Source organism: Rhodococcus sp. FW305-130 (assembly GCF_058788335.1).
This window is the reverse complement of record NZ_JBYTAP010000008.1, coordinates 57,672-286,462: the sequence shown is the minus strand read 5'-3', so window position 1 is coordinate 286,462 and position 228,791 is coordinate 57,672. Positions and strand designations below refer to the sequence as shown.

The window sequence follows — 228,791 nt, the reverse complement described above, 5'->3', positions numbered from 1 at the left end:
CCAGGGGGCACCGTCCGGATCCAGGGAGAGCACCAGATCGAGATCCGGGCGCAGGCGTCTGAGCCACGCAGAGGTAGGGAGCAGGCCCAGTCCCGAGTCGATGAGTGCAACGATCACCGCACAAATCTATCGCCTCGGAACCGGTCCTGCCTCATCCGTTCAGGCCGGTGTGGACTCCAACACGTCAGAGATGGGCGTGCCGGCTGCGATCTTGGCGCGCATCTTCATCACCGCTCCCGCGCTACCTCCGCCGACGACAGCTGCCAGCACACCGTCGCGCTCGTAGTAGGCGACGAACTTTCGGCCGTCGTCCTTGACGATGTAAACGGTGTCCGTGGGTGCGACGGTCCCCAACGCCTGGATCTTGACGTCGTACTGATCGCTCCAGAAGTAGGGAACCTGCGCCGGCGCATCGGGATCACCCGTTCCGGTGAGCGCTCCCGCCAGGATCTTGGCCTGGTCGCCCGCATTGGTCCAGTGTTCGACGCGCTTGCGTCGATCACCGATCTGCCAGGACGCGACGTCGCCGACGGCCCAGACGTGTTCGGTACTGGTGCGGCCGACGCCGTCGCAGAGCACTCCGTTGTCGAGTTCGATTCCCGAACCATCGAGCCATCCCGTGACCGGCACCGAACCGACTCCGATCGCCACCACGTCGACCGGGATCTCCGAACCGTCGCTCAAGGTCGCAGTGGCAACCGCTCCGTCGCCGGACAACGAGGTCAAGCCGGTGCCGACGCGGACATCGACGCCCTCGTTCCGATGCAGACGTTCGACGAGGGCGCCAACGGTGGGGCCGAGCACCGACGCCAGCGGTGTCGGCTGAGGCTCGAGCAACACGACGTCGACGCCGTGAGACTTCATGCTGGCGGCCAGTTCGCAGCCAATGAAGCCGGCCCCGACGATCAGCGCACGCTTGCCGGGAGCCAGCTCGGCGCGAAGGGCCAGCGCCTCCTCGATGGAGCGCAGAACGTGCACTCCGGACAGCTCCGGAAGGCCGGCAATGCGACGCGGAGTCAGTCCGGTCGCGATGACCAACTCGTCGTAGTCGAGGGTGGATCCGTCCGCGAACGCCACCGACTTTGCGGCAGTGTCCACCGAGGTCGCGGGCGAACCGAGCTTGAGATCGACCTTGTTCTCGACGTAGAACTCTGCCGGACGCAGCGTCGTCTCGTCCTTGTCGCCGCGGATCACTTCCTTCGACAGCGGCGGCCGGTCGTATGGCAGATGTGTTTCCCCACCGGCGAGCGTCAATTCACCCTCGAAGCCTGCTCGTCGCAGTTCCTCCACGGTCCGCAGCCCCGACAACCCCGCACCCACGATCACTATCCGTGCCACCACGTACCACCCTGTCCGACCCACGTCACTAGCAGCGCTCACTATGAACGCCGTCACTATTTGCCCCCGACTCTGCCATACCAAATGCCGGAGTAGGTGTGGTGCATCCCGCATGGCCACCTACCAGTCACTACAGTTGGAGGTACTTCAGACGCACGCACTGACACATGAGCAGGGAGCCCCCATGACCAGCGATTCCAGTGAAAAGAACAGCGTCCGATTCGGCGCCGACGGTGGCGCGGAACTAGTCAGCACCCAGGGCAAGACGATCATCGCCGACGCCGTGGTCGCCAAGATCGCCGGTATCGCGACCCGCGAGATCAACGGCGTGTACGACGTCGGTGGGGGCACCGCGCGCGCGGTGGGGGCACTTCGCGACCGCATTCCGGGCGCCCGCGTCAACCATGCCCAGGGCGTGGCGGTGGAAGTGGGCGAGAAACAAGCCGCCATCGACATCGGCATTGTCGCCGAATACGGCGTCGCACTCCACGAATTGGCGGTGGGTATCCGCCGAAACGTCATTGCCGCAGTCGAAAGCATGACGGGTCTCGAGGTCACCGAGGTCAACATCACCGTCTTCGACGTCATGCTCTTCGAGGATGCAGAGAGCGGCGGCAGTACCGATCCGGAAGCCAAGCCGAGGGTTCAGTGAGTACCGCCGACGCCGGCCGCGAGATCGACGCGGCCGAGGTCGTCGCCGACGCAGTTCTTGCGATCCCGGAAGTGGCAGATCTGCACGGCGGGCAATTCGGTGAGGTGGGAACCTACCTCCCCGGACGCCGAGTCACCGGCGTCGTCGTCGACGAAAACTCTTGTGCGGTACACATTTCCGTTCACTATCCGGCCGACGTTCGCGGCGTCGCCGAACGCGTCCGAGCGGTGGTGGCACGGTTGGTCGACGTACCGGTGAACGTGACCGTCGGAGACTTGTCGACAGCGGGATATCCACCCGAAAATTCCGAAGATGCAGTCACCGAGCTTTCCACCGTCACCGAGATCGCACCGAACATTCGAGAAGGGAACTGACATGAACAGCACTACCGTCGGACTGCTGGTCGGTCTGCTCCTCGCGCTCGCCGGAATCATGGGCGGATTCAGCGGATTCGTCTTCGCCGTCCTGCTCGGCGCCGCCGGTATGGCGATCGGAGCACACCGCGACGGACATCTCGATCTCGGCGCGATCCTCCGAAGCCGTGGCCGTGGCTGAGCCGACCACTCCGAACGCGGCAGACGATCCCGGCCTACGAGGTTCACTGGTCATCAAGGACCGGGCGATGGCCAAGATAGCCACTGCCGCAGCGGTGAACGTCCCGGGGGTGGTCCGCCAGTCCGGTGGCTTGACCCGCCTGACCGGGCGCGACCTTCCGCGAGCCGACATCTCGATGGGCAGCGACGCCGTGGCCATCAATCTGTTCCTCGCTGTGTCCTGGCCATGTTCGGTCACCGAACTGACCGGTCGCGTGCGGGCAGAAGTCGGACGCAGCGTCGAGTCGCTGACCGGCCTGCCCCTCCACGACATGAACGTCATGATCGCGGCAACCGAGGGTTCTGACGACTCCTGTGTTTCCGGCGTCGAAATCGCAGAAGGCCCCGCACAGGAGGCACTCTCGGATCCGATTCCACCTCGAGTTCCCTCCGCGAACCCCGCCGCCGCGGTGTCAGCCGTCGTCATCGCGTGCGGTCTACTCGCACTCGCTTTCGTGGTCTCGCGCGAATGGTTCATCAACCGCGGAACCTTCGATTCGGCGCCCTGGATCCGAAACTCCGTGGAGTGGACGTCGCGTCTGCACTGGCAACCGTGGCTGCTTCCGGTGGCCATCGCTGCCGTCGTCGCGGGCGTTGTCCTGATCATGTCCGCCCTCAAACGCCGGGCGAAAACCCATGTGCCGTTGGGTAACCCGAGCGCATCGACGGTATGGATGCGGCCGACGGACATTGCACGTCTGTGCAGTAGCCACGCAGCGGTCGTTCCCGGCGTCGACTCGGCCCACACCAGTGTCGACCGCAAACACATCAAGGTCCACATCGAATCCACCGGTGGCGATCGAACCGAACTTGCCGCGGCCGTCGACGCGGCAGTTCGGCCTCATCTCGCGATACTCCAGCAGCCACTGCAGCTTTCGATAGTCGTGAGAGAAGCGCCAGTACGACGAAAGGACGCCTCGTGAACCGTTGGATCTCCGCGGTCGATCGGACCATCGTCCTCATCGTCGGAATCGCACTCCTCGCGGCGGGCGCATACGCCATCGCGTGGGACGCGGGTGCCTCACTGATCAGGACCTGGGTGTCACGACTCGATCGTGAGGTCCTCTTCGGTCTTCCGGAGGAGCCTTGGTGGCACTGGGTGCTGTCGGGCACCTTTGTCCTCTGCGTCTTCGCCGGTTTCGGGCTGTTGTACCTGAACCTTCGTCGACGCCGAACGAGCGCAGTCACATTGCGGCACAACGAGTCCGGCACAGACGTCAGTGTGGATCTGGGACCGGTCGCCGACGGCGTAGCGGCAGAACTCGCCCAACTGAGCGGCGTGCGCAGCACCAGAAGCAAAGCGACGATCGATCGCGGACTGCCAACGCTGTCGATTGTCGTCACCGCAGACCCGGCGATCGATGTCGCCGGCTTCACCACTTCGGCCGAACACATCGCCCGTGCAACCAGGCGAAGCCTCGACGGCTCACCTGTCGCGGTACAGGTTCTGTTGCATCTCGACCGGGTAGAAGCCTCCAAGTAGAAGCACCCCGAACAACCGATCGCAGACCACCTGACCACAGACACAGAAAAGGCGCTCACTCCCCGAAGGGAATGAGCGCCTTTCCTAGTGCTGTGAATCAGCTAGCGAGACAAGAGTCTCACTTGATGATCTTGGCAACCTTGCCGGCGCCGACCGTACGGCCGCCTTCGCGAATTGCGAAGCGCAGGCCCTCGTCCATGGCGACAGGCTGGATGAGCTTGACGGACATCTCGGTGTTGTCACCGGGCATGACCATCTCGGTGCCCTCAGGCAGCGTCACGACGCCCGTAACGTCCGTGGTACGGAAGTAGAACTGCGGGCGGTAGTTGTTGAAGAACGGGGTGTGGCGGCCGCCCTCGTCCTTCGACAGGATGTATGCCTGGCCCTCGAACTCCGTGTGGGGAGTCGTGGTGCCCGGCTTGACGACAACCTGTCCACGCTCGACATCTTCGCGCTTGATGCCACGAACGAGCAGTCCGACGTTGTCGCCGGCCTGGCCCGAGTCGAGCAGCTTGCGGAACATCTCGATACCCGTGACGGTGGTCTTGGTGGAGGTCTCCTTGATGCCGACGATCTCCACCTCCTCGTTCACGTTGACCGAGCCACGCTCGATACGACCGGTGACAACCGTGCCACGGCCGGTGATCGTGAAGACATCCTCGACGGGCATGAGGAAGGGCTTGTCCGTCTCGCGGACCGGGTCCGGGATGGACTCGTCGACTGCAGCCATCAGGTCGAGGATGGACTGCGTCCACTTCGGGTCACCCTCGAGTGCCTTGAGTGCCGAGATCGGAATGACGGGGGCTTCCTCGTCGAATTCCTGAGCGGCCAGCAGTTCGCGGACCTCCATCTCGACGAGCTCGAGGATCTCGTCATCGTCAACCATGTCGGCCTTGTTCAGGGCGACGAGGATGTAAGGAACGCCAACCTGGCGAGCGAGCAGGACATGCTCGCGCGTCTGGGGCATCGGGCCGTCGGTAGCTGCGACGACGAGGATAGCGCCGTCCATCTGAGCTGCGCCGGTGATCATGTTCTTGATGTAGTCGGCGTGACCCGGTGCATCGACGTGCGCGTAGTGGCGCTTTTCCGTCTGGTACTCAACATGCGAGATGTTGATCGTGATGCCACGAGCCTTTTCCTCGGGAGCCTTGTCGATCTGATCGAAGGCCGAAGCCTCGTTCAGGTCGGGGAATGCATCCGCGAGAACCTTGGTGATGGCCGCCGTCGTCGTGGTCTTGCCGTGGTCGACGTGACCAATGGTGCCGATGTTCACGTGCGGCTTCGTCCGCTCGAACTTCGCCTTCGCCACTTTGTGTCCTCCTGGACTGTTGTTGCTTGCCGTATGCAGCAGTGCGGTTGGTTGTTACTTGGTCGTGCTTCGTGCCGGAAGCAACCGAGGTCACTTGCCGGCGCGGGCTGGGGAGCTCGCTGTGCTTACTCGCCCGTCGCCTTGGCGATGATTTCCTTCGAGACGTTCGCGGGAACCTCTGCGTAGGAATCGAACACCATGGAGAAGTTCGCACGGCCCTGGGTCTTCGACCGCAGGTCACCGATGTAACCGAACATCTCCGAGAGCGGAACCAGCGCCTTCACGACACGGGCACCACTGCGTTCCTCCATGGCCTGGATCTGGCCACGGCGGGAGTTGAGGTCGCCGATCACGTCGCCCATGTACTCCTCGGGCGTTGTGACCTCGACAGCCATGAGCGGCTCGAGAATGACGGGGCCGGCCTTGCGGGCGGCTTCCTTCAGTGCCTGCGAACCGGCAACCTTGAACGCCATTTCCGAGGAGTCGACGTCGTGGTAAGCACCATCGAGCAGCGACAGCTTCAGGTTCACGAGCGGGTAGCCGGCGAGAACACCGTACTGCATCGCGTCCTGCGCACCAGCATCCACGGAGGGGATGTACTCGCGCGGGATACGTCCGCCGGAGACCTTGTTCTCGAACTCGTAGGTAGCACCGTCTTCGCCCACGAAAGGCTCCAGAGCGATGATGACCTTTGCGAACTGGCCCGAGCCACCCGTCTGCTTCTTGTGGGTGTAGTCGTGCTTCTCGACCTTCTTGGTGATGGTCTCGCGGTACGCAACCTGCGGCTTACCGACGTTCGCCTCGACCTTGAACTCGCGACGCATGCGGTCGACGAGGATGTCGAGGTGGAGCTCGCCCATACCGCCGATGACGGTCTGACCGGTCTCTTCGTCGAGTTCGACCGAGAAGGTCGGATCCTCTTCGGCGAGCTTCTGGATCGCGACGCCCAGCTTTTCCTGGTCGGACTTGGTCTTGGGCTCGATGGAGACCTGGATGACCGGCGCGGGGAACGACATCGACTCGAGGACGATGGGGCTCGCCTGATCGCACAAGGTGTCACCGGTGGTGGTGTCCTTGAGGCCGATCATTGCGTAGATGTGGCCGGCTACGGCCTCGTCTACCGGGTTCTCCTTGTTGGCGTGCATCTGGAAGAGCTTTCCGATGCGCTCCTTCTTGCCCTTGGTTGCGTTGAGCACCTGAGCGCCCGGATCGATACGACCCGAGTACACGCGGACGAAGGTCAGCTTGCCGAAGAACGGGTGAGCAGCGATCTTGAAGGCGAGAGCCGAGAACGGCTCTTCCTTGCTCGGCTTGCGAGTGATCTCTACTTCTTCGTCACCGAGCTTGTGGCCGACGACCTCGCCGATGTCCAGCGGGTTCGGCAGGTAATCGATGACTGCGTCGAGCATGGGCTGAACGCCCTTGTTCTTGAACGCGGAGCCACAGATGACCGGGTACAGCTCGGAAGCGACCGTCATCTTGCGGATGGCGCCCTTGATTTCCTCGACCGTGAGCTCTTCGCCGCCGAAGTACTTCTCCATGAGAGCTTCGTCGGACTCGGCAACGGTTTCGAGCAGCTTCTCGCGGTACTCTGCAGCCTTCTCGACGAGGTCCGCGGGGATCTCTTCGATGGTCGGCAGTGCACCGGTCGGAACTACGCCGCGCCAGGTGATGGCACGCATCTCGACCAGGTCGACGACGCCGTCGAAGTCGTCCTCAGCGCCGATGGGCAGCTGGAGAACGAGCGGCTTCGCGCCGAGACGGTCGATGATGGTCTGGACTGTGAAGTAGAAGTCCGCGCCCATCTTGTCCATCTTGTTGACGAAGCAGATGCGCGGAACGTCGTACTTGGCAGCCTGACGCCAAACCTGCTCGGACTGCGGCTCGACACCTTCCTTACCGTCGAAGACAGCAACTGCGCCGTCGAGCACGCGCAGCGACCGCTCCACCTCGACCGTGAAGTCGACGTGGCCGGGGGTGTCGATGATGTTGATCTGGTTGTTGTTCCAGAAGCAAGTCACGGCGGCAGACGTGATCGTGATGCCGCGTTCCTTCTCCTGCTCCATCCAGTCCGTCGTCGACGCACCGTCGTGCGTCTCACCGATCTTGTAATTGACACCGGTGTAGAACAGGATGCGCTCGGTGGTGGTGGTCTTGCCGGCATCGATGTGCGCCATGATGCCGATGTTGCGGACCTTGTTCAGGTCAGTCAGCACTTCCTGTGCCACAGGTTTCTTCCCCGCTCGTTGCTTGGTTTTCGGGTGTCGGCCGTATCCGGTGTGTTCCACCGTCAAGGCCATGGTCTTTCAATTATGTCTCTGCCGAGGCGAACCTGGCCACCTGCGTCCGGAAACCGGCGAGATGATCAGGTCGCCAACGGCGACAAGCGTCGGAGCCCCACCCGATGGCAGTTGCTCCGACGCTTTACATCACCAGCGGTAGTGGGCGAATGCCTTGTTGGCTTCGGCCATCTTGTGAGTGTCTTCGCGACGCTTCACAGCTGCACCGAGGCCATTGCTGGCATCGAGGAGCTCGTTGGCGAGACGCTCGACCATGGTCTTCTCACGACGTGCACGCGAGAAGGTGACCAGCCAGCGCAGTGCCAGCGTGGTGGAACGACCGGGACGAACCTCGACCGGCACCTGGTAGGTAGCGCCACCGACGCGGCGGCTACGAACCTCGAGTGCAGGCTTGACGTTGTCCAGGGCGCGCTTGAGAGTGACGACCGGATCGGTGCCGGTCTTCTCGCGTGCCTGCTCGAGAGCCTGGTACACGATTCGCTCTGCGGTGGACTTCTTGCCGTCCAGCAGGATCTTGTTGACGAGCTGCGTCACCAACGGGGAACCGTAAACCGGGTCGTTGATGAGCGGGCGCTTCGGAGCGGGGCCCTTACGTGGCATTAGCTCTTCTCCTTCTTGGCGCCGTAGCGGCTGCGTGCCTGCTTGCGACCCTTGACACCCTGGGTGTCCAGGGAGCCGCGGATGATCTTGTAACGGACACCCGGGAGGTCCTTCACACGACCGCCACGGACGAGCACCATGGAGTGCTCCTGAAGGTTGTGACCTTCACCGGGGATGTACGCGGTGACCTCGACCGAAGTCGTGAGGCGAACACGTGCGACCTTACGGAGCGCGGAGTTCGGCTTCTTGGGGGTGGTGGTGTACACGCGAGTGCACACGCCACGACGCTGCGGGCTGCCCTTGAGGGCTGCCGTCTTGACCTTGGCGGTCTTGTCGCGGCGACCCTTGCGGACCAGCTGGTTGATGGTTGGCATTTACCGGCTTTCTTGTGACGAACAGACTGCTCGAGCGAACTCGGGCCGTTCGAAAACGTGGCTGTTCTGAAATTAGGGATCTAGCAGTTGGAGCAAGAGAGCTGCTGCTCCTCACCCACCTCAGAGTCTGTACTCAGCACTTTCATGCCGCGCACTGCCCCCGAGGTCGGGCGTGTCGCATACCCCCACACAGGCAGCCGGATGCTCGTTCATCAGCAGTTTCTGCTCGAACGCGCGCACGGCAATACCTAGCTAGGCACACAGATCGGCCCGGGCATGCCGGACACGACCCATAACGATACCTGTCGGCGCGCCACGAGGTCAAAGCGAGGCCACGGTGATAGTGACCTCACGCTCTGACCAGACACTCTGGCTGCAAACTCAGACCACGCAGCCGGACCGGTCACGATCAGATGCTGCGGTTCAACGTCAACGCGCCGAGCTTTGCCGCAGCCTCGCACGGATCCGCGCCGCCCTGCGGCTCGGTGACCCACCAACCGAACACTCCCCCGGCCGGTGCGCTCGCGCTCACGCCGCAACTCTGCGGATCGGCCGGCTGGCGAACCTCGTAACCGCCACTGCCGTTGATGTCGATTTTCGCCACCACGTATCCCAGATGTTCGAATGCAGCGCGCTCGTGATCGAGGGTGCCCGTCTCGAACCAGTTGAAGGTGATCTTGATCGGACCCGCGGCCCCGATGCCGTCCCAACGGCAGATGGCGCCGAAGAACCCACGCCCGACGGCGTCGGCACCCACGGCACCGGCGATCTGCTCGTCGGTGACGGCCTCGCATTCTTGGAGGACGTTGGCGAATTCCTGGCTGTCACTACCGCCGTAGCTGCCCTCCGCACGGGGAGTCCCGATGACCACCGAGCCGCAGCCTGTCAGCAGAACCAGCGATCCAGCCAGGGCGAGCCCGATCCGTACGCGCTTCACGGCGCCCTCGAACTTCACTGTGCCCTCGAAACTGTTTTTTCCATCAGATCCCGCGCCACCGTGCATGGATCCGCGGTCGGTGGCAGCAAACCGTAGGTGATCGACCAGTGCACGAAGTCTCCGCCGAACGCGATACCCAACTCGCACAGCGAACCTGCCGTGGACGCGATGAAGCCTTGATGACCACCGATCGTGATGTCGGCGGCGGGACGTCCGAGCAGGTCGGACCCGGCCCGTTCGCGGCCGATCGGGCTACCGCGGTACCAGGAGAAACTGACGCTCGGACCGCTCGAACCAGCGACCTCCCACTGGCAACCGACGCCGTTGCGCGTCGTCGTCGCAAAAGCGCCGAGGTTGAAGGCATTGACAACTTCTTCGTCGGTCACCGAGCCGCATTCGGCGAACATCGGACCGGGATCGGTGGGTGCGAGCGCCGGCGAACTGGCGTCGTCCCCCGGCCGATCGGCGGACCCGTCGTCGGAGCTGCAGCCGACCACCGCCGAAAGCACGGCAGCCGAGACCAATACCGAAGTCCCGATCGAAGTGAGGGTGCGTGCGGCCATGGAGCCGACTGTACTTCTCGGTGGCCCCCGACACACGCCACGTGCGCACCTCGCTCATCGGTCGCCGCCACGCCGCTACCGATTCAGGGAGTCGGGACCGGTACCCGAACCAGCGTGGAATCCAATTGCGCCGCCCATTGTTTGACCACCTCGGTGCGTCGACGCGAGTCGTCGGTCAAGACATCTGCCAGCCCCAGCCCGCGGGCCAGGTCCAGGGTCGCCTGTACCAAACGGTGCGTCACCGGATCGGAGTCGTCGACACCCAGACTCTCGACGGCCATGCGGTGCGCGATGCGCCCGAACCGTTCCTCGAGGGGCAACACGCGGGCCCGCAGGTCGGGGTCGGAGGCAGCGGCCGTCCACACCTGCAGTGCTGCTTTGAACAGAGTCCCGGTGTAGTACTCGACCAACCGCGAAATGACCGCCTCGGTTCGTCCGGCACCCACCGGAAGGTCGGTCGATTCCTTTCGTGCCTGATCCATCCTGGCGTCGAACATCACCTCGAGCGCCGCGGTGATGAGGTCCTCGCGGGTCGGGAAGTGATGCTGCATCGCACCGCGGGACACCCCGGCACGCTGGGCGACGACGCTCATCGTCGTTGCGCTCCATCCGAGTTCGGCGAGACACTCCACAGTCACTTCGAGCAGGTGGGAGCGCGTGACTCGACTTCGGTCCTGCTTGGGTTCTCGAGTCATCGCGCCGCCATCCTTTCTACCGCTGTGTTCCAGTGCGCAGTTCTACTGCGCCCAGGCTGCTGGACGCTTCTGCAAGAAAGACATCATGCCCTCACGAGCCTCGTCAGAGGAAAACAGCCGGGCCGACTGCGCGATCATCTCCTCGCCGTCACGGTCGAATCCGGCCAGGACCGAACGCGTCGTGATCCACTTCGATTCGGCAAGTCCCTGCGGTGAACATTGGCGCAAGGTGCCGAGCAGTTCGGTGATCGACTCCCCCGTGTCCTGCGACGCGGCGGTGACGAGTCCGATGGATTCGGCCTCGTGCTGGCCGAACTTCTCTCCGGTGAGCAGGTATCGGCTCGCAGATCGCTGGTCGAGCCTCGGTAGGACCGTGAGCGAAATGATGGACGCTGCCAAACCCAACCGTGATTCCGTCACCGCGAAGGTGCTCGCCGGTCCGGCGACGACAATGTCGCACGCCCCGACAAGACCCATACCCCCGGCTCGGACGTGACCGTCGATGCGCCCGATCACCGGCTTGGGAAGCTCGAGAATGCTGCGCAAGAGCGTCAGCATTCCCCGCCCTCGTTCTTTGACGGCCTCTTCCGGTGACGCGGACGATCCGGAAGCCTCGCTGAGATCGGCTCCCGCACAGAATGTTCCACCGGTGTGGGTGAGCACCACCGCTCGAACTGCCGGATCGGCGGCCGATGACGTCAACCCCGCTTGTAACTCCGTGACCAACCGCGTCGAAATCGCGTTGCGGTTGTGGGGTGAGTCGAGAGTGATCGTGGCAGCACCGCCCGATACTTCGTACCGTACGTATGGCTTGTCCTGATCCGTCATGAGTCTCCTCTTCAGTAGGACCGTTTAGTACGACCGCGGCAGACCGAGAGAGTGCTGCGAGACGAAGTTGAGGATCATCTCGCGGCTCACCGGCGCGACGCGGGCGATACGGGCCGCGCCGAGCATGGCGGCCAACCCGTATTCCTTCGTCAGGCCTGCGCCGCCGTGCGTCTGGATCGCCTGATCGAGCGCCTTGATGCTGGCTTCGGCGGCGGCGTACTTTGCCATGTTCGCGGCTTCGGCAGCACCGAAATCGTCACCACTGTCGTAGAGGACCGCGGCCTTCTGCATCATCAGCTTGGCGAGCTCGAGTTCGATCTTCACCTGCGCGAGGGGATGCGAAATACCTTGGTGCGCACCGATCGGCGTCTTCCACACCGTGCGCTCGTTGGCGAACTTCACCGCAGCGTTCAGGGCGTAACGGCCCATGCCGATGGCCATCGACGCACCCAGGATGCGCTCGGGGTTGAGGCCGGCGAACAACTGCATCAGGGCGGCATCGGCTTCGCCGACCAGAGCGTCGGCCGGCAGACGGACGTCGTCGAGGAACAGGATGAACTGGTGGTCCGGTTCGATGATGTCCATCTCCATCTGCGTCTTCACGAATCCGGGAGAATCCGTGGGGACGATGAACAGAGCGGGCTTGAGCTTGCCGGTCTTGGAGTCCTCGGTGCGCGCAACGATGAGGACGGCGTCAGCCTGATCGACACCCGAGATGTAGATCTTGTTGCCGCTCAGGATCCAGTCGTCGCCATCCCTGCGTGCCGTCGTGGTGATCTGATGAGAGTTGGAACCGGCGTCGGCCTCGGTGATTCCGAACGCCATGATCTTGGAGCCGTCGGCGAGGCTGGGTAGCCACTGCTGCTTCTGCTCCGCCGTGCCGTACTTGCCGATGATGGTGCCGCAGATGGCCGGGGATACGACAACCAGGAGCAGACCGGCACCCTGTGCCGCCAATTCCTCCTGCACCAGCGCGAGTTCGTAGATACCGGCACCGCCGCCGCCGTATTCCTCCGGCAGGTTGACGCCCAGGAATCCGAGTTTGCCCGCCTCGTTCCACAATTCGGTGAGCGGCTCACCCTTGCGCGCCTTGGGCAGCACGTAGTCGACGTAGTTGAAGCGCTCACCCAGTTTGGAAACGGATGCCCGCAGTTCCTTCTGCTCTTCGGTTTCGATGAAACTCATCATGCTTCCTCTTCTGTAGCGGGTTCTTCCACACGTGCGAGTACCGATCCGACTTCGACCTGCTGGCCGACGGCGACCGGAAGTTCTACCAGGACACCGGCAGTCGGCGCGGTGACGGTGTGTTCCATCTTCATGGCCTCTAGCCACAGAATCGGCTGGCCGGCAGTGACGGTGTCACCGAGTGCGGCGCCGAGGCGGATAACCGATCCCGGCATCGGAGCGAGCAACGAACCGGCGGCGACTTCCGCCGACGGATCCACGAAGCGCGGTGCTGCCGTCAACGCGACCGGCCCCAGCGAGGAGTCGACAAAAATCTCACTCCCGTATGCCGCCACGTCGAACGAGCGCTGTACTCCGCTCTGCTCGAGCACTACTCGGGCAGCAGTTGCCGATACCACGCTCACGTCGTCGAAGCCTTCTGCGTTCAACACGCCGCTTCGACTCAGGGAGTAGCGGACGTCGTAGTCGCCCGACGCAGTGGAGTAGCTCTTGCTCTGCGGCTGCGACGGCAGGTTGCGCCACCCGCTGGGCAAGCGGCCGATGACGCGCGCCGACGCCCGGTTGTGCGCGGCATCGGCAAGTGCCGCCGCTAGCGCCGAAAGCCTTTCGGCGTCGGTGTCGGCCAGAGGCGTTGACAACTTCTCGAGGTCATGGGTCTCGAAGAACGCCGTATCGGTGTCCCCGGCAATGAAGGCGGGGTGAGCCAGGACATTGACGAGCAGATCGCGGTTGGTGCGCAGGCCGTGAATCCTGGTGCGCGCCAGCGTCGACGCGAGCAGCCGGGCAGCTGCTGTCCGCGTCGGCGCGTACGAGATGATCTTGGCCAACATCGGGTCGTAGTGGACGCCGACAACACTGCCGTCGACGACGCCGGAGTCGAGGCGAACGCCCTGCTCACGCAGAACACTGAATTCTTGCGGGTCACCGGGCAACTCGATGTGGTGAACGGTTCCACTCTGAGGCTGCCAGTTCTTGGCGGGGTCCTCGGCGTACAGTCGCACCTCGATCGAATGCCCCCGGATCTCCGGTTGGTCGTCCGGAAGTGCTTCACCTGAAGCGACCTGCAATTGCAGTTCCACCAGATCGAGTCCGGTGGTGCACTCGGTGACCGGATGCTCTACCTGCAAACGGGTGTTCATTTCCAGGAAGAAGAAGTCGCCTTTTTCGTCAGCCAGGAATTCAACGGTTCCTGCTCCTTCGTAACCGATGGCGTTGGCTGCGAGCCGCGAGGCGTCGAAGAGCTTGTCGCGCATGGCGGGGATGCGCTGCACGAGCGGCGACGGTGCCTCTTCGACCACCTTCTGATGCCGACGCTGGATCGAGCACTCGCGCTCCCCCACCGCCCACACCCCACCGTGGCGGTCGGCCATGACCTGGACCTCGATGTGCCGACCGGTCTCGAGGTAGCGCTCGCAGAAGACAGTCGGGTCGCCGAAGGCGGACTGCGCCTCACGCCGCGCCGCTTCCAGTTCGCCTTCCAGCGCCGACAATTCACGAACGACACGCATTCCGCGTCCGCCGCCGCCCGCCGACGCCTTGATCAGCACTGGCAAATGAGCGTCGGTCACCGCAGCGGGATCGAGTTCGGACAGCACCGGAACTCCGGCCGCGTCCATGATCTTCTTGGACTCGACCTTCGATCCCATGAGCTCGATGGATTCGACGGGCGGACCGATCCATGTCAGTCCGGCATCGATGACGCTGCGCGCGAACTCCGCGTTCTCGGAGAGGAATCCGTAGCCGGGGTGAATCGCGTCGGCGCCCGAAGCCTTGGCGGCGGCGATGATGAGCTCGCCCCGCAGGTATGTCTCGGCAGGCGTGTTACCCGGCAGGCGAACCGAGGCGTCGGCTTCGGCGACGTGAGGACTGTCGGCATCCGCGTCGGAAAAGACCGCGACCGTCCCGATTCCGTTCTTGCGGCAGGTTGCAAAGACACGGCGGGCGATTTCGCCACGATTGGCGACCAGTACTGAAGTGATTGTCACGGCGTGCCTCACATACGGAAGACGCCGAAGTTCTCGGTGCCTTCGATCGGGGCGGTGGCAATGGCCGACAGGCACATTCCCACCACGGTGCGGGTGTCTCGGGGATCGATGACGCCGTCGTCGTACAGACGCCCGGACAGGAACATCGGAAGTGACTCGGCCTCGATCTGGTTCTCGATCATCGCTCGCATGCCGGCATCAGCCTGCTCGTCGAAAACCTGGCCGCGGGCCTCGGCAGCAGCGCGTCCCACGATGGAGATGACGCCGGCGAGCTGCGCACCGCCCATGACGGCGGACTTGGAACTGGGCCAGGCAAAGAGGAATCTCGGATCGAATGCCCGTCCGCACATGCCGTAGTGACCGGCGCCGTACGACGCTCCGAGCAGGATCGAGATGTGCGGAACCTTGGAGTTGGCAACCGCATTGATCATCATCGATCCGTGCTTGATCATGCCGCCCTCCTCGTACTCCTTACCCACCATGTAGCCGGTGGTGTTGTGCAGGAACAGCAACGGCGTGTTGGAGCGGTTGGCAAGCTGGATGAACTGCGTTGCCTTCTGGGACTCTTCGCTGAAGAGAACTCCACGTGCGTTGGCCAGGATGCCGATCGGGTAACCGTTGAGTTCGGCCCAGCCGGTCACGAGGGAGGAACCGTAGAGCGGCTTGAACTCGTCGAAGTCGGAACCGTCGACGATACGGGCGATGACCTCACGCGGATCGAACGGAATCTTCAGGTCGGCCGGAACGATGCCGAGCAACTCTTCCGGATCCTCGAGCGGTTCGATGATCTCCGCGCGAGGCGCCGGCCCCTTCTTGGTCCAGTTGAGTCGCTTGACGATCGAGCGACCGATGCGGATCGCGTCCTGCTCGTCGGCTGCGAAGTAGTCAGCCAACCCGGACTTGCGAGCGTGCATTTCGGCGCCGCCGAGTGCCTCGTCATCTGATTCCTCACCGGTGGCCATCTTGACCAGCGGCGGACCTGCGAGGAACACCTTGGAGCGTTCCTTGATCATCACGACGTGGTCGGACATGCCCGGGATGTACGCGCCGCCGGCAGTCGAGTTACCGAAGACCAGTGCAATGGTGGGGATACCGGCTGCGGAAAGCTGTGTGAGGTCACGGAACATACGCCCGCCCGGGATGAACACCTCCTTCTGCGTCGGCAGGTCTGCACCGCCGGACTCGACCAGCGAGATGACGGGAAGGCGGTTCTGCATGGCGATGTCGTTGGCGCGGAATCCCTTACGCAGCGTCCAAGGATTGCTGGTGCCGCCGCGCACAGTGGGATCGTTGGCGACGATCAGGCATTCGACACCTTCGACAACGCCGATACCGACCACGGTGCTGGCGCCGACCGGGAAGTCACTCCCCCACGCAGCGAGGGGACACAGCTCGAGAAACGGTGAATCCTGATCGAGCAGGAGTTCGATCCGCTCGCGCGCCAGAAGCTTTCCCCGTTTGTGGTGCCGCTCGGTGTACTTCTCGCCGCCACCGGCAAGCGCTTTGGCGTGCTCGACCTCGATCTCGGCGAGCTTGGTGTTCATGGTCGATGTTGCGGTCTGATACACCTCGGAATTGGTGTCCAGCGTTGACCGGATGACACTCATGACTGATACCCCAATCGCTTGGCCGCGAGACCGGTGAGGATTTCGGTGGTTCCGCCACCGATTCCCAGAATTCGCATGTCCCGGTACTGCCTCTCCACTTCACTTTCCTGCATGTATCCGAGGCCGCCGAACAGCTGAACGGCTTGGTTCGCAACCCATTCGCCCGTCTCGACTGCCGTGTTCTTCGCGAAGCACACCTCGGCGATCAGGTCGCCGTCACCGGCCATGTACCGCTCGATCACCGAGTGGGTGTACACCTTGGCGACGTCGATCTTGCGGGCCATCTCGGTGACGGTGTTCTGCACGGCCTGCCGACTGATGAGAGGTCGACCGAAAGTTTCGCGGGCGCGGCACCATTCGAGGGTCAGCTCCAGGCAACGTTCTGCACTGGCATACGCCTGCGCGGCGAGCGCGACACGTTCGGAAACAAATGCCTGGGCGATCTGCGCGAAGCCGCTGTTCTCTGCGCCGACCAGATTCCCCACAGGAACCCGGGCATCGACAAAGGACAGTTCCGCGGTATCGGATGCACGCCAGCCCATCTTCTCGAGTTTGCGTGAGACGGTGAATCCCGGTGTGCCCTTCTCGATCACGAGCAGTGAGACACCACCCGCGCCGGGGCCACCGGTGCGCACTGCGGTAACGACGAAGTCGGCTCGAACGCCGGAGGTGATGAACGTCTTGGCGCCGTTCACGACGTAATGATCGCCGTCGCGCTTGGCTGTGGTTGTCAGGTGCCCGACGTCGCTGCCTCCGCCGGGCTCGGTGATGGCGAGCGAGCCGATCTTGTCGCCGCGCAGGGTCGGCTTGACCCACTTCTCGATCTGCGCCTCGTCGCCGGCCGCAATCAGGTGCGGCACCGCGATGCCGCAGGTGAAGAGCGATGCGAACAGCCCGCCCGACGCACCTGCCTGATGCATCTCCTCACAGATCACGATGGAGTCGACGGCGTCGCCGCCCTCACCGCCCACCGATTCGGGAGCACTGGCGCCGAGCAGCCCGAGAGCGCCTGCCTTGCGGTGTAATTCGCGCGGAATCTCGCCGTCGCGCTCCCACTGCGTCAGATGCGGCAGAATCTCCTGGTTCACGAATCCGCGTACGGTCTCGCGAAGCGCAAGCCTTTCCGGTGTGGTCCACACGGTCACCGTGAATCCTCTTTCTCGTCAGTTACGGGGAGTAGCGAAATCGGGATGTCGATGTGGCGCGAACGCAGCCATTCACCAATCCCCTTGGCCTGCGGATCGAACCGCGCCTGCGAGGCAACACCCTGACCGAGGATTCCCTCGATCACGAAGTTGACGGCACGAAGGTGCGGAAGCTGGTAGCGAGTGACGTTCAGGTCTGCTGCTTCCGGTAGCAGTTCCTTGAGCATTTCGACGGTCAGAGTGTGCGCCAACCACTTCCACTGATCGTCCGTGCGAACCCAGACGCCGACGTTGGCATTTCCACCCTTGTCGCCACTACGGGCACCGGCAATCGTGCCGAGTGGCACCGAAAGCGAAGACTGTGGCGGCAACGGCTCCGGACGCTCAGGTTCGTCGACGGCTTCGAGGTCCTGCGTCAGCGTCGACGGAGCGATGTCCACGCGAGTGCCGTCGGGCAGTACGGCCACGTGCGGCACCGATCCCGCGTCGACGTAGCCGGGGGTGAACACTCCGTACGGTTGTCCGTTGCTCGGCGGCGCGGTCAGCGAGAAGCCTGGGTAACTGGCGAGTGCCATTTCCACCGCAACCGCAGAGAAGGGACGACCGATCACCTTGGGATCGGAATCGCGAACCACGCAGCGCAGCAACGCACTCGCGGTTTCCTCGGTGTCGGAATCCGGGTGATCCGTGCGAGCGAGAGTCCAGACCAGTTCGGCGGGCTTCTTCGTCAGCCAGGATTCGAGTTGAGTCTTCGCCAGATCCGCTTTGGCCTCGATGTCGAGACCCGTGAGGATGAACGTGGCCTCGTTGCGGAACCCGGCCAGCGTGTTGAGTGAGACCTTGTACTGCGGCGGCGGAGCCTCGCCCGTGACTCCGCTGATCAGCACCCGATCCGGGCCTTCCTGGGTGAGCACCGCGTTGTCGATGCGGGTGGTCACGTCCGGGCCTGCGTAGCGTCCACCCGTGATCTCGTACAGCAGCTGCGCCGTCACGGTGCCGACGCTCACCTCGCCGTCCGTACCGGCATGCTTGGTGATGACCGAAGATCCGTCCGCGTTGATCTCGGCGATCGGGAAGCCAGGACGGCCCAGATTCGGAATCTCGGTGAAGAACGCGTAGTTGCCGCCGGTGGCCTGGGTTCCGCACTCGATGACGTGGCCCGCCGCGACAGCACCGGCCAGCTGATCGAAATCATCTCGCTTCCAACCGAAATGGTGAGCGGCGGGACCGACGATCACCGAAGCGTCGGTGACACGTCCGGTGACCACGACATCGGCGTCGGCCGACAATGCTTCGACGATGCCCCAGGCGCCGAGGTACGCGTTGGCCGTCAGCGGGGAGCCGAGTCCGAGTTCGTCTGCCCGAGAGACCAGATCGTCGCCCTCGACGTGGGCGATCTTCGCGTTCAACCCCAGCCTGGTGTTGACCTCGCGCAGCGCGTCGGCCAGTCCAGCCGGGTTGAGACCGCCGGCATTCGCGACGATCTTCACGCCCTTGTCGAGCGCAAGTCCGAGGGTGTCTTCCACCTGTCGCAGGAACGTCTTCGCGTAGCCGAGCGACGGGTCCTTCATCCGGTCCCGTCCGAGGATCAACATCGTCAGTTCGGCAAGGTAGTCGCCGGTCAGGTAGTCGAGTTCGCCGCCCTCGAGCATCTCGCGCATCGCCGAGACGCGGTCGCCGTAGAAACCGGAGCAGTTACCGATCCGTACCGAACTCATTTATCCACCTTCGCTTCTCGTGCGGCTCGTCCCTCGCCGCTGGGTCCGGCAAATGCCTGCGCGAACCCGAGCCACTCGTCCGCGTCGGCACCAACGGCAACCAGATCGAGATCGGCGCGATTGGCACGCTGAGTGACCAGCAAACAGAAGTCCAATGCGGGCCCGGTCACCTTCTGCGGTGCATCTTCCGGCCCCCAGGTCCAGAGCGAACCGTCCGGCGCCGTCAACTCAACCCGGAAATCGTCGGCGGGCGGCGTCTTCTCGTTGACCGAGTACGCAAAGTTCCGCGTACGGACACCCAGATGAGCGATGTTCTTGATGCGCGCCGTCGGGGCTCGCTCGACGCCGAGCGCGTCGGCAACGTCCTGCCCGTGCGCCCACGTCTCCATCAATCGCGCAGTTGCCATGGACACTCCGCCCATAGGCGGGCCGTACCAAGGAAACTTGGTACCGGACGGGGCGGCGGTGAGAGCCTCGACGAGAGCGGTGCGCCCCGCTCGCCAATCGGCGAGCAACTCCGCCGGCGGGCGGGCCGCCTGCTCGGCAGCACCGTCGTCGACAAATCCCGCCGGATTCACGAACGCCGCCTTCAACTGCTCCGCAAACCCGTCCGGGTCGGTGATCGCCAGGATCGCAGCACTGTCCGTCCAGTGCAGGTGCCCGATCTGATGCGCGACGCTCCACCCTTCCGCCGGCGTCATTGTCGCCCACTTCTCCTCGGGCAGATCCGCAACCAGGGCGTCGAGGCTCTCGCCTTCGGCCCGCAAGTCATCGATGAACGTCTGAAGTTCGGCCATGCGACCAGCATCACACCCGGGTCCATAAAAATCAAGCACGAATGATTGTTATTGAGAAATCTTGTGGTGAGAGACTGAGCTCAACTGCCATCGACTACCAGGAGCACCCATGAGCGACGCCGTACTGATCTCGCGAACCGGCGATGTGGTCACGTGGACCCTCAATCGCCCGGACACCCGCAACGCGATCTCCGAGATCGACATGATCGAGGCCCTCGAAGACGCGGTCACCGCAGTCAACCGAGATCAGAGTGTGCGAGCGGTCATCCTCACGGGGGCCGGGTCGGCTTTCTCCTCCGGCGGCAACGTCAAACACATGCGAGACAAGGAAGGCATGTTCGGTGGTGCTCCCGGCGAGATCCGCCAGGGCTACCGGCACGGCATCCAGCGCATTCCGCTCGCGCTGTACACATGTGAGGTGCCGACCATCGCAGCCGTCAACGGCCCGGCCATCGGAGCGGGCTGCGACCTCTCCCTCATGTGTGACCTCCGCATCGCCTCGACCGCCGCAGTCTTCGCCGAGAGCTTCGTCAAGGTGGGACTCATCCCCGGCGACGGCGGAGCCTGGCTGCTCCCCCGCACGATCGGCAACGCCCGCGCCGCCGAGATGGCGTTCACCGGCGAACCCATCGATGCTGCGAAGGCACTCGACTGGGGTCTGGTCTCGCAGATCACCGAACCCGAGGAATTGCTTTCCGCAGCGCACGCTTTGGCAGCTCGAGTAGCCGCCAATCCCCCGCAGGTACTCCGCATGACCAAGAAACTCCTCCGCGAAGGCCAGCACCAGAGCCTCGAGAGCCTGCTCGAACTCTCGGCCGCCATGCAGTCGATCGCCCACCACACCCGAGATCACCACGAAGCCGTCGCCGCGATGCTCGAGCGTCGAAGTCCCGAGTTCACCGGAGAATGAAGGCGGGCAGTCAGCTACTGCCGGTCGGCGCGGTCCTCACCTCGATACTGTCGCTCCAGTTCGGAGCGGCATTCGCGACGACATTGTTCTCGCAGATCGGGCCCGCCGGAGCCACGACGCTGCGGCTGACGATCGCTGCGATCATCCTCGGCGTCATCGTCCGTCCGCGATGGAGCAGGTGGTCGAACCGGCAACGCAAAGGCATCTTCGCGCTGGGCATCGCCCTCGCCGTGATGAACGGCGCCTTCTACCTCGCCCTCGACACGGTGCCCATCGGCACCGCCGTCACCATCGAGTTCCTCGGACCGCTCACCCTGGCCGCAGTTCTGTCTCGTCGGTGGGCCGACGGAGCGTGGGTACTGCTCGCCTTCGGCGGAGTGTTGCTGCTCGGGTTAGGCGATCACGGCGAATCCGGATTGGACCCGATCGGGGTGATGTTCGCGTTGATCGCCGCGACTGCGTGGGCCGGCTACATCGTGGCCGGTTCCCACCTGGCCGCGACGCTCCCGAGCGCCGACGGGTTGGCAGGCGCAAGCATCGTCGCAGCCGTATTGACGCTCCCCTTCGGCGTTGTCTCGGGCGGAAGCGAACTGCTGGATCCGAAGATGCTCGCCGCAGGCGCCGCCGTCGCCATCCTCTCGTCCGTCATCCCGTACAGCTTGGAAATGTGGGCGCTGCGCTCCTTGGCCAAGAAGGTCTTCGCGGTCCTCATCGCCCTCGAACCGGCAGCGGCCGCACTGGCCGGAGTCCTCGTGATCGGGCAAACGCTCGACGCTTTCACACTCGTCGCCATCGGACTGGTGGTGACCGCGGGTGTCGGGACGGTAGTCATGAATCGAAAGTCCACACCGAAATAGTCCAGGTACCGTCAGAGCACGTCATTCCAACGCACAGGAGAACCATGACCAACCCGATCATCGCCACCGTTCTCGGTAACACCCCGCAGATCGACGAAAGTGCATTCATCGCACCCAACGCCACCGTTGTCGGCGCTGTGACCATCGCTGCGGGAGCCAGCATCTGGTACGGCGCGGTTATCCGCGGCGACGCCGAATCGATCTCCATCGGCGCTGACACCAACATTCAGGACAACTGCACCGTGCACGCCGACCCGACGTTCCCCGCAGTGCTGGGCGAGCGAATCTCGGTCGGCCACAACGCAGTGCTGCACGGGTGCACCGTCGAAGACGACGTTCTCGTCGGTATGGGTGCCGTGGTGCTCAACGGCGCACACATCGGTTCGGGATCACTGATTGCAGCCGGTGCGGTCGTGTCTCAGGGGATGCAAATCCCGCCTGGATCACTGGTCGCCGGCGTGCCCGCCAAGGTCAAACGTGAACTCTCCGAAGGCGAAAAGGCCGGTATCACCGCCAACGGCGCCGGCTACATCATGCTCGCGAAGGCTCACCAGGACATCGAACAGGCCTGATCGAGACGATGCTCGCGGCTGGCAGCAGCAACAGCAGCGACTAGCCTCGGGGCCGCAACGTACTGTTCGGCAACTCGGGTGCCGGGAGCGCCGGGCCGTCGTATCCCGGCACGACGCCGAAACGCTGGTCCGGGACGCTGCCGTCGAATCCGGAGGCCAGCTCGGCCTGCCACTTGCGTCGATACTCGACGATCTCTTCGTGGGTACGACCCATGAAGTTCCACCACATGATGACCTGCTCGCCCAACGGTTTCCCGCCGAGAAGTAGCAGTCGAGCCGGTTCGGATCCCGGATTGCGCAAAGTCAGTTTTCCGAAACCTGGTGCTTGATAACCCAACTCGGCCCAGCCGACGGTGGTACCACGCAGAACAACCGATCCTTGATCGACGATCACGCCGTGCTCATGTGAACGATCGACATCGAGGGCGATCTCGGCCCCAGGATCGAGAATCACCTCGGCACCGAGCAATTCGGTGAAGGTAGACACCGGAGACGTGTCACCGGCGAGCGAGCCGAGGAACACACTGAGCGTGGCACCATCGGTGGTCACCGGCTCCGGTCGATAGTGAACGAACGCGGGTGCGGTATCGCGTGCCGCATCCGGCAGCGCCACCCACAACTGCATCCCGTGCAGAACCTTCGTATTCGGCGTCGACACTTCGGAGTGCGCGATCCCACTCCCGGCCGTCATCAAATTCAGTTCACCCGGCCGCACCATCGCATGGGAACCGATGCTGTCACGGTGCTCGATCTCTCCGGTGAACAGCCAACTCACCGTTTGCAATCCGGTATGCGGATGCGGCGGCACATGCATGCCCGGTCCTGAGCCGACGTCATCCGGACCGTAATGATCGGCAAAACACCATGCCCCGATCAGCGAACGCTCGCGTTGCGGAAGGGTGCGACGCACTCGCATCGCCCGCGGGCCACCGAGCGGTACGTCGCGCGGGGTGAGAATCTGAATCTCGCTCTCCGCCGGATGGCCTTCGCATTCCTGCTCGACGGGCTGCGCTTCGAGGTTGCTCATATCGTCCATCCTGCCTCTAGTCATGACTGCGCGAGACGCAGACGCGTGCACAATTCGGCCAACAGTCGAAGTTCATCCGCGTCCAGGGCCGGTCCGACGTGGCGACGAATGCTCGCCGCATGACGGCGACCCACTGATTTCTGCAGCGCTGCACCCGCTTCGGTGAGCTGCACGATCGTTCCGCGGCGATCCTGTGGATCAACACTTCTCGATACCAGACCTTCGCCCTCCAACCGTTCTACCAGGCGGCTGAGCGACGGCTGGCTCAACAGGATCTCGCGATTCAGATCATGCAGGCGAAGTGAACTACTCGGTGTGAGGCTCAATGTGAACAGCACGTCGTACTCGCGCATCGACACCTGATCCCAGACGTCGTCGGCAGAGAGCCGCCGCAGTACCGACACCTGGGCGCGAAACAAGGCTTCCCAGGCGTCGGTGGCGAGTTCGGTGGTGCTGACCGGAACCTCAGGCGGTTGCTCGTCAGGCAGTGACACTGCTTGCCTCACGAGCCGCCTTCATCGACGCGTGAGTGGGCGGGTTGTCCGGCACATGTGCGGGCCGCCTGGCCGCGAACTCACGGCGCAGAACCGGAACAACTTCCTCACCGAGCAGATCGAGCTGCTCGAGCACCGTCTTGAGCGGCAGCCCGGCGTGATCCATCAGGAACAGCTGGCGCTGGTAATCACCGAAGAAATCGGCAAACGCCAACGTCTTTTCGATGGCCTGCTCAGGGGAACCGACGGTCAGCGGCGTCTGTTCGGTGAACTCTTCGAGTGAGGGCCCGTGGCCGTACACCGGAGCATTGTCGAAATACGGACGGAATTCCTTGACCGCGTCCTGACTGTTCTTGCGCATGAAGACCTGACCACCGAGACCGACAATCGCCTGATCCGCGGAGCCGTGGCCGTAATGCTCGTAACGCTGGCGGTAGAGATTGATCAGCTCGATGTAGTGCTCTTTCGGCCAGAAGATGTTGTTCGCGAAGAATCCGTCGCCGTGATACGCCGCGATCTCCGCGATCTCGGGGCTGCGGATCGAACCGTGCCACACGAACGGCGCGACGCCGTCCAGCGGGCGCGGGGTGGACGTGAATCCCTGCAGCGGTGTGCGGTACTCCCCTTGCCAGTTCACGACCTCCTCGTCCCAGAGCCGGCGAAGAAGTTGATAGTTCTCGAGCGCCAACGGGATACCGGCGCGAATGTCCTTGCCGAACCACGGGTACACCGGCGCGGTGTTTCCGCGTCCCATCATCAGATCGACACGCCCCTCAGCGAGGTGTTGAAGCATCGCGTAGTCCTCGGCGATCTTCACCGGGTCGTTGGTGGTGATCAGCGTCGTGGACGTGGAGAGCGTGATCTTCTCGGTCTGGGCCGCGATGTATCCGAGCATCGTGGTCGGAGATGACGGCACGAACGGCTTGTTGTGGTGCTCGCCGGTCGCGAAGACGTCGAGACCGACTTCCTCGGCGTGCTTGGCGATGGTCGTCATGGCCTTGATGCGCTCGTGCTCTGTCGGGGTCTTACCCGTCGTGGGATCAGTGGTGACGTCACCGACCGTGAAGATTCCGAACTGCATGGTTGCTCCTCCGCGAACTAGATCCATGCGTTTGCATGTAACTGATCAAACATTCAACCATCCAGCTGTATTCCACGGCAAAAAGATGAGGGCGGCACACAAGATGTGTGCCGCCCTCATCTGGACAAACGATCTACCGAAAAGCGGTCAGTGCATAACGATCGGCGTTGCCGTCTCGCCCTCGGCCACCGGCCTGGTGGTCTTGCTCCGCGGCAGGAAGAACGCCGGGATGAGGGTCAGGACGATCAGCACAGTGGCAACGAGGAAGGTGTTGCCGAAGGCATCCGACGCCGCACTGAGAATCGAATTCGCAGCAGACTCCTGCGGACTTCCCGGCTCGGTCGGAATGTGCGACGCCGCACCGACCATCGTCGTATCGAGGCCACGATCGAGAAGCTGGTTGGTCAAGACCACCGACATCACGGCGGTACCGATCGAACCTGCGGTCTGCTGAACGATGTTCATCAGAGTGGAGCCGCGAGCGATCTGCTCGTTGGAGAGCGTCACGATAGCTGCGGTCATCAGCGGCATCATGGTGCAACCCATACCGAGGCCCATGACGAACAAGGCGCCCATCAGCAGCCACGTCGGGGAATCCGAGGCAACCTGTGTGAACACACCCAAACCGATGAGAATCAGCGGCAAACCGGTCAGGACGATCTTGCCCGGGCCGATCTTGTCGACCAGTCGACCAGCGATCGGCATGGTGACCATAGCGCCCAGACCCTGTGGAGCCATCAACAATCCGGCCGCGAGCGTGGTGTGCCCGCCGACCTGAATGAAGTAGCTCGGGAACAGCAACCCGGCGCCCATGAACGCGACGATGAACAGCGACGTCGTGATGACGGCGGTGGTCAACTGACGGTTCTTGAACAGGTGCAGGTCGATCAGCGGGTGATCCTTGTTGAGCGCGTGGAACACGAAGGCGATGATCAGTGCCAGACCGATACCGGCAGACACCAGAACCCGAGCCGACGCAACGGTTCCCACCTCAGGGATGGACGACACACCGAACAGGAACAGCGCCAGGCCGGGCGACAGCAGGATCATGCCGAGGAAGTCGAAGGACTCCGAAGGCTTCGCCTTGTCGGACGGCAGAATGATGAACGCAGCAGCCAGAGCGATGATGCCGATCGGCAAGTTGATCAGGAAGATCCAGTGCCAGCTCGCGGCCTCGATCAGCCAACCACCGAGAATCGGCCCGCCGATAGGACCGAGCAGCATCGGGATACCGAGAACTGCCATGACACGACCGACACGGTCCGGACCGGCGGCCCGGGTCATGATCGTCATACCGAGCGGCATCAACATGCCGCCGCCGAGACCCTGGAGCACGCGGAAGCCGATGAGCGAGGTGATGTCCCACGCCATCGCACAAGCGACCGAACCGAGCACGAACAGCACCAGGGCCGTCATGTACAGGCGCTTGGTGCCGAAACGGTCGGCAGCCCAACCGGTAACCGGAATGACCGTCGCCAAGGCGAGCGTGTAGGCCGTCATCGTCCACGCGACGGTGGCGTACGAAGTTTCGAAGTCCTCGGCAAAAGTGGTGAGCGCGACGCTCACCACGGTTACGTCGAGAATCGACATGATGGCGCCGAGCACCACCACGGAAGCGATCTTGAGGACCGCCCCGTCAAGTTTGTCGGACGCCGGTGCCGGCGCGTTCGGCGATGTCATCGCGAAGTCTCCTGGTTAAGTGCTCGCAGATAGTCACCCGCGAGAATGGGCTTGAGAGCCTCGAACAAACGAATCCGCTCTGGCTCAGGAACACGCGACGCGAATTCGCGAAGCTGGCCGCGCTTGCACTCGATGTGGTTGGTCGTCACCTTACGACCGGCCTCCGACAAGGAAACCCGCTTGACGCGTCGGTCCCGCTCGTCTTCACGGCGATCGACCAGACCCATGTTCACGAGCTGATCGATGTTCCGCCCCGTAGCTGCCACCGAGAGCCGAAGCTCGTCGGCAACCTCGTTGATCGGGATCGCCGCATCACGTTGTGCAAGTACGAACAGCACACGCACCTGAGAGAACGAGAGATCCAGTTCGATCAACGCATCGATCGACTCCGAATCACCGGCGCTCATCAGGCGAGTGAACAACTCGTCGAGTGCTCCATACAGGTCATCAGAATCGGAAGCGATCACCTGGCAAATGGTAGTGCGGTTGCAACTATTGCCCAAATGAAAACATGTTGCAACTTATTATTTGGTGAGCACCATCACGTTGCGAAGAATCATTCCTGCAGCAAGATGGCCTTTCCGAGAACTTTGCCGCTTTCGAGATCAGCCAGGGCAACTGCTGCTTCGGCAAGCGGATACCGTGCCTTGACCAGCGGACGCAAGCCGTTCCGGACGTGTTCTACCAGCGATGCATGCACCTCGGCTACCGCTTCGGGATTGGTGCGCGTGAACTCGCCCCACGCCGCGCCGACAATGCTGATATTGCGGAACAGCACCCGGTTCACCTTGACCTGAGGAATGCCGCCGCCGGCAAAACCGATAACCACAAGACGCCCCTCCGGCGCCAGAACCCGGACCGCGTCGTCGAACGCATCCCCGCCTACCGGATCTACCACGATCTGAGCGCCGACGCCGTCGGTCAGTTCCCGAATCCGCTCTCCCCATCCCGGAGCCAGCGCGACAACCTCGTCGGCACCGAGCTCACGCAAGAAGTCCTCGACGCCTTCGCGTCGTACCACGGCGATCACCCGAGCGCCGTGCGCCTTGGCCAGCTGGATGGTTGCCGTTCCGACTCCGCCCGCAGCGCCGAGCACGACGACCGTCTCCCCCGCGACGATCTTCGCGCGACGAGCCAGCGCGAACTCCATCGTCTGATAGTTGATGATCAGAGAGGCCGCCTCGTCGAAGGCGAGTCCGTCCGGAATTCGGAGTACCTGCGCCGGGTTGACGGCAATCCGCTCTGCATAGCCGCCCAGATACGCGGCCGCGAGAACACGATCGCCCGGAGCGAAACCCGACCCTTCCGGCGCGGAGACCACGACGCCCGAGATCTCTGCGCCGGGAATGAACGGCGGTTCCGGGCGGATCTGATACTTGCCGTAGGTGATGAGTAGGTCCGGAAAGCAGACGCCACTGGCCTTCACATCGATGAGAACAAGACCTTCGGCTGCGGGCTCGGGAACCTCCTGCGCGACAATTCCTTCGGGACCGGACAGTTCCGTAACCACCATGGCGCGCACAGAAAGCTCCTCTTCGGGACATCTGAAGTCTGGACCGGTAACCCGGTTTTCTCGACTTTAACCCGGTACTCACGTCAGATCATCGTTCGCTCCCGATGTGCAGACGTTCGAGTCCGTCGAGAATCAGATCAAGACCGAAAGCGAATTCGGCGGCGTAGCTGTATCCCGGAGCTAGGACGTGCTCGGTGGTCAGCTCGGCCAGGTGCGGATACTGACCGCTCTCGAACGAGCCCATGATCGCCTTCGCCAGTTCCGTCGTTTCCTGCGCTGTTTCGAACGGCAAGCTCACCTCTTGCAGCACGAAGCCGTAGATGTACGCATCCATGATCGAAAAGGCATGCGCAGCAAGGGCGACCGGAAAGTCGGCAGCGCGTAGTGTTCCGATGACGGCGTCGTGGTGGCGCAGGGTCGCGGGACCAGGCGTCGTTCGAGACTCCATCAACGGAGTTGCCCACGGGTGCCTCCCCAGCACCTCCCGAGTCGATACCGCTCGCGCGTGAACTTCCGTTCGCCACGGCAGTCCCGGCGTCGGAAGATCGATCTCCGCAAAGACCGCGTCGACCATTCCGTCGAGCAGATCCCCCTTGTCCGAAACATGGTTGTACAGAGACATCGCCTCGACGCCCAGTTCGGTCCCCAGCTTCCGCATGGTCATCGAATCGATTCCGACGGAATCTGCAAGCGCCACGGCAGCGCCTACAACGTGATCTCGGGTCAATCTTGTGCGCTTCTCCACATTGACAGAACTTACACCGTAAGTGCAATACTTACGGTGTAAGCATTCGACGAACGGAGACTCGCATGCCGCAGGAACTGATGACCGCCGTCGTACAGGATCGCTACGGCGAAGCCGACGTTCTCTACTTCGACCACATTCCGCGCCCCACTGTCGCCGACAACGAAGTGCTGATTCGCGTCGAGGCCGCGTCCGTCGACCGCGGGGCATGGCATCTCATGGCCGGACTGCCATATCCGTTGCGCCTCGCGGGTTTCGGGCTGCGCAGACCTGGGAACCGGGTCCGCGGACTGGACGTGTCCGGCCGAGTCGAGGCCGTCGGCAGTTCGGTGACCCGCGTGGCAGTCGGCCAGGAGGTATACGGGATCGCGGTCGGTTCGTTTGCGGAGTACGCGTGCGCACTCGAGACGAAGATTGCTGCAAAACCTGCCCGGTTGTCGTTCGCACAGGCAGCAGCGGTGCCGGTCTCCGCCCTCACAGCGCTGCAAGCCGTGCGCGACCACGGCCGCGTGCAGGCCGGGCAATCCGTCCTCGTTCTCGGTGCATCCGGTGGCGTCGGGATCTACGCGGTGCAGGTGGCGAAAGCCATGGGCGCGCTCGTCACCGGCGTATGCAGCACCTCGAAAACCGATACCGTCCGCTCCCTCGGTGCCGACGAGGTTCTCGACTACCGCGTCGACGACGCCACCGACGGATCGCATCGGTACGACGTCATCATCGACACCGGCGGCAACCGCCGACTGCGAGATCTTCGACGGGCGCTCACACGCACCGGAAGGCTCGTGATCGTGGGCGGCGAGAACGGCGGACGGTGGCTCGGCGGAATCGATCGCCAAATCCGCGCACTGTGCTTGTCTCCGTTCGTATCTCAGAAGCTCGGGTCTTTGATGGCTTCGGAGAACGCCGAGGATCTGGAGGTGCTGACCGCAATGATCGACGCAGGTGTCATCACCCCGGTGATCGACTCCGTTCATCCCCTTGCCGACACCGCCGTCGCCGTGGCACGAATGGTCGACGGTTCCGGCTGCGGAAAGCAGATAATCGCCACTCGCTGAAAAGCCTGACAGAATCGGCTCACTCCAGCGAACAGGAATCTCACGTGAACCCAGATCTCACGCTCGCGCCGCAGCCAGACAGAGGACCGATCTTCGTCAAGTCCCGCCCGGTCCGTACCGGCGACATCGACGTCGCCAAGCAGGTCAGGCTCGACGCCGTCGCCCGTTATCTGCAGGACATCGGCAACGACAACATCGAAGCCGCCGGCGCCATCGACACTCATCCGCTCTGGATAGTGCGTCGTACGGTCGTCGTTGTCGTACGCCCGGCGATCTGGCCGGAAGAGTTGACGATGACTCGCTGGTGCTCCGGCTTCTCCACGAGATGGGCGAACATGCGCGTGCGCTTCGACGGCAGCAACGGCGCGCTGATGGAAACCGAAGGCTTCTGGATCAACATCAGCGCCGAGTCGGGCATGCCCACGCGGATGAGTGACGACTTCATGCGGCCGTTGGAAGAATCCACCGACGAGCATCGCCTGAAGTGGAAGCGTGTCCTCGCCGAGAACGCACCGGAGGCGGACGACGCGGGTGTTCTGGACACGCCGTTCGCTCTGCGCGCCACGGATATCGACCCGTTCGACCACGTCAACAACGCCGTCTACTGGCAGGCAGTCGAAGAGGTCCTCAGCGCGCGCACCGAACTGCGTACAGTTCCGCATCGAGCACTGATCGAGTACCTCTCCCCCATCGTCTCCAGCGACGACGTCGTCCTGCGCAGCCGCGTCGACGACAAGACCGTCACGGTCTGGTTCCTGGTCGGCGAAGCGCTCCGCGCAGTTGCGCAGGTGAGCGCCCTCTAACGCAGTTTCTGGGTCGCGACAGCCGCGACACCGAACACCAACGCAAGAAGAATCGCGGCCCAGAAACCGAAGAGCCACCACACCACGCCGAACACGACCACTGCCGGGGCAACGGTGATGAAAGCGATGGTGGGGCTTTCGCGTACCACCTCGAGTGCAGTTCGGGCATTAGTTCGATCGAGCTTCTTACCGGCCATCGAAAACCTCCTTCAAGGTCCTGACCATCCAGAGTAACCGGACTGACGGGCACAAAGCGGATACCGTGAACGCATGGCCGACCACCGCACCCTCGTCCTCATGCGACACGGCAAGTCCAGCTACCCCGAGGGCATCCGTGATCACGAGCGTCCGCTCGCCGAACGGGGCCTGCGTGAGGCCCGCATCGGCGGCGAATGGATCCGCGAAAACGTCCCGCCCGTAGACGCCGTTCTGTGCTCCACCTCCCGGCGGACCGTCGAAACCCTTGCCTCGACGGGAATCGAAGCTCCCGCCGGATTCGAGAAGTCCATCTACGGCGGCTCACCCGCAGACGTCATTGCAGCTGCGCGAACCACGTCCGACCACGTCAAGACGCTCCTGATCGTCGGACACGAACCCGGAATTCCCTGGACTGCACTCGATCTCGCATCGAACGAAAACTCCGAAGCGGCCCAACGTATCCGCGACAAGTTCCCGACTTCGGCGATCGCCGTCCTCTCCGTACCGGTGCCGTGGACCGAACTCGACGACTCCGTCGCCACTCTGCTCGAGTTTCACGTGCCCCGTTAGATCAACCACACCGCTAAAGCACCTCACGTAGCAGTCGGTCCGAAAGTGCAAGCGTGTCACGGTCGTACGTCGACGTCGACGCCAGCACTTCGTCGGCACCGGTCCGCTCGGCGAGATCGTGAAGCTGTTGTTTCACCTCGACAGGTGTGCCGTGCAGCGCCGACGCCATGAACGACTCGATACGTCTGGCATTTCGATCACTGCGCGGGGCGCGCCTGATCTCGTCCGGCGACGCGAGCGGCGGAAACTCCCCCGTCCGTGACGATTCTGCGAGCGCGTATGCCTCCGGGATCAGCAACTCACGCGCCGCGTCGGTGGTATCGGCAACCGCCACTTCGAGAGAAACCACCACATAGGGTTCGGGATGAGCGTCGGTGGCCCGGAAAGCTCGGCGGTACTCGTCCAATGCCTCCACCCGGTCGGTGCTCCCGGTTCCGAGTATCGGCCCACCCACGACCACCGGAAGCCCGAGCTGCGCTGCCACTTTCAGACCTGTACGCGTCGCGAGTACGAAGATCGGCACCCCGGTCTCCGACGCCGGCCGTGCCGTCACTGCCGCGGATCCGTCCAGATAGCGCCTCACCTCTTCGAGATCGGACGCAAACGTGTCCGGAGCATCCTTGCTCCGTCGTAGTGCCTGACGAACAGGTTCCGTGAATCCCAGCGATCGGCCGAGGCCGAGATCGATTCGCCCCGGGTACAGAGCCTCCAGCATCAAGAACTGCTCGGCGACGATCAGCGGTTGGTGATTCGGCAGCATGACCCCACCGCTCCCGAGTCTGATATCGCGCGTATGCGCTCCGATCGCGGCAAGCAGTACTGCCGGCGACCCGCTCCCGATCCCGGGCACCGCGTGATGCTCGGCCACCCAGAACCGGTGGTAGCCGAGAGCGTCGGCGTGCGCGGCGCGTTCGACGGAATGCGTCAGAGCTGCGGAGTCGGGGTATCCGCTCCTGGTTCGGGATCGGTCGAGCAGTGAGAGAAGCACTCTCGGAGCAACAAGGAATTCGGAAAGTTTCATCCGGGCGCCTAATGAGGACCGTTTCTGACCGCAATCCCCGCAACACTGGACCTGTCGCCGGAATCCACCATCACATGAAGGGCACGTCATGGACATCAAGCTCGAACTGGTCGCCATTCCCGTCACCGACATCGACCGCGCCAAGGACTTCTACGTCCGCCTCGGCTTCAACGCCGACCACGATCACACGGTCAGCGAGGACCTGCGCTTCGTCCAGCTGACCCCACCCGGTTCGGCCTGCTCGATCTGCATCGGCAAGGGAATCACCGACGCCGAGCCCGGTTCCGTCGTCGGCATGCAGGTAGTGGTCAAAGACATCGAAGAGGCTGAGCGCGAGTTCAAGAGCCGCGGCATCGACATCAGCCCGATCGACGACCAGGCTTGGGGCCGATTCATCTACTTCGCCGACCCCGACGGCAACAAGTGGGCAGTCCAGGAGATCGTCATCCCGGACCTCAGCGGCAGCAACTCCTGAAGCGAGCGAGATGAAAAATCCCCCCACCTCTTTCGAGGTGGGGGGATTTTCTACGAACTAACGCTTAGCGGTAGTCGTCACATGCGACTACCCGACTAGCGGTAGTCGTTGCTGAAGCCGTAGTCGTCCAGCGGAACTGCAGCACCGGTGTTCTGGCCGAAGCCGTCCGGGCTGTAGTACTGGTCGTCGTACGACGGCACTGCGTAAGCAGCGGCGCGTGCCTCTTCGGTCGGCTGAACCTGGATGTTGCGGTAACGGTTGATACCGGTACCGGCAGGGATCAGCTTACCGATGATGACATTTTCCTTCAGACCGATCAGCTTGTCCGAGCGGCAGTTGATAGCCGCGTCGGTCAAGACACGAGTGGTCTCCTGGAACGATGCCGCGGACAGCCACGAATCCGTCGCGAGCGACGCCTTCGTGATACCCATGAGCACCGGACGGCCGGCTGCGGGCTCGCCACCCTCGGCGACAACGCGGCGGTTTGCCGACTCGAACTCGGCGCGCTCGGTGAGCGAACCGGGCAGGAACTCGGTGGCACCGGAATCGATGATCGTCACGCGACGAAGCATCTGGCGCACGATGACCTCGATGTGCTTGTCGTGGATCGACACACCCTGGCTCCGGTACACCTCCTGGACCTCGTTGACCAAGTGGATCTGAACCTGACGCGGACCCATGACTCGCAGGACCTCGTGGGGATCGGCAGCACCTTCCATGAGCTGCTGTCCGACCTCGACGTGGTCACCGTCAGCCAAGAGGCTTTCGCGACCGTCGGCATGCTTGAAGACGCGCAGACGCTGACGCTTGCTGAGCTTGTCGTAGACAACCTCTTCGCCGCCGTCGTCCGGAACGATGGTGATCTTGTAGAAACGATCGCCGTCTTCGAGCTGTACCCGACCGGTGACGTCCGCGATGGGAGCCTTGCCCTTGGGCACACGTGCCTCGAACAGCTCCTGGACACGCGGCAGACCGCCGGTGATGTCATCTCCTGCGACACCACCCTGGTGGAAGGTACGCATGGTCAGCTGGGTACCGGGCTCACCGATCGACTGAGCGGCGACGATACCGACAGCCTCACCGATGTCGACCAGCTTGCCGGTGGCCATCGAACGGCCGTAGCAAGTGGCGCAAACGCCGGTGCCGGTGGTGCAGGTCAGGACCGAGCGGACCTTGACCGTCGTGATGCCGGCTTCGAGCAGAGCATCGATCGCGGGGTCACCGAGATCGTGGCCACGCTCGACGATGACGGTGCCGTTCGCGTCGACTGCATCGGCCGCCAAGGTACGGGCGTACGTGCTGGTCTCCACGTGAGCATCGCGGATCATCGTGCCGTCGGCCTGCTTCTCGGCGATCGTGGTGACGATGCCGCGCTCTGTTCCACAGTCGACCTCGCGGACGATGACGTCCTGCGAAACGTCCACCAGACGACGGGTCAGGTAACCCGAGTCGGCGGTGCGGAGTGCGGTATCGGCCAGACCCTTACGAGCACCGTGCGTGTTGATGAAGTACTCGAGAACGGTCAGGCCTTCCTTGAAGGAAGACTTGATCGGACGCGGGATGAACTCACCCTTCGGGTTTGTCACCAGACCCTTCATACCGGCGAGCGAGCGAACCTGAGTCATGTTGCCGGCTGCGCCGGACTTCACGATCATCGGGATCGGGTTGCTGTCGGGGAAGTGAGCCTCCATGGCCTTGCCGACCTTGTCGGTCGCTTCCTGCCAAATGGTGACCAGAGCGCTGTTGCGCTCCTTCTTGTCCAGAGCACCACGCTGGTACTGCTTCTCGATCTTGTCGGCCTGAGCCTCGAAGTCCTCGATGATGGCAGGCTTCTCCGGCGGCACGAGCACGTCGGAAATCGAGACCGTGACACCCGAACGGGTGGCCCAGTAGAACCCGACGTCCTTGAGCTTGTCGACGGTCTGAGCAACCACGATCATCGGGTACCGCTCGGCGAGATCGTTGATGATCGTCGCCTGGCGCTTCTTCGGCATCTGCTCGTTGACGAACGGGTAGTCCGCCGGAAGCAGCTCGTTGAAGAGCACACGGCCGAGTGTCGTGGTGGCGGTCCAGCCGTCACCGTATTTCCAGCCCTCGGGGAACAGTTCGTTCTCGAGGTCGCGCGGCGGACGCTGCTGCGTCAGACGCACCTTGATCTGAGCCTGAACCGAGAGCGCGCCGCGGTCGACTGCCATCTGAGCCTCGGCGGGCGAGGAGTACACGCCCTGCTCTGCCTCGTCGTTGGTCGGAGCAACGAGCTCACCGGTGACACCCTCGTCGAGACGGGTCAGGTGGAACAGACCCGTGACCATGTCCAGACGCGGCATGGCGAGCGGGCGACCCGAAGCAGGCGAGAGGATGTTGTTCGAGGACAGCATCAGGATGCGGGCCTCGGCCTGAGCCTCTGCCGACAGCGGGAGGTGAACAGCCATCTGGTCACCGTCGAAGTCGGCGTTGAAGGCCTCACACACCAGCGGGTGGAGCTGAATGGCCTTGCCCTCGACGAGCTGCGGCTCGAATGCCTGGATACCCAGACGGTGCAGCGTAGGTGCACGGTTGAGCAGCACGGGGTGCTCGGCGATGACCTCTTCGAGGACGTCCCACACCTGGACGCGCTTGCGCTCGACCATGCGCTTGGCCGACTTGATGTTCTGCGCGTGGTTGAGATCGACCAGACGCTTCATCACGAACGGCTTGAACAGCTCGAGAGCCATCAGCTTGGGCAGACCACACTGGTGCAGCTTGAGCTGAGGACCGACGACGATCACGGAACGACCCGAGTAGTCGACGCGCTTACCGAGCAGGTTCTGACGGAAACGACCCTGCTTGCCCTTGAGCAGATCGCTCAGGGACTTCAGCGGGCGGTTACCCGGTCCGGTGACCGGACGTCCACGACGACCGTTGTCGAACAGGGCGTCGACCGACTCCTGCAGCATCCGCTTCTCGTTGTTGACGATGATCTCGGGAGCACCGAGGTCGATCAGTCGCTTGAGGCGGTTGTTGCGGTTGATGACGCGGCGGTACAGGTCGTTGAGGTCGGACGTCGCGAAACGTCCACCGTCGAGCTGAACCATCGGGCGAAGCTCCGGCGGGATCACCGGAACAGCGTTGAGGACCATGCCCATCGGCGAGTTGCCGTTGGTCTGGAATGCCGCAACCACCTTGAGGCGCTTGAGTGCACGCAGCTTCTTCTGGCCCTTGCCGCTGCGGATGGTCTCGCGGAGAGACTCCGCCTCGGCGTCGAGGTCGAAGTTCTGCATCAGGATCTGGATGGACTCTGCGCCCATCGCACCCGTGAAGTACTCGCCGTAACGGTCGACCAGCTCGCGGTACAGGAGCTCGTCGATGATGAGCTGCTTGACGCTCAGCTTGGTGAAGGTGGTCCAGATCTCGTCGAGACGATCCAGCTCACGCTGCGCGCGGTCACGGAGCTGACGCATTTCGCGCTCGCCGCCGTCCTTGACCTTGCGGCGGACATCGGACTTCGCGCCCTCTGCCTCGAGCTCGGCGATGTCGGCTTCGAGCTTCTGCGCACGTGCCTCGAGATCGGCATCGCGCTGATCTGCGACGGTCTTCTTCTCGACCTGCATCTCGGCTTCGAGGGTGGACAGCTCGTTGTGACGGAGCTCCTCGTCGACGCCGACGATGACGTAGGCAGCGAAGTAGATGATCTTTTCGAGATCCTTCGGAGCCAGGTCGAGCAGGTAACCGAGACGGCTCGGAACACCCTTGAAGTACCAGATGTGCGTGACCGGTGCGGCCAGTTCGATGTGACCCATACGCTCACGACGAACCTTGGCGCGAGTGACCTCGACGCCACAGCGCTCACAGATGATGCCCTTGAAGCGGACACGCTTGTACTTACCGCAGTAGCACTCCCAGTCCCGGGTGGGGCCGAAGATCTTCTCGCAGAAGAGGCCGTCCTTCTCGGGCTTGAGCGTGCGGTAGTTGATGGTCTCCGGCTTCTTGACCTCGCCGTAGGACCAATTGCGGATGTCCTCTGCACTGGCCAAGCCAATGCGGAGTTCATCGAAGAAGTTGACGTCGAGCACGTAACTTCCTTTCCCCGTTGGGGTTACGGTTGCCGGTCACCCGGCAACCTGACTGCCAATTCAAATGTGAACTACGCCCCCGGGCCGCTCTTTCAAGAGCAACCCGGGGACCGAAACCTAGTTCGCGAGGTCGTCGACCGTCGCAGCTTCGTTCCTGGACAGGTTGATGCCCAGGTTCGCTGCGGCCCGCTCCAAGTCCTCGTCGTCGCCGTCCGCCATCGTGATGGCCGCGCCGTCCGAGGACAGCACCTCCACGTTGAGGCAGAGCGACTGGAGCTCCTTGAGGAGCACCTTGAACGACTCGGGGATGCCGGGTTCGGGGATGTTCTCGCCCTTGACGATGGCTTCGTACACCTTGACTCGACCGACCACGTCGTCCGACTTGATGGTCAGCAGTTCCTGCAGCGTGTAAGCCGCGCCGTAGGCCTGCATCGCCCAGCACTCCATCTCACCGAAGCGCTGGCCACCGAACTGGGCCTTACCACCGAGAGGCTGCTGCGTGATCATCGAGTACGGACCGGTCGAACGAGCGTGGATCTTGTCGTCGACCAAGTGGTGCAGCTTGATGATGTACATGTAACCGACCGAGACCGGGTACGGGAACGGCTCGCCGGAGCGGCCGTCGAACAAGGTGGCCTTTCCGTCGGGTCCGACCATCTGCTCGCCGTCACGGTTCGGCAGCGTCGCGCCGAGGAGACCGGTGAGCTCGTCTTCCTTCGCGCCGTCGAACACCGGGGTGGCGATGTTCGAGTCGGCCGGAGCGGACAGCATCTCTTCCGGCAGGGTCGCAGCCCAGTCGGGACGAGTGCCGTCGGACGCGATCTGAATGTTCCAGCCGGTCTTGCCGATCCACCCGAGGTGGGTCTCCAAGACCTGACCGATGTTCATACGACGCGGGACACCGTGCGTGTTCAAGATGATGTCGACAGGCGTGCCGTCCGAGAGGAACGGCATGTCTTCCTGCGGCAGGATCTTGCCGATGACGCCCTTGTTACCGTGGCGGCCGGCGAGCTTGTCGCCGTCCTGGATCTTGCGCTTCTGTGCCACGTAGACGCGGACCAACTCGTTGACACCGGGAGGCAGATCGTCGTCTTCGTCACGTGAGAACACGCGGATTCCGATGACCTTGCCGGTCTCACCGTGAGGAACCTTGAGGGACGTGTCACGAACCTCGCGAGCCTTCTCACCGAAGATGGCGCGAAGGAGGCGCTCTTCGGGGGTCAGCTCGGTCTCGCCCTTCGGCGTGACCTTTCCGACCAGCACGTCGCCGTCACGAACCTCGGCACCGATACGGATGATGCCGCGCTCGTCGAGGTCGGCGAGGACCTCGTCGGAGACGTTCGGGATGTCGCGAGTGATTTCCTCGGCACCGAGCTTGGTGTCGCGGGCATCGATCTCGTGCTCCTCGATGTGAATCGAGGTCAGGACGTCCTCTTCCACGAGACGCTGCGACAGAATGATCGCGTCCTCGTAGTTGTGGCCTTCCCACGGCATGATCGCGACGAGCAAGTTCTTGCCCAGCGCCATCTCACCGTTCTCGGTGCAAGGACCGTCGGCCAGAACCTGGCCGGCCTCGACACGCTGTCCCTCGTCCACGATCGGACGCTGGTTGGCGCACGTGCCCTGGTTGGAACGCGCGAACTTGCGCATCCGGTACGTCTTGCGGCTTCCGTCGTCAGCCATCACCGTGACGTAGTCCGCGGAGATCTCCTCCACGACACCGGTCTTCTCGGTGATGATGACGTCGCCGGCATCCACAGCTGCACGCAGCTCCATGCCGGTTCCGACGAGAGGTGCCTCGCTGCGAACCAGCGGGACAGCCTGACGCTGCATGTTCGCGCCCATCAGGGCACGGTTTGCATCGTCGTGCTCGAGGAACGGAATCATCGCGGTTGCGACGGACACCATCTGACGCGGCGAAACGTCCATGTAGTCGATGTCGGAGGACGCGACGAACTCGACCTCGCCACCCTTACGGCGGACGAGAATCTTCGAGTCGGTGAAGCGACCCTCGCGGTCGATGGCCGAGTTGGCCTGCGCGACTACGTGGCGGTCTTCTTCGTCAGCGGTCAGGTAGTCGACCTCGTCGGTCACCTGTCCGTCGACGACGCGACGGTACGGGGTCTCGATGAAACCGAACGGGTTGACGCGGGCGTAGACCGACAGCGAACCGATCAGGCCGATGTTCGGGCCTTCCGGGGTCTCGATCGGGCACATGCGGCCGTAGTGCGACGGGTGAACGTCGCGAACCTCGAGGCCGGCGCGCTCACGGGACAGACCACCCGGGCCGAGGGCGGACAGACGACGCTTGTGCGTCAGCCCCGACAGCGGGTTGTTCTGGTCCATGAACTGCGACAGCTGGGAGGTTCCGAAGAACTCCCTGATCGCAGCGACGACGGGCCGGATGTTGATCAGCGTCTGAGGCGTGATTGCCTCGACGTCCTGCGTGGTCATGCGCTCACGAACCACACGCTCCATGCGGGACAGGCCCACGCGGATCTGGTTCTGAATGAGCTCGCCGACGGTACGCAGACGACGGTTGCCGAAGTGGTCGATGTCGTCGACCTCGACGGGAACCTCGACGCCGCCCGGAGCCGTCATCGAGGTGTCACCTGCGTGCAGACGCACGAGGTACTCGACGGTGGCGACGATGTCTTCTTCGGTGAGAGTGGATGCAACGATCGGCTGACCCGCGTTCAGGCCGAGCTTCTTGTTGATCTTGTAACGACCCACGCGAGCGAGGTCGTAGCGCTTGTCCTTGAAGAACAGGTTCTCCAGCAGGGTCTGCGCGCTCTCCTTGGTGGGGGGCTCGCCCGGACGCAGCTTGCGGTAGATGTCGAGCAACGCCTCATCGGTGCCGGCGGTGTTGTCCTTCTCCAGCGTGGCCATGAGGATCTCGGAGAAGCCGAAGCGCTCCGTGATCTGCTCGGTGGTCCAGCCGAGTGCCTTGAGCAGGACGGTGACAGGCTGACGACGCTTGCGGTCGATACGGACACCAACGGTGTCGCGCTTGTCGACGTCGAACTCGAGCCATGCGCCGCGACCCGGGATCACCTTGACGCTGTGCAGATCCTTCTCGGTGCTCTTGTCGACGCTCATGTCGAAGTACACACCGGGGGAACGCACGAGCTGCGAGACGACCACACGCTCGGTGCCGTTGATGATGAAGGTGCCCTTGTCGGTCATCATCGGGAAATCTCCCATGAAGACCGTCTGGCTCTTGATCTCACCAGTGTTGTTGTTGATGAACTCCGCGGTGACGAACAACGGCGCCGCGTAGGTCATGTCCTTGTCTTTGCACTCGTCCGTCGAGGCCTTGACCTCGTCGAATCGAGGGTCGGAGAAGGACAGCGACATAGTGCCGTTGAAATCCTCGATCGGAGAAAGCTCCGCGAGGATGTCCTCGAGACCACCGGACACTGCATTGTCGCCGAGTGCCGCTGCTCGTTCACGCCAACTCTGCGCGCCGATCAGCCACTCGAACGAATCTGTCTGTACGTCAAGAAGCCCGGGAACTTCGAGGGGTTCGCGAACTTTCGCGAACGAAACCCTCTTCGGGGCTCCGGGGATTCCGGAAACTGCCTTGGTCTGGCTAGAGACTGCCAAGATGCGTCCTTCCAGCACCTCACGCGGGCCGCTCCGTGCTGTTGCGACCGCCGCTGTATCTGCTTCGAATTTCGCTGGTTACAACCCGAACGAAACCCGTCGCAGAAAGCAAGAAGTACTTGACTTCGCAGCGGTTGAGACGAGGGGTGGACAGGAGGCAGCCAGCGCAACGTCCAAAAGTACACCCTTACTCTGGAAATGTCGAGTCGGGTGTAACTGAGGGTCGAATTCAGATACTGACGTGAGACTGCCGATCACTCGTCCGTGCATGTTCACCGATCAGAGTGGACCTTGCGGACCGCTCCGTCAAGGGCGAGAGCGCGTGTCGCAGCATTCGAACATTCGTGACGCGCATTCGAACACCGCCACCGGAAGTGTAGCCAGCAACGGCGTCACATACGAAAAATCTGGACCGACATCGTGCGTCGGTCCAGATCTTCGCGCTGGTACTGGTCGCGAATCTCCGAGCTACTGGTCGCGAATCTCCGAGATCAGCCAGTTTCCGTCCTGCTTCTCCAGACTCACGATGACCATTCCGGAGCGAGAGTCTGCCGCCACGCCGTTCTGCGTCGAGCTGACGTTCAGTTGGGCGAGCAACTGCGCCCGGTCCTTCTCGAGTCGTGTGATCCCGATCAGCGGGACATCAGCGGTCGTTGCCGTCTGAGTTTGTTCGACGCCGGCCTTCTGCGTGTCCTTGTACTGCGTCAGCTGATCGCGCATCGACTGGTTCAGGCCCTGGACACCCTTGTCGAAATCGGCGTCGAACGTGTCGGGAGAGAACGTGAAGACTGCAGCCAACGCCGACGGCGTCACACGAAGAACCTCAGCCGTGGCGCCTTCGTCCACCCAGGCGATGTCGTCCGTCTTCGCGCCGACTTTGAAGAAGGCGATGCCGGCGAGGATCGCGACGATGACCGCTGCGGCCCCCAGGATCGCGACCAGGCGCCAACCGGCCTTGGATTGTGTAGGTGTTGTCGCCGACTCCCCCGCGCCCGTCTCCGGGGTAGCAGGGGCCTTGGGCTCGTCTGCGACGGTTTTCGCCGGTTTGGTCAGATCGGGGCCTGGTGTGGATTCCGGAGCGTCGGTTTCCGTCTTCGGCGGCTCGATGTCTCCGGACTCGGCCTTCGTGAGCGTCGGCTTCGCAACCTCCGGCTTCACAGCCTCCTGTGTCTCTTCTTCCGGCTGTTCGATCGTGGGCTCGACCGGGTCCGAGTCGGACGTCCCCGCGGGGACGTTGAGCGAACGAGCGCTTCCAGCGATCTTCGGCCGACGGTTCTGAGGGGAGGACGGTCCGCCGGTACGACGTTTGGGTGGCATTACGCGCTTCTCCTTCGAGGGATGTCGGTGTGCAGGTTCGACGAACTACTGGCCACCGGAATCACCACCCTCGGTTGTCGGTGCAGGAGCACCGGATGCCGGTGCTTCGGTCCCCGAACCGGGTGCGGGCGTTGCGTCAGGAGCAGGCGTGGAGCCGTCGGCAGCCGGCAGAGTGCCCGAGCCGAGATCGAGCCGCGATCCGATCGGATCAGCGGACTGCGCCTTCCAGACCCCGTCGACCTCGACCATGCCCAGCCGCATGCCGAGCTGATTCTTGACGAACTGGTTGCCCTGGGTCGTGGTGACTCGAACGACGACCAGTGCCGTGGCGGTCCGGTCATCGGTATTGAGCTCGGTCAGCGCGGACTGCACAACTTCGGTGTCAGCCTTCGAACCCGAGTTACGCAACTCGTCGGTGATCGAATCCTGAACGGTCTGCAGATACGTCGTCATCTCGTCACCGGTCACCGAAGAACGCATGTTCTCGATCGACTGGTCGAGATTGGCCGAATCCGCGTTGTTGAGGTTGATCGCGACTTGCTGCGCACCGATCAGCGCGTCGTCACGCATCTCGGCTGTGGTGCGGTCGGTGGTGAGCGCCCGAACGTACGGGACGCCGAACACACCGAGCGCAACCACTGCCGCCAGAAGCAAGACACCGACCGCAATCAGAGACGCTGTCAGCCCCTTCGGTCTACCGGTTGTCGGCGCTCCCGATTCGACTTGCTCGGGCCCGCCGGACTGCGGGGAACTGTTTCTCTGAATCACACTCACTACCCTACTTACCTGTTTTGCCCAGCCTCTGGCCGCGAATCGTCAACTGCCACAACTCAGTAGCCTGAACTGCACAAACTCGACCACATTCGGATCGGTCTACTTCGGTGTCACTCCGAGCAACGGCGCCAACTGCGTCGCGATCGGGTTGAGGTTCAACTTGTCCGGATCGACCTTCGGCTTGAAGTCCCAAGGCTGGATCGTGTCGGGATCGGCGTACACCACGCGGTTGGCACTGCGGACGCCCGTCTCGCTGCCCAGCGGCGTCTCACACGAGGCCGCGGTGTTGAGCGGGAAATCCTGCTGGGTGTCGTCGAAGTTGGGATTCTGACGCTTCATCTCGTCCAGGATCGCCATGGTGCCTTCGTAACCCACCGTGCACGAGAGCGGATTGTTGGTCTCGAGCACCAAGCCCTGATGGACCGTTCCGTCGCCGGGAGCAACCGTCGGTGCGGCAGCGGCCAGGCCGGGAAGGAAGATCAGGAACGGCTGCAGCGCGATTGTTCGGGGTGCAAGCGTCTTGGTGGTCGCGGCAAGATTGGTCAGGTCAGTCGTCAGGCTCGGGCCCGCCTCGTTGATGAGGGCACCGATCTGATCGCTGGCCGGGATGCCGTTGTCGATCAAGCGACGGATGTCCGGATCGCTGGTCCGCAACTGCGCCGTGACAGCATCGAGATCGGTACTGAACTGCTTGATCGCGGAGGACTGATCCGACTGCGTCGTCAGTACCGTCTCACTGTTCCGAATCAGCGCGAGCGTCTGAGGCAGAGTGTCGAGCCCGGACTGCGAGAGACCGGACAGCGAATCGGCCAGGACCTGAATGTCCTCGCCCTTGCCGTTGAATGCGGCACCGAGTTCGACGGCGACGGTGTGGAGCGCGTCGACCGGCACGGACTTGACCAAGCCGTTGGCACTGGTCAGCACATCCTCGATCGGGATCGGAGTTGTGGTGTCTCCCACCGCGATCACCGAGCCGTCCGCGAGGAACGGTCCCTGATCGGTATCGGGCTGAAGGTCGACGTACTGCTCACCGATGGCGGAGCGGTTGGCCACGACTGCACGGGCCGACGCGGGAATCTCCGGAGCACTGTTGTCGATCTTCAGGTCGACCTGAATTCCGTCCTCGGTCAACGACATGTCGCCCACTCGACCGACCGGCACACCGCGATACGTCACTTCGGCGTTGGTGAAAATTCCACCGGACGTGGCCAATTCGGTCTTGACCGTGTACTGACCGAACCCCATGAGGTTGTCCAGACGCACGTACTTGGCGCCGACGTAGATGAGACCCAGAAGCGCGACCACCACGAAGCCGACGAGCTGCCATCTGACCAGAGCTGATCTCACTGTCCATCACCACCGATTCCGAACTGTTCCAGCATTCCCTGGATGGGGTTGAGTGGGTCCGCTGCCGGAGCCGGTGTTGCCGGGTCACCGGCCGTGGTGGCGGGTAGACCGGCGACGACGGGGATCTGCGGCAGGATCGGAGCGATCGGCAGCAGCGACACCGTCGGCCAACCCGGCCGCGGTCCGTTTCCGTTGTAGTACGGGTTGGACGGATCTACCACCGGCTTGGGATTGCCGAACTTCGGCTGACGGTATTCCGGTTCACCCTGTCCGACACCGAGACCCGAGAGAGTGTTGCCGATCTGCAAGTCGACGCTCAGGAAGAGGTTCACGGAACCACCCTGCGCAATCTTCTCGACACCGTCCGGGAACGGGAACGTCGGAAGGAAAGGAAGTGCCCCGACGAAGTCGTCACCGGAGTCTGCGAGCGCCTGCAGCGTTGGACGCAGAGCCTGAAGATCAGCGATCAGATCGTCCTTGGACTGCGTGAGGACGTCGGTTCCCACTGTTCCGAGTCGATCCACCTGAGCAAGCATCTGCGTCAGCTGCGGGCGCTGCTCGTTGAGAACCTGTGTCGCAACGGGGAGTTCCTCGAGAATCTTCCCGATCTTCTCGTTCTGATCGTTGACGCGGGTCGAGAGCACATCCAGGCCGTCGAGCGCGCGGGTGATGTCGTCACGCTGTTCGTTGAGTCCACCGATGAGTGTGTTCGCCTGCTCCAGAAGACTTCTCGTCTTGCCCTCGCGACCGTCGAATGCGGCCCCGAGTTCTTCGACGATGGGTTGCAACTGGCCCACACCGCCGCCGTTGAGCAGCAACGACAATGCGCCGAGGACCTGCTCGATCTCCGTGGCGTGGCGAGTGCGATCGAGCGGAATCAGGTCTCCGTCGGCCAGCTTCGCAGAGTCCGGTCCGGATGGCGGGGCCGACAACTGGATGAACTTCTCGCCGAGCAGGTTGGTCTGCTCGACCGCGGCAATTGCGTTGGCGGGTAGATCAACCGACGAGTCGAGGATGATTCCGACGTCCGCGGTCCATCCGTCCGGTCCGACCGACACGTCGTCGACTCGACCGACCGGAACACCGTCGACCTTCACAGCGGACTGCGGAACAAGGTCCAAGACATCGTCGAACTGAATGGTCAAGTGCATCGGATCGGAACCCACATCGGGACCGCCGGGAAGCGGAACCGCGTAGATTCCCTCGGACGAGCAGGCTGTTGCCGAGATCAGGACGGCGCACAGTCCGGCGCCGACTATCAATGAACGCTTCACTCGCCCTCCCCGTTTCCACTGGTCAGTCGCGGTGACACGACGCCGGGCACAGTGCCCGGAACTACCTGCATCTGTCGTTCGGAACCGGCAAGGATGCCGAAGGGAAGGTTCAGGCCTGCAGCCTGATTGGCTGCGTCGGTCATCGCCGCGACGTTTGCGCACTGGTCGATAGCCGGTTGCATCTGCCTTCCCAATGCCTCGAACCGAGGATCACCGGGCAACAGCTTGCCGAGGTCCATCAACTTGCAGAGCACGCCGGCCGGGTTCTGAAGATCAGGGAACGCCAGACGTGAAGCCAGCACACCTGATTCGGCGTCGTACGAGTTGACCAGGTTGGAGATCGCCAACGGAAGCATGGTGAGCGTGTTGGCCAGGGCTTCCTTGTTGTTCGCCAATGTCTGTGTCGGTTCGACGAGACCCTCGGTTGTCTGGACCAGTTGATCACGGTTGTCTGCCACGAACTTCGCGACGTCGCCGAGAGCAATCGAGAGCTGGTTCAGAGCGGCACCGAGATCGTCGCGCTCACCTGCCAAGAATCCGGTCAGGTCCGACAACTGAGTGTTGAACTGGCGCACCTGCTGATCGTTGGCCGCGAGAGCGCCCACGAAAGTATCCAGGTTCTTGATGGTGAGTGAGATGTTGTCACGCGAATCGTTGAGCGTCCGTGCGGCATCCGAGAGGTTGGTGATGCTGTCTCCCAACGCTTCACCGTTGCCCTCGAGGTTGGCCGCACCTGTCTCGACGAAATCGGACAGTGCTCCGTTCTTGTTGGCACCTTCAGGACCGAGAGCCGACGCGAGTTCGTCGATGCTGGAGTACAACTGGTCGACCTCGACGGGCGTCGCCGTCTTCTCGATCGGAATGACTGCACCGCTGGCCATCTTGTCGCCGCCGGTGAAGACCGGTGTCAGCTGGATGTAGCGGTCGGCAACCACCGAAGGCGTGATCTGAGCGGCACTGGCGCCGGCGGGGATGTCGATCCCACGATCGACGCGCAACTCGACCTTGACCTGATCTCCCTGAGGTTCGACGGATTCGACGGTGCCGACCTTGACACCGAGAACACGAACGTCGGACCCGTCGTAGATGCCCACCGACTTGTCGAAGTAGGCGGTGATCTTGGTGGTACCGGCGCGAGTGAACACCCACCACAGCGCGCCACCGATTACGAGTAACCCGATCAGAACAGCGGCGATGATCGCGACCGAGCGCTTCTTGGAGCCGCTTCCGGCTTCGGCAGTATCAGCCATCAGTTGCCTCCCAACGTACGAACGGGGTCACGGTAGCCCGGAATATCCGGCAGACCCGGCGGAAGGAGGTTCACGACGACCTGGTCGAACCAACGGCCGTTGCCGACCACGTTGGCGTACAAGCGAATGAAGGGTTCGTAGAGCTTCAGTGCCTTGTCCAAGTTCTCGTTGTTGGCCTTCAAGATGTCGATGACGCCGTTGAGCTGCGTCAGCGCCGGCCCGATTGCCGCCTCGTTGTCACGAACGAGACCGGTGAGCTGCTGAGAGACGCGCTGAGTTCCGGTGAGCAGCTGCGAAATCGCTTGCTGGCGATTGTTGAGTTCCTGCACCAGAAGTCCGCCGTCACGGATCAGCTGGGTGAATTCCTTGTTGCGATCCGCAAGAATCTGCGACGTCTTCCCGGTGGCGGCGAAGAGCTTCTGCAGGTCCTGATCGCGGCTCGCGATCGTCTGCGACAGCCGGCTGACACCGTCGAGCGAAGCGCGGACATCGCCAGGTGTCTCGGAGAATGCCTGGGACAACGTCTCCATGCTCTTCGCCAACTGGTCGGTGTCGATGTCGCCGACGGTGTCCGCCGCTGCCGAGAAGGCCTGAACGACGTCGTACGGAGAGGTGGTGCGCTCGAGCGGAATCCGGTCCTTGGGATCGAGGTTGTCGGTTCCGCGCGGATCGAGTGCGAGGTACTTCTGTCCCAGAATCGTCTTGATCTGAATGGACGCAGAGGTTTGATCTCCCACCCACGCGTCACTGACCTTGAAGTCGACGAGAACACGGTCACCGTCGAGATCGACGGAAGTGACCTTGCCGACCTTCACGCCGGCGATACGAACCTCGTTACCAGGCTTGAGACCCGCAGCTTCGGAGAACTCGGCGGAGTAGGACGAGCCTGCTCCCACGAACGGAAGCGAATCGAGGAAGAACGCGGACAAAGTGGCCAACAGCACCACGAAGATACCGATGGCTCCGGCCATTGCCGGACTACGACGTTTACTCATCGACCTTGCAACTCCCTCATACCGTCTTGAGTGCATCGCGTGGCCGCGTTGGTGTAAATCGGCTGATTGACCGTCGGCAGGCCGGTGGGCAGATTCAGCGAGGCAGACTGTCCGGGACCGGCAACGATGTCGATTCCGCACAGGTAGAACTGGAACCAGGAACCGTAACTCGCTACGCGAGCGAGCTTGTCGAGCTTGACCGGCAAGGTCTCGAGCACCGCGTTCACGTCGTCACTACGACGGTTGAGCGTGGTCGCCAGCGTGTTGAGCGCCGTGATCGAGCCCTGAATCGACGGCCGCGTCGGCTCGAGCAGATCTGCAGTGGCATCGGTCAACCCGGCGAGTGAGGTGACGGCCGAACCGACGACACCGCGCTCGTTGGCCAGCCCGGTGACGAGTTGCTGGGTATTGACGATCAGCGAATCGAGGTTCTTGTCGTTCGCGTTGACGGTGTCGAGAACGTCGTTGAGGTTCTTGATCACCGCCCCGATGACGGCGTCCTTGTCCGCGACGGTGTTGGTCAAACTCGCTGTGTTGCGGACGAGTTCGCTGATGGTGCCGGACTCCCCCTGGAAGACCTGGATGATCTGGTAGGACAGCTTGTTGACGTCGTCAGCGCTCAGGGTGGTGAACAGCGGCTTGAAGCCGTTGAACAGCGTCGTGAGATTTACTGCCGGGCGAGTCTGCGCCAACGGCAGGGTGTCGCCGCCGGTGATCTTCTGCCCCTGGCTGCCTTCACCTTGCGAGAGCGAAATGTATCGCTGCCCGACCAGGTTGCGGAACCGGATCGTGGCGATGGAACTGGCAGGCAACCAATCACGGTCGGACACCGAGAACTGCACCTCGGCCTGGTTGTCGTTGACGATCGCGATCTTCTCGACCTGTCCGACACGAACACCGGCGATGCGCACCTCGTCACCCTCGTTCAACGAGGTGACGTCGGAGAACACTGCGTTGAACTTGGTGCCTCCGCCGCCGCCGAGGTTGGCGATGCTGGCGGCCAGCAATCCTGTCGCCAGGACGGTGACCACCACGAAGATGATGAGCTTTGTCAGTGGAGCTGCGAGTCCTCTCATTGGACGCTCACCTCCGCACCGGAAAATGCCGGAGCACTGACCATCGTGGTCCACGCCGGAACATCGTCCGGCGCAACACCGTTGGCCTGTCCGTAGATCACCTTCAACGTATCCTCTTCGAGTTTCGAGCCCGCGTAGCCGGCCTGCTGAGCAGGACCGCTGTTGTTGGTCGAGAACAACTGAGGTCCGGAGCCCTCGGGTGCAGGCAGGAATTCCATGGTGGCGGGACCGGGATTGCGGGAAGGAACCTGGTAGGAACCGTCACCGTACGAACCACCGGGGTACTGCGGGAACGGACGACCTGGCTCGGTGACGTTGTCGTAGCAAACCGGGCCGCGGTTGTCGACGAGCCGTGGCTCGTCCTGGTTGGGCAGGTAGCGACCCTTGGGGTTCACGATCTGAATACTCGCACGCACACCAGGATTGGGCGCGTCGGTGGACAGGATCTTGGCAGCTTCCGGGGCGGTGTCCGAGAAGCCCTTGAACGTGCACCCGAACGTCGGTGAGTACTGAGCCAGAAGCTGGAGAGCTTCCTTCGAATCCGCAGCGAGCGTGATGATCGAGGACGAGTTCGCTTCGAGGAAGGCTGCGGTGTCCGACGATGTCACGGTGAGCGACGCCAGCAGAGTCCGCAACTGGTCCTGCTTCTGCACCACCGTGTTACCGGTCGTCCGCAGATTGTCGAGAGCGTTGATCAGATCGGGCGCAGCGTCCGAGTATGTCTGGGAGAAGTCCGCGAACTTGCGCAGATCCTCTTGCACCGCGGGCAGCTCGGTGTTGACGCCGCGGAAGATCTCCTCGAGACGATCGACCGTCAGACCGAGCTCAGCGCCGCGTCCCGTCAGACCCTGCGCGAGAGAACCGAGAGTGTTCGCCAGATCCTGCGGCGGAATCGCCTGCAGAAGTGGGAGAAGTCCGTCCAGAACGTCGCCGACCTCGACAGCGTTTCCGCTCTTGTCCTGCTGGATCACCGTTCCCGCGGAAATCGGAGCAGCGGTGGTTCCCTCCGGAATGATCAGGGAGACGTAGCGCTCACCGAAAAGCGTCTTCGGGAGCAGACGTGCCGTCACGTTCGACGGAATCAGATCAGCCTTGTCCGGTTCGATCGCGAGGACAGAGGTGACCTGGCCGTCTTTTGTCGACGCGGATCGCACCTCGCCGACCAGCAGACCACGAACCTTGACGTCCGCGTTGGGTGGCAAGGCATTTCCGACGGTGTCGGTGACGAGGTCGATCTTCACGACGTCCTTGAACGTCTTGTTGAAGGTTCCGATGGTGAAGGCCAGGAACAATGCCAACACCACGAAGAACACGAGTCCGAGCACACGGCGGCGCAGGACTGACGGAGCCTCGATCATCCGGCCACCCTCACTGTCGTCGTGGTGCCCCAGATTGCGAGGCTGAGGAAGAAGTCGAGAACGGCGATCGTGACGATTGCGGCGCGAACAGCGCGGCCGACGGCCACGCCGACGCCTGCGGGACCACCCGAGGCATGGAACCCGTAGTAGCAGTGGATCAGAATCAGCACGAAGGCGAAGACCAAGACTTTCGCAAACGAATACAGCACGTCCTGCGGTGGCAGGAACAGATTGAAGTAGTGGTCGTACGAGCCCGTCGACTGCCCGTTGAACACGGTACTGATCACTCGCGACGCGAGGTACGCCGCAAGCAGACCCACGATGTACAGCGGGATGACGGCGACGAAGCCGGCGATCATGCGGGTCGTGACCAGGAACGGCACTGACGGAACTGCCATGACCTCCAGTGCATCGATCTCTTCGGAGATTCGCATAGCGCCGAGTTGAGCGGTGAAACCACAACCCACCGTGGCCGAGAGCGCAAGAGCCGCAACGATCGGAGCGATCTCACGGGTGTTGACGTATGCGGACAGGAAGCCGGTCAGGACCGAGCTACCCAACTGCTCCAGAGCGGCGAAGCCCTGCAGACCGACGACGACACCGGTGAATCCCGACATCATCGCGATGACACCGATCGTTCCGCCGATGACTGCGAGCGCACCGCTACCGAAGGTCACTTCGGCGAGCAGCCGAAGCGTCTCCTTCCGGTACCGATGCAGGGTGCGCGGGGTCCATGCGATGGCGCGCGCGTAGAACGACATCTGCTCGCCCGCGCGGTCCAACGCGTTCACTGGAATTCTGGCAACTTTGCGGCTCTTCAGCAGGAACTGATCGCCGCGGCCTCGTGCGATGGTCATTTAGGTCAAGATCCCTTCGCCGGCACGATCTGGAGGTACACCATCGTCAGAATCAGATTGGCGAAGAACAACAGCAGGAACGTGATGACGACGGCCTGGTTCACCGCCTCACCGACGCCCTTCGGGCCACCGGATGGGTGGAGTCCCTTGTACGCGGAGATCACACCGGCGATGACACCGAACACCGCGGCTTTGATCTCACCGCTCCAAATGTCCGGTAGCTGCGCAAAAGCTGAGAACGAGGAGATGTAGGCACCGGGGTTACCGCCCTGCAGGATCACGTTGAAGAAGTAACCACCCGCGATACCGACCACGGACACCAGTCCGTTGAGCAGCACAGCGATCAGCACCATCGCGAGTACACGCGGAACCACCAGGCGCTGAATCGGATTGATTCCGAGGACTTCCATCGCGTCGATCTCTTCGCGAATGGTTCGAGAACCGAGATCGGCCGTCACGGCCGATCCGGCCGCACCGGCGACCAACAATGCTGTCACCAGAGGGCTACCCTGCTGGATCACCGCCAGGACGCTGGCAGCGCCGGTGAACGATTCTGCACCCAACTGCTTGATCAGCGAACCGGTCTGCAGTGAGACGACGGCGCCGAAAGGGATGGCTACCAATGCCGTCGGCAAAATTGTCACGCTGGCGATGAACCAGGCCTGCTCGATGAACTCACGGAACTGAAATGGACGCCGGAACGTATTCCTGACGACGTCGACAAACAGTTCGACGATGTTTCCGGCCTGAGTTAATGCTCCGTTGACCGGACTCAGAACCGAGTTGCGGGTAACCCCCATCCGATATGCCTACCCTTGCCCGTGTGTCGTGTTTCCGTAGGGATCGCCCTCGTATGCAGGAATGACCTGCGTGTCTTGCGAGTTGTCGTTCCACTCCCCCTGATAGCCGCTCGCGTCGGCGTACTGGGGAGCGTACTGCCCAGTTCCGTCAACCTCGTCGAGGCTGTCCTGAATTGCCGCCTGAGCGTTAGCTGGGAGGGTGTGCATGATCTGGCGGACGCGCTCCTGGCGACGACGAACAGCCTGACGCTCCGGGTTTCCGGGGGTGGCCTTCATCTGCGGCACGATGCCCTCGACGTCGTCGACACCACCGGCGTGGTGACCGGCGTCGACGAGCGCCTGCTCGTGCGCCATCTGAGCCTCGTCCTTTTCCTCCGACATACCGATCGGACCGATCATCGTTCCGTTGAGGAACTGCTTGACGACGGGCTCGTCAGAGGTGAGCAGCACCTCACGAGGACCGAACATCACCAACTGACGACGGAAGAGCATGCCGATGTTGTCCGGCACCGTGCGTGCGAGGTTGATGTTGTGCGAGACGATCAGAATCGTCGCGTCCGACTGGGCGTTGATGTCGATCAGCGTCTGGCTGATGTACGTCGTACGCACCGGATCCAGACCGGAGTCAGGCTCGTCGACGAGGATGATCTCGGGATCGAGAACGAGTGCACGCGCAAGACCGGCACGCTTGCGCATACCGCCGGAGATCTCACCGGGAAGCTTGTCCTCGGCGCCGACCAGACCCGTGAGATCGAGCTTCTCCATCACGATCTTGCGGATATCGGATTCCGACTTCTTGGTGTGCTCACGAAGCGGGAATGCGATGTTGTCGTACAAGTTCATCGAGCCGAACAGTGCGCCGTCCTGGAACAGAACGCCGAACAGCTTGCGGATCTCGTAGAGCTCCTTGGAGGAGCACTGCAGGATGTCCGTGCCGTCGATGACAATGGAGCCTTGTTCAGGGCGGAGCAGTCCGATCAGGGACTTCAGGAACACCGACTTACCGGTACCCGAAGGCCCGAGCAGTGCGCTGACCTCACCCGCGGGAAGTGTCAACGACACGTCCTGCCAAATCCTCTGCGACCCGAAAGACTTTGTCAGTCCTTGTACCGCTACCTCGACTCCCACCATTACCTCCGCGACGTCCGTTGCATGCATGCACCCGTGTGGGTTGGGTCACTCTATCGCATGGGAGTGGTACCCGTGACTGCGAATACTACTAACGAGTAGGGAAGAAGCATAATTCAGGTCACAGCCTAGTTCGGGCACCCCTCCCACCTGCATGGATTCCGACATATCACCCGCGAAAAAAGTTCAAAAAAAGAGGGCCACTCCCCGTGGGGAGTGGCCCTCTTCGTTACTACTCGCGAAGAGCAGCGGGAAAACCGTCTTACTTGATGACGATCTTTGCGCCGGCAGCTTCGAGCTTTTCCTTGGCAGCCTCTGCGGCGTCCTTGGCAACCTTCTCGAGGATGGCCTTCGGAGCGCTCTCGACGAGGTCCTTGGCTTCCTTCAGGCCGAGGCCGGAAACGACCTCACGGACGACCTTGATGACCTGGATCTTCTTGTCGCCAGCCGACTCGAGGACGACGTCGAACTCGTCCTGCTCTTCAGCAGCTTCTGCGCCGGCAGCCGGTGCGCCTGCAGCGGCGACGGCGACGGGAGCAGCAGCGGTGACCTCGAAGGTCTCCTCGAATGCCTTAACGAACTCCGAGAGCTCGAGGAGGGTGAGCTCCTTGAACTGGTCCAACAACTCTTCGGTGCTGAGCTTCGCCATTGTGGCGGTCCTTCCTGTAAGTCCCATGTCGCTGATCCGCGACCGGGCGGGGTTATAGCAGTGATGCGCGGGTGCGGATCAGCTTTCGGCTTCGGCCTCGGCCGGAGCCTCGGTGGCAGCCTCTGCGGGGGCCTCTGCGGCTCCGCCTTCTGCGGCCTTCTTCTCCTGCAGGGCAGCGGCCAAACGGGCCATCTGCGAAGCGGGAGCATTGAACAGGCCTGCGGCCTTTGCCAAGTTGCCCTTCATCGCGCCGGCAAGCTTTGCCAACAGGATTTCGCGGGATTCGAGATCCGCGATCTTGTTGACCTCTTCCACGGACAGCGCAGCGCCGTCCATGTAGCCGCCCTTGATGATGAGCGCCTTGTTGTCCTTAGCGAAGTTCTTCAGAGCCTTCGCAGCGTCGACCGGTTCGCCCTTGATGAATGCAATGGCGGTCGGACCAACGAACAGGTCATCAAGGCCCTCGATGCCAGCCTCTGCGGCGGCACGCTTGACCAGGGTGTTCTTGGCGACGGAGTAGGTGGCACCTTCTCCGAGAGCGCGTCGCAGTGTCGTGATGTTGCCAACCGAAAGGCCACGGTATTCCGTGACCACAGCGGCGGTCGAACCCTTGAACTGCTCGGTGATTTCCGCAACTGCGGAAACCTTCTCAGGCTTTGCCATACTTCGCCTCCTCTCGTGACAGTCGTTGTCCCACTCAGGAACCGCTGCACCTCATCGGGTGAACCCGAGAAGACACAGTCCGCGACATGCAAAACGCCCCGGCGCAAGCGCACGGGGCGTACAGAGGAAACATGAAGAAGAGGCTTACGAATCAGCGTAACGATGCAACGCAAAGCAGTGCATAACCAGGCAAACTGTAGAACCACTACATCAAGCTATCCCCCTACCTCGTTCACCTACGTGGGCCGCCGGGCACTCCCGGACTTTCAACCACACTCATTACTGAGTGCAATCACCAACGGTCTTGGGTAGAACATGATTTTGGGGTGAAGTTCATATCCAGCACTGAACTCCGCGTCGAAGACTACCTGACTGCTCGCTGCATAACCAAATCGGGTTCGTCACGCAGCTGGTTTCTTCAAGCACCCGGTTTCTTCAAGCACCCGGTTTCTTCAAGCACCCGGTTTCTTCAAGCACCCGGTTTCTTCAAGCACCGATAGCCCTGGCGATCTTGTGTTCGATCTCTGCCCGAGCTCGGTCCGGCAGCACCAGCAGCCCGTCGAGTTCTTTGTGAGCCTTCCGATACGCGCTCTGACGTTCCTGCGGCGTCGCGCCATCGTCCATGGCCAGGCGCAGCAGACGTTGCGCCCGTACCAGGCGCTCTTGTTCATCGAGGGTGAATCCGCTCCGTCGGCGACGCTTCGCCTCCGCTTCCGCGATCTCGAAGGCGATCGAGTAAGCGTGCACCGCCTCGCGGTACTCGGTTTGTGCCTGCTGGTTGCCGATCATCGTCTCCGGATTGCCTGGACGGAGCAGATCGGCACGATATTTGGCTCGATGAAAATCGGCCGTCAAAGGCTCACGCATGTCCGTCATCATCGGAGTGTCGAGCAGTGTGACCGGATCGAGCTCGTACGAGAACCATCGGGCGTCGACCGCATCGTGCTGCTCGATGGCCTTGCCCAGCTCTCGGCGCTGCGTTTCTTCGTCGGCGTGATGTTGTGCGTTGGCCTGCGCGATGGCGACCTTGGTCTGCTGTTTGAGCCGGAAGCGCTCTTGCCGGCGCTCGATCCGCCTTTCGTTGGCAACCGCGACACCTTTCAGCGCCCCACCGATGGTGCCGCCGAAAACGAAGATCAGCCACCAAAAGTTTCCGAGGAACTGGAACGCTTCGTGCATACCCCGATGATGCCACCGTTAGATCGATACCACCGTTAGATCGATACCACCGTTGGATCGATACCCCCGTTGGACCGATACCACCGGCAGGGATCACCCTCTCCCGAAACAGACAAGAAGGCCGGCAGAGAGTGATCCCTGCCGGCCTTCTTGTTCGTATGCGGACTGCTTACGCGTCTGCAGCATCCTCGAGGAGGTTGCGAGTACGGTTCGGATCCACCGGGATGCCCGGACCGGTGGTGGTCGAGACCGTGATCTTCTTCACGTAGCGACCCTTGGCCGACGAGGGCTTCGCACGCAGGATCTCGTCCAGGGCTGCGCCGTAGTTCTCCACCAGCTTCTCATCGTCGAACGATGCCTTGCCGATGACGAAGTGCAGGTTGGCCTGCTTGTCGACGCGGAAGTTGATCTTTCCGCCCTTGATGTCGTTGACAGCCTTGGTGACATCCGCCGTGACGGTGCCCGTCTTCGGGTTCGGCATCAGGCCACGCGGTCCGAGGACACGGGCGATGCGGCCGACCTTGGCCATCTGATCAGGAGTCGCGATTGCGGCGTCGAAATCGACCCATCCACCCTGGATGCGCTCGATCAGGTCTTCTGCACCGACTACGTCAGCGCCTGCAGCCTCGGCTTCTGCTGCCTTCTCGCCAACAGCGAACACGATGACGCGAGCGGTCTTACCGGTGCCGTGGGGCAGGTTGACCGTTCCGCGGACCATCTGGTCAGCCTTACGGGGGTCGACGCCCAGACGAACTGCAACCTCAACGGTTGCATCCATCTTGGTGGACGACGTCTCCTTGGCGAGCTTTGCAGCCTGAAGCGGGCTGTAGAGCTTGTCTGCGTCGATCTTCTCAGCGGCGGCGAGGTACGCCTTGCTGCGCTTTGCCATTTGTTCTGTCCTTACTTATCACTGCAGCGAATTACCTGTGCAGTGGTGAATGGTTCAGTTGTGGTCGGGGCCTGGCCGGCCCTCCCACGTAGTGCTGTGGAGCGGACTATTAGCCCTGGACCGTGATGCCCATGGAACGAGCGGTGCCGGCGATGATCTTCGCGGCCTGCTCGATGTCATTGGCATTGAGGTCTTCAGCCTTGGTCTTCGCGATTTCGCGCACCTGATCCATGGTCACCGAGGCAACCTTGGTCTTGTGCGGTTCGCCGGAGCCCTTGGCGACGCCGGCTGCCTTGAGGAGCAGCTTGGCGGCGGGAGGGGTCTTCAGCTTGAAATCGAAGGTCCGGTCTTCGTAGACCGAGATCTCGACCGGCACAACGTTGCCGCGCTGGGACTCAGTCGCCGCGTTGTAGGCCTTGCAGAACTCCATGATGTTCACGCCGTGCTGACCGAGCGCGGGACCCACGGGAGGTGCAGGGTTAGCCTGACCTGCCTGGATCTGCAGCTTGATGAGCCCGGCGAGCTTCTTCTTCTTTGGGGGCATCTCTAGTTCCTAGTTTCTAGCTTGGGTGTGTGTCTTGCGTCGAACAAATTGCAAGTTTTGGGGTGGTCAGATCTTCGCGACCTGGTTGAAGTTGAGCTCAACCGGGGTTTCACGACCGAAGATCGACACGAGAACCTTGAGCTTCTGCTGCTCGCCGTTGACCTCGCTGATGCTGGCCGGAAGGGTTGCGAACGGGCCGTCCATGACGGTGACCGACTCGCCGACCTCGAAGTCGACCTCGATGAGGGGCTTGCCGAAGGACTCGGACGGTGCCTCGCCTGCTGCGACGGCGGCCGCTGCAGCCTGCTGCTTCTTCTGCTCCTGCTGCGGGAGCAGGAACTTGACGACCTCGTTGAGGGTCAGCGGCGAGGGACGCGACGTGGCACCGACAAAACCGGTGACGCCAGGCGTGTTGCGCACTGCGCCCCACGACTCGTCGTTGAGCTCCATGCGAACGAGGATGTATCCGGGCAGAACCTTGCGATTGACCTGCTTGCGCTGGCCGTTCTTGATCTCGGTGACCTCTTCGGTGGGAACTTCCACCTGGAAGATGTAGTCACCGACGTCGAGGTTCTGAACGCGAGTCTCGAGGTTGGTCTTGACCTTGTTCTCGTAACCGGCGTACGAGTGGATGACGTACCAGTCACCCGGGGCGCGACGCAGCGCAGCCTTGAGTTCGGCAACGGGATCCTCGACCTCGAGCTCGGCGGCGGGAGCGGCCTCGTCGGAGTTCTCGGCATCGTCGGAGATGACGTCCTCGGTCGCTGCAGCGTCTGCATCAGTGCCTTCGGCAACGTCTGCATCGGTGCCTTCGGCAACCACGACGTCTACTTCGGCTGCCGCCTCGGCAGAAACACGCTCTTCGGCCAAAGCCTCATTCGTGTCGTTCTCGGGGGTGCTCACTGGGGCACTCGCTTCCTCTCGTTACTCGGACCCGGGTCGGGTCTTGTCGCGCTCGCAGGCAAAGACGCCCGACTGCTACGGCGATCAGCCGAACAGCCAGGTGACACCCTTGATCACAGCGATATCGACGCCGCTGATGAAAGCGACCATGAAGACCACGAACGTCAGCACGACGCTGGTGTAGGTGATCATCTGCTTGCGGTTCGGCCAGATGACCTTACGGAGTTCTGCGATGACCTCGCGGAAGAATTTGCGCAGGCGCTTGAAGATGTTGTCCTTCTTCGCCTTGGGCTTCTTGCCGGGGTTCGTTGCAGTCGGCTTGGCCGAAGATGTCCGGGATGCCGTCCGGGCCGGAGTCTTCACGGTGGACGCGCTGACCGAGGCGCCGCGTGCAGCGCGCTTGCCGGTCGGCTTGTTGGAAACCCCACTGGATGCGGAGGGAGCCTTCTCGGCACCGTCCTTGTCCAACGACAGATCGGAACGCGTAGTCGCGTCAGCTGCAGTGTCGTCGACACCGGTCGAATCGGCAGACGTTGAAGTCTCCGCATCCGAAGTGTCGGCGTCGCGCTTGGCGCGCTCCTCGCTCACGTCGTTCCTCTCAGTCGCTGGCATCCGGGGGCAGGGGCGACAGGACTTGAACCTGCAACCTGCGGTTTTGGAGACCGCTGCTCTGCCAGTTGAGCTACGCCCCTTTGGTTGACATCGACAGGTGGACCCTGCCTGAATCAACCGTTCTGCGATCACACAACATACGCGCTACCCGAGGTGAATGTCTTGCAACATTCAGGGCAGCGCGCAGCGCTGAGGAATCCCAGAAATCTCAGTGTACTTCAAAGCCCCGGAACAAACACAATCCGCCCTGCGATCAGGCTAGACGGACCGTGGCGGTGGCACGACCGAAGATCTTCTTACCTTCGGACTTGGCCACGATTGCCAGTACTGCGGTCTTGCTTTCTTCGTCGATCGACTTCACCTTGGCGGTGAACTCGATCTCGGCAGCCTTGTCGGCTGCCACGATCACCGGGCTCGTGAACCGTACGTTGTACTCGGTCACTGCACCCGGATCCCCCAGCCATTCGGTGACGTAGCCGGCACCGATGCCCATGGAGAGCATGCCGTGCGCGACGACGTCCGGCAAGCCGGCAAGTCGTGCGACCTCGTCACTGAAGTGAATCGGATTGGGATCTCCCGAAACACCCGCGTAGTTGGCGAGGTTTCCACGCGTCAGGGTGACGGACTTCTCGGGGAGAAGTTCGCCGACACTCACGTCGGAAAATTTACGAAGCGACATGCATCATCACGTCCTTGACTGCGTGGGCGATGTTCTCGTCCACTTCCCCACCCGTTCGAGCAACAAGCGTTGTCCACGTGGTGACAACTGCTTCGTCGTTCTGATCGGTGATGATGTTCTTGGTCACGATGATGTCGCTACCTGCGGCCTGCCTGAACGAATCCAGGAAAACATCGCAGAAGAGTCGGTCACCGACCTGCATGGGCTTGTGCAGCACCAGTCGCTGATCGGTCTGAAGAATCTGACTCAAGTCGTAGCCGGTGACGATCTCTTCGAACAGACGTCGCTGAGCAATGGCACCCACGATGGCGACGAACGTAATGGGAGCAATCAGGCCGTCGTATCCGAGGCCTTTGGCTGCCGATTCGTCGTAGTGCGCAGGATGCGCGTCCTGGACGGCGCGAGCGAACTCGCGCACCTTCTCGCGTCCGACCTCGTAGAAGTCTTCGACACGATAGTGGTGACCGACCATCTGGACGGCATGAGCGGCCGGGTCCGTAGGGACCTCGGCCGCTGCCTGGTTCTCTTGCAAATCTGTCACGCGGTGAGACTCTCTTCTAGCTAGGACCCGAAGACGCAGGCCCAGAGAGGGTCTTCCGCGAAAATCGTCGTCCTGTTAAGGACTAACTACTTCGACTCGCGATGCGACTGGTGGGTTCCGCAGTTGGGGCAGAACTTCTTGAGCTCCAGGCGATCGGGGTCGTTGCGCCGATTCTTCTTGGTGATGTAGTTGCGATGCTTGCATACCTCGCAGGCCAAGGTGATCTTGGGCCGAACGTCGGTCGAGGAGGCCACGGGATGCCTTCTTTCGGGTGTATCTGATTACGAGCAATCAGGGTGGATCATGCATATTGTGTAGCGGTGACCGGACTTGAACCGGCGACGCAACGATTATGAGTCGTTTGCTCTACCAACTGAGCTACACCGCCTCGGTGTCGAGTGTCGCGCGGAAAGCACGGCACCACAATCCAGCGAGCCCCCTAACGGAATCGAACCGTTGACCTTTTCCTTACCATGGAAACGCTCTACCGACTGAGCTAAGGGGGCGTGGCTCAGGAGTGCGTTGCCGCTCTCTTGAAGCCTCCGAAAGATTACACACGAACGAGCGCCAGCACCAAATCCGCTGGTCATCGGGGCAAAAATGGTGCCGGAGCCCATTGTTGCACCGATCGGGGCCGCTGGCGAGGGCTTTGCGGGAACCAACTTGACCCCGCACTCCCCCGAAGCCATCCCAAGAAGCACTCCCGAGACCCCTGAGCCGCAGCCGACGCCGGCGTCACCAACGCGCACCCGACCTCGGAACAAGCACAAAAAAGTCAGCCCCGACTCTCGAAAAGAGAATCGGGGCTGACTTGGTGTGGCAGATGTAGGATTCGAACCTACGTAGGCATAAGCCGACGGATTTACAGTCCGCTCCCATTGGCCGCTCGGGCAATCTGCCGTGCTTGCACCAGGCTTCGATCCGGCGCATTCGCAAGTATATCGCGACGTGCGGCGGCCGAAAACGGCTTCCTCGGTGCGGTGAGAAGAATACAACGAACACACCCCCATTTTGCAAACCGGGTGGTAACGGGCGGTGCCGACCCGATAACGTCGAGGTGTCCACCGGTATGGAAGGTGGGCAGAACTCGATGTTCGTGAACTACCGGAAAGCGGGAGTGTGAAGTGGCTGATTCGTCCTTCGACGTGGTGAGCAAGGTTGACCGTCAAGAGGTGGACAACGCCCTGCATCAGGCTGCCAAGGAGTTGACCACGCGTTTCGACTTCCGAAACACGGGAGCGTCGATCGAGTGGTCTGGTGAAGAGACGATCACGTTGAACGCCGACACCGAGGAGCGACTGCTTGCCGCCCTCGACGTGTTCAAGGAGAAGTTGATCCGTCGTGACATCTCGCTGAAGGCATTCGATGCCGGCGAGCCGGCGCAGTCCGGAAAGATCTACAAGCTGTCCGGAACCTTGGTCCAGGGCATCAGCAGCGAGAACGCGAAGAAGATCACCAAGAAGATTCGCGACGAGGGCCCCAAGGGCGTCAAGGCGCAGATCCAGGGTGAGGAACTTCGTGTGAGCAGCAAGAAGCGCGACGACCTCCAGGGCGTCATCTCCCTGCTCAAGGGTGAGGACTTCGGGATCGCCCTGCAGTTCGTGAACTACCGGTAGTAGGGGCTGCGCCCCTGTGCGCGGTTAAGGTAGTCCTGGGACTACCTAACCGCGCACAGGGGCCGAAGGCCCTACATCCCGGCCATCTTCTCCAAACGCTCGATCCGGTCCGCCATGGGCGGATGCGTCGAGAACAGCTTGCTCACCTTGTCCCCCGCTCTGAAGGGGTTGGCAATCATCAGGTGGGACTGCGCCGCGAGCTTGGGCTCAGGCGGCAACGGCGCGGCTGCCACGCCCGACTCGAGCTTGCGCAGCGCCGACGCCAACGCCAATGGGTCACCGGTGAGCTCGGCTCCCGATTGATCAGCCTGATACTCGCGAGAGCGCGAAACGGCCAGCTTGACCACGGTTGCCGCGATCGGTCCCAGTAGGGAGACGAGCAGCAAGGCGATCGGATTACTTCCCTGCCCGTTCCCTCGGCCACCGAAGATGCTCGCGTACATCGCGAAGTTGGCCAGGCCAGAGATGACGCTGGCCATCGCGCCGGCCACGGACGAGATCAAAATGTCCCGGTTGTAGACGTGGGAGAGTTCGTGCCCGAGTACGGCGCGCAGCTCGCGTTCGTTCAGGATTTGCATGATGCCGCTGGTCACGCACACCGCGGCGTGACGAGGGCTACGACCGGTGGCAAACGCGTTCGGGGCGTTCGTAGGGCTGATGTACAGCCTGGGCATCGGTTGGTGCGCCGTCGTGGCGAGTTCGCGCACGATCCGGTAGATCGCCGGTGCCTCGACCTCGGTGATGGGCTGGGCGCGCATCGATCGAAGCGCCAGCTTGTCGCTGTTGAAGTACACGTAGGCATTCATGCCGACGGCAAACAGAACGGATCCCCACAGAAGGAACGGGCTGTTGAACAGCGAGCCGATGAAGACGATCAGCGCTGACATCCCCACCAACAACCCGAATGTCTTCGCACCGTTCGCGTAGCCGTGCAAACTGCTCACCTCTTGCCTCGCTGGAGCCGAAGGCTCACTCGAACTCCCCGGTGTATGCACCGGTTCTGTTCAGTCAACGAAGGACAGGGTCATCAGGGTTCCCACCCAGGGTCGTCAGGGTTTCACCCCAGGTGTCAGCCGACTCGTTCGATCGTGTAGTCGACGAGACGCACGAGCGCTTCGTTCGCCGGTCCCTGCGGGAGCTCAGCCAACTGGGCCTTTGCCGAGACTGCGTACTCGCCCAGCTTTGCCTTCGCCTTGACCATGCCCGGCGAACGCTCGAGCAGTTCGAGAGCTTCTTCTACCAAAGCGTCTTCGGTGACCGGGCCCGCGAGCAGCTCCCGCAGGCGATCTGCGTCGGCTCCTTCTTCGCGGAACGCGTACAGGACGGGCAGGGTGTGGACACCCTCGCGCAGGTCGGTGCCCGGAGTCTTGCCGGACTGCGCCGATACGGAGGAGATGTCGATGATGTCGTCGGAGATCTGGAATGCGGTGCCGACGGCGTCACCCAGGCGCTCGAGGCGCTCGATGTGAGCTGCGTCGGCGCCGGAGAAAGTGCCGCCGAATCGTCCGGATGCAGCGATGAGCGAACCGGTCTTCTCCCACACGACCTTGAGGTAATGCTCGACCGGATCCTGTTCCTTCTTGACGCCGATCGTCTCGCGCATCTGGCCGGTGACCAGCTCTGCAAAGGTTTCGGCGATGATCCGAACGGCTTCAGGCCCGAGCGTCGATACCAGGCGTGATGCGTGCGCGAACAGATAGTCGCCGGCCAGGATCGCCACGCTGTTTCCCCAGCGGGCGTTGGCGCTGGGTGCTCCGCGCCGCATGGAGGCCTCGTCCATGACGTCGTCGTGATAGAGCGTCGCCAGGTGAACGAGTTCGGTGACAGTCGCTGCGGTGATGATCGACGGATCGTTCGGCACCGGTCCGAGTTGCGCGGTCAGGATCGTGAACAACGGACGGAAGCGCTTTCCCCCGGCTCGCGCGAGATGCAGCGCGGCCTCGGTGAGGAAGTCTTCGCCGTCGGACAGCTCGCTGACCAACAACTCCTCGACATCGGAGAGTCCACCACGCACTACTGCGGCGAGCTGTTCGTCGCCCAGGTCGATGCCTGCAACGACGGTGCTCGATGCGGTTGCGTCGGCAGCAGTCTTTTCGGTGCTCACGATGTCAGTACCCATTCCTGTCGTCAGTGACGGCTCGGTTCCCACGGTAGTGAACCTAGCGGTTCGCACTCGGGACGGCCTCGCCACGGTGGCGATCGCGAGCCTGGGAAGATGTGAGTGTGTCCGTAGAAGAGCAGTCCCCCGTCGTCGATTCGCTTCCGACCGAAACCGACATTGTGGTCATCGGCGCAGGTCCCGCGGGTTCTTCGGCCGCGGCTTGGGCCGCCCGCAGCGGCCGAGACGTCGTGCTGGTGGACGCTGCCGTGTTCCCGCGAGACAAGACCTGTGGTGATGGACTCACTCCGCGCGCCGTGGCCGAACTGGATCTCCTCGGCCTCGGCGAGTGGGTTCGGTCACATACGACGAACAAGGGCCTGCGGTTGTCCGGCTTCGGACAAGAACTCGAACTCGAGTGGCCAGGGACGTCGTTCCCGCCGATCGGCAGTGCGATCCCCCGGACCGAACTCGACGACGCCATTCGCCGGTGCGCCGTCGAATCCGGCGCGGTCATGGTCGAGGGCACCAAGGCCGTCGACGTCGAACTCGACGGTGATCGAGTAGCCGCCGTCGTACTCGCCGGCCCCTCGGGACGCAGCACTCTTCGTTGCCGGACGCTGATCATCGCCGACGGCGTTCGCTCGACGCTCGGCAAGAAGCTGGGACGGCAGTGGCATCGGGACACCGCGTACGGCGTCGCGGCACGCGCTTACGTCGCGACGCCGCGCAGCGCCGACCCGTGGATCACCTCGCATCTGGAACTGCGGGACGCCGAGGGCACGTTGCAGGCGGGGTACGGCTGGATCTTCCCGCTCGGCACCGGCGAGGTGAACATCGGCGTCGGGACACTGGCGACGTCCAAGCGCCCGGCGCCGGGTGCCCTGCGTCCCTTGCTCGACTTGTACACCGACCAGCGCCGAACCGAGTGGCAGTGGAGCAGCGAAATTCATTCCGTCGCTTCGGCTTTGCTACCCATGGGCGGCGCCGTCTCCAACATCGCCGGACGCAACTGGGCCGTGATCGGCGACGCCGCAGCGTGCGTGAACCCGCTCAACGGTGAGGGCATCGACTACGGCCTCGAAGGCGGACGTCTGGTGGTCGAACAGCTCGGCGCCGACGACCTCACGGAGCTGTGGCCGACCGTGCTTCGGGAGCATTACGGGCAGGCATTCTCGGTCGCGCGCCGGCTCGCAGGCCTGCTGACGGTTCCGCAATTCCTGCCCGCCTCGGGCCCGATTGCGATGCGCTCACGGGCACTGATGACGGTCGCCGTTCGGGTGATGGGGAACCTCGTCACCGACGCCGACGCCGATCTGACGGCGAAGGCATGGCGTGCGTCGGGGGCCGCGTCGAGAAAGATCGACTCCCGACCGCTGTTCGGCTGAGCAAGTGCTGTGCGCCTTTATTAACCGCCGGGGGTTAATAAAGGCGCACAGCAGTTCAGGCAGTGGCGTAATGCAGCGCCACGATGCCGCCGGTGAGGTTGCGCCACTTGACGTTCTTCCACCCGGCGGCCTCGATCTTGCGAGCCAGCTCTTCCTGGGTCGGCCAGGCGCGGATCGATTCGGCGAGGTAGACGTAGGCGTCGGGGTTGCTGCTGACGGTGCGTGCGACCTGCGGGAGCGCCTTCATGAGGTACTCCATGTAGACCGTGCGGAAGGGCCCGAAAACGGGCGTCGAGAACTCGCTGACGACGAGACGTCCGCCCGGCTTGGTGACGCGGGCGATCTCGCGCAGTCCGGCTTCGAAGTCGGAGACGTTGCGCAGGCCGAAGGAAATCGTCGCGGCATCGAACACGTTGTCGGCATAGGGCAGGTACATCGCGTCACCTGCGACCATCGGAACTTTGCGCGAGATTCCGGCCTTGAGCATTCCCTTGGAGAAGTCGGTGGCGACGCACCAGGCTCCGGAGCGCCCCAGTTCGACGGTCGAGACTCCGGTTCCGGCGGCGAGGTCGAGTACCTTCTCGCCCGGCTTGAGGTCGAGGGCTTCGCGGGTGGCCTTGCGCCAACCCTTGTCCTGGCCGAAGGACAGCACGGTGTTGGTGAGGTCGTATCGCTCCGCGACGTCGTCGAACATCGACGCGACTTCGTGCGGTTGCTTCTCGAGAGTTGCTCGGGTTCCGTGTGTAGTGGCCACACCCGAAACGCTACCAACCCTCGGGCAGCGAGGGCGTTCAGGCTGCTCTGGCACCCGTTCGCCGCCCGAGGCCCTGCACGTCCTCGTAGTGACGGAGCAACTCTTCGCAGATTGCCGGCCAGGTCCGGTGCAGCACCGAGCGCCTCGCTGCGGAGCCGAACTGCACCCGCAGATCACGCTGACGAAGTGCGTCGACTGCGCTTGCCAGGAGTTCGGTGAACCTGTCCGTCGGCAGGAGGTAGCCGTTGCGGCAATGCGAGATCAGGTCACGTGGTCCACCGGCGTCCGGTCCGACGACAGGTACACCGCTCGCGAGGGCTTCCTGAACCGCCTGGCAGAAAGTTTCGTGCTCGCCGGGGTGCACGAATACGTCCAGGCTCGCATAGGCGTCGGCCAGCGCGGTACCGCCGAGTTGTCCGGTGAAGATCGCATTCGGCATCAGTCGTCGTAGGTTCTCGCGATCCGGACCGTCTCCGACGATCACGATCTGCACGCTGGGATCGGCAGCCAGCACGGCCAGTCGCTCGACGTGCTTTTCGGGCGCGAGGCGACCGACGAAGCCGACCACCAACCTGTCGCTGTCGCCGATCCAGGACTGCCGCAACGCCGAGCTACGACGCGAAGGCGCGAATCGTTGTGCGTCGACGCCGCGGGCCCATCGGTGCACGCGCGGAATGCCGTGCTCTTCGAGGGCGTCGACTGCCGACGTGGATGGCGCAAGGGTCCTGTTGCAGCTCTTGTGGATTCGACGGGTCCACGCCCACGCGGCGCGACTGGTGACGCCGAGACCGTAGCTTTCGGCAAATCCGGCGACGTCGGTCTGGTAAACCGCGACGGTGGGTATCGCGAGCCGCTTGGCGACGGCCACTCCCCCGGCGCCGAGCAGGAACGGCGACGCCAGATGGACGACGTCGGGCGCGAAGGTCCGCACGGCCGTCGTCAGACGCGGTTGTGGCAGGCCGACGGGGAGTGAACTGACTTTGGGCACCATGACGGCGGGCACCCGAACCACCTGAACACCTTCGTGTTCGGTGGCGGCAGAGGTGTCGCATCCGACAGTGTCCGGCGCAATGACCATGGCGTCGTGGCCAGTGCGATCGAGGTGTTCGAGTACGCGTAGTACCGAGTTGGTGACGCCGTTCATGTTGGGCAGGAATGACTCCGCAACGATGGCTACTCTCACACCGAGAACGGTGACAGGGCCAGGAAAAGTCCACGTCATGTTCGTGTGAAGTTCCGGCGAAGCGCGAACTAACTCGAGGCGACCGGCGCCGATCCCGGAGCTCCCGCTTCCCGCTTGCGCAGGTACCAGATCGACGGTCCAGCCAGGAGCCACGTCACGACGATCACCGATCCTGCCGGGATCAGCGCCACCGTCGCGTTGCGTCCCGCTACCCGGACCAAATCAGGGTCGGCTTTGGAGTACTCCACCTCGATGCGTTGTCCCACAGTCAGATTGGTGGGGTAGAGCACGCCGAGTTCAGGGTTGTGATTCGCGCCGTCTGGTGTCACGAAGCTGATCGCCGAACGTAGCGAGCCTGCCGAGAGCACCTCGGCGGTTGCGGTCCCCATGTTCGATTCGATGGTCCGATCGTTGCGCCAGGCACCGAGAACCAGGATCACCGCGAGCACCGAAATGCCGACCGCAACCACGAGTACGCCGATGCGGAAGCGCCGCAGAACCGTTTGCGTCACAGCTGTGCCCGCACGGAAGCGTGGAGTTCGCGCAGTCCACTGCGATCTGTTGCGACTTCGAGCACACGAATGCCGTTTGCGGGTTGCGCCAGCGTCGTTGCCAGGGCGTCGACGGTGACGGCTGCGTGCGGCACGCGGTAGGCCGCGCACAGCGCAGCGAGGTCCATGCCGTGCGGTGTTCCGAACACTCGCTCGAAGACGCCGGCGTACTGCGGGTCGCCTTGTTCGAGGAGTTCGAAGATGCCGCCGCCGTCGTCGTTGGCCACGACGATGGTGAGGTCGCTCGGCCTCGGCTCACCGGTCCCGATCAGCAGCCCGGACGCGTCGTGCAGGAAGGTCAGGTCGCCCATGAGAGCGACGGTCCGGCCGCCCTCGTACGCCAATGCGGCACCGACCGCCGCCGAGACGGTGCCGTCGATACCTGCGACGCCGCGATTCGACAGCACCCGGACAGCGGGCTTGGGATAGCTCACGAGGGCCGCGTCGCGAACGGGGTTGGACGCGCCGAGCAGAAGCTGGTCGCCGTCCGCGAGTGCATCCATCACGGCAGCTGCCACGTGCAGGCCAGTGGCTTTGGGGTGGGCGTCGAGTTGCTTGCGGACGGCAGTTTCGGCGTGTTCGGTCAGCGCGGCGCATCGAGCAATCCAGGCGGGATCGGGCGTCCCGGTGACCACTGCCCTGGTTCCCGTGGCGAGCACGTTGCCGGAGACGTCGGGCCAGCGCGGCCCGGTGGTCAGCGCGTAGACGTCGACGCTCGGGTCGGCCAACACCTTCGAGACCTGACGATGCAACGTCGGGCGGCCGGTGATGATCGCCTGCTTGGGCTTGAGTTGCGAGAGCGCGAGTGGATGCAGTGCGATCCCGTGCATCGGAGCCGTCGGCTCGGCCACCGTCGGCAGGCCGGCCAGCTCAGGCCGAAGTGCGCTGCCGTGTCCGGAAATGACCACCGTATCTGCGGTGAGGTCCAGATCGACCGGAACATCGAGCGTCGCGTTCTGCGTGGTGGTCCAGGCTGCACCGCCTGGACGGCCCTCCGGAACCGGGCCATGGACGTGCACGTCCGGCACCAGCGGCTCACGGAGCGGGATGTCGAAATGCACCGGACCCGCGTTTCCGGATCTGGTTCCGCGGGCAGCGGCGAGGACCCGGCAGACCGCCGAGCGCCACTGGCTGTTCTGCGTCGAATCGTCCTCGGCCAAGCCCAGGCTGATGGTTGCGCGAACTTGACTGCCGAAGAGCCCGAGCTGCTCGACGGTCTGGTTGGCGCCGGTGCCGAGCATCTCGTAAGGCCGGTTGGCGCTCAGGACCACCAGCGGCACTCGCGCGTAGTTGGCCTCGAGGACAGCCGGTCCGAGGTTTGCGACGGCGGTCCCGGAGGTCATCACGATGGGGACCGGTCGTTTCCCGGCGATTGCCAGTCCGAGTGCCAGAAAGCCTGCTGTCCGCTCGTCGATCCGCATGTGCAGACGCAACCGGCCGTCGAGATCGGCGGCCTGGAGGGCAAATGCGAGGGGCGCGTTGCGAGAGCCTGGACACAGCACGACTTCACGCACGCCACCACGAACCAGTTCGTCGACGACGGCTGTGGCTTGTGCAGTGGACGGATTCACGCCTTCAAGAGTGTCAGATGTTCGGGTGCAAGCATGCCCAGGGGCGGGGACAGCGGCATTATGTGTGGGTGCGCACACTCTTCGATCCAGCCGAGCTCGAACCCCGCCGGTTCTATCAGTTACTCACCGCTTCGGTGGTCCCCCGGCCGATTGCCTGGGTGTCCACCCTGTCGGCGGACGGCGTCGGCAATCTGGCTCCGTACAGCTTTTTCACCGTGGCAAGTTCGGCGCCGCCGATCGTGCAGTTCACGTCGGTCGGACGCAAGGACAGTCTGCGCAACATCGAAGCGACCGGCGAATTCGTGATCAACCTGGCGACCGCCACGCTCGCAGACGTGGTGAACAAGAGTTCCGCCTTCTACGACGCCGAGGCCGACGAATTTCTCGAGTTGAACATCCGTAGCGAACCGAGCGAGCGGGTTCGCCCCGTCCGGGTCGCCGACTCCCCGATCGCCATCGAATGCACGCTTCACCAGGTCATCGAGGTCGGTAATTCATTTGTCGTGATGGGAAATGTGGTCGCGGTCGCAGTACGTCCCGAGGCTGTCGCCGACGACGGGTTACCGGACTTCGCGGCAATCGCACCGATGAGCCGACTTGGCCGAGCGCAGTGGGGTCTTCCTCCCGAAGTCGTCGAAAAGGACAGACCCACCACTCCACACCGGCCGTAAATCAGGTTAGGGTTACCTGATTAGGTACGAGTAACAGCTAATCAGGGAGCAACCAGTCATGGCCAAGCGCGCCAAGTTCGTGAAACCGGCCTCACGCAGCATCGTGTCGGCGCAGGTCGTGGCGAACAAACGAATCAGCCCGAGCTTCATCCGAGTGACCATTGCCGGCGAAGAGCTGTCCACCATCGCACCGATGGGTGCCGATCAGTGGTTCCGCATGTTCATCCCGCAGGTCGGCCAGAGCGAACTCCGGTTGCCGAGCGCGGCAAGCAATCTCTGGTACGCGCAGTACCTGTTGATGTCCAAGGACACGCGACCGGTCGTGCGCAACTACACGATTCGCGCCTACCGTGCTGCCGGATCCGGTCTCTTCGGTGAGACCACGGAGATCGACATCGACTTCGCCTATCACGGCGACATCGGCCCGGCATCCGCGTGGGCGGACACCGCGTCGACCGGCGACAATGTCGCACTCCTCGACGAAGGCTGCATCTACAACCCCACACCCGAGGCCAAGTGGCAACTGCTCGTCGGCGACGAGAGCGCACTTCCGGCGATCATCGGCATTCTGGAAACCGCGCCGGCAGACCTGCGTGCCGAGGTCTTCGTCGAGATTCCGAACATCGAAGACAAGCAAGACATTCCGGAGTTGGCGAACGTCAACGTGCATTGGCTCGTTCGCGAGGACGAACACGCAACGCCGGGTGTTCTGACCCTCGAGACCGTCCGCGCCGCCGAACTGCCCGAGGGGCCGTCCTACACGTTTGTCGCCGGCGAACAGGCACTCACCACCGGGCTGCGTCGGCATCTCGTGAACGACCGAAAGTTCGCCAAGACCGACATCACCTTCACCGGCTTCTGGCGCCACGGACATTCGGCTCACTGACAAACGAATGCAAAAAAACGAGCGGCCCGGGAGAAACTCCCGGGCCGCTCGTTGTCTTACGTTCGCTTATGCAGCGTGCTTCTGGATCACATCGCCCAGACGCGGCAGAGCTGCAGTCACATGCTTCTTGGCCGAACCGCGCAGCTTCGAGTACATCGACTTGACGACGGCCTTGTCGCTACCTTCGATACGCTCGTCCGTCACCTCGAGGAGGGAATCGGCAACCGCGTCACCGCGGGCGCTGATGAAATCGGCGAAGCTGCCTTCACCGGAAGCCGAGAATTCCTGCCAGTACGGCTCGAGCTTTGCCACGAAAGCCGGCAGAAGCGCGGTGACGGCGTCCGGCACGATGGACGGGCTCACCTTCTTGACCGCGCCGTAGCCACCCTTGAGAGCCAGCCCTGAGGCCCCCGACTTATCCGAAACCTCTGCGTCGATCAAGGTCTGCACGTCCGCGACGACCGCGGGAACCCGTGATTCCTCGAGCAGGGTTTCGTTCAGAGCTGCAACCACTTTCGATCCCTTCATTCTTCACTGATGTTCATCAGGTCGCGCCCGAGACTATACGAAATTCGGCAGGTCTCTACTGCCGAGTATCCGATGGCAGCGCCTGGCCCTCTCCAACCACCAGTCGCGCCGGTCCGCGGGCGCGGCCAGCGTCTCGAGCAGAACCGGATCAGGCTCGACGACACCAACGGGCAAAGCGCCGTCGACGGCTGCTCCGGTGACCGCGACATCCCGGACGAACAGGCCGCCCGTGCCGAGGCCGCAGGCAAACGGAAGCGTGGGCAAGGCTGCCGCGGCCGCCAGTCCCGCGGACATCCCCACAGCCGTGTCCAGCGCACTCGAGACCACCACCGGCACCCCGTAGTCCGCCAGCTGCGCCGACAGCGCCACCACAGCACGCATTCCGCCCAGCGGGGGCACCTTCACGACGGCTACGTCCGCTCCCCCGGCTCGTACGACGCGCAACGGGTCCTCCGCACGGCGAATGCTCTCGTCGGCGGCGATCCGCACACCGGTCCCCGCGGCGCGGACGCTGACCAGTTCCTCGACGCTTGCACACGGCTGCTCCGCGTATTCGAGTTCACCGTCTTCGGTGATCGCTCGCAAAGCCGTGATCGCCTCGTCCACACTCCAACCGCCGTTGGCGTCGACGCGCACGTTCGGGATGTGCCGACGCACCTCGTTCACCCGGGCGACGTCCTGCGCCAACGACTGCCCCTTCTCGGCGACCTTGACCTTGGCGGTCCGGGCCCCGGGGAAGCGCTCCAACAATTGCGGAACGGCAGAGGCGTCGATCGCCGGCACGGTGGCGTTGACGGGAACGGCGTGACGAAGCGCAGGCGGCGGACCCAGCCACGCCGCCTCGATCCCGGCGAGCAACCACTGCGACGCCTCGTCGTCGTCGTACTCGACGAACGGTGCGAATTCTCCCCACCCGGCCGGGCCACGAACGAGCAGAGCCTCACGAGTCGTGATGCCGCGAAAGCGAACTCGCATCGGCAGCGCGAGCACCACGGCGTCCGAGATCAGATCGTCGAACGAGGGGAACATGTCAGGGCTGTCCTGGAAGCAGTTCGATCATGAGCGCCTCACCGTCGGCGAGGAGCTTGCCGTCGAGGTCGGTCAGGCGTGCGCTGACAAAGGTCTTGCGACCCTCGACCCGATCCACCTTCCCTTCGATCACCAGTTGCGTGTTGAGCGGAGTGATCGCGCGGTAGTTGATGTGGAGGTAGCCGGTCCGGGAAATCGGACGGCCACCCGCGTGGACCGTCATCCCGAAGACGTCGTCGAACAGCAAGGGCAGGACACCGCCGTGAGCGGCACCGTTGCCGCCCAGGTGGTAGCGGCGGAAGACGCCGGTACTGCGGACTCCTTCGGTGTCGAACTTCTCGACCATCCACGGGAGCATGAGGAGGCTGCCGCGTCCGGGCAGTTGGATGTTCGAGCCCGCGGGCGACTTGCCCTCCGGCACCTCGTACGGAGTCAACCGATCGGCAAGCTCCTCGGCCTGCGTAGCGATGTCTGCGAGTACGTCGTCGGGAACATTGGTCGAGACGGCAAGGTCCTGCAACCTGCGCATCGCTTCGACGAAGCGGCCGAAGTCCGGACCTGCAGGAGTGTGCCGGAACCGTGGAAATCCGCCCCGCTTCTCACCGTCTGTGACGATCTCCGTGCCGTCTGCGGTTTGTTCGCTCATGACCTGCACGTTAGCGCGCCCGGGAACGTGTTCTACCTCAGGCATCCGTTAGACACGCGAGGCGTGCCTCTATCGTGACTGAGGTGACCTTCAACCCGCAGCTCTGGCGCCCTGTTCCCGGATTCGAGAACCTCACCGACATCACGTACCACCGGCACGTCAGTCAAGGCACCGTTCGCGTCGCCTTCGACCGACCGGAAGTACGTAATGCGTTCCGCCCGCACACCGTCGACGAGTTGTACCGCGCGCTCGATCACGCCCGTATGACCTCCGACGTGGGAGCGGTCCTGCTCACCGGCAACGGACCGAGCGAGAAGGACGGCGGCTGGGCGTTCTGCTCGGGCGGAGACCAGCGCATCCGTGGCCGCAGTGGCTACCAGTACGCCGAAGGTGAAACGGCGGACACCGTCGACAAAGCACGCGCCGGACGCCTTCACATCCTCGAGGTCCAGCGCCTGATCCGCTTCATGCCGAAGGTCGTGATCTGCCTGGTCAACGGTTGGGCTGCGGGCGGCGGTCACAGCCTGCACGTGGTGTGCGACCTGACGCTCGCCAGCCGCGAGCACGCACGGTTCAAGCAGACCGACGCCGACGTCGGAAGCTTCGACGGCGGCTACGGCAGCGCCTATCTGGCAAAGATGGTGGGCCAGAAGTTCGCTCGCGAGATCTTCTTCCTGGGTGAGACGTACACCGCCGAGGAAATGCATCAGATGGGCGCGGTCAACAAGGTTGTCGACCACGCGGAACTCGAAAACGTCGCGATCGACTGGGCCGGCAAGATCAACGGCAAGTCGCCGCAGGCACAGCGGATGCTCAAGTACGCGTTCAACCTGCAGGACGACGGGTTGGTCGGCCAGCAGCTGTTCGCCGGTGAGGCAACACGTTTGGCGTACATGACCGACGAGGCCGTCGAGGGTCGCGACTCGTTCCTCGAAAAGCGTGATCCCGATTGGTCACCATATCCCTGGTACTTCTGAGACAGTAGGTGCGAGAGGGAGGTCGGACGTGGAGATTCTGAGTAGCCGTACGATATTGCGCCCGAGCGAGTACGAACGAACGCTGAGCTTCTACCGAGACACCCTCGGTCTGGCGATCGCTCGTGAATATCCCGGCGGCACAGTCTTCTTCGCCGGCCAAGGGCTGATCGAAGTCGCAGCGCACGGCGGCACCGGCGAAGGTGGCTTTCGCGGCGCGATCTGGCTGCAGGTCCGTGACCTCACTGCCGCTCAGACCGAACTGGTTCTCGCCGGAGTCAAGATCGCCCGCGAGGCCAGGCAAGAACCGTGGGGTCTGCACGAGATGTGGATCGCCGACCCCGACGGGACACCGATCGTGATGGTGCAGATCCCGGAGGACCATCCGATCCGACGCGATTCCCGGCCACCGTCCGCGTAGTCGAGACACCGCTGTAGCCGAGCAGTGACAGATGCCCGCCACGACTTTCGTGGCGGGCATCTGTCGGTTCTTCGCAGAGATCAGTTGCGCGTGCTCAGCGCCTGAGAGATCTGATCTGTCTGGGCCTGACCCTCGAGCAGTTGGCGAACCAACCACAGCCGCAGCACCTTTGCCACCGATGCGGCCAGGAAGAGTGCGGCACCGACCACTGTCAGGGCGAGGAAAACCACGGTGAGGATCTGGTACGACACCAGATCCCGCAGGTCCGAGAGCGTCAGCGAAGAGATGTAGACGACGAAGACGCCGACCACACCGACGACCATGAGCACCAGGCCGGCGATGCGCGTCGCAGCGTCGCCGCCTGCCTGCTTCTTGTCCAGCTTCAACTCTGCGATGTTCTTCTTGAATTCCTCACGGCGATCTTCGGCGAGAGTAGTCATCGTCATCCTCCTAGATAACTGGTAGAAAGTTCGTTTTCGATGTCGAGGGGATCGCCGGTCTTCACGACGCGTCCCTGCAACATGAGTGCGGCCGAGGTCGCGATGGGCAGCACCGCTCGTGCGAACTGCTCGGCGACGAGAATGGAAATGCCTTCGGCTGCAAGCGAGCCGACGACGTCGTACATCTGCGAGACGATTCGCGGTGCGAGACCCATCGACAGCTCGTCGAGCAGGAGCACCGTCGGGTGAGTGCCGAGCGCCCGTGACAGCGCCAGCATCTGCTGCTCGCCGCCGGACATCGATCCGGCCAACTGCCCGCGCCGCTCCCCCAGGATAGGGAACCTGCTGTACGCAACCTCTTCGAGTTCGGCCAACCCGACGCCCGTTCCCGTGGCGATCCACAGATTTTCGCGCACGGTCAGGTTTGCGAAGATCCCGCGTCCCTCGGGGATGGAGCAGACGCCCAGCCTCGCCAACTCCGAAGGCTCGACGCCGTTCACGACCTGGCCCGCGAGCCGGAACTCGCCGCGGGTGACCGGCAGGACGCCTGAGCAGATCTTGAGCGTCGACGACTTGCCACCACCGTTGGGTCCGAGCAGCGCCACCACTGCGCCCGGTTCGAGTACCAGATCCACCCCGTGCAGAACCTCGATGGATCCGTAACCGGCACGGACACCGGACAGTTCGAGCAACGGTTCGGAGCGGTCGGGGCTGCGTATGCCCTCGTCGATTTTCGCCTTGCCAATTTTCGCTGAAGTCATACCGCCTCCTCCTCGGTCCCGATGTAGGCCGCGATCACTTCCGGATCCGTCCGGATCTTCTCCGGATCGCCCGAGGCGAGGACTGCGCCGTAGTCGAGCACGTGAATGGTCGAGCACACCTTCATCACCAGCGGAATGTCGTGCTCCACCAGACAGATTCCGAGTCCACCCGCCGCCAGCTCGGTCAGCATCTCGGCAAAGATCTCGGTTTCCTGCTCGGTCTGGCCCGAGGCCGGTTCGTCGAGCAGCAGCACTCGCGGGTCGGTCATGAGCGCCCGTGCAACTTCGACAACGCGGGCGCGTCCGGTGGGGATGTCCGCGACGTCCTTGTCCGCGACATCCGTCAGCCCGGTCAGCTCCAGCAGACGATCCGTCTCGCTGTCCACGTCGATCTTGTTGCGGCCGTTCGCCTTGTGGATGTCTCCGGCGACACGCAGGTTGTCACGCACCGACAGCGAGACGAACAGTTCGAGCCGCTGGAAGGTACGTGCAAGCCCGCGACCTGCCCGCTTGTGCGGCGGCAGCTTCGTCACGTCGACGCCCCCGAGGAACACCTGACCGGACGTGGGTTTCTGCAGCCCGGTGATGGTGTTGAAGAGCGTCGTCTTGCCCGCACCATTCGGTCCGATCAGTCCCGTCACGGTTCCGGGTTGCACGGTGAGCGAAACGTCCTTGACCGCGACGTGCCCACCGAAACGAACGCTCACACCGCGTGTTTCGAGAAGAGGTGCATCAGACATGGGCGGTCAACTCCTTCGGCGAGCCGCCCTGGTACTGAGGAATCCCCAGTTCGCGGTCGATCTCGTCACGGATCTCGGGGCTGTACGGGACGTCGATCCCGACGTCTTCGGGAACGACTGTCGCCTTGGCTGCCAATTCTTCCGGAGTGAGAACCGCACGGGGCATGACCATCTCGCCGATCACGGGCAGCATGAACACCACCGCGATCGTGATGGATGCGAACCACCAGTTGCCGAGTACGCCGGTCAGAGCAAGGACGTAGGTCAGCAGAACGACTGCGGCGCCGCCGATCAGAACCGGCCTGGCATCGGTGAGCCGACGGTATCCCTCGATCACGCTGTGCACGGTGCCACTGGGGTTCGCGCCGACACCGATGCCGATCAGGGCCGGGCTGACGGCCGCGATGTTGCCCAGCAGCAGCCACATTCCCTCCAACTCCGGTTGCGCCGAAGCCAGATTGGTGAACGAGACCATGATGACGGCAAAGCCGATTCCGGCCATGAGCCCACCGAACAGCGCGCCGGTGACGTATCCGATGCCCGCGACGACGGTCAGCATGAGCAGCGAGAGGCTGACCATGATGGCAAAGCTCTCGCCCGAGACCGAACCCATCGCGCTCGACATCAGAATGCCGCCGAGACCGGCGATCCCCGAAGAGATCATGAAGACGCTCAGCTTGAGCCGAACCAGGCTCTGGCCGAGCATGGCCGAACCGGCCGGGCTGTCCTTCATCGCAGCGAGACGGCGCCCGTAGCCGCTGTTACGCAACGCGATGACGCCGACGCCGAGTACCGAGAACAGCGCGGTCACGGTCATCAGGAACACCGTCTCGTTGCTCAGATCGAGCGGGCCGATCTTCAGCGGAGGGAGAGCGATGTTGCCGTCTTTGAACAGCGAATACTTCATGCCGAACATCTCGTGTTCGGTGGTGTCGCGAAGGACCATGTTGGAGAGGAACACTCCGAATGCCATGGTCGCAAGCGCGAGATACAGCCCTCGAAGTCGCAGCGCCGGCAGGGCGACGAGGCCACCGATCACTGCGGTGACGAGGACTCCGACGACGATGCCCCACAGGTTGAGGTGCGCAGCCAACCCGGAACCGGAGATCCCGAAGTGGAAGGCCACGATGGTAGCGATAGCGCCGAAAGATACCGGCGCCAAGTTCAACTCACCCCCGTAGCCGGTGAGGAGTGTGAGCGAGAGCGCGATGATCGCGAAAGTCATTCCGATGGTCAGTGTCGTGACCGCCGACGTCACCATCAGCAGACGGATCAGGTACACGATGACGATCAGTGCCACGCCCCAGACGACGGCCTTGCGCACGCTCGGGACGTGGTACCGCTCACGGGTGCGAGTGACCGCACCGCGCAGGCGGTCCTGAGGTAGGACGATGAGTACGACGAACAGCGCGATCATCGGTAGGGAGACACGGAAATTCGACGTCCAACTCCAACTGGTCGGGAAGTACGCCAATACGTACGTACCGGCAAGCCCGAGAACCACGGCGCCGACAAACGTGCGCGGGATGCTGCGCAACCGACCGAACATGGCCGCGGCAAACGCGTCGATCACCAAGAGCGTCAACATGTTCGCCTCGAGTGTGCCGCCACTGATCGGGGTGATCAGGATGCCGGCCAGGACTGCGAGCGTCGAACCCATCGCCCAGGACAGTGCCGCGAGACGCTCCGGATTGTGGCCGTTGAGGCGCAGTAGTTCCGGATCGTCGACGACACCGCGCATCGCAGCACCGGCACGGGTGCGCGTGAAAAGAATACGCAGACCGACGGCGATAGCGATCGCAACGAGGATGCAGATCAGCTCGTGGTAGCGGATGCTCGCGCCGAACACCGTGATCTTGGACTGGTCACCGAAGAACATCTGCATCGTTCGGGCGGTCTCGGGATGCCAGAACCAGTGCGAGATCGAGAGCATTCCGAGCAGGATCGATACCGTCACAACGATTTTGGTGACCTCGGCGGTATCGCGTAGCCCCTTCATGATCAGGACGTAGAGGCCGAGACCCATCAGCGGACCGACCAGGACCAACGAGATCAGCAAGGCGACAACCGTGGGAAGTTCCCAGCCGTAGCGCAACTGCCAGTAGATGAACGCACCGAGCATTGCCTGTGCACCGTGCGCGAAGTTGAAGATGCCTGACGTGTTGTACGTGAGTACCAGCCCGGAGGCGGCGATCGCGTACACCGACCCCAGGACCAGGCCCAGGATCGTGAAAGTGACAAAAGTGTTCATGGCTGAACCCTCGTTAGGGACTCGGGCGGCGGTTGGCGCTCGCCGCCCGAGTCGGAAGAATCAGGACTGCGGCTTGATGACGTTGGCGTTCTGGTACTTCGTCGAAACGCGGTCAGCGCCGAGCTCGGTTCCCCAGGTGCTCTTGTCGGTCGCGACGAGGTACTTGGGGTCGCACTTGAATTCGCCCGCGGTGGACGGGAAGGCCTGCGAGTAGGTACTGCCCTTCAGCGAGGTCATGAGTCCGCAGGTGGCCGGCATGTTCTTGCCGGGATCGGTGACGGCATGCAATCCGCCGCCGTCCCACTCGTGAATGTTCGAGAGTTCGTCGACCATGCACTGACGCGTCAGATCGCTGCCGCACTCGTCCGCGGCGGCCGCCCACAGCAGGAACGACGACGCCGCCTGCATACCGAGAAGCGCAGTCTTGCCACCCTGCTCGGAAACCAGATCCACGTACTTCTTCACTGCAGGCACCTTGTCCGCGTTCTCGAGCATCTGGAAGGTCATGCCCGCGTTGAGGTTGTCGAGCAGTCCGGTGTCCTTGTTCCAATCGGAGACGGTCGCGCCGTACCAGGTGGCTTCACCGAAGAAGATGGGATCGATCCCGACCTGGTCGAGGGCCTTCACGAAGTTCAGCTCCGACGGGCTTGCCGATCGTGACGTCCAGATTCCCTTCGCACCGCACTCCTTGTACTTCTCGGCAAACGGCACGTAGCTCGATTCGCCCTCGTAGTTGAGTGTGACGCCGCAATCCTTGAGCTTGAAGCCCGCAGCCTCGGCGATCGAACGAATCTTCGTGGTGGAGCTGATGATCGTGGGCATCGTGCTGTTGACGACGTCGAAGTCGTTCACCAGATCGGGATGCATCTCGGCCATCTGGAACCACTGCGAACCGTTCGCGTAGTCGACGGGGAACGGAACTCCCTGGAACGTCATGGGTCCGTTCGCGGCGTCCGGCGAGACGGTGAAGCCTGGCACTGACACCAGGTTGCACGCGACACGCGTCTGCTCGGCGGTCTGATCCATCGCGAAGCCGTAGCCGACCATCATGAACTGACTCGCGCACGCTTCCTGCATGACCGAGTTGGCCTGCGTCATCGCGGCGTCGTAGTCGGTACCGACGACCTTGCGCCCGTTGATACCGCCTTGATCGTTGCACCACGAGATGAGCGCGTTCACCGCATCGCTCATTTCCTTGTTCAGCCCGGGAGACTTCACGTACCCGCGGTCGTCACCGAACCCGATCTTGATCTCGGTGTCGCTGACGCCTTGATCGGTTGCGCCGGTGGCATCGCCTTCGCCGCACGGCGAATCGAGGGTGCCGAACTTCGCGTCGGATGTGCTCGACGCAAGATCGGCGCTGGCGCCTGATCCGCCGACAGCGACGGCGTAGGGATCGTCACCACGATTCGATGCGCAGGCTGATGCCAGAACGGCGGTCGCTGCGAGTGCCACGATCAGCTTCGTGGACTTGTTGGGCTTCACGGTCGGAGCTCTCCTTCTCACTGACAGACACCGAGATACAGAGGTGAAACCCCTGTTCCGGTGCGCTCGGTGCCCGTAGGTAATCAGCGTTTAAAACGGTCCGAATGTGCCTTCCCGGTGAGTGAGACCAAAAAGTGAGGTCCCACACAGGGTTCGGATTTCGTGGCGCTGAACACATCGCGAACGGCAGCGCCGCAGCCCACGCGCGGGGACGTACTCCACGGAGGCCCTGTTCGCATCCCGTTCGCTGTACTTTTACGCGTTCGATACGCACAATTCACGTTGTGACCGCAGAGCTCGTAATCCTCCTGGTGGTAGTTGTCACCGCCCTCGCGTTCGATTTCACGAATGGTTTTCACGACACGGGTAACGCAATGGCCACCTCCATCGCGACCGGTGCACTCAAGCCCAAAGTTGCGGTCACACTTTCCGCGATCCTGAACCTGGTCGGTGCGTTCCTGTCCGTCGAGGTCGCCGCGACGGTAGCCAAAGGTGTCGTCAACCTCGGCGCGGTCAGTGGGCAGGATCTGCTGCTGATCGTGTTCGCCGGTCTTGTCGGCGGAATCATCTGGAACCTGGCGACCTGGCTTCTCGGATTGCCGTCGAGCTCCTCGCACGCGCTGTTCGGCGGATTGATCGGCGCCGCGATCGCCTCCATCGGTATGGGCGGAGTCGAGTGGGGCGGAGTGCTGACCAAGGTCGTCGTCCCCGCAATCCTCGCGCCGGTCGTCGCTGCTCTGGTCGCGGGCGTCGGCACCAAGCTCGTGTACCGCATCACCGCATCCGTCAAGGAAGACGAGCGCGAGCGCGGTTTCCGTTTCGGCCAGATCGGCACCGCCTCCCTGATCTCACTTGCACACGGCACCAATGACGCCCAGAAGACGATGGGCGTCATCTTTTTGGCCCTGGTCGCTCACGGCACCATCACCGCCGAGACCGAGATGCCGTTCTGGGTGAAGTTCACCTGTGCCGTCGCGATCGCCCTCGGCACCTACCTCGGCGGTTGGCGCATCATCCGCACCCTGGGCAAGGGTCTTGTCGAGATTGCCGCGCCGCAGGGTCTGGCAGCCGAAGCGTCGTCCGCCGCCATCATCCTCACGTCGAGCCACCTCGGACTCCCCCTCTCGACCACCCACGTCGCCACCGGCTCGATCCTCGGTACGGGTATCGGTCGCAAGGGCGCCGAGGTCCGTTGGGGTGTCGCCGGCCGGATGGCCGCAGCCTGGCTGATCACATTGCCGTCGGCTGCTGTCGTCGGAGCTATCTGCTGGGCTCTTGCGCATCTGGTCGGCGGACTCGCCGGCGTGCTCGTCGTCTTCGCCGCGCTCATCGCCTTCGCGATCTTCATGTACATACGCTCGCGTAAGGAACCCGTAGACGCGGCGAACGTCACCGCCGAATGGGACGAGAATTCAGATGCGGCAATTGCCGAGATCCCGGCAGCCGAACCCACGCCGTCCACCGAAGCCACCCGCAACTCCTGAAAGGGGCGCAAGAGAATGCATCTACTCACCGATACCCTCGATTCGCTCTGGCAGGTAGTGGCAGTAGGACTGCTCTTCGGAGCGGGACTGCCGGCGATCTTCGCATTCGGCCTCAAGTCGCTGAGCCTGCCGAATCCTGACGGCACCGAGGGACCGACCACCCTGGGTAAAATGGGTGCGTACCTCTGTTTTGCGATCGTGCTCGTCACGATCTTCGCCGGAATTCTGTTGTTGATGAAGAACTTCTTGGCCAGCACGTTCGGAATCCACGTCTTCTGAGTGGTCGTCGCGGCACACCACTGAAACCACCGAAACGAAAATGAGGCCGAGGATTTGAGCAAGTATTCATTGCGCAGCGTGCTCGACTGGCTACGCGCCGGGTACCCCGAGGGCATCCCGGACAAGGATCATTTCGCCCTGCTCGCGGTTCTCCGTCGACGTCTGACCGACGAGGAGATCGAGCAGGTCGTTTCGATGTCCATCGAGTCCGCGCACGAGGTACCGGACCGCCACGTCGACTACGACACGATTCGCGCCATCATCGAGGGGATCCTCAACGAGGAGCCGTCCGAGGACGACGTCGATCGTGTCACCGAAAGACTGCGCGCAGGTGGGTGGCCGGTCATCGAAGACGTGGACGCCGACAACGAAGTTCGAGATGTGAGCTGACGTCATGGCTCTTCCGCCCTTCCTCACGTCGATAGTCGGCTGGTTGCGGGCCGGCTATCCCAATGGCGTCCCCGAACAGGACTACATCCCGCTCTTCGCACTCCTCACCCGCAGACTCTCCGAGGCCGAGGTCGACGCCGTCGCCGACGCGTTGATCGAGGACGGCGATCTGCCCATCGAGAAGACCGACATCCAGGTCCTCATCACGAAGATCACCAACGAGATGCCTCTCGAAACCGATGTCGACCGCGTGCGAAGCCATCTGGCTGACGGTGGTTGGCCCCTTGCCGGGCCGGACATCCGGTGAACGTTCTTCGCACACTCGCGGTTCCGCAGGGCGAGGCGGCTTTCGAGGTATTGCCTGCCGTCGCGCAGATCCTGGGCGGCGAGCACGACGCCGTACTCCCCGTCCCGGCTGCCGACGCACGCGAGACGGCCCGACTGAGCGACGCTCTGCACCCCGATCAGCCCATCGACGACGGCGTCTCGCTGGTAGTCGCCACGTCGGGAACCACGGGAACACCGAAGGGCGCGATGCTCGGTGCTGATGCCCTGCGTGCCAGCGGCGACGCGACCCACGAACGCCTCGGCGGCACAGGATCCTGGTTGCTCGTTCTCCCTCCGCACCACATCGCCGGTATGCAGGTTCTGCTGCGCAGTGTTCTCGCCGGAACGCAACCGGTGATCGTCGACGTCAGTGCGGGTTTCGACCCGGCAGCGCTTCCGGGCGCCGTCGCCGCGATGAGCGGACCGCGCCGCTACACCTCCTTGGTGCCGACGCAGTTGGTCAAGGCGCTCGGTGATCGCGCCGCGGTCGAGGCGCTGGCGTCACTCGACGCGGTTCTGCTCGGCGGCGCTGCGACTCCCGCGCCGGTACTCGCGCAGGCCACCGAAGCGGGCATCACCGTCGTCCGCACCTACGGGATGAGTGAAACCTCCGGCGGTTGCGTCTACGACGGAATCCCGTTGTCCGGAGCGCAGATTCGTATCGACGACGGGCGAGTACTGCTGGGCGGACCGATGCTCGCGTCCGGGTACCGCGGGCTTCCCGACCACCCCGCTTTCGCCGAACCCGGTTGGTTCCGGACCGACGACGCCGGAGCGGTGGTCGACGGAGTCCTGCGCATCAGCGGCCGGTTGGACGAGGCAATCTCCACCGGCGGGCTGACCGTCGTACCGCAGGTGGTCGAGGCCGCGCTGGCCGATCACCCCGCCGTTCGCGAGTGCGCGGTGATCGGCGTCGAGGACCAGCGGCTGGGGCAGCGGGTGGTGGCCGTGGTCGTACCCGAGGGCGAAGCTCCCACGCTCGATGAACTACGCACACATGCTCAGCGGACACTCGACGTCACCGCGGCGCCGCGCGAGCTGTTCGTCGTGGACGCACTGCCGCTCCGGGGGCCGGGCAAGCTCGACCGCGCCGCCCTGGTGGCTCGGTTCAGCTAGCAGCCGCAGTCGCGAAGATCCGCCCATACCCACCGAAACACCTCGAACCCCGCGTCCCGGATAGCGTCCTCCCGCAGTTTCTCCCGCTCTACCGCCCTACCCGGATTGTCGCCTCGGTACTTGACCATCCCGTCGAACTCGCCCACCACACCGTGCTCTTTCCAGAAGAAGTCGAACCTTGCGATGAACCGGCCACCGTGACGGATCTCGTGCTGCAGGGTCGGCATCGGCCAACCGTCGTCGCGCATGCGTACCCGGCTGATGGACTCCCCCGGACTCTCGGCACCTGGTTCGATGAACGTCGCCGCCACTCGCGCACGACTCATGCCCAGCCTTCCGCGCGCATGATCGAGCGAAGCGTCGACGTCCTCACGCCTCATTCCGCGTCGCAGGGCGCAATCGCCGATCACCACGGCGTTCTCGAACGACGTCGTCCGTGCGAGGTCTACGAATGTTCGCGCAAGTGACGTGGTTGCGACGCCGTCGATCAGCACGACCTCCTCGGACGGGACCACTGCTGGATGAAGATGTAGGGTCTGACTCTTCCGCCCACCCGAGCATCGGCTACGCGTCAGATGCACGGTGTCCAATCGCAATCCGCCGCAATCCAATCCGTGCATGACCGCTGCCGAAGCGTGGCTCACGATCGCACCTGGACCACAGGTTTCAGCGGCCGCGAGGACCGCGCACCGGTGGCGTGCTCCAGCGTCGAGTTCGCGGAAGTGATCGGCGTGCATGTAGATCCCCGCTGCGATTCGGTGCAGCTCGCCGCGCCTGACCGCTCGCTGTAACTGCGCGTCGCTGGTGCCGTCCCGGTGAGCCTGCGCCCGCGTGAGAATTTCCATGCATCGAGCGTGACGCCATCGCGCCCGCACACCGGCAAGCAAGTTCCGTCTGGGGATTGTTTGCCGGTTGTGGAGCACCGACCTCGCGCGCTGTGCAAGTAACCGCAAGTTCCACGCAAGGTCCATGCAAGATCGATCTGCCAAGCTTCATCCCATGAACCACACAGCTTCGCCCCTTGCCATCGAGGCCGACGGACTCGTCAAGAAGTTCGGCGAGCACCGCGCGGTCGACGGCGTCAGCCTCACCGTCCCCACCGGCTCGGTGTTCGGCGTCCTCGGGCCGAACGGCGCCGGCAAGACCACCACCGTCCGCATGCTCGCCACTCTCCTTCGCCCCGACGGCGGTGAGGCGCGCATCTTCGGTCACGACGTCAGCCGTGAACCCACCGCGGTCCGCTCCCTGATCGGCGTCACCGGGCAGTACGCCTCCGTCGACGAGGATCTGACCGCGACCGAGAACCTTGTGATCTTCTCCCGGTTGCTCGGCCTGAGCCGCCGCGATGCGCGCACCAAGTCCCTCGAACTCCTCGAGGAGTTCGACCTGGTCGAGGCCGCAACCAAACCGCTGAAGAACTTCTCCGGCGGTATGCGTCGGCGCCTGGATCTGGCGGCCAGCCTGATCGCCCGCCCGCCGCTGCTGTTCCTCGACGAACCCACCACCGGCCTGGATCCGCGCACCCGCGCCCAGATGTGGGTGACCATCCGGCGACTCGTCGCCGAGGGCTCGACGGTGTTGCTCACCACGCAGTACCTCGACGAGGCCGATCAGTTGGCCGATCGCATCGCGGTGATCGACCGCGGTCGCGTGATCGCCAACGGCACCGCCGACGAACTCAAGGCTTCGGTCGGGATCTCCTCCCTCCAGCTCAAGTTGGTCGACCGTGACCGAACCGAGGAAGCTCGCTCGCTCATCGCGGCTGCGCTGAGCGTCGAGGTGGGTGTCACCCCCGAAGTCGGGCGGATCACCGCACCACTGAGCGACCCGTCGATCACTGCGGACCTGTTGATCCGTCTGCGTGAGCAAGGAATTGCCGTCGACGAGATCAACGTACAGAAACCCAGCCTGGACGAAGTGTTCCTGACCATTACCGGGCACCAGCCCGAAGACGGTGGACGCAACGACGCCCAGTCCGACAACGACTCCGATCGGAGCGTCGCATGACAACCACCCTCACAAAACCCCGGTCGCCGATAGCCCAGCCGGATGCCGCACCCCGCCGCATCAGCCTGCAGCAGAGCTTCGCGAACACGTTCACGATGGCGTACCGCGGAATTCTCAAGATCAAGCACAACCCCGAGCAACTGTTCGACGTCGTCATCCAGCCGATCATCTTCACGTTGATGTTCACGTACATCTTCGGCGGCGCGATCGCCGGTGACGTGACGGCATATCTGCCGACGATCATCCCCGGCATCCTCGTCCAGACCGTCATCACCGGTTCCATCGTCACGGGCACTCAGCTTCGTGAGGACATGGACAAGGGCGTGTTCGACCGCTTCAAATCCCTTCCCATCGCTCGTATCGCCCCGCTGTCCGGCGCATTGCTCGCCGACGTCGTGCGCTACGGCATCGCAACGACCATCACGTTCATCGTCGGTTTCGCGATGGGATACCGCCCCGCAGGCGGCGTGGTCGGCATTCTGTCTGCCGCGATCCTGGTCATGGTGTGCGCGTTCTCCATCAGCTGGATCTTCGCTCTCATGGGAGTGCTGATGAACAAAGCGTCCACGGTGCAGGGTGTTTCGATGCTCGTGCTGTTCCCGCTGACGTTCCTGTCGAATGCGTTCGTCGATCCTGCCACCATGCCGAGTTGGCTTCAGAAGTTCGTGAACGTCAATCCGGTCTCACACTTGGTGACCGCGGTTCGCGAGCTGGCCAACGACGGTCACTTCGGTATCCACGTCGTGTGGTCGTTGGTCGGCGCCGCGGTGATCGTTGCCGTCATGGCGCCCCTGACCGTCCGGATGTACATGCGCAAGACATAAGTCCCGCAACATCGTCCAGCTCTAATCCAGCACCGGTCCGCGAAGCGCAGCCAACACTGCTTCGCGGACCGCTCTGCGTGAGTAGCCCGACACCTTCTCGGTTTCCACAGACCACCTGTCGACTCCCACCACACCGACAGCGAAGTCGGAGAGACGCGCATGGTGGAGCGAGACGAAGTCCTGTCTCCCTGGCATTTTCAACGACAGAGCCATCAGTTCGACCCCTCGATCGATGTTGCCCGTGACAAGATCGAACGACCCGATCGCCGACGCCAAGGAACCCGCGAGCGGCAGGTCCGCATAACCCTTGGGATCGAACTTGAGAGCACTCGAATCCTTCATCTGCAGAACACGACTTGCCACGAGTTCATGTCGGCCGTGAACGACGTGAGCACACACGGCCGCAGCACCGAGCAGAACGACGAAGGGATCACCGAAGATGTTCTCGATCGCAGAGCCCAACAACTCCAGTGCTTCTCGATACCTGGCCAACCCTTCTTCTACTCGGCCGTCCGCGAGATCCGCCTCGGCGATGCTCGCCATCAGCGCCGCGCGCCGTTGATCGGTTTCGATGGCACCGGTCCCACCCGAGTGGGCCAAGGCCGGACGTGCCCGATCGAGAAGTGTTCGCCCGCCGGCGGTGTCACCGGATGCGATCATTGCTCCGGCTTGAAAGCAGATGAGCTGCATCGCCTCGTCACGTGCACCGAGGCGTTCCATCGACGCCGCCGCAATCGCGTAGAACTCGATGGCCTCGCCATATCGCGCGGATTGGCTGTGGACCGACCCGACATGCTGGGCCGCCATCGCCAGGCCCCACTCGTCACCGGCATTGGTCGCGTAGTCGAACAACGCTTCCCCGTCCAGCAATGCGCCCCGCAGATCCCCGATGTTCTCGCGCATATTCGAACGCGCGGACAGCGCAGCCATTCGGGTCTCGGGGTCGGAACTGCGAACCCCTTCCGCAACCAAACGCGCAAGTCTGTGGTTGGCGATCCCACTCGTGGTCAGCTTGATCAGAAATGCGAACAACGGACCGAGATCATCGCGCTCACGCAACAGCTTTCGAAGACGAACCCGCGCGCGGGCATGGTTTCGATCGGTCTCCGCGAAAAACAGATGCATCGCAACCAGAATGAACGTCGCGCCCACCAATTCTGCATTTACATCGCGTAGATCGTTGTCCGCGGTCGCCCCGACGATCTTCGACGCCCAGTTCGAGACTTCCGAATTCGATCCTCGTACGGCCCACAGAATCGCGAGGACGGGAAAGACGTTGGCTACGGTGACCGCGTCGCCGCGCTCCACGGCCCAGCGAAGAACCGCGAGAAGGTTGTCGTGCTCGGCGTCGAGGTCGGCAATCAGGCGCAGCTGATCCGTGCGTGCACGCACGACGGCGTCCTCGGCGATCGCGATTGCCCAGTCATCCAGGCGCCAGATGACTTCCGGCCCCTCTCCGGACGCGGCGAGTCGCTCCTCGCCGTATTCACGGACCGTCTCGAGCATGTAGTACCGAAGCTCACCCTGCCCGTCGCTGACGGAAAGAAGTGACTGATTGACCAGCGCTTCGACGGCGCCGGCCACATCGGTCAACTCGCCCCACCCGGCAACGGCCTGCGCCGAGGAGAGCGTGAAACCTGCCGGGAATCGGCACAACCGACGCAGCGCAATCTGATCACCGCTGCCCAACAGATTCCAGCTCCAGTCGATCACCGCGTGCAGAGTTCGATGCCGATCTGGAGACGTCGGATCATCGGAGCGCAACAATGCGAACCGATCTCGCAGTCTCGAACCGATTTCGTCGACGCTCATCGTCCGGACCCGGGCAGCCGCGAGTTCGATCGCCAACGGGAGTCCGTCGAGCGTCGTACACAGCTTGACGACCGCGTCGACGTCCAGATGAACGGACGGCCGCACCGCACGGGCTCTCGCCGAGAAGAGTTCGACTGCCGAGCCAGTTCCGTCGTCGATCGCCAACGGCGGCAACGGGTACACCGCCTCGGCACTGATCATGAGCGGCGAACGACTGGTGGTCAGTACCGTCAGCTGACGACCGGCCGCGATCATCTCGGCCACTATCTCCGAACACGCGCCGATCACGTGCTCGCAATTGTCGAGGATGAGCAACATCGGACCGGCGGACAACGCCTCTTTGAGTCGCTCTCGCGCCGAATGCGTCCGGCCGACGGTCAATTTGCCTGGCGCCAGATCGGATTCGCTGATTCCGAGGGTGCCGCCGATGGCCGCGATGACATCTTCACTGCTGCGCAACGACGCCAACTCCACGAGTACCACCGCGACGCCAGGCTGGTTCACGGATCCGCGCAGACCCAATTCGTGTGCGAGACGGGTTTTTCCGGCGCCACCAGGTCCGAGAATGGTGACCACACGTGAGCGAACCAGCAAGGATTCGATCTGGTCGATGTCGCTGTCGCGACCGAGCAAGGTGTTGGGGGCAGCGCGTAGACCGATCGCCCGCGCAGCTCGCGGTGTTGCCGCAGGTGCCCCGAGAAGTTCCGCGTTCAGAGCCACCAGTGCGGGTGACGGATCAGCGCCCAGGCGATTGGCGAGGTGGTTGCGGAACTCCGCGAATACTTCGAGTGCCTCGTTGACTCGGCCGGCTCCGGCGAGCGCACGCATCAACGCTTCGGCCGCTGTGTCGTCGAACGGGCTCGACAGATGGCGTCCGCGCACCAGTGGAATGGCGGCCGCGTACTCCCCCAACGTGAGCAACGCGTCGATCTGCGCGGACTCCAGTTCGTCGTACACGCGGCCTGCGTCGAGCGCCAGACGATCTGCGACGTCGCCGACCACGTCGCTCCCGGGGGTACCGCGCCACAGGCGCAGCGCCGCGGTCGTGAGGGCGAGTGCCTCGGACGCGTCGGCGCCGCCGGCGCGCAGACGACGGGCGGCGTCCGCTGCCCGGGCCAGGTCGACACGCTCCCGAGCGAGAGTGAGCCGGTATCCGGCCGCCGTGACTTCGAGCGACCCGTCCGGAAGTGCAGATCGCAGGCGCGAGACCTGAGTGTGGAGGGCGTTCATCGGTGAGCGCGGCGGCTCCAGCCCCCAGACGTCGTCGATCAGGCTCTGCGCGGTACGTGGCTCACCCGGATTGCGAGCCAGCGCAACCAGCAGAGTTCGAGCTCGCGGACCCGGCAACGGAACCAGACGATCGCCCACTTTGGTCGAAATGGGTCCGAGCAAGGCAATGTCTGCCGGGTCTTCGCCCGACTGCGCGTACCTGGCGCGCTCACTCACGTCTCGAGTCATGTGCTGATCCACCGCGTTCGATCGTATTGCACAGTGCAAAGATCGTTGTATGGCAACAGCTGCTCAATGGATCGAAGGCGCGAGGCCGCGCACACTCCCGAACGCGATTGCGCCCGTGCTGGTCGGCACCGGAGCCGCGGCGTCCCTGGACCTCGCAGTGTGGTGGAAGGCGCTCCTGGCACTGATCGTCTCCTTGGCCTTGATCGTCGGGGTGAATTTCGCGAACGACTACTCCGACGGAATCCGCGGAACGGACGACGACCGCGTCGGGCCACTGCGCTTGGTCGGATCGAAGTTGGTCAGTCCCGGAGCTGTGAAGGCCGCAGCGATCAGCTGCTTCACCGTTGCCGCGGTAGCCGGGTTCGTTCTGGCGGCGACCACAGCCTGGTGGCTGGTTGCGGTCGGCGTGTTCTGCATCATCGGCGCCTGGTTCTACACCGGCGGCAAGAAGCCGTACGGATACAGCGGGTTCGGCGAGATCGCCGTGTTCATCTTCTTCGGGCTGATCGCAGTGCTGGGAACTCAATTCGTACAGGCCGAACGGGTGGATCTGGCCGGGCTGGCCGGCGCGATCGCCATCGGCTCGTTCTCGAGCGCGGTGCTCGTTGCCAACAATCTTCGAGACATCCCGACCGACACCGAGTCCGGAAAGATCACTCTCGCAGTCCGGCTCGGCGACGCGAAGACCCGCACGCTGCACGTGATCCTGCTGGCCGTCCCGTTCGTCGCGACCCTGCTGCTGATCCTGCGTACTCCGTGGGCCCTGCTCGGATTGTTGGCGTTGCCTCTGGCAATCCGAGCCAACGCCCCACTGCGTTCAGGCGGTCAGGGTATGGCCCTGATTCCCGCGTTGCGCGACACCGGACTCGCCATGCTCGTCTGGGGTGCCGCGACCGCAGTTGCGCTCAGTCTCGCCTGAACGTCGACGTACTCAACGATTGTCGGGGACGAACGCGCTGAGCAGAAAGTTCACGATCGAGATGATCAGCGCGCCCCAGACTGCCGTCCAGAAGCCGTCGACCGTCAAGCCGTAGGACGTACCGGACGAGATCCACGCCGTCAGCATCAGCATCAGGGCGTTGATCACCAGAGTGAACAGTCCGAGGGTCAGGATGAGCAGCGGTAGCGAGAGAAGCTGCACTACCGGCTTGATGAAGGCGTTGACCACCGTGAAGATCAAAGCGATCACCGCGATCACGAGAACCGTGCCCCAGGTGCCGTTGTCGTGGTTGGCGATCGTGATGCCGGTGACCCACGCCGACGCCAGCCAGATGGCTATGCCGTTGATGATGAGACGTGCCAGAAATGTCATGTCTGAATGCTGGCACATCCCGCCCCGTGCATGCGGAGCCGTGCCGAATCTAGGCGGCGCGATTCATCTTCGCTTCCAAGCGCTCACGGATCACCGACATCGTGACCTGCGTTTCGAGGGCCTGACGGGTAGGCCCGTCGGCGACACGCAGGATGCCGAGCAGGATGTGTTCGGCACCGATTCGATTGTCCTTGTGCGCGAGCGCTTCACGAAGCGAGAGTTCCAACACCTTCTTGGAGTCCTTCTCGAATCGTGAACGAGGGAACCCAAATCGACTCTTGCGAGAAGTGTCGACGCCGTCCGGCACAGGAGTCTCGTCCAGCACACCTTCACCGAAGGACTGCTCGAGACTCTCCCGAACCGCATCGAGATCGATGCCGATCGACTTGAGTATCTCGGCGTCGTCGTCGAAATTGTTCGAGCTACCTTCGTTCGATCCGGCGCCGGCGTGGTGGATCACGTCGAGGGAGACACCGGACTCGGTGAGCACCTCGGTGGCGATGCCCCGATCAGAGGTGAGCAGCGCGGTCAGAAGTTCCATCGGCGTGACCGGACCGGATCCGGCGACAGCATCGACAACGACGCCACGAGCCTGTGCGGAGAACCTTTCGAACATGGCAATTACCTGCCCTTCTCGCGCAGTGAACGCAGCATCGATTCCGACTGCGCGGACGCGTATTTCTTGTGGACGGCTTGACGGCTGACCTCGAGAGCTTCCGCGATCGCCTGCCAGGACCATCCGTGGCGGCGCGCATTGGCGACCTGAATGGCCTCGAGTTTTTCGAGTAGACGACGCAGCGCTCGAACAGCACGCAATCCCTCGGTGGGATCCGGGCTACCGGCGGCAGCAGCGAGAGAGGTTGCTTCGGTCATGTTGTCAATTTAGGTTGACAACCGGAATTTGTCAACCAAAATTGACAGGCGCGCCTAGTACCCGGCGACGGCCCCGTCCACTGCCACCTGCAAGTCGGCCTGCACAGTTCGGGCGATATCCATCGGCTTGTCCGGAAGTTCGGTCACCGGCATTCCGACAAAGACACTCGCAGCCTTGACGTCGCCGGCCACCGGACCGTAATTGATGCCGATCGACACCAGGGCCGGTGAGCATCCCAACTTCTCGGCGCGCGCGACGATGTGGCCGATTCCGCTGTTGACGTGCTGCAGCCGCGTCGGATCTTCGGTGTTGCACGTCCCTTCCGGGAAAATCGCCAGACAATCCCCGTTGCCCAGCCGCTCGGCCGCGACGTCCATCATCACTCGGCCGGCATCCGAAACTGCACGGAGGCCGTAGTTCTTGCTGCGAAAAACCGGGATGCTGCCCATCATGTCGACCTTCTTGCGCTGTGAAGGATCAACGAAGAGTTCGTCTTTGGCGAGGACCCGGGTCCGTCCGATCACTCGACGCAACGGAGTACGCCACGCGGTCGCCGCGAGCGTGAACTGGTCGCTCTCGGTCAGATGATTGACTGCCACGACCAACTGCGTCTTTCGTTCCAGCAGAGTCTTCAGCGCCGCTTCCGCACCCGGCGCGTACCTCACTCGCGGGCGGTACTTCAGCGCCAATGCGGCATAGGCGAGCTTCGCCACAAATCGGTTCTGCTGATGACTGCGGTAGTACTCGTACACAGCCTCGTAATTGTCGAGTGAAACTTCAGGATTGCCCATGATCCGCCCTCGCTGGAGAAGTGCCCCTTGACCAAACGATACACAACCTACGGTTGCGTAGGTTTGCGTTACAGAAGGCGTAGCGCTGGGAGAAACTCCGCTCTCGAGGTAAAACGGTTTCTGTGATCCGCTCGGCCATATCCACCGACCTACCCGCACTGCAACAGATCGAGATCGCCGCGGGCGAACCGTTCCGAGACATCGGGATGGACGCCATCGCAGACGATCCACCGCCGACGCTCGACGAGTTGAACGATTTTCTCGCAGCCGAGCACATCTGGGTTCAGACCGACGCGAACGACGTACCCGTTGCGTACGCGCTCGTCGAGATCGTGGACGGCGGTGCACATATCGAACAGGTCTCCGTTCACCCCGATCATGCCCGCAAAGGCCTCGGAGCTCAGCTGATCGACGCCGTCACCGAATGGGCGGCGGACCATCACCACGATCTCGTGACTCTGACGACGTTCGTCGACGTTCCGTGGAACGCGCCGTACTACGAGCGACTCGGGTTCGTGCGCCTGGCCGAGAACACGCTCTCTCCCGGCCTGATACGCATCAGAACGGACGAGCAGTCGTCCGGGCTGGACGCCTGGCCGCGGGTGACGATGAGCCGCCCGTCACACGGTCCGTCGCCGGCGATTCAGGAACTGGCGGTCCACGCACCGGAACGGACGAACTCGTCCAACACTGCCGTCGGACCGAGCAGGTCGATCCCTTCGGACGCCACCCATTCGTCGTTGTAGTACGTGCCCGAGTAACGCTCTCCGCCGTCGCACAGCAGCGTGACGACGCTGCCGCTGCGCCCGGCTGCCATCATCTCGGCAATCAACGCAAAAGCTCCCCACAGGTTCGTCCCCGTCGAGCCACCTACTTTGCGCCCCAGGGCTGCGCTGGCGTGCCGGGCGGCCGCGATCGAGCCTGCGTCCGGCACCTTGATCATTCGGTCGACCACCTGACCGACAAACGACGGTTCGACGCGCGGACGGCCGATGCCCTCGATCCGGGAACCCCGTGTACCGACGATCGACGGATCGCTCGCTCGCCACGCGTCGAAGAACACGGAGTGCTCCGGATCTACCACGCACAGCCCCGTGTCGAATTTCCGATAGCGAAGAAAGCGGCCGATCGTGGCGCCGGTTCCGCCCGTCCCGGCTCCGACGACCACCCAGTCGGGAATCGGATGTTCCTCGTGCTCGAGCTGAGTGAAGATCGATTCGGCGATGTTGTTGTTTCCACGCCAGTCCGTCGCGCGCTCGGCGTGGGTGAACTGGTCCATGTAGTGACCGTTCAACTCACTCGCGAGCCGATGCGATTCCGAGTAGATCGAGGACGGATCGCTCACGAAATGACAATGTCCGCCCTGCGCCTCGATCAGTGCGATCTTGGCGGGACTCGTGCTCGCGGGCATCACCGCGACAAAATCCAGGCCGAGCAACTTCGCGAAATACGCCTCGCTGACAGCCGTCGAACCGGACGACGCTTCGATGACGGTGGTCTCTTCGGTAACCCAGCCGTTGCAGATCGCGTAGAGGAAAAGCGACCGTGCGAGTCGATGCTTGAGACTCCCCGTGATGTGGGTCGACTCGTCCTTCAGATAGAGCTGGACGGTCCAGTTACTCGGCAGCGGATAGCGCAGTAGGTGAGTGTCCGCGCTGCGTTGCGCGTCGGCTTCGATCAGCCGCACCGCGTTGTCGACCCACTGGCGCGAGGTCCGACGGTCGACGTCGAGCGACTCCGTGGTCACCGCCCGTCTCCGCGCAGCTTGGAGCGAAGATCGTCACGATCGGACCGACGCTGGGCGTCGACCGCCGCGATGCCCGCATTGACACGCTTGCGCAGTTTCGCGAAGAGCAGCAGCGACAGCGGCAGCGCGATCAGAACTGCGAACAGTGCCGCGACGATCAGGGGAACGTCGGTGCCGGCGAGCTTTCCACCACCGATGATGACGGCACCGATCACGACGACAAGCAGCAGCCGAGCGACCGAGTACAGCACCACGTCGCGGGCTAGTTGACCCTTGGTCACCGGCCCGGCAGCCGACTTTGCTTGCCCAGAGTTTGCGGAGGGTTTACTCGCCTTGACCGGCTCAGAAGGAACATTTTCGGGGTTTTCAGACAACTGACTCACCCTCTCAGGTTACCCATTCCGAATACGGGTGGGACTGAGCCCGCTATATCCATTTTGTCCTTTACTTAAACATTACTTTATCTTGAAAGATCGACTACCCGGCTATATCTGTGCAAACATTGCGCTACCACTCAGAAAACGGTCGAATGTGAGCGAAGGACTTCGAAACAAACTCGACGCAGGTTTTTGGCAACTGGTCGACACAACGGTTCGGAACCAAAGTTCGGAATCACTGCTCGGTTCGGAATCACTGTTCGTCAAACGTTCGACATCAACATGGAGGACCTCACAATGAGCGCACCAACCTTCAATACCGCCGCAGACGCACTCATGACGCCCGGACAGGTAGCGGCATTGTTTCATGTCGATCCCAAGACCGTGACCCGCTGGGCACACGCAGGACGACTGGGCTCGCTTCGCACACCAGGAGGACATCGTCGATTCCGTGAGACCGAGGTCATGCAGCTTCTGCGCTCGCTGACCACCGAAGCGGACAACAACTGAGCAACTTCAGCTCACGTCGAAGTACTTGTAGTACCCGACAGATCTTGCAGTACCCGACAGATACAGCACTAGCGCACTGAGCCGAAACGCTTGTCCGCACCACTTCTGGTGAAGCGGGCCGGAGACTGAGTAGGCTCGACTTCAGTTCCCTGAGGAGGTGCGCCGTGTTGTATCTGTTGGCGTTGGTGGGTTTGGTGACATTGATCGTTCTGATGTGGAAGGCGTTCGGGCCCGATCCGTCGACGCGTGCTCCGGTGAGCGGCGTACGTGGGCCGGACGACGATCCCGAATTCCTGTGGAATGTGAACCAGCAAACACGACGCAAGCGCACGGAAGGGCCGGACGTACCGCCGACTGACACGTCGACGTAGCGTCCGGGCTCACCCGGCTATCCGATTACCGCCCCGGCAACGCGAACGGGGAGGCCGGAAAGTCCTGCGCAACCACCGCAGCCAACTCCAGCACCGCTTCCCGAGTACCTGGACGCAGCCGGTCCAGATCGATTTCGGCGCCCTCTTCCAAATGCGGATCGAACGGAATCAGTCTCACCGCTCGACAGCGCTGCTCGAAATGCTCGACGACCCGGGGCAGATCAACCTTGCCCGAGCGAGGCCGTACCGCGTTGATGACGGCTACGGACGTGGCGACCAGCCTGCTGTAACCGTGAGCGTCGAGCCAATCAAGTGTCGCGGAGGCGCTACGTGCACCGTCGACGGATCCGGAACTGACGACGATCAACGAATCTGCACCTTCGAGAATGGCCTGCATCGCCGAGTGCATCAATCCGGTGCCGCAGTCGGTCAGAACTATGCTGTAGAACTTCTCGAGCATGTCGACCGTGCGCGTGTAGTCCCCGCCGCTGAAGGCTTCTGAAACTGCTGGATCGCTGTCGGAGGCAAGCACTTCGAGACGGTGGCGATTCTGCGATGTGTAGCCACGGACGTCGCTGTACTTCTCGATGCTGTTCTCGTCGCGCAGCAGGTTTCGCACTGTTGCCGGAGTTTCGAGCGGGATCTTCTGGCTCAGCGTTCCCCGGTCGGGGTTTGCATCGACAGCGACGACGCGATCGCCGCGGATCGAGCCGAACATCGACCCCAGTGTCGCAGTGGTCGTGGTTTTTCCGACGCCACCTTTGAGACTGAGCACCGCAACCTTGTAGCAGCCCTGCAGCGGCTGGTTGATCTGGCGCGTCAACTCGACGAGGTGCTGCTCCTTTGCACCGTTTCCGAGGTTCACCGATCGGCCGGACAACGTGTACAGCGCCTTGCGCCAGCCACCCACCGGGGCAGGCCGGACAGGCCGCTTGACGAGGAGCGCAGCCGAGAGATCTTGCGCAGTCATCGGGAGAGCCGACTCGAAGCGACTGTCCGGAGCCGAGTTGAATCCGGTCTGCGGCATCGGAGCGCGAGTAGGTGGCGCTGTCGGCGGGGCCATCGGCATGGCCTGACCATTCTGGAGGGCGTGGCCGTTCTGCACCGGCGCAGCGCCGGGGTGCCCGAACTGCCGAATCACGGGATTTGGCGGATGCACGCCGGGCGCAAAAGGCGCCTGCGGGTGCTGGAGCGGTCTCGCGGATCCATGCGCGGTCGGACTGGGCTGCGAATTCTGGACAGGCAGCGGATTCTGGACAGGCAGCGAATTCTGGACAGGCTGCGAATTCTGGACAGGCTGCGGAGCGCCAGTTCGCGAATCCGGAACCGACCCTGCACGATTCGTAGGTTCGTAGGTCTGCATCGGCATCGCGGGCGAGGTCGAGAACTGGCCGTTGATCGGGCCGGGCTGTGCTGCCGGATACTGGATGACCGGAGTCTTGGGACCTGGTACCGGCGCCGCCGGAGCCGCTGGGGTCGTCGCCGGCGGCGGAGCGGCGGGTGCACTGGGCGCCTGGCCGGCGACTTGCTGGAGCGGGCCGGAGTCGACCGGGGCCACGAAGAGACTGCGAACATCACTGGGAACCGAGTCGGATGACGGCTCGGGCGCGGATGTGCGTAGCTCGCGCCGCGTCGGCTCGGCAGGACGCACCGGCTCCCACAATCCTGCTCCGGCGTCTTCGATCTTGTCGGCCATCTCGCAGTTCCCCCTCGTCGATCCCGCAGCTACCAGACAGCTAGTAATTCACCAAGCTGCATCGTAGCTGGCGCCGCCCCTGACTTACCCACCGGTAATACCTACAGACCGGTCGGCAGCCACCCACGGTACCTCGAGAGGATCAGTTGAGTCCCGCGTAGGAGTGCAAGCCGGACACGACCATGTTGATGATGAAGAGATTGAACAGCATCGCAACGAATCCGGCGATGTTGATCCAGGCAGCCTTCGTCTCCCGCCAACCAGACGTTGCCCTCGCGTGCAGGTAGGCCGCGTAGATCACCCAGGCGATGAAGGACATCGTCTCTTTGGGGTCCCAACCCCAGAAGCGTCCCCATGCAGCTTCCGCCCAGATCGCACCGAGGATCACACCTGCGCCGAACAGCGGAAACGCGATGATCGTGCTCTTGTATGCCAAGCGGTCGAGCGTCTGGGCGTCCGGCAGTCGCTCCGCGATCCGGCCGCCGATGCTCGTGCCTTCGTCACCGGGCGGGAACTTCAGTCGCAACAGGAACAGGAGGCTGGCGATACCGCCGATCATGAAGATGCCGGAGCCGACGCTGACGATCGTCACGTGAATCGGCAGCCAGTACGAGCGCAGCGCCGGAACCACGGGAGCCGCGTCGGCGTAGAGAACCGTGCCGGCGAGGAACATCAAGATCAGAACCGGTACCAGCAGGAAGACCCACATCGGACGGTACGCCGGCTTGATCAGCAGGACGTGCCCGACCAGCAACGACGCCGCACACGCCATCGCCACGAATTCGTACATGTTGCCGAGTGGGAATCGTTCCGTCGCAAATCCGCGGAGCACGATCGACGCGATGATCAGTACCGTTCCGACAACCAAGACAGCTCGGCCCATTCCGCCGAATCGCTCCGAGAGCGACTTGGTCGGAGTCTCCGCGACCCTGCCAGGCACGGACGCGTCGACTCCGCCGGCAGAGACCAGTTCCTTGTCCTGAACCGCCTTTGCTCTGGCCGACGCGTACTGCACGATGAGCAGCACAAACGCCAGCACGAGCACGGTGAAGGCGGACTTGAAGGCCCAGTCGCTGTACTGCGCGAGTGTCTCGTTGGTTGTCATCGGGCGTTCTCCTGCGCGTGCGGTTGGTTCACCGCGGTGGTCGGATTGCTTTTCAGCAAGCGGTCGGCGAGGCGGTCGAACTCGTCGCCCCAGCCTGCGTGGTCGGTGCGGGCAAGCCCACCAAGTTCTACTACAGTACGTCGTTCGTCATCTGGATAGATACGTGCCCAGACGCGGCGACGCTTGATCACGAGCGAGACGAGTAGCCCCGCCATCATCGTCAACGCTGAAACCAGTACCCACACCTGAGCGGGATCGTGGGAGACCTGCAGGTTGACGAAGTCGACGGCACCATCGAATCGCACCTGAGTTCCGTCGGCAAGCGTCGCGCTCTCACCCGGGAACAGATTGACTCGGTCCTGCTTGACCAGCCGGCCCTGATTGATCAGTTCGGTGTTGAGCTCGAACAGCGATTGCGGGTTACCGGTATCGAGTCCGGTATCACCCTTGTAGATGTCGATGGCGACTGCCGGATCGTTCATCGCCGGGTAACTCGACGACAGCAGGTTGCCGTGGAACAGCGCTGTGGGCGCGAACAATCCTTCGATGGCAATCTGGTTCTTCCGGCGCTCGTCCGTATCGGGATACATGCCGCCCGGCGGGTCGAAACGCATCGCGCCACTACTCAGGAACGTCGTGGCGTCGTCCGGACGCCACTGGAGCGTCTCGGTGCGGGTCTCACCGTTCGGGAACGTGACGGTGAATGTCGGCGCGTATCCGTGTCCCTGCAGGTACACACGATCGCCGGCGATCCGCAGCGGGTGGTTCACCTGGATGGTCGTGTCCCGCCAGGTATCGGACTCGAGGTCGTCGCCTGCCTGGTACGAGATGTCCGAGGTGAACATCTCGGCCTGACCGGTCTCGAGGTAGTCGGCCTGGAAATTCTTCACACGGACACACAGCGGAGTCATGCCGGTGCCGTCGAGGCTCAGGCCCGCGACGAACGAGTCGAACACTGCCGGCGAGGTCGTGCAGAATCCGGGGCCGTCGTTGGCGATGACGATGCGATTGCCCTCGTAGCCGAACAACTTGCCCGCGGCAATCGCGATCAACAATCCGACCAGGGACAGGTGGAACACGAGGTTGCCGAATTCGCGGAGGTATCCCTTCTCCGCCGAGATGGTGATCTCGCCTTCGCGTCGTGATTTCGTATCGCCGCGACGCGTTTCGACGCGCCACCCACGTAGTTCTTTCGACACACGGGCAGCAAGTTCGTCGGGAGTCTCGCCGTCGACGACGCTCTTGGTGTGGTGCGGCAGGCGAGCAAGATTGCGCGGCGCATTCACCGGACGGGTGCGCAGCGCCTTCGCGTGCTCCACGCAACGCGGCAGGATGCAGCCGACCAGCGAGATGAAGAGCAAAGCGTAGATCGCGGTGAACCAGAAGCTGCTGAACACGTCGAACAGTTCGAGGCGGTCCATCCACGGACCGAGCGTCGGACGCGCGGCGATGTAGTCGGCGACCTTGCCCTCGTTGAGGGTTCGCTGTGGCAGCAGGGCGCCGGGGATCGCAGCGAGTGCGAGGAGGAACAGCAGAACCAGCGCGGTCCGCATCGAGGTGAGCCCGCGCCAGGTGTTGCGCCCGAGTGCAACGACTCGACCGATCACCGACTGCTTCGGCAGCACGGGTGTCGGGTTGTCGTTATTGTCGTCAGCTGTCATATCGGCAGCGTCACCTCCGAGATAAATGCGTCGCGAACCCAGCCGACGAACTGGTCCCACGCGCCTGTGACGAGGGCGATTCCCACTGCCACCAACATGATTCCGCCGAAAATTTGAATGGTGCGTGCATTACGACGCAACCAGCCGACGCCGGTCAGCGCACGCGCCGACCCCAGCGCCAGAAAGATGAACGGCAGGCCGAGTCCGATGCAGTACGCGACGATCAAGGTGACACCGCGCGCGGCGGTCATCCCGTCGGTTCCCGCGGCTACGGACATCACGCCTGCCAACGTCGGCCCGAGGCATGGCGTCCACCCCAGCGCGAACACTCCCCCGAGCAGCGGCGCCCCCACCAGCGACGACACACGACGCGGTTCGAAACGGACGTCTTTCTGCAGCGCCGGGATGAGTCCGATGAACACCAGACCCATCGCGATCGTGACCACACCGCCCACGCGCATCAGGACCTCGCGGTTGACGAGCAGAGTCGAGATCACGCCGAACACCGACGCGGTCGCGAGAACGAAGACGACGGTGAAACCGGCGACGAACAATCCGGCCGCACCGGCGACCCTCAGGCGGCTGCTCCGGGTGATCGTCCGGGTCCTCGCCTCGTCGGCGGTGATCGCGGGGGCGTCGGCGCCGACGACGCCGGCCAGGTAGGACAGGTAGCCGGGGACGAGCGGCACGACGCACGGTGAAGCGAACGACACCAGACCGGCGAGCACACAGGCGCCGAGGGCCAGCAGAAGCGGACCGGACGACGCCGCGTTCTGAAACGCTTCGCCCACACCGGCACTCAGTGTGTCGCTGCCGGCCAGCAGCGTGGTGGTCGTGGTTGTCATCTTTACTGCGCGTCTTCCTGAGCTACTCGCTGGACGACGGGCAGCAAATCCTCGGCGAGAAGTTCTTGGAGGAACACCGCGGCGACGCGATGCTGGCGGTCCAGGACGATCGTCGTCGGAATGACCGACGTGGGGTAGCCGTCACCGAGGGCGATCAGCGAACGCATCGACGGGTCGTAGATCGACGGGTACGAGACCTTGTTGTCGACCACGAAGTCCTGCGCTTTGTTCTTGGTGTCGTCGCGGACGTTGATGCCGAGGAACTGCACGCCCGAATCCTTGGTCTGCTCGTAGACCTGTTCCAGGTCGTCGGCTTCGGCGCGGCACGGCCCACACCACTGACCCCAGACGTTGAGGACGACGACCTTGCCCTCGAAGTCGTCGACGCCGACCTTCTGACCTTCGTTCATCAGATCGGGCCCTGAGAGCTTGCCGATGGTGCCTCGGTCGGACGGTGGATCGTAGAAGATCTTGGTCTGTCCGCCCGGTGAGACGAAGTCGAAAGTTCCGCCCTGTGCGACGGCGTCGTCGCCGGTCGCGCAGGACGAGAGAAGAAGCATCGCCGACGCAGCGGCTGCGAATGCTGCGGCGATGCGGCGCGAAATCATGCTCCTGTCACTCTCGGGTCGGAGGCACCGGCAGGTTCGGAGTAGACGATGTCGACCAGGGTGTCGCCTTCGTAGACCAGTGAGGTCAACGAGGCCAGTCCACACTGACGGTGACGGGGATCGTGCCAGAGACGCTCGCCCTGCAGGAATCGACGCAGTGTCCAGACCGGAAGCTGATGGCTGACGACGACGGCTTCGTGTCCGACTGCCGCGACGCGTGCGGCATTGACGGCTGCGAGCATGCGATGAGCGATCTGCAGGTAGGGCTCGCCCCAGGACGGGGTGAACGGGTCACGCAATTTCCACCAGTGACGCGGACGTGAGAGCGCACCGTCCCCGACGGCAACCTTGAGACCCTCGAACTCGTTGCCTGCCTCGATGAGGTTTTCGTCGGTGACGATGTCGAGCTTGTGTGCCTCGGCGATCGGCGTCGCGGTCTCTTGTGCGCGCTGCAGCGGCGACGCGACCACGTGGGTGATGTCGTGATCGGCGAGCACCGACGCGACCGCACGAGCCTGGGCTTCGCCCGCCACCGACAACCGGAAGCCCGGGAGCCGTCCGTAGAGGATCCCGCGCGGGTTGTGTACTTCGCCGTGGCGCAGGACGTGGACGATGGTGCGGGTGGACGTGTGGTCGGGGTGATCGGCGTCGGTCACAGTCGAGGGTCCTCGCTGAAGAAGATGGATGTCGGAAGCGTGCGGTTGTTGCTCGAGCTTGAACGTGTCAGGGGTTGACGGCAGCAGCTGCGGCCTTGGCGGCGTGCGGCATGGCGTCGGCGATGATCGAGAATGCTCGATCGTCGAGTGCAGCGGAGACGAACCACGCTTCGAACGCGCTCGGCGGCGGGTACACGCCGCGGGAGAGCAACGCGTGGAAGAAGGCGGGGAATCGCCAGGTCTGCGCGGCTTTGGCTTCGTCGTAGTTGGTCACCGTGTTCTCGGTGAAGAACACGCTCACCAAGGTTCCGGCGTACTGCACACGGTGTTCGACGCCTTCGGCGGTGAGGGCTTGGGTCATGAGGTCGCCGAGGGCGGTCGCGTTCCGGCCGAGCTTGACGTACACCTCGGCGTCGGCGGCGCGCAGACTCGCGAGTCCGGCGGCGACGGCCACGGGGTTACCCGAGAGGGTGCCGGCCTGGTACACGGGACCGTCCGGCGCGAGGTGACCCATGATGTCGGCGCGGCCGCCGAAGGCTGCGGCAGGCAGGCCGCCGCTCATGACCTTGCCGAAGGTGTAGAGGTCGCCGGCGACGTTGTCGATGCCGTACCAACCCGAGGCGCTGACGCGGAATCCCGTCATCACCTCGTCCATGATCAGGAGTGCGCCGTGCTCACGGGTGAGACGACGCAGACCCTCGTTGAAACCGGGAAGCGGTGCGACGGCGCCCATGTTTCCGGCGGCAGCTTCGGTGATGACGCACGCGATGGCGCCGGGGTTGGCGGCGAACGCCGCGGCGACTGCATCGAGATCGTTGTAGCGGACGACGATGGTGTCTTCGGCTTGAGCGCCGGTCACGCCGGGCGAGGTCGGCAGCCCGAACGTCGCGAGGCCCGATCCGGCGTCGGCGAGAAGGGCATCGACGTGGCCGTGGTAGCAACCGGAGAACTTGATGATCTTGGTGCGGCCGGTGAATCCGCGGGCGAGGCGGACTGCGCTCATCGTGGCTTCGGTTCCGGAGTTGACCAGACGAACCTTTTCCACGGGCGCGACGCGGGCGACGATTTCCTCGGCGAGAGCAACTTCGCCTTCGGTCGGCGCACCGAAGGAGAGACCGCCGAGCGCTGCTTCGCGAACGGCTTCGACGACTGCCGGGTGAGCGTGCCCGAGAATCATCGGACCCCAGGACGACACCAGGTCGACGTAATTGTTCCCGTCGACGTCGGTGAGGGTGTAGCCGGATGCTTCGCGAATGAATCGCGGTGTTCCACCGACCGAACCGAACGCGCGGACGGGCGAGTTGACGCCACCCGGAATCACGTTGCCGGCACGTTCGAAGAGCCGAGCGGAGTTCGTTGCATGCACGTCGGGATCACCGGAAGACACAGTCACGGCTTCCAGTGTCCCAGTTCTGTCGAATCTGACAACGACAGGGTGTAGGACTTCGGTGCTCGAGGCGAGTTTTCCGGTCGAACCGGGCCCCGCGTGAGACGATTCCGAGCATGAAGCGACTGTTGACGACGCTGATGGTCTCGGCTGCGATTCTTCTCACATCGTGTGGTTCGGACGCTTCGAACGACGACAAGGCGACAGTTTCGTCGCCGCCGAGCGCCACCGACTCGGCTCGAACCACCGCGGCAACGAGCACCGACCCGGCGTTTCTCGGCGGGTGTTCGGCAGTGTCCGTCTACGTTCAGCAGCGTGTTCAGAGCGGCGACACGTCGACACAGACAGCGGGCGCCGACTTCCTGAAGATCGTCGAGAACGACCCTTCGTACCAGGCTATGTCCGAGAGCGAGAAGGAACTCTTCCGCCAAGGAATCGAAGCGGGTGCCGCGGGCTCCTGCTGAATGTGAGGTTGGGATCGAACCGGGTTGCCCGCGGTGCGCTACGCGCTATCGTCGGTTCCATGGCCACCACAGCGGACCACCTCAGGACAACACTCGACGGACGCTGGCGGGAGGTGCGTGAGCGCGTTCGCGGCGAATTGAACGACGAACGTTTTGCTCCGCACTACACACCCAACACCGCCATTGCGCGCTCCAAGGCTCTCGAACAGATGCGGGTCCTAGCCGATCTCGGCTACGCCGCAAACGGTTTCGCGGTCTCTCACGGCGGAACGGGCGACGCGGGTGGCGCCGTCACCAGCATCGAGATGCTCGCGATGTCCGACCTCTCACTGATGGTCAAGGCCGGTGTGCAGTGGGGCCTGTTCGGCGGCGCCATCGAAAACCTCGGCACCGAGCGTCACCACCAGGCGTACGTCAAGCCGCTGATCGACCTGGACCTGCTCGGTTGCTTTGCGATGACCGAGACCGGTCACGGCAGCGACGTCCAGGAACTCGAAACCACCGCAACCTACGACGTCGAGACGGGCGAGTTCGTCGTCAACTCCCCCACCCCGTCTTCTCGCAAGGACTACATCGGCGGCGCTGCCCAGCACGCCACTGTCGCGGCAGTGTTCGCACAGCTGATCACCGGAGGCGAAAGCCAGGGCGTCCACTGCTTTGTCGTGCCGATTCGTGACGACGCCGGCAACGACCTCCCCGGAGTGACGACGTCCGACTGCGGGCTCAAGGGTGGACTGCCCGGAGTCGACAACGGCCGCATCGTCTTCGACCAGGTCCGCATCCCGCGTGAGAACCTGCTCAACCGTTACGCCGACGTCGCCGAGGACGGCACGTACAGCTCGGCGATCGAGAACCCGAACCGTCGGTTCTTCACGATGGTCGGCACATTGGTTCGTGGACGTGTCACCGTCGGTGGTTCGGCGGCTGCGGCCGCCCGCGTGGGATTGGCCATTGCCGGTCGATATGCCCTGCAGCGCAGGCAGTTCAGCGCTCCGAAGAGTGACGACGAGGTCCTGATCATGGACTACCTCGTCCATCAGAAGCGTCTGCTGCCGTTGATCGCCCGCTCGTACGCTCTGCAGTTCGCACAGAACGAACTGGTCGCCGCGATGCACGACATTCAGAGCAGCGACGACCCGGACCCGCAGGAGCAGCGCGAACTCGAGGGTCGCGCCGCCGGACTCAAGGCCGCCAACACGTGGCATGCCACTCGGGCAATCCAGGAAGCACGCGAAGCCTGTGGTGGCGCAGGCTATCTCGCCGAGAACCGCCTCACCGCGCTCAAGGCTGACACTGACGTCTTCACCACGTTCGAGGGTGACAACCACGTTCTGACGCAGTTGGTCGCAAAAGAACTTCTCACCTCCTACGCCGACGAAGTCCGCGGCATGAGTCCGGTCGACTGGATGCGCTTCGCGGCTACGACGGTCTCCGACGTGGTCAAGAAGCGCACGGCAGCGCAGCAGATCCTGCAGACGATCGTCGACACTCGCCAGGACAACGAAGAGGACGGCAGCCTCTTCAACCGCGGCACCCAGATGAAGATGTTCGAAGACCGCGAGGAGTACCTACTCGCCACTGCGGCAAGGCGATTGCAGGCAGCGCAGAAACGCGAGGAGAACCCGTTCGACGCGTTCAACTTCGTGCAGGACCACGTGCTCAAAGCCGCTCAGGCGCACATCGAGCGCGTCATCCTGGAAGCATTCGTCGCCGGCATCGACTCGTGTGAGGACGAGACCGCGAAGGAACTCTTCGGCGAGGTGTGCGACCTCTACGCACTGTCCGTCATCGAGGAGGACAAGGCCTGGTTCATGGAGCACCGGCATCTGTCGGTGGAGCGTTCGAAGGCCGTGACGCGCGGGATCAACGAGCGGTGCCGCACCCTGCGCCCCCACGTCGAGACACTGATCGACGGGTTCGGCATTCCGGACATCCTGCTGGGGTCCGCGATGCTCGACGGACCGGGCACGGACGCGGTACGGCTGAAGTAAAGGGTTCGGGTGGGGTCGGCAGTCGCCGGCCCCACCACATTTATTGCGCTGCCGTCTTTTTCGACTGCCGAGAGGCAAGCAGTCCGGTCAGGCCGAGTGCCGCGACCAGCCAGATACCCAGAACGAGCAGGTGCGGTCCGGCTCCGTTGCCACCGAAGTAGATGACGGAGCGGATGGGCTCCATGGCCGCTGATCCGAGCCAGAACGAATGGATGTGCTGCCAGAATCCGGGCAGGAACGACACCGGGATCGCACCACCCGAACTCGGGAAGTTGATGAAAACGAGCACCGTCAGCACCGCGAAGATCGCGGCTTGGCCGAGCAGTCGATTGAGCAGGATGCTCACCGCACCGACGGTGAACGTGTAGAGCATCGAGATCCCCAGCAATTGCAGGATCTGACCGACCGACGCCCCGAAGGCGTGCATGAAGATGCTGGTGATGCCGAAGGCTATGAGCGGGGTGAGTATCGCCGCACCGGCCAGGATCGAATACTGCTCTCGCAGCCGCATTCTCGGCGCAACCTGACTGAGCACCGTGATGGTCAGGTAGCCACCGAGGGTGCAGACGATCAGGAAGTAGAAGAGCCCGACGGTCGAGGAGTCGCGCGCCGTGACGGGCGCCGAGTCGATCACCGTGACCTGCTGCCCCGTCTGCTCCGCGACGGAATGCGCCAAGCTGCTCACCACGGAAACCGTCGAGGCACCCGCACCGGTGGCGATATGTGCGGTCACGGTGTCACCGATCTCGACGGCGCCGATAGCGTCACGGTTGTCGATGCGCGAGATCGCGTCAGCCGAGTTCTCTGTGGCGACGAGGTCGAATTTGTCGCCAGACGTGGCTTCGATTCCCTCGATCAACGACGCCGTCACAGATGCTGGACCAACCACCACGATCGGTGCCTGGTTCGGCATCGGCGAGTGGAACGCGCTGACGTAACACAGGCAGAACATGATGACGAAGAACAGCGGAAACGCGAGTCCACTGCCCACCATCTTCCAGTTGGTCGGCGGATCGACAACCTCTTCACTGGGAACGCGGACATCGGTATCTGTCATATTTCACACTCTCTTCACTAACCGCATCTAGCTGTCAACACCGTTGACAGACTCAACAGTCAACACTGTTGACACGTTAGAGTCAACGCCGTTGACAACGAGGTCGGCGAGCGAGCACAGAGGTCGATGTCGTGACATCCACGAAGCACACACCAGAGCGGGAACAGCCCTCGACGTCCGAGGCGATTCGCGCCGCAGCGTTCCAACTATTCGGTGAGCACGGGTTCGGTGGCACGTCAGTTCGCGCCATCGCCAAAGTTGCCGGAATCGATCCGGCCCTGGTCATCCGGCATTTCGGATCGAAGGAAGCGTTGTTCCTGGAAACCACGCCGGTTGCGGACTACTTCGAAGGTCAGTTCGACGGCCCACTCGACACCCTCGGTGAGCGGATCGCAGCCTTCGTCCTGGGCAAGGCCGACGCCCGGATGCTGTCGGTGTACACAGCGCTCATGCGAGCGTCGGACAGTCCACGCATCCGGGAGCGACTGCGCGAGATGACAGGCACGTTTGCCATCAATCTCGCCGCTCGCCTCGACGGCGAAGACGCCTACACCCGCGCACTCCTGGTCTCCGCCCAGGTGTCCGGCCTGTTGAGCGTCCTCAGCGACGGGAGCATCCCCCAGTCCGCAGATCGCGACGAGTTGGCAAAACTCTACGGCCGGGCGATGCAGACGCTGGTCGATCAGTACTGAGTGATGACCTCGTCGGCAACCGTCGAATGGAGTCGAGTCGTCCCTGACGATCACCGGCGTCAACTCCGTAGCGATACCAGGGCAACACTCTGATTTCCGTGACTCCGAGAGTCTCGAGTTCGCGATATCCGTCCAGCTCACGAACATCCGTCGGCGAGACGTTGACGCCGAAAGGAACATCGGCACGACCGTACTCGACCCGCAATTCCGTGAGGCGATCGATAGCGCAGGCTAATTCGGCTTTGGTCGTGTTCACCGACATCCAACCGTCAGCCAGCCTGGCTGCACGACGCAACCCCGGTTCGCTGTGCCCACCGATGTAGATCGGAACCGGAATCTCCGGAGCCGGACTGATCATCAGAGCGTCGAAATCGTAGTGCTTGCCGTGGTATTCGACCCATTCCGGTCCGCGTCCCGCACACACCGCCTTGATGATCTCGATGGCTTCGTCGGTACGCGCACCGCGGGTGCGCATCTCGGTACCGGTGAAGGTGAATTCCTCGGGAATCCAGGACAAACCGACGCCGAGAGCGACGCGGTTTCGCGACATCACGGCCATGGTCGATACCTGCTTGGCCGTCAACAGCGGATCGCGCAGTGGAAGTTTGAACACATTGGTGTAGAACTGAATTCGCGATGTGACGGCTGCCATTGCCGTCATCGCAATGAACGGATCGGGCATCGGCGTCTCGGGTGCCCACATCCGCTTGCCGTCAGCGGTGTACGGATACGGCGCCGACACCTGCTCGGGATAGAACACGGAATCCGGCATCGCGATTCCGTCAAATCCCACCTCTTCGGCGACCTGCGCCAACTCGCACAGTTCCAGGGCGTCGATCATCGCACCGGCCAAGGACCACTTCATCGTTCCACCGTTTCGCCGTTAGGCGAGATCCAAGCGCCGCCCAAGAACATGATGTCGGTGATGTTGCGTACGACGCCGTGAACGTTGCCGTCCCATGCGGTCAACACCGACGCCGGACCCCAGATCACGTAAGGCACAGTCGCGTTGGCGTACTCCTGCACCTTGCTGATCGCCTCACGGACAGCATCGTCCGTCGATGCCGTCTGCACAGCTGTGATCATCGCGTCCATCTCCGGGTCCGCGAAGCCGGACGGGTTGTTCTTCGAATCACTGGCCATACTGTTGTACAAGTTGAGGTACGGCGCTTCTTCTCCGACCGGAGCGCCACCTCTGGTCATGTCGAAATCGTGGTCCTTGTATACCCGTCGAACCAGATCGGTCACATCGGTCGCGTAGTCGATGGTGACGTCGAAACCGATCGCGTTCAGCGACGCCTGAACCGTCAGTGCCGTCGCCTGTTGGCTGGGCTCCGGGGTGGTGAGGTAGCGGAGTTTCCCGTCGTACCCGTCGGACTTCGCTTGATCCAGCAGCGCCTTTGCCTTCACCTGATCGAACGGAATACCTGCTGTGTTGTTGAACCAACGTGACGTCTGCGGGACCAGTTCGGAACTGGCGGTGCCCAATCCGTTGTTCGCACGAGTATTGACCGCCTCCGGATCCACCCCGTAGGCGATCGCCTGACGGACGCGAACATCGGCCCCGGGCTTGCCCTCACGGTTGTTGATCGTGCCGATCCCGTTCTGTCCGGTCGGACTGAGGTAACCCGAGTATCCGTCGTCGAGAGCTTGTTCGATCACGGCCTCGTCGCGGAGGATGTACGTCATGTCGATCTGGCCGCTCTTCAACGATTCGTACTGAGACTGCGCACCCGACGTGGGAACAAACCGCACTGTGTCCAGTGGAGGTTTACCGCCCTGATAATCCGTGCGTGCGGCGAGTACCAGTTCTTCGTGCGGGGCGAACTTGGCCAGGGTGAACGGACCCGCCCCGATCGGCGTGAACGCTCCCTCCACTGTTCCTGAAACCGACCCTGTCTCTCCCCCTGAACTTCGCGCAACGATCATTCCGGGCCCGAGCGACAACAGCGCCGGGAATTGACGCCAGGGCCGCTCGAGCACGAATTCGACTGTGGTGGCGTCGAGCGTCTCGATCCGATCCACGATGTTGAGCCAGGTCTGCGATACATCACCCTTGCCTGCCACGAATCGATCGATACTCCACTTCACCGCTTCCGCGTCGAGCGGACTTCCGTCACTGAAGGTGAGGCCATCAGCCAAAGTGACGGTGTACGAAGTGAAGTCGCTGTTGTTCGACAGTGTCTTCGCGAGTTGTGGCACGAAGCTCCCGTTTGTGGAGTCGCTGCGTACCAGCGTGTCGTAAATCGCGGCCATTTCGGTTCCGCCGGTCGAACCGGCGGCTTGCGTTCTCGTGGGGTCCAACGAGGAAGGGAACGAATAGGACCCGAAGGTGAGAACACCGCCGTCGATCCGCTCCCCCACATCTGGGGCGCCCACAAAACCAGCTGCGCCACTACTGCTCGGTGAAGCCGATCCCGAGTTGTCCCCACTGCTCGACGCGCAGCCGGCCAACATCAATGCACCGGCAAGCCCGAGCGCGACAAAGCGAGGGCCGAACCTAATCTTCCTGGTGTACATACGTTCCCAATCTCCGTCAGCGTGTCAGATCTTGACTACCTTGGACGTCGGGATCGGGTGCGAGTCCGCCTTGATCCAGCGCAGCGCCCATGTCCCCTCGGCATGCGAATCGGTGTCGATCCAGTTGCCATAACCCGGATCCTTCGCCGCCACGACGATTGTCATGGTGCCGTCGTCGTTGAGCTTCGCGGTGTGATTGTTGATGTAGATGTTCGTGCGGTTGTAGTCGAGGGACTCGACCCAGAAGTTCTGCAGCACGAAGTTGAAGTACTCGCAGTTCGGAACCTCGGTCTCGATGACCCACGCCTCGTCCTCGGCGAGCTTCCAGTAACCGTGGAAGTAGAAGATCGTCGGATCGCCGCCGGCATCCTGGAAGTAGTCCTGTCCCCAGTCGAAGATCTCGTTGGTGTGCGGCTGGAATTTGCGCGACCATTCCAGGAAGGTCTCCGCCATCCCCTTCACGATCCCGACGGACTTGGTGAGACGCTCGCCGATCTCTTCCGGACTCAGCGGGACGAACTCGCCGTCCGGGTTCAGGCATTCGATGGTCAGATCACCGATGACCTCGTTGCGCCGATCCTGGTGAGTTTGCCGAACGGAGATGAGGTTGCTGTCGGGCGCCAAAGGCAGCCAAGCGCCCTCATCGGGCTTGTCGACGCTCGCGATGAACTCGAAACGGCCGTTCTCGTCGACCTCGAGGTCGTGGATATGCAGATCGCCGGTCTGCAGCATGGTGCCGTCGATGTGGTACCGATTTACGCGCGAGCCGAAGGTGATCAGCGGGACGGTGCCTCGGGTGCCGATGATCCGGTAGTTGTACTTACCGGAAATGTTGGCGCGCATGTAGACGTTGTCCGGGTTGTCGGCACCGATCTTCGTCATCATGTTCGGGTTCGGAGCCGACGAGAACTGCGGCCACCGCGGATCGGTGTACTCGACACAGTTGATCGTGCCGTACCGAAGCAACCGACTCAGGTAGCGGACGCCCTCGGCTTGAGTCAGCGGATCCTGAGGGACGATCTCGTCTTCCAGGACCTTTCCGACCTCGAGCAGATCTGCGCAGAACTTTTCCCAAACAGCATTCATGTGAATCTCCTTGTTTCGGTTGGGGCTTCGCCCTGTGCGCCTTTTTGGTAGTCGGCACTACCAAAAAGGCGCACAGGGCCGGAGGGCTTCAGGGTGTGGTGGCGAACTTCGCTTCGACGTCGGCAGCGCTCACGCCGAAATCCTCGAGCGAATAGCGATGCGACGGACGACGGTGCTCGGCCAGGCTCGCCTGATGCGACGCCTCCACCGCTGCGCGAGCCTCGTCAGTGAATGGCAGGTCGAACTGCGCGTAGATCTTCTCGACGGTGCCGACCGCATCGGCGATGAAGTCCTTGTAGTCGACGTCGATGAACTGATCGGGGTTGTAACGGCTACGGGCATTGTTGAAGTTCGCATTCCCTCGCGCCCACAACTCCAGTTGCGTGCGCCCGATGGCCGGACGATCGAAGGCCCTCGACATGTCGTGTCCGCCCTGCTCGACGAGGCTGAAGGTGGACGCCATCGATGTCAACGGGTCCCGGAAGGTCCGAACGAACAGTGCATCCGGATAGACCGACATGATCTCGTCGATCGCGAAGACATGGCTCGGGCTTTTGAGCACCCACCGTCTGTCCTGGTCGTGCAGCCCGATCAACTGCAGGTTCTTCTTGTGCCGCGCATATGTTTCGGTCCAATCCTGCTCCGCCAGCCACTGCGTGTAACTCGGCACGTACGCCACCGTCTCGAACGCGGTCGAGAGCATCGTCTGCTGCAGCAGCCGCCAGCATTCCTCGACCTCCTCCGCCCCCATGAAATGAACCTTCATCAGGTCTGCCTCGTTACGCTGGCGAGCACGGTAGAAGGCGTCGGAGCGAACGTAATCTTCGTTCTCCGACCACTTGTCGCGCTCGGGGCGCGGCTGCGGCGTCTCGGCGAGCCACATCTCGGCGCCCTGATGCGCTGGGTCGGCACCGAGCAAGCGGTGCAGCGCGGTGCTGCCGGTGCGGGTCAACCCGACCACGAAGATCGGGCGTTCGATCGGAACGTCTACGTGCTCTGGATATTTCGCGAATCCGGCCTCACTGGTCAGGCGACCCGCGAGCGCTCCGACGATCATCTTGCGAGCGATCACCTTGCCGTGAGGAGTGAGGTCGGCCTCGTTCTGGAACGACTCGAGGAGAACTCGAAGCCCTTCGAGATAGCTGTCGCTGCCGAAGTTTTTGTACCCGGTCTCCTCACGCGCGACCTGGTGCAAGTCGTCGATGGAACCGATGCCGTCGTAATCCTGTGTCATCTGTAATTCCTTGTGGGGTTGTTCAGTGGTGGGTGTGACCGCAGTTGACGTCGAGACATTGCCCGGCGATGGCTCTGGCCGAATCGGACAAGAGGAAGACGACGGCATTGGCGATGTCGTCAGGTTCGGGTAGCCGGCGCAGATCGGCGCCCGCTGCAACCTCGTCGTAAATGACCTTGGGGTCGACCCCAGCTGCCGCCGCCTTTTTCTCGAACATGTTCTTGACCGAGTCCGCCCAGATATAGCCGGGAGCAACCGAATTGACTCGAACGCCCTTGGGACCGAGATCGATCGACAAACTGCGTGCCATTGCCAGGAGCCCGGATTTCATGATGCGGTAGGCCCCGAACCCGGGAAGCTGATTACGCAGCACCATGGACGTCACCATCACGACGGAGCCCTCCGCCTCGGTCAATGCCGGCACAAACGCGCGTGTCACGTTCAACGCCGCAAGCAGGTTGATGTCGATACCCGACTGGATGGACGCCATGTCGGCGTCCAGGAGCGAGACCTGCGCCGGTTGGACAAAGGCGTTGTTCACGAGGCAGTCCACGCCGCCGAACTCTGCGAGCGCAGTCTCAGCCAACGAGGAGATCGAATCGACGTGGGTGAGATCGGTCGGAATGGCCAGTGCAATTCCGCCGCGGTCTCGGATCTCGGTTGCCACAGATTCCAAACGCTCGGGTGTGCGGGCGGCCAGAACAACTTTTGCTCCGGCCGCCGCACTCTGCACCGCAATCGAACGACCCAGCGCCGGGCCCACTCCCGAGACGACGACAACCTTGCCTGCCAGCAGGCCCTGATGGGTCAGCACAGTGCCTGCGGATCGAGAACAACACTCAGAGAAACGATCTTGCCGTTCTCGTCGAACTCGAACAGGTCGGAGGCAGCGAAGTCGGCCATCCCGACGCGCTGTACCCGAAGCTGCATTGCTGCGTATTTTCCCGTCACCGAAATCGGGCCGAGCAGGCTGACTGTGAAATCGACCTGCGCGTTCGCGGTATCGAATTCGCGAATCTCGTCGATTCCGCGGTAGGTCTGGACCCCCAGCGGTTCGTGTTGAACTGCGTCGGGCGCAAACAGCGCAACCAGGCCGTCGACGTCGTGACTTCCGAGACACTTGACGTAATCTTCTACGGCAGAAAGTATTTCAGCCCTGTCAGGCATGGATGCTCCTCATGTTCAGGCGGATCAAGAAATGGTTCCGCGGGCGCGAAGATGGTCGACGATCGCGATCGCAGCGTCCTCAGTCGTCGTGACACTGGTGTCGATGTGTATGTCAGGGTTCTGCGGCGGTTCGTACGGCGAATCGATTCCGGTGAAGTTCACCAACTCGCCACGTCGAGCCTTCTTGTACAGCCCCTTGGGATCTCGCTCCTCTGCGACGGCAAGAGCGGTGTCGACGAAGATTTCGACGAACTGTTCGTCGCCGATCAATTCACGGGCGGCATGACGCTCCGCCTCGAACGGTGAAATGAAGGACGCGAGCACGATCAGACCGGCGTCCGCCATCAGTCGGGTGACCTCGGTGACGCGACGGATGTTCTCGACGCGGTCGGCTTCGGTGAATCCGAGGTCTCGATTCAGCCCGTGACGAACGTTGTCTCCGTCGAGGAGGTAGGTGTGCGCGCCGAGTGCGTGCAGTTGACGCTCGACATCGTTCGCGATGGTCGACTTTCCCGAACCGGAGAGACCGGTGAACCACAGAACTGCGGGTTGGTGTCCCTTGAGCCTGGTGTGCGCGGCCTCGTCGACGTCGACGGATTGCCAGTGAATGTTGTCCGATCGACGCAGCGAGTGCGTGATCATGCCCGCACCGACAGTGCCGTTGGTAAGGCGGTCGATGAGGATGAAGCTACCGGTGTCACGGTTGCCGACGTACGGGTCGAACGGGACCGGTCGATCGAAACTGAGGTTGCAGACACCGATTTCGTTGAGCGCGAGAGTAGTCGTTGCGGTCTTCTCGAGAGTGTTGACGTTGATCTTGTGTTTCGGTTTGGTGATGCGCGCAGTGACTGTCACGGTACCGATCTGGCACAGGAACGGCCGTTCGGGCAGCATGGGAGCCTCACCCATCCAGACGATGCAGGCCTCGAACTGATCGGCGACGGCCGGCGGATTGTCGCCGATGGACAGCACATCACCGCGACTGATGTCGATCTCGTCGGCGAGCGTGATGGTGACCGAGCGGCCCGCACCGGCAACGTCGAGGTCGCCACCCATGGTCACGATGCGCTCGACGTTGGATGTCTTTCCACTGGGGAGCACCCGGATAGCGTCCCCGGGAGATACTGTGCCGGAAACGATCTGGCCGGAGAATCCGCGGAAGTCGAGGTCCGGCCGATTGACCCACTGCACCGGCATCCGGAACGGAGCCGCGGCGGCAGCATCGTCGATGTCCACGCTTTCGAGATGCTCGATCAGGCTGGGGCCGGAGTACCACGGGGTATTCGCACTGCGCTCGGTGAGATTGTCACCCATGTATGCCGACATCGGAATGGTGACGAACCCGTCCAGACCGATCTCGTGAGCGAACTCTGCGTAATCCGCGGTAATGGCATCGAAGACCTCTTGCGAGTAGTCGACGAGGTCGAGCTTGTTCACGGCAAGCACCACGTGCTTGATCCCCAGCAACGACACCAGATACGAGTGCCGGCGGGTCTGAGTCAGTATCCCCTTGCGGGAATCGACAAGGATCACAGCAAGATCGGCGGTCGACGCGCCCGTCACCATGTTTCGGGTGTACTGCTCGTGCCCCGGAGTATCGGCGACGACGAACTTGCGTCGCTCGGTCGTGAAGTAGCGGTAGGCGACGTCGATCGTGATGCCCTGCTCACGTTCGGCGGCGAGACCGTCGACCAGGAGCGCGAAATCGAGCCCCTCCCCCTGGGTTCCGCTCTTGCGCGAATCGGCTTCGAGCGCCGTCAGCTGGTCGTCGAAGACGAGTTTCGATTCGTAGAGCAGACGGCCGATCAAGGTGCTCTTGCCGTCGTCGACGCTGCCGCAGGTGATGAATCGCAGCATGCTCTTGTTTGCATGACGTTCGAGGTACGCCTCGATGTCGTCAGCGATCAAATCCGAGGAAACAGTCATCAGAAGTACCCCTCTTGCTTCTTCTTTTCCATCGACGCGCTGGAGTCGTGGTCGATGACCCGTCCCTGGCGTTCGGAAGTGGTGGTGAGCAACATTTCCGAGATGATCTCGGTCAGGCTCGTTGCGGTCGATTCGACGGCTCCGGTCAGCGGGTAGCAGCCGAGGGTACGGAAACGAACGCTCTTGAGTTCCGGAGTCTCTCCCGGCAGCAACGGCATCCGGTCGTCGTCGACCATGATCAGCGCACCGTCCCGCTCTACGACGGGCCGCTTGTCGGCAAAATACAGCGGAACGATCGGAATCTCTTCCTGGCGTACGTATTCCCACACATCCAGCTCAGTCCAGTTCGAGAGAGGGAAGACGCGCAGGCTCTCGCCCGGCGCTTTGCGGACGTTGTACATCCGCCACAGTTCCGGTCGCTGCTGCTTGGGATCCCAACGGTGCGCAGCTGATCGGATCGAGAAGATGCGTTCCTTGGCGCGGGATTTTTCTTCGTCACGGCGGGCGCCGCCGAATGCAGCGTCGAACTTGTAGTGATCGAGGGCTTGTTTGAGGCCTTCGGTCTTCCACATATCGGTATGGACAGCGCTGCCGTGAGTGAACGGGTTGATCCCCTGCCTCACGCAGTCCGGGTTGGTGTGGACGATCAGATCGAGATCGCCTGCAGCAGCGGTACTGTCACGAAGTTTGTACATTTCACGAAACTTCCACGTGGTATCGACGTGCAGAAGCGGAAACGGCAGCTTCGACGGATAGAAGGCCTTGCGCGCCAGATGCAGCATCACGGCGGAGTCCTTGCCCACCGAGTACAACATCACCGGGTTCTCGCTCTGGGCAACAGCTTCACGCATGATGTGAATGCTCTCGGCTTCGAGTCGTTCGAGGTGCGTCAGTGTCGCGGTCATCGGCCCAGTTCCTCCAGTGCTTTCGGGGCGAGTTCGGGTCGGCAGATCAGCAGATCCGGCAACCACGGGTTTTCCTGGTTGTAGCGCAGTTCGCTGCCATCGATACGCGAAACATGCAGTCCCGCAGCACGTGCGACAGCAACGGGCGCCGCCGAATCCCACTCGTACTGTCCGCCCGCATGTGCGTAGATGTCTGCCTCACCCGAGACGACCGCCATTGCTTTGGCTCCGGCGGATCCCATTTCGATCAACTCCGCGCCCATCGCGTCGGCCATGCGCATGACCGGTTCTGGACGACGCGTCCGCGATACGACGACTCGAACCGGCGTCGCGGCATCCCGTTCGGTTCGATCATCGCTGCTCGAATAGGTGACGCCAAGGGCAGGCATTGCGACCGCACCTGTTGTGAGGACACCGTTTTCGGTCAGCGCAACATGAACGGCCCAGTCCGATCGTCCGGCCTCGCCGTACTCACGGGTGCCGTCGAGAGGGTCGACGATCCACACCCGATCCGCAGCCAGCCTCGCGAGGTCGTCAGCCCCTTCCTCCGACAGCACTGCATCCGCAGGAAAGCGTCGGGCAAGTTCGGCGACGATGAATTCGTGACTGAGCCGATCGGACGCGTTCTTGAAAGTCGCGACATCACCGTCGTTTTCGCCGAGGGATTTCCGATGGTCGAGCAGAAGTTCTCCCGCCGCAGCGGCGATGTCGATCGCCGCGCGTTCATCGTTAGTGCGTGTCATAGGTACTCCACAACTGTGTAGACCTCCCGATCGATACGGGAAGAAAGGTCAGGCCGACCGCAGAGTGTCCAGCGCTTTGCACTGGCCTCGATGTGGTCTGCGCCATACCGTAACACCAGAATGAACAATGTTCATTCTATTTCGAACAATGTTCATTCTATGATCTACATCACTTTGGATTTTGGGTGGCGTTCAACAACGAACAGCGTTCGATGTAAATTGAGGATGCCGAGCGGCCCGACTACGGTGGTCAAATGAGCAGTGCCAGCAGCAAGTCGATCTACGGTGACGCCGAAGTGCGTCGGCGCCGAACACTCGACGCGGCGATCTCGCTTCTGGACGAGGGAGGCTACTCCGCGCTCACCATCCGCGCGGTCGCTAAACGAGCCGGCACCAGCACCGGACTGATCTACCAGTACTTCGTCGACAAGCAGGACATCTTCGCCGCACTCCTCAGCGAAAGTCAGCTGGAAATGGCGGACTTCGTGAACTCGCTCCCCCGCGAGCAGGGACTGAGCGCCTTACTCGAGTCCATGATTTCCGAGTTTGCTCGGCACTGGGCACGGGTGGGTCGACTCACCACCACTTGGCGCGACATCGAAGGCATGGCCGGGTCCGACCGAGAAAGCATGCGGGAACTTCACGCATCCGTAGCGGTCTACAACTCGGCATTGATTCGAGCGCTCACCGAATCTGCTGCAGCCGAAGGGAGCCGGTTGATCGACGACCCCGCGTTGATCCATCTCGTGCTCTCCGGACTCAAAGGCCTGTCGGACACCATCGTCATCAACATCGCCAAAGAAGTCACACCCGAGTACTTCGTGAGCTTCTCCGCCCGGGCGCTCGCGCGGTCCATCACGGAGTGACGGACCGACACCTTACGAACGAACGAGGCGAGCGATGGCCGCCTGAGCTTCCTTGATCTTGACGTCTGCTTCCGGACCACCCTGCTTGGCAGCTTCGACGACGCAGCCCGCAAGGTGGGCGTCGAGAAGCTTCAGGGATACGGACTGCAACGCGCTCGTCGCGGCGGACACCTGGGTGAGCACGTCGATGCAGTACCGGTCGTCTGCAACCATGCGCGAGATTCCGGCTACCTGACCTTCGATACGACGAAGGCGTTTGAGCAGATCGTCCTGCTCGGGGCTGTAACTACTCATACCGCAACTATACCCCCTACCCGTATGAGGGCTACTGCGATGCGACGAAGCCCACCCGGACGCGGCGCACGACATCGATGGCCATCAGCCCCGCAACCAGAATCGACAACCCGGCGCCCGAGATCCAGAGACCGTCGTAGTGCGTGCTCTCGAACGGTGGAGCGCCCTCCAGTATCGGTCCGAAGTCGGACGTCGTCGTACCCGCTCGCCAGCACACGACCGCCAGAATCGTGGCGGCGACGATACCGAGTACACCGATCCATGTCTTCACGTCGACGAGCGGAGTTGGCTGCGCCTCAATCATCGGCAGACCCGTCCGGTTCCACACCGACCGTGACAACCTGGCTCAACGCCTCGCGAAGTGCCCGATCGTCTTTCGCCCACGCTCGCACCAATCCCCCGGTGGTCAGACGCAAGCCGATACCGTGCCGACGCCGGGGCACTCCGGACAGCTCACCCAGCGCGCGTGCCGTTTCCCACGGCTCCATTTCGTCTTCATAGGCGGCGTCGTCCGATTCGGGAAACACCTCGGCGATCTCGGTGATCGGCACCTCTTCGGTTCCCTGACGCAACGTGGTCGCGGTCAGAAGCACGCTCGCATGCCGGCGCGCGGCAATCACCTGCACGTACACCAAGCCGGTGAGGATCACGGCGAACATCGCCAGACCGAACCAATGCACCACCGGGCCGGTGAACAGCTCGATGACCAAGGCGATCAGGCAGAAGATCGGACCGAACGCGATGGCCCACCACCGAGATCCGGGTTCGTAGTACAGAACGTCCGGGCCGATTTCAGGAGCACGGTCAGCCACGGGCGAACCAACTTCGGGTGGTGTCGCGGTAGATCGCGACGCAGGCACAGATCAGCATGACGGGAACAACCAGCGCGAGCACGGTACTGATCCCGGCCACGACCAGCGCGATCTGCAGTACCGCGAACACTCCGGACACGATCACCAGGATCCGTCGGCACAACGCCCGTCCGGCGCGAGTGGGACCGGCGAGGCCACCGATCGCGAGGCCGGTCAACAGCAGAACCAGCCCTGACACCCGCACGAAGGTGACGTAGATGTCGATGTTTCCGGCCGAAACGCCTTGATCGGTGAATTGTTCACGCAGCGAATACGAGGCGCTGGTGACATTGATCAGGCCGAAGAGTATGAGTAGGAACGCGCTGGCGATCCACAGCCAGAATGCTGCCTCGACGGCCGTCGGGCGCCGGACCTTCGTAGAGATACTCACGGGTTCAAGTGTGCGCTATCCGCTGACGATGCCCGGAATCATGAGCACCAGGAGTGTCACCAGAACAGAGGCTCCAAGGATCGCGAACAAGATCACTTCGGTCCGTGAACCACGTTGGCGCAGTGGAGCGTCGTGGGTGCTTTCCGTGCGCAGGGCTTCCTGAGAACTCATTGTCTACGACCTCTCCCCTACTACTGCAGTGACCCGTTTCACAGTACCCCGAGCTACCTATCGGTTCCCCGCCGGGGGGAAACGAAGAAAGTACGGATTGGACTCTTTTCGGTGCATCATCACGATCGCCCCGACAGCAGCAACTGCCTGCAGGATTTCCGCTCCGCCGAACAGCAGAGTGGCCGCGCCGCCGTCGCCGCCGAGCCCGAAGATCACGGGGATCGCAGAGACCAACATGAAGACTCCACAGAACGTCAGCAACATTCGAGCCCAGTTCTTGCCACGACTCATCGAGCGCACGAACAAAAGGAACACCGCGGTGACGATCACCACCAGGACAGCGGAGAACACGATGACCAGTGGGAACATGCCCTCAACGTCGGAGCGTGTCAGACCGGCATCGACAGCCGCCTGGTTCCTGAGCATCTCGTCGACGAACATCGACTTCTGCCCGAGCAGCATCCAGATCATCGCGCCGCCCTGGACCAATCCAAGCGCCGTCACAGCCCACCACAACTGAATCGCAGTCACGACGTCCGTCGGCGGCTCGGGTTTCGGCTGGGGGCCCGGGTATCCGTTGTAACCGGGGCCGTATCCCGGGATCTGACCCGTCGGCATCGGTCCGAGTTCGCGGTACGGCTGATTCTCGAACGGCTGGTTCTCGTAGGGAGGTTCCCGGCGGGGCGGTTCCTGGCGCGACGGCGGCCACTGCTCGGTCATGACACCAGCGTATCGGTCGATACCGGCGCAGCCACCATGCGTGACTCCGTCACAGCCATCCGGCAACTTCCGACGCCCAATACGTGAGGACCACGTCGGCACCGGCGCGGCGAATGCTGGTGAGCGATTCGAGAATCGCCGCGTCCCGGTCGATCCACCCGTTCTGCGCGGCCGCGGTGATCATCGAGTACTCCCCCGAGATCTGGTACGCAGCGACCGGAACCGGAGACCGGTCGGCGGTCTCACGCAGAATGTCGAGGTAGGACATTGCAGGCTTGACCATCACCATGTCAGCGCCCTCCGCGATGTCGAGGTCTACCTCGCGCATCGACTCGCGGCGGTTGGCGCCGTCCTGCTGATAAGTACGACGGTCGCCTTGCAGTGAGGATCCGACGGCTTCACGGAACGGCCCGTAGAACGCTGACGCATATTTCGCGGCATAGGCGAGCTGACCGACCTCGACATACCCGGATGCATCGAGCGCACCGCGGATCGCAGCCACCTGACCGTCCATCATGCCGCTGGGGCCGAGCAGGTGCGCACCCGATTCAGCTTGCGCGAGAGCCATTTCGACGTACCGGATCAAAGTTGCGTCGTTGTCGACGGCGCCGGCGGCGGTAAGCACGCCGCAGTGGCCGTGATCGGTGAACTCGTCGAGGCAGGTATCGGCCATGATGACCGTCGAATCGCCGAGTTCTTCTGCCAGAGCGCGCAATCCGACGTTGAGGATGCCGTCGGGATCGGAGGCACCGGAGCCCTGAGGGTCCTTGTCCTCCGCCTTGGGGACGCCGAAGAGCATCAGACCACCGACGCCGGCTTCCACTGCTTCCACCGCGGCGGACCGCAGCGAATCGAGCGTGTGCTGGAAAACGCCTGGCATGGAACTGATCTCACGCGGCGCATCGATGCCGTCTGCAACGAACATCGGCAACACGAGGTGCCGGGGTTCGAGCGAGGTCTCTGCCACGAGTCGCCGGAGCGCTGGGGTGCGCCGGAGCCGGCGAGGGCGATGAGTGGGAAACACGAGAAGTAGCCCTCCTTCGTCGGAACCTGTGAGTGGTTGAGGAGTCCACAGACTCCTCAACCGCTCACGGGTGCGCTAGCGCCTGCGGGACTTCTTACGCGGCGGCGGCAAAGCACCTTCAGCGCGCAGCCGAGCTGCGTGCTCGGCGAGAGCCTCCACCAGCGGTCCCACCTGCGAGGTCTCGGGCTGCACGTCGACGCGCAGACCGAACTCGATAGCGGTTTCGGCCGTCTTCGGGCCGATGCACGCGACCAACGTGCGGGCGTGCGGCTTGCCGGCGATGCCGACGAGGTTGCGCACGGTCGAGGACGAGGTGAAGCAGACGGCGTCGAATCCACCGGTCTTGATCATCTCGCGGGTCTCGGCCGGCGGCGGCGCCGCCCGGACGGTGCGGTAGGCGGTGACGTCGTCGATCTCCCAACCGCGTTCGCGCAGGCCCTCGGCGAGGGTTTCGGTTGCAATGTCCGCGCGCGGCAACAGAACCCGGTTGACCGGATCAAAAACGTCGTCGTACGGGGCGAATTCGGCCAGCAGGCCTTCGCTGGACTGCTCACCGGTCGGGATCAGCTCGGGGTTGATGCCGAACGAGCGGACCTTGGCTGCGGTTGCTTCGCCGATACAGGCGATCTTCACGCCGGAGAAGGCGCGAGCGTCGAGACCGAACTCCTCGAACTTCTCCCACACTGCGCGAACCGCATTGGTGGAAGTGAAGACCACCCACTGGTAACGACCGTCGACGAGGCCCTTGACCGAACGCTCCATCTGAGCCGGGCTGCGAGGCGGCTCGACGGCGATGGTCGGAACCTCGATCGGGATCGCTCCGTGAGTGACCAGACGGTCGCTCATCTCGCCGGCCTGATCCTTGGTGCGCGGCACGAGGACAGTCCAGCCGTACAGAGCGCGCGATTCCCACCACGACATCTTGTTGCGCTGCGCGACAACCTTGCCGACGGTGACGATGAGCGAGCCCACCAGTTCGGATCCGGCTTCGTTGAGCGTCGCGAGAGTTGCCTCGACGGTTCGCTGCTGACGAGTGGTGCCGCGGACGGTGATGGCAGCAGGCGTCTGCGGAGCCAAGCCGTTCTCGACCAGCGCGCTGGCGGTCTCGGCGAGATGTCCCGACGTCGCGTGCAGAACAAGCGGTCCCGGTGCAGCGGCCAGAGCAGCCCAGTCGACTTCACCGCGAACGTCGGCCTCGGTGTGACCCGAGCCGAGCGCCATACCGGCGTAGCTCGGCACAGCCGAACCCGAAGGCAGACCCGGGAGAACCTCGAACTGAACCTGCGTGCGGGCGACTGCCGTGACCTCTGCGATCACGGAATCCGTGGTCAGCGGATCACCGGAGACCAGACGCACGACGTCGTGGCCGTTCTTGGCCTCGTGCACTAATGTCTTTGCAACCTCGGCAGGCTCACCGAGTGCCGGACGCACGTCCGCGATCAGCTCGCCGGTCTCCTCGTCGCGGCCCATGTCGATGCCGACGAGCGCGACGACGCCCTTGTCGACGTCCGGATCCGTGAATGCCATTGCGGCGCCGGTGAGGACGTCACGTGCGCGAACGGTGAGCAGGGCGGGGTCGCCCGGTCCCGATCCCACGAACAGGATCCGTCCGGGAGTGTTCTTTCGGACTCGGGTCATCGGTGATTCTCCAGTGCGCTGTATCGAAATGGGAACTTGGTGCAAGTGCAAAGTGGGGCGTCAAACATCGGCTGCCTCGCCTGTAGTCACGTTCATCAACTCTCGGGCGCCGAGTTCGAGTAACTCGCGCGCTACCGCTCGGCCGAGTTCCTCGGCCTTGTCCGGCGCACCGACTGCGCCGGTACGGATGACGTCCGAACCGTCGATGGCGGCTGCGCAGCCGCGTACCGACAGTTCGTCGAAGATTCTGCCGTCGTCGTCGAGGGATTCGACGATCTCCGCGATCGCTCCGACCGGAGCGGTGCAGCCCGCTTCCAGCTCGGCGAGAAGTGCACGCTCGGCAGTGACTGCCGCCCTGGTACCGGCGTCATCGTGCTCAGCCAGGATCGCCGCCAATTCCGCATTGACAGAAAGGCATTCGACGGCCAGAGCGCCCTGCGCCGGAGCGGGGAGCATCTGCACGGGCTCGATGTTCTCGGTGATGAGATCGAGCAGACCGATACGGGACAAGCCGGCGCGAGCGAGGATCACGGCGTCGAGTTCACCGGATTCGACCTTGCCGAGACGGCGTTGCAGGTTGCCCCGCAACGGCACGATGTCGAGGCCGAGCCCGAGTGCCTTGAGCTGCGAAACGCGGCGCGGCGCGGAGGTTCCCACCTTGGAACCGGCCGGAAGCTCCCCGAGGACCAGACCGTCGCGGGCGACGAGCGCGTCACGCGGATCTTCGCGTGGCGGAATCGCCGCGATGACGAATCGCAGATCCTGCGCGGTCGGTAAGTCCTTGTAGGAATGCACAGCAACGTCGACGCGGTTGTCCAGCAAAGCTTCTCGAAGCTCTGCGGTGAACACTCCGACGCCGATCTTCTGGACGGGATCGGTGGACTGGTCGCCCTTGGTCTTGATGATGACCAACTCGGCGGGATGCCCCGCTGCAATGAGGGCATCGCGCACGGTACCGGCCTGCGTGGTCGCGAGAAGACTTCCGCGAGTGCCGATCCGCAGCGGGCTCCCCGATCGAGGGGTGGTGACGCTCATGCCTGCAGGTCCCTTCCAGTGCGGTCGCCGTCCACCAGGTCGGTGGGTGTGGCCACGGCCGCGGGAGATCCGGGGCTGAGTTCGAAGAGTTCGCGCAGCGCTGCTGCGTAGGAGTCGCCGCCGGGGGCCGACGCCAGTTGCTTGACGCGCACGGTCGGGGCGTGGAGAAGCTTGTCCACGACGCGTCGCACGGTGCGTGCAACCTCGTCGCGCTGCGGATCGTCCAGGCCGGGCAGACGCGAATCGAGCCGCATCAGTTCGGCTTCGACGACGTCGGCGGCGCGCTGACGCAAAGCCGTCACGGTCGGAGTGACCTCGGCGAGGCGCTGTCCGGCAAGGTAGGTCGCAAGTTCGCCGGCGACGATGGTGCGTGCGGCTTCTGCGTCGGAAGCGGCTGCGCCTGCCGCCGGATCACGCTGCAGCGTCTCCATGTCGAGAACGGTGACACCCGGCAGGCCGGCGACGGCGGGATCGATGTCGCGCGGCAGCCCGAGGTCGCAGATGACCAGGTGCTTGGTGTTGTCGCGATCGGGCTCGGCGAGTGCGCGGTGCACATCCGCCAGGGTGACCACTGCCCCGACCGCGCCGGTACAGGTGACCATGACATCTGCCTGCGCCATCGCGGCCGAAAGCTGATCGAAGGCAACACCGTCGGCGTCGACGCCGTTGGAGCGTGCCGTCTCTGCCAGGTGCTCGGCGCGTTCCTGTGTCCGGTTGACGACGACGATGCGTTCGATTCCGGCGCGAGTGAGATGCGCAACCGACAGACCGCCCATCGAGCCTGCTCCGACAACCACGGCAGTGCGGCCGACGAGGCCGCCCTCACCGATGATGCCCGCTGCACGATCAAGAGCCACGGATACGACTGATGCTCCCGCTGAGTCGATTCCGGTTTCGGAATGCACTCGCTTGCCGACGCGCAGTGCCTGCTGAGCCAGTTCGTGGACGACGCGTCCGGCTGCCTGCTGCGCATCCGAAGATGCGTAGGCCGAACGGATCTGGCCGAGAATCTGCTGTTCGCCGATCACCATCGAATCGAGGCCACTGGCCACGGCGAAGAGATGTTCGACCGCTGCTTCGCTGTAGCGGACGTAGGCGTGAGCGTGCAGCGCCGTCAGGTCGAGACCTGAATGGTCGGCGAGGATTTCACCGACCTCGGTGAGCGCACCGTGGAACGCGTCCACCACCGCGTAGACCTCCACCCGGTTACAGGTGGAGACGATCATCGCTTCGGAGATGTGCGAAGACGCCAGAAGCTTGTCGATCAGCTTCGGACGATCGGTGTCGGTGACAGCTACTCGCTCGAGCACCGGGACGGGCGCGGTTCGATGCGAGACCCCGACAAGCAGAACACTCACGGCGCGATCACTGATCCGTTTCTTGTCGAACCTGCTCCGACCGGAGCGGGTGAACTGGTGGATGGGACTGACGAAGCGGATGCGGCGTGAGCCACTCGTACTCGCGGCGCACTGGATGCCTGATCGGCGTTGCGCGCACTGTTGAAGGAGAGAACCTGCATCTCGACGGCTAGATCGACGCGTCGCAGTTCCACGTGGTCGGGAACGTCGAGGGCGATCGGCGAGAAACTCATGATGCAGCGCAGTCCGGCGCTGACGAACTGGTCGCACACGCCCTGCGCGGCCTCGTCCGGTGTGGAGATGACGCCGATGGTCGCGTTCAATTCGCGGCAGGCGACGGTCAGTTCCTCGGTGCTGCGCACCACGAGGTCGCCGACTGTGCTTCCGATTCGATCTGCGTCACTGTCGAAGAGTCCGACCATCTCGAAACCGCGGCGGCTGAATCCGCCGTAGCCGACCAGCGCCTTGCCGAGGTTTCCGACTCCGACGAGAACGACCTTGTGCCCACGATCGAGTCCGAGTGCACGCTCGATGCGGATGCGGAGCCTGTTGACGTCGTATCCGACGCCGCGGACGCCGTTGGGTCCGAGGAATGACAGATCCTTGCGCAACTTCGCTGATCCGACACCGGACGCCTGCGCAAGTTCCTCGCTCGAGACGATGGAGGTACCCCGGTCGGACATCACTCCGAGGACCCGCAGGTATGCGGCCAAGCGCGTCACCGTAGCCTGGGGGATGACGCGATCCTGAGCGATCGAGTCGGTGACAGAAGAGCCCGCAGCGCCGGTGACGCGCTGAGCCACAGGCTCATGCGTCTGGTGCGGTTCGGTCACGTCGCTGGCTCCTCGTCCGGTCGACACGACTGTCGACCTCCACGATGCTCCGGGGGAATGTTCACACCACGGTAACCGCTTGTGAACCCATGCACAAAGTTGCTCGAGACGGGTTCGATGTGCCGTTCACCTGCAAAGCGGCTCCGCGGACAACTTTGAGGGTTGCCTTACTTGCGTAAATCGTCACGAAGGCGCTCTTCGTCAACTTCCCAGTAACCGTGCTCGCGTCCGTCGAGAAGAATGACCGGCAATCTGTCTCCGTACTCCGCTCTCAGCTCTGGATCCGTCGCGGCAGCTTCGTCTACGTCGATGCACGTCAATTCCAGCTCGAACTCGGAACAGACCCGTCGTAGTACCTCCGCCGCGCCGACGCAGGACGCGCATCCTGCGCGTGTCAACAAGGTCACTTCATGCGTAGCTGCAGTCATCGACGCATACCTTTCTTCTACTGGGACGCCATCTACTTGATCGGTCGAGTGTGCCTCCGGAGCCCCACTCGGTACCAAATCGGCGGAGAGGAACGTCACACACCACAGGGAAGGTCACCATCCAACCCATCGGGCCTCATCGCGGAGGATAGGCTGACTCGAAGAGTTCTCTGCTCGAGAATGCAACACGGGAGGTGCGGGTGCCTGCGCGATCACTACCGAACGGCTCCGGATTCGGATCAGGGCTTGCCGGGGTCATTCTCCCCGGACGTCGCCATGTAAAGAATCCGCTGGGCCCGAGTGAGTCGGAAGTTCGAGCCAATCTCGCCGGCGAGGCGAGCGCTGATGCAGCTCTGGCATTGCACGAAGCTGCCAACCCCACAGAACCGGAAACCGGCGAAGAGCCCCCGGCCGTTCCGCGCGACCTCACGGCCGCCGCATTCTTCGACGTCGACAACACCATGGTGCAGGGTGCGTCGATCATCCACTTCGCCCGTGGTCTCGCTGCACGAAAGTATCTCAAGACCTCGGATCTGGTGGATTTCGCGTGGAAGCAGATCAAGTTCCGAGTCACCGGCCGAGAAAGTAGCGACGACGTCGCCGAAGGCCGCGAGAAAGCACTGTCCTTCGTGGCCGGTCGATCCACCGCCGAACTCGCCCGCCTCGGCGAGGAGATCTACGACGAGGTCATTGCCGACAAGATCTGGCCAGGCACGAGGGCGTTGGCCCAGATGCACCTCGACGCCGGACAACAGGTGTGGTTGGTGACGGCAACTCCGGTCGAACTGGCCCAGGTCATCGCTGAGAAACTGGGATTGACCGGCGCCTTGGGCACCGTCGCCGAAAGTGAGGACGGAGTCTTCACCGGCCGACTCGTCGGCGACATCCTGCACGGCATGGGCAAGGCGCACGCCGTACGGACGTTGGCGGTGCGTGAAGGCCTCAATCTCAAGCGCTGTTCCGCCTACTCGGACAGCCACAACGACGTACCGATGCTCTCGTTGGTGGGGACACCGGTGGCGATCAACCCCGACGCAGACCTTCGTGAACTCGCGAAGAACCGCGGTTGGGAAGTTCGTGATTTCCGCACCGGACGAAAGGCCGCCAAAATCGGCGTTCCCACAGCGCTGGTACTCGGAGCAGTCGGCGGTGCGCTCGCGGCAATTCTCGCCAGGCGCAAAGAACAGAACGCCTGAGCGGGTTCGGTCCGGATCGAGAAGCGATCCGGACCGAACTCAGCCGAGAAAGACGTTGCGCCGCTTGGCCAACAACCGATAAAGCGTCTGCTGAATCGTTTCTCGGACGTGGTCCGTGACCTCGAACAGGACCATCGGATCGTCGGCTGCACCGCTCTCGAAGGTGTCGGTGACGATCGGTTTTCCGAACTCGATGTACCACTTCGACGGCAATGGAACCAGGCCGAGTGGCCCGAGGTGCGGAAACAAAGGTGTGACCGGGAAATACGGCAAACCGAGAACGCGTGCGAGTGTGGTGAGATCACCGATCTTCGGATAGATCTCCTCCGAGCCCACGATCGAGCACGGGATGATCGGAACACCGGTTCGCATTGCGGCCGACACGAAGCCACCGCGCCCGAACCGCTGCAACTTGTACCGCTCACTGAACGGTTTCCCGATGCCCTTGAATCCTTCCGGGAACACGGCCGCGACTTCACCTTCGTTGAGCAGACGCTCGGCGTCGGGGTTGCACGCCAACGTATGGCCGGCTTTGCGCGCCAGTCCGCCCACCACCGGCATTTCGAAAGCCATGTCCGCAGCCAACATTCGCAGTGGACGATGCGCCGGATGATGATCGTGCACGGCAACCGACGTCATCAGCCCGTCGAGTGGGATGACACCGGCGTGATTGGCAACCACCAACGCTCCCCCGGTGAGGGGAATGTTCTCGATCCCGCTGACCTCGACGCGGAACCATTTCTCGAACAACGGCCGCAGCACGGGCATGACGACGTTGTCCGCAAAATGCGGGTCGAATCCGAACTCGTCGACCTCGTAGTCGCCGGACACCCGACGTCGGAAAAATTCTGCTGCCGAGGCGATCTGGTCGACGATCGCCGACCTGGCCGCATCGACGAACGTGCTCTCACCACCATGGTCGGCCGCCGACGGCACTCCGGACGGATGCCGACGCTGACTTTGTTCACGGACGTCACGCTCCGCGCCGGTGACGGACTCACGCGAACGAGAAGCTTCCGACTTTCCGGTGTGAGTTGCGCTGGGCCGCAGGGGAATTACCTTCGCCACGTCAGTCACCCCTTCACCGCACTTCGTCCCGACAACGGCATGTGCATCACGTCTGCACTTACGCTCGCCTCGGCAGTGTCACCGCCGAGGATGGTGGTCAACGCATTCTCTGCCCGATCGATCCACTCGGACTTGATGATCCGGCGCGTCTGCATCGCACGCATGAAATCGTCGAGTGCTTGCATGGTGGTCCATCGCGGCTCGAACCCCAACTCGCTGCGCATGCGAGTGGTGTCGAGTCCGCAGCCGAACCGGAAGTACTCGAGTTGCTCGTCGGTGTAGAGCCTCATGGACGACCCCACCAACGCGCTCCCGACACTACGGAACAGAGCGAGCGGCATGGGAACTTCCACCCTGCCTGCCCGGCGGATCGCCTGCGACATCATGACCACTCCGTCGCCGGCGATGTTGTACGTACCCGAGGCGTGGCCGATAGTCGCCTTCTCCAGCGCCGCGAGGGCATCCTCGACGTGGAGCAATTGCAGGCGCGCGTTGCGCCCGACGATGGTGGGCACGAGTGGGGCGGTGACGTAGTGCCCGACGGTTGCAGTCAGCTGAGGTCCGATCAACGGCGCCAACCGCAGAATCCCGACCGAGATGTCCGGGCGCCGACGCCCCATCCCGCGGAGGTATCCCTCGATCTCGAGGCTGTCGCGGGCATATCCGCCCGGCGGCCGGCGGCGCGCACTCATTTCTTCGGTGAACTGAGCGGGATCCTTGGCACTGCACCCGTAGACGACCGAAGCCGAGCGCAGGATCACCTTGCGAACCGTCGGAGCTTTCTGGCAGACCGCGAACAGTTGCATGGCGCCGATGACGTTCATGTCCTTCATCGCGGCGCGGCTGCCGGCTTTGGGGGCTTTCTGAAGCGTCGACGCGTGCACGACGGTGTCGACCTCGGCGTTTCGGATCACTTTGCCGATCAGCGGATTGCGGATGTCTGCTCGCACGAATTCCGCGCGGCCCATTCTGCGCATCATGTCCTTGCTCGGACTGACGGCGTCGACGGCGATGACACGCTCGATCGACGGATTTTGCGCAAGCCTGGTAACCAGGTAGCCGCCGAGGAATCTGCTCGCCCCGGTCACCAGTACGACGCGAGGCGCCGTTCCCCCTGAAGTGTTGTCACCTTCAACCACCAAGTACCCCCATATCCAGTAGAAACGCGCTCTGCCGAAGCGTTCCTCCCGCGATTTTCCCCCACTTTACGGGCAGAGGGGGTCCCGCGCTGACTACCCAAAATTCGGCCATTCAAGACAAACCGCCCAGACAATGAGACGGCCGACACATCTCTCCCCTGAGATACGTCGCCCCTCCCCTGAATACATCGATGCCCGCCACCCCGGAAGGGGCGGCGGGCATCAACAGGTACTGCTTATTTACCGAGTTTCCTGCGCTGTACTCGGGTACGACGAAGCAGCTTGCGGTGCTTCTTCTTCGACATGCGCTTGCGACGCTTCTTGATCACTGAACCCATAGCGGGTGTCCCTCACGTTCTTCTCTAGCGTTCCTGCGCACGCCGGTCACGTACGCCTGCGCCAAGCAATTGGCGCCTGGCCCTCGTTTTAACTAGCTCAGCGCCTTACGACACCAGCTTGCTGGTACGACAGTGACTCATCGTACCGGTGTGGTCTCACTCGGCATAAACCGAGCCTCCGGCACAGCAACCGCTGTGCCCGCGACTCGGCTCACGCCGAGGTCATCCTCTTCGAACCGGCTGGTCAGCCGGCATCGAAGTACGAGGTTTCGAGGTAATCGTGTACCGCCTTCGCGTGTACACGGAACGAACGGCCCACTCGTACAGCGGGCAATTCGCCACTATGTACCAACCGGTACACAGTCATTTTCGACACCCTCATCAAAGTTGCTACCTCAGCAACAGTGAGGAATTGCGTGCCGGCCACTGCCGGCTTTCCGTCGTGGGACGAACCCATGGACGGCTTGTTTGCAGACACCATTAATCCACATACCTCCAGCACGACTCGCGCCGCCGGCTTCCCCTCCGGCGGAACAGACACGTACGTACTAAGTCGAGCTTAGCTGTACTGGTGGGGTTAAAGCGACGGGTGTGGCTAAACGGACGACTATTCCGCAGCTGAACCCATCGCGGCCGAGCGCGACTTGGCGGCATCCAAGGCATCGAAGAACGCCGTCCGCAGGCCGCCCGCTTCGAGCTGACGCAGTGCCGCAGCCGTCGTTCCACCCGGTGACGTCACCGCGGCGCGAAGATCCGTCGCACTGTCGCCGGTGCGATCGAGCATCGCTGCGGAACCGACCATCGTCTGCACCACTAATTCGGTAGCGACCGGGCGCGTCAGGCCGAGACCGACTCCCGCATCGATCATCGCTTCGGCAACCAAGAAGAAGTAGGCCGGGCCGGAACCGGAGACAGCAGTGACCGCGTCGATCTGCGATTCGGGAACCGTGACCACCTTGCCGACGCTGCCGAGGATGCCGCGTACGAGCTCGAGATGCTCGGCCTTGACGTGCCGTCCGGGCGAGAGAACGCTCACGCCCTCCCCAACCAGCATGGGGGTGTTCGGCATGACGCGGATGACCGGGAACCCTGCGGGCAGACGCGTTTCGAAGAACCCGGTCGGGATACCCGCCGCAAGGGAAACGATCAATTGCTCGAGGTCGCCGTCCAGATCGACCTTCGTCAACGCGGTGAGCGCCGATTCGACGTCGCCGGGCTTGACCGCGATGACGATGACGTCTGCGCCCTCGGCGGCGTCGGCGATCGTGCTGACGCGGATGGAGTATTCGGCGATCAATTCGTCTGCGCGAGGTTGATACTGCTCGGCGACAACCAGATCCTTGATGGCGTGGCCGGCCTGCAACAGCCCGGAGATCAGCGCCTCGCCGATCTTGCCGCCACCGATAATCGCAATTCTTGTCATGGCGAACAGCCTGCCACGACTGCAGCGATCGACCCTAGCGGGGCATCATCGCCAATTGACGACTCTGTACGACGACTGCGCCCGTCGAATCGAGAACAGCATGATCCTCTTCGAACCACGTGCTGCCCAGAACATCCGAGCTTGCCCGCACGCGAAGCCATCCCGGCGTCGGCAGTCGGCGCAGGTACGTCGTCAACTGCACGGTCGGCGCCCACCCGAACAGGCCGCGGTTCATCGTCACGGGCGCGCTGATGTCGCCCGCCATGATCGCGAACAGCACAGCGGTGTCGATGTCGTTCTCGTCCTCGGGTCGAGGACGAACCCACATCCTGACCTCGGCCTCGCCTTGGCTGCCGGTCAGGAAGTGCGCCGAGGTGGTGTCGATTCGCATGTCGCAGCCCTGCCCGACGTGCACGACCTGCGCCATCGGGTGATCGCCGATGACGGCCACCGCACTCTCCGGCGGTTCCGGTGACATGTCGTCGATCGACGAGGCAGTGACGAAGGTGGGGTCGCCGTCATCGGGGAATCCGAGCGTGACCGCCGCGCGAACAGCGCTGCGTCCCGCCTGGCTCAACTCGACTTCGAACAGCGCGACCTGGCGTCCCTGCTTTCGGACGATCACCTCCAATTCGACTTCACCGGGGTCGGGGGCGGACAGATAGTTGGCGCTCACCGCGAGTGGCTGCATCTTCAGAAGCGAGTCGTTCTCACCTGCGCCGTCTCGCAGACATTGACGCGCGGCAGCGGCGCACACAGCCATCATGGAGCCGCCGTGCACTTTGGGCCCGATGGTCCAGATCGGATCGATCGTTGCGGTGTATCGCCCGTCGCCGAGCGAGGTGAGGCGATTGAGATCTTGAAAGGGGCTGGTGCTCATCGATTTTCCTGTTCGGTGCTTTCTCGGTGTTGCGGGAAATGTCGTGCGGCCAAGTCTTGGTGCGCCAGGCGTCGCAAAGCTGTCAGGACAGGTTCGTACATGGCGGTTCCGAGGACTGCATAGCGAATGCCGTCCTCGGTCGAAGCGGCATGGCGAACGCCCTCCTTCGTCGTGCTGGTGGGCATCAGCTCGATTTCCACTTCGGCAATTCCTCGGATGTGGTCGCCGTAGGCGCGCAATCGCTCGTCCGAGAGGCTCAGTCCGGCATCCTCGAGACCGATCAGTGCACGCTCGAGGTGAGCAACCGCCACGTACCTCGGCTCGTAGACCTGACCGAGAAACTCCAGAACCTTGCGAGCTCTGGGGAACTGTTGATCCGGCACCGGATCGACGTAGGGCGGTAGTTGCGCGATCGCGCGACCGAAAGTCTCGAATTCGGATCGCTCGTCACTGTCCACCAATTCGAGCACCGCACGAATCCGTGGAAGCGCGAGTCCCGCCCCGGCCAGCGCCCTGATCAACGCGATTCGCCGGACGTGCTGTTCGCCGTACCTCGCTCCCGTCGCACTGGTCGGTTCACCAGGCATCAGCAGACCTTCGCGGAGGTAGTACTTGATCGTGGCCAACGCAACGCCGGACTGTGCGGCCAATTCGGAAACCTTCACCGCTCCTCCGTCCAACTCGCTCGGGCCACCACTGGATAGTGATGCTATCCAATGGTGGCCGAGCATCGGTACGCAGGACACGCCTTGCGCTAGGGTTGAACCTTCTCTGCGCACACCACCAGAAATTTCCGAACGGAGCGAACAGGCGGAATGACGGATTTGCAGTCGGGGGCTCAACCCGACGAACAGTGGCGCATCGTCGAACCACTGACGCTGACTCCCCTGCTCACCGCCGCACTCGAGGTGTTCCACGAACTCGGTTACCACGGAGCGTCGGTTCGTGACATCGCAAAACGTGCCGGTGTCACCGTGCCGACGCTGTACTACCACCACGGCAACAAACAAGGCATCCTCGTCGCGCTGATGGAACCGGGCATCGAGAACGTCACCGCACGCGCGAGCGCTGCGGTCGACGCTGCCGGACCGTCGCCGACGGCACAGTTCGGCAATCTCGTCGAGGCGTGTGTTCTGCACATGACCAGTCGCTCCGACATCGCGTTCCTCGATTCCGAACTGCGGTACCTCGAGGACGCCGAACGAAAGAGCTACGCCGCCAAACGAAAGAAGCTCGAGAATCTACTCGTCGACGTTTTGACGGCAGGCGTCGACAGCGGTGAGTTCACGGTCCCGGACATCACCGGAACGGGCCGCGCACTGCTGGGCATGTGTCAGTCCGTCGTCCTCTGGTATCGACTCGACGGACCGCAGACTCCGCGCGAAGTCAGCGTTCTCTACCGCGAGATAGCTCTGAATGCCGTCGGCGTCACTTCGTGAACGCTGGTCGAATTTCCAGGCATGTCCGATTAGCCCTTAACTGACGAACGTCACACCTGTCGGCTGACACCGAAACCGGGACGCGCCCACTGTCACGGGTCCACACTTAGAAGCAGAGATGCGCGGGGTGGATCCGCAGACCGAGGGAGTTCTTGACGTATGGCCAACAGCAATCCATTTGTTCCTCCGAGCGCGGTCGACGTCGACCTTTCCGCGGTTGCCTGGGGGGCGAACCGCACGATGTCCGACTTCGAGACGGGAATGTGGCGGATGGAAGAGGCGCAGCCGCAACTGCGCTCGCCGATCGTTGCGGTAGAGGTTCTCGATCGAGCTCCGGATTGGGATCGACTTCTCGACGCAGTCGAGTGGGCATCGCACGTGGTTCCGCGTATTCGTATGCGCGCGGTGGAACCGGCGATGCAACTGGGCAATCCGGTGTGGTCGGTTGATCCCGAGTTCGACATCGGCTACCACCTACGACGCGTCCGCTTGCCCGCACCGGCGGACTTCGATCACGCGCTGCGCATGTGCCGTCACCTTGCGACCGAACCTTTCGACAAGGCTCGGCCGCCGTGGAGCGCGCTGCTCATCGAAGGTCTCGACGACGGTCGTGCCGTGTTCGTGGTCAAGACTCACCACTCCATCACCGACGGCATGGGCGGCATCCAGATGATGACGCTGCTGCACAGCAGGCGCCCGGATCCCACTCCGAACAAGCCCGACCGCACACCGCCGGCTCCGGAGCACCTGTCGTCGGTAGGTGCATTCGGCGAGGAGGTCGTCAGCGAGTTCCGGCGTGCGCCCTCCCGTATCGCCAAGCTGGTTCGCGGCGCCACCAATGTTGCGACCACGGCGATCTCGAGTCCGTTCAGCACGGCTTCCGAGGTCCTCGGGTACGCCAATTCACTCCGCAAGATCGTCACTCCCCCAGCTCGTTCCGGTTCCCCTCTGCTCCACGATCGTGGTCTCGGACGATGGTTCGGAACTCTCGAAGTGGGTGTTCCCGAGCTCAAGGCCGGAGCAAAAGCTGCCGGCGGCTCACTCAACGACGCTTACGTCGCCGCTTTGCTCGGCGGCTTCCATCGCTACCACGAAGCCTTCGGACAATCCGTCGAGAGCATCCCGATGGGTATGCCGATCAGCATGCGCACGGGCGCGGATGCCAACGGCGGCAACCGGTTTGCAGCCGTTCGCTTCAACGGCCCGGTCGCCGAAACGGATCCGGCCAAACGCATCAGGCAGGTGCGAGAGATCGTTCTGAGTCTGCGTGAGGAACCCGCGTTGGACGCTATCGACGTCGCCGCTCCGATCCTCGCTCGCCTGCCGAACTATCTACTCGCGAACTGGTATCTGTCCCAGTCGACAGGACTGGACCTGCAGGCTAGCAACGTCGCCGGCGTACCGGTACCGGTCTATCTCGCCGGAGCGAAGATCGAGCGGATGTTCCCATTCGGCCCGGCGCCCGGTTGCGCGGCGATGGCGACACTGGTCTCCCACGTCGGGGTGTGCTGCATCGGAATCAATCTCGACACCGCCGCGATCACGAAGCCCGCGCTGCTGATGCAGTGCTTGCAGGAGAGCCTGGACGAGATCGTGGCTCTCGGAGTCCCAACGGAAGGTGCGTGAGTCATGAGCGAGAACACGACCAACCCGCGCGTGTACCTCACCGAAACCATGACAGAGGCCGAAGCCGGCGTGCTGCGGAAGTGGCTTGCCGACAAGGCAACCTCATCCGAAACCCGGCCGGTCACCGTGAACATCACCGACAAGACTCTGGCAGAACTGGCGGCACGGACCGACGACCCGATGCTCGCACCGCTTCGCGTGGTGTGGATTCCGGACACCCATACCAAACACAATGTCGCGGTGCGACTGCGTGATGCACTGGCACCACGCGACCCCCTCCACCCCGGACGCGGTGCGCAACGCAGAACCCTGCGCACCGACCCCTCACGGTGCCGGGTCATCGAAGGTGAACCAGCACCACTGAGCGATCTCGAGCGTCGCCTCGAAAAGAGCGGTGGCGGTTCACTACCCGAGTTCATCCGACGGCAGGCCGCCCTCGCACTCGAGCGCGCCGAATTGGGCCTCCTGGGTGGCCAGTACAAGGTGTCGCGGTTCGTCGTCGACGAGATCACCGACACCCGCCGGTTCACCACCGAGGTGATGGCTTTGGCCGACCGGTTGAACATCGCCGTCGCCGAAGTCGACCGCCGCGCCCGTGAAGCTCTCGAAGAAATGGTTGCCACCCAGAGTCGCCAGGCCATCGCGGTGTGGGATCGCCTGGGCCGCTACTTCGCTCGCGCCTACAAGCTGGACGTGGACACGAGCCGCTTCGAGGAACTCCGTGAGCTGAACAAGGAACACTCACTGGTCTTCCTCCCCAGTCACCGTTCGTACCTCGATCCCCTCGTCCTGCGTCCGGCGTTGATCGCGAACGGCTTGCCGCTCAATCACGTCATGGGCGGCCTCAACATCAGCTTCTGGCCCATGGGCTCGATCCTCAAGCGCAGCGGCACCGTCTTCATTCGTCGAAGCATCGGCAACGACGAGGTCTACAAGTGGTCGATGCACGAGTACATGCGCTACCTGCTCACCAAACGCTTCAATCTGGAGTGGTACATCGAAGGTGGACGCGGGCGTACCGGGAAACTACGCCCACCGCGCTTCGGTCTCCTGACCTACCTGACCAAGGCCTTTCAGGTCAGCGGCGCATCCGACGTGTACCTCGTCCCCGTCGCGCTGAGCTACGACCAGCTCTACGAGGTCGGGGCAATGGCTGCCGAGGCACTCGGCGCCGAGAAGACACCGGAAGGCCTGCGCTGGATGGTGGGTTACGTACGCGCACAGGGAAAACGCAACGGCGTCGCGCACGTGACCATCGGCCGGCCGCTCTCACTCGCGGACGCACTCAGCCAGGAAACCGATCAGCGCCTCGCCATTCAAAAGGCCGGCATCGAGGTGTGTCACCGCATCAACGAGGTCACACCGGTGACCGTGTCTTCACTGGCGATGTTGGCGTTCCTCGGAATCGAAGACCGGGCGTTGACAGTTCGTGAACTCACCGCGATTCTCACGCCGCTGTTCGGATACATCACCGCGCGAAATCTTCCGATCGCCGGCGACGTCGAACTGTCCGATCCGCGTGTCATCGAGAAGGCCCTGCAGACACACGTAGATTCCGGTGTGCTCGAGCGCTTCGATCGCGGCGGCGAGCAGGTCTTCTACCTCGGCAAGGACCAGCATCTTGTTGCTGCCTTCTACCGCAACAACACAATTCACTTTCTCGTCGTGCGTGCCATCACCGAACTCGTGCTCCAGGCAGCCGTCGAAGAGCGGTTCGAGGATCCCGTCGGAGACGGTTGGGCCGAGGCCAAGCGCATCCGCGACCTGATGAAGTTCGAGTTCTTCTTCAGCGACCGGGACACGTTCGAGCAGGAGATGCGAACCGAGCTGACCCTGATCGATCCCGAGTGGGAAACCGTCATGGCCGCCGACAAACGAACCGAGCACATGATCGAGACGGTGCGGCCGTACCTCGCGCACCGAGTGCTGCAACCGTTCCTCGAGGCCTACCAGGTTGTCGCCGATCAGCTTGTGCTCGCGCCGATTTCGACGTCGTTCGACGAAAAGTCCTTCATCAGCAACTGCATCGACGTCGCACATCAGCGTCGCCTGCGGCAGCAGATCGCCAGCAACGAATCGGTCTCCGGTGAGTTGTTTGCCACTGCACTGAATTTGGCGCGCAACCGCAACTTGATCGAAGTCGACGACGACGGAGTCCGGGCCAGGCGCCTGGCGTTTGCCGCGGAGATCAAGGTCCAGGTCGAACGTCTGCGCCATATCCGAGCACTCGCGCACGCACGGCTCGATCAGGTGGCCATGCCCGTGCCCGACGCCGCAGCAGTAGTGACCATTCCAGAAGCAAACCGAGCACCCGCCGAGAACGAGGAAGTAGGACTGTGACCGGACTCGAGCGTCTGCACTCCGCCATCGAAGCCGCGCCTCCCGGGCCCGGAACGATCGCCGCCTTCGACCTCGACGGCACGTTGATCAGCGGGTACTCGGCCAGCGTTGTGTACCGAGACCGCCTGCGGCGCTTGGATATCAGCGTCGGCGAATTGTTGCGCACCACCGGCGCCGCGATCGACACCCAGTTCCGTGGCGCTGATGTCGGAGCGCTGATGGACATCGGCGTTCGCGCCCTGGGCGGCCGTACCGTCGAGGAACTCAACGACTGGGGCCGACGGTTGTTCAAGCAGGAGATCGCCGCGATGATCTACCCGGAAGCCCGTGGGCTACTGGCGGCGCACCGGCGAGCCGGCCACACGATCGTGATGGCCACGTCGGCGACTCCGTTCCAGGCCAAGTACGTCGCCGAAGATCTCGACATCGAAGACGTGCTGTGCACCGAGCCCGAAGTCGTCGACGGCATGCTCACCGGCGAACTGTCCTCGCCCGCTCTGTGGGGGCCGGCCAAGGCCAATGCCCTTGCGGGCTATGCCGAGAAGATGGGCGCCGACTTGAAGAACGCGTTTGCGTACTCCAACGGTGTCGAAGACGTCTTCATGCTCGAGGCCGTCGGGCGACCTGTCGCGTTGAATCCCGATCGTGGTCTGGCCAGGATCGCGTTGCGCAATCACTGGCCTTCGGTCAGCCTGCGTAGACCGCAACGCGGCGCAACGCCGATCTCGACGATCCGAACGGCAACCGCCATGGGCGCGCTTGCTGCCACCGCCGCCCTCGGCGCGTCGGCGGGCATCGTCACCGGCAACCGTCAACTGGGTGCGAACCTGGTCGGCACCTACGGCCCCGACATCTCGCTCTCACTGCTCGGCATCGACGTCGAGATCGACGGCGAGCACAACGTGTGGGATCACCGCCCGGCGGTGTTCATGTTCAACCATCAGAGTTCCCTGGACATGTTGGTCCTGGGAACCGTGATCAAGCGTGACGTGACCGGCGTCGCGAAGAAGGAAGCGGCAAGCGATCCACGGTTCATGCCCGTCGGCGCACTGCTCGACGTCGCCTACATCGACCGCACCGACACCACAAAAGCGAAGGCTGCACTGCAACCGGCAGTCGACAAGCTCAAGAATGGTGTCTCGATAGTCATAGCTCCGGAGGGCACCCGTTCTCCGACGCCACGCCTGGGCCCTTTCAAGAAGGGCGGATTCCACTTGGCGATCCAAGCCGGTGTGCCGATCGTGCCCGTGGTGATTCACAACGCGGGTGAACGGATGTGGCGCAATTCGCTTGTCGCCCATCCAGGCCCGGTCTACGTCTCGGTGCTCGATCCCATCTCGACCGAAGGCTGGGAGACCAAAGACCTCGACGCACACGTCGAGGAGGTACGCGCGCAGTTCGAAGCTGCGCTACTTGCCGGCCACCGCTGAGCGTGCCAGGTGCTCGCGTGCAAACGCGAGCGCCTGCGCCAGCATCGACGACCGCTCCCGCCGGGTGCGCGCGTTCTGCGTGTTGATCTCGATGACAGCCTGGCCGCTGAATTCGCTCGCAGCCAATTGCTGACACAACTCCGCGCACGGCTGTGAGCCATGCCCCGGAATCAGGTGCTCGTCCATCGACGCCCCGCGACCGTCGGCCAGGTGCAGGTGCTCGAGCCCCTTGCCCATACGGGAGGCCAACTCCAGGGCATCCATGCCCGCCGTCGCGGTGTGCGACAGGTCGAGTGTGTAGTGAGCGTGATCGGAATCGGTCGGGTCGTACGACGGACTGAACGCGGACAACGCTGCCCCCGGACCGCCACGTTTACGCAGACGCTCCGCGGATTTGTCCTTGCCGCCGAAGAAGCTGTCGGCGCGCATGGGGAACATGTTCTCCACCGCCACCACGACGCTGCTCTTCGATTCGAGATCGACAACCTGTTCCGCGAAGCCTTCGGCGTACTTGCGCTGCCACCGGAACGGCGGGTGGACGACCACCGTCGTCGCTCCCAAGGTTTCGGCAGTGCGTACCGAACGCTCGAGCTTCTCGACCGGATCGGAACCCCACACGCGCTGCGAAATCAGCAGACACGGCGCATGCACGGCCTGCACCGGAATCGCATACTTGCGAACGAGGGCAGCCACAGCACCGATGTCCTGACTCACGGATTCGGCCCACACCATCAGTTCGACACCGTCGTATCCGAGATCAGCGGCGTAGCGAAATGCTGCTTCCGTGTTCTCCGGATATACCGAAGCCGTCGACAAGCCGACGGCTATCGGCCGACGAACCATGCGCTGCGATCCCCCGATCATCGTCCGATCAACCCGAGGTCAACAAGAACGCCAGTGGACCGAGCGTCACGATCATGCCGACGACCACCGCGATCACGAAACTCGTGATGTCGTCCGTCTTCCGCAGAACCCGCACGACGGCCACCAAGCCGACGATCACGATCAGCGCGAGCACCAACGCCACCCACGGCAGCATGTCCCACAGCTTCTCGAAGCCCTTGAACATCGCGCCGCCGACGATCAGTGCAACAACCACCTGACCGGCAAGCACTGCCCATTCACGGATCGAGTTACGCTCGCCTGCCTCTTCCGCTGCCGGTTCGGCTTCGACATCGGACTCCGCGGCGGCACTGGACTTTTTTGCACTGTCATCGACAGCCGGCGCCTTGACCAGATCGACAACGGCGGTCGATTCGGCCTCGCCGGCATCCGCGTCTGCGATCTTGTCGATCAGTTCGGTGCTCTCTTCCGGCGCGGCCGGAGCAGGAGCAGTCGGTGCAGGTGCCTTCACGACAGGAGTGGGGACACTCGGCGGCAGGATCGGCGGACGCAACGACGGCGACTGCGTTGCAGCGCGCTCCTGACGCATCAGGTCGCCCGCCAGGGTCTGACCCGACAGCAGTGCTGGTTCCTGCGTTACCTGCGTCGGTGACGAGGAGTTGAGCGGTGCCCGGCTCACCCACTGTCCGGGCGAGGACTTCGAGGTCTGTCCCGGCGATGGCGTGGAAGTCGGCTTCGGAGTGGTGACCGGCGGTGTGGCAACCGGCTTCGACTCGGCCTTGGGTGCCTGCGGCTCGTCATCGTCATCGTCGTCGTCGAACGAGACGGCGAAGGCGGCGGTGCGGTCGGCGGGAACCTTCGGTGCCGGTTCGGCTGACTTGGCGGTTTCCGCGACAGCCTCGGCCGGCGCAGAAGATGCAGCGTTTTCTGGCGCAGGGGCTTCAGGCTGAGAAGCTGCTGGTTCGGCCGACTCGGGCTCGGCGGCCGCGCGCGATCCCGACTGGCGAACGATCGGGATCTCACCCGTCAGTTCGGCGACGGAGATGCCACCGGCTACGCCGCGCCGACGTCGTCCACCTCGGGATTCGACGCTCTGACCGTTCCGCTTGAGTAGTTCCGCTACGGAAATCTGCTGACTGTCCTCGGTCATCAAGCACTCACCACCAATTCACCGCCCATTTCTGTGTCGAGCTTTCGCAGAATCAGACCCTCACGCAGTGCCCAGGGACAAATTTCCAGTTCGTCCACTCCGAGCGCCCGCATGGTTGCCTCTGCGATGAGCGCGCCGGCCACAATCTGCTGTGACCGATCCGAGCTCACTCCTTCCAATTCTGCACGGTCCGCTGCCGTCATCCTGGATATGAAGGCTATGAGTTGCCTGAGTCCGCTGGAAGTCAGGGTCCGTTTTGCCCGGGGGCCTGCGGCAGAAGGGGCCGCGCCGGTGAGCCGAGCCAACGATCGGAAGGTCTTCGAGGTCCCGACCGTGCGGTCCCAGTCGCCGGCGGCGCGCAGTTCCTTGGCTGGTCCGACCAACTCCGCGTCCAGCCAGTCGCGCAATACAGCGACCCGGCGCTTGCCCGGCGGATCGGCCTGTAGCCAGTCGCGCGTCAACCGTCCCGCACCGAGTTGCAGTGAGAAGGCGACGTCCGGATCCTCGTCACCGCCTGCGGTGAGTTCGAGCGAGCCGCCGCCGATGTCCAGGTTCAGGATGCGTCCGGCGCTCCAGCCGTACCAGCGGCGCACGGCAAGAAAGGTCAGGCGGGCTTCGTCGACCCCGGAGAGAACCTCGAGATTGACTCCGGTCTCGGCGCGGACGCGGGCGAGCACAGCTTCGGAATTGTTGGCGTCACGGACGGCGGAAGTGGCAAAAGCCATCATTTCCTCGCACCCGGACGTCTTGGCGATACCGGCGAATTCGGAGACCGTCGACACCAACCGATCGGCCCCTGACGTGGTGATATCGCCGCGGTCGTCAGTGTTTTCTGCCAGCCTCAACGTGGACTTGGTCGAGCTCATGGGTGTTGGGTGGCCGCCCCGATGGGCGTCCACAACCAATAGATGGACGGTATTGCTTCCGACGTCGAGTACCCCTAGTCGCACATCGCCACGTTACTGGGTCTACCGTCGGCCCTTGTGACAGCAGGTAACCCAGACCGGTCCCACAAGATGACTCCGAGCCCCGAGGTCGATCTCGATTTCCCGCGCGAATGGGTCGAATTTGTCGATCCGGACAACTCCGAGCACCTCATTTCCGCTGATATGACGTGGTTGCTCTCGCATTGGACCTGCGTGTTCGGCACGCCGGCGTGTCAGGGCATCATCGGCGACCGCCCGGACGACGGTTGCTGCTCGCACGGCGCTTTCCTCTCCGATCAGGAGGATCAGGACAAGCTCGATGCGTCAGTGAAAATGCTCACAGCCGAAGACTGGCAGTTCATGGAAAAGGGTCTCGGCAAGAAGGGCTACGTCGAAGAAGACGACCTCGAGGACGAGCCCGCGCTGCGCACCCGCCGCTACAAAGGAGCGTGCATCTTCCTCAACCGGCCGGGTTTTGCCGGCGGCGAGGGCTGCGCACTGCATTCCATGGCGCTCAAGAAGGGCATCGAGCCGCTCGAGGTGAAGCCGGACGTGTGCTGGCAGCTACCCATCCGCCGCACCCAGGACTGGGTCGACCGGCCGGACGGCGTTCAGATCCTCAAGACCACGATCACCGAGTACGACCGCCGCGGCTGGGGTGAGGGCGGCGACGACCTCGCCTGGTACTGCTCCGGCTCCCCCGACGCTCATGTCGGGGAGCGGCAGGTCTGGCAGTCCTACGGGCCGGAACTGACAGAGCTTCTCGGAAAGCGTGCGTACGACGAGCTGGCTCGCCTCTGCAGGCGTCGCGCCGGCCTCGGCCTCATAGCAGTCCATCCGGCGACCACGATCGCTCAGAACAAAGCTCAGGGCTGACTCCACGTAGACAAAAAGAATTCAGCCGCTCACACGATCGTGTGAGCGGCTGAATTCGTCTCGAGGTTCGATCACGCTTCGAGCTTGTAGCCCAATCCGCGGACCGTGACCAGGTGTTCGGGCTTGGCCGGATCCGATTCGATCTTCGAACGCAACCGCTTCACGTGTACGTCAAGGGTTTTAGTGTCACCGACGTAGTCGGCGCCCCAGACGCGGTCGATCAACTGTCCACGGGTCAGCACCCGGCCGGAGTTGCGGAGCAGGTACTCGAGGAGGTCGAACTCCTTGAGCGGCAACGTCACCGGGTTACCGGCAACCTGTACGACGTGGCGCTCGACGTCCATCCGCACCGGTCCGGCCTCGAGCACCCCGTTGTCGGAGGCGAGATCCGCCTCGTTCTCCACCCCGCGGCGCAGCACCGCACGGATGCGGGCGATCAGCTCGCGCGCCGAATACGGTTTGGTCACATAGTCGTCCGCACCGAGTTCGAGGCCGACGACCTTGTCGATCTCACTGTCACGCGCCGTCACCATGATGACGGGAACGCCGGAGCGCGACCGCAGCGCCTTGCAGACGTCGGTGCCACTCATGCCGGGCAGCATGAGGTCGAGCAGGACGATGTCCGCTCCGGAGCGATCGAATTCCGCCAACGCCGACGGTCCGTCGTTGACGATGGTGGTCTCGAAGCCCTCCTTGCGGAGCAGGAACGCCAGCGGGTCCGCCAAGGACTCCTCGTCCTCCACGATCAGCACACTCGTCATCGTTTGGCCTCCATGCCGTTTTCTCTACTGCCTTGTTCTCGTCTGCCGATCCGCGTGGAACCGGCGGTTCCCGCGTCGTCAGAGTCGATGTCGTCGTCGGACTCCACGTGTGCCGGTATCTGCAACGTGAAGGTAGACCCTGTTCCCGGTTTGCTCCACAGTTCGATGGAGCCGTTGTGATTGGCCGCGACGTGTTTGACGATCGCCAGCCCCAGACCTGTTCCGCCGGTCTGCCGTGACCGCGCCTTGTCCACGCGGAAGAATCTCTCGAACACTCGCTCCTGGTCCGCTTTCGCGATGCCTTCTCCTCGGTCGGTGACTGCGATCGCGACGTTGTCGCCGCGTACCGACCGACTGACGGACACCGGAGAACCCTTGGGCGAGTAAGCAATAGCGTTCTCGATGAGGTTGGACAATGCTGTGACGAGGAGAGTCTGATCCCCGAGTACTTCCAGCCCACTCGGATGGTCGGTGGTGACGGTGATCCCGGCGGCCTCGGCCGACAGATTCGACCTCGACAGTGCCTCGGACACCACGGTGTCGACGTCGACCACGTCGAGATCCGGCAGCTTCTCGGCGCCCTGGAGGCGCGAGAGTGCGATCAACTCGGTGACCATCTTGCCCAGACGAATCGACTCGCCCAGCACCCGTTCGCCGAAGTGCCGCACCGATTCCGGGTCGTCAGCAGATTCGAGCAGTGCCTCCGCGAGCAAACTCATCGCGCCGACCGGCGTCTTGAGTTCGTGGCTGACGTTCGCGACGAAATCGCGTCGCGTCGCCTCCATGCGGACCTGCTCGGAATCGTCGTCGGCGAACAGGACCACGAAATTGCGATCGTCCTTGCTGAGCAACCGGGCCGTGCCACGTACCGCGATCTTGTCGCGGCCGCGCTGAGCGGTCTGCGCCGTCAGATCGACCTCGACGGCTTGGCCCGTCCGCAGAACTTCCTGAGCAGCCCGCCAAGCTCGCTCGTCGACCAGACGATTCTTGACGAGGCCGAGTTCCTCGGCGCGAGGGTTGAAGAGCACGACGTCGTGGAAACCGTCGACGACGGCGATACCACTTTCCGAAGCCAACACGATGAGGTCGAGAACCTGAGACATCGTGAGCCCGGTCTGTTCGTCCGAGCGCTGACTCTGGCGCGACGACAGCCTGGGTACCAGCACCCCGCCGACGAGGTAGCCGACCAGGCCGGCGACCACGACCAGCAGCACTGCAATCACGACACTCACGGCGCAATCGTACGTTCGCGCGAAGTGTCGGTTACGGCGGGTTCGGACGTTCCCGCCCGCGTAATCCGCCAGGTGGACGGCGTTGGTTCGTCGTTCATCTGTTGTTGGCCGAGGCCCCCCGAAAACACTGTTCGGGGGGCCTCGACGCACATCATCGGGTTGCTACTTTCCGCCCTGATTCGCCACCGCGGCGGCGCCGGCAGCTGCGGCCTCCGGATCCAGGTAGGTGCCGCCGGGATTGAGCGGCTTCAGGTTCTCGTCGAGGTCGTAGCGCAGCGGGATTCCGGTCGGGATGTTCAGGCCCGCGATGTCCTCGTCCGAGATGCCGTCGAGGTGCTTGACCAATGCACGCAGCGAGTTGCCGTGCGCGGTGACCAGCACGTTCCGGCCGGCGAGCAGCTCCTGGGAGATGGTGTCCTCCCAGTACGGGATCAGACGCTTGACGACGTCGAGCAGGCACTCGGTCAAGGGAACCTCGTCGAGGTTCGCGTACCGGGGATCGGTGTCCTGGCTGTACTCGCTGCCGGCTTCGATGGCGGGCGGCGGGGTGTCGTAGCTACGACGCCAGAGCATGAACTGCTCGTTTCCGTACTCTTCCTTGGTCTGCGCCTTGTTCTTGCCCTGCAGAGCGCCGTAGTGGCGCTCGTTGAGACGCCAGTCGCGCACTACCGGGATCCAGTGGCGATCGGCGGCGTCGAGTGCGAGGTTGGCCGTGCTGATCGCGCGGCGCAGCAGAGACGTGTAGAGAACGTCGGGCAACAGGTTGTGCTCGGCGAGCAGTTCGCCGGCGCGCTTGCCCTCGGCCATGCCCTTGTCTGTCAGGTGTACGTCCACCCAGCCGGTGAACAGATTGAGTGCATTCCATTCGCTCTCGCCGTGGCGGAGCAGGACCAGGGTTCCGATACTCATGGCGTTCATCCTGGCACGAGTACCGGAACCCTTCTTGATCAACCCTGTCCGGAAATCAGCTCGGGGCTACTTCCGCAGTTCGCAGATCCTTGCGGAGGATCTTTCCGGCCGCGGATTTCGGCACGGTGCTGATGAACGAAACCTGGCGAACCTTCTTGTGCGGCGAGACTCGCTCGGCGACGAACGAGATCACGTCGGCTTCGGTCAACTCGGCGCCGCCCTGGAGCACGACGAATGCCTTCGGGACCTCTTCGCCCTCGGCGTCGAGCACGCCGATCACTGCGGCGTCGGCGATCTGCGGGTGGGTCAGCAGCAAAGCCTCGAGTTCCGCCGGGGGAACCTGGTAGCCCTTGTACTTGATCAGTTCCTTGAGGCGGTCGACGATCTTGACGACGCCGTCGCCGTCGACGGTCGCAATGTCACCGGTATGCAGGTAACCGTCGTCGTCGAGGGTGTCCTTGGTGGCCTGGTCGTTGCCGAGGTAGCCGAGCATGATGTTCGGGCCCTTGCACCACAGTTCGCCGGGCTCGCTGACGCCGTCCGAGCCGAGAGCCGGGTACGCGACCTCTTCGCCCGTTCCGGGGTCGACGAGCTTGCATTCCATGTTGGCGATGGTCGGACCGCACGTGTCGAGGGCGATGTCGTCACGATCGAAGGGGATCGCGTGCGAGACCGGGCTCATCTCGGACATGCCGTAGCCCTGGCGGACGTGGCAGTTCAACCGGTCGGCGACGGCCTTGCCGAGTGCCGCGTCGAGCGGGGCCGCACCGGAGAAGATGGTGTGCACGCTCGAGAGGTCGTACTGATCGACGAGCGGGTGCTTTGCCAGCGCGACGGCAACGGGCGGTGCGACGAAGATGTACGTCGACTTCTGCTCGGCGACGATCCGCAGGAACTCGACGAGATCGAACTTCGGCATCGTGATGAGGCTCGCGCGGCGGTAGAGCGCAGCGTTGAGCAGCACCGTCATGCCGTAGATGTGGAAGAACGGCAGGACCGCGAGAATCTTGTCGTCGGTCTCGATGCCCATCCGCGGAATGATCTGGCAGACGTTGGCCACGAGGTTGCGATGAGTGAGCATGACCCCCTTGGGTCGGCCGGTGGTGCCAGACGAGTACGGCAGCACCGCGAGCTGGGTGGCCGGATCGAAGGAGACCTCGGGCGCCGCTGCGCCCTCGCCGAGCAGATCTCGCAGCGACAGATGGCCTTCGGCACCGTCGAGCACGAAGACGTTCTCTGCCGGGATACCGACCAGGTCAGCAGCTGCCTTTGCCTGCGGCAGGAGCGGCGAGACGGTGAAGAGGAACTTGGCCTTGGAATCGGTGAGCTGCTTGGCGATGTCCTCGGCGGTGTAGAGCGCGTTGATCGTGGTCGCGACGCCACCGGCACGAAGGATGCCGTGGAAGACGGAACCGAAGGCCGGGACGTTGGGCGAATGCAGCCCGACCACGTCGCCGACGGCGAGTCCGCGCGCTGCGAGAGCGCCTGCAACGCCGTTGATCTGTGCGATCAGCGAAGCGTATGTGGTGACTGCGCCCGAACTGCCCTCGACGAATGCCGTCTTGTCGAGGTCTGCGGGGTCGGTATTTCCGAACAGGAAGTCGTAGACGCTGAGGTTGGGGATTTCAACGTCGGGGAACGGACTCTTGAAGCTCACTGTGCTCCTCGAAAAGTTGCGCGGCGGGGTGGTGTGACCAACTTACTGTGACTCACGGGAACAGTATTATTCCGTGACGACAGTCACAAGTAAAGGTCACTTTACGTGACACATCCGCGATGTGTCTCACCCCGCTCGATCAGCTCTGCGCGGGCTCCTCCTCGATGAGGTGCTTGAACGGTTCGAGATTCGCCAGCGACTCGCCTCGCGACACCCGCCACGCCCACTCACGCTTGATGGACGAGGAGAAGCCGAGTTCGAGGATGACGTTGAAATCGCCGTCGGCGGCTTCGAGAACCTGACCGAGCACTCGGTCGAGTTCATCGCCGGTCACGGCATGCTCCGCGATCTTGCCGACCAGGTAGATGTCCCCGACCTTGTCGAGTGTGTACGCCACCCCGTACAGACGACGGTTGCGCTTGAGCAGGAACTTGTAGACGCCTTCGAAGTTCTCGTCCACCTTGCGGCACACGAAGGCCTCGACCCGCACACCGTGATTGCCGACGGTGAGCAGAGTCGACGTCTTGAGTTTGTGTTCACCGGGAAGTTCGACGATGAAATGCGCGTCGTCTTTTCTGGTGAATTCGAGTTCGCGCTCGGTGAGGGCCTGCTCGATGGTGTCCGAAATGCTGCTCATGTACGCACTCCCCCGGTCCGGCGCAGACGCCACAGACCCCGCGCACGGCGGGGCGAGAAGTCGCTTGGACCGGTTCCGTTGTTGTAGTTGACTGCGGCTTTGCGATAGCTCTCGAGCAAACCGTCCGCGGTGTGTTCCCACGAGAAATTCTCGGCGTGACGCGGTGCCTGCGCGGCGAGTGCGGCCAAGCGCGTCGGCGCTGTCACCAAAGATTCGAGGGCGCCGGCCCAGTCTTCGGTGCGGTGTCCTTGAACCAGCAGGCCTGTCTCCCCGTTGCGTACGGCTACTCCCAGTCCGCCGACGTCAGCGGCGATCACGGGAGTTCCGCAGGCTTGAGCTTCGATGGCGACCAACCCGAAGGACTCCGAATAGCTCGGCACCGCAACCAGATCCGAGGCACGGTAGACATCGGCGAGACGCTCCGGTGCCTGCGGTGGCAAGAACGTCACCTGCGCGGTGATGCCGAGTGATCGTGCAAGTTCGATCAGCACGTCCGGCCGCGCGAGGCCGGTTCCGGACGGGCCACCGACGACGAGGATGCGCAGCGGCAACCCGGGCCTGCGGCTGATCACTTCGGCGGCAGCACGCAGCAGAACGTCCGGCGCTTTGAGCGGTTGGATGCGGCCGACGAAAGTCACGACGATCTCGCCCGGGTCCAACCCCAACGACGCGCGGGCGGAATCGCGATCGCCCGGTCGGTAGCGGGTGAGATCGGCGCCGGGAGCCACGACGTCGATACGCGTGGGATCTGCGCCGTACAACTCGTGCAGCGCCTTGGCTTCGTCGGTGGTGTTGGCGACCAGGCGATCGGACTCGGCGACTACTTGCTGCTCACCGATCTGACGTGCTGCCGGCTCCGGGGTGTCTCCCTCGGCAAGCGAAAGATTCTTCACCGCCGCGAGGGTGTGGGCAGTGTGTACGAGGGGAACGCCCCAACGGTCGCGAGCCAGCCAGCCGACCTGCCCGGACAACCAGTAGTGCGAGTGGATCAGGCTGTAGTACCCGGGCTCGTGTCGCGCTTCCTCCCGTAGAACGCCCGCGACGAAGGCACACAGTTGAGTCGGCAGATCCGCCTTGTCCAGCCCTTCGAAGGGACCAGCTGCGATGTTCCGAACCCGCACTCCGGGAGCGGCGTCCACCACGGGCGCGTCGGCCGAGGACGTCGCGCGGGTGAATATCTCCACCTCGACGCCACGTTTGGCGAGCTGAATCGCGGATTGCAGAACGTAGACGTTCATCCCACCCGCGTCACCGGTGCCGGGTTGCGCCAATGGCGAGGTGTGGACCGAGAGAACGGCCACCCGGCGAGGGCGCGAAATGTGCATGGGCGTCACGACTCCATACTGCCCCCTCACCGGGCGCGAACTCTAACCGAGGCTCGAGATGAAGGTTCGCACTTCGGACACGAATCGTGTCGGATCCTCCACGAACGGGCCGTGATTGCAGCCTTCCCAGTACGACGCCTGGGACTTGGGAATCAGTTCCTCGGCGTGCTTACCTGCACTCACGTCGACGACGGAGTCCTCGGTTCCGTGCAGAACGAGAACGGGGATATCCAGGTTACGAAGCAAGTCGTCGTGACCGACAGCACGGTTGAACAATGCTGCTCGTACCCGCGGACGGGTCGAGAGGCTGTACCCGAACAAGGCCTGCGACGCTGCGCCCTTGCCCTCGGGTGGGCCGGTGAGAGCGTTGCCGAAAGCGCCGAGTGCCCTGATCGCCTCGCGGGGATCTTCGGACATCGCGCCGGGAACCGCGCTACGCATCGCCGAGCCGACCTTGCCGCCCTTCTCACCGCGGCCGATGCTGGTGATCGCACCGACCAGAACCGCACCCGCCACCGCACCGGTTCCGTGCGCTGCCAGATAATCGCAGATCACCAGACCGCCGTACGACCAGCCGAGCAGTATCGCGTTCTCGGTGACGCCTTCTGCCGCGAGAACAGCCGCGACGTCGCCGGCCCAGTTCGCGGAGTCGTCGTATCCGGTTTCGGGAGCATCGGAGTAACCGTGGCCGCGCAGATCGACAGCGATCAGGCGGTAGTCCGCAGCCAGGTCCGCGAGGACCTGCTCGCCCCAGCACTGCGACGACTGAGCCCAGCCGTGCAGCAGCACCAGCGGGGTCCCCGCCGAATTTCCGGTTACTCGATAGACGATGGACGTGCCGTCGACGCTGACGGCTTCACGAATAGACATGCCGTCACGATAGAGGCTGCGACTGCAGCGCCGACCGCGAGCATGTACGCCGACGAGACGTCGTAGCGGTCGATCAGTTGCCCGGCCAGCGCAGACCCGAGCGCCACGCCGACGCCGAGGCCGGTGACCGTCAGGGTCATTCCCTCCGTGAGCTTTTCCGGGGGGACGATCTGTTCGACCAGCGCTGTCGCGATGATGAGCGTCGGTGCGACGGTCGCGCCTGCCAGCACGTACGCACCCGCGAGTGCGGCCACGTTTCCGACCAGGAGAAGCGGGACGCTGAGAACGGCGACCGCGGAGGACGCGATCATCAGTTGACCGCGCAGCGATCGCGCCGGGTGCATCGACCCGAAGATCAGTCCCGCGATTCCCGAACCGCCGGCGAACAGCGCGAGGACCAGCGTCGCGGATCCCGGCGAATTCTGTTCCTCGGTGAACGCGATGGCGCCGACGTCGATGACGCCGAAGATCGTTCCGAGCATCACCATGATCACGATGACGATCCACATCACGTGATTACCGAGAACCGACCGTCCGCGGCCGGGTCGGCGCGGATGCACCTTCGGTTCGGTTCCTCGCTGTATGACCAGCAGCAGGGTTCCGGTGACCAGCAGAATCAGTCCCGCCAGCGGTCCGGCCTCGGGAAAGAGCCCGATACTCAGGCCGACCGAAATGACGGGGCCCGCCACGAAACAGAGTTCGTCCACCACGGATTCGAAGGCGAAGGCGGTGCGCAGCTGAGGTTTTCCGACATAGATCGCCACCCACCTGGCGCGGATCATCGCGCCGATCGTCGGGGTGGCGCCGCCGGGGACGACCAGAACGAAAAGCAGCCAATCGGGAGCTTCCATCCGCACTGCGAGCAAGAGCGCCCCGATCGCCGTGACGCTCACGGCTGCGGCAATCGGCAGGACCGCACGCTGTCCGAAGCGGTCGACCGCACGTGAGACCGCGGGCGCGATGATCGCCGACGAGAGCGCAAAAACCGCGGCGAGCGCGCCGGCGAGCGCGTAGTCACCACGAAGTTGCGAGATCATCGTCACGATTCCGATGCCGATCATGGCGATCGGCAGCCTTGCGACAAATCCGGCGGCTGAGAAGGCGACCGATCCGGGGGCGGCAAAGATCTCGCGGTAGGCGCTCAGCAGGCCTTTGTTGGTGGATTCGCTCATGTCAGCTTCTCGTGCACTGAACAAGGTTCACAGAGCCGAGGCCGACTCGACAAATCGTTTTCACTGTGCGCTCGGGTTGACCTGTCGGTAACTTGCCTTACGATTGCGCGAATGAGTGTCCTGGTGTGTTTCCACGCCCATCCCGATGACGAAGTTTTCACTACGGGTGGCGTGATGAGAATGGCCGCCGACGCAGGTCACCGCGTCGTAGTCGTCACCGCTACCGACGGTGCTCTCGGTGAATTCCCCGACGGCCTGTTGGACGAATACGAGACGTTGGCTCAGCGCCGCAGCCGTGAACTCGAGGCGTCCACCGACGCGTTGGGCGCCAATCGCGTCGTGTCCCTGCATTACCCGGATTCCGGGATGGTGGGTACGCCCGAGAACGAGAATCCGGAAGCGTTCTGCAACGTCGACGTCGAGAAGGCCGCCGAGCGTCTGGCCGAGGTTCTTCGTGAAGAGAACGCCGATGTCCTGACCATCTACGACCCCAACGGCGGATACGGGCACCCGGATCACATCCAGGTCCACCATGTCGGCGTCCGGGCCGCAGAACTCGCAGGCACGCCGTTCGTCTACGAGGCGTCCACCAACCGCGATCACATGAAGATGCTGATGCAGGCCAACCCCGAGTGGACCGAAGAGGCGCAGCCGCCGGACATCGAATCGTTCGGGCTTCCGGCAGACCAACTCACCACCGCCGTCGATGTCAGTTCGGTGATCTCGTCCAAGCGCGCGGCCATGTACGCACACGCGACGCAGGTCGGCGATTTCGGCCCGTTCCTCGAAATGCCGACGGAGCAGCTCGCCGCGGCATTCGGCACCGAGTGGTTCCGTCGCCGCAACGCGCCGGAAGGTCTGTCCGAAACCGCCCTTCCCCTCTGAAGTCACCGCCCTCGATAAACCGAAGTCCCGACGGAGGTTTCGGCGGCTCGTTACCATCGGTAGGCATGGACCTCGAACAACTTGTCGCGAGCATGCCTTTTGCAGTTCACACCGGAATTCAGTTGGACAGCGCGGCACCCGAACAGGTTGTCGGCCATCTGGATTGGGACAGCCACCGCACCACCGCCGGCAACGGAATGCACGGCGGCGCCTTGATGACGCTGGCAGACAGCGTCGGCGCCGTCTGTGCATTCCTCAATCTTCCGCCCGGTGCAAGCACTTCCACCACCAGTTCGTCGACCGTGTTCACTCGCGGGGTGCGCAAGGGCACGGTCACCGCAACCGCCCGGCCACTGCATGCGGGGCGCAGCACCGTCGCGGTCGTGACCGAGATTCGCGACGACGAAGGCCGCCTCGTCGCTCAGGTCACCGCATCACAGGCAGTATTGGGACCGTGAAGCGTCCCGCGTACCGCGCCTCGGGTGCCACCCTGCCGTACGGCAATCTGCTTGCCTCCCATGACGTTGCGATGGAGGGTTACTTCTGGCGATTCACGATGCCAGGCAGCGGACGGGTGGTGATCGCGCTCGCCGGAATCAACAAGTCCGACGGCGGCAACTGGTCGACGCTCGGTCTCGCGGCACATCCAGGCGGATTCCTCCGTACCGCCGAACATCCGAGCGGATCGGCCGATCCACGTATCCTGGGGGCCTACGCCGACAACGCTTTCCGCGGCAATGCCGATCGACTGCAGGTCGATTTCGGCGACAGCCATCTCGACGTGCGGATCAGCAATCAGCGATTCTGGCCGCATCGCCGCTTCGGGGGATCGAGCTACTTCCAATCAGTTCCCGCACTCAATCAATACTGGCATCCGTGGCTGCTCGGCGGCCGGGTCGAGGGAAGCGCCGTCATCGACGGGCAGAACTGGGATCTCACCGGGGCACAGGTGTACGGCGAGAAGAACTGGGGAAAGGGAGGATTCCCGGAATCCTGGTGGTGGGGACAGGCACAGGGGTTCACCGATCCTCGAGCCTGCGTGGCGTTTGCCGGCGGCCAGGTCAGCGCCGGACCTCTGCGCACCGAAGTCACCGCCGTCGTTGCCGCGCTACCGGACGGAACGGTATTGCGGCTGGGTAATCCGCTGACGTCACAGGTGGAGACGACGGTGTCCGACGATCGCTGGACTCTTCGCGGCTACAGCCGGAAGTGGAGCGTCGACATCGACGGGACCGCGCCCATCGCCGACGCACATATTCTTCCTGTTCCGATACCTGCCGAGCGTCGAAACGTGCCAGGAGCGCTCGAGCATCTCGGTGGAACCATGTCGGTCATCGTCCGCCGGCGCGGCACCATAGTCTGGAAGGACAGGTCACGGTTGGCTGCTCTCGAGCACGGCGGATTGGATCGGGCGCAGGCCGAACTCACTCGACGGGAACAGCTCTCGCAAGATCGATGAGAGCGGAGGCCGCCGGATTCTTGCCGCCCGACGAACGCCAGACCAATTCCAGCCGAGATCGTGCTTCCGGTTCGAGATCGATCCGATGCAACTCCCCCACTGTCGACTCCGGAAGCACGGCCATTCCCAGCCCCTGCGCTGCCAATGAAACGATGATGCCGAGGTTGCTTGCCTCGAGCGCAACCGTCGGCTTGGTACCGGCTGCGGCGCACGCGAAGTCCAGACACGTTCTGATGCCGGTTCCCTCCGGCAGACAGATGACCGATTGCGTCGCGAGTTCGGCAAACGGCAGAGACGACACCTCGGCCAGCGGATGATCCGCCGCCACTCCGGCCACCAGTCGTTCGTCGGTGATCACCCTCGATTCGAGCCCTTCCGGCAGCTCGCCCGCCACCCCGATGACGGCTATGTCGAAGGTTCCGTCCAACACTCCGGCAAGCAAACTGCGCGAATCGTCCTCGGCCAGCGAAATGTCCAGTCCGGGGTGTTTGTTGTGCAACCGACTGAGCAGATCTGTGAGGTCGGCGGAAGCGCAGGCGGTAACCATCCCGACCGAAACGGAACCCCGAACCAGTCCGTTCAAGGCATCGACAGCGTCGCGGGTGCTCTGAACGGAAGCAAGTGCAGCGTAGGCGTGCGGGAGGACAGCTCGCCCGGCGTCGGTCAGACAAACGGTTCGACCACTACGATCGAGCAATTCCTGCCCCAACTCACGTTCCAGCCGTTTGACCTGCGCACTCACACCCGGTTGGGCTACGTGAAGCCGCTCGGCGGCGCGAGTGAAGTTGGCTTCCTCCACTACCGTGACAAAGTATTCGAGCTGCCGAAGTTCCATAACTGCTGATTCTAGCTGCGAGACAAACTAGATCTTGGACTTATCGCCGGTGCGGTAGAACGATGGAAGCATGACAACAACAGATGACGTTCAGAAGGCCGGAACCCCGGAAGACATCGCAAAGCTTTTTGTGCAGTTCGCCAACGCTGGTGACGCAGACGCCGTCGCCGCACTCTACGAGGAGGATGCGGTGATGGCCTTCCCGCCCGGATCCCTCACCGTGGGTCGCCAAGCCATCCGCGAGGTGATCTCTCAGATGCTGGCAGCTGCACCGAGATTCACCGTCGAGGAATCTCTACCGACGGTGATCAGCGGCGACCTCGCCATGACCTCGACCAAACCTTCCGACGGAACCGGCGGGCGCACGCAGGTCGCGCGCCGCCAGTCCGACGGATCATGGTTGCGAGTCTTGGATCGACCGGAACTCTGACTACCCTCTTCGCAGTCAGACGGCCGACGCGCGACGCATGGCCGCAGCGGGATCAGCAAACAGTGAACTCAGTGACACGACCGTGGAAGCGTATTCCTGGACCCGATTACCGAAACCGGTAATTCGAATGTCCTTACGCTCCAAAGAGGATGCCGTCGAGAAAGCCTCGGCGACATGGGGCACTCCGGCGGGATAGTCGGTGAATGCCTGACCACCCAGAATCACACGATCCGGGTTGAACAGGTCACGCAGCATTGCCACCGTCCGGCCGAGGACGCGTGCTCGATCAACCAGAAGCTCGTGTGCCGGAATGGAACCCGACGACGCAGCCCGGTAGACGTCCGCGATCGTGACACGCTCACTGCCCTGGATCACTGCGCCCGAAGACAAAGCCTGCGCGACTACGGCGCGGTCACTGATCGTTGCTTCAAGGCAACCCACGGCGCCGCAGGTGCACCGTGCGGACGAACCCGTCGGAAGGTGCGCGATCGAACCGGGTCCGCTGGACGGCGTGTGCACTCGACCTTCGAAAGTGATTGCGATACCGGCAGTTTCACGGGCGTAGAAGTACAGCCCGGTAGTGCCCGGCGTCGGAGCCTCGGCACGGTCGGTGCTGAGCAGAAGTTCCGACGCAGCCATCGCCTCGACGTGGGCGGCGACTGATACAGGAAGGTCCAAGCCGGCTCCGATGATGGATCCGACTTTGGCGCCCTTCCACCCCAGGCGCGGGTGATCGACTACTCCGGTCGCCGAATCGACGCGACCGCCGATGGCCACGCCGACGGCGAGTGGACGACGCTTGTGCCACCGTGAGGCAAACGATTTGGCCGAGCGCGCAATGGTGGCAAGCGCGACAGCAGAATTGGTGGCGGGAGTCGGAATCTCGACGGCGCCGAGCACCTTGCCACGAATGTCGCTGGCGATGATGCTGGTGACGACGGCACCGATATGAATGCCCACGGTCAAGTACGGCTCGTGGTTGACCTCGAACGGAACCCGCGGACGCCCGATGGCGCCGGAGGCTGTCAAGTCTGCGCGTTCGCGCAGGATCCCGAGGTCCAGCAGGCTCGTGACCTGCCGGTTCACGGTGGCAATACTCAGTCCGGACGCTTTCGCCGCGGTATCGCGAGAGAGCGGCCCGCGGGATCGAGCAATGCGCAACACCGTCGCGGACGGTCCGTCGGCAATGCGCAGTTCGGGCACGACGATCTGGGTACGGGTCCGCGTTCCCGAGAGCGCGGTTCGCGATCTGATGTTCGGAATGGCGGAGATGGTGGGTGTCGACATGGCTGTCCCTTGCAGAAGGAGGAGAAGGCGCATATCTCTGTCGACCGCGAAATCAGCTTTTGCGCTGGTCAAGCGAAGAGAAAGACAGGAAAGGCGCAGAAATTAGCTGCAGAAAGAACGGCGGCGACAACACAGCTCTCGCGCCAAGGGCAGACGCGAACCAAGCGCAGCGGTCACATAGGTGACCCGCAAAGCGGCAGGCTGGTCGGTCGACATGGCTCCAAAAGTAGCAGCTTCACCGAGATTCACAAATCAGGTGCGGTAACGATCACACTGACCACAACCCTGTCGAGGCGGATTCTCGCGTGTTTGGGTGGGTGCACTCCCCACGAAAGGTGCACCATGTCTACAGCTTTCGCCAAGCCGACCCTCACGGACGCGGCATCAACGAACGGGGCGGCTGCCGGCGCCGCTCGCGGCACTGTCACCCCCCTCGGCGCGCATATCGGCGCCCGAATCGACGGAATCACTCTCGGCGAGCACCTCGATCCGGCGACGATCTCACTCATCCGACAGGCGCTTCTCGAACACAAGGTGATCTTCTTCCGCGGACAGAACCACCTCGACAACGATTCGCAGTACGAGTTCGCCCAGCTGTTGGGCACCCCGACCACTGCCCACCCCACGGTGAAGTCGCACGGCGCAAAAGTTCTGCCCATCGATTCGGACCTGGGCAAGGCCAACAGTTGGCACACCGACGTCACCTTCGTCGATCGCATCCCCAAAGCTTCGATCCTGCGCGCGGTGCAGCTGCCCGAATACGGCGGTTCCACGACGTGGGCGTCAGGGGTAGCCGCGTACAACGGACTGCCGGATCCACTCAAGGCGCTCGCGGAGAACCTCTGGGCTCGCCACACGAACGTCTACGATTACGCGGCCACCAGCGCCGAGCGTCTCACCGAAGATCGCACGGCCGCCTACCGCGAGGAGTTCCAGTCCACGTACTTCGAGACGGAGCACCCTGTGGTGCGTGTCCACCCCGAAACCGGAGAACGCACGCTCGTCCTCGGACATTTTGTCAAGAACTTCGTCGGGTTGAGCACCGAACAGTCGAACGGTGTGTTCAAGCTCTTGCAGGATCACGCCATCAAGCTCGAGTACACGACGCGCTGGAACTGGGAAGCGGGTGACGTCGCGATCTGGGACAACCGGGCCACCCAGCATTACGCGATCGCAGACTACGACAACCAGTACCGGCGTCTGGAGCGCATCACACTGGCCGGCGACATCCCGGTCAACATCCATGGGGAACGAAGCCGCAGTATCGCCGGCGACGCTTCCGAGTATTCGGTTATCGAAGGTGCAGTTGCGGCAGAAGGTGCCTCGAACAACTCATGACTCACGCAGATTCCGCCCTTCCGCCGCACGCGCGCGGTTACGAAGGCTTCGAGGGTCGAATCGGCCGAACCGCAGCCGATTCGACCCCGGCGTGGCCCACAGCCACGACCCCGGCTCTCGGATCACCCAACATCGTCGTGGTTCTGATCGACGACATGGGATACAGCGACATCGGACCGTTCGGCTCCGAGATCGAGACTCCCACCCTCGACCGCCTTGCCTCGCAGGGCATTCGAATGACCAACTATCACACGACGCCCCTCTGCTCGCCGTCGCGCGCCGCGCTTCTCACCGGCCTCAATCCGCACCGCGCCGGGTACGGATTTGTCGCCAACGCCGATCCGGGATACCCCGGACTGCGTCTGGAATTGGCCGACGACGTCCAGACACTCCCCGAAATCCTCCGCGGCGCGGGCTATGCGACCTATGCGGTGGGCAAGTGGCATCTCGTGCGCGACGCAAACCTCGCCCCGGGACGAAGTCGTGACTCCTGGCCGACACAGCGTGGATTCGATCGCTACTACGGCTCACTCGAAGGACTCAACTCCTTCTACTACCCCAATCAACTGATCTCCGACAATTCTGTGGTCGACGTCGACGAGTATCCCGAGGGCTACTACCTCACCGACGATCTGACCCACAAGGCTGTCGGGTACATCAAGGACCTTCGCGCCCACGATCAGGACAAGCCGTTCTTTCTCTACTTCGCACACGTCGCCATGCACGGACCCTTACAGGCCAAACCCGCCGATCAGGCGAAATACCGCGGTCGCTACGACGAGGGCTGGGATCGAATCCGCGAGTCGCGGTTCGCCTCTCAGCTACTGCAGGGACTCTTTCAGGAGGGGACACGACAGGCACCGCGTAACTCCGAACCCGGGTTCGACGTGCCCGAATGGGATTCGCTCACGCCGGAGGTGCAGTCTCGGTTCGCCCGCTACATGGAGGTGTACGCGGCGATGGTCGACTCGATCGATCAGAGCGTCGGACGCATCGTCGACACCCTGGACGAACTGGGCGAACTCGACAACACGATCATCGTCTTCACCTCGGACAACGGCGGCACCGCCGAGGGCGGTTCGGACGGGACTCGAAGCTACTTCGCGCAGTTCGCACATATTCAGGATCCGGACTGGGTGGGCGATGTCCCACACGACGAATCCCTCATCGGCGGACCTGAATTGGGCGTGCACTATCCACGTGGATGGGGGCAGACGTCCAACACCCCCTTCCGGTTCTACAAAGGGCAATCCTTTGCCGGTGGGATCCGTGTTCCCTTCCTCCTGTCCTGGCCCGCGGGATTGAAACCCGAAGCGGGCGACAACGGGATCCGCGACCAGTTCGCGTATGTCACCGACCTGACGCCGACGCTTCTCGAACTGGCCGGAATCGAAACCCCCACCGTGCGAAACGGGCTGCCTGTCAAGGAGTTCGACGGCGCGTCGAGCGCGCCGGTTCTGCGTTCACCCACCGCTCCGAGTACCCACACCGAGCAGTACACCGAGGTGACCGGAATCCGCGGCTACTACAAGGACGGATGGAAACTGCTGGCGCTCGCTCCAGCTGACATCGACAAACCGCACTGGCAATTGTTCGACGTCCGAGCCGACCCGACCGAGCTCGACGACCTCGCATCACGGTTTCCCGACAAGGTTCGCGAACTCGCCGAGGCCTGGGACCACTCGGCGTGGGCGAACACCGTGTTTCCTCTACTGGGCAATACCGTCGGCGCGGTTCGCCGTCCGGAGGAGGAGGCACTCTCACGCCCGGTGCGACTACTTGCGGGAACGCCCCCACTGGAGCGCTACCGCTCATCCAAACTGATCGGGTTCCGTGACTTCGACATCACGATCGAACTCGACGGTTACCGCGAAGGCGACGCCGGCGTCCTTGTCGCCCATGGGGATCCACAAGGTGGATATCTTCTCTACGTCGAGGACGGCAACCTGCATCTCGGATACAACGCCTTCGGTTCCTACTCCGTGGTCGATGCGGGGCCATTGCCGGTCGGCACCAAGCAAATCGACGTGTCCGTGGCGGTGTTACCGCGGTTGCGTTGGGATCTCCACGTCAGCGTCGACGGCATTCACGCGGGCCAACTGCTCGGGCAAGTACAACTGGTCGGGATGGCGCCGTGGACCGGCATCTCGGTCGGGGTCGACGCCAGAGGACCTGTGTCGTGGGAAGTACGACGACGCCACGGACCATTCCGGTACAGCGGCGCGCTGCGCGCCGTCACCTACACCCCTGGCCCGGTCAAGGTACCGCGTCGTCACATCGAATCCATCGAACGGGAGGCAGAGTATGCCGCCGACTAGCCCTACGATTGCATCATGACCATTTCTTCCGATGCCCGCATCGCCGTAGTCACCGGAGCCAGCTCCGGAATCGGTGAGGCCACCGCCCGCACCCTGGCAGCTCAGGGATTCCACGTCGTGATCGGTGCTCGCCGCGTCGATCGTCTCGAGAAGATCGCCGAGGAGATCGGTGGTACCGCTCTCGAACTCGACGTCACCGACGAGGATTCCGTCGACGCGTTCGCGGCCGTGGTCCCCCGTGTCGACGTGTTGGTCAACAACGCGGGTGGTGCAAAGGGTCTGGCAACAGTCCTGGACGCCGATCTGGACGACTGGCGGTGGATGTGGGAGACCAATGTCCTGGGCACGTTGCGTGTGACGAAGGCACTGCTGCCCAAGCTGATCGATTCGGGTGACGGTCTGGTCGTGACCATCACCTCGGTGGCCGCGCTGGAGGCATACGACAACGGCTCGGGCTACACCACCGCCAAACACGCTCAAGCCGTCCTTCATCGGACATTGCGCGGTGAACTGTTGGGTAAGCCCGTTCGACTGACCGAAATCGCGCCGGGAGCCGTCGAGACGGAGTTCTCACTCGTCCGGTTCGAGGGCGATCAGGACAAGGCCGACAAGGTGTACGAGGGAATCACACCGTTGGTAGCGCAGGACATCGCCGAGATCATCGGGTTTGTCGCGTCCCGGCCGTCACACGTGAACCTCGATCAGATCATCGTCAAGCCGCGGGATCAGGCAAGCCCCGGTCGGTTCCATCGCACCACCAGCTAGTTCGAATCGCACCGAACAGCTAGAGCCTCGGGCGAATCGACTGACGGAGGACGGAGTCGAGATTGCGTGCAATCTCGGCCTCCGTCACTTCCGCGGAAGCGCCGCGGGCACTCACGGTTTCACCCGCGGTGATGATGTACCGACCGTCGCCGGCATAGTCGTACCAGTGGAATGTTATTCCGTCGTCTGTCGGCCTGCTGTCGACGGCTCCTCCCGGGTATGCGGTGACTTCACCGATCGAGGTCCGCTCTCGGCCGAAGAATCTGCTCACTTCCTCGCTCCCGCGCGCACCGGCTGCGCTGCTCAGAAAGCTCTGCCTCCCGGCAGTTTTCGGCCTTTCGATGTTCAGGCCACGCTCCGATCCAGCGGGGCAGGTCGGCAGGTGATCGACGAGCATCCGCGGAATTGCCGATGGGCGTGCCACGGTGAAAACCACGTCGGAGCCACAGTCGACAGTCCTGCCGGGCAGTTGAGTCAGGAGCACACCCAGGTCGCCGGCAACAACACCGTGCAATCGCGTCACCGTACTCATCTTCTGCCCATGGAAACCGGAAACCTCCACACGAGCATCAGGATTCGCAAGAGCACCGAGAACGTGATGCAGCCGATCGTCGAGCACTGCAGTCAGGTGCGCTCCCGCTCGACGTCGCGCCGCTGTCAACTCGATCATGGTGTCGGCCGCCGGACGAAACCGCAGCGGGTACGGGAGTCGGTCACGTCCGACCGCTTCCCAGAGAATCTGGAATTCGAGGCCGGTGAACTGCCATTGCATGGTGGTCATTCGCCCAGTACCGCCGGGGAGACCATGGGTAGGTCGCCGATCAGGGCGTTACCGTTCTCGACGGTGACGAGGTAGCCGGGGGTGTCGTGAACGTTGTCTTCGTCTTGCCCTTGCCCTCGTCCCGGTGCCATGCCGCCGACGCCACCCATCGCGCCCCGACCGCTCTGCGCGCCCGTCGCCGAAGTACCGCCAGTTCCGTTGACTCCCCCACGTCCGCCACCGGCGAGGCCACCGCCGCCGCCAGGGCCGCCAGGTCCGAGGGCTCCACCGGGCCCGAAACCGCCGGTACCGATTCCACCGGCAGAACCTCCACCCGAACCGCTACCCACCAGACCTGACGGCACGCCGGAACCGAGCTGAGCACCATTCGGAGTTGCACGGGCAAGGCCATCCGGCGCTGCACCGGCGGACAGTGGACCGGCATGTGCCGCGGTGGTCCCGGCCGGGCCGGAATCGTTTGCGGACCGGGCGGCGTCGGCACCGGAATTCCCTTGGGCGTCAACACCACTACGGTTGTCACCATTTCCGGAATTGGGGCCCAAAGGGTTCTGACCGGAACCGTCTCCGGCCGGATTTGCACCGCCGGAGTTTCCACCGTCCACTCCTCCACCAACTCCGCCACCCGACGCCGATGGCGCGCCGAGCCCGTTCCCCGTTCCCGAGGCCATTCCTCCGCCGGAACCACCACCACCGAATGCGCCGCCACTTCCAGCCCCGCCACTTCCAGCCCCGCCACTTCCAGCCCCGCCACTTCCAGCCCCGCCATTGCCGGTGACCGGATTGAAAGCGGCCGGGAGGATCGGCACCTGGTCGTCCGCACGCTTCATGTACGGCAGATACACGTCCTTCATCACCTGGCGCGCTTGACGTTCGGCTTCTTCCGCTTCGTATTGGGCCTGCTTCCACGTAGCCCCGGGAACCAGGCTGAGAAACCTCTCGACCGTCGAGGCGCCGTCGGGTGCCGGAATCGAGCGTTTGGCCTCGTCGAGTGCGATCTTCGCCTCCTCGATCTTGTTCGAGATCAGATCGACCCGCACCTTCAGCTCACCCGCATCAGCCGAGTAGGCCAGCACTGCTTCCAACGCAGCCGAGCCGCCGCGCCCCTGCCAGCCTTCGGTGATTGCACCGTTCACATCGTTCTGGAACTTCCCGATGCCAGATTCCACCCGGCCGGCAATTGCCTTCCAGGCCTCACCGATTGCACTCAGGGTTGCCGGATTCATCTCGTTGACGTGGTTGAAGATTTCGGAGTGCGACATCGCATCGAAAGGATCGTCGTCCACGATTGCATGTTCGCTGTACTCGAGCGATGACGTCTGGGCGGTGAGGGCATCGCGCTCACCCCAGGCTCGTGCGCGCTCTGCATCGGCGTCGGCGGTCGCAACAGCCATCTCGTCGTCGAACGCGCCGCGGTCGTCGGTTACGGATTGCACCAGAGCAGATGTAGCGACTGCGCTCGCGATGGGAGCGCCGACAACTGGCAACGCCGCCACGCCGGACGGGACGGCATGCGTCGCTTCGGAGATCCTGCCAAGCACATCTTCCAGAAATGGAATGCCCACCGCTGCCCCCTGACGTCGAAATCCCCGTCGGACTCCCCCGAGCCGACAGCGCTTACCTGTATTGACGCAAGCAACGCCCGGATGGTTCCGCTCGTCGAGGGATTTCTCGGTTCACAGCAGTAGAGACTTACGCCAGTGCAGACATCGACTTCCAGGTCGGCAAATCGATCGCCCAGTCGTAGATGTCGCCGTCCGCAGGCGACAGGTCGATCGACGTGCCGGTCACCTCGACGGGGTCACCGTAGAGGGCGGTTCCGAAGTATTCCTGCGCGTCGGATGTCGACAGGTTGATGCAACCGTTCGTGACGTTCGACGAGCCCTGTACCCCGGTGGTTTCGGGATTGGCGTGGATGAATTCGCCGTTGTTGGAGATGCGCACCGCCCAACGCTCACGCACGTTCTCGTAGAACGGCGGATTGGACATCATGAAGTCTTCGTACTTCTCCGTCACCATGTGAATGCCACTGCGCGTGACGTTTCGAGGTTCGTTTCCCTCGCCGTAGCTGACGGGAATGTCCATGATCGTCTGACCGTCTCGCACCACCTGCATGCGGTGGCTCGGCGCGTTCGCCTTCACGATCTGGCTACGACCGATCGTGAAGTCGAGCGTGAGATCCTGGTCGCCGTAAGCGCCACCGCCGTAGTTCAAGCCGTAGAGCTTGGCGTCCAGATGGACAGTTGTGCCCGGCACCCAGTAATCGGCCGGACGCCAATGGGCCCGTGACCCGCCGTTGTCGTCGGCCAGCCATGCCCACGATCCGGCGGTGGGCGGCACGGTGGTCACGACAAGCGCCTTCTCGACGGCCGCCTTGTCGACGACGGAGTTGTCGAACTGCAACGTGATCGGTGCCGCGATTCCAACTTCCTGGCCGTCGGCGATGTTGAGGGTGGCGCCGGTGGTCGACTCCGGGGCGACCGTCGTAAAGCTCCCCTGCACTGGCACGGATTTGCCGTCGGTTCCGGTTGCCGAGCCCGACCACGAATACGTGGTGCCGTAGCCGAGTGCCTCACTGACGGTGAACGTCGTCTTGTCAGGCGAGAGTTGTCCGGCGACGGCCTTACCGGCCGCGTTGCTGAGATTGACGTCGGCCAGTGTTCCCTGGGTCACCGCAACCGAGACGGGCGCGACCGGGCTGACGTCTTTGGTACCGGGTGCCGGCGTCGACACCACGGTCGCAACAGGTGCTGGTTCGGCGGCCGCCGCACCGCCCTGTCCGTCCTTGCCACCGATCGTGCAGCCGACAGCGGCCACCATTACAGCGAGCATTACAGCTACCAACGCAACAAGACGCGAACGACTTCTCCGACCACCCAGCTCATGCACTTCAACAGGCTACCTGCGGGCTCCGTCAGGAATCAGATGGTGAAGCCCACAGTTACCGGTTCCGGTTCCAGGTGGACACCGAACGCGGCTTCGACGCCGTCGCGAACCGTCCGCGCGAGCGAGACCACATCCGCGCTCGTTGCCGACCCTCTGTTGGTCAACGCCAAGGTGTGTTTCGTCGACAGCCTGGCCGGTGCATCTTCACCGGGATACCCCTTGGAGAATCCGGCCCGTTCGATCAACCATCCGGCCGAGAGCTTGGTTCCACCACTGCCCGGGAACTGCGGCACGGTGACGTCTCCGAGCTGTTCGGTTATTGCTCCGAGCACAGCGGGCAGCTTGTCGTCCGGCACCACGGGGTTGGTGAAGAAGGAACCCGCGCTCCAAGTGTCGTGGTCGTACGGATCGAGCACCATCGCCTTTCCTGTCCGCAATCCCAGAACCGCCTCGCGGACCTGCGACGCAGGCAACCGCTCGCCTTCCTCGGCCCCGAGTGCGGTGAACAGTTCGCGGTACGCGAGCGGGGCGCTCAATCCGTCGGTCGACGCATCGAATTCGACGGCGAGAACCACTGCTGCATCGGAATGCTTGAGAACGCTCGACCGGTAGCCCAACTCGAGTTTCGACGGTTCGACCCACGACACTTCGCCGCTGCGTCGGTCGAGCAATTGAACCTGCCGGAGCCGCGAGCCCACCTCGACGCCGTACGCGCCGACGTTCTGCACCGGCGTCGCACCGGTCGAGCCCGGAATCCCGGACAGGCATTCGAGGCCGCCCAGTTCCGCGGCGACGGATTGGCCGACTACTTCGTCCCACACTGCGCCCGCTTCGGCAATGACGCGGTCCGTGTCGAGGCTCACGGTGGTGTTGGCCACACGAACGACAACTCCGTCGAATCCCGCGTCCGAGATCACGAGATTCGATCCGCCGGCGAGAATCAGCGTCGGGATCTGCTCGCGATCGAGCAGCGTCACGACGTCGATCAACGACTGCGTCGTCGGGCATTCGGCGAGCAGCCGCGCCGGTCCTCCGATTCGGAGCGTCGTCAATCCCGACAAGTCAACGTTCTCGGACACGAAAGCGCCTGATTCCACGACGCGTCTGCCAATGGTTACGTCCCACACATCGATAAACGGTAGCCTCCACAATCGTGAGCCGTCGCATCGAGCATTCGTCGAAGTACACAGTCCCCGCCGAGAAGGTCCATGAGGCGGTGACCTCCGAGCAGTACTGGCGCGACCGAATCGTCGCTGTCGGTGGTCCCGGCGCGGCGATCGAAGAGCTGACCGTTCGCGACGAGACCGTCGCGGTCACGATGTCGCAGATCATCGCCGCCGAGCATCTCCCGAGCATGGTGTCGAAGGTCGTCAACGGCGACATCGTCATCAAGCGCAGTGAGACGATGGCTCCTTTCAAGGACGGCAAGGCCACGGGCACCTTTTCCGCCCACGTCGACGGTGTTCCCGCCCGTATCGAGGGCACGCAGGTCCTGACTGGCGACGAGAACTCCGCCACTCTCGAGATCGAGGGTGAGGTCGAGGTCAAGATCCCGTTCCTCGGCGGAAAGATCGAAAGCGCAATTGTCGACGAGGTTGTCCGGCTCATCCAGGCCGAACAGGACTTCACCCGGGAGTGGATCGCGAAGTAAAATCCTGCGGGCGGGAATAGTTGTGGATACGGCCAATTTGGCTTGTCACAGCGCGTAACAGGTATTCTTTCCGATCATGGCTCGCCGCATCGACTACTCCGCCCGCTATCAGCACTCCCCCGAGCAGGTCTACGCGGCACTGGCGGACCGCTCGTACTGGGAGGCCCGCGTCGAGGAGATGCGCAAGCATTCCGAGAACCATGTGGAACATTTCGAGGTCACCGATTCCGGAATCGATCTAGTGCTGCACCACATTCTCCCGCGCACCGATTTGCCGGACATTGCTCAGACGGTGATGAAGAAGGATCTGGTCATTACGCGTAAGGAGTCGTACGGCGCCTTCGGTGACACCGTGACCGGAACGTACGAAGCGTCCATCCCGGCCGGGCCGGGGAATCTGTCCGGCACCATGGAGTTGTTCGCGACCGATACCGGGTCCACGCTGCGAACCACGTCCGAGGCGAAGGTCTTCATACCGTTCATCGGCGCGAAGTTGGAACAGCTCATGCTCATCAACCTCGTCGATCTGTTCCGCACCGAAGCCCAGGTCACCGCGACCTGGCTCGCCGCACGCTGAAGCCGACGTGAAGAAGGCTCCACCCCCGAAGATCGAGGGGGTCATCACCCGTGGCACGACGGGGATCAACAGACTGCGACGAAGTGACCGGTGGATCGTCCACAACCGCACTATCGCTCGCGCCCTGAACAATGCGGCCGATCCGTTGATCGTCGACCTCGGGTACGGGGCGAGGCCGGACACCACCTTCGAGATGGCAAGCCGCCTCACCGCTGTCCGGCGGGATCGACGCGTCATCGGGCTCGAGATCGACCCCGCCCGCGTGGTCGAGAGTCGTGACGGTGTCAGCTTCGCCCGTGGCGGATTCGAACTGGCCGGTCTCACACCCGTTTTCGTACGCGCCTTCAACGTCCTCCGGCAATACCCGGAGGACGCTGTGGACTCTGCGTGGGCACACATTCAGTCCGGCCTCGCCCCGGGCGGACTGCTACTCGACGGAACCTGCGACGAGCTCGGAAGGCGTTGCGCCTGGGTGCTTCTCGACGCCGATCGTCCATTGACCCTGACACTGGCCTGGGACCCCTTCGACATCGAGCGTCCTTCCGACATCGCGGAACGTCTCCCGAAGGCTCTCATTCACCGCAACGTTCCAGGTGAGCCGATCCACGCGCTGCTCAGCGCGGCCGATCGAGCCTGGGCCACCGCTGCGCCACACGCCTCGTTCGGACCTCGACACCGCTGGGCTGCCGCATTGGAAATTCTTCGGGCGCAAGGAATTCCCGTGCAGCCCGCGCGACGACGTCTTCGCGACTGCATCCTGACGGTGCCATGGCATGTCGTAGCGCCGAACCCCTGAACTCGCAGACGGGAAACGCCTCGCCGCAGAAGTTGTCTCTGCGGCGAGGCGTCTGTGTGCAGGCGTCGGGCTAGGACCCGAAGATGTTTTCCAGGCTTCCCAGCGAACCTGTCGAACTGCCGCCGCTGCCGGGCTCTCCGCCGTCGGACTCTGCCGTGATCTTGACGGTGACTGCAGCCTGGGTCTCGGAACCGAGGTAGCCGTCAGTTCCGCTGAACACCGCGGTGATTCGGCGATCTCCGAGTTCGGTGAAGGTGTGCGAGAGCGTGGCCTTACCGTTCACCACCGCAACCGGTCCACCGATCGGGGTGGTTCCGTCCATGAACTGAACCGTTCCTGCGCTGAGCGTAGGTACCACTGCCGCAACGAGATCAACCTTCGCGCCCTTGACCGCTGACGCCGGAGCGCTCACGGTGATGGACGTTTCCTGATCCTCCGCGGCCGGAGCCGTGACCGAAACCGAGTGAGCAGCCGAGATAGAGGTGAGGAATCCTGTTGCACCCGAGTAGACGGCCGTGATGTCGTGCGTACCGACGCTCGCGAACTCGTGCATGATCGACGCCTTGCCCTCGACGACCGGCACCGGCGAGCCGAGATTGCCCGAGCCGTCCTTGAACTGCACTGTGCCGCCCACCGGCGTCGGCGTGACGGTTACGGACAGACCAACTGCCGTACCGGTTTTTGCATCCGCCGGAACGGTCAAGACCGTCTGGGTCTGCTGGTCGGTGGGAGCCGGCGCCTTGACGTTCACGGTCTGGGCGTTCGATGTCGAGCCCAAGTAGTTACCCGAACCCGAGAACACTGCGGTGATGCTGTACTCACCCGCCACGTTGAAGATCGGCGTGGATGTCGCCTTACCCGTTGCGTCCACGGGAATCGGGGAGCCCAGATCCCTGCCACTTTCCTTGAACTGCACGGTGCCACCTGCAACACCGGTCGAGACAGAGGCAGTGAACGACAATGCCTCACCGGTCGACGCCGTCGACGGGCCGACGAGGGTGGTCGTTGTGTTCTCCTCGACCACCACCGGAGCGACTGTCAGCGCATGGGGCGCCGACGTCGAAGTCTGGTAGACACCGGAACCGGAGTACACCGCCACGATCGAATGCGCGCCTTCTGCATAGGAATTCGTCAGCGACGCCTTGCCGTTGGCATCGACGGTAACGGCGCCGCCGAGGTCGGTTGCACCGTCTTTGAACTGCACCGTGCCACCCGCCGGAGTAGGCGACACCGTAGCCTCGACGGTCACGGACTCACCTGCAACTGCACTTGCGGGACCGGTGATCGCGGTTGCAGTGCTCTTGTCCGCTTCGGACACGACGACGTCGACAGCTGACGACGTGGAGGTCGCCACCTTTGCATTTCCGAGGTACTTGGCCGTCACGCTGTGGGTTCGGACGTCAGCCGGTGTCCAGGCAAGTGTTGCAACACCATTGGCGAGCGCGCCCGCACCGATCTTGGAACCTGCGTCGAAGAACTCCACCGAATCACCGTCGGCACCACCGGTCACCGTCGCACTCAACGTCACCGGCTGCCCCACCTGAGCGCCACTGACCGGTGACACGGCCGTCGTCGAGACGTTCTTCTGAACATTGATCGACGGGCCACGACCATTCGTCGTGTCGTCAACGAACACCGTCCCGTCGAAATGCACCGTCGTCGACAAATTGGTACCACGAGCACAATCCGCGCCGACGCGATACTGGAATTCGAACGTCTTGACGTCACCGCCCCACATCGGCCACTCCGTAGCACCCGCACTCAACCGAACAGAATCAGTAGCCACTTCGTTGACACGGAACGCACTACCGTTCACCGTCGCCGAACCATCGACATACGTCATACACGCCGGATGAAAATCGCGCACCGCATACAGATTGTGAACCGCGGCAGTTCGCTTGAACACCGTCTTCGACGTGATCACATCACCCTCGGACGGCGTGCCGTTACTGATCGTCCGAGTCACCTTGTACCCATCGGAATTGAACTCCGCCGTCACCGGAGCCGCACCAGCAACCCCGACACCCGCAACCACCGCGAAACCCGCAGAAACAGCAAACACACTCAAACCTGCAACTGCACGACGTGCAGAACCTACAGACATAGATTTTCCTTCTCGAGAAGTGAGGGATATGGGTGATGCCCCACCACCTGAAGCGGGCGGGGCATCACCGGGTATTGATTGCTAGGAGCCGAAGATGTTGCCGAGGCTGCCGAGCGAACCGGTGCCGTTGCCTGGTTCTTCACCGTCGACCGGTGCGGCGATCTGGACGGAGACCTGATCGGAGGATGCCGTCACCGTGCCGGCGCCCGAGTACTCCGCCGCGACAATTCGCTGACCCTGAGTTGCGGGCTTCCACGAAAGGCTGGCCTTCCCGGATGAATCGACCGTAGCCGTGCCGATGACGGTCTCGCCGTCCTTGAAGGTGACTGTGCCACCGGCATTTGCAGGACTGATCTGAGCGGAGATCGTCTGTGCAACGCCGACCTGCCCCGCTACTACGCTGAGATCTGTTGTGGAGCTTGTTGTTCCGGCGGGCTGTTCGGCGACTGTCACATTCGCGGTGGTACTCGACCCGGTGACGCCGGATCTGCCGGCGAACACAGCCTCGACGTTCTGCGCACCGGCAACCGTCGGAACCCAGGCGTAGGTCGCTTCACCGTTGCCTGCCACCGGCACCGAAGCGAGCACCGTTCCGCCGACCTTGAACGTGACCGTTCCACCGGTGCCCGACGCGGACACAGTCGCTTTGAGAGTGGTCGACTTGCCGACCTGCGCGCCCGAGATCGGCGCCAGCGTCGTACTGGACTGAGCATCGGCCTGCGAAACGTTCACGATCAGCGCTGCCGAAGCGGAACCGACGGCACGCGCCGTGTCGGCGAACTTCGCTGTGATCGAGTGGTCTCCACGGGTGGTCGGTGTCCAGGCAAGTGTTGCAACACCATTGGCGAGCGCGCCCGCACCGATCTTGGAACCTGCGTCGAAGAACTCCACCGAATCACCGTCGGCACCACCGGTCACCGTCGCACTCAACGTCACCGGCTGCCCCACCTGAGCGCCACTGACCGGTGACACGGCCGTCGTCGAGACGTTCTTCTGAACATTGATCGACGGGCCACGACCATTCGTCGTGTCGTCAACGAACACCGTCCCGTCGAAATGCACCGTCGTCGACAAATTGGTACCACGAGCACAATCCGCGCCGACGCGATACTGGAATTCGAACGTCTTGACGTCACCGCCCCACATCGGCCACTCCGTAGCACCCGCACTCAACCGAACAGAATCAGTAGCCACTTCGTTGACACGGAACGCACTACCGTTCACCGTCGCCGAACCATCGACATACGTCATACACGCCGGATGAAAATCGCGCACCGCATACAGATTGTGAACCGCGGCAGTTCGCTTGAACACCGTCTTCGACGTGATCACATCACCCTCGGACGGCGTGCCGTTACTGATCGTCCGAGTCACCTTGTACCCATCGGAATTGAACTCCGCCGTCACCGGAGCCGCACCTGCAACCCCGACACCCGCAACCACCGCGAAACCCGCAGAAACAGCAAACGCACTCAAACCACCGACAACACGACGAACACCACTCACGGACATCCACATCCCTCTCGCACACGGGAGCAGACAGCCGTCCAGGACAAGCGTCCGTCTGCTTTTGATGCCGTGACGTTATCCCATTGACTGTAAAGTAACTACGCTTTTCGCCGAATTAGTTCATCGCCGACATCACCAAGCTGCAGCGATCATGGGTCGAAAGTCCCGAAGTACTGGTCCAGATATCGCTCCACCTGCACTGAAGTCAGAATATTCGCCCCGAAGTAGCGCATTTCAAATCTCTGATATTGGTGTCATATTCGATTTCGAACGTGATGCCAGAAGGTCGCAGAAGCATAGAAAATCAATCTCGACTACAGGCTTGCGGCGAGCGCCAACTCCACTCGGACGGCAACGTCGATGCTCGCGTTTTCACACGAGAGATACAACTCGTGCGCGTCCAGTCGACCTATCGCTACCGCATCGGCGACTACTTCGTTGAGCAGGACTTGAGAAATTCCACCGGAAGCGAGGTCGTGCACGGTGCGCAAAGGCGTGGTGATGCGGATGGGTCCAATCTGTTCGCACTCGTCGTCCGCGAGCGGCAGTCGGTGCAGGGCGACTTGGCGGGTCGGCGCCGCGAGTGGGTGCGCTGTCGAGAGATGAATGAAGCGAGGTTGCAGGTGCCCGAGGCCATGTAGATCTGCGGCGCTGTAATGCGAGACGGTGGCGCTACCGGCGAACCACGTGCACCACTTCGCAAATTCGTCCAAGGCAGTATGTCTGACGCGTTCGAGGCGAAAGAGTCCGCGGCACTCACATGTCCATGTTCCGGATTCCGTCATCTCCTCCATCGACGCCAGACCGAAACCCAGTTCGGACGCTTGGAGAGCCGTGACAAATCCACACTGTCGCAGCGCCAGCAGCTCGAGTGATTCGTAGTCCGAAGCCATGACCACCTCCGGTGACCGTCGAAAACGCCGTTTCGAACAGACTACGGGCGACTGTGTCGCGCATCACAGGAATGAGGAAGTGCGTATTCACAGAGTTCGTTCAGACTCGTCGGGAAGAATCTGGCGAATGACTGTCGCAGCGAACAACCCTCGTCCGCGCAACCGAGTGCTCGTCATCCTTCTCGTGGTGATCGCCGTGCTCGTGGCGGCACTCGTCGGTGGAGAACTGTACGTACGCAACCAGGTGAAGACCTGCATGGCCGATCAGTTCCAGAGCGAACTGGGATCCCAGGTCGACGTCGGGTTGAGCTGGAAGCCCGTACTCCTGCAGGCAGTCGACAAGAAGGTGCCGTACATCAGCATCGACAGTGACGACTCTTCGTTCGGCCCCGCAACGGGCATGCAGGTTCACGCGAAGGTGAACGACATCAACTTGCAGCCCTCGGCGGGTAACAGCGGCACCATCGGCAGCTCCAGCGCCGACGTCACCTGGTCTACCGCAGGCATTCTCGCCACCTTGCAGGAGCAGACCTTCGGTGGCCTCGTCTCCGGCGTCACCGCCGACTCGAGCGCCGGAACACTCGCGTTCGACGTCGGACCGGTCGGGCTCGCGAAGCTCACGGTCAAGCCCACCGTCACCAACGGTGTGGTCGACGTTCAGACCGTCGGCGCCGAGATTCTCGGATTGGGTCTGCCGACAGACCTGGTCGACGGCATCGTCCAGACACTCACCGACAGCCTGCAGACGTACCCGCTGGACATGAAGCCCACCAAGCTGACCGTTACCGACGACGCAATCCAGATCTCACTGGAGGGCGGCGCTTACGCCATGCCCGTCGCCGACGCGAACAACCAGAACGCCTCGGCGGTGCCGGACAGCTGCGGCCTGCTGACCTAGTCGGTCAGACCGTCCAATACTGCTCGGGTTCCGGACAATCCGAGACGGGTGGCGCCGGCCGCAATCATGTCGAGTGCGGCCTGCGTCGTACGTATTCCGCCACTGGCCTTGACTCCCACGCCTGGGCCGACCGTCCGTGCCATCAGTTCGACGGCCTCGACCGTCGCCCCACCCGCGGGGTGGAAGCCGGTGGAGGTCTTGACGAAGTTCGCCCCGGCACGCACGGCTGCGCGGCAACATTCGACGATGGCCTCGTCGGACAGGGCAGCGGTTTCGAGAATCACTTTGAGGATCGCACTCTCCCCCATCGCCTCACGGACGGTGAGGATGTCTGCGAGCACAGCGCTGTAGTCGCCGGCGACCGCCGCTCCTACGTCGATGACCATGTCGATCTCGGTAGCGCCCTGATCGACGGCCAGTCGCGCTTCGGCACCCTTGACCAGTGAATGATGCTTCCCCGACGGGAATCCGACGACGGCCGCCGTCACCAGTCCGTCGGCGCGAATCGGCAACATCGACGGCGAGACACAGACGGCCAGCACACCGAGGCTGCGTGCCTCGTCGATCAGGGCGGTCACATCGGCCGCGGTGGCTTCGGGTTTGAGGAGAGTGTGGTCCACCATCGCGGCAACCTGGGAACGAGTGAGTGCAGCTTCAGACATGATGGAAAGCTTGGCACACCACCACGCGACCGTCGCCGCAGCCGCACCTGAGAGACTAGGCCGCATGACCGCTGCACCTTCGATCGACGATCGTCGCTATGTTCTTTCCCTCGGCTGCCCCGACACCACGGGCATCGTCGCACGCATCTCGACCTTTCTCACCGACGTCGGTGGATGGATCGTGGAGGCCGCGTACCACGCCGATGCCGACACCGGATGGTTCTTCACGCGTCAGGCGGTCCGTGCGTCGTCTGTGAGCATGAGCATCGACGAGCTTCGTGAACGGTTCAAAGCTGTTGCGGCCGAGATCGGTCCGGAAACCGAGTGGACTCTTCACGACTCCGGCGCACCCAAGAAGATCGTGCTGCTCGTGAGCAAGGAAGGTCACTGCTTGCATGACCTCCTGGGCCGCGCCGCGGGCGGAGAACTTCCGGCAGAGATCAGCGCCGTCATCGGAAATCACGAGGACCTGCGCAGTGTCACCGAGCGCCACGGGATCGACTTCCACCACGTTCCGTTCGCCAAGGACCCGGCCGAACGGGGACCGTCCTTCGAGAAGGTCCGCGCCCTGGTCGACGCCCACAACCCCGACGCCGTGGTTCTTGCACGCTTCATGCAGGTGCTTCCCGAATCACTGTGCGAGCACTGGGCCGGCCGCGCGATCAACATCCACCACAGCTTCTTGCCGTCGTTCATCGGTGCCCGCCCCTATCACCAGGCGTTCGCACGCGGCGTGAAGTTGATCGGCGCCACCTGCCACTACGTGACCGCCGAACTCGATGCCGGTCCGATCATCGAGCAGGACGTGATCCGTGTGGACCACGCCGACGATGTCGCCGACATGGTCCGCCAGGGTCGAGACATCGAAAAGCTCGTGCTCTCACGCGGACTGCGCTGGCACCTCGAGGATCGGGTGCTGGTCCACGGGCGCAAGACGGTCGTCTTCAGCTAGAGCTGCGTTGCGCTAGAGATTGCGCAGTCGCACGATTTCCTTGTCGAACTCGTCGATGTTCTCGATCGACGACATGTGACCGACGCCCGGCAACACGATCAACCGTTCGAGGTTGCCGGCGTCGTCGAGGACCTGCGCAAGCTTGCGCGCATGGACCGGCGGAGTGAGCCGATCGAGCGAACCGACGAGCACGGTGGTCGGCACTTCGAGATTGTCGAGTCCCTCGTGAATGTCGAGGGTGCTCAGCGCTGCTCCCCAACCGCCACGAATACGCGGCTTGCACTCACGAACGATGTTCTCGCAGAACTGAATCTCGGCCTTGGTCGCGTTCGGTGACATCGAGACGTACTGGATCGCCTTCGTCATGGCGCCCGAGGAGACAAACGGAACGGGCGAACTGAGGATGGCGCGGCCCACGGGGACCGGCACCCGAGGAAAGCGATTGGGCAGTGGGATGACCGTGGTCTCGGCGATCAACCTTTCACTCGCGGTGCTCGCGAGCATGACCGCCGACGCGTACTTCTTGACCTCGTCGGGGTGACGACCAGCCCAGGCGATGATGCTCATCCCGCCCATGCTGTGACCGACGATGACCGCCTTCTTGTCCTCGCGAACCGTGGCTGCCAGCACGGCAGAAAGGTCGTCGGCGAGGACGTCCGGGCCGAGCGGAAGATTACCGACGGTGCTGCGTCCGTGACCGCGCTGATCGTAGGTGATGACGCGATATTCACCGGCAAGCGCATTGACCTGCGGGTACCAGAATTCGGTTGAGCACGTCCAGCCGTGACTGAGAACGATCGGATCGCCGTCGACGGGACCGTAAGCCCGGATATTGATGATCGCACCGTCGTCGGTGGTCAGTTCACTGATATCAGCTTTGAGCGTCGGAGTCTTCAGGAGTGCGTTGGGCTCGACGTCGCTCGAAAGAGTCAACCCGCGCGTGGATCGCCGATGACGGATCCCAGCGACTGCCGCGACGAGTGCTCCCACCCCGACGGCGCCTGCCAGTACTCGAAGCTCTGTGGTGCGCGAACGACTGGACATGCATTTACCCCTGACTGCTGCTGACGACAGACGGATGCAATCTATGTGTGACTGCCGTTAACCGACACTATCACTCGAACAACGCGCGTTGTCAGCGTTGGAGCGAAGAGTGGGGCAACACACGGTGACCTGGAACCGCGTCACCGGATGAGCAGAAACCGCGGCCCACTACCAGCGGGAACCGCCATGCTGGATGTCGTCCACGCGCGGTCGAACGTCGACGAGATATACACACACTGCAACAACCGCGATGATGCCCAGGAGACCGACAGGGGATGTCGCCAGCAGGATCAACGCCGCAACGATCAGAATTCCGAGCCAGATCGGCTTGGTCAATTTGTTGACCGCGGTAAAGGCGTCCGGACGCTGCCTGACGGCATGAACGATCGCGTAGACAGCACCCACCAACGCGAGCACTTTCAGTGCGAGAAAGATCAGACCGACTAGCCCATCGACTTGAGTCACAACTACATCCTAAGTTCTCATCCGGTTCCCGACGAACACGAAGGCTCCCACACTCGGCTGAGCGCGGGAGCCTTCGTCAGGTGGAGCTGGGCAGAATCAGGCCTTCTTGGCCGGAGCAGCCTTCTTGGCCGGAGCCGGCGCGGTGGCCTTGGCCGGAGCAGCCTTTGCCGGAGCAGCCTTTGCCGGAGCAGCCTTCTTGGCGGCGGTGGTCGCGCGCTCCTGGACGTCGGAAGCGGCAGCGGTCACGCGAGCGGCAGCTTCCTTGGAAGCCTCGTCTGCCTGGTCACCGAGGTCGAGGACCTTCAGTGCTGCCTCGTCGCCTGCGTCGGCGATCTTCTCGCCGGCGTCAGCGATCTTCTCGCCGACCTCTTCTGCGGTGTCGGAGATGCGTCCGGCAGCGCGGCCGGCCAGCTTGGCAGCCTGCTCGCCCACGGCGCGCGTCTGACGAGCAACGGTTCCGAGTGCGTCTTCGGTCAGCTCGACGGCGTCGCCGAGTGCCGACTCTGCAGCAGCGATGCCCTCTTCGACTGCGGGCTGCTTGCGGATGCGCTCGACTGCGTCTTCGCCGCGCTCTGCGAGGGAGTTGTACAGATCGCCGGCAACCTTGAGGTATGCCTCGGCGACCTTGCGGAGTTCCTCGGGTGCGAACTTCTCTCGCAGCTCGGCGAGCTCTTCGGGCAGCTCGGACGGCAGGCCGGCGAGACGCTCGCGCAGTGCCTCGACGCTCTCGGCAACGTCACCCTGAACGGAAGCGAGCTTCTCGCGGGCACCGTCGACACGGCCGTTGACGTCACCCTGGGTGTTCTCGGCGCGCTCACGAACCTGAGCGACTACATCGGCCACGGCCTGGACAACCAGGTCGCCTGCGCCGACAGCGGCGTAGAGCGAGGTCTTGACGCTGTCGATGGCGTTCTTGTCAGTCATCTTGTTCTCCTAGTGAAGTCTCGGTGTCTGGAATTGCGGCCGATTCAGCGAAATCGGGCGCTGCGGCTGGTCTGGACGACTCGTTCTCGCGACAGAACGAGTCGTAGATTTCGAGCAGTACTTGCTTCTGCCGTTCGTTGATGGCCGTCTCGGCCAACACCGCGTCCCTGATGGGACTGTGCGGGCGTTGTTCGAGATATCCCGCTTGGACGTACAGGACTTCTGATGAGACCCGAAGACCCTTGGCAATTTGCGCCAGTACGTCTGCCGACGGTTTGCGCAATCCGCGTTCGATCTGACTCAAATACGGATTGCTGACGCCGGCGAGTTGAGCAAGTTGGCGCATCGAAACTTGGGCGGCTTCCCGCTGTGCACGAATGAACCCCCCGATGTCGTGTGCCGCAGAGCTGACGACGCGAGCTGCCAAGTCGCTTGCTCCGGCTGCGGCACCGGATAATTCACGATCTCCGTCATCGGAGTTCGTCGACTTCGCTGGCATTGCGTCCTCCCTTTCCAGTGGACATTTCCCAGGATAGGAGAGGGTGCTAACTATTGCAAGCACTACTGCTAGCACTCGTGGTGGACGTCACATACCGGACAGCTCAGCCGAAGATGAGCGTCGAAATCGTGTAGATCAGCAGCCCGGCGATTGATCCGACAACGGTGCCGTTGATACGGATGAACTGAAGATCTCGACCGACCTGCAGCTCGATCTTCTGGCTCGCTTCGTCGGCATCCCACCGCTCGACCGTGTCGCTGATGACTCCGGTGATCTCGTCGGTGTAGTTCTCCGCGATGTACTTGGTGCCCTGCACCAGCCAGCCGTCGACCTTCTCACGCATGGATTCGTCGTCTCGCAGCCTGATTCCGAAGCCGGCCACGTTCTCGGCGACCTTGGTCCGCAGGGTGCTGTTCGGATCGTCGACCGACTCCATGATGAGGCGCTTGGCGACCTGCCACGTCGAGGACGCCAGACCCGTCACTTCCTCGCGGCCCATGATCTCCGCCTTGATCCCTTCGGCCTTCTTGATGGTCTCCGGGTCGTTCTGCAGATCATCGGCGAAATCGATCAGGAAGCGGTTGGCGGCGAGACGTACCTCGTGTTCGGGATTGGAACGGACCTTCCAGGTGAACTCGACGAGTTCCTTGTAGATCTTCTCCCCCAGCATGGCGTCGACGAATTTCGGCGACCACGCCGGCGAATCGCGAACGATCACACGGTCGATCGTCTCCTGGCTGCCGAGTGCCCACTGATGCGCGCGCTCGGCAAGCAATTCGATGATCGGCAGTTGCTTGTTGTCCTTGAGCAACTCCCCGAGCACTCGGCCGATCGGCGGTCCCCACATGGGCTCGGCCAGCCGCTTCACGATCGTGTTGTCGATGATCTGGGCAATGTCCTCGTCGCGAAGAACCTCGACCATCCCGCGCAATACCGTCGACGTCTCGGCGGCGACGCGAGCGGCATTGGCAGGTTCAGCCATCCACGTACCGAGGCGGAGCGGAATCTGCGCCTGCTGCACCTTGGCCGACACAACCTCGGGAGCCAGGAAGTTCTGACCGACGAACGAGCTCAAACTGGCTCCGAGCTGGTCTTTCTTACGCTTGATGATGGCAGTGTGCGGGATGGGAAGCCCCATCGGATGACGGAAGAGCGCGGTGACGGCAAACCAGTCGGCAAGCGCGCCGACCATGCCCGCCTCGGACGCGGCCCGGACGTACCCGACCCACTCTCCGGCGCCGCGGGATTCCTGCCACCGGCAGAAGATGTAGACGACCGTCGCGAAGCCGAGGAGGCCAGTGGCGAAGACTTTCATCTTGCGAAGGTCCCGACGCTTAGCGGCGTCGTCGAAGGCGGAGAGGCTCAGTTGCTGCACCCTCGCCATTGTGCCGAAAGGTGTGACGCGGCGTAGCGCGAGCGACACGATGTCCGATTCGCTAGGACTTAATCCCCCGAACTGCGGATGTGAGTGCCCGAGATAAAGGCACGGACATTAAGCTGGACCGGAAAGTAGACCGATCGGACGTGGCTCGCACCACAGATATGAGATGACTCGTGGCCAAGAATGCCGTGCAGGACAACGAGCAGGTAGACGGCCCAGTCGTTGCTGATGCGAAGCCCGAGAAATCCGACGGTCGCAAGCGTCGGTGGCGCGAACACAAGATCGCTCGCCGCGAGGAACTCGTCGACGGCACCATCGCTGCTATCCGGGCACGCGGCCGTGAGATCGGCATGGACGAGATCGCGTCCGAGATCGGTGTGTCCAAGACCGTGCTCTACCGGTACTTCGCCGACAAGAGCGACCTCACCACCGCCACGATGATGCGGTACGTCGAGACCATCCTGTCGCCGCGTATCTACGAAGCGATCAGCGGTGATCTCGACGATTTCGAACTCACCCAGGCCAGCATCACCGCGTACGTCGAGACGGTGGCATCCGACCCCGACATCTACCTCTACGTCATGGCCAACGGCGCCGGCGCCAACCGCGACGTCGTTGCCGATTCCGAGCGCATGATCGCCGAATTGCTCTCCACGGTGTTGGGCAATCGTCTTCGCGAGATGGAGATGGATTCCGGCGGTTCACTGCCGTGGGCGTTCGGGATCGTCGGCGGAATTCAGCTCGCGACGCACTGGTGGATCTCCAACAAGTCGATGTCCGCAGAATCGCTGATCGACTACCTCACCATGATGACGTGGGGCGGCATCACCGGCATTGCTGCGGTCAACGGATCACCGGCCAAGTTCAAGTCGGTTCCGCATCCCCTCGTCAAGCCTGCCGAGGACTGACTCGCCCGAGACCGAACTTTCGAGCCACAGGGGTCGATCCTGTGGCACTCTTTCGGCATGGCACAAGACTCGCTGCGGGAAACACCGGCCGCCAAGACACTGCGGGCGGAGCCCGGGTTCGAACTCGATCAACTCGATCGCAACAGCACTCCGGGATTCACCGGAAACAAAGCTGACGGCGAACGTCTACTCGAGGAGCGCGGCGCGGTCCTGTCCGACCTGCAGGAGTTGCTCTACGCCAACGGCAGGTCCGGGGACAACCGTTCCATCCTGCTGGTCCTGCAAGGAATGGACACCGCAGGCAAGGGTGGCATGGTCCGACACGTGATCGGTCACGTGGATCCTTCGGGAGTTCAGCACGCGGCCTTCGGCGTCCCGACCGAAGAGGAAAAGCAACATCACTACCTCTGGCGGATCAAGAAGGAACTCCCCCGCGGCGGCTATCTCGGTGTGTTCGATCGCTCCCACTACGAGGATGTCCTGGTCGTGCGTGTCCACGATCTTGTCCCTGAGGATGTCTGGAGCGCGCGCTACGACGAGATCAACCAGTTCGAGAAGGAACTCGTCGACGCCGGAACCACCATCGTGAAGGTGGCGATGTTCGTCTCGCTCGACGAGCAGAAGAAGCGGCTCGAAGAGCGGCTCGACCGCCCGGACAAGTACTGGAAGTACAACCCGGGTGATGTGACCGAACGCGGTTTGTGGCCTGCATATCAACAGGCGTATCAGGCAATGCTCGACAAGACGTCGACCGAGCACGCGCCGTGGTACGTCGTGCCGTGTGATCGGAAGTGGTACAGCCGAATTGCGGTCACGGAGCTACTGATCGACGCTCTGGAAAAGCTCGATCTCGACTGGCCGCCTGCCAACTTCGACATCGAGGCGGAGAAAGCGCGACTGGCACAGTCCTGATCAGAAGCAGTCCTGATCAGAACAGGTGTGGGGATTCGCGGTGCACTTTGTGGTCGTGATGAACGGTGCTGGTGTACAGGGCAACCGCCAGTCCGATGGACGCGACGCCGGCGAGCCCGGCAATCAACGCCCAACCACCGTGCCCTGAACCGGCGGCCACGAGAAAGCTGCCGAGACAGACAACTGTGGCCAGCACCAGGAAATACGACGCCCACGCTGCAAAGAGATTGAGCTTCATCGTTCGCTCCTCCGGTCGGATCTCTTTCGTTTCGACCGTACGCCGGAGCATGACGGTCGACAAGACACTCCTGTCGTGAGGTTTCCCGACGTCTACGCCGGGTAGCCGAATTGCATGGACATCGGAACTCTTTACCGCGGAATCGAATCGGCGCGCGGACTGGACGGTCCGTCCACTGGCATCAGACGCCGAATCCTCCAGATCACCGAGCGATCCGACAGATCGCGTACTGTCGCCGCACTTCTGCGCGGCGCCCTCGTCGGGCATCCCATCCATCCCGCCCTCGTGACCATTCCCGCGGGCGCGTGGACGGCTTCGCTGATCTTCGACGTGTCAGGCGATCCGCAGACTGCACGACGGTTGATCGGGCTCGGACTGGTCTCGACGCCGCCGGCTTTGCTGACAGGCTGGCTGGACTGGTCCGAACGTGGCGACGTCGCACGCCGTGTGGGGCTGGTACACGCCGCATCGAATGCTGTGGGGATCTGGTCTTTTGCCGCGTCGTACAGGCTACGCGGCAAGGATTCACTCGCGCTGGCGCGAGTTCTGTCGGTGCTGGGGCTCACCGCGGTCGGTGTCGGTGGCGCGCTCGGCGGTCACATCGTTTTCAAACTCATGGACGATCCTGCCGTCGAGGCTGCAGCGACTCCGGTTCTCGATCCCATCCTGGACGTGGTCAACTGAGCTGATCGGACCTCAATACTATTCAGGCGTAAGCACTTCCGGAGTAGCTCCGTAGTTCTCGCGCGGTCTCGTCCGAATCCGCCAGTGGCCTGTTCATGACCCAGTGCGGGCTGCGCGTGCCCAGTGTCGCGGCAAAGTCGGCGACGGCGTCCGGGGTCGGCACTGCGTGTTCGCCCAGATATCCGAGAACGATGAGGTCCTCCCCTGAACGAGTCTCCACGGCCAGGGCCCAACCGCACGTCTCCTCCCACAGCAACGCCACCTCACGCCCAGGGAAACGCGGCACAGTTCGATCCAACGCGATGTAGGCCTCCAGAGGATGCTCGCGCCTGCAACACCATTGCTCGATGCCGGCCCCCACGCCGACCGCCACCCGTTGTACGTACCGCTCGAACCCGAGTCCGACGGTTGCGTCGACCAGCATTTGTTCTGTCATCGAACCTCACTCCTCGCCATCGTGTTTGGAATGTGCCCAGCGCTGACCGCGCCGAAACCCGGTTCAGATCACGGACTCCGGGTATCCCCAGACGAACCGATCAAGTGGAGAGGGGACCCGATGAAGTACTCGCCCGCTATGGCTCCCGGACGAATGCTGAAGATCTCCATGGTGTCGGTGAACGCCGATCCACTCGCACCGGTGGGCTGCTCGGCAGCCGGTGCACAGAACCTGCACGTCGACGAACTGTCCGCGGCCCTGGTTCGCGCCGGACACGATGTCACCGTCTTCACCAGGCGGGCACACGTCGGTGGACCGGACCGCGTTCGCGCCCGCGCCGGGTACTCCGTCGACTATCTCGAAGCCGGCCCGACACACGCTCTCCCGGACGCCGAAATACTCCCCCACCTGGGCACCTTTGCCAGCATTCTGCGCGCTCAGTGGAGTACCGACCGACCCGATGTGGTGCACTCGCACTTCTGGATGTCTGGTGTGGCAACGGAACTCGCGACCCGCTCACTCGGCATCCCTGTACTTCAGACATTCCATTCCCTGGGATCTGCGGCGCACCGACACCTCGGAGCAGCCGACGACAGCCCCTCGGAGCGGACTCACCTGGAACCGTTGATCGCCAGGGGCGCAACCCATGTCATCGCGACAAGTTCGGACGAAATCTTCGATCTGGTTCGGCAGGGATCACCACGATCACGGACCACGATGGTGCCCTCGGGTGTCGATACCGAAGCGTTCACCCCGGAGGGACCCGCCGCGAAGAAGACCGCGCCGCACCGATTGATCTGCGTCGGAAGGCTGGTGGAGCAGAAGGGCTTCGATGTTGCCGTCGCCGCGCTGGCTTCACTGCCGGACACGGAGTTGGTGGTGATCGGCGGGCCACCCGTCGCGCAACTGAGCACCGACGAGGTTGCGATCCGCTTGGTCAAGCTCGCCGAGCGGCTCGGCGTCGCAGATCGAGTCCAATTACTGGGACGGGTTCCGCACCGCCAACTACCGAAACTGATGCGGTCGGCCGACGCCCTCGTATGCACCCCCAGATACGAACCTTTCGGAATCGCGGCGCTGGAAGCGATGGCGTGCGGAGTTCCTGTAGTCGCGACTCCTGTTGGCGGACTGCGGGATACGGTGATCGACGGACTCACGGGGCGTCGGGTGCCGGTGAACAGCCCCGTGGAAACCGCGCGCGCGGTCCGGCATCTTCTCGACGACGAAGACGAGGGCGCGGCGTTTGCACGGCAGAGTCGGGCCCGAGCGTGCGAATCGTATTCATGGGATCACGTCGCCACCGAGGTGGTCCGAACCTACGGCCGCTGCGTCACAGCACCGCCGAGAGCCCGCCAACACAAGGGCACTCACCGAAGTGAAGTGCACTGACGCTGACGGGCTCTACGAAGCTGATTTCTCGAAACTGTAGGTGACTCGAAACTATCGGCGAAAGGGCGGTATCAAGCCGGGAAACGTCGGGTCTCTTCGAGTCCGATTGCATGATCCAGCGACTCGTAGCAGGCAAACATCGACTCCTGACCAGCTGCTTTGAGTAGCCTCTGAACCGGGCGGGCGCAGACGAGCGCGAGTGTGCCGCCCACGTCGCGTGATCGCGTCGACAGGACCGACAGCACGGACAAGCCGCACGTCCCCATGAATTCGAGTTCGGAGAGATCGACAACCAGCGTCCGGTCCGCGGCAACGTGGTACGTCAAGAAGTCACGAAAAGCATTGGCGCTCATCAGGTCGATCTCGCCACGAACGTGGATCACAGCGGTATGTGCACTGATGCGGTGCGCGTGAAACGATGCGGTCGCTGTCCCGGTCGCGGGAGGTCCGTAATCTACCGATCCCTTCGCCGCGTTCGTAAAGCCTGAAATAGATGATCCTGGAACAACAGTCATGGTTCTCCCATCCCGCAACGGTTTACACTCTGCAAAAGAGAAGGGACCTCCGAAGGAGCCGCACGATGAACGGGTCTCCAGAATTACGGATAAATCCCTCATCGGCTGTGTGCTCAACCTCGGTTTGAAACAGTACGCCAGCATGACCGGCGTCACAAGTGCGTTGCGACCATTCGTTTCGGTGTTCCGAACAAAAATGTGGTTTGGTCTGCGGTTCCGCGAGGTAATCCGATGTTGCGATCGCCAACGGTCGTGAGCAGAATCGTGTCGTTTACCCCGGCACCACCATCGACCAAATTTCGTGTTCGGGGGTCACTGTGAAGGTCGAGATGGGTATCGTTCTCGGCACCAGACTTCACCGCGACCCCTGGTACGACGATCCGGAGAACTTATGGCACACCTCAGCGCACTCGAGCCCGATCAGGATCAGACTCAGCCAGTTGTGGAGTTGAGGATTCAAGCGACTCTCGATCAGCTGTCGATTTTGCGTGCACTGGCCGCCACTGTTGCCATTCAGGAAAACTTCGACCTCGACGCCATCGCCGACATCAAATTGGCCATGGACGAAATCTGTACGCATCTGATTGTTCGTGCTGCGCCTGATTCGGTTCTGGTGTGTCGGTTCGTGTTCACTCCCCCGCAACTGCACGTATCCGTATCGACGACAACCACGGAGTACGAGGACAGCACTCAGCGATCGTTCGGGTGGCACATCCTCACCGAACTCACCGATTCGATTTCGCTCGACCAGGAAGAGAACCTGGGCGGCGTCGGCTACATCACGACCATGAAGTTCACCAAGGCCCTCAGCGGGCGCCTGTGACCGCTTCCGCAGACGGCCCGTCACGCCCGCGCCGGCGGTCCACCGACGAATATCGGGACGTCATACCCGTTTTCGAGGAAATGCGGACCCTCGAGCCCCACAGTCCGGAGTACGAACGAGTGCGCACCGCACTGATCACCAGGTGCCTACCGTTGGCCGAACACATCGCCAGACGATTCGACGGGCGCGGCGAGGCACACGACGATCTGGTTCAGGTGGCGCGCCTCGGTCTGGTCAACGCCGTCGACCGTTTCGATTCCACGCGCGGATCCGATTTCGTCTCGTTCGCGGTTCCCACCGTGATGGGCGAAGTTCGACGACACTTCCGCGACACCGGTTGGGCATTGCGGGTTCCACGCCGGATGAAGGAGTTGCACTTCCAACTCGGGCAAGCCATCAGCGAGCTGTCACAACAACTCGGGCACGCGCCGACCGTCGACGAGTTGGCCGAGACGTTGGGGATCGAACGTGAAGAAGTTGCCCAGGCGTTGATCGCCGGCAACGCGTACCAGACCGTCTCGGTCGACGGTGCCGCGTCCAATCACACCGACGATCTTCCGCTCGTGGAAACACTCGGTGACTACGACGCAGCACTCGAGAACGTCGAGAATCACGAGGCCTTACGTCCACTTCTCGACAAGCTGCCCGAACGAGAGCGGACGGTGTTGATGCTCAGATTCTTCGGAAACCTGACGCAGACACAAATCGCCGAGAAAGTCGGTGTGTCCCAGATGCACGTGTCGAGATTGCTCGCGAAGACATTGAGTAATCTTCGCGAGCAACTCGACTGAACGTGACTGAGGTGGTCAGATTGTTGCGGTGTCGATCACGAATCGGTATCGAACGTCGCTCTTGATCACGCGCTCGTAAGCGTCGTTGATGTCGCTCGCCGGAATCAGTTCGATTTCTGCGCCGATGCCGTGCTCGGCGCAGAAGTCGAGCATCTCCTGTGTCTGCGGGATGCCGCCCACCATGGAGCCGGCGAGGCTACGACGGTTTGCGGCGAGCGAGAATGCTCGAACTTCGATCGGCTTCTCCGGCAGGCCCAGTTCGACGAGAGTGCCGTTGATGGCGAGCAAGGACATGTAGGCGTCGATATCGAGATTGACCGAGACCGTGTTGAGGATCAGGTCGAACTCGCCGCGAAGAGCCTTGAACGTCTCACGGTCATTGGTCGCGTAGTAGTGATCGGCACCGAGACGAAGGCCGTCTTCCTTCTTGCCGAGCGTCTGGCTCAGGACGGTAACTTCCGCGCCGAGCGCCTTGGCGATCTTCACACCGACGTGACCGAGGCCGCCGAACCCGATGATGGCGACCTTCTTGCCGGGGCCGGCATTCCAGTGCCGCAGCGGTGAGTACAAGGTGATGCCGGCGCACAGCAGCGGCGCGGCAACGTCGAGTTCGATGCCCTCGGGGATCGAGAGAACAAAATGCTCGGTGACGACGATGTGCGTCGAGTAGCCACCCTGAGTGCGCTCGCCGTCGCGTCCGGTGGCGTTGTATGTACCGGTCACACCCTTGCGGCAGTACTGCTCTTCGCCGGCCAGGCAGGCGTCGCACTCTCCGCAGGAGTCGACGAAGCAGCCGACGCCCACGCGGTCGCCGACTTTGTGCTTGGTGACGTCCGAACCCACGGCGGCGACGACACCGGCGATTTCGTGTCCGGGGACGATCGGGTACTTGGCTCCGCCCCACTCGTTGCGAGCGGTGTGGATGTCGGAGTGGCAGATGCCGGCAAATTTGATGTCGATGAGAATGTCCAGTGGACCGAGCTCGCGGCGTTCGACGGTGGCCTTCTCGAGCGGACCGTCAGCGGACGTCGCGGCGTAAGCAGCAGCAGTAACCATGCACACATGCCTACCCGTGCATGGAGGGACCTGCAAATCGCAGGCCCCTCCATGACGTGTTCTTGACGTGACTTACCCGGCGTCGCGCTCCGCTTGTTCGGCGCGACGACGCAGGCGCCTCGCGGCCGCAACCATGTTCCGCAGCGAAGGCTCGAGCTGCCATGGATGGCGGGTCTTGAGGCCACCGTCCGGGTTGGCCCACAAACGATCGAGAGAGATCGATTCGCTTGCCTCGGTGAGCAATTCGTCGAGCTCGTCGATGTCGGGAATCCGAGCCGAACGAGATTCGTACACACCGGGGCCGACGCCGTGCGTGAGCGCGCCTTCCTTGAGTGCTTCGAGAACCCACGTGATGGAGCGGGTCGCGACGATAGCCGTCACATCGGCGTCCAACCGTTCGATGGCGTCGACCACCGACGACCGAGCGGAGTACGTCAGATGTGTGTGGATCTGTGTTTCCGGCTTCGCTCCACCTGTTGCCAGACGGAACGCGTCGACGGCCCACTCCAGGTAGGCCTCCCGGCCGTCCTCACGCAGTGGCAGCAGTTCACGAATTGCCGGCTCGTCCACCTGGATGATGGCGATTCCGGCAGCTTCGAGATCCGCGATTTCGTCTCGAATGACAAGTGCCAGTTGCTCTGCCGTTTCGTAGAGCGGCTGATCCTGACGAACGAACGAACGGGCGATCATGGTGACCGGACCCGTCAGCATGCCCTTGACCGGCTTGTCGGTCAGCGACTGCGCGTACGCAATCCATTCGACCGTCATCGGCTTCGGACGTGCGATGTCGCCGTAGAGAATCGGCGGACGCGTACAACGAGATCCGTAGGCCTGAACCCAACCGTTGTGCGTGAAGGCATAGCCCTCGAGCAGTTCGGCGAAGTACTGGACCATGTCGTTGCGCTCGTGCTCGCCGTGCACGAAGACATCGAGACCGATGTCCTCTTGCAGACGGATTGTGCGCTCGATCTCTTCCTGGATGCGCTTGTAGTAGTCGTCCCACTCCAAACGCCCCTGGCCGAGTTCGTAACGAGCCTGGCGAATCGCGTCGGTCTGCGGGAACGAACCCAATGTCTGGGCCGGAACCAAGGGCAGGTTCAACCGTTCCTGCTGAGCTTTACGACGCTCCTCGTACGGTGCACGCACACGATCTTCGGGCTTGATCGCGTTGACCCGAGCACGGACAGCGTGCTTGAGCTTGAAGTGCACCTTCGTCGGACGCTTACGCCACTTGTCCGAAGGACCTTCGGTGAGTGCCTTCGCCAGGGAGACGACCTCGCCGACCTTCTGCTTCGCAAAAGCCAGACGGTCTGCGACGTCTCCCGGAATGTCGTACTCGGAGAGCACGTCGTACGGCACGTGCAGCAGCGACGACGACGTGGAGACGACGAGGTCGGGCACAACGTCCTTGAGTTCGTTCAGGTACGTCAAGGTGTTGAACCGGTCGACGCGCCAGACGTTGCGACCGTCGACGACGCCCGCGTAGATGCGCTTGCGCTTGATGTTCGGCACCGCGGCCAGTTCCTCGGCCGTGATCTTGCCGTGCACCAAGTCCAGACCGAAGGCCTCGATCTTGGTGGGCGCCAAGATGTTGAGGGCTTCGCCGAACTTGCCGTACGGACCCGTCACCAACAGGCGCGGGCGGAGCGGAGCCGTCGACAGCTTCTCGTACGCACGTCCCAGAGCGGCTAGCTCCTCGGGGGTGCGGTCCTCGGTCACCGAAGGCTCGTCCAACTGAACACAGGTGGCACCGGCCTTGGCGAGCTGCTCGAAGAGCTTCTCGTACTCGGGCAGGAGCGCGTCCAACAAGTCGAGCGGGGTGAAGGTCGGATCGGACTTCTCGGTGGCAGGTCCGACCTTCGAGAGCAGAAGCAGCGAGACGGGCCCCATGATGACGGGGCGCAATTCTATGCCGCGCGCCTTAGCGCGTTCGAACTCGTCGAGAAGTGCCTCCGAGTTGAGCGAGAACATCGTGTTCGCGTCGATCTCGGGCTGACGGTAGTAGTAGTTCGTGCCGAAGAAGCGCACCAGCTCGAGAGGCGGGAAGTCCGGGCGACCGCGGGCCATCGTGAAGTAGAAATCGAGCGGATCGAGGGCGCCCTCGAGCGGCTTGAACCGCTCCGGCACTGCGCCGAAGAGCAGCGCATTGTCGAGGACGTGATCGTAGAAGGAGAAGGTGTTGCCCGGAACCTGGCTCAGTCCCGTCGCAGCCAATTCGCTCCAGGTCGATTCCTGGAGTTCCTTGGCGACCGCGAGAAGTGCGTCCTTGTCCGAAGTGCCGTGCCAGTAGGACTCGAGGGCGCGCTTGAGCTCACGGCGCGGCCCGATGCGCGGATACCCCAGGACGCTGGAGCCGAATGCTGCAGTGCTGCTGGACATGCGGTCGACCTTTCTAACCGAGGGGCGCGAGCGCCCTGTGCGCGTTTATGGAGTCTCTACACTCCACAAACGCGCACAGGGGCTTTGGGCCTTAGCTTGCCTGCTTGGTGGAGCGACCGTTGTCGGCGTATTCGTAGAAGCCCGCGCCGGACTTCTTGCCGGTCAATCCGGCTTCGACCATACGCAGGAGCAGCGGCGGAGCGGAGTACAGCGGCTCCTTGAACTCTTCGTACATGGAGTCGGCGATGGACTTGACGGTGTCGAGTCCGACCAGGTCCGTCAGAGCCAGCGGACCCATGGGGTGCGCGAGGCCGAGAACCGTTGCCTTGTCGATGTCTTCCTTCGTAGCGAAGCCAGACTCGACCATGCGGATCGCCGAGAGCAGGTACGGCACCAGGAGTGCGTTGACGACGAAGCCGGAGCGGTCGGCACTGCGGACGACCTGCTTGCCGAGGATGTCGCTGGCAAAAGCCTCGGCGCGCTGCGAGACGGAGGCACTGGTCTTGAGCGTCGTCACCAATTCGACGAGCGGCAGAACCGGAACCGGGTTGAAGAAGTGCATACCGATGACTCGCTCGGGACGCTTGGTCGAGATGCCGAGCTTCATGATCGGGATCGACGACGTGTTGGACGCGAGAACCGCATCTGGATCCGTCACGACCGCGTCGAGCTCGGCGAAGATTTCGCTCTTGATCTTCTCGTCTTCGACAACGGCCTCCACGACGAGCTGGCGGTCCGCGAAATCTCCCAGATCGGAGGTGAAACGCAGACGCCATGCGGCCTGCTCACGCTCACGTTCTGTGATCTTTCCGCTGCTCACACCGCGGTCGAGCGAACGCAGGATGCGTGAACGCCCGGCTGCTGCAAGCTCGCGAGTCTGCTCGAAGACCAGAACATCGACATGTGCGCGGGCGCACACCTCGGCGATTCCGGCACCCATGATTCCGGCGCCGATAACGCCGACGCGCTGAATTTTTTCGCTGGTCACGTCAGCTCCTTGTTTGTCTCGTGGAGTTTGTCTGGTGAAGGTGTTGTAAAAGAAGCACTTCGAACTGCGTCGACGCTGGTGGCCGACGCAATCGGAACTGCCTTGAAGACGAGAGAAAGTAGTGCGGTGATACAAGCAGGGGAGAGACCCGAAGCCGAGCCTCTCCCCCACCCGAAGTCAGTTCTTAGTGGAACTGGCCCTCTTCGGTGGAGCCCTTGAGAGCTGCCGTCGAGGTGTTGGGGTCAACGGTGGTGGCGATGGTGTCGAAGTAGCCGGCGCCAACCTCACGCTGGTGCTTGATGGCGGTGAAGCCACGCTCTTCGGCAGCCTTGAACTCGCGCTCCTGCAGGTCGACGAATGCCGTCATGCCTTCGCGGGCGTAGCCGTAGGCCAGGTCGAACATGCCGTAGTTGAGCGAGTGGAAGCCTGCCAGCGTGATGAACTGGAACTTGAAGCCCATCGCGCCGAGCTCCTTCTGGAACTTCGCGATGGTCGCGTCGTCCAGGTGCGCCTTCCAGTTGAAGGAAGGGGAGCAGTTGTAGGCCAGGAGCTGGTCCGGGAATTCGCTGCGAACGGACTCGGCGAACTTCTTTGCAACCTCGAGATCCGGCACGCCGGTCTCCATCCAGATGAGGTCTGCGTACGGTGCGTAAGCCTTGGCGCGAGCGATGCAGGGCTCGATGCCGTTCTTGACGCCGTAGAAGCCTTCAGCCGTGCGGGTTCCGTCGAGGAACGGGCGGTCACGCTCGTCCACGTCGGAGGTGATGAGGGTTGCAGCCTCAGCGTCGGTGCGGGCGATGATGACGGACGGAACGTCCGCAACGTCGGAAGCCAGGCGAGCCGAGGTCAGGGTGCGGATGTGCTGCTGCGTGGGGATGAGCACCTTGCCGCCGAGGTGGCCGCACTTCTTCTCCGAAGCGAGCTGATCCTCCCAGTGGACACCGGCAGCGCCGGCGCCGATCATGGCCTTCTGCAGCTCGTAAGCGTTGAGAGCGCCACCGAAGCCGGCTTCGGCGTCGGCAACGATCGGAGCGAGCCAGTTGCTGACGGAGGTGTCACCCTCGGTCTTGGCGATCTCGTCGGCGCGCAGCAGTGCGTTGTTGATGCGGCGAACGACGGTCGGAACCGAGTTGGCCGGGTAGAGGCTCTGGTCCGGGTACGTGTGGCCCGAGAGGTTAGCGTCGCCGGCAACCTGCCAACCGGAGAGGTAGATGGCCTTCAGGCCGGCGCGAACCTGCTGCACAGCCATGTTGCCGGTAAGTGCACCGAGGGAGTTGATGTAGTCCTCGTTGTTCACGAGATCCCACAGGATCTCGGATCCGCGACGAGCGAGGGTCTGCTCCTCGACGACGGTGCCCTGGAGCTTGACGACCTGATCGGCCGTGTAGTTACGAGTAACGCCCTTCCAGCGAGGGTTGGTGTCCCAATCCTGCTGGAGCTCAGCTGCGGTCTTCGGGGTGCCGGTGGTCGACATCAAGACTCCATCTCTTTGATCTGCTGGTCCGGCCTGTTGTGAGCAGTACGTGCGTACTACTTCACATACTTGCCAGGCCCTTCTTGTGTACTTACCGAGAATGGCACATCGAAAAAGTGCCGTCTACCTGTTGCTAATGCCAATCTTCGCTACCTTTTCAACACACTTTGCTAAGTCTGTGAAGATTCCTACACGGCTGGTACTACCCAATCGGACAGGTTCCGTACTGGCGAGTAGCAAGAAACCGCAGGCTGTGAACGAAATGCACTCAACTCCGCCGCTTGCGAATTCCGGCAGTTCGCGCGGCACTCGGAACAGGCCCATCCGCTACTTCGGAGCCAACTTCACGACTCGCAAGTGACCGCAATCACTTCGTGGCAACAGGCTTCGCTCGGGCAATTCCAGGGATCCACCCGTCGGAAAGCCACAGACAACCCATTCGCCGGCCATATGCTGTCGAACCATGACTTGTCGTTCGACGCCCCCGACCGGGCGATAAAGCGGTGCCGGACAACTATCAGCGGCCACCGAACAACCAGGCATGGTCGCAATCCGGTCCACAGCCGCCGCAGTTGGGCTACCGGGCCGCGCCGCAGTCGTATCCCCCGCCCCAGGGATTCCCGCCTGCACCGCCACGTGGAAATCCGCCGCGGCGTCGGCCCGGCTGGGTGATTCCGGTATCCGTAATCGGAGTCATCACTGTGTTGGCTCTCTTCGGCGGGCTTGCCTGGGTCCTCTGGCCGAAGGACGTCCCCAACTCGGCCGCCGGTGGCGCCGCCCACACCACCATCACCGCCGCGAACACACCCGGCACCACCACAACCGCTCCCAGCACGACATCCCCGACGACCGCGCGCGCCGCGAACTTCCCGGCCGGTGCGTCCGCCTGCCCCGGCGGGCAGCCGGCCGGAAGTTACAAGGAGTCCGCGACAAGTGGGGGCAAAACTTCGTGCGAGTTTGCCGAGGCAGTTCGGATCGCCTACGGAAACTCCGGTGCCACCGGTGCCTCCAGCACCGTGTCCGCACGTAGTCCGGTGACCGGCAAGGAGTACACGATGGGGTGCAAGGTGACCTCCGGCATCGTCACCTGTACCGGCGGCGACAACGCGGTTGTGTACTTGCGCTGACGGGCGCAATTGCGGCATCGGCAACCCGGTGCGTGTCGTTCCAGTGTCGCACTTACGGATCCTCCGATAGCGTGACCGCATGCCTCTGTACGAGTTTCGCTGTACCGGCTGCGGCCCGCTCGAGCGGTCGTTCGCGATGGCCGAAGTGCCCCAGTCGATCCGTTGCCCCCAGTGCAGTCTCGAATCGAAGCGTGTTGTCTCGTCTCCCCGTTTGAGTCACAGCTCGTCAACCGCGATGGGTCTACTGGACAGCACTGCCCGATCAGCTCACGAGCCTGCCGTGGTCAGTGGGTCACTACCCGGCCGTGGCCGACAATCTGCCCCGACGACGTCCAATCCGTTGCACCGCAAGCTACCTCGCCCCTGAGCGTCCTCACCGCGCGTCCTGGCCGTGAGTCCCGATCCGACACGAAAGTCCTGCCGCCACGAGTTTTCCGTTTCTTCGAGAATGAGGAGTGCATATGCCTGAACTGCTGTTTCCACTCGATTCCGCCAAGAAATTCACCGACCAGGCGATCGTCGGCCACAATCGGTGGCACCCGGACATCCCGGCGGCGGTGACGGTGAAACCCGGTGATGCGTTTCGTGTCCATTGCCGCGAATGGTTCGACGGCGCAATACACAACGACGACTCGGCCGACGACATTCTCAATGCACCACTGACCACGGTCCACACGCTGTCCGGCCCCTTTTCCGTCGAAGGCGCGAAGCCCGGCGACCTCTTGATCGTCGACATCTTGGATATCGGGCCTATCCCCCAAGAAGATTCGGGTCCGTTGGCCGGCCAAGGCTGGGGGTACACGGGCATCTTCCCTCGGAACAACGGCGGCGGCTTCCTCACCGAACAGTTCCCCGACGCGTACAAGGCCGTCTGGGATTTCTCCGGCCAAACGGCGACGTCGCGTCACATTCCGCACGTCTCGTTCACGGGCATCGTCCACCCGGGACTCATGGGCACGGCTCCGTCGGCAGCCTTGCTCGCCAAGTGGAATGCCCGCGAGGGCGCCCTCATTGCCACCGATCCCAATCGGGTTCCCCCGCTTGCACTTCCGCCCGAGCCCCGCGATGCAGTGCTGGGTACCTTGACCGGTGACGAGTACACCCGCGTGGCCGGCGAGGCGGCTCGCACCGCTCCCCCGCGTGAGAACGGCGGAAACCAGGACATCAAGAACCTCACCAAGGGCAGCCGAATCTTCTATCCGGTGTTCGTGGACGGTGCGAATCTGTCGGTCGGCGATCTTCACTTCTCCCAGGGCGACGGTGAGATCACTTTCTGTGGTGCCATCGAGATGGGCGGCTTCATCGATCTTCGTGTGGACATCATCAAGGGCGGAATGGATACCTACGGCGTTTCCGAGAACGCCATCTTCATGCCGGGCAACACGGATCCGCAGTATTCCGAGTGGCTTGCGTTCTCGGGCACTTCCGTCACGTTGGACGGCGAACAGAAGTACCTGGATTCACATCTGTCCTACCAGCGTGCGTGCCTGCATGCGATCGAGTACCTGACCAAGTTCGGGTACGCGCCGGAGCAGGCGTACCTGCTGCTGGGTGCGGCACCGATCGAGGGCCGCCTGTCTGGCGTCGTGGATATCCCCAACTCGTGTTCGACGGTGTATCTCCCGACTGCGATCTTCGACTTCCCCCTCGCACCCTCGTCGAGCGGACCGTTCCAGATCGATCCCGGAATCGGCGCTCCGCGTTCGGAGAACAGGGTCTAGGCCTCCGGCCCCGTGAGTGGTTGAGGAGTGTGAGGACTCCTCAACCACTCACAGGGGGTACCGGTGCGAATTCTGCAAACCCACCTTTGCGAAGCCGGACTGTCACTCGTATCCTGGGAAAATGTCGAAAACCTTTGTCGGTGTCCGGCTCCGCCAACTGCGGACCGAGCGCGGGTTGAGTCAGGCTTCGCTGGCCAAGACGCTGGAGATCTCGGCAAGCTATCTCAATCAGATCGAGCACGACGTCCGGCCACTCACCGTGCCGGTCCTCCTGCGAATCAGTGAAGTCTTCGGTGTCGACACCACCTTCTTCTCCCCACAGGACGACACGCGCCTGATCGCGGAAATGCGTGAAGTTGCCCTCGATCAGGAGATGGGCATCGACGCCGACGCCCACGAAATCGCGGAGATGGTCTCCACGCACCCGGGCCTGGCCAAGGCGATGGTCAACATGCATCGCCGCTTCCGCAACACGACGGCGCAGCTCGCCGCAGCGACGGAAGACCGTTTCTCGGACGGCAGCGGCAGCGGTTCGATCACCATGCCGCACGAGGAAGTGCGCGACTACTTCTATCAGCGGCAGAACTACATTCACGATCTCGACACCGCGGCCGAAGAACTCACTGCCCGGATGCGCTTTCATCGCGGCGACGTCGCCGGCGAGATCGCCAGACGCCTCGAAACCGTCCACGGCGTGCAGATCGTTCGACGAGTCGACCTGGGCGAGAACATACTTCATCGTTACGACCCGGATACCAGGGTCCTGGAAATCTCCGCACGGCTCTCCGGCGGGCAACAGGTCTTCAAGTTCGCGACAGAACTCGCGTACCTCGAGCACGGCGATCTGCTCGACTCGTTGGTGGCCGAAGGCAACTTCACCAGCGAAGCGTCGGTCTCCCTGGCGCGACTTGGATTGGCCAACTACTTCGCGGCGGCCACCGTGCTCCCATACAGCCAGTTCCACGACGTCGCCGAGGACTTCCGGTACGACATCGAGCGCATGTCCGCCTTCTATTCCGCGAGCTACGAGACGATCTGCCACCGCCTCTCGACCCTGCAGCGCCCCAAACTTCGCGGGGTTCCGTTCATGTTCGTCCGTGTCGACCGTGCCGGAAACATGTCGAAGCGTCAGTCCGCCACCGGATTCCACTTCTCCACCAGCGGCGGTACGTGCCCGCTGTGGAACGTCTACGAGACGTTCTCGTATCCGGGCAAGATCATGCCCCAGATCGCACAGATGCCCGACGGCCGCCGATACCTCTGGGTTGCTCGCACGGTCGAACGTCGAGCGGCTCGATACGGACAGCCCGCAAAGATCTTCGCCATCGGATTGGGATGCGAGATTCGACACGCCCACCGACTCGTCTACAGCGACGGTCTGGATCTGGACGAGTCGAATCCGGGAACGCCGATCGGCTCGGGCTGCCGTGTCTGCGAACGCCTCAACTGTCCGCAGCGTGCCTTCCCGCCGTTGGGTAAAGACCTCGACATCAGCGAGCACCGGAGTTCGATTTCGCCTTACGTGATTCGCTGACCGCGCTAACGCACGTAGTTGCGTAGGAACGCGACTGTGCGATCGAACGCGATCATCCCGTCCACGGTATCGAGGTCGAACTGATATTCGTGGTCCAGCGCAGGCTCGTGATCGTCGGGGTAGAACAGTGCGTCTACTTCGACGCCCAGATCGGCGAGCCGTTCTGCCATGGGTTTCGACTGGCTGGCGGTCAGTGGGTCGACATTTCCGCCGGTGATGAACGTCGCTGGAAAGTCCGAGGTCACATGGCCCAGTGTCGACATCTGACCCACTGCAGTCGACCCGTCGAAGTCCCTCGTTCCGAGATACCCCCACAGCGACTGCTTGTCGACGCCCCAACCGAAGTACTTCCCCTGCGACAGCAGGGGTTTCAGATCGAAGACCCCACAGTCGAGGACAACTCCGCGTATCTGCTCGGGACGTAATGCCGGCTCCACACCCATTTCCGACGCGTAGTCAGGGCTGGTCATGACCGTCGCCAACTGACTGGACAACTGCGCGCCTGCCGAATCTCCCGCAAGAAAGAGATTGTTCGAATCGACATGCAACCTGTCCGCATTGCTCACGATAAATCGATACGCGTCGTTCAGTTGATTCACTGCGGTGGGGTAATACGCATCTGGTCCCAGTGAGTAGTCCACCGAAATCACAGTGAAGCCTTGATTTGCCAACAGTTTGTAGTAGCCGTCGGCATCAGTTCTCGATCCTGATATCCAGCCACCGCCGTGCACCCAGACCACCGTGGGTAGCGCCGAAGTGGACTCCGACGGGTAGTACGCGTCCAGTTGTGCATCGTCGTCGCCGTCGCGGTACGACTGATCGAAAATCGAGACGATTCCTGACGGTGCATGCCTGTCGAGTTGTGCGTGAGTCGCTTCGGAGCCACCCGCTGACATCCACCGTACGAGGAGAACTCCTGGCCACGGACTGACGATTGCCGCGGTTACCCCGGACAGCAGAATGACGACGAATACCGCCGCGATTCCGACAATGCGCCTTCGCCGTCTGTCGGGGGAAGACGCGCGCACAACAACTCCTGGGGTCGGATCGGATTCACCCAGGCTAGACCAAAAGGACTAGTCGAGAATTCCCCGGCAACACACCCGCGGCGCTTTGTCTGAAATGACCATTTCTTCAGCGTCTCAGCATCATCCGACAACTAGCGGGTGTGTGCGTCGAGAAACTGAACCGTGCGATCGAGGGCAGTGAGACCGTCGGCATTGTCCAGATCGAACTGATACTCGTGACCGAGCGCCGGAACGTGATCGGCCGGATAGAACAGTGTGTCGACCGCAACTCCCAACCCCGTCAATTTGTCAGCCAACGGTTTCGACTGAGAATCTGTCAAAGGATCCGCGTTGCCGCCGCTGATGTAGGCAGGCGGAAATTGAGCGCTGACGTAGTTCAAGGTCGACATCTGATCCGCTGCCTCGGTACTCATGAAGTCACGCACGCCGGTATACGCCCAGAGGGACCGATCAACCCCCCAACCGATGATGCCGGGTCCGCCGACCATGTTCCCGACGTCGTAGATTCCACAGTTCAGGATTACTCCACGTAACTGATCCGGCCGCAGCGACGGGACCACGCCCACACGGTTCGCATACGCGGGATCAGTGATGAGAGTGGCGAGCTGACTCGAGAGTTGCGCTCCCGCAGAATCACCGGCGAGAACGACCGTCGTCGGATCAACATGCAGCCGTTCCGCATTCGCGACGACGTACGCGTGAGCGTCGTTGAGCTGCCGCACCGCTGTCGGATAGTGATGCTCAGGTCCGAGTGAGTAGTCCAGGGACACAACGGTGTAGCCACGAGAGGCCAGCAACTCGTAGTACGGCGCGTAGTTGGACTTGCTTCCCGAGATCCAGGCACCGCCATGAGTCCAGATCACCGTAGGCAATGCGGTCGTCGTCGCTGCGGGAAAGTAGACATCCAGGTATGCGTCGTCGTCATCGGCGCGGTACTGCTGGTCCTTGATCGAGTCGACGCCTTCGGGCGCGTGCTTCTCGAGCGCCTCGGTGACTTTCACGGCATCACGATCGAAGACCCATCGTACGGTGAGTGCGCCAGGTCTCGGGCTCAGAACGAAGGCCAGAACCACGGCTCCGACCAGAACGAACACAATTGCCAGAGCCCACAGCAAGCGCCTGCGCCACCGATGCGGTGAAGGGTTCGTCATCGGGTTTCCTTCACTCTCGGCAAAATGTCCGGATCAGCGTAACGCGACGCCGGTACTGTCAGGCGCGATCAGCCGAGTTCAGCGATCCGCCGCTGCGCGAGTGCCTTGACTTCGCCCTTGGCTACTTTGCCGCCTGCCGCCATCGGCAATTCGGCGACCGTCATCACGTACTCGGGTATGTACTCGCGGGTCACTCCTCGGCTCTGCAGCCAGGCGGTCAGGTCCACCGAACTCAGATCGTCATCGGCGGACACGACGACCGCACAGACCTTCTCACCGAACAGCGGATCGTCGACTCCGACCACGGCGACCAGTTCCACCGAAGGATGCGCGCGCACGTACTCCTCGACCTCGACCGCGGAAATGTTCTTGCCGCCTCGAATGATGATGTCGGCTTTGCGCCCGACCACACGCACCCGCCCGGTCTCGTCGATCTCGACGATGTCGCCGAGAAGCATCCAACCGTCGTCGGTGTACAACTCGTCGTTTGCATCGACGTCGCCCCAATAACCCTGGCACATCAGCGGGCCGTTGACCGCAGGCTGACCGCGACGGACGGAGCCGGTCACTTCCTTTGCCGCATCGTCGAATACACGAACTTGCATGCGATCGATGACGTGGCCGCACGTCTTCAGTCGGGTATCGGAACCGTCCGAAACCGTCGTCACCGAGACGGCGCCGGTTTCGTTTGATCCGTAGAACTGCAGGACAGCCGCTCCGGTACGTTGTTCGAAGGCCAGTGCCTCCGAATACGGCACGGCTTCACCACCGGTGAACATGAAACGAAGTGACGAGAGATCGGCCGATTCCGCGGCCTCCGAACGCAACAGCATCTTGAATTGTGTACTCACACAATTCAAAGCAGTCACCCGTTCGCGCTCGATCAACTCGATCATCACCGAAACGTCGAAGCGTTCCATGACGACATTGCGAGCACCGAGTAGCGCCGGCAGGAAATGCGAAGTCCAGAGGCCGAATCCGAAAGGTGCCGGAACCGCACCGAGGAACACCTCATCCGGACCGATCGCCGCCGCCTCGGCGGCAATCTCGGAGAAACCAACCCAACGATCCTCGGTTTGTGTGACCAGTTTGGGTAGGCCCGTTGTGCCGGACGTCGAGTTCAGCATCGAAACGGCTGACGTGACAAAACACGGGCTGGTTGCGGGGAACTGCTTTAGTTCGACCGACAACGAGGTGAGTTCGCCGTTTGCGCTCACGCGTTCGAAACTCACGTCGGCGCGTTCGTCGGCGAAGACGACGTCCAGTCCGGGATGCTCTGCCCGCAGACTCGCCACGAGTTCGGCGGTATCGACGCCGCGCAGCGTGCGTGTGGTGACGAGAACGGAGGCTTCCGAGCGGGCGATCAGATGAGAGATCTCGCGAATGCCCGAGCGCGAACCGATTCCGACGGCGACGCGGCCGGTACGAAATGCTGCGCAGAGAGCCGCATGGAATACAGCGGTGTCGGGGAGCAACACGGCTACATGTCCGTATCCCTCACCAGCTAGATCCAGCGCCGACGCGATCGCATCGGCAGCCGCGTCGTACTGTTTCCACGACACCCTCGATTCCGGAGTGACAAAGGCGGTTTCGTCCGGGATGGTCTCAGACCAATGCCTGACCATTTCGCTGATGCTGACGCCGGCGAACCGGTCCGGATTCGTGGCGAATTCACCGACGGTGAAGTCGAGTGTCTTCGTTTCAAGCATGATCGTGGATCATCTCCCGTCGGCGCTGAGTACGCCCATCGATTGTTTGTACGCGTTGTCCAGTGTCGCTGCGGAATCGCATTCGCGGACGAGTTCGCCGCGCTGCATGACATATCCGCGGTCGACAACCGATTTCAGTGCAGTAAGTGCCGGTTCCGTCACGATGACGGTCACACCCTCGGCGGCCAGACCCCCGACCAGCGCTCGCAGCTCCGCGACGATTTTCGGTGCCAGTCCTGTCATCATCTCGTCGAGGAGCAACACCTTCGGGGTTTCCAGAAGGGCCCGCCCCAGAACCAACATCTGCTGCTCACCACCGCTGAGGATCCCGGCATAACTCTCGGAGCGTTCACGCAGGATCGGGAACCTCTCGAAAGCTGTTTCCACGGCATCGGCTTTCAATCCCAGCAGGTCTGCGCCGACGCGTAGGTTCTCGCGAACGGACATTCGCATGAACAGTTGCCTGCCTTGGGGTACGTAGGCAAATCCGCTGCGGACACGATCCAGTGCCGATAATTTCTGGATCTCTCGACCATCGAATTTGATTGTCCCGGTGGCGGGAACCGAGCCGTAGATGGATCCCGCCAAGCTGGTCTTGCCTGCACCGTTCGGCCCGACGATCGCTGTCACTTCACCGGCGGGGGCGACAAGGGAGACTTCCCGGACGGCGACAGCGGATCCGTATCGAACTGTGACTCTGTCGAGTTCGAGCATGTCAGGCGCCTTCCTCGTATTCGGAACCGAAATAGACTTCTCGCATCGCGTCGCTGGCCAAGCACTCCTGCGGTGGTCCGTAGAACGCCACTGATCCGAAATTGAGCAGCACGATCTTGGTGGCGAGCGCCGCGATGAGATCGACGTTGTGATCGACCAGGACTACTCCTTTGCCCTGCGCGGCAATCGATCGCACGGCACCGGAGATGGCAGCGATGCCGTCGTGATCCGCGCCGGCAAACGGTTCGTCCAACAGGAGAACATCGGGTTCGGTCGCCATCGCCCGCGCCACCTCGACCAGACGCTGCGCCCCCAAACTGAGATCCCCGCAAGCACTCTCGACGTCGGTGACCGAGTATCGCGCAGCAATCTCCCGGGCCCGCTGTGCTGTCCGGTCCCAGTTCTCGAAAGGTCCTTTGATCGCCCACCACAGCGAGTGCAGAGGTGAGGTGATCTTGTGCCCGTACAGTCCCGGGATGATGTTGTCGACGGCGTCGAGTTCCGCCGCGAGCTGCGGATGTTGAAACGTGCGCGAGAGCCCTTGCCGTGCACGGCGCTCCGACGGCCCGGTCAAGGGAGCACCGGCGAGCGCGACGGTTCCGGAGTCTGCTTGCTGTGTGCCGAAGATGCAGTCCACCAGTGTGGTCTTGCCTGCCCCGTTCGGGCCGACCAGGCCGATCACCTCTCCCGGTCCGACGCTGAACGAGACATCGTCGACAGCGCGGACGCCGCCGTAGGACTTGTGGAGCCCGCTCACTTCGAGTAGCCGAGTCATCGATTGCCACGCTCCTTGTACAGACGGTTCATTCGACCGAGAACGTTCTGACTCCACCCGATCACCCCACCAGGCGCCACGATGAGGATCACCAGGACGGCTCCGGCAAGCAGGAGTTCGCCACTTCCCTGGTAGCCGGGCATGTTCAGCGTCACGATCACCACGATCAATGCACCGAGCGGAGCACCCCACGCCGAGCCGCGACCGCCGATGATCGGCATAAAGATTGCAAGGAAAACAATACTGAGAGTGAAGGTTTCAGGAGTGACAGCTTGCACCGACACGGTGAACAGCGATCCGCCGGTCGACGCGATCGCGGCACCGATCGCCAGCGCCACAACGGTCAGGTGCGCAGGATTGACGCCGGAAGACCGTGCGACATTACGATTGTCGCGGGCAGCTTGCAACATCAGCCCCCACACCGATTTCCGAAGTCGATCGACAGCGACCGCGATCAGACACACGAACAAGATCGCGAACACGACCAATGCATAGCGCGGTGGCTCCCAGCCGAACATCGTCACAGTCTCGACGCCCGAGACCCCGGCCGACCCGCCGGTGAAACTCGGCCCGTCGATCAACCAGTGCTCGAAAGCGATACCGAACAACAAGGTCACAGCGGCAAGGTAGAAGCCGGAGAGTTTCTGCGTTGCCAAGCTGAGGAGTACTGCAACCGCTGCAGCGGCGAGGGCGCCGAGAATCCATCCCCACCACATCGACAACCCGGTCCGAACCGAGATCAGCGCAACGGCATACGCGCCGATCGCCGCATACGCGCTGTACGCCATCGACAGTGATCCCGCGAGCACGAATGGCACGTACATGCCGAGGGCGATCAGCGAATACGTCGCAGCGAGGAACACCAGATCCTGTCGGTACAGACTCGGCCCCATCCACAGCAGCACGGCAGCGACCACGACCACGGTGATCAGCGCTTCCCGTGACACAGCGAGCATCCTCGTCCGGGAACTGCCGGCCGGAGTGGGCGGATTTGACGTCAGCGGACTGGTAGAAAGCGAGGCCATCAGACGCGAACCTTCCTCGAGAGCAAGCCTTCCGGACGGAAAGCGAAGAACACCAGGGCAATCAACAGAATCGCGGTTTGAGCAGCACTCGCACCGAAGTAGTACGGGGCGAATACCTGGACGACGCCCAACACCATTCCGCCGATCAGCGGAGCCCAACTCCGGCCGGTACCACCGATGACGAGTGCGATGAATGCCGTCAGCGTCCATGACAGACCGCTCGTGAACTGAACACCGGCCTTGGGAGCGAACAGAAGTCCGGCGACGGCGGCGATCACACCCGCGAGGGTGAACGCGATGAGGCGTACCCGATCCACCGGCAAGCCCAGGACGCGGGCGGCATCCGGACTGTCGCCGACGGCGCGAAGCAGACGGCCCGAGGTGGACCGGTTCAGCCACAGTCCGATACCGACGAAGATCACTGCAGTTCCGACGACGAGTACAACGGTCGAACTGTCGACGGTGGCACCGAGCACCGATATCGGATCGAAGTCGAAGATCTTCTGCCCGGGAAGTGGTGTGCGGCCGAAGACAGTGCCGGCGAGCTGCTGGATCCCGAACAGTACTGCGGTCACAGCCACCAACGCCGGTAGTTCCCCACGACCCGATCGCTTCTGAACCTGTTTGACCACAAGCTTTTCCGTCAGGATCGACAGCGCCACCGCTACCGCGATCCCTAGCGGCATGGCAATCCAGAGAGCGAGCCCGTAATTGATCGCGACCCAACTCGACGCCAAGGCCGCAGCCATCGCATACGGACCCATCGCAAAATTGAAGAAATCGGCGCCGACCACCACGAGATACATTCCGAGGGCTATCAGTGAAAAGAATGCACCGATCTCGATGGCAGCGAGCCACAGTTGTGCGTCTGTCATGTCAAGGCTCCTCGGTTATCCACACGGGGGTTGGTAGGAATCCCACGGATGGGCCGGCTTGTTGTCCTCACCGAATTCGACGAGCACCAGTCCGCAGAGGCTGTCCGGAGCCAGGTGATCCTGCGAGGAGAACGACAGTGTCAATCCGTCCTGGCCGAAGCTGGCGGGAAGTGCCGAAACCTGTTGAAGAGCATCACGAACGGCCGTCCGATCTCGGTGGTCGCCGGCAATCTCGATGGCCTCGGCCAACATCATGACGGCGTCGTACGCCTGAGCGTCGTAGGCAGTCAGTTGATAATCAGGCCCCTTCACCGCCTGCACCTTGCTACGCAGTTCGGCGGTTCTCGGGTTGTTCTCACTGAGCGAGCCCATGTACACCATGCCGCTCAACGCCTTCGGGTCTGCCAAAGCCCAAGATGCGGGCTGGTTTCCGATGGAAGCGAGTGAGAAGCGTTGCGTCTGCGGGGTGATCTTCGACAAGGTGTTGTGCGCGAGGATTTCGAAGTGCCCGCCGATACTGGCGACCAGAATCGCGTCCGGTTCGGTTTCCGCGAGACGTGAGACCTGTGCGGTGATGTCCGCGGCATCCACCGGCGCCTTTTCGACGCCCGTCACTCTCGCGCACTTCTCGAGCGCCGGCCGCAGGGTCTTGATGATTCCGTCGATGGACGCACTCGCGTCACCGAGAATTCCCAGGGACTTGTACCCCATCTTCTCGAAAGCCCCGCAGTACACCTGGGCGTACTGCTTCAACGAGTTCGGAATCATGAACGAGAAGTCGTTGTCGGGCGCCGAGGCAAAGGCGTCGCTGAGAACGACCGGAGCTATCGCGGGAATCTTCGACTGCTGGAGAATCGACTTGGCCTGCAGCACCGACCCGCTGCCGGTGGCGAGGATGACCGCACTTGATCCGTGATCGACCAACTTCCGAATGATCGACGGGGTCTTGGTGGGACTGCTCTCGTCATTCTCGACAACCAATTCGACCTGCTTGCCGTTGATTCCGCCGGCCTGGTTGATCAGGTCGACAGTCATACGCACGGTCTTGCCGGCGATCGTGCTGTACGACGCACCGGGCCCGGTGGAGTCCTCGTCCAAACCGATGACGATGGTGTCTTCGGGAATGACACCGGCAGATGCGCACGCGCTCGCCCCGAGGACCACTGCCGCGCAGACGGCAATCGCCTTTCCGAGTCTCACATCAATCTCCCGTCCAAACTCTGCTTGGTAAATCAAACAAGCGCTTGATCTACGAGTGTGGACAGAAGTATGCACTGGGTCACACCGATAGTCAAAATTCGAACTACACGCGCAGGAACTGCGGTGTTACGGCTTCTGCAGCTGCCGGATCGAGGAGCTGAGTTCGCGAATGACGGACTTCAATTCGTCGACGTCCGAACGGAGTTCGGCCATTTGGGAGTCAGAGCGGAGTTCGGCAAATTCGGAGGCAGGAGATACGGTCTGCGCTTCCTTCTTCGTCGTGCGCTGCGCAATGCGTGCCACCGGCTCGCCGTCGACGGAACGTGCGGCGAAGCCGTCCAGGAAAACCGAAATCAGATTGCGCTGCAGATCATCCGCCAACTCGGAAAGCTGCGGGCGATACTGCGCGACGGTGGACCAGACGGATTCACGCAGGAGACGGTGAAACTGTTCGGGATCGATGTCTTCCCGAAACTCCGCGTCGGCAATTCCGCGAGCGATAGCCGATCGCCAGTAGCTGTGTGCCTTCTGAACCAGGATGGTGATGGGCGCGTCCGCCGGTTGCGACGAAAGTATGGCTTCTCCCTGATAGACCTCCGTCGCATACGGGTGATCCACCGCCGAGGCAAAAGACACCGAGACCATCGTTGCCAGGCGATCTCGGGCCGAACCTCCCGGCTCGATCGAGTCTTCGTACCTGACGTTGAGGTCTTCGAGAAACCGGACGACGATCTCGTTGGCTATCGCATCCTTGGAGTCGAAGTAGTGATAGAGGCTGCCGGAGAGAATCCCGACTTCGTCGGCGATGTCGCGTACCGTCGTCGCGGCGATTCCCCGCTCACTGAACAGCTTGGCCGCATGAGCGAGTATTTCGTCCCGTCGGGTCGAGCGCACGAGAAGATCCTTCCGACGTTCCGATCGTCAAGCGAGTGCTTGATCAATTTCTCGTCGATGCTAACACCGCACCCTCGCTGACCTGCGGTGTGAGGTCCTGGACATCCAATCGAAACACCGGACACACACTTGTCACCGACAGTCATTCCACCGCAACAACTTCCACCTACTCTGTGCACTCGACGAATACAGCGTTGTATACGCACTCCGGATACAGATCTGTCAGAGCCATTGTCTGCCAGAGCCATCGACACGAAAGGCCCGTACATGCGAACCTTCTCGAAGCGCACCCTTGCCGCGCCGGCCGCTCTCGCCGCGCTGGGCTTGGTTCTCACCGGCTGCGGAAGCAAGGCGACAGACACCGCATCGGGAGATTCGACGGCTACGTCGTGCGTCGACACCTCGGGGGACACGATCAAGGTCGGTTCTCTGAATTCACTCTCGGGCACCATGGCCATCAGTGAAGTGACGGTCCGCGACTCCATCTCGTTGGCGGTGCAGGAGATCAACGATTCCGGCGGTGTGCTGGGCAAGAAGATCCAGATCGTGGCAGAGGACGGCGCGTCGGAGCCGACAGTGTTCGCCGAGAAGGCCGAGAAACTGATCAGCAGCGATTGCGTCGCAGCAGTTTTCGGTGGCTGGACTTCCTCGAGCCGCAAGGCCATGCTGCCGGTGTTCGAGGACAACAACTCCTTGCTCTACTACCCGGTCCAGTACGAGGGACTGGAAGATTCGAAGAACATCTTCTACACGGGTGCAACGACCAACCAGCAGATCATCCCGGCTCTGGATTACCTGAAGGAGAAGGGCGTCAAGTCGCTGTATCTGGTCGGCAGCGACTACGTGTTCCCGCAGACCGCCAACCGCATCATCAAGGCCTACGCGGCAGCGAACGGCATCGAGATCAAGGGCGAGGATTACACGCCATTGGGCTCGACCGACTTCTCCACCATCGTGAACAAGGTCCGCACAGCCGACGCCGATGCCGTGTTCAACACACTCAACGGTGATTCCAACGTCGCGTTCTTCCGTGAATACTCGAATGTCGGCCTGAAGCCCGCCGACATGCCCGTCGTCTCCGTCTCCATTGCCGAGGAAGAGGTCGGCGGTATCGGAGTCCAGAACGTCGAAGGCCAGCTGACGGCGTGGAACTACTACCAGACCATCGACTCACCCGAGAACAAGAAGTTCGTCGAGGCGTACAAGGCGAAGTTCGGCCAGGACAAGCCCACGTCCGATCCGATGGAAGCGGCATACACCTCCGTCTACCTCTGGAAGAACACCGTCGAGAAGGCCAACTCGTTTGCGGTCAAGGATATTCAGGACAACGCCGACGGTGTGACCTTCCAGGCACCCGAAGGACTCGTCACCATCGACGGCGACAACCACCACATCACCAAGACTGCCCGAATCGGCGAAATCCGTTCCGACGGACTGATCTACACGGTCTGGGATTCGGGACAGCCGATCGAGCCGGATCCGTACCTGAAGAACTACCCCTGGGCCGAGGGACTCGGCAGCTGATCGACGAAAGGCGGAATTGACGGAATCGACGAGTAGAGAGGTGGAGCGTCTGTCATGGATGTTGTGATCGGACAGTTGTTCACGGGTTTGAGTATCGGATCGATTCTCCTGTTGGCTGCGTTGGGATTGTCTCTCACGTTCGGGCAGATGGGTGTCATCAACATGGCACACGGCGAGTTCATCATGGCCGGCTCGTACACCGCATACGTAGTGCAGCAGGTGATCTCGAATGCAACGGGATCGTTGATCATTTCTCTGCTGGTCGGTTTTGTCGTCGGCGGACTGATGGGTGTCGTGCTCGAAGTGGTCCTGGTATCGCGGATGTACCACCGACCCCTCGACACCCTGTTGGTGACATTCGGCGTCGGATTGATTCTTCAGCAGTTGGCGCGCGACATCTTCGGCGCGCCGGCAGTCAATGTTTCGGCGCCGAGCTGGCTTTCGGGCGGGGTCGATATTTTCGGCGCCGTGGTACCGAAAACCCGCATCTTCATTCTGGTGTTGGCGATCGCAGCGGTGATCGCGCTTTCGGTCGCGCTGAAGCAGTCGTCGATGGGTAGACGCATCCGGGCCGTCGTGCAAAATCGCGATCTGGCCGAGACGAGCGGAATCTCCTCTCGTCGTACGGACATCACGACCTTCTTCCTCGGTTCCGGACTCGCCGGCGTCGCGGGTGTCGCGTTGACGCTCATCGGTTCCACCAGCCCGACCATCGGCCAGTCCTATCTGATCGACGCCTTCCTGGTTGTTGTCGTCGGCGGTCTCGGTCAGATGAAGGGAGCCGTGATCGCAGCCTTCGCCCTCGGCATCTTGAACTCGTTCATCGAGTACTCGACGACAGCGTCGATCGCGAAGGTGATCGTGTTCGTCATCATCGTCGTCTTCCTTCAAGTTCGGCCGCAGGGCCTGTTCGCAGTCAAGACGAGGAGCCTCGTATGAGCATCCTGAACAATTCCCGAATTCGGGTGTGGGGCGGTTTTGCACTTGCCGCGATCGTGCTGTTCGCCATCGCTCCGGCTGTGCTCTCGGACTTCAGGCTGTCACTGTTGGCCAAATTCCTGTGCTTCGCCATAGTCGCTGTCGGCATCGGCTTGGCTTGGGGCAGAGGCGGAATGCTCACGCTCGGCCAGGGCGTCTTCTTCGGAATCGGCGCGTACGTGATGGCGATGCACCTCAAGATCGCCGATGCCGAACTCAAGGGCGACGCGGTCCCGGACTTCATGTCCATCGCCGGCAAAACAGAACTTCCGGGATACTGGCAACCGTTCGCCTCGCCATTCGTGGCGATCTTCGCCATCCTTTTCCTGCCTGGCGCTGTTGCCTTTCTCCTCGGACTCGGTGTGTTCAAGCGGAGAGTCAAGGGCGCATACTTCGCGATCCTCTCGCAAGCACTCGCCGCGGCTTTCGCGATCCTCTTGATCGGCCAGCAGTCGATCGGTGGCAGCAACGGCCTCAACCGCTTTCGCACGTTCTTCGGTTTCAACCTCAACGATCCGGCGAACAAGCAGATGTTGTTCTTCATCGCCGCCGGAGTTCTTCTCGCATCGGTCGCTCTGATTCGCCAGCTGATGAACTCCCGATACGGCGAACTCCTCGTCGCCGTCCGCGATCAAGAGGAGCGCGTACGTTTCCTCGGATACGATCCGGCGAACATCAAACTGGTCGCCTACGTGACCGCGGCGTTCCTCGCCGGTATCGCCGGTGCGCTTTTCGTTCCGATCGTGGGCATCATCTCCCCCGCCGACGTCGGGATCGTTCCGTCAATCGCCTTCCTCATCGGGGTCGCGATCGGTGGCCGCGCAACGCTTCTGGGTCCGGTACTCGGTGCGATCGGCGTCGCTTGGGCGCAGTCGACATTCTCGGAGAAACTCCCTTCGGGATGGATCTACGCACAAGGGTTGATGTTCATCGTCGTGGTCGGGTTCTTCCCGGCAGGTGTGGCCGGATTGTTCGCCCTGATGCGCCACCGCAAGAAGCGTGAGACCCCGGCCGACCCGCCGGTCAAGGTCTCCCAACCCGAACCAGTGGAGGTGTCGTCATGACCAACACAACCGCCACCAGCGAACCCACACCGGCACTGGGCGGCAACGCCGGAATGTCGTCCGAGTACCTCGAAGTACGGAACCTTTCGGTCAGCTTCGACGGTTTCAAGGCCGTCGACGGCGTCGACTTGACCCTCATGCAGGGCGACCTCAGGTTTCTCATCGGCCCGAACGGGGCTGGAAAGACAACGCTGGTCGACGCCATCACCGGACTCGTTCCCGCGACGGGTTCGATCACGAAGTCCGGCGAGCAACTGCTCGGCAAGAAGGTTCACAAGATCGCCCGCCTCGGCGTCGGGCGAACCTTCCAGACGGCAAGCGTCTTCGAAGAACTCTCGGTGCTGCAGAATCTCGACATCGCGGCGGGAGCCGGTCGATCGGCGTGGAACCTGCTCCGAAGGCGCAAAGGTGTGCTCCCCGAGATCGAGGAGGCTCTGGAGACAACCGGCTTGGAGCACCTCAGAGACACTCCCGCGGGCATTCTGGCGCACGGGCAGAAACAGTGGCTCGAAATCGGAATGTTGTTGGTGCAGAACTGTTCCGTGCTACTACTCGACGAGCCCGTCGCTGGGATGAGCCTGGAGGAGCGCGAGGAGACCGGAAACCTTCTGCGTCGCATCGGCGGTGCACGAACCGTCGTCGTGGTCGAGCACGACATGGACTTCATGCGATCGTTCGCCACGTCCGTCACAGTGCTCGCCGCTGGGAAAGTACTCGCCGAAGGAACTGTGGCGGAGGTTCAAGCCGACCCCAAGGTGCAAGAGGTCTATCTCGGCACAGCCGCTGCCGGAACCGATCTCGGCGCCGACACCGAACCGACCCCGGAGGACTGAATCATGCTCGAGCTCGTCGACATCCGCGCCGGCTACGGACGCACCGAAGTAATCCACGGCGTATCCTTACTGGTTCCCAGTGACGGGGTTGCGGCAGTCATGGGTCACAACGGTGCGGGTAAAACCACCTTGCTGCGCGCCGCCGTCGGTCTGATCAAACCTACGCGGGGAAAGGTACTTCTGAACGGTGAGGACATCACCGGACTACGGCCGAGCGCCCGCGTCGCTCGCGGACTTGCCTACGTACCGCAGGGTCAGCAGTCGTTCGGACAACTGACAACTGCCGAGAATCTTCGGGTGGTCGCCGACGGGCGCAAACGCGGAAAGGCACTCATCGCAGAGGCATTGGATCTGTTTCCCGCGCTCACCACACTCCTCGACCGTCGCGCGGGACTTCTCTCCGGCGGGCAGCGCCAACAACTTGCCATCGCCCGCGCTTTGATCACCGAGCCCAAGATCCTCATCCTCGACGAACCAACCGAGGGCATTCAGCCCAACGTGGTCGCCGAAATCGAAAGAACCGTCATGGAACTCACCGAGCGCGGCGATCTCGGTGTCCTCCTCGTCGAGCAGCACATCGGTTTCGCGCTCCAATCTGCTCAGCATTACAGCATTCTCGCGGCCGGACACGTGACCTCGACCGGTGAGGGCGGCACCACGTCCACCGAGGCGGTTCGTCGAGCGATGGCAATCTGACATGAGTGTGCGGCCGCCGCTGCGCGAACAGGTTTACCGGTCGATCCGAAACGATCTGATGTCCGGTCAGATCGCGCCCTCGGAACGACTGGGCGAGGAACGCCTGGCCCATCTCTACGGTGTCTCGCGAACACCGGTGCGCGAAGCGCTCGCAAAGTTGGAATCCGACGGGCTGGTCGAGCGCGACGAACACGGACTCTTTCCGTACCGACCGCACCTCGACGAGTTGGGTGGCCTCTACGAGCTGCGCATACTCCTCGAGGTGCACGGGCTTCGTCGGGTACTCGACGGTGAGGCCCCCGCTCATGATCGAGACGCGCTCGGTTCCGAGCTCGACAAGTGGTACGCATTTCTCAAACAGATGCCGGTACCGGACGCCGGTTTCGTGACGCTCGACGAGGAGTTCCACATCGCGCTCCTCGCCTCGTCCGGAAACCACGCGTTGGTCGACGCCTTGCAGGCCGTCAACTCGAAGCTGCGCCCCGTGCGGATGTTCGACTACCTGACTCCCGACCGTATGAAGGCCACCGTGGAGGAACATATCTCCGTCGTCGAACTGGTGCTGGACGGCAAGATTCCGCAAGCCCACGAGGCGCTGGTATCGCACATCGACATCTCTCGTGCGGTTGTCCTCGACCGTGCTCGTCAGGCCCTCTCGTTCGCCGCCATGGCCAATGCCGTGCGTAACTGATCAGCTTCGTGTCGCTGACTTCAGGGTGACGACTTCGGTGACGTGGTCTCTCGTCAGGGGGATCCTGAGGTACTCCCCCGGTACGGTTGGCTTCGGGCCGAGTTCAGAACCGGGGACCGTACCCGTTGTGCCGTCCGAGCATTCGACTGAAACTTCGCTCGTGTAGTCCGCATCAGGCGCAACGTCGCAGGTGAGTCCGTCATCCGTGGTGAAGGCGGAGATACTCGAACCGACGGGCCCCTGGATTACTGTCCCGATTGGGTCCGCCGGAGCCGGTGTACTCGTGGTTGGTGTAGCCGTCGTTGTCGGCGTTGCTGTCGATGTCGGCGTTGCTGTCGATGTCGGCGTTGCTGTCGATGTCGGGGTTGCTGTCGATGTCGGCACAGACGCGGTGGTCGTCATCCCTGCAGTGTTCTCAGCTGCTGTGGTCTCAGCTGCTGTGGTCTCAGCTGCTGTGGTCTCAGCTGCCGTGGTCGAAGAAGTCGTCGATGACGGGGGTTCGCTCACCGAAGTAGGCGTCGGGCTGACCGCACGCGCAGCAAATCCGGTTGCGAGGCTCAGCGGCGTGACCGGGTATGTCGCGGTGCCAATTCCGCATTGAGCCGTTACAAGATTGAACGTCACGTTTGTGGTGCCCAGTATCTGCGCCCCCAGAATCGCAAAAGCTGCCATCGAAAGACTCACGCTCAGCGTCGATTGCGCCGTTGTTGCCGTGGACGTTCGCGTGCTCACGAGCTTGATGTTCGTGTATTGAATCGTCGCCAAGCCAGCGGCGTTCACAGTGGCGTCCGCCCCTGTCACCGTCACCGATCCGTTCTCGGCAGGCTGTGGAATCGTGAGGACGCGAGATCCCACCGTCACCTGATTCGTGGGGCTACTCGCCGATACCGATGCCCTGTTCGAGGTATCGCACGCAGCCCCTGCCGTAATCGGCGATGCCACAGTGACTATCGGCGCACTTACCAGATCAATCCCCAGTAGAGACAGCAAGTTCACTGTCACGGTCATCGAGGTGAGTGTCGACGTCGCATCGGTATCCGAAACAATTGCCGACTGGCAGCGGCCGCTCGCAGGCTGCCCGACCGAGTAGGCAGCGCACGACGAGATCGATCCGGTCCGGGACAACGAGTTGACACCCAGCAGCTTTGCAACCACCAGATTGGTTGTGTCCAGGTCTTTTCCAATCGTGTTCTGTTGTGAGACACCTTCGAACATCGAACTGCCGAAAAGATCTATCACGATTCCGCCACTGGACAACCCGAGCCCGCCGGCGCCTCTGCCGTACCCACTCGTCGTCCATGAACCGGTGGAAATCGGACCGGTCACGTATTCGGAGTCTGTCCACGCCGCTTCGGTCTCTCCGAACAGTGGGTGAGACGAGAAACCAGAGCCCAGAACAACCGCAACTGCCAATACGATGACTGAGAACAGGTGGCGACGCTTCATTGCCTCCCGCCGTCCGGCGGTAGAAGAACCTGAATGGGTTCGGTTTTCGGGTCGGCCGAGTCGGCATCATCGTCGCCATCGGTATTGCGCGGCCAGAATACCGCGACCACCAAAGCGGCCATGGTCAGCGTGATCGCCCCCAGCACAAGAGGATTCGAGAAGTAGACGATCACCCGCGCCAATCCCGGAACGTGCCAGAGCACCTTTCGGACCGTGGTGACCTCGTATACCGCGGGATCAGCCGAAGCGTTGGCATCACCCTTGAGATCGAGAATCGTGATGCCGTTGTCCTGGGTACGAGCGGAGACGACCCGGTGGGTCACCGGCAGTTCGGACACTCCCCGATCGACGGTGACGACGTCGCCCACCTCGACGGAATCCGCCGGTACTTCACGCACTACGGCGAGCGAACCCGTCGGAATGGTCGGCGACATCGAACCCGTCTTGAACATGATCAGTGTGATGTCGAAGGCGAAGGCACAGATCACCAAAGCGATACAAACAACCCCACCGGCAGCGAGAACTTGAAGGATGCAGTCCCCGATGATCGTCAGGGCCGAACGCTTCTTCGTCCGGGCATGTGTTGTCCGGGCACGTATTGGCATTGCAGCTCCTTCAGGGTGTTGCACTGAACTGCCAAGTGGGAGTTGCCGTTTTGCCGGTCAGCGCCGAGTTGCTCCAATTGGCCGAGGTTCCGGGCAGCGAAATCTCGAAGCACAGCGCCACCGCGGCGCCCGGGGACGCTCCACCGGCGGGTAGCGCGATGGCCCCGACTGCGGAACCAGTTGAGAGCGACGGAAACACCGTCGCACTTCCCACCACGAATTGTGGTGTTCCCGTGGAGAAGGCTGACGCATCACAGGTCGTCGACTTGACCACCCGATACCGAAGCGCCGACGCCAGAGTGGAGTCGCCGGCAACCGTGGCCGCCTGCAGAGTGACGGATGCTGCCGGCGAGACCGGCACTGTTCGAAGAGATATCGGGCCGTACGAGAACGCACCGGGGCGAATCAGGAGCGCCGAGGGTGTGTACGTGAAAATGCCAGGGGCACTGGATGCATGCGACGACCATCCACCGCCGACGTTCGACTCGATTCCGAAGGTTCCGGTGCGAAACGATGCATCGCCCATCGTGCTGTCCACCCAACTGGCAGCCACGGTGGTTGCACCGATACCCAGGACGAGTCCCGAGGCCGCCAGTGCGTACACCTGACGCATTCGCCGTGTGACCACGCAGGCGTCAGGGGGTGGACTGGCCGGTGAACTGCCAGAGCAAGCGCCCGGTGTCCTTGCCCGACACGATCGAGGGGTCGACTCCGGCGGGCAGCGTGACCGCGAAGCACAGTTCGACCGGCACACCCGTGCCTAGCAAGGCGACATCCGAACCCGAACCTGCCGTCAAGGCCACCGGACTAGCTGTCGTGCCCACCCATGCTGTGCCTGCTCCAATTCCCGCCGCCGTGCAGGCCGTGGAGGAGACACCTCGATACACCGAGTACCGCAGGGCGGGTTTGAGATCGGCATCACCGCCCGTCGCACCGAGTAGTTGTACCGTCGCGCCGAAAGTGCTGGCCGTGGGACCGATCCGTAGCGCTACCGGCGCATATACCGTCGTTCCGGGTGCGAGTGTGTTGAATCCCGTGCTGAATTGGAAGTGGCCGGCGGAAGCGTCGACTTGATACTCACCCCAGGTCGTCAGTCCGTCGAAACTGCCCTGGAGATTCCAACTTCCCGTCTTGAACTGCGCGTCGCCGAAAACATTGTCTGTCCACGCTGCCAAGGTGACAGCGGCGCCGATACCGAGGACAAGTCCTCCGGCTAGTAATGCACGTACTTTGCGCTTGTTTACAGCCTTCCGATCAGTGGCCATGCTGGTCTCGATTCACTTGGAATGCGAAAGAACCTCCGATTCGGGAAATCTAGCCCCCACTTTCACCCGAAATATCCGAAATGACCGAAATTGAGACAAAGACTTGACGCCTTCTCCTCCTCGCCGCCATCCGTGGGCGTTGACCAGGGGGAAATAGGAAAGCCGGCCAGATGGTTGCACCTTCCAACGACGCTTGCGTTCTATTCGCTGAGAAAGGCTCCACCTCCATGGCCGTACCACTTTCCATCCTCGACCTCGCCCACATCGGGGACGACGAAACCGCCAAAGACAGCTTCGACGCCAGCGTGACCTTGGCGCAGCGTGCCGAGGAGTGGGGCTACAAGCGAATCTGGTACGCCGAGCACCACAACATGGGTTCCATCGCGTCTTCGGCAACCAGCGTTCTGATCAGCCACGTCGCCGCGAACACCAGCAAAATCCGCCTCGGCGCCGGTGGAATCATGCTGCCCAACCACGCACCGCTGACGATCGCCGAGCAGTTCGGCACCCTCGAGACTTTGCACCCCGGTCGAATCGATCTCGGTCTCGGCCGCGCGCCCGGTAGTGATCAGAAGACGATGCAGGCTTTGCGACGCGACCCGAGTTCTTCGGACAGCTTCCCGCAGGACGTACTCGAGCTTCAGGGCTACCTCGGCGACACCTCGCGCGTCCCCGGAATCAATGCCGTTCCCGGTAAGGGCACTCACGTTCCGCTCTACATTCTCGGATCGTCACTGTTCGGCGCCAAGCTCGCCGCGATGCTCGGCCTGCCGTATGCATTTGCCTCGCACTTCGCCCCCAACGCCCTGCGCGACGCCGTCGCAATCTACCGACGCGAGTTCAAGCCGTCGGAGCAGTTGGCGGAGCCGTACGTCATCGCCGGCGTCAACGTCATCGCCGCCGACACCCACGAGCAGGCTCAGCAGGACTTCCTCGCAGCCAAGCGTTCGCGCGTCAGTCTTCTTCTCGGGCGTGGACGCAAATTCACGGACGACGAAGCGGACATGCTGCTCGACTCCCCCGCCGGTCAGCAGGTTCTGCAAATGACCAAGTACAGCGCCATCGGCACGCCCGCCGAGGTGCGTGCGTACCTCGACGAGTTCACCGAGCATGCGCAGGCTGACGAGCTGATCACGGTGTCGACCGGCACCAACCGCGAGGCATGGTTGCGCACGTTCGAACTCCTCGCCGACGTGAGCGATCTGGTGCCCGCCTAAGCTGCCGGTATGGGCGATCCATCCCGTCGCGGGTTCATCTCGGTACTGGCCGTACTACTTTCGACGGGTTGGGCCGCCAACCACTTTGCTTCGCTCATCCCGGTTCTCCGGGTGGACGAGGGCCTTTCGCATACCGTGCTCGACGGTGTTTTCGGTATCTACGCGCTCGGACTCCTACCCGGCCTGTTGACCGGTGGAGCAGTGTCGGACCGCGTCGGCCGAGCTGTAGTCGTCCTTCCCGGAGCACTCATAGCCTCGCTCGGAACCTTGATTCTTCTTCTCTGGCACGACGCGCCCGGGCTCATGGTCGGGCGCCTCGTAGTCGGTATCGGTGCCGGTCTGGCAATCGGCGCCGGTACCGCGTGGGCAGCTGACCTTCGCGGTAAGTCCGGAACCGTGATGGCGGGCGTAGTACTCACCTCGGGTTTTGCACTGGGACCACTGTTTTCGGGTCTGTTGGCACAATTTGCCGCCTTCCCACTCGCTACGCCCTTTGTCGTCTCGACCGTCTTGTCGGTGGGTTCGGTTGCCGCGGCAGCTGTGTGGAGTCGTACTCCTGCTCCCACCAAAGCTGCGATGTTCACACAGATTCCCGACCGCGCAGAGCGGTCGGGAACCGGTGTGAAGGCCGCACTGCTCTGGGCACTTCCGTTGGCGCCATGGGTGTTCGCCAGCGCAACAGTGTCTTTCGTGACCATGACGGCCAGGCTCGGGGACCGCTACTCAGGTCCTCTCCTTCCGGGTTTCGCGGCGGCGCTGACTCTGGGTGCTGGAATCCTGGTTCAAACCGCTGCGCGCCATCGCAATTGGGGTCCTCAGGCCGGCACGACAGGCGCCGCACTGGCGGCACTCGGATACTGCCTGGTCGCAGTCGGCGGCGCGCACCCCGCGCTCGGGTTGTTCATCGTCTGCGCGCTCGTCCTCGGTACGGCCTACGGACTGTGTCTGCGTGAGGGACTGCTCGACCTCGAGTCGCTGGCTCCCCCGGCCTCGCGGGGCGCTTTGACCGGGATCTTCTACGTCGGCACCTATCTCGGATTCGGACTGCCGGTGCTACTGGTTGTCATCGAACCCACGATGGGTCCGTCACTGCCGTTGGTGATCCTCGCCGCTGTTGCCGCCATCGTTGCCGTGGTCCGATTCCGTCGATTGCGGTCGACCCAGGCTTCCACGTCACATCCGCGTCTCGAAGCCGCATCGGTCTGAACACCCGTTCGGACGGAGTTGGCGGTACTTGCAGTCGCAGCTACCCGGCGGTGTTAGCGTCGGAGCACCAGAAGGTAACTGCGTAGGGACACAGCACATGGGTAAGAGCGAGGCGGGCAAGGCCGAATCGGGCAAGAGCAGTGCCGACGATCTGAGGGGTCGGCGCATCCTGATCACCGGTGCTGCCCGTAATATCGGTTCTTCGCTGGCCAGACGCCTGTACGACCGTGGTGCGTCCGTGGGACTGCTCGGCCTCGAGCCGGAACTTCTCGAGCAGGTCGCCACTTCCTGCGGCCGCGCACCCTGGCAGTTGTGCGATGTCGCCGACCCCGAGCAGGTATCTCGCGGCGTCGACTACATCGCCGAGAAGCTGGGAGGCATCGACGTCGTCGTGGCCAATGCCGGCGTCGAGGCGAATTCGTCGATCCTCGGCGGAGACGTCGAAGACATGCGTCGCGCAGTCGAAGTCAACCTCATGGGCACGTACTACACCCTGCGCGCAGCGGGGCCCCACATCAGTCACGAAGATGGTTACGCCCTGGTGGTCGCCTCGGCCCACGGCGCGGCGAAGCACCCATTTCGCGGACCGTTCGGTGCTTCGCGCGCCGGTGTCGAAGCGTTGGGTGACGCGTTGCGCCTGGAAATGAAACACCTTGGTACCAAGGTGGGCGTCGCGTATATCGGAGACATCGACACCGATACCACCGCACTCTCTTTCGACGGCGCTCGCGGAACCCTCGCCAGCGCCGGCACCACGACCGTCGCTGACGCCGTCGACGCGTTCGAGCGCGGTATCGTCGGCCGGAAGTCACGCGTACACGCGCCCCGCCGCAGCGCTGCGGTTCGCCACATCGCGCAACGAGCTATCGACCTCCGTCCCTCTCACATCCGTGGAGTCGCATGAACCCCCGCATCCCGCCCGGCCGATTCAAAGATCTCGGTCCGATCAACTGGGGAATCTGGCGTGTCCTGTCGAAGGCTGCCGGAGCACCCGATGCGCATCTGTTCAGCACCTTGGGGCGCACGGGCGGGCTCTTCCGCGGTTGGCTGCACTACTCCGGCTCACTCATGCCCGGCGGCAAGATCTCTCGCCACGACACCGAACTGATCATCCTGCGGGTCGCGCACCTGCGGGACTGCGGTTACGAGATGGATCACCACATCAGGCTCGGCCGCAAAGCCGGAATCGACGCAGAAGAACTGGCCCGAATCATCGAGGGCCCTGGCGCTTCCGAGTTGAGTCCGCGTCACCGTGCGATCTTGACTGCGGTCGACGAGTTGGTCACCACCAAGGACATCACCGACAACACGTGGGGAACGCTCTCGCAGCATCTCGACGATCGTCGGTTGATCGAATTCACCTTGCTGGTCACTCAGTACGACGGCCTGGCCACCACGATCGGAACCTTGCGGGTTCAGCGCGACTTCTCCTGAAGTTCCGCGGCGACCGTAACTCAGCTCTTACCCGAAGACATCTGGACGAAACACCTGATCAATAGCGTATACAGGTATGTCGACAGGGATGAATACGGCGCCGGAGCCACTGCGTGAGGTGGTCTACCGGGAACTACGCACCGAACTGGTCAACGGGACTATCGGGTTCGATCAGCGCCTGACGGAACCGAAACTCTCCACGCGTTTCGGCATTTCTCGCACACCGGTACGGGAAGCGTTGACGATGCTGTGCGCCGATGGACTCCTGCGCCGGGAAGAGTACGGGTTCTCCGCCGTGCGCCCGAGCATCCCGCGGATCCGAGATCTGTACGAACTCCGAATCACTCTGGAACTACAAGGAATTACCCGGGCGATCGCAGATCCGACGATCCGGCACGACCGAACAATCCTCGACGACGAGTTGGTGCGGTGGCGTGCCCTGGCTCTCGATCCGCCGGCTCAGGAACCGGGGTTCGTCGAACTGGACGAGGAATTCCACGTCGCCGTACTGAGGGCGTCGGGAAACAATGAACTGGTCGCGTCGCTGCTGTCGGTGAATTCCCGTATCCGGCACGTTCGGATGTACGACTTCATGGTCAACGGCCGCATCGACACCTCGATCGCGGAGCACATTCGAATCCTCGAAGAACTACGTGCCGGCAATCTGCCCGAAGCCCGCACGCTTTTGCACCAGCACATCGGCGAGTCTCTCGACGTCGTCCTCGACCGGGTGACCCGCGCGATCACCGCGCTCTCACTCGCCAACATCACGGACTGATCGGAGCAGTACACACCATGACCATCGCAGCAGAAGTTTTCACCCCGACAGCCCGGGTCGAGCAGGCATTCCAGCGGATCGAGGAAGTAGATCGCCCCGAAGTCTGGATCACGTTGCGCCGCAAGGAAGATGTGCTTGCCGATGCCGCCTCGGTGGAGGCCAGACTCGCCGCAGGCGAGCACCTTCCCCTGGCTGGGCGCCTGGTCGCCGTCAAGGACAACGTCGACGTCGCCGGTCTGCCGACCACAGCGGCGTGCCCCGAATTCGCGTATGCGCCGGATGAAACTGCCAGTGCCGTTGCACGGTTGATCGAGCACGGAGCTGTTGTTCTGGGGAAGACCAATCTGGACCAGTTCGCCACCGGACTGGTCGGAACGCGTAGTCCGTACGGAGCCGTTCGCTGCGCCTGGAACGAAGAGTTGATCTCGGGCGGTAGTAGCTCCGGATCCGCCGTCGCTGTCGCGCTGGGGATTGCAGACATCGGAATCGGCACCGACACCGCCGGTTCCGGCCGGGTACCGGCAGCGTTCCACGGGATCTACGGACTGAAGCTTTCGCTCGGTGTCATTCCCGTCCACGGAGTAGTGCCCGCCTGCATCGACTACGACGCTCTGACGGTGTTCGCCGGCGACCTCGAATCGGCAACCGCGGCAGCGGCAATCATGGTCGGCCACGAACCTCGAGATCCCCGCAGCCGCGTCTGGCCTTCCGACGTTCGTCTCGCGGCGGCGCCGAATCCCCGCGTCGCGGTCCCCCGAATCGAGGATCTCGCTCAACTTAGCCCGTCGTATCTGGCAGCATTTCAGGACACTGTGACAGCTCTGGTAGCCGGCGGCGCCGAGACCGAGACCGTCGACATCTCCGGGCTGCTCGACGCGGCCCGATTGCTCTACGACGGCGCCGTGGTGGCGCAGCGGTACGCCGCTGCCGGCGAGTTCCTCGAAACCCGCCCTGCCGGAGCAGATCCCGCGGTGTCCGACATCGTGCTCGGCGCGAAGCACCCCACCGGATACCAGCTAGTCGACGATCTCGACGCTCTCATCCAGGCCAAGGCTGCCGCCCGGGAACTCCTCGCCGGGTTCGACGCCCTACTGCTTCCCACCACCACCGAACATCCGACCATCGCTGCCGTGACCGAGGATCCATTCGGAATCAACCGCCGGATGGGAACTTTCACCAACTTCTGCAACCTGCTCGACATGGCGGCCGTCGCGGCGCCCGGACACCGCACTGCCGAAGATCACCCGTTCGGCGTCATGTTCGTCGTACCCGCTTTCGACGACCAGATCGCCATCGACCTCGCTGCGCGACTCGGTGGTGTGCCTTCACCCGCCCTCGTGAATACCGGAATCGACCTCGCAGTATTCGGCGCTCACCTGCGCGGGCAACCGCTCAACACACAGTTGGTCGACCTCGGCGCGCGGTACGTCGAAACCGTCACGACCTCGGATGCCTACCGGCTCTTCGCTCTCGACACGACGCCCCCGAAGCCCGGCCTGGTACGCCGTGGACCCGGACTCGGGGCACCAGTCGTCGGCGAGATCTTCCGGATCTCACCGGCTGGCCTGGGAACGTTCCTCGCCGCCTTGCCCGCGCCGATGGCGCTCACCAGCGTCGAGTTATCGGACGGCAGAACGACAGTCGGTTTCAGCTGCACTCATGACGCCGTAAACGGCGCAGCTGACATCACCGGCTACGGCGGTTGGGCCGCGTACCTCTCTCGCTGACAGTCAGGGCTTGCAGATTCGAGTGACGGCCTCGCGCACCACTTCACGGCGGCGCGCGATCTCGTCGGCGTCGACGTTCTGGTTGTCGGCCACACCGGGGGCCACTACCCAACCGAACACGAGGCCGAACAGCATCGTGATCAGGTCCTGGGGATCCCAGTGCTTCGAGATGAGGCCGTCTTCTTGAGCCTTGCGGATCGTGGCCATTCGCGGAACCCAGCTGGAATGTTCCTCGGCCAGCTTCTTCATCCGTGGTGCCTCACCCTGCAATTGACCCCAGATCATCATCCGTTGAATCTGTGGTTTGGCGAGCATTGCGTCGAACAGTTCGACGGCATGCGCGGGCATGTCTTCACCGGTGAACTCGACAGACTCCATCGCCTGCTCGAAGTCGACGTCGAGCACCGCGTGGAACAACGCGACCTTGTCACCGAAATAGGCGTAGAGGCGCTCCTTACTGGCGTTTCCGTTCTTCGCAATCCGATCGATGCGCGCACCGGCAAGCCCGTAGGTACCGAATTCTTCTTGCGCAGCGTCGAGGATTCGCTGTTTCGTCGCGGTCACGTCAGTGGGAGCCATAGTGATGATGGTAACCGAACGAACTATTTCGTTTGACTCACCTGAGAAGGCTGGAATACCTTTTTCCAATGACCACCACGTCCCACGTCGACGGCGGCACTCTGCCACCGATCCCGGCTGTCTCCGAGAATCCGAATCATCAACGTCGCTGGCTGGTGCTCTGCATCGTCGCGTTCGCTCAACTCATGGTGGTGCTCGACGGCACCATCGTCTCCATCGCCCTACCGGCAGCCCAGGAGGAACTGGGCATCAGCGACCTTGACCGCGCGTGGGTGGTCACGTCGTACGCCTTGGCGTTCGGTGCGCTGCTGCTCCTCGGCGGACGTATCGCCGACTACTGGGGCCGAAAGCGATCCTTCATCGTCGGCATGGCGGGCTTCGCGGTTGCCTCCGGCATCGGCGGCATCGCGCAGAGCGGTATCGAACTGTTCATCGCTCGCGCCGGCCAGGGCGTCTTCGCAGCATTGCTCGCGCCCGCTGCGCTGTCGATGCTCACCACCACCTTCATCGGAGAGAAGGAGCGCGCCAAGGCTTTTGCCGTCTACGGCGCGATCTCCGGCGGTGGCGCTGCCATCGGCCTGCTCCTCGGTGGAGTGCTGACGCAGTACGTCGACTGGCGTTGGTGCCTGCTCGTCAACATCCCGATCGCGCTGATCGCCATCGCTGCAGCCGTCCCGATTGTCAAGGAAACCAAAGCGCACGGCGACACGAGCTACGACCTTCCCGGCGCTGTCCTCATCGCCCTGGGGCTCGGCTCACTGGTATACGGATTCACACGCGCCGAGCACGGCTGGGGTCAGGCGGACACTTTGCTGTTCATCGCACTGGGTCTGGTCTTCCTCGCGATCTTCGTGGTCGTCGAGAGCCGCAGCAAGAATCCGCTTCTACCGCTGAGCGTTCCGTGGCATCGTGATCGCGGCGCTGCTCTGATCGGCTCCATGCTGGTGGGCGCCGCCCTGCTCGGCGGCACGTTGTACCTGACGTTCTACCTGCAGATCGTGCTCGGATTCAGCCCGGTCATGGCCGGCGTCGGATCGCTGCCGATGGCATTCTTCATCGTCTTGGCGTCGACCATCGCAGCGCAGTTGTCCACCAAGATCGGCCCCAAGCCGCTCATGGTCGCCGGCCCGCTGGTGGCCGCAGTAGGACTGCTCATGCTGACCCAGATCGAGGTACACAGCTCCTACTGGACGCACGTGTTCCCCGGCCTCGCGATCTTCGGCTTCGGACTGGGCCTGCTGATGGTGCCGATGCAGAACCTCGCACTGATCGGTGTTCCCGACCACGACGCCGGCGCTGCCAGTGCCCTGGTCAACGCCACCCTGCAGATCGGCGGCGCACTCGGAACCGCACTGTTCACCACGATCTACGCTTCGGCCAAGTCGGCCTTCACCGCCGACAACGCGGCGCCGATCCCGCCGGAAGGCATTCCTGTCGACATGTCGAATGCGACCATCCCGACCGGGGACCAATTGGCGCTACTCCCCCAGCCGGTGCAGGACTTCGTCGCCTCGATGACGGACTACTTCTTCGGCGCCGAGGTATCCGGATACTCAGCCGCATTCGGTTGGGCGGCAATCTTGTTGGCGATCATCGCACCGGTAGTGCTGGTTCTGGTCCGCGCCAAGAAGGGTGATCTGCCCGCCGAGGGTGCAGTCCACATGGGGTAGCCCCCTGTGCGCCTTTATTAACCGCCCGCGGTTAATAAAGGCGCACAGCAGGTCAGGCCTTCCTCAACACCTCAGCCACCGGAGCGCTGCTGCGGCCGATCAACTTCTGCAGGTCACCAGACTCAGTGTCCAACGCCCCCTTGGCAATTGCAGCATCGGAATCCGCGAGAATCTCTGCGACCGGGGCAGGCAGGCCGACGCTCTCGAGAATCCCCTTGTATGCGTCCTCGCTCACGAACTGGTACGCGACGGGCTTGCCGGCAAATTCGCTGATCTTCTCGGCCAATTCGGCGTAGGTGAGCCTCTCGTCACCGCCCAACTCGTACACTGCACCTTCATGACCATCGGTGGTCGCGACTACTGCTGCGGCGTCGGCGTAATCCGCACGCGCCGCAGCCGCGATCTTGCCTTCCGCTCCCGCACCGACCAGTGCGCCGCGTTCGATCACACCGGCCAGGTCGTTGGTGAAGTTCTCCCAGTACCAACCGTTGCGCAACAGCGCGAACGGAATACCGCTCCGAGTGAGCACGTCCTCGGTCGCCTTGTGCTCGGCAGCAAGCTTCATCGGCGTGTCCTGAGCATTCAAGATGCTCGTGTAGGCGATGAATCCGACGCCGGCAGCCTTCGCCGCGTCGATGATGTTGGTGTGTTGCGCGAGCCGTGACCCCACTTCACTTCCCGAGATCAGCACCAGCTTGTCGACGCCCGCCAATGCGGTTTCCAACGCCGAGGCATCCGCATAGTCCGCTTGACGTACAACTACTCCGCGGGCGGCGAGGCTTTCCGCCTTCTGTGGATTGCGGACGACTGCGACGATGTCGGACGCGGCGGTTCCCCGCTCGATCAACGACTCGACTACCAGTTGTCCGAGGTTTCCGGTTGCGCCGGTGACTGCAATGCTCATGCGAACTCCCGATCCAGGTTGAAGCGTAAATGCGTTCTGCAACCATCATGCACTTATTTTTCGTAAGTGCAACACGTCGAGTTAGCGCTATGGGATCGTGCAGTAGTAGCCTGGGTTCATGACCAGCACCGACTCACCTTCACGTGCTGCCCAGACTCCTGATCCGAATGCCGACGTCGTGGACCCAACGCTCGAGGCTGACGTCTTCGCTCGCGGGTGCAACTCTCGGGCGGCATTGCAGAATGCAACCGGACGCTGGGGCGCACTCGCGCTTGCGGCATTGAACGAGGGCCCGTACCGGTTCAGTGCCCTGCGCCGACGCGTCGACGGAGTCAGCGAGCGCATGCTCTCGCAGACCCTGCAAACACTCGAGCGGGATGGCCTCGTGCACCGTGAGGTACTCGAAACCATCCCGCCCAAAGTGGAATACAGCCTGACCGAACTCGGCGCCGACGTCGCCGCAAAGATCACGGCCCTGATCGAACTACTCGAGTCGCAGGTTCCGAAAATCGTTGCGTCACAAGCGTCGTACGACGCTCGGAATCAGCTCAACTTGTCCGAAAGCTGAGCGATGAACTCGTCGAATGCGTAGGGAACGCTCAGCACCGTCGGAGCGGACGTAGCCATCGCGTAGTCCATTCCGACCAGACGAACCAGACGGCCGTTCGACACCGAGGTCATGTTCGCGAACGGACCGAAGGACATCAGCTTGTCCAGGTTGGTGCCGTCGGCGTCGACGAGAATGAAGACGTCGGCGTCGAGTGTGTCGATGGATTCCATGCCCACGGACACCGAACTGTCGCCGGAAGTGCACACTGCGTCGACACCGGGCGAGGTCTTCACCCCGAGCTGGCCGAGAAGACGGATCCGCGGGTCGGTGCCGCAGAAGACGATCAGGCCCTCGTCGGTGCGCATTGCATACGTTGCGGTTTTGCCCTGGAACTGTGGGTGATCAGCGGCCTGCTTCTCGAAGTACGCCCCGGTCTCGTCGATCAGCGTCTGAGCCTGCTCCGGCTGTCCGAGCGCTGCACCGATCATGCTCATCTGCTTGTCCCACGCCGTATCCCACGGCTGGTCGGGGAACGCGACGGTCGGCGCGATGTCACTGAGACGCTTGTACTCGCCCTCGTCGATGCCGGAGTAGACGGCGAGGATCACGTCGGGATCGAGCCCGAGGATCTGCTCGAACGGGATATCGGGATTGGTCGTCATGAGAACGGGCTTGGCACCGTTCAGACGCGAAGCGTCCCAGGGCAGGATGTTGTTCTCGATGCCGTCGCCGGAGAAGCTCTCCATGGCGACCGGAACCTTGTTCAGCGCGATCACCGCATCCTGGCCACTCCATCCGATGGTCACGATGCGCATAGGCTCCGCGTCGATCGTCGTCGAACCGTAGGCGTGGTCGACGGTCACGGGGAACGCCCCCGCCTCGGCGGCACCCGAAGCTTCGGTGTCCGATCCGGAGTCACCTGAGGTTCCACAGGCGGAGAGCGTCAGCGCGACGCAAGCCGCGAGCAGTACGGAACGAGTTTTCATGAGTGGTCCTTCGAAAGCCGGATGGTCGACTCGGGACGCTAATGCGTTGCGCGCCTACACCCCGACTCGAAGGCCTCAGATGGCGGTTTCGCAACACAACTCGACACAAAAGACGAAAAACCCCGTGTGCCTTTCCGGTAGTGCGAACTACCGAAAAGGCGCACGGGGCCGAAGGCCCTGCCGTCAGAAGTTGATCATGTGGCCGGCGAGGCCGTGGATCGCTTCCTGCAGTGCCTCACTGAGTGTGGGGTGGGTGTGGACGTTGCGTGCCAACTCGTTGACCGTGAGGTCCCACTTCTGAGCCAAGGTCAGCTCAGGCAGCAGTTCCGAAACGTCCGGTCCGATGAGGTGCCCGCCGAGCAGTTCGCCGTACTTCTTGTCGGCGATCAGCTTGACGAAACCGGTCGGGTCACCGAGACCGTGTGCCTTGCCGTTGGCAGCGAACGGGAAGTTCGCGACCTTGACGTCGTAGCCCTCGGCCTTGGCCTGCTCCTCGGTCAAACCGAACGAGGCGACCTGCGGCTGGCAGAACGTCGCACGCGGCATCATCCGGTAGTCACCGAGTGTCTGCGTCTCCGCGCCGCCGATGGTCTCGGCAGCGACGACAGCCTGAGCTTCTGCGACGTGCGCGAGCTGCAGCTTGGCGGTGACGTCACCGATGGCGAAGATGTGCGGGACGTTGGTGCGCATGTAGTCGTCGATCGCGATGGCGCCGCGATCGGTCAACGCGACACCGGTGTTCTCGAGACCGAAGCCCTCCACACGCGGTGCGAAGCCGACGGACTGCAGAACCTTGTCGACGACCACGGTCTCGATCTCGCCGGACTTGTTGTCCTTGATCGAGACGGTGACCTTGCTGCCGTCGTCGCTGATGGACTGCACAGCGGCACCGGTCTTGATGGTGACGCCGAGCTTCTTGTACTGCTTGGCGATTTCCTTCGAGACGTCGGCGTCCTCGTTGGGCAGTGCCCGATCGAGGAACTCGACGATCGTGACGTCGACGCCGTAGTTCTTGAGGACGTAACCGAACTCCATGCCGATCGCGCCGGCACCGACGATCAGGATCGAACCCGGAAGGTCACGGGTGAGGATCTGCTCTTCGTAGGTCACGACGTTCTCGCTCAGCGAGGTGCCGGGCAGCAGCTTGGTGTACGAACCCGTCGCGATGATCGCGTTGTCGAACGTGATCGTCTCGGTGCCACCCTTGCTCAGCTCCACGCTGATGGTGTTGGCGTCGACGAACGTGCCCTTGCCGTCGTACTCCGGGATCTTGTTCTTCTTCATCAAGAAGTGAATGCCCTTGACTCGCCCGTCCGCGACCTTGCGGCTGCGATCGAAAGCGGAGCCGAAATCGAAGGACACGTCTCCGGACATGCCGAACGTCTTCGCTTCTTTCGTGAAGATGTGCGCGAGTTCGGCGTTACGGAGAAGCGCCTTGGACGGAATGCAGCCGACATTCAGGCATACACCGCCCCAGTACTTCTGCTCGATGATGGCGGTGCTCAGGCCCAGTTGTGCCGCGCGGATAGCAGCGACGTACCCACCGGGGCCGGCTCCGAGGACAACGACGTCATAGTGTGAGGTCACGATTCACCAGGGTAGTCCTGCATCGTTTCGCTGTCCCCAGATGGTCGCATTACCCGTCGGTAGCCCACACTTCTCGGGCAACTCGGGCGAAATTTCCGCCGTACACGGCCTCGATCGACGGCTCGTCGAAGCCCCGGTCACGCAATACCTGATCAAGTGTCAGCACGTCCTCCGGAGGAGTCCACTGCAGTGGCCCCCACGCGGTGTACGCCTCGGAGAACGACGACGGGTTCTGCTCGATCTCTTCGCGGAAGTCGTCGGCGTCGAAGGAGAAGTCGGAGCCGATCCCGACGTGATCGATGCCGACGAGTCCCACAGCCTCTTCGATGTGGTCGGCCATCGCGGACAGCCGAGTCTGGTCGTCATCCGGTCCGTTGACGCCGACGAATATGCCCACGCCGTTGATCCCGATGACGCCGCCGGTCTCCGCACACGCTCTGGCCTGATCGTCGGTGATGTTGCGCGGATGCTCCCACAACCTTCGGAGGTTCGAGTGGCTGTAGATCATTGCTCGCTGGGTGATAGCTGAGATGTCCAACCCCGTCTGTACCGAACAATGTGAGCCGTCGACCGTCATTCCGACGCGATTCATCTCGGCAACCAGGTCACGGCCGTATCCACTCAACCCCGTGTCCGCCAGGTCCAAGCAGCCGCAGCCGGCAGCGTTCATGTAGTTATACGTCGGCAACATCGAGCGGACTCCGAGGTCGTAGAAGTACGAGACGTTGGCCAGGTCTCCCTCCAGCGGATTCGAGTCCTCCAGGTCGAAGGCCAGGGCGATTCCGCCGGACTCCTGAATCTCGACGACGCCGTCGACGGTGAAGACAGGGGTTATCTCCGGGAACTCGACCCGCGCCTGCCACGCGAAACTCTTGGCGATTGCCGTCGAGCCCGCGCGAGTCTGCGGCGAGTAACCGACGTTCACCGAAACGTAACTCCCCGCTGGGCGCTGATATCGGAGAAGATCTTCGACAGACGCGTTCGACTGCAGAGGTAGGCAACAATGTTGTTCCCATAGTGGATATGTCCGGTTCACTCACTAATCCCGTCGATGATCAGGGAAATTCACCTGAAACTGGTCGTACGTTCAGCAAATCTCTGGTTCACTGGCGGATAACGCACCGATGCGGTAGAACTTACAAGACTCACACGCCCTGTACCTATTGACAGAGCATGTACCCAGCATGAATTCCCGCACGGGAACAGCAACAAAGGACCGTTCACTCCTGGGCGGATTCGAAGGAATTTTAGGTGGAGGTTTCTGAACGTATGCGTGCTCGCACTTTCAAGCGTGGCCGTCTGGTCGCCGCTGTAGCCGCAGTATCCGTGCTGCCGATGCTGATCAGCCCTGCAGTGTCGTCCGCAGGCGGAGATCCGTCGACCACCACGGCAACTGTTGCCAAGGCAAACACAACGGGTTCCAAGCTCTCGAGCCGCACGGACAACGGGCGCATCGCCACCATCAAGGTGTACTCACCTTCCATGGGACGCGACATTCCGCTCGA

At 62.8% G+C, this 228,791-nt stretch carries 234 protein-coding genes and 4 tRNA genes (2 of these 238 cut by a window edge); 78 read left to right on the top strand and 160 right to left on the bottom strand.

Features of this window, described 5'->3' with window-relative positions; genetic code table 11:
• Together AC3WQS_RS25000 and AC3WQS_RS24995 are read right to left on the bottom strand one after the other, a co-directional pair.
• Positions 1-117, bottom strand: partial view of a glutamate racemase gene (locus tag AC3WQS_RS25000; RefSeq protein WP_283384624.1) — the 5' end (the start) only. The gene continues 648 nt to the left of window position 1, outside the view; the window shows 117 of its 765 coding nt (coding positions 1-117); its start codon is at positions 115-117; its stop codon lies off the left edge, out of view.
• A gap of 42 nt (positions 118-159) precedes the next feature.
• Positions 160-1,326, bottom strand: coding sequence for an NAD(P)/FAD-dependent oxidoreductase (locus tag AC3WQS_RS24995; protein WP_492741571.1), 1,167 nt, complete (start codon positions 1,324-1,326; stop codon positions 160-162).
• A 196-nt stretch (positions 1,327-1,522) separates the two neighbouring features.
• Here AC3WQS_RS24995 and AC3WQS_RS24990 point away from each other — a divergent pair, with 196 nt between their 5' ends.
• The 5 genes from AC3WQS_RS24990 to AC3WQS_RS24970 are packed head-to-tail and all read left to right on the top strand — an operon-like array spanning position 1,523 to position 4,066.
• Positions 1,523-1,990, top strand: coding sequence for an Asp23/Gls24 family envelope stress response protein (locus AC3WQS_RS24990; protein WP_003941912.1), 468 nt, complete (start codon positions 1,523-1,525; stop codon positions 1,988-1,990).
• Positions 1,987-2,364, top strand: coding sequence for a hypothetical protein (locus tag AC3WQS_RS24985; RefSeq protein WP_020906840.1), 378 nt, complete (start codon positions 1,987-1,989; stop codon positions 2,362-2,364). The genes AC3WQS_RS24990 and AC3WQS_RS24985 overlap by 4 nt, the downstream gene beginning before the upstream one ends.
• Before the next feature lies 1 nt (position 2,365).
• Positions 2,366-2,545, top strand: coding sequence for a hypothetical protein (locus tag AC3WQS_RS24980; protein WP_003942043.1), 180 nt, complete (start codon positions 2,366-2,368; stop codon positions 2,543-2,545).
• A complete protein-coding gene (locus AC3WQS_RS24975) occupies positions 2,532-3,506 on the top strand; it encodes a DUF6286 domain-containing Asp23/Gls24 family envelope stress response protein (protein ID WP_134999288.1) in 975 nt (324 codons plus the stop codon). Before AC3WQS_RS24980 ends, AC3WQS_RS24975 begins: the two co-directional genes overlap by 14 nt.
• Positions 3,503-4,066: a hypothetical protein gene (locus tag AC3WQS_RS24970; protein WP_021334053.1), complete on the top strand. Its 564-nt coding sequence runs from the start codon at positions 3,503-3,505 to the stop codon at positions 4,064-4,066. Before AC3WQS_RS24975 ends, AC3WQS_RS24970 begins: the two co-directional genes overlap by 4 nt.
• A gap of 118 nt (positions 4,067-4,184) precedes the next feature.
• On the opposite strand, the gene tuf is transcribed toward AC3WQS_RS24970, so the two are convergent.
• From tuf to AC3WQS_RS24900, 14 genes are all read right to left on the bottom strand, one after another.
• The gene (gene tuf, locus AC3WQS_RS24965; protein WP_019744283.1) at positions 4,185-5,375 is read right to left on the bottom strand and encodes an elongation factor Tu; all 1,191 of its coding nucleotides are present in this window, start codon (positions 5,373-5,375) and stop codon (positions 4,185-4,187) included.
• A gap of 125 nt (positions 5,376-5,500) precedes the next feature.
• A complete protein-coding gene (gene fusA / locus AC3WQS_RS24960; RefSeq protein WP_003942073.1) occupies positions 5,501-7,603 on the bottom strand; it encodes an elongation factor G in 2,103 nt (700 codons plus the stop codon).
• 201 nt (positions 7,604-7,804) lie between these two features.
• Positions 7,805-8,275: a 30S ribosomal protein S7 gene (gene rpsG, locus AC3WQS_RS24955; protein WP_003941856.1), complete on the bottom strand. Its 471-nt coding sequence runs from the start codon at positions 8,273-8,275 to the stop codon at positions 7,805-7,807.
• A complete protein-coding gene (gene rpsL, locus AC3WQS_RS24950; RefSeq protein ID WP_003941908.1) occupies positions 8,275-8,649 on the bottom strand; it encodes a 30S ribosomal protein S12 in 375 nt (124 codons plus the stop codon). Before rpsL ends, rpsG begins: the two co-directional genes overlap by 1 nt.
• 409 nt (positions 8,650-9,058) lie before the next feature.
• On the bottom strand, positions 9,059-9,604 hold the full coding sequence (locus AC3WQS_RS24945; protein ID WP_060939051.1) for a DUF3558 domain-containing protein: 546 nt from the start codon (positions 9,602-9,604) through the stop codon (positions 9,059-9,061).
• Entirely contained in the window at positions 9,601-10,149 is a 549-nt protein-coding gene (locus AC3WQS_RS24940) for a DUF3558 domain-containing protein (RefSeq protein ID WP_029254868.1), read from the bottom strand. The genes AC3WQS_RS24945 and AC3WQS_RS24940 overlap by 4 nt, the downstream gene beginning before the upstream one ends.
• A gap of 83 nt (positions 10,150-10,232) precedes the next feature.
• A complete protein-coding gene (locus AC3WQS_RS24935; protein WP_019744287.1) occupies positions 10,233-10,844 on the bottom strand; it encodes a TetR/AcrR family transcriptional regulator in 612 nt (203 codons plus the stop codon).
• A 42-nt stretch (positions 10,845-10,886) separates the two neighbouring features.
• On the bottom strand, positions 10,887-11,672 hold the full coding sequence (locus tag AC3WQS_RS24930) for an enoyl-CoA hydratase family protein (protein WP_030535468.1): 786 nt from the start codon (positions 11,670-11,672) through the stop codon (positions 10,887-10,889).
• Positions 11,673-11,696: 24 nt separating this feature from the next.
• Entirely contained in the window at positions 11,697-12,857 is a 1,161-nt protein-coding gene (locus AC3WQS_RS24925; RefSeq protein WP_029536739.1) for an acyl-CoA dehydrogenase family protein, read from the bottom strand.
• Complete coding sequence (locus AC3WQS_RS24920; protein WP_031333070.1) at positions 12,857-14,842, bottom strand: ATP-binding protein; 1,986 nt, start codon at positions 14,840-14,842, stop codon at positions 12,857-12,859. The genes AC3WQS_RS24925 and AC3WQS_RS24920 overlap by 1 nt, the downstream gene beginning before the upstream one ends.
• A gap of 8 nt (positions 14,843-14,850) precedes the next feature.
• On the bottom strand, positions 14,851-16,449 hold the full coding sequence (locus AC3WQS_RS24915) for an acyl-CoA carboxylase subunit beta (RefSeq protein WP_019744291.1): 1,599 nt from the start codon (positions 16,447-16,449) through the stop codon (positions 14,851-14,853).
• Positions 16,446-17,594, bottom strand: a complete 1,149-nt coding sequence (locus AC3WQS_RS24910) for an acyl-CoA dehydrogenase family protein (RefSeq protein WP_084326722.1) — start codon at positions 17,592-17,594, stop codon at positions 16,446-16,448. The genes AC3WQS_RS24915 and AC3WQS_RS24910 overlap by 4 nt, the downstream gene beginning before the upstream one ends.
• The gene (locus AC3WQS_RS24905) at positions 17,591-19,312 is read right to left on the bottom strand and encodes an acyclic terpene utilization AtuA family protein (RefSeq protein ID WP_020968977.1); all 1,722 of its coding nucleotides are present in this window, start codon (positions 19,310-19,312) and stop codon (positions 17,591-17,593) included. The genes AC3WQS_RS24910 and AC3WQS_RS24905 overlap by 4 nt, the downstream gene beginning before the upstream one ends.
• A complete protein-coding gene (locus tag AC3WQS_RS24900) occupies positions 19,309-20,109 on the bottom strand; it encodes a TIGR03084 family metal-binding protein (protein WP_020968976.1) in 801 nt (266 codons plus the stop codon). The genes AC3WQS_RS24905 and AC3WQS_RS24900 overlap by 4 nt, the downstream gene beginning before the upstream one ends.
• Positions 20,110-20,218: 109 nt before the next feature.
• On the opposite strand from AC3WQS_RS24900, the gene AC3WQS_RS24895 reads away from it, so the two are divergent.
• The 3 genes from AC3WQS_RS24895 to AC3WQS_RS24885 are packed head-to-tail and all read left to right on the top strand — an operon-like array spanning position 20,219 to position 22,448.
• Entirely contained in the window at positions 20,219-21,019 is an 801-nt protein-coding gene (locus AC3WQS_RS24895) for a crotonase/enoyl-CoA hydratase family protein (protein ID WP_492712435.1), read from the top strand.
• Entirely contained in the window at positions 21,016-21,876 is an 861-nt protein-coding gene (locus tag AC3WQS_RS24890) for an EamA family transporter (protein WP_020906830.1), read from the top strand. Before AC3WQS_RS24895 ends, AC3WQS_RS24890 begins: the two co-directional genes overlap by 4 nt.
• Before the next feature lie 44 nt (positions 21,877-21,920).
• Positions 21,921-22,448: a gamma carbonic anhydrase family protein gene (locus AC3WQS_RS24885; protein ID WP_003941993.1), complete on the top strand. Its 528-nt coding sequence runs from the start codon at positions 21,921-21,923 to the stop codon at positions 22,446-22,448.
• 40 nt (positions 22,449-22,488) lie between these two features.
• Here AC3WQS_RS24885 and AC3WQS_RS24880 read toward each other — a convergent pair whose 3' ends face one another.
• The 7 genes from AC3WQS_RS24880 to AC3WQS_RS24850 all read right to left on the bottom strand — a co-directional run bounded on the left by AC3WQS_RS24880 (position 22,489) and on the right by AC3WQS_RS24850 (position 28,988).
• The gene (locus AC3WQS_RS24880) at positions 22,489-23,475 is read right to left on the bottom strand and encodes a pirin family protein (protein WP_029254865.1); all 987 of its coding nucleotides are present in this window, start codon (positions 23,473-23,475) and stop codon (positions 22,489-22,491) included.
• A 20-nt stretch (positions 23,476-23,495) separates the two neighbouring features.
• A complete protein-coding gene (locus tag AC3WQS_RS24875) occupies positions 23,496-23,969 on the bottom strand; it encodes a MarR family winged helix-turn-helix transcriptional regulator (protein WP_019744297.1) in 474 nt (157 codons plus the stop codon).
• Positions 23,956-25,050, bottom strand: coding sequence for an LLM class flavin-dependent oxidoreductase (locus tag AC3WQS_RS24870; protein ID WP_477994092.1), 1,095 nt, complete (start codon positions 25,048-25,050; stop codon positions 23,956-23,958). Before AC3WQS_RS24870 ends, AC3WQS_RS24875 begins: the two co-directional genes overlap by 14 nt.
• 147 nt (positions 25,051-25,197) lie before the next feature.
• Positions 25,198-26,730 (bottom strand): DHA2 family efflux MFS transporter permease subunit, encoded by a 1,533-nt coding sequence (locus AC3WQS_RS24865; RefSeq protein WP_003942006.1) that lies wholly within the window; start codon positions 26,728-26,730, stop codon positions 25,198-25,200.
• Positions 26,727-27,197 carry a MarR family winged helix-turn-helix transcriptional regulator gene (locus AC3WQS_RS24860; protein WP_003941890.1) on the bottom strand — a complete coding sequence of 157 codons (471 nt, stop codon included), beginning with the start codon at positions 27,195-27,197 and terminating at the stop codon, positions 26,727-26,729. The genes AC3WQS_RS24865 and AC3WQS_RS24860 overlap by 4 nt, the downstream gene beginning before the upstream one ends.
• An 89-nt stretch (positions 27,198-27,286) precedes the next feature.
• A complete protein-coding gene (locus AC3WQS_RS24855; protein WP_070384960.1) occupies positions 27,287-28,252 on the bottom strand; it encodes an NADPH:quinone oxidoreductase family protein in 966 nt (321 codons plus the stop codon).
• A 79-nt stretch (positions 28,253-28,331) separates the two neighbouring features.
• On the bottom strand, positions 28,332-28,988 hold the full coding sequence (locus AC3WQS_RS24850; protein ID WP_492712434.1) for a TetR/AcrR family transcriptional regulator C-terminal domain-containing protein: 657 nt from the start codon (positions 28,986-28,988) through the stop codon (positions 28,332-28,334).
• A gap of 65 nt (positions 28,989-29,053) precedes the next feature.
• Here AC3WQS_RS24850 and AC3WQS_RS24845 point away from each other — a divergent pair, with 65 nt between their 5' ends.
• Entirely contained in the window at positions 29,054-30,043 is a 990-nt protein-coding gene (locus tag AC3WQS_RS24845) for an NAD(P)-dependent alcohol dehydrogenase (RefSeq protein WP_492712433.1), read from the top strand.
• 44 nt (positions 30,044-30,087) lie between these two features.
• A complete protein-coding gene (locus AC3WQS_RS24840) occupies positions 30,088-30,846 on the top strand; it encodes an acyl-[acyl-carrier-protein] thioesterase (RefSeq protein WP_492712432.1) in 759 nt (252 codons plus the stop codon).
• Here the strand turns inward: AC3WQS_RS24840 and AC3WQS_RS24835 are convergent.
• Positions 30,843-31,043: a hypothetical protein gene (locus AC3WQS_RS24835; protein WP_003941897.1), complete on the bottom strand. Its 201-nt coding sequence runs from the start codon at positions 31,041-31,043 to the stop codon at positions 30,843-30,845. The two genes, AC3WQS_RS24840 and AC3WQS_RS24835, sit on opposite strands and share 4 nt — an antisense overlap.
• A gap of 73 nt (positions 31,044-31,116) precedes the next feature.
• On the opposite strand from AC3WQS_RS24835, the gene AC3WQS_RS24830 reads away from it, so the two are divergent.
• Positions 31,117-31,614, top strand: a complete 498-nt coding sequence (locus AC3WQS_RS24830; protein WP_007728426.1) for a SixA phosphatase family protein — start codon at positions 31,117-31,119, stop codon at positions 31,612-31,614.
• Between the two features lie 13 nt (positions 31,615-31,627).
• Here AC3WQS_RS24830 and AC3WQS_RS24825 read toward each other — a convergent pair whose 3' ends face one another.
• Positions 31,628-32,635 (bottom strand): LLM class flavin-dependent oxidoreductase, encoded by a 1,008-nt coding sequence (locus tag AC3WQS_RS24825; protein WP_492712430.1) that lies wholly within the window; start codon positions 32,633-32,635, stop codon positions 31,628-31,630.
• Between the two features lie 88 nt (positions 32,636-32,723).
• On the opposite strand from AC3WQS_RS24825, the gene AC3WQS_RS24820 reads away from it, so the two are divergent.
• The gene (locus tag AC3WQS_RS24820; RefSeq protein WP_003942070.1) at positions 32,724-33,110 is read left to right on the top strand and encodes a glyoxalase superfamily protein; all 387 of its coding nucleotides are present in this window, start codon (positions 32,724-32,726) and stop codon (positions 33,108-33,110) included.
• Between the two features lie 95 nt (positions 33,111-33,205).
• On the opposite strand, the gene AC3WQS_RS24815 is transcribed toward AC3WQS_RS24820, so the two are convergent.
• The 27 genes from AC3WQS_RS24815 to AC3WQS_RS24685 form a co-directional block, all read right to left on the bottom strand.
• Positions 33,206-37,162, bottom strand: coding sequence for a DNA-directed RNA polymerase subunit beta' (locus AC3WQS_RS24815; RefSeq protein WP_019744304.1), 3,957 nt, complete (start codon positions 37,160-37,162; stop codon positions 33,206-33,208).
• Positions 37,163-37,279: 117 nt separating this feature from the next.
• Complete coding sequence (gene rpoB / locus AC3WQS_RS24810) at positions 37,280-40,786, bottom strand: DNA-directed RNA polymerase subunit beta (RefSeq protein ID WP_019744305.1); 3,507 nt, start codon at positions 40,784-40,786, stop codon at positions 37,280-37,282.
• A gap of 450 nt (positions 40,787-41,236) precedes the next feature.
• Complete coding sequence (locus AC3WQS_RS24805) at positions 41,237-42,085, bottom strand: superantigen-like protein SSL4 (protein WP_003941846.1); 849 nt, start codon at positions 42,083-42,085, stop codon at positions 41,237-41,239.
• A 45-nt stretch (positions 42,086-42,130) separates the two neighbouring features.
• Positions 42,131-42,859 (bottom strand): hypothetical protein, encoded by a 729-nt coding sequence (locus AC3WQS_RS24800; protein WP_019744307.1) that lies wholly within the window; start codon positions 42,857-42,859, stop codon positions 42,131-42,133.
• A gap of 99 nt (positions 42,860-42,958) precedes the next feature.
• A complete protein-coding gene (locus tag AC3WQS_RS24795) occupies positions 42,959-44,206 on the bottom strand; it encodes an MCE family protein (protein WP_019744308.1) in 1,248 nt (415 codons plus the stop codon).
• A complete protein-coding gene (locus tag AC3WQS_RS24790) occupies positions 44,203-45,480 on the bottom strand; it encodes an MCE family protein (RefSeq protein ID WP_020906821.1) in 1,278 nt (425 codons plus the stop codon). The genes AC3WQS_RS24795 and AC3WQS_RS24790 overlap by 4 nt, the downstream gene beginning before the upstream one ends.
• Positions 45,477-46,730, bottom strand: a complete 1,254-nt coding sequence (locus tag AC3WQS_RS24785; protein ID WP_003941941.1) for an MCE family protein — start codon at positions 46,728-46,730, stop codon at positions 45,477-45,479. The genes AC3WQS_RS24790 and AC3WQS_RS24785 overlap by 4 nt, the downstream gene beginning before the upstream one ends.
• On the bottom strand, positions 46,730-47,725 hold the full coding sequence (locus tag AC3WQS_RS24780; protein WP_003942053.1) for an MCE family protein: 996 nt from the start codon (positions 47,723-47,725) through the stop codon (positions 46,730-46,732). Before AC3WQS_RS24780 ends, AC3WQS_RS24785 begins: the two co-directional genes overlap by 1 nt.
• On the bottom strand, positions 47,722-48,801 hold the full coding sequence (locus tag AC3WQS_RS24775) for an MCE family protein (protein ID WP_019744310.1): 1,080 nt from the start codon (positions 48,799-48,801) through the stop codon (positions 47,722-47,724). The genes AC3WQS_RS24780 and AC3WQS_RS24775 overlap by 4 nt, the downstream gene beginning before the upstream one ends.
• The gene (locus AC3WQS_RS24770; protein ID WP_019744311.1) at positions 48,798-50,159 is read right to left on the bottom strand and encodes an MCE family protein; all 1,362 of its coding nucleotides are present in this window, start codon (positions 50,157-50,159) and stop codon (positions 48,798-48,800) included. The genes AC3WQS_RS24775 and AC3WQS_RS24770 overlap by 4 nt, the downstream gene beginning before the upstream one ends.
• Positions 50,156-51,016: an MlaE family ABC transporter permease gene (locus AC3WQS_RS24765; protein WP_003941894.1), complete on the bottom strand. Its 861-nt coding sequence runs from the start codon at positions 51,014-51,016 to the stop codon at positions 50,156-50,158. Before AC3WQS_RS24765 ends, AC3WQS_RS24770 begins: the two co-directional genes overlap by 4 nt.
• 5 nt (positions 51,017-51,021) lie before the next feature.
• Entirely contained in the window at positions 51,022-51,816 is a 795-nt protein-coding gene (locus tag AC3WQS_RS24760) for an MlaE family ABC transporter permease (protein ID WP_003942038.1), read from the bottom strand.
• Between the two features lie 9 nt (positions 51,817-51,825).
• Positions 51,826-52,947, bottom strand: coding sequence for an ABC transporter ATP-binding protein (locus tag AC3WQS_RS24755; protein WP_024487305.1), 1,122 nt, complete (start codon positions 52,945-52,947; stop codon positions 51,826-51,828).
• Between the two features lie 259 nt (positions 52,948-53,206).
• Entirely contained in the window at positions 53,207-53,593 is a 387-nt protein-coding gene (rplL, locus tag AC3WQS_RS24750; RefSeq protein ID WP_003941857.1) for a 50S ribosomal protein L7/L12, read from the bottom strand.
• Between the two features lie 78 nt (positions 53,594-53,671).
• Positions 53,672-54,256, bottom strand: coding sequence for a 50S ribosomal protein L10 (rplJ, locus tag AC3WQS_RS24745; RefSeq protein WP_003942074.1), 585 nt, complete (start codon positions 54,254-54,256; stop codon positions 53,672-53,674).
• A 486-nt stretch (positions 54,257-54,742) separates the two neighbouring features.
• Entirely contained in the window at positions 54,743-55,435 is a 693-nt protein-coding gene (locus AC3WQS_RS24740) for a hypothetical protein (RefSeq protein ID WP_070796629.1), read from the bottom strand.
• Between the two features lie 169 nt (positions 55,436-55,604).
• A complete protein-coding gene (rplA, locus tag AC3WQS_RS24735; RefSeq protein ID WP_003941982.1) occupies positions 55,605-56,324 on the bottom strand; it encodes a 50S ribosomal protein L1 in 720 nt (239 codons plus the stop codon).
• Positions 56,325-56,433: 109 nt separating this feature from the next.
• On the bottom strand, positions 56,434-56,868 hold the full coding sequence (rplK, locus tag AC3WQS_RS24730; protein WP_003941896.1) for a 50S ribosomal protein L11: 435 nt from the start codon (positions 56,866-56,868) through the stop codon (positions 56,434-56,436).
• 66 nt (positions 56,869-56,934) lie between these two features.
• On the bottom strand, positions 56,935-57,771 hold the full coding sequence (gene nusG, locus AC3WQS_RS24725; RefSeq protein WP_003942049.1) for a transcription termination/antitermination protein NusG: 837 nt from the start codon (positions 57,769-57,771) through the stop codon (positions 56,935-56,937).
• Between the two features lie 84 nt (positions 57,772-57,855).
• Positions 57,856-58,359, bottom strand: a complete 504-nt coding sequence (gene secE / locus AC3WQS_RS24720; RefSeq protein ID WP_020968963.1) for a preprotein translocase subunit SecE — start codon at positions 58,357-58,359, stop codon at positions 57,856-57,858.
• A gap of 31 nt (positions 58,360-58,390) precedes the next feature.
• Positions 58,391-58,463 (bottom strand) — tRNA-Trp (locus AC3WQS_RS24715).
• A 173-nt stretch (positions 58,464-58,636) separates the two neighbouring features.
• A complete protein-coding gene (hadB, locus tag AC3WQS_RS24710; RefSeq protein WP_003941909.1) occupies positions 58,637-59,062 on the bottom strand; it encodes a (3R)-hydroxyacyl-ACP dehydratase subunit HadB in 426 nt (141 codons plus the stop codon).
• The gene (hadA, locus tag AC3WQS_RS24705; RefSeq protein WP_019744315.1) at positions 59,049-59,603 is read right to left on the bottom strand and encodes a (3R)-hydroxyacyl-ACP dehydratase subunit HadA; all 555 of its coding nucleotides are present in this window, start codon (positions 59,601-59,603) and stop codon (positions 59,049-59,051) included. The genes hadB and hadA overlap by 14 nt, the downstream gene beginning before the upstream one ends.
• 86 nt (positions 59,604-59,689) lie before the next feature.
• Entirely contained in the window at positions 59,690-59,857 is a 168-nt protein-coding gene (gene rpmG, locus AC3WQS_RS24700) for a 50S ribosomal protein L33 (protein WP_003941903.1), read from the bottom strand.
• Between the two features lie 61 nt (positions 59,858-59,918).
• Positions 59,919-59,991: transfer RNA gene (locus AC3WQS_RS24695), tRNA-Met, on the bottom strand.
• 45 nt (positions 59,992-60,036) lie between these two features.
• Positions 60,037-60,109: transfer RNA gene (locus AC3WQS_RS24690), tRNA-Thr, on the bottom strand.
• A gap of 311 nt (positions 60,110-60,420) precedes the next feature.
• Positions 60,421-60,503 (bottom strand) — tRNA-Tyr (locus AC3WQS_RS24685).
• Between the two features lie 224 nt (positions 60,504-60,727).
• Between AC3WQS_RS24685 and AC3WQS_RS24680 the strand changes: the two genes are divergently transcribed.
• On the top strand, positions 60,728-61,219 hold the full coding sequence (locus tag AC3WQS_RS24680; protein ID WP_003941854.1) for a YajQ family cyclic di-GMP-binding protein: 492 nt from the start codon (positions 60,728-60,730) through the stop codon (positions 61,217-61,219).
• Between the two features lie 71 nt (positions 61,220-61,290).
• Here AC3WQS_RS24680 and htpX read toward each other — a convergent pair whose 3' ends face one another.
• Together htpX and AC3WQS_RS24670 are read right to left on the bottom strand one after the other, a co-directional pair.
• Complete coding sequence (gene htpX / locus AC3WQS_RS24675; RefSeq protein WP_029254860.1) at positions 61,291-62,154, bottom strand: zinc metalloprotease HtpX; 864 nt, start codon at positions 62,152-62,154, stop codon at positions 61,291-61,293.
• A gap of 134 nt (positions 62,155-62,288) precedes the next feature.
• Positions 62,289-63,338 carry a polyprenyl synthetase family protein gene (locus tag AC3WQS_RS24670; RefSeq protein WP_020906817.1) on the bottom strand — a complete coding sequence of 350 codons (1,050 nt, stop codon included), beginning with the start codon at positions 63,336-63,338 and terminating at the stop codon, positions 62,289-62,291.
• Positions 63,339-63,442: 104 nt separating this feature from the next.
• Between AC3WQS_RS24670 and AC3WQS_RS24665 the strand changes: the two genes are divergently transcribed.
• Positions 63,443-64,705 (top strand): geranylgeranyl reductase family protein, encoded by a 1,263-nt coding sequence (locus AC3WQS_RS24665; RefSeq protein WP_370627643.1) that lies wholly within the window; start codon positions 63,443-63,445, stop codon positions 64,703-64,705.
• Between the two features lie 55 nt (positions 64,706-64,760).
• On the opposite strand, the gene AC3WQS_RS24660 is transcribed toward AC3WQS_RS24665, so the two are convergent.
• The 4 genes from AC3WQS_RS24660 to menD all read right to left on the bottom strand — a co-directional run bounded on the left by AC3WQS_RS24660 (position 64,761) and on the right by menD (position 68,764).
• Positions 64,761-65,459, bottom strand: coding sequence for a demethylmenaquinone methyltransferase (locus AC3WQS_RS24660; protein WP_003941879.1), 699 nt, complete (start codon positions 65,457-65,459; stop codon positions 64,761-64,763).
• 37 nt (positions 65,460-65,496) lie between these two features.
• Entirely contained in the window at positions 65,497-66,642 is a 1,146-nt protein-coding gene (locus AC3WQS_RS24655; RefSeq protein WP_317558368.1) for a glycosyltransferase family 4 protein, read from the bottom strand.
• A 68-nt stretch (positions 66,643-66,710) separates the two neighbouring features.
• The gene (locus AC3WQS_RS24650; protein WP_020968960.1) at positions 66,711-67,154 is read right to left on the bottom strand and encodes a DUF3592 domain-containing protein; all 444 of its coding nucleotides are present in this window, start codon (positions 67,152-67,154) and stop codon (positions 66,711-66,713) included.
• Positions 67,151-68,764, bottom strand: coding sequence for a 2-succinyl-5-enolpyruvyl-6-hydroxy-3-cyclohexene-1-carboxylic-acid synthase (gene menD, locus AC3WQS_RS24645; protein ID WP_020906813.1), 1,614 nt, complete (start codon positions 68,762-68,764; stop codon positions 67,151-67,153). The genes AC3WQS_RS24650 and menD overlap by 4 nt, the downstream gene beginning before the upstream one ends.
• A 68-nt stretch (positions 68,765-68,832) precedes the next feature.
• Between menD and AC3WQS_RS24640 the strand changes: the two genes are divergently transcribed.
• Together AC3WQS_RS24640 and AC3WQS_RS24635 are read left to right on the top strand one after the other, a co-directional pair.
• Complete coding sequence (locus tag AC3WQS_RS24640; RefSeq protein WP_021343457.1) at positions 68,833-69,435, top strand: flavin reductase family protein; 603 nt, start codon at positions 68,833-68,835, stop codon at positions 69,433-69,435.
• 58 nt (positions 69,436-69,493) lie between these two features.
• The gene (locus tag AC3WQS_RS24635) at positions 69,494-70,321 is read left to right on the top strand and encodes a siderophore-interacting protein (protein WP_020968957.1); all 828 of its coding nucleotides are present in this window, start codon (positions 69,494-69,496) and stop codon (positions 70,319-70,321) included.
• A 66-nt stretch (positions 70,322-70,387) separates the two neighbouring features.
• On the opposite strand, the gene AC3WQS_RS24630 is transcribed toward AC3WQS_RS24635, so the two are convergent.
• From AC3WQS_RS24630 to AC3WQS_RS24620, 3 genes are read right to left on the bottom strand one after another with little or no spacing between them, the layout of a single operon-like run.
• A complete protein-coding gene (locus tag AC3WQS_RS24630; RefSeq protein WP_003941973.1) occupies positions 70,388-70,834 on the bottom strand; it encodes a DUF6918 family protein in 447 nt (148 codons plus the stop codon).
• Between the two features lie 48 nt (positions 70,835-70,882).
• Positions 70,883-71,878: an o-succinylbenzoate synthase gene (locus AC3WQS_RS24625; RefSeq protein ID WP_317558367.1), complete on the bottom strand. Its 996-nt coding sequence runs from the start codon at positions 71,876-71,878 to the stop codon at positions 70,883-70,885.
• 1 nt (position 71,879) lies between these two features.
• Positions 71,880-72,524, bottom strand: a complete 645-nt coding sequence (locus tag AC3WQS_RS24620) for a PaaI family thioesterase (RefSeq protein WP_024487302.1) — start codon at positions 72,522-72,524, stop codon at positions 71,880-71,882.
• 83 nt (positions 72,525-72,607) lie between these two features.
• On the opposite strand from AC3WQS_RS24620, the gene AC3WQS_RS24615 reads away from it, so the two are divergent.
• Entirely contained in the window at positions 72,608-73,501 is an 894-nt protein-coding gene (locus AC3WQS_RS24615; protein ID WP_024487301.1) for a 1,4-dihydroxy-2-naphthoyl-CoA synthase, read from the top strand.
• A gap of 28 nt (positions 73,502-73,529) precedes the next feature.
• Positions 73,530-73,919, top strand: coding sequence for a VOC family protein (locus AC3WQS_RS24610; protein WP_019744328.1), 390 nt, complete (start codon positions 73,530-73,532; stop codon positions 73,917-73,919).
• Positions 73,920-73,999: 80 nt separating this feature from the next.
• On the opposite strand, the gene AC3WQS_RS24605 is transcribed toward AC3WQS_RS24610, so the two are convergent.
• From AC3WQS_RS24605 to AC3WQS_RS24585, 5 genes are read right to left on the bottom strand one after another with little or no spacing between them, the layout of a single operon-like run.
• Positions 74,000-74,359 carry a hypothetical protein gene (locus AC3WQS_RS24605; RefSeq protein ID WP_492712423.1) on the bottom strand — a complete coding sequence of 120 codons (360 nt, stop codon included), beginning with the start codon at positions 74,357-74,359 and terminating at the stop codon, positions 74,000-74,002.
• Between the two features lie 2 nt (positions 74,360-74,361).
• Positions 74,362-75,120, bottom strand: coding sequence for an ABC transporter ATP-binding protein (locus tag AC3WQS_RS24600; RefSeq protein WP_283384615.1), 759 nt, complete (start codon positions 75,118-75,120; stop codon positions 74,362-74,364).
• Entirely contained in the window at positions 75,117-75,860 is a 744-nt protein-coding gene (locus AC3WQS_RS24595; protein ID WP_070384966.1) for an ABC transporter ATP-binding protein, read from the bottom strand. Before AC3WQS_RS24595 ends, AC3WQS_RS24600 begins: the two co-directional genes overlap by 4 nt.
• On the bottom strand, positions 75,853-78,111 hold the full coding sequence (locus tag AC3WQS_RS24590) for an ABC transporter permease (protein ID WP_492712420.1): 2,259 nt from the start codon (positions 78,109-78,111) through the stop codon (positions 75,853-75,855). Before AC3WQS_RS24590 ends, AC3WQS_RS24595 begins: the two co-directional genes overlap by 8 nt.
• Positions 78,112-78,171: 60 nt before the next feature.
• Positions 78,172-79,596: an ABC transporter substrate-binding protein gene (locus AC3WQS_RS24585; protein ID WP_259119802.1), complete on the bottom strand. Its 1,425-nt coding sequence runs from the start codon at positions 79,594-79,596 to the stop codon at positions 78,172-78,174.
• Between the two features lie 284 nt (positions 79,597-79,880).
• On the opposite strand from AC3WQS_RS24585, the gene AC3WQS_RS24580 reads away from it, so the two are divergent.
• Genes AC3WQS_RS24580 through menE form a run of 5 tightly spaced genes read left to right on the top strand, consistent with a single transcriptional unit; the run spans position 79,881 to position 83,192 of the window.
• Entirely contained in the window at positions 79,881-81,080 is a 1,200-nt protein-coding gene (locus AC3WQS_RS24580; protein ID WP_019744333.1) for an inorganic phosphate transporter, read from the top strand.
• A 15-nt stretch (positions 81,081-81,095) separates the two neighbouring features.
• The gene (locus tag AC3WQS_RS24575) at positions 81,096-81,359 is read left to right on the top strand and encodes a membrane protein (protein WP_019744334.1); all 264 of its coding nucleotides are present in this window, start codon (positions 81,096-81,098) and stop codon (positions 81,357-81,359) included.
• A 54-nt stretch (positions 81,360-81,413) separates the two neighbouring features.
• A complete protein-coding gene (locus AC3WQS_RS24570) occupies positions 81,414-81,749 on the top strand; it encodes a DUF3349 domain-containing protein (RefSeq protein ID WP_019744335.1) in 336 nt (111 codons plus the stop codon).
• 4 nt (positions 81,750-81,753) lie between these two features.
• Positions 81,754-82,056, top strand: coding sequence for a DUF3349 domain-containing protein (locus tag AC3WQS_RS24565; protein WP_019744336.1), 303 nt, complete (start codon positions 81,754-81,756; stop codon positions 82,054-82,056).
• A complete protein-coding gene (menE, locus tag AC3WQS_RS24560) occupies positions 82,053-83,192 on the top strand; it encodes an o-succinylbenzoate--CoA ligase (RefSeq protein ID WP_041814793.1) in 1,140 nt (379 codons plus the stop codon). The genes AC3WQS_RS24565 and menE overlap by 4 nt, the downstream gene beginning before the upstream one ends.
• On the opposite strand, the gene AC3WQS_RS24555 is transcribed toward menE, so the two are convergent.
• Positions 83,189-84,037: a hypothetical protein gene (locus tag AC3WQS_RS24555; RefSeq protein WP_492712417.1), complete on the bottom strand. Its 849-nt coding sequence runs from the start codon at positions 84,035-84,037 to the stop codon at positions 83,189-83,191. The genes menE and AC3WQS_RS24555 overlap by 4 nt on opposite strands.
• Positions 84,038-84,191: 154 nt before the next feature.
• Here AC3WQS_RS24555 and AC3WQS_RS24550 point away from each other — a divergent pair, with 154 nt between their 5' ends.
• Positions 84,192-85,199, top strand: coding sequence for a daunorubicin resistance protein DrrA family ABC transporter ATP-binding protein (locus tag AC3WQS_RS24550; protein WP_003941960.1), 1,008 nt, complete (start codon positions 84,192-84,194; stop codon positions 85,197-85,199).
• Positions 85,196-86,023, top strand: coding sequence for an ABC transporter permease (locus AC3WQS_RS24545; protein WP_003941848.1), 828 nt, complete (start codon positions 85,196-85,198; stop codon positions 86,021-86,023). The genes AC3WQS_RS24550 and AC3WQS_RS24545 overlap by 4 nt, the downstream gene beginning before the upstream one ends.
• A gap of 21 nt (positions 86,024-86,044) precedes the next feature.
• On the opposite strand, the gene AC3WQS_RS24540 is transcribed toward AC3WQS_RS24545, so the two are convergent.
• The gene (locus tag AC3WQS_RS24540; RefSeq protein ID WP_492712416.1) at positions 86,045-89,293 is read right to left on the bottom strand and encodes an AfsR/SARP family transcriptional regulator; all 3,249 of its coding nucleotides are present in this window, start codon (positions 89,291-89,293) and stop codon (positions 86,045-86,047) included.
• Between the two features lie 49 nt (positions 89,294-89,342).
• Between AC3WQS_RS24540 and AC3WQS_RS24535 the strand changes: the two genes are divergently transcribed.
• Positions 89,343-90,212: a 1,4-dihydroxy-2-naphthoate polyprenyltransferase gene (locus AC3WQS_RS24535; protein ID WP_019744341.1), complete on the top strand. Its 870-nt coding sequence runs from the start codon at positions 89,343-89,345 to the stop codon at positions 90,210-90,212.
• A 12-nt stretch (positions 90,213-90,224) separates the two neighbouring features.
• Here the strand turns inward: AC3WQS_RS24535 and AC3WQS_RS24530 are convergent, their stop codons facing one another.
• The 4 genes from AC3WQS_RS24530 to AC3WQS_RS24515 are packed head-to-tail and all read right to left on the bottom strand — an operon-like array spanning position 90,225 to position 92,270.
• Positions 90,225-90,605, bottom strand: coding sequence for a phage holin family protein (locus AC3WQS_RS24530; protein ID WP_003941998.1), 381 nt, complete (start codon positions 90,603-90,605; stop codon positions 90,225-90,227).
• 49 nt (positions 90,606-90,654) lie between these two features.
• Positions 90,655-91,221, bottom strand: coding sequence for a Clp protease N-terminal domain-containing protein (locus tag AC3WQS_RS24525; protein ID WP_020906798.1), 567 nt, complete (start codon positions 91,219-91,221; stop codon positions 90,655-90,657).
• A 5-nt stretch (positions 91,222-91,226) separates the two neighbouring features.
• Positions 91,227-91,478, bottom strand: coding sequence for a helix-turn-helix domain-containing protein (locus AC3WQS_RS24520; RefSeq protein WP_003941869.1), 252 nt, complete (start codon positions 91,476-91,478; stop codon positions 91,227-91,229).
• 54 nt (positions 91,479-91,532) lie between these two features.
• Complete coding sequence (locus AC3WQS_RS24515; RefSeq protein WP_007728504.1) at positions 91,533-92,270, bottom strand: lysophospholipid acyltransferase family protein; 738 nt, start codon at positions 92,268-92,270, stop codon at positions 91,533-91,535.
• 122 nt (positions 92,271-92,392) lie between these two features.
• Here AC3WQS_RS24515 and AC3WQS_RS24510 point away from each other — a divergent pair, with 122 nt between their 5' ends.
• A complete protein-coding gene (locus tag AC3WQS_RS24510) occupies positions 92,393-93,016 on the top strand; it encodes a GNAT family N-acetyltransferase (protein WP_283384610.1) in 624 nt (207 codons plus the stop codon).
• On the opposite strand, the gene cds1 is transcribed toward AC3WQS_RS24510, so the two are convergent.
• Together cds1 and AC3WQS_RS24500 are read right to left on the bottom strand one after the other, a co-directional pair.
• Entirely contained in the window at positions 92,914-94,017 is a 1,104-nt protein-coding gene (gene cds1, locus AC3WQS_RS24505; protein WP_492712414.1) for an L-cysteine desulfhydrase Cds1, read from the bottom strand. The genes AC3WQS_RS24510 and cds1 overlap by 103 nt on opposite strands.
• Complete coding sequence (locus AC3WQS_RS24500; RefSeq protein ID WP_019744347.1) at positions 94,014-94,400, bottom strand: DUF4229 domain-containing protein; 387 nt, start codon at positions 94,398-94,400, stop codon at positions 94,014-94,016. The genes cds1 and AC3WQS_RS24500 overlap by 4 nt, the downstream gene beginning before the upstream one ends.
• 291 nt (positions 94,401-94,691) lie before the next feature.
• Between AC3WQS_RS24500 and AC3WQS_RS24495 the strand changes: the two genes are divergently transcribed.
• Both AC3WQS_RS24495 and AC3WQS_RS24490 read left to right on the top strand, forming a co-directional pair.
• On the top strand, positions 94,692-94,904 hold the full coding sequence (locus tag AC3WQS_RS24495; RefSeq protein ID WP_003942029.1) for a BldC family transcriptional regulator: 213 nt from the start codon (positions 94,692-94,694) through the stop codon (positions 94,902-94,904).
• 164 nt (positions 94,905-95,068) lie between these two features.
• A complete protein-coding gene (locus AC3WQS_RS24490) occupies positions 95,069-95,275 on the top strand; it encodes a hypothetical protein (RefSeq protein WP_060939066.1) in 207 nt (68 codons plus the stop codon).
• A 25-nt stretch (positions 95,276-95,300) separates the two neighbouring features.
• On the opposite strand, the gene AC3WQS_RS24485 is transcribed toward AC3WQS_RS24490, so the two are convergent.
• From AC3WQS_RS24485 to hemL, 7 genes are all read right to left on the bottom strand, one after another.
• A complete protein-coding gene (locus AC3WQS_RS24485; protein WP_492712454.1) occupies positions 95,301-96,644 on the bottom strand; it encodes a MinD/ParA family ATP-binding protein in 1,344 nt (447 codons plus the stop codon).
• Between the two features lie 469 nt (positions 96,645-97,113).
• Positions 97,114-98,076, bottom strand: coding sequence for a c-type cytochrome biogenesis protein CcsB (ccsB, locus tag AC3WQS_RS24480; protein WP_019744351.1), 963 nt, complete (start codon positions 98,074-98,076; stop codon positions 97,114-97,116).
• Positions 98,073-99,737 carry a cytochrome c biogenesis protein ResB gene (gene resB, locus AC3WQS_RS24475; RefSeq protein WP_021333939.1) on the bottom strand — a complete coding sequence of 555 codons (1,665 nt, stop codon included), beginning with the start codon at positions 99,735-99,737 and terminating at the stop codon, positions 98,073-98,075. Before resB ends, ccsB begins: the two co-directional genes overlap by 4 nt.
• The gene (locus tag AC3WQS_RS24470; protein ID WP_019744353.1) at positions 99,734-100,582 is read right to left on the bottom strand and encodes a cytochrome c biogenesis CcdA family protein; all 849 of its coding nucleotides are present in this window, start codon (positions 100,580-100,582) and stop codon (positions 99,734-99,736) included. The genes resB and AC3WQS_RS24470 overlap by 4 nt, the downstream gene beginning before the upstream one ends.
• Positions 100,583-100,584: 2 nt before the next feature.
• On the bottom strand, positions 100,585-101,190 hold the full coding sequence (locus AC3WQS_RS24465) for a TlpA disulfide reductase family protein (protein WP_003942071.1): 606 nt from the start codon (positions 101,188-101,190) through the stop codon (positions 100,585-100,587).
• Positions 101,187-101,846: a histidine phosphatase family protein gene (locus AC3WQS_RS24460; protein ID WP_003941868.1), complete on the bottom strand. Its 660-nt coding sequence runs from the start codon at positions 101,844-101,846 to the stop codon at positions 101,187-101,189. Before AC3WQS_RS24460 ends, AC3WQS_RS24465 begins: the two co-directional genes overlap by 4 nt.
• Positions 101,847-101,913: 67 nt before the next feature.
• Positions 101,914-103,239, bottom strand: a complete 1,326-nt coding sequence (hemL, locus tag AC3WQS_RS24455) for a glutamate-1-semialdehyde 2,1-aminomutase (RefSeq protein ID WP_492712409.1) — start codon at positions 103,237-103,239, stop codon at positions 101,914-101,916.
• A gap of 110 nt (positions 103,240-103,349) precedes the next feature.
• On the opposite strand from hemL, the gene AC3WQS_RS24450 reads away from it, so the two are divergent.
• Positions 103,350-103,697: a hypothetical protein gene (locus tag AC3WQS_RS24450; protein ID WP_007735283.1), complete on the top strand. Its 348-nt coding sequence runs from the start codon at positions 103,350-103,352 to the stop codon at positions 103,695-103,697.
• Between the two features lie 59 nt (positions 103,698-103,756).
• On the top strand, positions 103,757-105,688 hold the full coding sequence (locus AC3WQS_RS24445; protein WP_024487810.1) for an acyl-CoA dehydrogenase family protein: 1,932 nt from the start codon (positions 103,757-103,759) through the stop codon (positions 105,686-105,688).
• 40 nt (positions 105,689-105,728) lie between these two features.
• Here the strand turns inward: AC3WQS_RS24445 and AC3WQS_RS24440 are convergent, their stop codons facing one another.
• Entirely contained in the window at positions 105,729-106,745 is a 1,017-nt protein-coding gene (locus AC3WQS_RS24440) for a hypothetical protein (RefSeq protein ID WP_283384608.1), read from the bottom strand.
• Positions 106,746-106,876: 131 nt separating this feature from the next.
• On the opposite strand from AC3WQS_RS24440, the gene AC3WQS_RS24435 reads away from it, so the two are divergent.
• Positions 106,877-107,437, top strand: a complete 561-nt coding sequence (locus AC3WQS_RS24435; protein WP_092764708.1) for a TetR/AcrR family transcriptional regulator — start codon at positions 106,877-106,879, stop codon at positions 107,435-107,437.
• On the opposite strand, the gene AC3WQS_RS24430 is transcribed toward AC3WQS_RS24435, so the two are convergent.
• The 9 genes from AC3WQS_RS24430 to AC3WQS_RS24390 form a co-directional block, all read right to left on the bottom strand.
• Positions 107,346-108,302 (bottom strand): TIGR03619 family F420-dependent LLM class oxidoreductase, encoded by a 957-nt coding sequence (locus AC3WQS_RS24430; protein WP_492712408.1) that lies wholly within the window; start codon positions 108,300-108,302, stop codon positions 107,346-107,348. The genes AC3WQS_RS24435 and AC3WQS_RS24430 overlap by 92 nt on opposite strands.
• Complete coding sequence (locus AC3WQS_RS24425) at positions 108,299-109,957, bottom strand: ABC transporter substrate-binding protein (protein WP_020968943.1); 1,659 nt, start codon at positions 109,955-109,957, stop codon at positions 108,299-108,301. The genes AC3WQS_RS24430 and AC3WQS_RS24425 overlap by 4 nt, the downstream gene beginning before the upstream one ends.
• A 24-nt stretch (positions 109,958-109,981) precedes the next feature.
• A complete protein-coding gene (locus tag AC3WQS_RS24420) occupies positions 109,982-111,043 on the bottom strand; it encodes a DUF1214 domain-containing protein (RefSeq protein WP_092764713.1) in 1,062 nt (353 codons plus the stop codon).
• Positions 111,044-111,131: 88 nt separating this feature from the next.
• On the bottom strand, positions 111,132-112,277 hold the full coding sequence (locus tag AC3WQS_RS24415; RefSeq protein WP_099697457.1) for a sulfotransferase family protein: 1,146 nt from the start codon (positions 112,275-112,277) through the stop codon (positions 111,132-111,134).
• A gap of 22 nt (positions 112,278-112,299) precedes the next feature.
• The gene (locus AC3WQS_RS24410; RefSeq protein ID WP_492712406.1) at positions 112,300-113,091 is read right to left on the bottom strand and encodes an SDR family oxidoreductase; all 792 of its coding nucleotides are present in this window, start codon (positions 113,089-113,091) and stop codon (positions 112,300-112,302) included.
• Complete coding sequence (locus tag AC3WQS_RS24405) at positions 113,085-113,444, bottom strand: nuclear transport factor 2 family protein (RefSeq protein ID WP_492712404.1); 360 nt, start codon at positions 113,442-113,444, stop codon at positions 113,085-113,087. The genes AC3WQS_RS24410 and AC3WQS_RS24405 overlap by 7 nt, the downstream gene beginning before the upstream one ends.
• A 24-nt stretch (positions 113,445-113,468) precedes the next feature.
• The gene (gene cysN / locus AC3WQS_RS24400) at positions 113,469-115,370 is read right to left on the bottom strand and encodes a sulfate adenylyltransferase subunit CysN (protein ID WP_492712403.1); all 1,902 of its coding nucleotides are present in this window, start codon (positions 115,368-115,370) and stop codon (positions 113,469-113,471) included.
• A complete protein-coding gene (gene cysD, locus AC3WQS_RS24395) occupies positions 115,370-116,275 on the bottom strand; it encodes a sulfate adenylyltransferase subunit CysD (protein ID WP_030535501.1) in 906 nt (301 codons plus the stop codon). The genes cysN and cysD overlap by 1 nt, the downstream gene beginning before the upstream one ends.
• Positions 116,272-117,018 carry a 3'(2'),5'-bisphosphate nucleotidase CysQ gene (locus AC3WQS_RS24390; RefSeq protein WP_030535502.1) on the bottom strand — a complete coding sequence of 249 codons (747 nt, stop codon included), beginning with the start codon at positions 117,016-117,018 and terminating at the stop codon, positions 116,272-116,274. The genes cysD and AC3WQS_RS24390 overlap by 4 nt, the downstream gene beginning before the upstream one ends.
• 254 nt (positions 117,019-117,272) lie before the next feature.
• Here AC3WQS_RS24390 and AC3WQS_RS24385 point away from each other — a divergent pair, with 254 nt between their 5' ends.
• A complete protein-coding gene (locus AC3WQS_RS24385) occupies positions 117,273-117,884 on the top strand; it encodes a TetR/AcrR family transcriptional regulator (protein WP_030535503.1) in 612 nt (203 codons plus the stop codon).
• Positions 117,885-117,896: 12 nt separating this feature from the next.
• Here the strand turns inward: AC3WQS_RS24385 and AC3WQS_RS24380 are convergent, their stop codons facing one another.
• From AC3WQS_RS24380 to AC3WQS_RS24325, 12 genes are all read right to left on the bottom strand, one after another.
• On the bottom strand, positions 117,897-118,178 hold the full coding sequence (locus AC3WQS_RS24380) for a metal-sensitive transcriptional regulator (protein ID WP_003942012.1): 282 nt from the start codon (positions 118,176-118,178) through the stop codon (positions 117,897-117,899).
• Between the two features lie 31 nt (positions 118,179-118,209).
• On the bottom strand, positions 118,210-118,482 hold the full coding sequence (locus AC3WQS_RS24375; protein ID WP_021333927.1) for a hypothetical protein: 273 nt from the start codon (positions 118,480-118,482) through the stop codon (positions 118,210-118,212).
• The gene (mce1N, locus tag AC3WQS_RS24370) at positions 118,475-118,990 is read right to left on the bottom strand and encodes a transport-regulating membrane protein Mce1N (protein WP_019744369.1); all 516 of its coding nucleotides are present in this window, start codon (positions 118,988-118,990) and stop codon (positions 118,475-118,477) included. The genes AC3WQS_RS24375 and mce1N overlap by 8 nt, the downstream gene beginning before the upstream one ends.
• A complete protein-coding gene (locus tag AC3WQS_RS24365; RefSeq protein ID WP_003942066.1) occupies positions 118,983-119,420 on the bottom strand; it encodes a hypothetical protein in 438 nt (145 codons plus the stop codon). The genes mce1N and AC3WQS_RS24365 overlap by 8 nt, the downstream gene beginning before the upstream one ends.
• Before the next feature lie 15 nt (positions 119,421-119,435).
• Positions 119,436-119,591, bottom strand: a complete 156-nt coding sequence (locus AC3WQS_RS24360) for a hypothetical protein (RefSeq protein WP_019744371.1) — start codon at positions 119,589-119,591, stop codon at positions 119,436-119,438.
• A 57-nt stretch (positions 119,592-119,648) separates the two neighbouring features.
• Positions 119,649-120,311, bottom strand: coding sequence for a hypothetical protein (locus tag AC3WQS_RS24355; protein ID WP_019744372.1), 663 nt, complete (start codon positions 120,309-120,311; stop codon positions 119,649-119,651).
• Between the two features lie 49 nt (positions 120,312-120,360).
• Complete coding sequence (gene hemB, locus AC3WQS_RS24350; RefSeq protein ID WP_021333925.1) at positions 120,361-121,335, bottom strand: porphobilinogen synthase; 975 nt, start codon at positions 121,333-121,335, stop codon at positions 120,361-120,363.
• A gap of 75 nt (positions 121,336-121,410) precedes the next feature.
• Positions 121,411-122,973: a bifunctional uroporphyrinogen-III C-methyltransferase/uroporphyrinogen-III synthase gene (locus tag AC3WQS_RS24345; protein ID WP_003941969.1), complete on the bottom strand. Its 1,563-nt coding sequence runs from the start codon at positions 122,971-122,973 to the stop codon at positions 121,411-121,413.
• Positions 122,974-123,033: 60 nt separating this feature from the next.
• Positions 123,034-124,008, bottom strand: coding sequence for a hydroxymethylbilane synthase (gene hemC, locus AC3WQS_RS24340; RefSeq protein ID WP_021333924.1), 975 nt, complete (start codon positions 124,006-124,008; stop codon positions 123,034-123,036).
• Positions 124,005-125,366 (bottom strand): glutamyl-tRNA reductase, encoded by a 1,362-nt coding sequence (locus AC3WQS_RS24335; RefSeq protein ID WP_020968933.1) that lies wholly within the window; start codon positions 125,364-125,366, stop codon positions 124,005-124,007. Before AC3WQS_RS24335 ends, hemC begins: the two co-directional genes overlap by 4 nt.
• Positions 125,363-126,226, bottom strand: a complete 864-nt coding sequence (locus AC3WQS_RS24330) for a redox-sensing transcriptional repressor Rex (RefSeq protein WP_019744376.1) — start codon at positions 126,224-126,226, stop codon at positions 125,363-125,365. Before AC3WQS_RS24330 ends, AC3WQS_RS24335 begins: the two co-directional genes overlap by 4 nt.
• Positions 126,227-126,366: 140 nt before the next feature.
• On the bottom strand, positions 126,367-126,627 hold the full coding sequence (locus AC3WQS_RS24325; protein ID WP_003941953.1) for a glutaredoxin family protein: 261 nt from the start codon (positions 126,625-126,627) through the stop codon (positions 126,367-126,369).
• Positions 126,628-126,827: 200 nt separating this feature from the next.
• Here AC3WQS_RS24325 and AC3WQS_RS24320 point away from each other — a divergent pair, with 200 nt between their 5' ends.
• The gene (locus AC3WQS_RS24320; RefSeq protein WP_020968932.1) at positions 126,828-127,823 is read left to right on the top strand and encodes an HAD family hydrolase; all 996 of its coding nucleotides are present in this window, start codon (positions 126,828-126,830) and stop codon (positions 127,821-127,823) included.
• A 39-nt stretch (positions 127,824-127,862) separates the two neighbouring features.
• On the opposite strand, the gene AC3WQS_RS24315 is transcribed toward AC3WQS_RS24320, so the two are convergent.
• The 7 genes from AC3WQS_RS24315 to AC3WQS_RS24285 all read right to left on the bottom strand — a co-directional run bounded on the left by AC3WQS_RS24315 (position 127,863) and on the right by AC3WQS_RS24285 (position 133,336).
• The gene (locus tag AC3WQS_RS24315) at positions 127,863-128,900 is read right to left on the bottom strand and encodes a lysophospholipid acyltransferase family protein (RefSeq protein WP_021333923.1); all 1,038 of its coding nucleotides are present in this window, start codon (positions 128,898-128,900) and stop codon (positions 127,863-127,865) included.
• A complete protein-coding gene (locus AC3WQS_RS24310) occupies positions 128,897-130,030 on the bottom strand; it encodes an NAD-dependent epimerase/dehydratase family protein (protein WP_492712399.1) in 1,134 nt (377 codons plus the stop codon). Before AC3WQS_RS24310 ends, AC3WQS_RS24315 begins: the two co-directional genes overlap by 4 nt.
• Positions 130,031-130,266: 236 nt before the next feature.
• Positions 130,267-130,368 (bottom strand): 30S ribosomal protein bS22, encoded by a 102-nt coding sequence (locus AC3WQS_RS24305; protein WP_003402602.1) that lies wholly within the window; start codon positions 130,366-130,368, stop codon positions 130,267-130,269.
• 244 nt (positions 130,369-130,612) lie between these two features.
• On the bottom strand, positions 130,613-130,849 hold the full coding sequence (locus tag AC3WQS_RS24300) for a helix-turn-helix domain-containing protein (RefSeq protein WP_003941845.1): 237 nt from the start codon (positions 130,847-130,849) through the stop codon (positions 130,613-130,615).
• 126 nt (positions 130,850-130,975) lie between these two features.
• The gene (gene proC, locus AC3WQS_RS24295; RefSeq protein ID WP_019744381.1) at positions 130,976-131,791 is read right to left on the bottom strand and encodes a pyrroline-5-carboxylate reductase; all 816 of its coding nucleotides are present in this window, start codon (positions 131,789-131,791) and stop codon (positions 130,976-130,978) included.
• A gap of 34 nt (positions 131,792-131,825) precedes the next feature.
• Complete coding sequence (locus AC3WQS_RS24290) at positions 131,826-132,671, bottom strand: thioesterase family protein (protein ID WP_197940878.1); 846 nt, start codon at positions 132,669-132,671, stop codon at positions 131,826-131,828.
• Positions 132,668-133,336 (bottom strand): MerR family transcriptional regulator, encoded by a 669-nt coding sequence (locus tag AC3WQS_RS24285; protein WP_492712396.1) that lies wholly within the window; start codon positions 133,334-133,336, stop codon positions 132,668-132,670. Before AC3WQS_RS24285 ends, AC3WQS_RS24290 begins: the two co-directional genes overlap by 4 nt.
• Before the next feature lie 150 nt (positions 133,337-133,486).
• Here AC3WQS_RS24285 and AC3WQS_RS24280 point away from each other — a divergent pair, with 150 nt between their 5' ends.
• From AC3WQS_RS24280 to AC3WQS_RS24265, 4 genes are all read left to right on the top strand, one after another.
• Positions 133,487-134,110 (top strand): TetR/AcrR family transcriptional regulator, encoded by a 624-nt coding sequence (locus AC3WQS_RS24280; protein WP_046378204.1) that lies wholly within the window; start codon positions 133,487-133,489, stop codon positions 134,108-134,110.
• Between the two features lie 159 nt (positions 134,111-134,269).
• A complete protein-coding gene (locus tag AC3WQS_RS24275) occupies positions 134,270-135,736 on the top strand; it encodes a wax ester/triacylglycerol synthase domain-containing protein (protein WP_492712395.1) in 1,467 nt (488 codons plus the stop codon).
• Positions 135,737-135,739: 3 nt separating this feature from the next.
• Entirely contained in the window at positions 135,740-138,076 is a 2,337-nt protein-coding gene (locus AC3WQS_RS24270; RefSeq protein ID WP_029254837.1) for a glycerol-3-phosphate 1-O-acyltransferase, read from the top strand.
• Complete coding sequence (locus tag AC3WQS_RS24265) at positions 138,073-139,506, top strand: HAD-IB family hydrolase (protein ID WP_029254836.1); 1,434 nt, start codon at positions 138,073-138,075, stop codon at positions 139,504-139,506. The genes AC3WQS_RS24270 and AC3WQS_RS24265 overlap by 4 nt, the downstream gene beginning before the upstream one ends.
• Here the strand turns inward: AC3WQS_RS24265 and AC3WQS_RS24260 are convergent.
• From AC3WQS_RS24260 to AC3WQS_RS24250, 3 genes are read right to left on the bottom strand one after another with little or no spacing between them, the layout of a single operon-like run.
• Entirely contained in the window at positions 139,486-140,370 is an 885-nt protein-coding gene (locus AC3WQS_RS24260) for a sugar phosphate isomerase/epimerase family protein (protein WP_019744388.1), read from the bottom strand. The genes AC3WQS_RS24265 and AC3WQS_RS24260 overlap by 21 nt on opposite strands.
• Positions 140,371-140,377: 7 nt before the next feature.
• Positions 140,378-141,499 (bottom strand): Rv0497 family membrane protein, encoded by a 1,122-nt coding sequence (locus AC3WQS_RS24255; RefSeq protein ID WP_492712393.1) that lies wholly within the window; start codon positions 141,497-141,499, stop codon positions 140,378-140,380.
• On the bottom strand, positions 141,499-142,449 hold the full coding sequence (locus tag AC3WQS_RS24250) for a Ppx/GppA family phosphatase (RefSeq protein WP_003941975.1): 951 nt from the start codon (positions 142,447-142,449) through the stop codon (positions 141,499-141,501). Before AC3WQS_RS24250 ends, AC3WQS_RS24255 begins: the two co-directional genes overlap by 1 nt.
• 66 nt (positions 142,450-142,515) lie before the next feature.
• On the opposite strand from AC3WQS_RS24250, the gene AC3WQS_RS24245 reads away from it, so the two are divergent.
• Complete coding sequence (locus AC3WQS_RS24245) at positions 142,516-143,301, top strand: DUF3109 family protein (RefSeq protein WP_003941928.1); 786 nt, start codon at positions 142,516-142,518, stop codon at positions 143,299-143,301.
• A gap of 71 nt (positions 143,302-143,372) precedes the next feature.
• Here AC3WQS_RS24245 and AC3WQS_RS24240 read toward each other — a convergent pair whose 3' ends face one another.
• The 8 genes from AC3WQS_RS24240 to AC3WQS_RS24205 form a co-directional block, all read right to left on the bottom strand.
• Entirely contained in the window at positions 143,373-144,062 is a 690-nt protein-coding gene (locus tag AC3WQS_RS24240; RefSeq protein ID WP_003942020.1) for a winged helix-turn-helix domain-containing protein, read from the bottom strand.
• Entirely contained in the window at positions 144,059-145,294 is a 1,236-nt protein-coding gene (locus tag AC3WQS_RS24235; RefSeq protein ID WP_019744391.1) for a sensor histidine kinase, read from the bottom strand. Before AC3WQS_RS24235 ends, AC3WQS_RS24240 begins: the two co-directional genes overlap by 4 nt.
• A gap of 162 nt (positions 145,295-145,456) precedes the next feature.
• On the bottom strand, positions 145,457-146,212 hold the full coding sequence (locus AC3WQS_RS24230) for a phosphoglyceromutase (protein ID WP_003941992.1): 756 nt from the start codon (positions 146,210-146,212) through the stop codon (positions 145,457-145,459).
• Between the two features lie 46 nt (positions 146,213-146,258).
• A complete protein-coding gene (locus AC3WQS_RS24225; protein WP_019744393.1) occupies positions 146,259-147,860 on the bottom strand; it encodes an AMP-binding protein in 1,602 nt (533 codons plus the stop codon).
• 139 nt (positions 147,861-147,999) lie between these two features.
• A complete protein-coding gene (locus tag AC3WQS_RS24220; RefSeq protein ID WP_003941943.1) occupies positions 148,000-148,497 on the bottom strand; it encodes a type III secretion system chaperone family protein in 498 nt (165 codons plus the stop codon).
• A complete protein-coding gene (gene mshA / locus AC3WQS_RS24215) occupies positions 148,494-149,822 on the bottom strand; it encodes a D-inositol-3-phosphate glycosyltransferase (protein ID WP_256064734.1) in 1,329 nt (442 codons plus the stop codon). Before mshA ends, AC3WQS_RS24220 begins: the two co-directional genes overlap by 4 nt.
• A 42-nt stretch (positions 149,823-149,864) precedes the next feature.
• Positions 149,865-150,692, bottom strand: coding sequence for an alpha/beta fold hydrolase (locus AC3WQS_RS24210; protein ID WP_020906763.1), 828 nt, complete (start codon positions 150,690-150,692; stop codon positions 149,865-149,867).
• Positions 150,638-151,864 (bottom strand): MFS transporter, encoded by a 1,227-nt coding sequence (locus AC3WQS_RS24205; RefSeq protein WP_070384590.1) that lies wholly within the window; start codon positions 151,862-151,864, stop codon positions 150,638-150,640. The genes AC3WQS_RS24210 and AC3WQS_RS24205 overlap by 55 nt, the downstream gene beginning before the upstream one ends.
• 111 nt (positions 151,865-151,975) lie before the next feature.
• Here AC3WQS_RS24205 and AC3WQS_RS24200 point away from each other — a divergent pair, with 111 nt between their 5' ends.
• From AC3WQS_RS24200 to AC3WQS_RS24190, 3 genes are all read left to right on the top strand, one after another.
• The gene (locus tag AC3WQS_RS24200; protein ID WP_019744397.1) at positions 151,976-152,749 is read left to right on the top strand and encodes a PIG-L family deacetylase; all 774 of its coding nucleotides are present in this window, start codon (positions 151,976-151,978) and stop codon (positions 152,747-152,749) included.
• A 65-nt stretch (positions 152,750-152,814) separates the two neighbouring features.
• Positions 152,815-153,207, top strand: coding sequence for a PaaI family thioesterase (locus AC3WQS_RS24195; protein WP_003942017.1), 393 nt, complete (start codon positions 152,815-152,817; stop codon positions 153,205-153,207).
• Positions 153,204-154,208 (top strand): tocopherol cyclase family protein, encoded by a 1,005-nt coding sequence (locus tag AC3WQS_RS24190; RefSeq protein WP_019744398.1) that lies wholly within the window; start codon positions 153,204-153,206, stop codon positions 154,206-154,208. The genes AC3WQS_RS24195 and AC3WQS_RS24190 overlap by 4 nt, the downstream gene beginning before the upstream one ends.
• Here the strand turns inward: AC3WQS_RS24190 and AC3WQS_RS24185 are convergent.
• A complete protein-coding gene (locus AC3WQS_RS24185) occupies positions 154,174-155,043 on the bottom strand; it encodes a LysR family transcriptional regulator (RefSeq protein ID WP_153212734.1) in 870 nt (289 codons plus the stop codon). The two genes, AC3WQS_RS24190 and AC3WQS_RS24185, sit on opposite strands and share 35 nt — an antisense overlap.
• Before the next feature lie 70 nt (positions 155,044-155,113).
• On the opposite strand from AC3WQS_RS24185, the gene AC3WQS_RS24180 reads away from it, so the two are divergent.
• A complete protein-coding gene (locus AC3WQS_RS24180; protein WP_019744400.1) occupies positions 155,114-155,473 on the top strand; it encodes a YybH family protein in 360 nt (119 codons plus the stop codon).
• A gap of 15 nt (positions 155,474-155,488) precedes the next feature.
• Here the strand turns inward: AC3WQS_RS24180 and AC3WQS_RS24175 are convergent, their stop codons facing one another.
• Positions 155,489-156,760, bottom strand: a complete 1,272-nt coding sequence (locus AC3WQS_RS24175; protein ID WP_020906761.1) for an ROK family transcriptional regulator — start codon at positions 156,758-156,760, stop codon at positions 155,489-155,491.
• Positions 156,761-157,102: 342 nt separating this feature from the next.
• Between AC3WQS_RS24175 and AC3WQS_RS24170 the strand changes: the two genes are divergently transcribed.
• The 3 genes from AC3WQS_RS24170 to AC3WQS_RS24160 are packed head-to-tail and all read left to right on the top strand — an operon-like array spanning position 157,103 to position 161,181.
• Positions 157,103-158,098 carry a TauD/TfdA dioxygenase family protein gene (locus tag AC3WQS_RS24170; RefSeq protein WP_020906760.1) on the top strand — a complete coding sequence of 332 codons (996 nt, stop codon included), beginning with the start codon at positions 157,103-157,105 and terminating at the stop codon, positions 158,096-158,098.
• A complete protein-coding gene (locus tag AC3WQS_RS24165) occupies positions 158,095-160,416 on the top strand; it encodes an arylsulfatase (protein WP_492712390.1) in 2,322 nt (773 codons plus the stop codon). Before AC3WQS_RS24170 ends, AC3WQS_RS24165 begins: the two co-directional genes overlap by 4 nt.
• A 15-nt stretch (positions 160,417-160,431) precedes the next feature.
• Positions 160,432-161,181: an SDR family NAD(P)-dependent oxidoreductase gene (locus AC3WQS_RS24160; RefSeq protein WP_003942076.1), complete on the top strand. Its 750-nt coding sequence runs from the start codon at positions 160,432-160,434 to the stop codon at positions 161,179-161,181.
• A 19-nt stretch (positions 161,182-161,200) separates the two neighbouring features.
• Here the strand turns inward: AC3WQS_RS24160 and AC3WQS_RS24155 are convergent, their stop codons facing one another.
• From AC3WQS_RS24155 to AC3WQS_RS24140, 4 genes are all read right to left on the bottom strand, one after another.
• Positions 161,201-161,962: an ESX secretion-associated protein EspG gene (locus tag AC3WQS_RS24155; RefSeq protein WP_428691218.1), complete on the bottom strand. Its 762-nt coding sequence runs from the start codon at positions 161,960-161,962 to the stop codon at positions 161,201-161,203.
• A complete protein-coding gene (locus AC3WQS_RS24150) occupies positions 161,959-163,524 on the bottom strand; it encodes a hypothetical protein (protein WP_492741565.1) in 1,566 nt (521 codons plus the stop codon). Before AC3WQS_RS24150 ends, AC3WQS_RS24155 begins: the two co-directional genes overlap by 4 nt.
• 127 nt (positions 163,525-163,651) lie before the next feature.
• Positions 163,652-164,848, bottom strand: coding sequence for a L,D-transpeptidase (locus AC3WQS_RS24145; protein ID WP_021333914.1), 1,197 nt, complete (start codon positions 164,846-164,848; stop codon positions 163,652-163,654).
• A gap of 32 nt (positions 164,849-164,880) precedes the next feature.
• Positions 164,881-165,924 (bottom strand): UDP-N-acetylmuramate dehydrogenase, encoded by a 1,044-nt coding sequence (locus tag AC3WQS_RS24140; protein ID WP_020906754.1) that lies wholly within the window; start codon positions 165,922-165,924, stop codon positions 164,881-164,883.
• Between the two features lie 74 nt (positions 165,925-165,998).
• Here AC3WQS_RS24140 and AC3WQS_RS24135 point away from each other — a divergent pair, with 74 nt between their 5' ends.
• The 3 genes from AC3WQS_RS24135 to AC3WQS_RS24125 all read left to right on the top strand — a co-directional run bounded on the left by AC3WQS_RS24135 (position 165,999) and on the right by AC3WQS_RS24125 (position 167,869).
• Complete coding sequence (locus AC3WQS_RS24135) at positions 165,999-166,496, top strand: DUF2505 domain-containing protein (protein ID WP_019744408.1); 498 nt, start codon at positions 165,999-166,001, stop codon at positions 166,494-166,496.
• 76 nt (positions 166,497-166,572) lie between these two features.
• Complete coding sequence (locus AC3WQS_RS24130) at positions 166,573-167,073, top strand: DUF2505 domain-containing protein (protein WP_019744409.1); 501 nt, start codon at positions 166,573-166,575, stop codon at positions 167,071-167,073.
• A 7-nt stretch (positions 167,074-167,080) separates the two neighbouring features.
• Positions 167,081-167,869 carry a hypothetical protein gene (locus AC3WQS_RS24125; RefSeq protein WP_019744410.1) on the top strand — a complete coding sequence of 263 codons (789 nt, stop codon included), beginning with the start codon at positions 167,081-167,083 and terminating at the stop codon, positions 167,867-167,869.
• Positions 167,870-167,939: 70 nt separating this feature from the next.
• Here the strand turns inward: AC3WQS_RS24125 and AC3WQS_RS24120 are convergent, their stop codons facing one another.
• The 3 genes from AC3WQS_RS24120 to AC3WQS_RS24110 all read right to left on the bottom strand — a co-directional run bounded on the left by AC3WQS_RS24120 (position 167,940) and on the right by AC3WQS_RS24110 (position 172,375).
• Positions 167,940-169,973: an Ig-like domain-containing protein gene (locus tag AC3WQS_RS24120; RefSeq protein WP_492712832.1), complete on the bottom strand. Its 2,034-nt coding sequence runs from the start codon at positions 169,971-169,973 to the stop codon at positions 167,940-167,942.
• Between the two features lie 81 nt (positions 169,974-170,054).
• Positions 170,055-171,485 (bottom strand): Ig-like domain-containing protein, encoded by a 1,431-nt coding sequence (locus AC3WQS_RS24115; RefSeq protein ID WP_492712831.1) that lies wholly within the window; start codon positions 171,483-171,485, stop codon positions 170,055-170,057.
• Positions 171,486-171,796: 311 nt separating this feature from the next.
• Positions 171,797-172,375 (bottom strand): type IV toxin-antitoxin system AbiEi family antitoxin domain-containing protein, encoded by a 579-nt coding sequence (locus tag AC3WQS_RS24110; RefSeq protein ID WP_020906750.1) that lies wholly within the window; start codon positions 172,373-172,375, stop codon positions 171,797-171,799.
• A 127-nt stretch (positions 172,376-172,502) separates the two neighbouring features.
• Between AC3WQS_RS24110 and AC3WQS_RS24105 the strand changes: the two genes are divergently transcribed.
• A complete protein-coding gene (locus AC3WQS_RS24105) occupies positions 172,503-173,273 on the top strand; it encodes an LmeA family phospholipid-binding protein (RefSeq protein WP_029254824.1) in 771 nt (256 codons plus the stop codon).
• Here the strand turns inward: AC3WQS_RS24105 and deoC are convergent.
• Positions 173,270-173,935: a deoxyribose-phosphate aldolase gene (deoC, locus tag AC3WQS_RS24100; RefSeq protein ID WP_020906748.1), complete on the bottom strand. Its 666-nt coding sequence runs from the start codon at positions 173,933-173,935 to the stop codon at positions 173,270-173,272. The genes AC3WQS_RS24105 and deoC overlap by 4 nt on opposite strands.
• 64 nt (positions 173,936-173,999) lie before the next feature.
• On the opposite strand from deoC, the gene purU reads away from it, so the two are divergent.
• On the top strand, positions 174,000-174,887 hold the full coding sequence (gene purU / locus AC3WQS_RS24095) for a formyltetrahydrofolate deformylase (RefSeq protein ID WP_003941509.1): 888 nt from the start codon (positions 174,000-174,002) through the stop codon (positions 174,885-174,887).
• Between the two features lie 12 nt (positions 174,888-174,899).
• On the opposite strand, the gene AC3WQS_RS24090 is transcribed toward purU, so the two are convergent.
• From AC3WQS_RS24090 to AC3WQS_RS24070, 5 genes are all read right to left on the bottom strand, one after another.
• A complete protein-coding gene (locus AC3WQS_RS24090; RefSeq protein WP_020968907.1) occupies positions 174,900-175,931 on the bottom strand; it encodes an alpha/beta fold hydrolase in 1,032 nt (343 codons plus the stop codon).
• Positions 175,932-176,099: 168 nt separating this feature from the next.
• On the bottom strand, positions 176,100-176,396 hold the full coding sequence (locus AC3WQS_RS24085; RefSeq protein WP_003941505.1) for a DUF2516 family protein: 297 nt from the start codon (positions 176,394-176,396) through the stop codon (positions 176,100-176,102).
• 96 nt (positions 176,397-176,492) lie between these two features.
• Positions 176,493-177,320 carry a heparin-binding hemagglutinin gene (locus tag AC3WQS_RS24080; protein ID WP_019744417.1) on the bottom strand — a complete coding sequence of 276 codons (828 nt, stop codon included), beginning with the start codon at positions 177,318-177,320 and terminating at the stop codon, positions 176,493-176,495.
• The gene (locus AC3WQS_RS24075; protein WP_019744418.1) at positions 177,313-177,819 is read right to left on the bottom strand and encodes a helix-turn-helix domain-containing protein; all 507 of its coding nucleotides are present in this window, start codon (positions 177,817-177,819) and stop codon (positions 177,313-177,315) included. Before AC3WQS_RS24075 ends, AC3WQS_RS24080 begins: the two co-directional genes overlap by 8 nt.
• A gap of 103 nt (positions 177,820-177,922) precedes the next feature.
• Positions 177,923-179,203 carry a DUF445 domain-containing protein gene (locus AC3WQS_RS24070; RefSeq protein WP_046378191.1) on the bottom strand — a complete coding sequence of 427 codons (1,281 nt, stop codon included), beginning with the start codon at positions 179,201-179,203 and terminating at the stop codon, positions 177,923-177,925.
• A gap of 170 nt (positions 179,204-179,373) precedes the next feature.
• Here AC3WQS_RS24070 and AC3WQS_RS24065 point away from each other — a divergent pair, with 170 nt between their 5' ends.
• Positions 179,374-180,108 (top strand): TetR/AcrR family transcriptional regulator, encoded by a 735-nt coding sequence (locus AC3WQS_RS24065; RefSeq protein WP_003941527.1) that lies wholly within the window; start codon positions 179,374-179,376, stop codon positions 180,106-180,108.
• A gap of 57 nt (positions 180,109-180,165) precedes the next feature.
• Entirely contained in the window at positions 180,166-181,020 is an 855-nt protein-coding gene (locus AC3WQS_RS24060) for a polyphosphate kinase 2 family protein (RefSeq protein ID WP_492712830.1), read from the top strand.
• Between the two features lie 16 nt (positions 181,021-181,036).
• Here the strand turns inward: AC3WQS_RS24060 and AC3WQS_RS24055 are convergent, their stop codons facing one another.
• A complete protein-coding gene (locus tag AC3WQS_RS24055) occupies positions 181,037-181,258 on the bottom strand; it encodes a hypothetical protein (RefSeq protein ID WP_020968904.1) in 222 nt (73 codons plus the stop codon).
• Between the two features lie 114 nt (positions 181,259-181,372).
• Here AC3WQS_RS24055 and AC3WQS_RS24050 point away from each other — a divergent pair, with 114 nt between their 5' ends.
• Complete coding sequence (locus tag AC3WQS_RS24050; protein WP_020906743.1) at positions 181,373-181,942, top strand: DUF2231 domain-containing protein; 570 nt, start codon at positions 181,373-181,375, stop codon at positions 181,940-181,942.
• A 22-nt stretch (positions 181,943-181,964) separates the two neighbouring features.
• Here the strand turns inward: AC3WQS_RS24050 and AC3WQS_RS24045 are convergent, their stop codons facing one another.
• Complete coding sequence (locus tag AC3WQS_RS24045; protein WP_003941464.1) at positions 181,965-182,378, bottom strand: DUF6292 family protein; 414 nt, start codon at positions 182,376-182,378, stop codon at positions 181,965-181,967.
• Positions 182,379-182,498: 120 nt separating this feature from the next.
• On the opposite strand from AC3WQS_RS24045, the gene AC3WQS_RS24040 reads away from it, so the two are divergent.
• Positions 182,499-183,767, top strand: coding sequence for a glycosyltransferase (locus tag AC3WQS_RS24040; protein ID WP_020906742.1), 1,269 nt, complete (start codon positions 182,499-182,501; stop codon positions 183,765-183,767).
• A 71-nt stretch (positions 183,768-183,838) separates the two neighbouring features.
• Here AC3WQS_RS24040 and AC3WQS_RS24035 read toward each other — a convergent pair whose 3' ends face one another.
• Positions 183,839-184,282, bottom strand: a complete 444-nt coding sequence (locus tag AC3WQS_RS24035) for an STAS domain-containing protein (protein WP_020968900.1) — start codon at positions 184,280-184,282, stop codon at positions 183,839-183,841.
• A 391-nt stretch (positions 184,283-184,673) separates the two neighbouring features.
• Between AC3WQS_RS24035 and AC3WQS_RS24030 the strand changes: the two genes are divergently transcribed.
• Positions 184,674-185,105 (top strand): ATP-binding protein, encoded by a 432-nt coding sequence (locus tag AC3WQS_RS24030; protein ID WP_020968899.1) that lies wholly within the window; start codon positions 184,674-184,676, stop codon positions 185,103-185,105.
• Positions 185,102-185,896, top strand: coding sequence for an RNA polymerase sigma factor SigF (locus tag AC3WQS_RS24025; RefSeq protein ID WP_020906739.1), 795 nt, complete (start codon positions 185,102-185,104; stop codon positions 185,894-185,896). Before AC3WQS_RS24030 ends, AC3WQS_RS24025 begins: the two co-directional genes overlap by 4 nt.
• A gap of 15 nt (positions 185,897-185,911) precedes the next feature.
• Here the strand turns inward: AC3WQS_RS24025 and AC3WQS_RS24020 are convergent, their stop codons facing one another.
• The 4 genes from AC3WQS_RS24020 to aceA form a co-directional block, all read right to left on the bottom strand.
• Complete coding sequence (locus tag AC3WQS_RS24020) at positions 185,912-186,952, bottom strand: NAD(P)-dependent alcohol dehydrogenase (protein ID WP_492712829.1); 1,041 nt, start codon at positions 186,950-186,952, stop codon at positions 185,912-185,914.
• Positions 186,953-187,024: 72 nt separating this feature from the next.
• Positions 187,025-189,331 (bottom strand): 5-methyltetrahydropteroyltriglutamate--homocysteine S-methyltransferase, encoded by a 2,307-nt coding sequence (gene metE, locus AC3WQS_RS24015; protein WP_492712828.1) that lies wholly within the window; start codon positions 189,329-189,331, stop codon positions 187,025-187,027.
• A 91-nt stretch (positions 189,332-189,422) separates the two neighbouring features.
• Positions 189,423-190,319, bottom strand: coding sequence for a 3-hydroxybutyryl-CoA dehydrogenase (locus AC3WQS_RS24010; RefSeq protein WP_003941541.1), 897 nt, complete (start codon positions 190,317-190,319; stop codon positions 189,423-189,425).
• Positions 190,320-190,503: 184 nt separating this feature from the next.
• The gene (gene aceA / locus AC3WQS_RS24005; RefSeq protein ID WP_003941533.1) at positions 190,504-191,793 is read right to left on the bottom strand and encodes an isocitrate lyase; all 1,290 of its coding nucleotides are present in this window, start codon (positions 191,791-191,793) and stop codon (positions 190,504-190,506) included.
• Between the two features lie 503 nt (positions 191,794-192,296).
• Here aceA and AC3WQS_RS24000 point away from each other — a divergent pair.
• From AC3WQS_RS24000 to ramB, 4 genes are all read left to right on the top strand, one after another.
• Positions 192,297-192,920, top strand: a complete 624-nt coding sequence (locus tag AC3WQS_RS24000) for a serine/threonine protein kinase (RefSeq protein WP_428689700.1) — start codon at positions 192,297-192,299, stop codon at positions 192,918-192,920.
• A 79-nt stretch (positions 192,921-192,999) separates the two neighbouring features.
• Positions 193,000-193,287 (top strand): FmdB family zinc ribbon protein, encoded by a 288-nt coding sequence (locus AC3WQS_RS23995; protein ID WP_020906737.1) that lies wholly within the window; start codon positions 193,000-193,002, stop codon positions 193,285-193,287.
• A 94-nt stretch (positions 193,288-193,381) separates the two neighbouring features.
• Complete coding sequence (gene fmdA / locus AC3WQS_RS23990) at positions 193,382-194,641, top strand: formamidase (protein ID WP_019744435.1); 1,260 nt, start codon at positions 193,382-193,384, stop codon at positions 194,639-194,641.
• Positions 194,642-194,762: 121 nt separating this feature from the next.
• Complete coding sequence (gene ramB, locus AC3WQS_RS23985; RefSeq protein WP_019744436.1) at positions 194,763-196,175, top strand: acetate metabolism transcriptional regulator RamB; 1,413 nt, start codon at positions 194,763-194,765, stop codon at positions 196,173-196,175.
• A gap of 5 nt (positions 196,176-196,180) precedes the next feature.
• Here ramB and AC3WQS_RS23980 read toward each other — a convergent pair whose 3' ends face one another.
• The 9 genes from AC3WQS_RS23980 to AC3WQS_RS23940 all read right to left on the bottom strand — a co-directional run bounded on the left by AC3WQS_RS23980 (position 196,181) and on the right by AC3WQS_RS23940 (position 205,546).
• Entirely contained in the window at positions 196,181-197,203 is a 1,023-nt protein-coding gene (locus tag AC3WQS_RS23980) for an alpha/beta hydrolase (RefSeq protein ID WP_047889782.1), read from the bottom strand.
• Positions 197,204-197,334: 131 nt separating this feature from the next.
• A complete protein-coding gene (locus AC3WQS_RS23975) occupies positions 197,335-198,354 on the bottom strand; it encodes an alpha/beta hydrolase (RefSeq protein WP_047889783.1) in 1,020 nt (339 codons plus the stop codon).
• 68 nt (positions 198,355-198,422) lie between these two features.
• Complete coding sequence (locus tag AC3WQS_RS23970; RefSeq protein WP_029254814.1) at positions 198,423-200,063, bottom strand: class I adenylate-forming enzyme family protein; 1,641 nt, start codon at positions 200,061-200,063, stop codon at positions 198,423-198,425.
• 9 nt (positions 200,064-200,072) lie between these two features.
• Positions 200,073-200,777 (bottom strand): ABC transporter ATP-binding protein, encoded by a 705-nt coding sequence (locus AC3WQS_RS23965; protein ID WP_492712827.1) that lies wholly within the window; start codon positions 200,775-200,777, stop codon positions 200,073-200,075.
• A 1-nt stretch (position 200,778) separates the two neighbouring features.
• Complete coding sequence (locus tag AC3WQS_RS23960; RefSeq protein WP_029254813.1) at positions 200,779-201,552, bottom strand: ABC transporter ATP-binding protein; 774 nt, start codon at positions 201,550-201,552, stop codon at positions 200,779-200,781.
• Complete coding sequence (locus tag AC3WQS_RS23955) at positions 201,549-202,577, bottom strand: branched-chain amino acid ABC transporter permease (protein ID WP_019744442.1); 1,029 nt, start codon at positions 202,575-202,577, stop codon at positions 201,549-201,551. Before AC3WQS_RS23955 ends, AC3WQS_RS23960 begins: the two co-directional genes overlap by 4 nt.
• Positions 202,577-203,452 carry a branched-chain amino acid ABC transporter permease gene (locus tag AC3WQS_RS23950; RefSeq protein ID WP_019744443.1) on the bottom strand — a complete coding sequence of 292 codons (876 nt, stop codon included), beginning with the start codon at positions 203,450-203,452 and terminating at the stop codon, positions 202,577-202,579. Before AC3WQS_RS23950 ends, AC3WQS_RS23955 begins: the two co-directional genes overlap by 1 nt.
• Before the next feature lie 15 nt (positions 203,453-203,467).
• Complete coding sequence (locus AC3WQS_RS23945; protein ID WP_492712826.1) at positions 203,468-204,652, bottom strand: ABC transporter substrate-binding protein; 1,185 nt, start codon at positions 204,650-204,652, stop codon at positions 203,468-203,470.
• Between the two features lie 126 nt (positions 204,653-204,778).
• Positions 204,779-205,546, bottom strand: coding sequence for a TetR/AcrR family transcriptional regulator (locus tag AC3WQS_RS23940; protein WP_021343386.1), 768 nt, complete (start codon positions 205,544-205,546; stop codon positions 204,779-204,781).
• Between the two features lie 267 nt (positions 205,547-205,813).
• On the opposite strand from AC3WQS_RS23940, the gene urtA reads away from it, so the two are divergent.
• From urtA to AC3WQS_RS23900, 8 genes are all read left to right on the top strand, one after another.
• Positions 205,814-207,070: an urea ABC transporter substrate-binding protein gene (gene urtA / locus AC3WQS_RS23935; RefSeq protein ID WP_019744446.1), complete on the top strand. Its 1,257-nt coding sequence runs from the start codon at positions 205,814-205,816 to the stop codon at positions 207,068-207,070.
• 54 nt (positions 207,071-207,124) lie between these two features.
• Positions 207,125-208,009, top strand: coding sequence for an urea ABC transporter permease subunit UrtB (urtB, locus tag AC3WQS_RS23930; RefSeq protein WP_003941514.1), 885 nt, complete (start codon positions 207,125-207,127; stop codon positions 208,007-208,009).
• Positions 208,006-209,112: an urea ABC transporter permease subunit UrtC gene (gene urtC / locus AC3WQS_RS23925; RefSeq protein ID WP_020906728.1), complete on the top strand. Its 1,107-nt coding sequence runs from the start codon at positions 208,006-208,008 to the stop codon at positions 209,110-209,112. The genes urtB and urtC overlap by 4 nt, the downstream gene beginning before the upstream one ends.
• On the top strand, positions 209,109-209,945 hold the full coding sequence (urtD, locus tag AC3WQS_RS23920) for an urea ABC transporter ATP-binding protein UrtD (RefSeq protein WP_019744448.1): 837 nt from the start codon (positions 209,109-209,111) through the stop codon (positions 209,943-209,945). Before urtC ends, urtD begins: the two co-directional genes overlap by 4 nt.
• A gap of 3 nt (positions 209,946-209,948) precedes the next feature.
• Positions 209,949-210,641: an urea ABC transporter ATP-binding subunit UrtE gene (gene urtE, locus AC3WQS_RS23915; RefSeq protein ID WP_003941544.1), complete on the top strand. Its 693-nt coding sequence runs from the start codon at positions 209,949-209,951 to the stop codon at positions 210,639-210,641.
• A gap of 1 nt (position 210,642) precedes the next feature.
• Positions 210,643-211,332 carry a GntR family transcriptional regulator gene (locus tag AC3WQS_RS23910; RefSeq protein WP_020968890.1) on the top strand — a complete coding sequence of 230 codons (690 nt, stop codon included), beginning with the start codon at positions 210,643-210,645 and terminating at the stop codon, positions 211,330-211,332.
• Between the two features lie 190 nt (positions 211,333-211,522).
• Complete coding sequence (locus AC3WQS_RS23905) at positions 211,523-211,933, top strand: hypothetical protein (RefSeq protein ID WP_155404258.1); 411 nt, start codon at positions 211,523-211,525, stop codon at positions 211,931-211,933.
• Between the two features lie 267 nt (positions 211,934-212,200).
• Positions 212,201-212,422: a hypothetical protein gene (locus AC3WQS_RS23900; RefSeq protein ID WP_125461331.1), complete on the top strand. Its 222-nt coding sequence runs from the start codon at positions 212,201-212,203 to the stop codon at positions 212,420-212,422.
• 352 nt (positions 212,423-212,774) lie between these two features.
• Here AC3WQS_RS23900 and AC3WQS_RS23895 read toward each other — a convergent pair whose 3' ends face one another.
• Genes AC3WQS_RS23895 through AC3WQS_RS23885 form a run of 3 tightly spaced genes read right to left on the bottom strand, consistent with a single transcriptional unit; the run spans position 212,775 to position 214,648 of the window.
• Positions 212,775-213,383, bottom strand: a complete 609-nt coding sequence (locus tag AC3WQS_RS23895) for a signal peptidase I (protein WP_020968888.1) — start codon at positions 213,381-213,383, stop codon at positions 212,775-212,777.
• Positions 213,384-213,393: 10 nt separating this feature from the next.
• Complete coding sequence (locus AC3WQS_RS23890) at positions 213,394-214,011, bottom strand: hypothetical protein (RefSeq protein WP_230544111.1); 618 nt, start codon at positions 214,009-214,011, stop codon at positions 213,394-213,396.
• Between the two features lie 7 nt (positions 214,012-214,018).
• The gene (locus tag AC3WQS_RS23885; protein WP_019744453.1) at positions 214,019-214,648 is read right to left on the bottom strand and encodes a SipW-dependent-type signal peptide-containing protein; all 630 of its coding nucleotides are present in this window, start codon (positions 214,646-214,648) and stop codon (positions 214,019-214,021) included.
• Positions 214,649-214,875: 227 nt separating this feature from the next.
• Here AC3WQS_RS23885 and AC3WQS_RS23880 point away from each other — a divergent pair, with 227 nt between their 5' ends.
• The 6 genes from AC3WQS_RS23880 (at position 214,876) to atzF (ending at position 221,010) form a co-directional block, all read left to right on the top strand.
• Positions 214,876-215,865 (top strand): LLM class flavin-dependent oxidoreductase, encoded by a 990-nt coding sequence (locus tag AC3WQS_RS23880; RefSeq protein ID WP_020906723.1) that lies wholly within the window; start codon positions 214,876-214,878, stop codon positions 215,863-215,865.
• Between the two features lie 9 nt (positions 215,866-215,874).
• Positions 215,875-217,071: an MFS transporter gene (locus AC3WQS_RS23875; protein ID WP_492712825.1), complete on the top strand. Its 1,197-nt coding sequence runs from the start codon at positions 215,875-215,877 to the stop codon at positions 217,069-217,071.
• Between the two features lie 97 nt (positions 217,072-217,168).
• Positions 217,169-217,975, top strand: coding sequence for an SDR family NAD(P)-dependent oxidoreductase (locus tag AC3WQS_RS23870; protein ID WP_046378183.1), 807 nt, complete (start codon positions 217,169-217,171; stop codon positions 217,973-217,975).
• Positions 217,972-218,505: a carboxymuconolactone decarboxylase family protein gene (locus AC3WQS_RS23865; RefSeq protein WP_019744457.1), complete on the top strand. Its 534-nt coding sequence runs from the start codon at positions 217,972-217,974 to the stop codon at positions 218,503-218,505. The genes AC3WQS_RS23870 and AC3WQS_RS23865 overlap by 4 nt, the downstream gene beginning before the upstream one ends.
• A 76-nt stretch (positions 218,506-218,581) precedes the next feature.
• Entirely contained in the window at positions 218,582-219,283 is a 702-nt protein-coding gene (locus AC3WQS_RS23860; RefSeq protein WP_019744458.1) for a GntR family transcriptional regulator, read from the top strand.
• A 17-nt stretch (positions 219,284-219,300) separates the two neighbouring features.
• Positions 219,301-221,010 carry an allophanate hydrolase gene (gene atzF, locus AC3WQS_RS23855; protein WP_492712824.1) on the top strand — a complete coding sequence of 570 codons (1,710 nt, stop codon included), beginning with the start codon at positions 219,301-219,303 and terminating at the stop codon, positions 221,008-221,010.
• A gap of 3 nt (positions 221,011-221,013) precedes the next feature.
• On the opposite strand, the gene AC3WQS_RS23850 is transcribed toward atzF, so the two are convergent.
• Positions 221,014-221,589, bottom strand: a complete 576-nt coding sequence (locus AC3WQS_RS23850) for a TetR family transcriptional regulator (RefSeq protein ID WP_019744460.1) — start codon at positions 221,587-221,589, stop codon at positions 221,014-221,016.
• Between the two features lie 68 nt (positions 221,590-221,657).
• Here AC3WQS_RS23850 and AC3WQS_RS23845 point away from each other — a divergent pair, with 68 nt between their 5' ends.
• A complete protein-coding gene (locus AC3WQS_RS23845) occupies positions 221,658-223,259 on the top strand; it encodes an MFS transporter (RefSeq protein WP_003941517.1) in 1,602 nt (533 codons plus the stop codon).
• 52 nt (positions 223,260-223,311) lie between these two features.
• Here the strand turns inward: AC3WQS_RS23845 and AC3WQS_RS23840 are convergent, their stop codons facing one another.
• Positions 223,312-224,163 (bottom strand): SDR family oxidoreductase, encoded by an 852-nt coding sequence (locus AC3WQS_RS23840; protein WP_021343373.1) that lies wholly within the window; start codon positions 224,161-224,163, stop codon positions 223,312-223,314.
• Between the two features lie 118 nt (positions 224,164-224,281).
• Here AC3WQS_RS23840 and AC3WQS_RS23835 point away from each other — a divergent pair, with 118 nt between their 5' ends.
• On the top strand, positions 224,282-224,731 hold the full coding sequence (locus AC3WQS_RS23835) for a winged helix-turn-helix transcriptional regulator (protein WP_007735410.1): 450 nt from the start codon (positions 224,282-224,284) through the stop codon (positions 224,729-224,731).
• Here the strand turns inward: AC3WQS_RS23835 and AC3WQS_RS23830 are convergent.
• The 3 genes from AC3WQS_RS23830 to AC3WQS_RS23820 all read right to left on the bottom strand — a co-directional run bounded on the left by AC3WQS_RS23830 (position 224,707) and on the right by AC3WQS_RS23820 (position 228,211).
• Positions 224,707-225,699, bottom strand: a complete 993-nt coding sequence (locus AC3WQS_RS23830; RefSeq protein ID WP_019744462.1) for an iron-siderophore ABC transporter substrate-binding protein — start codon at positions 225,697-225,699, stop codon at positions 224,707-224,709. The two genes, AC3WQS_RS23835 and AC3WQS_RS23830, sit on opposite strands and share 25 nt — an antisense overlap.
• A gap of 183 nt (positions 225,700-225,882) precedes the next feature.
• Positions 225,883-227,286 (bottom strand): dihydrolipoyl dehydrogenase, encoded by a 1,404-nt coding sequence (gene lpdA / locus AC3WQS_RS23825; protein ID WP_003941477.1) that lies wholly within the window; start codon positions 227,284-227,286, stop codon positions 225,883-225,885.
• 49 nt (positions 227,287-227,335) lie between these two features.
• The gene (locus AC3WQS_RS23820; RefSeq protein WP_492712823.1) at positions 227,336-228,211 is read right to left on the bottom strand and encodes a dipeptidase; all 876 of its coding nucleotides are present in this window, start codon (positions 228,209-228,211) and stop codon (positions 227,336-227,338) included.
• A gap of 344 nt (positions 228,212-228,555) precedes the next feature.
• On the opposite strand from AC3WQS_RS23820, the gene AC3WQS_RS23815 reads away from it, so the two are divergent.
• On the top strand, positions 228,556-228,791 hold the 5' portion of the coding sequence (locus tag AC3WQS_RS23815; RefSeq protein WP_021343370.1) for an alpha/beta hydrolase. 814 nt of this gene lie beyond the right edge of the window; the window shows 236 of its 1,050 coding nt (coding positions 1-236); it begins with the start codon at positions 228,556-228,558; its stop codon lies beyond the right edge, outside the window.

Coding starts and splice junctions, on each gene's coding strand:
- AC3WQS_RS24990 (WP_003941912.1), top strand. CDS start 1,523: ATGACCAGCGATTCCAGTGAAAAGAACAGCGTCCGATTCGGCGCCGAC.
- AC3WQS_RS24980 (WP_003942043.1), top strand. CDS start 2,366: ATGAACAGCACTACCGTCGGACTGCTGGTCGGTCTGCTCCTCGCGCTC.
- rpsG (WP_003941856.1), bottom strand. CDS start 8,275: ATGCCACGTAAGGGCCCCGCTCCGAAGCGCCCGCTCATCAACGACCCG.
- rpsL (WP_003941908.1), bottom strand. CDS start 8,649: ATGCCAACCATCAACCAGCTGGTCCGCAAGGGTCGCCGCGACAAGACC.
- AC3WQS_RS24940 (WP_029254868.1), bottom strand. CDS start 10,149: ATGGCCGCACGCACCCTCACTTCGATCGGGACTTCGGTATTGGTCTCG.
- AC3WQS_RS24935 (WP_019744287.1), bottom strand. CDS start 10,844: ATGACTCGAGAACCCAAGCAGGACCGAAGTCGAGTCACGCGCTCCCAC.
- AC3WQS_RS24930 (WP_030535468.1), bottom strand. CDS start 11,672: ATGACGGATCAGGACAAGCCATACGTACGGTACGAAGTATCGGGCGGT.
- AC3WQS_RS24925 (WP_029536739.1), bottom strand. CDS start 12,857: ATGAGTTTCATCGAAACCGAAGAGCAGAAGGAACTGCGGGCATCCGTT.
- AC3WQS_RS24915 (WP_019744291.1), bottom strand. CDS start 16,449: ATGAGTGTCATCCGGTCAACGCTGGACACCAATTCCGAGGTGTATCAG.
- AC3WQS_RS24905 (WP_020968977.1), bottom strand. CDS start 19,312: ATGAGTTCGGTACGGATCGGTAACTGCTCCGGTTTCTACGGCGACCGC.
- AC3WQS_RS24900 (WP_020968976.1), bottom strand. CDS start 20,109: ATGGCCGAACTTCAGACGTTCATCGATGACTTGCGGGCCGAAGGCGAG.
- AC3WQS_RS24895 (WP_492712435.1), top strand. CDS start 20,219: ATGAGCGACGCCGTACTGATCTCGCGAACCGGCGATGTGGTCACGTGG.
- AC3WQS_RS24890 (WP_020906830.1), top strand. CDS start 21,016: ATGAAGGCGGGCAGTCAGCTACTGCCGGTCGGCGCGGTCCTCACCTCG.
- AC3WQS_RS24885 (WP_003941993.1), top strand. CDS start 21,921: ATGACCAACCCGATCATCGCCACCGTTCTCGGTAACACCCCGCAGATC.
- AC3WQS_RS24880 (WP_029254865.1), bottom strand. CDS start 23,475: ATGAGCAACCTCGAAGCGCAGCCCGTCGAGCAGGAATGCGAAGGCCAT.
- AC3WQS_RS24870 (WP_477994092.1), bottom strand. CDS start 25,050: ATGCAGTTCGGAATCTTCACGGTCGGTGACGTCACCACTGATCCCACG.
- AC3WQS_RS24865 (WP_003942006.1), bottom strand. CDS start 26,730: ATGACATCGCCGAACGCGCCGGCACCGGCGTCCGACAAACTTGACGGG.
- AC3WQS_RS24845 (WP_492712433.1), top strand. CDS start 29,054: ATGCCGCAGGAACTGATGACCGCCGTCGTACAGGATCGCTACGGCGAA.
- AC3WQS_RS24835 (WP_003941897.1), bottom strand. CDS start 31,043: ATGGCCGGTAAGAAGCTCGATCGAACTAATGCCCGAACTGCACTCGAG.
- AC3WQS_RS24830 (WP_007728426.1), top strand. CDS start 31,117: ATGGCCGACCACCGCACCCTCGTCCTCATGCGACACGGCAAGTCCAGC.
- AC3WQS_RS24825 (WP_492712430.1), bottom strand. CDS start 32,635: ATGAAACTTTCCGAATTCCTTGTTGCTCCGAGAGTGCTTCTCTCACTG.
- AC3WQS_RS24820 (WP_003942070.1), top strand. CDS start 32,724: ATGGACATCAAGCTCGAACTGGTCGCCATTCCCGTCACCGACATCGAC.
- AC3WQS_RS24805 (WP_003941846.1), bottom strand. CDS start 42,085: ATGCCACCCAAACGTCGTACCGGCGGACCGTCCTCCCCTCAGAACCGT.
- AC3WQS_RS24785 (WP_003941941.1), bottom strand. CDS start 46,730: ATGGCTGATACTGCCGAAGCCGGAAGCGGCTCCAAGAAGCGCTCGGTC.
- AC3WQS_RS24780 (WP_003942053.1), bottom strand. CDS start 47,725: ATGAGTAAACGTCGTAGTCCGGCAATGGCCGGAGCCATCGGTATCTTC.
- AC3WQS_RS24775 (WP_019744310.1), bottom strand. CDS start 48,801: ATGAGAGGACTCGCAGCTCCACTGACAAAGCTCATCATCTTCGTGGTG.
- AC3WQS_RS24770 (WP_019744311.1), bottom strand. CDS start 50,159: ATGATCGAGGCTCCGTCAGTCCTGCGCCGCCGTGTGCTCGGACTCGTG.
- AC3WQS_RS24765 (WP_003941894.1), bottom strand. CDS start 51,016: ATGACCATCGCACGAGGCCGCGGCGATCAGTTCCTGCTGAAGAGCCGC.
- AC3WQS_RS24760 (WP_003942038.1), bottom strand. CDS start 51,816: ATGGGGGTTACCCGCAACTCGGTTCTGAGTCCGGTCAACGGAGCATTA.
- AC3WQS_RS24755 (WP_024487305.1), bottom strand. CDS start 52,947: ATGGTGGGAGTCGAGGTAGCGGTACAAGGACTGACAAAGTCTTTCGGG.
- rplL (WP_003941857.1), bottom strand. CDS start 53,593: ATGGCGAAGCTCAGCACCGAAGAGTTGTTGGACCAGTTCAAGGAGCTC.
- rplJ (WP_003942074.1), bottom strand. CDS start 54,256: ATGGCAAAGCCTGAGAAGGTTTCCGCAGTTGCGGAAATCACCGAGCAG.
- AC3WQS_RS24740 (WP_070796629.1), bottom strand. CDS start 55,435: ATGCACGAAGCGTTCCAGTTCCTCGGAAACTTTTGGTGGCTGATCTTC.
- rplA (WP_003941982.1), bottom strand. CDS start 56,324: ATGGCAAAGCGCAGCAAGGCGTACCTCGCCGCCGCTGAGAAGATCGAC.
- rplK (WP_003941896.1), bottom strand. CDS start 56,868: ATGCCCCCAAAGAAGAAGAAGCTCGCCGGGCTCATCAAGCTGCAGATC.
- hadB (WP_003941909.1), bottom strand. CDS start 59,062: ATGTCGCTTCGTAAATTTTCCGACGTGAGTGTCGGCGAACTTCTCCCC.
- AC3WQS_RS24670 (WP_020906817.1), bottom strand. CDS start 63,338: ATGGGTACTGACATCGTGAGCACCGAAAAGACTGCTGCCGACGCAACC.
- AC3WQS_RS24635 (WP_020968957.1), top strand. CDS start 69,494: ATGGCCAAGCGCGCCAAGTTCGTGAAACCGGCCTCACGCAGCATCGTG.
- AC3WQS_RS24625 (WP_317558367.1), bottom strand. CDS start 71,878: ATGTTCCCCTCGTTCGACGATCTGATCTCGGACGCCGTGGTGCTCGCG.
- AC3WQS_RS24620 (WP_024487302.1), bottom strand. CDS start 72,524: ATGAGCGAACAAACCGCAGACGGCACGGAGATCGTCACAGACGGTGAG.
- AC3WQS_RS24605 (WP_492712423.1), bottom strand. CDS start 74,359: ATGACTACTCTCGCCGAAGATCGCCGTGAGGAATTCAAGAAGAACATC.
- AC3WQS_RS24600 (WP_283384615.1), bottom strand. CDS start 75,120: ATGACTTCAGCGAAAATTGGCAAGGCGAAAATCGACGAGGGCATACGC.
- AC3WQS_RS24595 (WP_070384966.1), bottom strand. CDS start 75,860: ATGTCTGATGCACCTCTTCTCGAAACACGCGGTGTGAGCGTTCGTTTC.
- AC3WQS_RS24590 (WP_492712420.1), bottom strand. CDS start 78,111: ATGAACACTTTTGTCACTTTCACGATCCTGGGCCTGGTCCTGGGGTCG.
- AC3WQS_RS24575 (WP_019744334.1), top strand. CDS start 81,096: ATGCATCTACTCACCGATACCCTCGATTCGCTCTGGCAGGTAGTGGCA.
- AC3WQS_RS24565 (WP_019744336.1), top strand. CDS start 81,754: ATGGCTCTTCCGCCCTTCCTCACGTCGATAGTCGGCTGGTTGCGGGCC.
- AC3WQS_RS24555 (WP_492712417.1), bottom strand. CDS start 84,037: ATGGAAATTCTCACGCGGGCGCAGGCTCACCGGGACGGCACCAGCGAC.
- AC3WQS_RS24550 (WP_003941960.1), top strand. CDS start 84,192: ATGAACCACACAGCTTCGCCCCTTGCCATCGAGGCCGACGGACTCGTC.
- AC3WQS_RS24545 (WP_003941848.1), top strand. CDS start 85,196: ATGACAACCACCCTCACAAAACCCCGGTCGCCGATAGCCCAGCCGGAT.
- AC3WQS_RS24540 (WP_492712416.1), bottom strand. CDS start 89,293: ATGACTCGAGACGTGAGTGAGCGCGCCAGGTACGCGCAGTCGGGCGAA.
- AC3WQS_RS24535 (WP_019744341.1), top strand. CDS start 89,343: ATGGCAACAGCTGCTCAATGGATCGAAGGCGCGAGGCCGCGCACACTC.
- AC3WQS_RS24530 (WP_003941998.1), bottom strand. CDS start 90,605: ATGACATTTCTGGCACGTCTCATCATCAACGGCATAGCCATCTGGCTG.
- AC3WQS_RS24525 (WP_020906798.1), bottom strand. CDS start 91,221: ATGTTCGAAAGGTTCTCCGCACAGGCTCGTGGCGTCGTTGTCGATGCT.
- AC3WQS_RS24520 (WP_003941869.1), bottom strand. CDS start 91,478: ATGACCGAAGCAACCTCTCTCGCTGCTGCCGCCGGTAGCCCGGATCCC.
- AC3WQS_RS24515 (WP_007728504.1), bottom strand. CDS start 92,270: ATGGGCAATCCTGAAGTTTCACTCGACAATTACGAGGCTGTGTACGAG.
- AC3WQS_RS24495 (WP_003942029.1), top strand. CDS start 94,692: ATGAGCGCACCAACCTTCAATACCGCCGCAGACGCACTCATGACGCCC.
- AC3WQS_RS24485 (WP_492712454.1), bottom strand. CDS start 96,644: ATGCCGATGCAGACCTACGAACCTACGAATCGTGCAGGGTCGGTTCCG.
- ccsB (WP_019744351.1), bottom strand. CDS start 98,076: ATGACAACCAACGAGACACTCGCGCAGTACAGCGACTGGGCCTTCAAG.
- resB (WP_021333939.1), bottom strand. CDS start 99,737: ATGACAGCTGACGACAATAACGACAACCCGACACCCGTGCTGCCGAAG.
- AC3WQS_RS24470 (WP_019744353.1), bottom strand. CDS start 100,582: ATGACAACCACGACCACCACGCTGCTGGCCGGCAGCGACACACTGAGT.
- AC3WQS_RS24465 (WP_003942071.1), bottom strand. CDS start 101,190: ATGATTTCGCGCCGCATCGCCGCAGCATTCGCAGCCGCTGCGTCGGCG.
- AC3WQS_RS24450 (WP_007735283.1), top strand. CDS start 103,350: ATGAAGCGACTGTTGACGACGCTGATGGTCTCGGCTGCGATTCTTCTC.
- AC3WQS_RS24445 (WP_024487810.1), top strand. CDS start 103,757: ATGGCCACCACAGCGGACCACCTCAGGACAACACTCGACGGACGCTGG.
- AC3WQS_RS24440 (WP_283384608.1), bottom strand. CDS start 106,745: ATGACAGATACCGATGTCCGCGTTCCCAGTGAAGAGGTTGTCGATCCG.
- AC3WQS_RS24430 (WP_492712408.1), bottom strand. CDS start 108,302: ATGAAGTGGTCCTTGGCCGGTGCGATGATCGACGCCCTGGAACTGTGC.
- AC3WQS_RS24425 (WP_020968943.1), bottom strand. CDS start 109,957: ATGTACACCAGGAAGATTAGGTTCGGCCCTCGCTTTGTCGCGCTCGGG.
- AC3WQS_RS24420 (WP_092764713.1), bottom strand. CDS start 111,043: ATGAATGCTGTTTGGGAAAAGTTCTGCGCAGATCTGCTCGAGGTCGGA.
- AC3WQS_RS24415 (WP_099697457.1), bottom strand. CDS start 112,277: ATGACACAGGATTACGACGGCATCGGTTCCATCGACGACTTGCACCAG.
- AC3WQS_RS24405 (WP_492712404.1), bottom strand. CDS start 113,444: ATGCCTGACAGGGCTGAAATACTTTCTGCCGTAGAAGATTACGTCAAG.
- cysN (WP_492712403.1), bottom strand. CDS start 115,370: ATGACTGTTTCCTCGGATTTGATCGCTGACGACATCGAGGCGTACCTC.
- cysD (WP_030535501.1), bottom strand. CDS start 116,275: ATGACCGCGACACTGACGCACCTCGAACGACTCGAAGCCGAGAGCATT.
- AC3WQS_RS24390 (WP_030535502.1), bottom strand. CDS start 117,018: ATGACACGCACTAACGATGAACGCGCGGCGATCGACATCGCCGCTGCG.
- AC3WQS_RS24385 (WP_030535503.1), top strand. CDS start 117,273: ATGAGCAGTGCCAGCAGCAAGTCGATCTACGGTGACGCCGAAGTGCGT.
- AC3WQS_RS24380 (WP_003942012.1), bottom strand. CDS start 118,178: ATGAGTAGTTACAGCCCCGAGCAGGACGATCTGCTCAAACGCCTTCGT.
- AC3WQS_RS24375 (WP_021333927.1), bottom strand. CDS start 118,482: ATGATTGAGGCGCAGCCAACTCCGCTCGTCGACGTGAAGACATGGATC.
- AC3WQS_RS24360 (WP_019744371.1), bottom strand. CDS start 119,591: ATGAGTTCTCAGGAAGCCCTGCGCACGGAAAGCACCCACGACGCTCCA.
- AC3WQS_RS24355 (WP_019744372.1), bottom strand. CDS start 120,311: ATGACCGAGCAGTGGCCGCCGTCGCGCCAGGAACCGCCCCGCCGGGAA.
- AC3WQS_RS24345 (WP_003941969.1), bottom strand. CDS start 122,973: ATGACCCGAGTCCGAAAGAACACTCCCGGACGGATCCTGTTCGTGGGA.
- hemC (WP_021333924.1), bottom strand. CDS start 124,008: ATGAGCGTCACCACCCCTCGATCGGGGAGCCCGCTGCGGATCGGCACT.
- AC3WQS_RS24325 (WP_003941953.1), bottom strand. CDS start 126,627: ATGACTGCAGCTACGCATGAAGTGACCTTGTTGACACGCGCAGGATGC.
- AC3WQS_RS24305 (WP_003402602.1), bottom strand. CDS start 130,368: ATGGGTTCAGTGATCAAGAAGCGTCGCAAGCGCATGTCGAAGAAGAAG.
- AC3WQS_RS24300 (WP_003941845.1), bottom strand. CDS start 130,849: ATGGTGTCTGCAAACAAGCCGTCCATGGGTTCGTCCCACGACGGAAAG.
- proC (WP_019744381.1), bottom strand. CDS start 131,791: ATGACAAGAATTGCGATTATCGGTGGCGGCAAGATCGGCGAGGCGCTG.
- AC3WQS_RS24290 (WP_197940878.1), bottom strand. CDS start 132,671: ATGAGCACCAGCCCCTTTCAAGATCTCAATCGCCTCACCTCGCTCGGC.
- AC3WQS_RS24280 (WP_046378204.1), top strand. CDS start 133,487: ATGACGGATTTGCAGTCGGGGGCTCAACCCGACGAACAGTGGCGCATC.
- AC3WQS_RS24275 (WP_492712395.1), top strand. CDS start 134,270: ATGGCCAACAGCAATCCATTTGTTCCTCCGAGCGCGGTCGACGTCGAC.
- AC3WQS_RS24270 (WP_029254837.1), top strand. CDS start 135,740: ATGAGCGAGAACACGACCAACCCGCGCGTGTACCTCACCGAAACCATG.
- AC3WQS_RS24260 (WP_019744388.1), bottom strand. CDS start 140,370: ATGATCGGGGGATCGCAGCGCATGGTTCGTCGGCCGATAGCCGTCGGC.
- AC3WQS_RS24255 (WP_492712393.1), bottom strand. CDS start 141,499: ATGACCGAGGACAGTCAGCAGATTTCCGTAGCGGAACTACTCAAGCGG.
- AC3WQS_RS24245 (WP_003941928.1), top strand. CDS start 142,516: ATGACTCCGAGCCCCGAGGTCGATCTCGATTTCCCGCGCGAATGGGTC.
- AC3WQS_RS24240 (WP_003942020.1), bottom strand. CDS start 144,062: ATGACGAGTGTGCTGATCGTGGAGGACGAGGAGTCCTTGGCGGACCCG.
- AC3WQS_RS24230 (WP_003941992.1), bottom strand. CDS start 146,212: ATGAACGCCATGAGTATCGGAACCCTGGTCCTGCTCCGCCACGGCGAG.
- AC3WQS_RS24220 (WP_003941943.1), bottom strand. CDS start 148,497: ATGAGCAGCATTTCGGACACCATCGAGCAGGCCCTCACCGAGCGCGAA.
- mshA (WP_256064734.1), bottom strand. CDS start 149,822: ATGCACATTTCGCGCCCTCGCCGGGTGGCCGTTCTCTCGGTCCACACC.
- AC3WQS_RS24210 (WP_020906763.1), bottom strand. CDS start 150,692: ATGTCTATTCGTGAAGCCGTCAGCGTCGACGGCACGTCCATCGTCTAT.
- AC3WQS_RS24205 (WP_070384590.1), bottom strand. CDS start 151,864: ATGAGCGAATCCACCAACAAAGGCCTGCTGAGCGCCTACCGCGAGATC.
- AC3WQS_RS24200 (WP_019744397.1), top strand. CDS start 151,976: ATGAGTGTCCTGGTGTGTTTCCACGCCCATCCCGATGACGAAGTTTTC.
- AC3WQS_RS24195 (WP_003942017.1), top strand. CDS start 152,815: ATGGACCTCGAACAACTTGTCGCGAGCATGCCTTTTGCAGTTCACACC.
- AC3WQS_RS24185 (WP_153212734.1), bottom strand. CDS start 155,043: ATGGAACTTCGGCAGCTCGAATACTTTGTCACGGTAGTGGAGGAAGCC.
- AC3WQS_RS24180 (WP_019744400.1), top strand. CDS start 155,114: ATGACAACAACAGATGACGTTCAGAAGGCCGGAACCCCGGAAGACATC.
- AC3WQS_RS24175 (WP_020906761.1), bottom strand. CDS start 156,760: ATGTCGACACCCACCATCTCCGCCATTCCGAACATCAGATCGCGAACC.
- AC3WQS_RS24170 (WP_020906760.1), top strand. CDS start 157,103: ATGTCTACAGCTTTCGCCAAGCCGACCCTCACGGACGCGGCATCAACG.
- AC3WQS_RS24165 (WP_492712390.1), top strand. CDS start 158,095: ATGACTCACGCAGATTCCGCCCTTCCGCCGCACGCGCGCGGTTACGAA.
- AC3WQS_RS24160 (WP_003942076.1), top strand. CDS start 160,432: ATGACCATTTCTTCCGATGCCCGCATCGCCGTAGTCACCGGAGCCAGC.
- AC3WQS_RS24155 (WP_428691218.1), bottom strand. CDS start 161,962: ATGACCACCATGCAATGGCAGTTCACCGGCCTCGAATTCCAGATTCTC.
- AC3WQS_RS24130 (WP_019744409.1), top strand. CDS start 166,573: ATGGCTCGCCGCATCGACTACTCCGCCCGCTATCAGCACTCCCCCGAG.
- AC3WQS_RS24120 (WP_492712832.1), bottom strand. CDS start 169,973: ATGTCTGTAGGTTCTGCACGTCGTGCAGTTGCAGGTTTGAGTGTGTTT.
- AC3WQS_RS24115 (WP_492712831.1), bottom strand. CDS start 171,485: ATGTCCGTGAGTGGTGTTCGTCGTGTTGTCGGTGGTTTGAGTGCGTTT.
- AC3WQS_RS24110 (WP_020906750.1), bottom strand. CDS start 172,375: ATGGCTTCGGACTACGAATCACTCGAGCTGCTGGCGCTGCGACAGTGT.
- AC3WQS_RS24105 (WP_029254824.1), top strand. CDS start 172,503: ATGACTGTCGCAGCGAACAACCCTCGTCCGCGCAACCGAGTGCTCGTC.
- deoC (WP_020906748.1), bottom strand. CDS start 173,935: ATGTCTGAAGCTGCACTCACTCGTTCCCAGGTTGCCGCGATGGTGGAC.
- purU (WP_003941509.1), top strand. CDS start 174,000: ATGACCGCTGCACCTTCGATCGACGATCGTCGCTATGTTCTTTCCCTC.
- AC3WQS_RS24090 (WP_020968907.1), bottom strand. CDS start 175,931: ATGTCCAGTCGTTCGCGCACCACAGAGCTTCGAGTACTGGCAGGCGCC.
- AC3WQS_RS24080 (WP_019744417.1), bottom strand. CDS start 177,320: ATGACTGACAAGAACGCCATCGACAGCGTCAAGACCTCGCTCTACGCC.
- AC3WQS_RS24075 (WP_019744418.1), bottom strand. CDS start 177,819: ATGCCAGCGAAGTCGACGAACTCCGATGACGGAGATCGTGAATTATCC.
- AC3WQS_RS24070 (WP_046378191.1), bottom strand. CDS start 179,203: ATGGCGAGGGTGCAGCAACTGAGCCTCTCCGCCTTCGACGACGCCGCT.
- AC3WQS_RS24060 (WP_492712830.1), top strand. CDS start 180,166: ATGGCACAAGACTCGCTGCGGGAAACACCGGCCGCCAAGACACTGCGG.
- AC3WQS_RS24055 (WP_020968904.1), bottom strand. CDS start 181,258: ATGAAGCTCAATCTCTTTGCAGCGTGGGCGTCGTATTTCCTGGTGCTG.
- AC3WQS_RS24050 (WP_020906743.1), top strand. CDS start 181,373: ATGGACATCGGAACTCTTTACCGCGGAATCGAATCGGCGCGCGGACTG.
- AC3WQS_RS24045 (WP_003941464.1), bottom strand. CDS start 182,378: ATGACAGAACAAATGCTGGTCGACGCAACCGTCGGACTCGGGTTCGAG.
- AC3WQS_RS24040 (WP_020906742.1), top strand. CDS start 182,499: ATGAAGTACTCGCCCGCTATGGCTCCCGGACGAATGCTGAAGATCTCC.
- AC3WQS_RS24035 (WP_020968900.1), bottom strand. CDS start 184,282: ATGACTGTTGTTCCAGGATCATCTATTTCAGGCTTTACGAACGCGGCG.
- AC3WQS_RS24030 (WP_020968899.1), top strand. CDS start 184,674: ATGGCACACCTCAGCGCACTCGAGCCCGATCAGGATCAGACTCAGCCA.
- AC3WQS_RS24020 (WP_492712829.1), bottom strand. CDS start 186,952: ATGGTTACTGCTGCTGCTTACGCCGCGACGTCCGCTGACGGTCCGCTC.
- metE (WP_492712828.1), bottom strand. CDS start 189,331: ATGTCCAGCAGCACTGCAGCATTCGGCTCCAGCGTCCTGGGGTATCCG.
- aceA (WP_003941533.1), bottom strand. CDS start 191,793: ATGTCGACCACCGGCACCCCGAAGACCGCAGCTGAGCTCCAGCAGGAT.
- AC3WQS_RS23995 (WP_020906737.1), top strand. CDS start 193,000: ATGCCTCTGTACGAGTTTCGCTGTACCGGCTGCGGCCCGCTCGAGCGG.
- fmdA (WP_019744435.1), top strand. CDS start 193,382: ATGCCTGAACTGCTGTTTCCACTCGATTCCGCCAAGAAATTCACCGAC.
- ramB (WP_019744436.1), top strand. CDS start 194,763: ATGTCGAAAACCTTTGTCGGTGTCCGGCTCCGCCAACTGCGGACCGAG.
- AC3WQS_RS23975 (WP_047889783.1), bottom strand. CDS start 198,354: ATGACGAACCCTTCACCGCATCGGTGGCGCAGGCGCTTGCTGTGGGCT.
- AC3WQS_RS23970 (WP_029254814.1), bottom strand. CDS start 200,063: ATGCTTGAAACGAAGACACTCGACTTCACCGTCGGTGAATTCGCCACG.
- AC3WQS_RS23965 (WP_492712827.1), bottom strand. CDS start 200,777: ATGCTCGAACTCGACAGAGTCACAGTTCGATACGGATCCGCTGTCGCC.
- AC3WQS_RS23960 (WP_029254813.1), bottom strand. CDS start 201,552: ATGACTCGGCTACTCGAAGTGAGCGGGCTCCACAAGTCCTACGGCGGC.
- AC3WQS_RS23955 (WP_019744442.1), bottom strand. CDS start 202,577: ATGGCCTCGCTTTCTACCAGTCCGCTGACGTCAAATCCGCCCACTCCG.
- AC3WQS_RS23950 (WP_019744443.1), bottom strand. CDS start 203,452: ATGACAGACGCACAACTGTGGCTCGCTGCCATCGAGATCGGTGCATTC.
- urtA (WP_019744446.1), top strand. CDS start 205,814: ATGCGAACCTTCTCGAAGCGCACCCTTGCCGCGCCGGCCGCTCTCGCC.
- urtB (WP_003941514.1), top strand. CDS start 207,125: ATGGATGTTGTGATCGGACAGTTGTTCACGGGTTTGAGTATCGGATCG.
- urtC (WP_020906728.1), top strand. CDS start 208,006: ATGAGCATCCTGAACAATTCCCGAATTCGGGTGTGGGGCGGTTTTGCA.
- urtD (WP_019744448.1), top strand. CDS start 209,109: ATGACCAACACAACCGCCACCAGCGAACCCACACCGGCACTGGGCGGC.
- urtE (WP_003941544.1), top strand. CDS start 209,949: ATGCTCGAGCTCGTCGACATCCGCGCCGGCTACGGACGCACCGAAGTA.
- AC3WQS_RS23910 (WP_020968890.1), top strand. CDS start 210,643: ATGAGTGTGCGGCCGCCGCTGCGCGAACAGGTTTACCGGTCGATCCGA.
- AC3WQS_RS23895 (WP_020968888.1), bottom strand. CDS start 213,383: ATGCCAATACGTGCCCGGACAACACATGCCCGGACGAAGAAGCGTTCG.
- AC3WQS_RS23885 (WP_019744453.1), bottom strand. CDS start 214,648: ATGGCCACTGATCGGAAGGCTGTAAACAAGCGCAAAGTACGTGCATTA.
- AC3WQS_RS23880 (WP_020906723.1), top strand. CDS start 214,876: ATGGCCGTACCACTTTCCATCCTCGACCTCGCCCACATCGGGGACGAC.
- AC3WQS_RS23875 (WP_492712825.1), top strand. CDS start 215,875: ATGGGCGATCCATCCCGTCGCGGGTTCATCTCGGTACTGGCCGTACTA.
- AC3WQS_RS23870 (WP_046378183.1), top strand. CDS start 217,169: ATGGGTAAGAGCGAGGCGGGCAAGGCCGAATCGGGCAAGAGCAGTGCC.
- AC3WQS_RS23865 (WP_019744457.1), top strand. CDS start 217,972: ATGAACCCCCGCATCCCGCCCGGCCGATTCAAAGATCTCGGTCCGATC.
- AC3WQS_RS23860 (WP_019744458.1), top strand. CDS start 218,582: ATGTCGACAGGGATGAATACGGCGCCGGAGCCACTGCGTGAGGTGGTC.
- atzF (WP_492712824.1), top strand. CDS start 219,301: ATGACCATCGCAGCAGAAGTTTTCACCCCGACAGCCCGGGTCGAGCAG.
- AC3WQS_RS23850 (WP_019744460.1), bottom strand. CDS start 221,589: ATGGCTCCCACTGACGTGACCGCGACGAAACAGCGAATCCTCGACGCT.
- AC3WQS_RS23845 (WP_003941517.1), top strand. CDS start 221,658: ATGACCACCACGTCCCACGTCGACGGCGGCACTCTGCCACCGATCCCG.
- AC3WQS_RS23840 (WP_021343373.1), bottom strand. CDS start 224,163: ATGAGCATTGCAGTCACCGGCGCAACCGGAAACCTCGGACAACTGGTA.
- AC3WQS_RS23835 (WP_007735410.1), top strand. CDS start 224,282: ATGACCAGCACCGACTCACCTTCACGTGCTGCCCAGACTCCTGATCCG.
- AC3WQS_RS23830 (WP_019744462.1), bottom strand. CDS start 225,699: ATGAAAACTCGTTCCGTACTGCTCGCGGCTTGCGTCGCGCTGACGCTC.